We start from the raw sequence: 227814 nt of genomic DNA on the forward strand, positions 1-227814 counted from the left end.
ACACCCGGCAGGGTCCCGGCAGGGGCGCGGATCTCGGCGGGGAAGTTCGGCAGAGTGGAGAGGTCGTTGCCGAACGAGGCGGTCTCGGACGTGAAACGGTCACCCGTCAGCTGCATACCGTCCCCGGAATCACCCGCGAAACGGATGACGACCCGGCTCATTCGCCGTACCGTCTTTCCCCCCGGAGGCCCGCTGCTCGTGTGCAGGTGCGGGACCGCCACTGTCTGAACGGCCATAGAGGCCGCCCCCTTCCCGTCGTCGCCGGTGAGTGTGAGCGTGCTGCCGTCGCACGGTAGGAAGGGCGACTTGCGACAGGCCAAAGCGGGACGTGAAATCTTCACGGTCCTTCTGTGAACCCGTGGATGTTGCTCCACGGCCCTCCCGTGGATACTCGGTCGCGTCCGTCCAGAGCCTCCTGGAGAGCGCGCGGAGAGAGAGGGACCAGCGATGCCGGATCCGGTCGGAACCCGACCGTTGCACCTCTGGTCGCTGCGCGGCGACGTGGTCGTCGAGCAGGGTGAGGGGGACGGTGATCTCGTCCTGCGCGGGAGCTGGGGGACCGAGCGGATCGCCAATGCCGACCCGCTCGTGCGCGAGGCCCTGCGCCGGATGGAGCTCGGGCCCGTCCTCCTGGCCAACGTGGAGGCGCGGCGCGAGCCCGGGGGCGACCGCCCCGGTTCGTACTTCGTGCTGCTGCCCACCCTCGTGCGGCTCTCGCACCTCCTGGTGCGCTCGCTGGGCCTCGACGACTTCAAGGGCCCGCTGCTGTCGGTGTCGCCGCTGTCGCCGGACGCCTTCTTCGCCCCCGTACGGCTGCCCGCGCGGCGCCGGGTGCGGCTGCCCGCGGGGGCATCCCTCACCCTGGAGCCCGCGGGCGCGGGCCTGGCCCTGGAGTCGTCCGGCAGTGCGCACCGCGTGGTGCTGCACCGGCCCGAAGCGGCGTGGGTGGCGGGGCTGCTGGCCTGGCCGGTCACGCCGGACGCCGCCTCCGCGAGGCTGCCCCTGCCGCCCGAGGTGACGGCGGGCATCCTCGACTACCTGGCCGCCGCCGGCATGGCCGCCCCCGTGGGGTAGCTCCGGGCCGGCCGCCAGGGATGCGGGGCCGCTACAGGAGCCAGCCCGCCTCCCGCGCGATGCGGATCGCGTCCACCCGGTTGCGTGCGTTGAGCTTGGAGACCACGACCGTCAGGTAGTTGCGGACGGTGCCCGTGGACAGGTGCAGCTTCGCGGCGATCTCCGACGCCTCCAGCCCCTCCGCGGCCCGCTGCAGCACTTCCGTCTCGCGCTCGGTCAGCGGCGAGTCCATGCCGTCCCAGGCGCTCAGGGCGAGCTGGGGGTCGATGACGCGCTGTCCCGCGGCCGCGCGCCGTACCGCCGAGGCGAGTTCGTGGGGCGGAGCGTCTTTCAAGAGATAGCCGGTGACCTGGGAGGTCAGCGCCCGGCGCAGGGTGCCCGGGCGGCCCAGGCTGGTGAGGATCAGGGTCTTGCACCCGGGTAACCGCTGGTGCAGCCGGGCCGCCGCCGTGAGGCCGTCGAGACCCGGGAGGTCGATGTCGATAACCGCGACATCCGGCCGGTGTTCCAGGGCGGCGTCGACGATTTCGTCACCGCGCTCGAGTTCGCAGACGACTTCGAGGTCCCCTTCGAGATTCAGCAATGCGACGAGAGCTCCCCGGACCATGTTCATGTCCTCGGCGAGCAGAATGCGAATCACCATGAATGAGCCCCCCGTTCCCTCATGGTGTGCACCGACGATGGAATCAACATAACGGTTTGTCAAGGACTTTGACCTGTGCGCCGGGCCGTGCGGGCACTCTCCTTCTCCGTCGTACCCTCAGGCCGGGGCTTCCGCACACAACCGGAATATTCCCTCCGTGGAGCTGCCGGCGGTGAGGGTTCCGTTCACCGAGGCCAGCCGCGTCGCCAGGTTCCCCAGGCCGCTGCCGCTGTCCGGGGACGGGTCGCGGTGCTCGGGGTCCACCCCGTCGTTGACGACGGTGAGCCGGACCCGGCCGTTCGTGCAGACGGCACTGATGTCGCAGTATGTGGCCTTGGTGTGCCGGAGCAGGTTGGTGACGGCCTCGCGGAGCACGGCCGCGAGGACGGTCTCGGTCCGCGCGCCGACCCCGTCGAGCGCGACCTCGCCCCGTACCTCGACGTCCGCCGCGGCCAGCACGGCCCGCGCGGAGGTCACCTCCTGCGCCAGGGACATGGTGCGCAGCCCGCTCGCCACGGTGCGGACGTCGGCGAGCGACTGCCGGGCGATCGCCAGCACGTCGCCGACCTCCGTCACGGCGCCCGCGGGGTGGTGCGGGATCAGCCGCAGGATCAGCTCGCTCTTGAGGGTGATCGCGGAGAGGCTGAAGCCGAGAAGGTCATGCAGGTCCCGCGCGAACCGCAGGCGCTCCTTGGTCACCGCCACCCGCGACAGCTCGTGCCGGGTGTCGTGCAGCACCCGTACGAGCTCCGTGAGCCGCGCCAGGCCGTAGACGACGAGGCCGGTCAGGAGCGTCGACTGGGCGAGGTAGACGATCGCGAGGAGGGTTTCGCCGTCCAGGAGCGGCGGGACCAGCATGGAGAGCCCGACGAGGCCGTACAGCAGCCAGCCGGGCCGTGCGGGGAGCTGGAGGAGCAGCGAACCGGCCAGGAAGCCGGCCATGGAGCCCCAGCGGGAGTGGAAGGCCAGCAGTGGCAGATAGGTGAGGACGGCCTGGAGGCCGAGCGTGAGGGCCTTGCGGTGCGCGGGGGCCCGCTGCGCCCCCGGATTCGAGTGCCACAACTGCAGGGCGAAGATGGCCGGAAGGCAGGTCAGCCCGGCCGCAAGGGCGACCGGCGACGGGCTGGTGCTGAGCAGGTTGATGACGGTGATGCTCAGATAGCACAGCAGGGCCACGATCAGGATGAGCCGGGCCCGCCGCGGAGCGGGCAGGCCACGGCCGCGCCCGAGCACGCTCTCGATCCGCCCGTCGCCGGGCGCCGCGGTGGCGTCCGGCGACGGGCCGTGCTGTCCGGTGGCGTTCAAGACCCCTACTTCCACACTTCCGCATGAGAGTGCGACGGCTGCCGGAAGCATAAGTGAGGGGCGGCGTACGGGATATGACGAGGAGGGCGCATCTCGCGCCCTCCGCGGGGCCTTTTCCGTTCGTTTACACGAACAGGGGGACGGGATTGAGGTCTTCGTACGCGGTGGGGCGGGACGTCCTGCCCAGGGATACCGGAACGTCGAAGAGACGGCCCGGGGCGAATCGGGCCCAGAAGTGCCGGAGGCCCGGAACGATCACACGGATGACCGGAATTCCGGTGTCCGGTCTGGTCTGGTCGAGAACCAGGAGTTCCATTCCGTGCCGGCGGGTCAGGTCGATCACCGCCGTCACGTCGTCCAGCAGGTCCGCGCGCGGCGTGTACGGCCAGTCGCCGGGGCCGCGGGCGGGGACGTGCGGATCGGGCAGCAGGTAGGGCTGGTTGGCGGTGGTGGCGTGCTGCCACCACGCGCACGCCTCCGGGTCGTCGGTCGCGTACGCAGCCCCTCCGCCGGCTGCGTCCGCACCGCCCGTCCCTGCCGTCTTCCTTTCCGTCTTCCCGTGCACCGCGGGCAGCAGCTGCCCCATCTCGGTGAGAGCCCGGCGCAGCGCCAGGCGGGGGTCGAAGTGCGCCCCGAAGCCGAAGACGATGTCCTGCGCCGCCGGTGGGGCCGGCATCGCTCGTCGGCCGTGCGCCGCTTGCGTGCCGTGCGTCGCCCGGTCGGTGCGGCGGGACAGCGCCGCCATGACGGGAATGCCGAGATCCGTGGTGAGATCGAGCACCCACAGCTCGCGCCCCAGTCGCAGATACCCCTCCCGCAGCCGGTCGAGTCCCGGGTCGGCGAACGCGGGCAGGTTGACCGCCGGGTGGCGGGTGCGGTTGTACCACCACAGGGCGACCGCGTCCCGCTCGACGAGCTCCAGGAAGCCCTGCAGCAGCGCGTCCTCGGGGCTGCTGCCGGCGGCGGTGCCGTTGGAGTCGGCCAGCAGGCCGTCGGACGGCGGCCCGGTACGGCTGTCGGCGTGGCTGTAGTAGAGCGTCGAGGTCGGCAGGAGCCGCTGGGTCCCGGCGGTCAGCGACCATACGGGCGTCCAGTCGGTGGGCCGGTCCTCGTCGAAGGGTGCGGGTACGTACTGGAAGCGGGAGTGGCGGGCGTTCCAGGCGTCCCGGTCCCGGAACTGCCGCTCGTCGTAGAGCTGGCAGGCGTTGGGGTGGACGGCGGCGGCGCCGAGGGCGCGGTAGCGGGCGCGGATCACCGGTTCGTCGCCGTGCCGGGTGCCGCTGTAGCGCTCGACGGCCTCGCACAGGGCGCTGGTGCGGGCCTCGGCGTCGGTGAGCCCCTTGCCCCCGCTGAGCGCCCGCAGCCCGGCCCGCAGGCCGTCGAGGGTGGGGGAGCCCATGGCCAGGTTGTGGCCGGAGAGGAAGCAGCTCGTGAAGTCGGGGCTGTGCGGGGCCCGGCGGATCTCCTTGACGATGCCGGTGACCGGGTCGACGAGATGCCCGTACCGGCTCAGCATCTGCTCGGGCGTCAGGGCGCGGTGGCCGCCCAGGTCGCGGGTGCGGGCGGCCTTGGGCCGCGAGACCGGGACGAACGGCGCCCGCACGCGCCACGCGACGAGCCCCGGGTCGCCGCAGACCGCGCAGTGCGGCAGCCGGGGGACCGGGTGGCTGCCCGCGCGCAGCAGCAGGGTGTCGAAGGTGCGGACGGCGCCCTGTGCGGGATGCCGGATGCCGGCCAGCCACTTGGCCGTCTCCAGCACCGCGAGCTGCACGGCCACCGTCCGGCCCGCGGCCAGGGAGGCCAGGGGCCGGGCCAGCGGACCGTCCGCCAGGCCGAGCGCCCGCCGTACGGGACCCTCGGCCCGGCGGTGCCCGCGTATCCGGGCCCCCATGCAGGCCCAGCAGGGCCCGTCGCCGGGGCGGAAGACGGGGCCGACCCAGGGGTCGGTGCCACAGGGCTTGGCGATCAGCCAGGGCCGGCCGGCCGCCCGGTGCGCGGCGTCCACGTCCGCGAGCCGGGGCGAGAGGTAGTCGGCACACAGGACGACGGAGAAGTCGGCCGGGGATCCGCCGGGAGCCCCGGGCCTCCCCGTCGTTGCGCAGTCGCGCTCGCCGTCGTCCACGACGGCGATTCCCGAATCCCGGCACGCCGCGGCGACAGGCCCCGGATCGAGGCCGTCCAGCGCCTCGATCCGGACGGTGGCGCCGGTGACGGCCGCGGCCGCCCGGCCCCCGTCGAGTCCGGCGAGGTCCCAGTAGGCCTCGGCCGCCGGGTCGGGGCCGGACTCCGGGGCCGGCCGGCCCGGGCGCAGCCGGAGCAGCCCGGAGTCGAGCAGGATCCGCAGCGAGGCGCCGGCCGCCTCGGGACCGAGCACCGCGGCCGCGTCCTGCAGGACGGCGCCCGGGCTGCGGGTCCCGTCCAGCAGGGGGACGAGGGTTTCGACGTGGGAGCCGTGCAGCGCCGTGACGCCGCGCGGCGAGACGAGGTAGGCGGCATCGCCCGGCACGACGGTGGGACGCAGGTGGCTCTTGAACCCCACCAGCCCCCCGCCGTCGGCGGACGGCCGGGATCCGGTTCTCCCCTCGCCGCTCATGCCGCGGCCGGCTCCGCGGTACCGGTACCGGCACCGGCCGCCGGGGACATCACCGGGGGAGCGATGATGCAGATCTGGGTGAAGAGGGCCAGGCCGTCCCCGTCCGGTGCGTCGAGGTTCTCGATCACGAGGAACGGCCGGGGGAACGCGGAGCGGGCGGCGGCAGGGCCGGTGGCCGGTGAACCGAACGGGTCGCAGATGTCCATGGAGATCGTTCTCCTTCATCGTGCTGCCGGATTTCTTCGGTGGGCGTGGTGACGATTCTGCGAAGGAGGACTGGAGCCTGACAGTGCGGTCGTCATCTGTGCCGGGTGAAGTTTTCACGGCTGCCGCAGGCGGCCCGGGCTTTGGCGGAACTTTGGCCATCGGATGCACGCTCGCCCGATGTCCGGTTCCGACGCCCGCGGTCCTCTGTCTGCGCTCCGGTCGGCTCTCGCCCCGGCCCTGCGCTCGGCCCTGCGCGCCTGCCTGCTTTCGGCCATGAACGCGCTGCGCACCCAGGGCCAGTTCTGGGTCTACGACCCCTCTCCCGGCCCCTCTCCCGCCCCGTCCCCCGCCACCCGGCCCCTGCGCGGCCCGGCCCCCGGGCACCCCGAGCGGCTGTGCCCGGAAGCCGTGCCGACGGCCGGGGAGCTCCTGCTCTACCGGCAGGTGTTCGGTGACGGAAGCGGCGGCACCGGCCCCGGCGGACCGTGAACGGATGACGCACGCCGCCGTACCGCCGTACCACCGCCGTCACCGGCGGAAGCACCCGCCGTCAGGCGAGCGGCTCCCTCACCGGGCGCACCCCGCGGGCGTCGCGCCGACGTAGCGACGCGAGTTCGATTGCGGGGCACCGGTCCATCACCATGTCCAGACCGGCCGCGCGCGTGCGCTCGTAGGCCTCCTCGTCCACGACCCCCAGCTGGAACCAGACCGCCTTCGCGCCGATCGCGACGGCCTCGTCCGCGACCGGGCCCGCGAGGTCGCTGTTGACGAACACGTCCACCACGTCGACCGCGAAGGGGATGTCCGCGAGCGAGGCGTAGCCCTGCTCGCCGTGGACCTCCTCGGCCTTGGGGTGCACCGGCACCACGCGCTTGCCGTGGCGCCGCAGCACCTCGGCCACGCCGTAGGCCGCCCGCCGCGTGTTGGACGACAGACCGACCAGCGCCCAGGTGTCGCCGGTCTCCTCGATGATCTTCCGGATGATCCCCGGTTCTGCGTACATGCCCGCTCAACGATCATCCCCCCGTCACCATTCCCGGGCCCCCGTCACCCTTCCCGGGCCGGCGCATAGGCTTGCGGGATGACGGAGCAGTACCGGACGGTCGCGCGCGAGGGCGTGCACGAGATCGAGATCAGCAAGTCGCGCTTCATCTGCGCGCTCGCGCCCGCCGCCACCGAGGAGGAGGCGCAGGCGTTCATCGCGCGCATCCGCAAGGAGCACCCCACCGCCCGCCACCACTGTTTCGCCTACGTGCTGGGCGCCGACGGCTCGGTGCAGAAGGCGAGCGACGACGGCGAGCCGGGCGGCACCGCCGGCGTGCCCATGCTGCAGATGCTGCTCCGCCGCGAGGTCCGCTACGCCGTGGCCGTCGTCACCCGCTACTTCGGCGGAGTCAAGCTCGGCGCGGGCGGGCTGATCCGCGCCTACGGGGGCGTGGTCGGCGAGGCCCTGGACGTGCTCGGGACCGTCACCCGGCAGCGCTTCCGGCTGGCGGCCGTGACCGTCGACCACCAGCGCGCCGGAAAGCTGGAGAACGACCTGCGGGCGACGGGGCGGGCCGTGCGCGAGGTGAGCTACGGCGCGGAGGTCCGCATCGAGGTGGGGCTGCCCGAGGCGGACGTCGAGGGCTTCCGCGCCTGGCTCGCCGACGCCACGGCCGGCACGGCCCGCCTCGAACTGGGCGGCGAGGCCTACGGGGACGCCTGAGCCCGGCCCGGCCTGAACCGGGCCGTTTCCGCAGGCCGCCGCGTCAGGCGTAGTCCTCCAGCCGCGCCAGCGCGTAGCCCTGCTCCGTGAGCTTGCGCAGCACCGTCCGCAGCATGTCGCACATGGTGCCGCCCCACGCCCTGGGCCCGTTGAAGTGGGTGAGGATGATGTCGCCGGGGTGGAACTGCTGGTCGTCGTGGCGGAAGTCGATCCGGTCCGCGAAGGCCTCCTCGTTCCACAGGGGCGCGGCCCGGACCCCGCAGTCCTCGGCGACGGCGAGGGTCTCGGCGTCGAAGTCGCCGAACGGCGGGCGGAAGAGCGTCGGCCGGACGCCGATCTCCCGCTCCAGGATCTCCTGCTGGCCGCAGATCTCGTTGTACTTCTCGTCCTCGGATACGTGGTTCAGCTGCGGGTGGCGCAGCGTGTGGTTCTGGACGGAGACGCCGAGGGCGTGCAGGTCGCGGAAGTAGCCGTAGTCCTCGGCCGCGGACTCGTCGGTGAGGAAGGCGGACAGCGGCACCTGCAGCTCCCGCACCATGTCCAGGAACTCCCGGTCCTTCGCCGCACCGTCGTCGATCGTCAGGAAGGCGATCTTCTCGGTGGTCGGCACGGAGGCGGGCGCGGGGATGAGCCCCGATCCCTTGTCGGCCCACTCCGGCGTGGACAGCTCCGGTTTCCCCTTCGGCGGGGGCGGTGCGACGAGGGGTGCCTCGTCCAGGCCCCAGCGCTGTGCCGCGGCGAGCCGCTGCTCGGGGCTCTGCTTCACCTTCGGCACCGGTGGCGGCTGCTGCGGTGGCGGCGCCTGCCGGTGGGCCTGTCCCGGTCTCTGCCCGAGGCCGGCCATGTTCTGGCCGTCCCCGGTGCCGGGCAGGGAACCGTCGCGGGTCGCGCAGGCCACTCCGACCGCGAGCAGCAGGACCGCGGTCAGCACGAGGGCGAGGGGGCGGACGGGGCGTCGTCGTATGGAGCTCCGGGCACCGCCGCGCCGACCGAAGTCATTTCGTATAAGTCGCATATTTCCGGATCCTTTCAGCGGGTCGCCGCCCCCGCCCGCCCGGTTCACCCATCGGGGTCGTGCCCCGGCACCTGCCCGCAGATGGAACACTTGGGGCCCGTGAGGATCCTGCATACGTCCGACTGGCACCTGGGCCGCTCGTTTCACCGGGTGAACCTGCTGGACGCCCAGCGCGCCTTCATCGGCCACCTCGTCCGCACCGTCCGGGACGAGCGGATCGACGTGGTGCTCGTCGCGGGCGACGTCTACGACCGGGCGGTCCCCCCGCTCGGCGCCGTCGCCCTGTTCGACGACGCGCTGCACCGGCTCGCGGACCTCGGCGTGCCCACCGTCATGATCTCCGGCAACCACGACTCCTCCCGCCGCCTGGGCGTGGGCGCGGGCCTCCTCGACCGGGCCGGCATCCACCTGCGCACCGACCCGGCCGGCTGCGCCACCCCCGTCGTCCTCACCGACGCCCACGGCGACGTCGCCTTCTACGGCCTGCCCTACCTCGAGCCCGCCCTCGTCCGCGAGCAGCTGGGCGCGGAGCGCGCCGGCCACACGGCCGTGCTGGAGGCCGCCATGGACCGCGTCCGCGCCGACCTCGCCGCGCGGCCCGCCGGCACCCGCTCCGTCGTCCTCGCGCACGCCTTCGTCACCGGCGGCACCACCAGCGACAGCGAGCGCGACATCACCGTCGGCGGCGTCGCCCAGGTTCCCGCCGCGGTCTTCGACGGCGTCGACTACGCCGCCCTAGGCCACCTGCACGGCTGCCAGACCATCACCGAGCGCGTCCGCTACTCCGGCTCCCCGCTGGCCTACTCCTTCTCCGAGGCCGGCCACCGCAAGTCCATGTGGCTGATCGACCTGGACGCCGGCGGCGCCGTGACCGCCGAGCGGCTCGACTGCCCGGTGCCGCGCCCCCTCGCCCGCATCCGCGGCCGCCTCGACGACCTGCTGCAGGACCCGCGGCTCGCCCGCCACGAGGACGCCTGGGTCGAGGCCACCCTCACCGACCCGCACCGCCCGGACGAGCCCATGGCCCGCCTCGCCGCCCGCTTCCCCCACGTGCTCAGCCTCGTCCTCGACCCCGAGCGCCCGCCCCGGGACCCCCTCGCCTCCTACGCGCACCGGCTGCGCGACCGCAGCGACCGCGAGATCGCCGAGGACTTCGTGGCCCACGTGCGCGACGGCCTGGGACCCGACGACGCCGAACGGAAGATCCTCACCGACGCCCTCGACCACGTACGGCTGGCCGCGGCCGGCGAGGAGGCGAGCGCCCGATGAGGCTGCACCGGCTGACCGTCACCGCCTTCGGCCCCTTCGGCGGCACCCAGCACATCGACTTCGACGCGCTCTCCGCCGACGGCCTGTTCCTCTTCCACGGCCCCACCGGAGCGGGCAAGACCTCCGTCCTCGACGCCGTCTGCTACGCCCTCTACAACGAGGTGCCCGGCACCCGCCAGGGCAGCGGCGCCCCCGTGCTGCGCAGCGACCACGCCGCCGACGGCACCCTCACCCAGGTGGTGCTCGACCTCACCGTCGGCGGGCGGCGGCTGGAGATCACCCGGCGCCCCGAGCAGCTGCGCCGCAAGAAGAAGGGCACCGGCTTCACCAAGGAGAGGGCCGCTAGCGAGCTGCGCGAGCACCGCGCCGGGGCGTGGGAGGCGCTCAGCCGCTCCCACCAGGAGATCGGCGAGGAGATCAAGCAGCTGCTCGGCATGAGCCGCGAGCAGTTCTGCCAGGTCGTGCTGCTGCCCCAGGGCGAGTTCGCCCGCTTCCTCGGCGCCAAGGACGCCGCCCGCGGCGAACTCCTCGGCAGGCTCTTCGACACCGGCCGCTTCGGCGCCGTCGAAAAGCGCCTCGCGGAGCTGCGCCGGGCCGCGGAGGCCGGCGTGCGGGCCGGCGACGACGGGCTGCTCGCCCTCGCCCACCGGATGCGCCAGGCCGCCGGAGACCCGTCGCTGCCCGAGGTGGGCACGCCCTCGCCCGCAGCAGAGGCCGAGGGCGGCACCGGCGCACCCGCCCACCGCACCCGCGACGGCGTCCCGGCACCCCGCACCGCGACGCCGGCCCGCAGGGGCCGGGAGAACGCCTCGCCCCGCTCCGCCGACGGCACGCCCGGGACCGCGGCCGGCCGCCCGGCCGCCGACGCCGGGCGGGCCGTCCCGGCCCAGCGCACCCCGGCGGCCCCGCTCACCCCCGGCGACCCCGGCCTCGCCGAGGCCGTCCTGGAGTGGGCCGCCCTCGCCCGCAGCAGCGCCCGCGAACGACAGGACATCGCCGCCGTCGCCGCGCGCACCGCCGAACACGCCCACCAGGCCGCCCAGCAACACGCCGACGCCGTACGCGAACTGGCCCGTCTTCAGCACCGGCACGCCGAGGCCCGCAAGCGCGCCGACGCCTTCGCCGCACGGCGCGATGCGCACGAGGCCGCGCACGAGAGGATGCGGCAGGCCCGCGCCGCCGACGCCGTCGTCCCCGTCCTGGAGCTGCGCGCCGAAGCCGAGCGGGCCCACCGCGCGGCCGTCGCCGACGAGCAGAGGATCCGCGCGGCCCTCCCCGGGGAGCACAAGGACGCGGGGGCCGAGCAGCTCGCCGCACGGGAGCGGGGACTGCGCGAGGAGCTCGGCTCGCTGTCCGCCGCCCGCCGCGCGGAGGAACGCGCCGCCGGGATCGAGGTCCAGCGGCGTGAGCTGGAGCGCGAGGCCCGCGCCGACGAGGAGGAGCTCGCCGAGGCCACCGGCTGGCTCGACGGCTGGGAGGCGCTCCGCTCCGCCTGCGAACAGCGCGTCGAGACCGCACGCACGGAAGCCACCCGGGCCGTCCGGCTGGAGGCCGAGACCGGCCCCGTCCGTACGCGGCTGACCGCCGCCCGCGAACGCGACCGCCTCACCGGCGAGGCCGCCGCCGCGGAGCAGCGCCTGACGGATGCCCGGGAGAAGGCCGTGACGGCCCGCACCACCTGGCTCGACCTCAAGGAACGCCGCCTGGACGGCATCGCCGCCGAGCTCGCGGGCGAGCTCGCGCCGGGCGTCGCCTGCAAGGTGTGCGGGGCCACCGAGCACCCCGGCCCGGCCCAGGCCGCGGCCGACCGGGTGGACCGCGCCGACGAGGAGGCCGCGCTGGCCGCCTTCCAGCGCGCCGACGGCCGGCGCGAGGAGACCGCCCGCGAGCTCCAGGGGCTCCAGGACGCCCTCGCCCGGGCCGAGGCCGACGCCGGCGGAGCCGCCGCCGACGAGCTCGAAGCGCTCGCCGGCGACCTCGGCCGCTCCCTGGCCGCGGCACGCGCCGGGGGCGCCGATCTGCACGCGGCCCAGGAGGCGCTCCGGCAGGCCGAGCGCGAACACGACCTGCGCCGCGAGGCCCGGCAGGCCGCCCTGACGCGGACCACCGCGCGCACCACGCGCCGCGAACAGCTCGACCGCGACCTGGCCGCCCTGGAGGAGGAGCTGGCCCGGGCCCGCGGCGGAGAGACCTCCGTCGCCCGCCGGGCCGCCCTCCTGGAACGCCAACTGGACGTCCTGGCCGGTGCCGTCGAGGCCGTCCGCACCGCCGCGGACGCGGCCGGCAGGCTGAAGGACGCCGACGCCCGGCTCGCCGACGCCGCCTTCCGCGCCGGCTTCGGCAACCCCGGGCAGGCGGAGGAGGCCGTGCTGGGCGCGGCGGCCCGGCGGGAGCTGCAGGAGCGGCTCGACGCACGGGCCCGCGAAGAGGCCGCCGTCGCGGCCGAACTCGCCGACCCGCAGGCCGCGCGCGCCGCGGCCCGGCCCGCCGCCGACCCGGAGGCCGCAGCGCTCGCCCTCGCCGCCGCGACCGCCCGGCTGCGCGACGCCTCCTCCGCCGATGCCGCCGCCCGCACCCGCTGCCGGGAACTGGACCGGCTCTCCGCCGAGGCCGTCGCCGACGCCCGCCGGCTCGCCCCGCTGCGCGAGGAGTACCACCGCGTGGCGGAGCTGGCGGCGCTGGCCGCGGGCACGTCCACGCGCAACGAACGCAGGATGCGCCTGGAGTCGTACGTCCTGGCCGCCCGCCTCGAACAGGTCGCGGCCGCCGCGACCGCCCGGCTGCGGCGCATGTCCGCCGGCCGCTACACCCTCGTCCACTCCGACGCCCGGGCCGGCGGGAACGCCCGCTCCGGCCTCGGCCTGCACGTCGTCGACCACTGGACCGGCAAGGAGCGCGACACCGCCACGCTCTCCGGCGGCGAGACCTTCTTCGTCTCGCTCGCCCTCGCCCTGGGCCTGGCCGACGTCGTCACGGAGGAGGCGGGCGGCGTGCGGCTGGACACCCTCTTCATCGACGAGGGCTTCGGCAGCCTCGACGAGCAGACCCTGGACGAGGTGCTGGACGTGCTGGACTCGCTGCGCGAGCGGGACCGCGCCGTCGGCATCGTCAGCCACGTCGCCGACCTGCGCCGGCGCGTGCCCGCCCAGCTGCGGGTGGTCAAGGGCCGGTCGGGCTCGGCCGTCCGCCACGAGGTCGCCGGCGGCGCGCAGCACGACTGAACGGACCACGCCGGGACGTTCCCCAAGGCCCGGTCTCAGCGGCCGATCGCGCGCCGGGGCAGCGGGGAGGAGTAGACGACGCTGGTGGTCACCGACCCCAGCGCGCCGATCCGGCCCGCGACCTCCTCCAGGTGCCGCATCGACCGGGCCGCCACCTTGATCACGAAGCAGTCGTCGCCGGTGACGTGGTGGGCCTCCAGGATCTCCGGCGTGCTCTCCAGCAGGTCGTGGAACGGTTTGTAATTGCCGTTGGGGTAGCGCAGGCGGACGAAGGCGAGGACGGGCATGCCCAGCTTCTCGGGGTCGACGACGGCCGTGTAGCCCCCGATGACGCCCGCCTCCTCCAGTCTGCGCACCCGCTCGGTGACGGCGCTGGAGGACATGTTCACGATCCGCGCCAGCTCGGCGTAGCCGGCGCGTCCGTTGTGCTGCAGGGCGTCGAGGATGCGCCAGTCAGTGGCGTCTGGGGAATAGCCGGTCATAGGCGATGTCTAACAGTGAAATCACCGGTAACTCAAGAGTTTTGCCGAGGATTGACGGTTCTCCTTGGTGATCTTGCCCCGTAGATTCACTGTCATGACCAGCACCGCTCCCACCGCCCTTCCCGCTTCCGCCGAGACCGCCAGCCGCGTCATGGCCGTGCCGCCCGCGCCCTCCGCCGACGCCGCCGCGTACTTCGCCGCCCGCCTCGCCTTCCACACCGACGTCGCCGACGTGCACACGGCCCTCGCCGCCGGCGCCACGGACTTCGTCGTCGTGGACTCGCGCTCCACCGCGTCCTGGGACCAGGGCCACGTCCCCGGCGCCGTCCACCTGCCCACCGCCCAGATCCCGCAACTGGCCCGGCAGTTCCTCGACCCCGCCGTCCCCGTCGTCGTCTACTGCTGGGGCCCCGGCTGCGACGGCGCCACCCGCGCCGCCCTGGCCCTCGCCCGGCTCGGCTACCGCGTCAAGGAGATGCTCGGCGGCATCGAGTACTGGATCCGCGAGGGCTACGCCGTGGAGACCGCCGACGGCACCCGGCAGCTCCCGCCGGACCCGCTGACCGCCCCGGTGGACGCAGACGACTGCGGCTGCTGACCGGCAGGCAGGCCGGCCGGGCGGCGACCCCGCCCGATCAGTCCGCCCGGGCCGCTGCCGCCCGCGGTACTCGGCCGGTACCGTGGGGGCATGCCGGCACTCAACATCGAATTCACGGAAGAGGAACTCGCGGCCATCCGCGAGGCCGCTGCCGCGGACGGCAAGAGCATCAAGGCGTATGTGCACGACCTGTCCGTGCGCGAGCAGCAGCGCCGCCGCTTCGTGGAGCGTGCCGCCAAGTTCTGGAACGAGCACGTGGCGGAGTTCGACGCCGCCTTCCCCGAGGAGGCTCCGCCGTCCACGGGTGGTGCGGCTGCCTGATGTCGCTGCTCATCGATCTGCCCTGGCTCCTGGGCGTACAGGAGCAGAAGCTGTACGAAGAGCCCGCCGTCCACGACTACACCGCCCTCGCCGCCGCCGTCTCGCGGCACGCCTTCGACGTGGCGAAGTTCGACCACGAACCCGACGCCGCCTGGCGCGCGGCCGCCCTGATGCACACCCTCGTCCGCCTGCAGCCGCTGCCGGTGCGCAGCAGTCTCTACGCGTGCATGGTCGTCGTGGCCTACATGGCCGCGGCCGGCGAGGGCATCGACCCGCCGTACGGGTCGATAGTCGATCTCGCGCGCGACATCAAGGAGTACCGCGTCGACGTCTACGAGTGCGCCGACCGGATCCGCACCTGGCGGATCTGAGAGTTCCGCGAGGTGAAGGGGGCGGGCCCGCAGGCCCGCCCCTCGCCGTCACAGCACGGACAGCTCGGCCACCAGGTCGTCCAGGCCCAGCGAGCCCTGCGACAGCGCCGCCATGTGCCAGGCCTTGGCGTCGAAGGCGTCGCCGTGCGCGGCGCGGGCCGCCTCACGGCCGGCCAGCCAGGCCCGCTCGCCCAGCTTGTAGCCGGTCGCCTGGCCGGCCATGCCGAGGTAGCGGACGACCTCGCTCTCCACGTAGTCCGTCGGACGCCCGCTGTGCAGGTCGCAGAACTCCAGCACCAGCTCCGGCGTCCAGCGCTCACCGGGGTGGAAGGGGGAGTCCGCGGGGATCTCCAGCTCCAGGTGCATGCCGATGTCCACGATCACCCGGATGGCGCGCCACATCTGCGCGTCGAGGTAGCCCAGCCGGCGCTCGGCGTCCGTGAGGAAGCCCAGCTCGTCCATGAGCCGCTCCGCGTACAGCGCCCAGCCCTCGCAGTTGGCGCTGACCCCGCCGAGGGTGACCTGGTAGCGCGAGAGCTGCTCGGCCACGTGCATCCACTGCGCGAGCTGGAGGTGATGGCCGGGCACGCCCTCGTGGTACCAGGTGGACACCAGGTCGTAGACGGGAAAGCGGGTCAGGCCCATCGTCGGCAGCCAGGTGCGGCCCGGCCGGGAGAAGTCCTCGGACGGCTCGGTGTAGTACGCGGCCGCCGCGCCGCCGGGCGGCGCGATGCGGGACTCGACCTTCTTGACCCGCTCCGCCAGCTCGAAGTGGGTGCCGTCCAGCGCCTCGATCGCCTCGTCCATCAGCTTCTGCAGCCAGACCCGCACCTCCTCGACGCCCTCGATGTGCGCGCCGTGCTCGTCGAGGTGGGCCAGCGCCTCCCACGGCGTCTTCGCGCCGGGCAGCACCTTCTCCGCCTCGGTGCGCATCTCGCCGAGGAGGCGGTGGAACTCCGACCAGCCGTACGCGTACGCCTCGTCGAGGTCGAGGTCCGTGCCGTTCCAGTAGCGCGACCAGCGGGCGTAGCGCTCGCGGCCGACGACCTCGGGGGCTCCTTCGACGCCCGGCGCGTAGACGTCGCGCAGCCAGTCGCGCAGCACGACGAGGGCGTCCGTCGCGGCGGCCGCCGCCGCGGCCGTCCGCGGTGAACTCGCCGAACCAGCCGTTGCCGGTGCCGATCCACTCCTCCAGCTGCGTGAGGTTGGTGGCCACCTGGCGCGGGCCGGCGGGCAGCTTGCGCTCCAGGCCCTCGGCGAGCGAGGCCCGGTAGCCCTCCAGAGCCGCGGGTACGGCCCGCAGTCGCTCGGCGATCGCCGCCCAGTCCTCGGCGGTGCCGGTCGGCATCATGGTGAACACCTCGCGCACCGAGTGCAGCGGCGAGTGGATGTTACTGACGGCGCGCAGGTGCTCGTCCGCGTCGTGCACCGCGAGCTGGGCGGTGAGGCGCTCGCGCAACAGGCGGGCGCAGCGGCGCTCGATGCCGGAGTCGGCGCCGGGCCGCCGCTCGGCCTCGGCGAGACGGCCGAGGGTGGTGCGCGCCAGGTCGGCGACGGCCTGCTGGCCCGCGGGGGAGAAGTCCGGCAGCCGTGTCGCGGACTCCGCGACTCCCAGGTAGGTGCCCGTGATGGGGTCGAGTTCGGTGTACGCGTCGACGTAGGCGTCGGCGACTCGGCGGGGAAGCAGGTTGCTTGTCTCGTTCGGCATGCGGACATCCTCGTACGGCGAAGCCTGCGGCGTCACCGGCATATTCGGGGCTCCGGATCGCACTCCGGGCGGAATGTCACGGTGTGGGCGGGAGCACGGGGACGCGCGCCGGGGCGAGGCGGACGGTGATGACGAGCGTGCCCTCCTCGACCTGGTAGTCCAGCGGCAGACCGAGCGCCCGCATCGCCGCGACCATGCCCGTGTTGGAGGACCGCGTGACGGCGTAGACGCTGCCGCAGCCGGCCTCCACGGCCAGATCGACCAGGCGGCCGAGGAGTTCGCCGCCGACGCCGCGGCGCTGCCAGTCGTCCTCGACGAGCAGGGCGACCTCCGTCTCGTCGCCGTCCCACAGCAGGTGGCCCAGGGCGACCAGACGGCCCGTGGCGGTGTACGCGGCCAGGGTGCGGCCGAAGCGCGGGCTCAGCAGGTGGCGCAGGTAGCGGTCGGCGTCGCCCACGGGCCCGTGGTAGCGCTGGGCGAGCGTCGCGGGGGAGCAGCGCTCGTGCATCGCGCGCGCCGCGGCCAGGTCGCCCGTGTCGGCGCGGCGGACGGTGATCGCATTGCCCTCGGGCAGGGTCAGCACGTCGGCGCGCGGTGGTACGCGCGGCCCGAGGCGGGCGTCGAGCTCGACCAGGGCCCGGGCCCGGGCGAACTCGGTGGGTGTGAACGGCAGATACGGCCGCTCGACGGTGATGGAGCCGCCGGCGGGGTCGCGCAGCCGCATCACGGTGCCCTCCCACACCCCCTCCGCCGGAACGGGCTCGGTGAGGCCGCCGCCACGCGGCGAGCGGGCGGGGACGGACTGGATCGTGCAGCGGCCGAACAGACGGCGCAGCGCGAGGGGGAGTTCCGCGGCGTCGAGCGCCGTGCGGGTGGCGAGGTTGAGGACCCGGGTGGGGGCGTCCACGAGGTCGTGGGCGTCGGCCCGCTCCAGCCAGGTCTCGGTGCCGCCGCCGGCGGCCGCGGCCTCCGCGAGGTCGCGGGCGGCCAGGGCGCCGGGGGCCCGCAGCAGGAGCTCGTCGACGACGCCTTCGGCCAGGGGGTGCGTCTGGAGGGAGAGGATGTCGACGCCGTGGGGGGCGAGGGAGGCGCACAGCGCGGCGAGGCTGCCGGGCTCGTCGCGCACGGTCGTGCGCATCCGCCACAGGGTGGTGGCGCCGGATTCCGGTGTGTTCTTCGCCGGGGCGTGGCCGGAAGGCGCTGCGGCCGGGGCGGCGGCGGGTGCGGTGGCCGGCGGGGCCGGGGGAGCGTGGCCGTGCCGCCGCGCCCACCAGGTGTGGAAGGCCGTCGTGGCCAGCAGGGCGGCGGCCGAGGAGACGAGGAGTACGGGTCCGTCGGGACCGTGGGCGACGGTGTTGGCCATGGAGTCGGCGGCGGCGACCGCGGTGAACAGGGCGGCCAGCTCGACCAGATCCCGCCGCCAGTGATGGGTGCGGTGGGGCTTCGCGGTGGTCTCGTCCGTCATGGGCACCACCCTGACGGAGGGGTGTTGCGTGATCACGAACAGCCTGTGACCGACGGGTTAAGCGCCTTCTTTCCGGTAACTGCCCGGATTGGGCAGCCGCGCCGGGGGAGGCTCGGCACCGCCGGTCCGGCACGCCGGAGGCCTACGCGTCCGGCCGGGTCTCGCTGGTGCGGAGGTCGGCCAGCGCGTCCTCCACGCCCCGGTGGAACGTCGGGTAGGCGAAGATCATGTGCCGCAGCGACTCCACGGGCACCTCGGCCTGGACGGCCACGGCCAGACCGTACATCACCTCGCCGCCCATGGGCCCGGCCGTCGTCGCCCCCACCAGCACGCCGCGGTCCGCGTCCTCGACGAGCTTGACCAGGCCCTCGTTGCCCGCCTTGTGGATCCAGCCGCGCGCCGAGGACGGCACGCGCGAGAGCCCCGTGCGCACCCGCAGCCCCTTCTCGCGGGCCTGGTGCTCGGTCAGGCCCACCGCGCCGACCTCCGGGTCGGTGAACGTCACCCGCGGCAGGGCCCGGTAGTCGGCCTTGGGCCCCGGCTCGCCGAGCACCGAGCGGATGGCGATCTCCGCCTCGTACATCGCCACATGGGTGAACGCGCCGTGGCCCGTCACGTCGCCCACGCCCCACAGCCCCGGCGCGGCCTGCATCCGGCCGTCCGTCTTCAGGGCCCGCCCGCCGGGGTCGATGCCCACGGTCTCGACGCCCAGGACGCTCAGGTCCACCCGGCGGCCGGTGGCCACCAGCAGCTGATCGCCCGTCAGCTCCGTGCCGTCCTCCAGGGTCAGCGCGAACGCGTCGCCGCCATGACGCACCCCCGTCGCCCGCGCCCCCGTGCGCAGCGTCAGCCCTTCCCCGCCGAGGACCTCCGCCAGCAGGGCGGCCGCCTCCGGCTCTTCTCCGGGGACCAGCCGGTCCATCGCCTCCACGATCGTGACGCGCGTGCCGAAGCGGGCGTAGACCTGGGCGACCTCCAGGCCGATCGCGCCCCCGCCGAGCACGAGGAGCGAGCGCGGCGCCTCCTTCGCCGAGACCGCGTCCCGGTTCGTCCAGTAGGGCACGTCCGCCAGCCCCGGCACCGGCGGGATCTGCGGACGGGAGCCGGTGGCGAGCACCACGCCCAGCCGGGCCTCGAACTCCTGCCCGCCGCCCTCGCCGCCCTCGACCGTCACCCGGCGCGGGCCGGCCAGCCTCCCGTGCCCGCGCACCAGACGGCCGCCCTTGCCGGTGAAGCGGTCGGCCGCCACCCGGTCGTTCCAGTCGTCCGTCGCCTCGTCGCGGATCCGGGCGGCCACCGGCGCCCAGTCGGGCACGACCTGCTGCACCGAACCCGCCATGCCGGGCACGCGCCGCGCCTCCGCCAGCAGGTTCCCCGCGCGGATCATCATCTTGCTCGGCACGCACCCCCAGTACGGGCACTCGCCGCCGACCAGCTCCGCCTCGACGCCCACCACGTCCAGCCCCGCCTCGGCGAGCCGGCCCGCGACGTGCTCACCGCCGGGGCCCATGCCGATGACGACGACGTCCACCTGCTCGGCCATGGCAAGCCACCTTCCGCTCGGGTCGGCCGGACAGCCCCACCTTCCCACCGCCCGCAGGCGGCGTCATTGTCCGACGCGCCCCGGCTGCAGCACCTTGGTGAACAGCACCGCCCCCTCCTCGTCCCGCAGCCGCACGGTCAGCTCGCCGCCCTCGCCGTCGATGGCCACCTCGCCGAAGAACTGACTGCCCCGGCCGGGCGGGACGTTGGCGGTGGCCGGCGCCTTGAGGAAGACCTGCTGCGGGCCGAACGTGCCGTCCAGCTTGTTCGCCGGGAAGCCGCCCGCGTTCAGCGGCCCCGAGACGAACTCCCAGAACGGCGCGAAGTCCTTGAACGCCGCCCGCGCCGGGTCGTAGTGCTGCGCCGAGGTGTAGTGCACGTCCGCGGTCAGCCAGACCGTGCCGGTGATCCGCCGGTGCTTGACGTGCCGCAGCAGCTCGGCGATCTGCAGCTCGCGGCCGAGGGGCGCGCCCGGGTCGCCCTGCGCGACCGCCTCGAAGTTCTCCGGGCCGTCGGTGACCACGAGCCCCAGCGGCATGTCGGAGGCGATCACCTTCCACACCGCGCGCGAGCGCGACAGCTCCCGCTTGAGCCACTCCAGCTGGCGGGCGCCCAGGATGCCCTGGGCGTCGTCGGGGCGGCGGCCGGGCGAGTTGGCGTTGCGGTACGTGCGCATGTCGAGGACGAAGACGTCCAGCAGGGGCCCGTGGCGCAGGACGCGGTAGACGCGGCCGTCGCCGTCCTCGCGCTGCGTGGAGAGGGGGAAGTATTCGGAGAAGGCCCGCCGCGAGCGGGCGGCCAGCACGTCGACGCTCTTCTCCGTGTAGCGCGCGTCGTCCAGGATCTGGCCCGGGTACCAGTTGTTGTGCACCTCGTGGTCGTCCCACTGGGCGACGGTGGGCACCTCGGCGTTGAACCGGCGCAGGTTGGCGTCGAGCAGGTTGTAGCGGAAGGCCCCGCGGAACTCGGCCAGCGTCTCGGCGACCTTCGCCTTCTCCTCGGTCGTGACGTTGCGCCAGATGCCGCCGTCCGGCAGGGTCACGGACGGCTCGATGGGGCTGTCGGCGTAGATGTTGTCGCCGCTGCAGACGAAGAAGTCCGGTTCCAGCCGGCGCATGTGCTCGTAGATGCGGTAGCCGCCGCGGTCGGGGTTGATGCCCCAGCCCTGCCCTGCCAGGTCGCCCGACCACAGGAAGCGCACGTCCGAGCGGCGGGCGGGCGCCGTGCGGAAGGTGCCGTGGACCGGGCGGCCGGTGCGGCGGGGGTCGTCCGGGTCGGCCAGCAGGACGCGGTAGTGGATCCGCTCGCCCGGCGGCAGGCCGCGCAGCGCCGTCCTCCCGGTGAAGTCCGTACCGGGCCCGACCACCGGGCCGTGCCAGCGGCGCACGGAGCGGAACGACTCCGTCGCCGAGGTCTCCACGATCATCCGGGCTCGGCGGTCGGCCCGCACCCACACCAGGCCCGAGGAGGCCGTCACGTCGCCGGCCTGCACGCCCCACCGGGCCTCCGGCCGCCCCGCCAGGGCCAGCGCCGGGGCGGCGCCCGCGAGCGGCGGCACCGCGGCCACCGCGGCGGCGCCCACCGCCCCCCGCAGCACCGCGCGTCTGCCGACTGCGTGCCCGGACCCGGACCCCTGCGCCATGGAAACTCCTCCTGTGCCGACGGCTGCGCCGTGCTCGGTGTTCGCTCCCGGCCGTTCCTACCGGCGCGAGGTGCCCGGCGGTGGAACGCGCCGTGAACAACGGCGTCAACGAGCCACGGCGGCACGTCGCCGTCCGGGGGTATATGTCCTGTATAGGGGTATCGCCACCGGTATCTGTGGGGCTGTGATCCCACGAATCCGGTGGCGCCGCGCCGCCACCGCCGCAGCCCTGTGCCTGTCCGCCGTCCTCGCCCCCGCCGGCCTCCCGGCCGCCGCCGCGTCGCCGCCGGTGCCGCATGACCTCCCGGAGCCGCCGGCGGCCTCCGCCGCCCGGGTGGAGCTGGCCGACCTGACGGTCGAGGCGCCGCACTCGATGGCCGGGTACAGCCGCGCGAAGTTCCCCCACTGGATCAAGCAGATGGGCACCTGCGACACCCGCGAGGTGGTCCTCTCCCGCGACGGCCAGGACGTGAAGACCGACGACCAGTGCCGCGCCGCCTCCGGCCACTGGCACAGCGCCTACGACGGCAAGGACTTCACGGCGGCGGGCCAGCTCGACATCGACCACATGGTGCCCCTCGCCAACGCCTGGCGCTCCGGGGCCGACGCCTGGAACACCGACCGCCGCAAGCAGTTCGCCAACGACCTGACCAACCCCCAGCTCATCGCCGTCTCCGCCTCCTCCAACCGGGCCAAGGGCGACCAGAGCCCGGACCAGTGGCGGCCGCCGCTGAACTCGTACTGGTGCTCGTACTCCCGTTCCTGGACCCACATCAAGCACCTGTACGGCCTGAGCGTGACCCAGAGCGAGCAGGACACCCTTGCTGCCATGCTGGACACATGCGATCGATGAGCAGCACGAGCAGCAGCCGGTGACCGGCGGACAGCCCGGCGGGCCCCTCGTGGACCAGGTGACCGCCGGGCCGGGCGGGGCCATGACCGACGACGTCGGCGTCATCACCGGCGACCTGACCGTCGCCACCAGCGCCCTGCCCGGCGGGCGGGCCCGGGTCGACGTCCAGTACACCGGCGCCGAGGAGTGGTACACGCTCACCGGCAGCCCGGTGCCCGTCCCCCCGGGCGGCCTGGCGGCACTCCACGACCGGGTGCTCGCCCGCATCCGCGAGGGGGACGCGGCCGAGGTCCCCCGCTGAGGCCCCCGCGTAGGATCGGGACGTCCCCCGGGTGCCGCGAGCGCACCCCGGGGGTGTTCCCGGTCTTCTCGTAGCAAGCTACGAACGAGCCCCGTGCCGGAGTCTGCAGCAACCGACAGTAGACTCGGCAGCGTGTCTGTGAAGCCCCGCATCCCCAATGTCCTGGTCGGCCGCTACGCCTCCGCCGAGCTGGCCGTCCTGTGGTCCCCCGAGTACAAGGTGACGCTGGAGCGGCGGCTGTGGCTCGCCGTCCTGCGCGCGCAGAAGGACCTGGGGATCGAGGTGCCGGACGCCGCCCTCGCCGACTACGAGCGGGTGCTCGACCAGGTCGACCTCGCCTCGATCGCCGAGCGCGAGAAGGTCACCCGGCACGACGTCAAGGCCCGCATCGAGGAGTTCAACGCCCTCGCCGGCCACGAGCACATCCACAAGGGCATGACGTCCCGCGACCTCACCGAGAACGTCGAGCAGCTGCAGATCCGGCTGTCCCTGGAGCTCGTCCGGGACCGGTCCGTGGCCGTCCTCGCCCGCCTCGGGAAGCTCGCCGCGGAGAACGCCGAGCTGGTCATGGCCGGCCGCTCGCACAACGTCGCCGCCCAGGCCACCACCCTCGGCAAGCGCTTCGCCACCGGCGCCGACGAGCTCCTCGTCGCCTTCGCCCGCCTGGAGGAGCTGCTCGGCCGCTATCCGCTGCGCGGCATCAAGGGGCCCGTCGGCACCGCCCAGGACATGCTCGACCTGCTCGGCGGGGACGCCGCCAAGCTGGACGAGCTGGAGCGGCGCATCGCCCACCACCTCGGCTTTGCGCAGGCTTTCACCTCCGTCGGCCAGGTCTACCCGCGCTCGCTGGACTACGAGGTCGTCACCTCCCTGGTGCAGCTGGCCGCCGCGCCGTCCTCGCTCGCCAAGACCATCCGGCTGATGGCCGGGCACGAGCTGGTCACCGAGGGCTTCAAGCCCGGCCAGGTCGGCTCGTCCGCGATGCCGCACAAGATGAACACCCGCTCCTGCGAGCGCGTCAACGGCCTCATGGTCATCCTGCGCGGCTACGCCTCCATGGCCGGCGAGCTCGCGGGCGACCAGTGGAACGAGGGCGACGTCTCCTGCTCCGTGGTGCGCCGCGTGGCCCTGCCGGACGCGTTCTTCGCGCTCGACGGCCTGATGGAGACCTTCCTGACCGTCCTCGACGAGTTCGGCGCCTTCCCGGCCGTCGTCGCCCGCGAGCTGGACCGCTACCTGCCCTTCCTCGCCACCACCAAGGTGCTTATGGCGGCCGTGCGTGCCGGCGTCGGCCGCGAGGTCGCCCACGAGGCGATCAAGGAGCACGCCGTGGCCTCCGCACTGGCCATGCGCGAGCAGGGCGCCGAGCGCAACGAGCTCCTCGACAAGCTCGCCGCCGACGAGCGCATCCCGCTCGACCGGGCCGGCCTGGACGCCCTGATGGCCGACAAGCTGTCCTTCACCGGCGCCGCGGCCGACCAGGCCGCCCTCGTGGTCTCCCGCATCGAGGAGATCGCCAAGCGCCACCCGGAGGCCGCGGCGTACGCGCCGGGGGCGATCCTCTGACACCGGTGACACCGGCCGAGCTGGAGGCCGCCCGCGACCGCCTCGTACCCGACGTGGTCGCGGACGGCCTCCGCGTCCTTTTCTGCGGTATCAACCCCGGCCTGATGTCGGCGGCCACGGGCCACCACTTCGCCCGCCCGGGCAACCGGTTCTGGCCCGTCCTGCACGCCTCGGGCTTCACGCCGCGGCAGCTGCGCCCCGCCGAGCAGGAGGAACTGCTCGGCTACGGGCTCGGCATCACCAACGTCGTCGCCCGGGCCTCGGCCCGCGCGGACGAGCTGAGCACCGCCGAGTACGTCGAGGGCGGCCGCATCCTGATGGAGAAGGTCGAGCTGCTGAAGCCGCGCTGGCTGGCGGTCGTCGGCGTGACCGCCTACCGCGTCGCCTTCGGCGACAAGCACGCGCAGATCGGCCCGCAGGAGCGGACGATAGGCGCCACCCGCATCTGGGCCCTGCCCAACCCGAGCGGCCTCAACGCGCACTGGCCGCTGCCGAAGATGGCGGAGGAATACGGTCGGCTGCGGGAGGCTGCCGCCGGCGAGGGGTGACGGCACCCTGCCGACGGCCTGATCGTGATTTCGGCACCGCCGGTCCGCGCCGTCGTGGCCGGGGTCCGCTGCGGCGGAGAAGACCAAGCGGCCGTTGCCGGGGCCCCGGCCCAGCGGTGCCGTGCCGTCGCTGCCGCCTCCGCACACCGGCCGCCCCTCCCCGGAGGGGTCACGCGTCGCGGCGGCTCAGCGACCACCATCCCGCCGCCGCGGCGAGCGCCGTCCACAGCGCCATCACGGCCATCCCCGACCACGCCCCGAGCGGGCCCTCGGGCACCGGGTGCAGGATCTGCTGGCCCGCCCGGTCCGGGAGGAAGGACACCGCCTTCCCGATGCCGGAGACCCCGGCGAAGACCGGCGAGATCAGGAACACCACCGGCGTGAGCACGGACAGCGCCCCCACCTGGCTGCGGACCACCGCGGCCACCCCCGCCGAGAACACGGTCAGCAGCGCGAGGTAGACGCCGCAGCCGACCGCCGACCGGAGCGCGCCCGGCGCCCCCAGCCCCACCCCGTACTCGCCGAGCAGGGCCTGCGCGCCGAGGAAGCAGCCGAAACCGGTCGCCAGCCCCACCGGCAGGGCCGCGGCGCCCAGGACGAGCAGCTTGCCGGCCCAGAACAGGCCGCGGCGCGGGACGGCGGCGAGCGAGAGGTGGATCCCGCCGCCCGCGTACTCCCCGGCCACCGCCATCACCCCGAAGCAGACGGCGGCGATGTGCCCGAAGTTGAGGCCGAAATACGAGCCGTAGACGGGCTCGAAGTCCGCATTGTCCGCCTCGCTCCTGCCCACCGTGGCGTGGACCAGCAGAGTGACGCCGACCGTCGCGACGAAGGCGGCGGACAGGGCGACGAGCAGGGACCTCACCGAACGGATCTTGGCCCACTCGGAGCGGAGGACGGGGGCGAGGGCGAGGGCGGTCATGAGAGCGTGCCTTCCTGGTGCGTGAACTCGGCGGAGCCGGCGGTCAGGGCGAAGTAGGCCTCCTCCAGGGAGGCGCTCTCGCCGACGAACTCGTCCAGGGGAGCGTCGGCGAGCAGCCGGCCCCGGCCGAGCACGACGAGGTGGTCGGCGGTCTGCGCCATCTCGCTCATGAGGTGGCTGGAGATCAGGACGGTCCGCCCCTCCTGCGCCAGGCGGCGCGTGAGCCGGCGCAGCTGGACGATGCCCTCGGGGTCGAGGCCGTTGGCGGGCTCGTCGAGCAGGAGGACGGACGGGTCGCCGAGGAGCGCCGCGGCCAGCCCCAGGCGCTGCCGCATCCCCAGGGAGAAGGCCCGCACGCGGCGGCGCGCCGCGGACGCCAGGCCCGTCTCCTCCAGCACCTCGTCCACGCGGCGCGCAGGGATGCGGTGGGTGAGGGCGAGGGTCAGCAGGTGGTCGCGGGCGGTCCGGCCGGGGTGGGCGGCCGAGGCGTCCAGCAGTGCGCCGACGTGCCGCAGCGGCTCGTCGTACGAGGCGTACGGGCGGCCGCCGACGAGGGCCGTGCCGGACGTGGGCCGGTCGAGGCCGAGGAGCATGCGCATCGTGGTGGACTTCCCGGCGCCGTTGGGGCCCAGGAAGCCGGTCACCCGGCCGGGGCGGACGGTCACGGTGAGCCCGTCCAGGGCGCACACCGGGCCGTACCGCTTGGTGAGTTCGCGGATCTCGATCAAGGTCATGGCTCAAGGCTCGCGTCCGGCCCGGGGCGGCGCTTCCCCCTCGCGCGGGGAGCGTCTCCCCCACGCGGGGGAGGCCGCCGGCCGGGCCGCCTTGGGAGGATGACGTCATGATCACTGCGCTGCGCCCGGTGACCCGCACGGTCACGTACACCCGCTGGCTGCACCTCGTCACGGCGGCGGTCCTCGCGACGGTGTTCGCGTTCGTGTCCCCCGGGCTCGGCAACGTGAACAGCCCGGCGGGCGCCTGGCTGCTCGTGGTGCCGCTCCCCTTCCTGGCCGCGGCGGCCATGGTCCCGGGGGTGCGGCTGTCGGAGGGCATGCAGGCGCAGTTGCTGCTGTTCCCGGCGGGGAGGAGCGGCCCGGAGCCGGACTTCACCCCCGCGCGCTCGGCTTCCTGGGCGGATCGCCGGCGCACGGCCGTGTGGCTGATCGTGCGGTACGAGGCGGGTGTGGTGACCGCGTTCCTCTCGGTCCACGTGCCGGCGCTGGTGATCGGTCTCATCGGCAGCGCCTCCGGGGGCGGTCCGGTGCACACGCCGCTGTGGACACCCGGGCCCGGCCACTGGTCTTACGCCCTCCTGGGCCTGCTGGTGCCCGTGCTCTTCCTCGCCTTCGTCGTCCTGGCGGGCGAAGCGCTGGCGCGGGCCGCGCGGGCGCTCCTCGGCCCCTCGGCGGCCCAGCGCCTGGCCGCGCTGGAGGAGCGGACGGAGCGCCTGCTGGAACACAACCGGCTCGCCCGGGAGCTGCACGACTCCGTGGGTCACGCCCTGACGGTCGCCGTGCTCCAGGCGGGCGCGGCGCGCGCCGCAGGCTCGCCCGAGTTCACCGACAAGGCGCTCGCCGCCATCGAGGAGACGGGCCGGCACGCGCTGGAGGACCTGGAGCGCGTCCTGAAGATCCTGCGCGAGGACGCCTCCGGAGCGGCGGCGGCACGCCCCGCCCTGACCGACGTCGAGCGGCTGCTCACCGCCGCCCGGGGCTCCGGCACCGAGGTCGCGGCCGAGGTCAGCGGCGCCCTGGAGGCTCTGCCGGGCCCGGTCTCGCGCGAGGGCTACCGCATCGCCCAGGAGGCGCTCACCAACGTGGTGCGGCACGCGGGCCCGGTTCCCGTCTCGCTGCGGATAGCGGTCCGCGCGGACGTCCTGGAGCTGGACATCCGCAACCCCCTTCCCCGCTCCGCAGGCAGCGCCGTCAGCGGCACCGGCAGCGGGCTGCGCGGCATCCGCGAGCGCGCCGCGCTGCTCGGCGGCCACGCCGAGACCGGGGTCCACGAGGGAGCCTGGCGGGTGCGGGCGGTGCTCCCGCTGAACGCCTAGGGTGACCCCGTGCCGATATCCGTTCTGCTCGTCGACGACGAACCCCTGGTCCGCGCGGGTCTGCGCGCCATCCTCGAAGCACAGCCGGACATCGAGGTGGCGGGCGAGGCCGCGGACGGGGCGGCCGTGGTGCCGATGGTGCGTCAGCTGCGGCCGGACGTCGTCGCGATGGACGTACGGATGCCGCTGCTGGACGGCATCGAGGCGACCCGGGCCGTCCTGCGTCACGTCCAGCCGCCGCCGAAGATCCTCGTCGTGACCACCTTCGAGAACGACGAGTACGTCTACGACGCGCTGCGCGCGGGCGCCGACGGGTTCCTCCTCAAGCGCGCCGCGCCGACGGAGATCGTGCAGGCGGTGCGGACGGTGGCGACGGGCGAGTCACTGCTGTTCCCGGCCGCGCTGCGGCAGCTCGCGGCCGGACGGGGCAACGAACGCGCCCGGGCGGCCATGGAGAAGGCGGCCCTGACGGCCCGTGAGGCGGAGGTGCTGCGCCAGATGGCCCGCGGCCTGTCCAACGCGGAGATCGCCGCCACCTTGCTGCTCGGCTCCGAGACGGTGAAGACGCACGTCAGCGCGGTGCTGGCGAAGCTCGGGGCGCGGGACCGCACGCAGGCGGTGATCGCCGCCTACGAGTCGGGATTCGTCACGCCCGGGTGAGTCCCGAGGCTCGCCGCCGGTCACCGCACCCGATACGATCCGGCCAGTAAGCAAAGGATGCGCAAAAGCGAGGAGGCGGCGACGTTGGGGCGGCTCACCGGCGGGGATCCGTCCCTGCTGCGGCGGATCAACTCGGCCGTGGTCCTGCACGCGCTCCGCACGGCCGTCTCTCCCGCGTCCCCGCTGTCCACCGCGCCCACCCTCACCGACCTCGTCAAGGTCACCGGCCTGTCCCGGCCGACCGTGGAGGGCGTGATCGAGGGCCTGATGGAGTCCGGCCTGGTGGTGGAGGCGCCCGCCGAGGAGGGCGAGGCGCGCCGCCAGGGCCGCCCCGCGCGCCGCTTCCGTTTCCGGGTGGAGGCGGGCCACCTGATGGGCATCGAGATCGGGCCGCACCGGATCGCCGCCCTGATGGCCGATCTGAGCGGGCGGGTGATGGGCTCGGCGTCCATGGACGTGCCGGAGACCGCCCCTGCGGACGAGCGGCTGGACCGGGTGCGGGACGCCGTCGCCGAACTGCTGGCCCGCTCGGGCGTGCCGCGCAGCGGGCTGCGCGCCGTCGGTGTGGCCAGCCCCGGCATCGTGGAGGCCGACGGCACCGTCCGGCTGGGCACGGCCCTGCCGGGCTGGACCGGGCTGCCGCTCGGGGAGCGGCTGCGCCGCTCCTTCCGCTGCCCGGTCCTCGTGGAGAACGATGCGAACGCCGCCGCCGTGGCCGAGCACTGGAAGGGCGCGGCCACCGGATCGGACGACGTCGTCTTCGTCCTGGCCGGGCTCAGCCCGGGGGCCGGCTCGCTGATCGGCGGGCGGCTGCACCGGGGCTTCGGGGGCGCGGCCGGCGAGATCGGCGCCCTGCACCTGCTCGGCCGGGAGGCGACCCCGGAAGAGGTGCTGTCCACGACGGGGGAGCCGCTGCACCCGCTGGACGAGGCGCAGGTGGCGCAGGTCTTCGCGCTGGCGCGCGGGGGCGACGAGCAGGCCGCGGCGGCCGTGGAGCGCTTCATGCGCAGGCTCGTGCACGACGTGGCCGCGCTGGTGCTGGCCCTGGACCCCGAGCTGGTCGTCGTCGGCGGCTGGGCGGCGGGGCTCAGCGGCGTGCTGGAGCCGCTGCGCAAGGAGCTGGCCCGCTACTGCCTGCGGCCGCCGCAGGTGGTGCAGTCGATGCTCGGCGAGGCCGCGGTGGCCACGGGCGCGCTGCGCCTGGCCCTCGACCATGTGGAGAAGCAGCTGTTCGCGGTGGAGAGCACGGTCACCGCGCGGCGGTGAGCGCTCCGCGCGGGTGCCGGAGAGCGGGGAGCCGGGCGGTGGGGACGCCCTGCTCGGTCCTGCCCGGCCAGGTCAGCCCGCGGCCAGCAGCTGCACTCCGGCCTCGCCGAACGTCAGCCGGCAGGTGTCCGCCCGGTAGGTGGCGACGGCCACGGCCGCCGTGCCGCCCTCGGCGAAGTAGCGCGTGGTGACGAGGAGGACGGGCGCGCCGGGCAGCCGGTCGAGCTGCTTGGCGTCCTCGGCGCGGGCCGACCCCAGCTCGACCGCGCGGTCCTGGCCCTCCAGGCCGAGGCGCTGCAGCTCGCGCAGGACGGTGCGGGCGCGGGCGGGGCCCGAGAAGGTGTCGATCGCGGCCAGGCCGGGGACGGACGACCCCGGCACGTACAGCAGCTCCGCGGCCACGGGCTGGCCGTGCGTGCGGCGGATCCGCCGCACGGTGTGCACGCTCTGGCCGGCCGCCGTGCCGAGCAGCCGGGCGACGGACGCGGGCGGGGCCGCCTCCTGGCAGTCGACAGCCTGCCAGGAATCCGTTGCGGCACCGGGCCAGGCGTCCTCGGCGTCACCGACGGACACGCCCACGCGCGGCGGGGCGACGGTCGTGCCGACGCCGCGGCGGCGCTGCAGCCGCCCTTCGAGCTCCAGTTGTTCGAGTGCCTGCCGGAGCGTGGCCCGAGCGACGCCGAACCGGGCGGCGAGCTCCCGCTCGTTCGGCAGGATCTCACCCACCGCGAACTCGGAGTCGAGCGCCTCGCTGAGCACGGTCTTCAGGTGCCAGTACTTCGGCTCCGGCACCGTTTCGAGCTGCGTGGTCCCCACCCTGATCCTCCGCAAAGCATTTTGCGCGCTTCTTTATTAAAGGTTGTTGCAGTATGGCGACCATAGGACGGTGCCCGGACTTGGTCAAGACCAATGCCCCGATTAACGGCCCGGCACGCGATCGCTTCTAGCCCTTCGGTTACGGTCGTCGATCATGAGGCCCGGCAGACGTTCGTACGGGCCTGGGACGAACGGGTGGAGGGGCGATGGACCAGGTCACGGTGGTCACAGGAGGCGGCCGGGGGATCGGCGCGGCCGTCGCGGTGCGGCTGGCGCGCGCCGGCCACAGCATCGGCATCGGCTACGAACGGGCGGCCGAGGCCGCCGAGGAGACGGCCCGGGCGGTGCGCGCCGAGGGCGTCCGGTGCGTGACCGTCCAGGCCGACACCAGCGAGGAGAGCGCGGTGGACGCCCTGTTCGACACGGTGCGGGCGGAACTGGGCCCCGTCACCGGGCTGGTGAACAACGCGGGCGTCACCGGTCTGCTCGGCCGGTTCACCGAGACCCCGGTGGAGCGGATGCGGCGGGTCGTCGACGTGAACGTGACGGGCGCTCTGATCTGCGCCCGGCGGGCCGCCCTGGAGATGTCCACCCGCCACGGCGGCCGCGGCGGCGCGATCGTGAACATCTCCTCGGGCGCGGCCACCCTCGGGAGTCCGGGGGAGTACGTGCACTACGCGGCGAGCAAGGCCGCCGTGGACGCGATGACCGTCGGCCTGTCCAAGGAGCTCGCCGAGGAGGGCATCCGCGTCAACTCCGTACAGCCCGGGATGATCGTCACCGGCATCCATGCGGCGATGGGCGACCCGGAGCGGCCGTGGCGCAATCCCGGCCGGGTGCCGATGGGGCGTCCCGGCGAGCCCGGCGAGGTCGCGGCGGCGGTGGCGTGGCTGCTCTCGCCGGAGGCCTCGTACACCACCGGGGCGGTGCTGCGGGTGGCCGGCGGGCTGTAGGCGACCGGCCGTACCCGGCTATCCCGCCAGGGCGCGGAGCTTGTCGGGGTTGCGCACCAGGTAGACCGTCGTGATCCGGCCGTCCGCCACCTCCAGGCTGAGCGCGCTGTCCGGGCGTCCCCCGGACAGGACGAGGAGGCCCGGGCGGCCGTTGATCTCCATGAAGCGGGCCTCCGGCTCCGGCAGGGGCCGCTGCGCCACCGCGTGCAGGAAGCGCCCGACCTTGTCCGCGGTCACCAGGACGCGCAGCGGCGCCTTGGACTTGCCGCCGCTGTCGCCGACGAGCCGCACGTCGGGCGCGAGCAGCTCCAGCAGGTTCCCGATGCTGCCGCCGGTGGCCGCCGCGAGGAACCTCTCGGTGAGGTCGCGCTGCTCGGCGGGGTCCACGGTGAAGCGCGGCCTGCGCTCGTCGACGTGGCGGCGGGCACGGGCCGCGAGCTGACGCACGGCCGCCTCCGAGCGGTCGAGCGTGACGGCGATCTCGCCGAAGGGGAAGCCGAAGGCCTCCCGCAGCACGAAGACCGCGCGTTCCAGCGGGGAGAGCGACTCCAGGACCACGAGCACGGCCAGGGAGACGGAGTCCGCCAGGACCGCCTGCTCGGCGGTGTCGGGGACGGCCGGGCCGTAGTCGGTGGCGATCGGCTCGGGCAGCCAGGGGCCGACGTACGCCTCGCGCCGCGCCTGCACCTGACGCAACCGGTCGATCGCCAGCCGGGTGGTGACCCGCACCAGGTACCCGCGGGGGTCGCGCACGTCCTCGCGGCCGGCGCCGGACCAGCGCAGCCAGGCCTCCTGGACGACGTCCTCGGCGTCGGCGACGCGGCCGAGCATCCGGTAGGCCACGCCGGTCAGGACGGAGCGGTGCTCCTCGAAGACGCCGAGTGCGGCGTCGGATACGGCGTCGGGAGCGGCGTCGGGTGCGGTCACCGCTCCATCCCAGCGGACGCGGTGGGGCTTGTCCATGTGAACTCGCTCTCGGGGCGCGGCCGCACGGGACTCGCGCCGGATTCGCACGCGACCCGTGCGCGACTCGTACGGGACTCGCACAGGGTCTACCCTGCGGTAACTCTTACTGGCATCCTGTCTCAATACCTCACCGGTCACCCCAGGATGACGAGGAGCCACCCATGGCCGACACGGTCGTCTTCCCCATCGACACCCCCGCCGGACGGCGGACGGCGGAGGTGTCCTACGAACGGCTCGGCGGCGGAGAGCCACTGGTGCTCCTGCACGGCATCGGCCACCACCTGCAGGCGTGGGACCCGGTCTCCGGCATCCTCGCCGCGGAGCGCGACGTCATCGCCGTCGACCTGCCCGGCTTCGGCAACTCCCCGGCGCTGCCGGACGGCGTGGCCTACGACCTGCACGGCGTCGTCCCCGTCCTCGGGGCGCTCTTCGAGGCGCTGGACCTCGACCGGCCGCACGTGGTCGGCAACTCGCTCGGCGGCCTGCTGGCCCTGCAGCTCGCCCACGAGAAGCTCGTGCGCTCCACGACGGCGATCTCCCCCGCGGGCTTCTGGACGACGGCCGAGCGCCGCTACGCCTTCGGTGCCCTGCGCGGGATGAAGCGCGGCGCCGAATCACTGCCCCCGCAGACCGTCGCCCGGCTGGCCCGCACGGCCGCCGGCCGCGCCGCGCTGGCCGGAACCATCTACGCCCGCCCGGGCCGCCGTTCGCCGGACGCGGTGATGGCCGAGACGCGCGCGCTGCGCGAGTGCACCGGCTTCGGCCCCACGCTGGAGGCCGGCCGCAGCGTCCTGTTCACGCACGACATCACGGACGTCCCCGTCACCGTCGCCTGGGGCACGCGCGACCGGCTGCTGCTGCGGCGCCAGGGCATCCGGGCCAAGAAGGTCATCCCCGCGGCCCGGCTGATACGGCTGCCAGGCTGCGGCCACGTGCCCATGAACGACGACCCGGCACTGGTGGCGAGAGTCATCCTCGACGCCACGCGATGACCGCACCCCGCCCCGGGAGCCCGCCGGGCCCCGGGGCGCGGGGAGCCGGGAACACCTCTCTGACCTGCACGGATATCATCGGGTGGACCGCCCGTGGGCAGTCAACGCACCAGGAGAGCCCCATGTCGTCCGCCCGGTCCCGCATCCTCTACGTCACCGACCTCGCCTACCCGGCCCAGGGACGCAGATACTGCGACGAGGACATCTTCCTGTCCTCCCGGCTGCGCGAGGACTTCGACGTGGCGCTGTGCCACCCGCTCGACGCCGCCGCGCTGATGGACGGCTACGACGCCGTCGTGGTCCGCAACAGCGGGCCGGTGCTGCACTACCAGGAGGCGTACGACGACTTCGCCCGGCGGGCGGAGAAGGACGGCGTACTCGTCTACAACCAGCTCACGGGCAGGGCCGACATGGCCGGCAAGCAGTACCTGCCGGACCTCAGCGCGGCCGGCTACCCCGTCATCCCGACCGCCGACCGCCCCGAGGACGCCGGCCGCCTGCCCGACGTGGCCGAGTACGTGGTCAAGCCGAAGCTCGGCGCCGACTCCATCGGCCTGCGCTTCGTCCCGCGCGAGGAGCTCGCGGACGTCGACTACGACGGCGTCCTCGTCCAGCCCCGGATCCGCTTCCGCTACGAGGTCTCGTTCTACTTCGTCGACGACGCCTTCCAGTACGCGCTGTACGCCCCCGACCCCGCCCGGCGCTGGGTCCTCGAACCGTACGAGCCCACCGCCGGGGACCTGGCCTTCGCGCAGCGCTTCATCGACTGGAACGCCGTCGAGCACGGCATCCAGCGCGTGGACGCCTGCCGCACCCCCGAGGGCGAGCTCCTGCTGGTCGAGCTGGAGGACCTCAACCCGTACCTGTCCCTCGACCTCGTCCCTCCGCAGACGCGCGACGCCTTCGTCGGGGCGCTCAAGGCCTCGCTGCACCGGCTGATCGGAAACAGCGCCTCGTAGGCCCGTAGGCCCGTCGACGCGTCGACGCGTAGACCTCGCGGCCACCGGCGCCGGCCGGGTGACGGAGCCTAGCCCTCCGCCCGCAGCCAGCCCGCCACCTCGCCGGGCCCTTCCCCGCCCGCCGGCGGCGTCACCCAGAAGGCCCTGCCCAGGTCGGCGCTGAAGTGCGCGCCCGTCCGCCCGTCCCCGGACGAGCGGCCCGTCAGGCGCCGGCCGATCCACGGCACGAGGTGCTCGCGGGTGAAGCGTGCGTCGGCGGCGCGCCGGGACGCCCAGCCCGGGCGCACGGCCGGCGGCAGCGCCTCGCGCCAGTCGGACTCCGCCTCGTGGCCGAGCGCCTGCCACACGGCCTCGGCCACCCGCCGGTGACCCTCGGCGTTCAGGTGCAGGCGGTCGTCGGCCCACAGCCGCGCATCGCCCAGCACGTCGGCGCCGAAGAGGTCCACGACCACGGCTCCGTGCCGCTCGGCCAGCTCGTCGATGAAGGAGAACAGCTGCTCCATGCGGGGGCGGAAGCGCTCCAGGACCGGGCCGCGCCGGCCGGGGCTGCGCATCAGCACCAGCTGCTTGCAGCTCGGCGCGAGCCGGTCCGCGGCCTCCGCCAGCCGCGCGCACACCACGTCCACGTCGCACTTGGGCCGCAGGACGTCGTTCAGGCCGCCGACCAGCGTGACCAGGTCCGCGCCCAGCCCGGCGGCCGGCGCGGACTGCTCGTCGGCGATCTGGCCGATGAGCTTGCCGCGCACGGCGAGGTTCGCGTAGCGGAAGCCGGGGCTGCGGGCGGCCAGCCGTGCGGCGAGCAGATCGGCCCAGCCGCGGTAGGAGCCGTCCGGCAGTCCGTCGGACATGCCCTCGGTGAAGGAGTCCCCGACCGCGACAAAACTGGTGTACGTGACATTCATCTGCATGGCGCGGTGATCCTACTCCTCCTCCGCGAACAGCCCTGCCCCGGCCGGGCGGCGCCGGACGGGGCAGGGGGAGGAGCGGAGGCGGGGCGCGTCACTGCGCCGGGCGGCCCACCAGCTCCCGCAGCAGATCCTCCAGCGTGACCAGTCCGGCCGGCCGTCCGTCCTCGCCGATCACCGCCGCGAGGTGGGTGCCGGTGCCGCGCATCGTCGTGATGACGTCGTCCAGCGGCGTGGTCGCGCGCACCGTCGCGATCCGGCGCATCCGCTGCAGCGGGAACGGGAAGTCCCGCGGCCGGGCGTCCAGGGCGTCCTTGACGTGCAGGTAGCCCAGGATCCGGCCCGCGGCGTCCACCACCGGGAACCGGGAGAAGCCGGAGTCGGCCGACAGCCGCTCCAGCCCCTCGGGGGTGATGCCGAGCGGCGCGGAGACCACCCGGTCGACGGGCGTCCCCACGTCCTTCACCGGGCGCTTGCCCAGCACCAGGGCGTCGCGCAGCCGCTCGGTGGCGCGGGAGTCGAGCAGGCCGGCCGCGCTGGAGTCGGCGACGATCCGGGCGAGCTGGTCGTCCGAGTACGTCGCCGCCACCTCGCTCTTGGGCTCCACGCGCAGCAGCTTCAGCAGGCTGTTCGCGAAGGCGTTGATGGCGAAGACGAACGGGCGCAGCGCCCGCGCCAGCGTGACCAGCGGCGGGCCGAGCAGCAGGGCGCTGCGCACCGGCTCGGCCAGTGCGATGTTCTTGGGCACCATCTCGCCGAACAGCATGTGCAGGTACGTCGCCACGGCCAGTGCGATGACGAACGAGATGGGGTGGATCAGGCCGTGCGGCACGCCGAGCGCGTCGAAGGCCGGCTCCAGGAGGTGGGCGATGGCGGGCTCGGCGACCACACCCAGGACCAGCGTGCACAGCGTGATGCCGAGCTGGGCCGCGGCCATCAGGTCCGAGATGTGCCGCAGGCCCCACAGGACGCTGCGGGCGCGCCGGTCGCCCCGGTCGGCGTACGGCTCGATCTGGCTGCGGCGCACCGAGATGAGGGCGAACTCCGCGCCCACGAAGAAGGCGTTGACGACGAGCGTCGCCAGGCCGATGAGCAGCTGCACGAGGGTCATCGGCCGGCCTCCCCGGGCGCCTCGGCGCCGCTGCCGGCGTCCGCGGGCGGACCGGTCAGGCGCACGCGGGCCGCGCGGTGGCCGGTGGCGTCGACGACGTCGACGCGCCAGCCCGCGACCTCCACGGTGTCGCCCCGCACGGGGATGCGGCCGAGCGCGGTGGCCACGAGGCCGGCCAGCGTCTCGTAGGGGCCGTCCGGCGCCCGCAGCCCGATGATCTCCAGCTGGTCGGTGCGGGCCGCGCCGTCCGCGTCGTAGAGCGGCCGGCCGCCGGCGTCCGTGCCGGCGGGTGCGATGTCGGGCACCTCGTGGGGGTCGTGCTCGTCGCGGACCTCGCCGACGACCTCCTCCACGATGTCCTCCAGGGTGACGACGCCGGCGGTGCCGCCGTACTCGTCGATGACGACGGCCATGGTGCGCTTGCCCGAGAGCCGGTCCAGGAGCCGGTCCACGGTCAGCGACTCCGGCACGAGCAGCGGCTCGCGCAGGATCGAGGTGACGGGGTGGCGGTGGCGGAGGTCGGCGGGTATGGCCAGGACGTCCTTGATGTGGGCGATGCCGATGACGGTGTCCAGGCTCCCGCGGTAGACGGGGAAGCGGGACAGGCCGGTCGCGCGGGTCGCGTTCGCGACGTCCTCGGCGTTGGCCTGGGCGTCGAGGGCGGTGACCTGGACGCGGGGCGTCATCACGTTCTCCGCCGTCAGCTCGGCGAGGTTCAGGGTCCGTACGAACAGCTCGGCGGTGTCCGCCTCCAGGGCGCCTTCCTTGGCCGAGTGCCGGGCGAGCGCGGCGAGCTCCTGCGGGCCGCGCGCGGAGGCCAGCTCCTCGGCGGGCTCCAGGCCCATCCGGTGCAGCGTGCGGTTGGCGGTGTTGTTCAGGTGCCGGATCAGCGGGCGGAAGGCGGCGGAGAACGCGCGCTGCGGGCCCGCGACCCGCTTCGCCACCGGCAGCGGGCGCGAGATCGCCCAGTTCTTCGGGACCAGCTCGCCGACCACCATCAGCACGACCGTGGACAGCACCGTGGCCAGGACCAGGGCGGTCGAGGAGGCGGCGGCGGAGCCGAGGCCCACGGCCTCCATCGGGCCCGTGAGCAGCGCCGCGATGGACGGCTTGGAGATCATGCCGATGATCAGGCCGGTCACGGTGATGCCGAGCTGGGCGCCGGAGAGCTGGAAGGTGAGGCTGCGCACGGCCTCGATCGCGCCGGCCGCGCCCCGCTCGCCGTTCTCCGCGGCGCGCTCGAGGTCGGCGCGCTCGACGGTGGTCAGCGAGAACTCCGCCGCGACGAAGACGGCACAGGCCAGCGTCAGCAGCAGGGCGACCACCAGCAGGACTACCTCGGTCATCGGTTCACCTCCGTCCCATGGTCGGACGAAGGGCCGGGGACCGCGCGATGTCGGCTGCGGGGACTACTGGGAGGCTCGCCCATGGGCGGACGCTCACACCTTTCACGTTGAACGGGGGCCTTTGCCCATCCATGGTAAAGGATGGGCAAAGCGATGATCCGGAATGCTCCGGAAGCTCCGTCCGTCGTCCGGAATGATCCGGACGGAGCTTCCGGAGAGGATCGGGGGAGTGTACGTCTTCGGTGCCGCCGGTCCTACCTGAGTTCCTCGATCACCGGTGCGAAGGCTTCCAGGGCCGGCTCCAGCACCGTGAAGTAGGTGAAGCCGAACCGCTCGCGGTGGGCCCGCAGCTGGTCCGCGATGTCCTTGACCGAGCCGGCCAGCAGCACCGGGTGCGCCAGCAGCTCGTCCTCGCTCAGGTCCGGGGCGTGCGCGGCCAGCTCGCGGGCGGCGGCGCGGCGGTCGCCCACCACGACGCGCTGCACCAGGTAGTTGAGCTCGGCGGGCCCGGGGCGGTCCGCGGCGAACTCCTCGGCGAACGCCTTGTAGAGGGCCACCCGCTCCTCCAGGACCGCGAGGGAGACGGGCCGGATCACGCCGTCGTCGCCGGTCGTCGCCCCCGAGAACGCCGCGATGTCGGCGTGCTGCGCCGCGAGCCGCAGCATCCGCCTGCCGTTGCCGCCGAGCAGGAGCGGCGGGCGGGGCGGCTGGGCGGGCTGCGGCACGTGCCCGGGGTCGCCGAGGAACCCCTCCAGTGCGCGGACGGTGTGCTCCAGGTGGTCCACGCGCTCGCGGGGCGAGCCGAAGGGCAGTCCCGCGCGGTCGTGCTCCTCCTTCACATAGCCCGCACCCAGGCCCAGCTCCAGGCGGCCGCCGGTGAGTTGGTCGGCGGTGGCCGCCTCGCGGGCCAGCAGTGCGGGGTTCCACAGGCCCGCGTTGAGGACGAAGGTGCCCAGGCGCGGGCGCTCGGTGGCCTCGGCGGCGGCGACCAGGGACGGGAACGGGGCGGGCATGCCCAGGTGGTCGGGGACCAGGATGACGTCGTAGCCGAGGGCTTCGGCGCGGCGGCACTTCTCGCGCCACTGCGCGGCGGAGCCGGGGGAGAGCATGTTGACGCCGAAGCGGAAGGGTCGCTGGTTCATGATCCAAATTTAGCGGAGGGTTCCTCCGTTTTCTTCCCGGCGGAACCTTCCGTGAGCGGGCTCACGCGTGCCCGTCGGCCGCGTCGGGCACGGCCGACGCCTCCGGCGGGGCGGCCGGCCGTCTGGCCACCCCCAGCACGCACGGGGAGGCCGGGGTCGGCACCCGGCTCTGCGGCACCCGCAGCCGGCTGACCGTCCCCAGCTCGAATCCCGCCGCCTCGATCGCCGCCAGCGGATCCCGCGCCGTGTGGCACCCGCCGAACAGCACCGGCCAGATCGTGCGGTCCAGCGCCTGCTGGGTGACCGCGAGCGCCCGGCCCTCCGCCCGCCCGTGCTCGAAGAACCGCAGCTCACCGCCGGGCCGGAGGACCCGCCGCAGCTCCGCCAGCGCGCGCCGCACATCCCGTACGGAGCACAGCACCAGCGAGGTGACCGCCGCATCGAACGCCTCGCTCTTGACCGGCAGTGCCTCGGCCGCGCCCGGCACCACGTCCACCGGGACGCCCGCCCGGACCGCCGCCTCCACCGCGATCCTGCGCAGCCCGCGCTCGGGCTCGATCGCCACGACCTCGGAGACCGTCGGCGGGTAGTACGGGAAGTTCAGGCCGTTGCCCGCGCCGATCTCGATCACCCGCCCCGACAGGCCGGCCAGCAGCTCGCGCCGGCGCTCCCCGATCCCCGCCCGCTCGTCCATGATCGGGCTCACCTTGGCGTAGAAACGCGCGAAGACAGGATGGTGCACGGCGTCGTGCGGCAACCTGGTGCTCCGAAGCGGCGGCATGGCACACCCCTTTCCGGGGACGACGGCTACCGCGATTGTTCCCCCGCAGGCCCGGCCCGCACCGTCGGCGCGCCGCAATGTCCGCTGCAGTCGCGGCAGTTGGGGCGGGAGGGGTGCGTGGGGCGGCCGGGGAGGGCGGGGTCAGCGGTGAGCCGCGGTGAAGCCGGCTGTGACGCCCGCGGTGAAGCCGGCCGCGTCCCAGGTGCCGGACAGCTCCGGCGCGAGCCAGGCGGGGGCCGCCGCGCGGAACGCCTCCGGCGCGAGGGTGGCCGCGCCCTCGGGGACGGCGCCCAGCAGCGGCGCGCCGGCCACCTCCGGCAGGTCGGCGAGGTTGCAGCGCATCGCCAGGTCCGGGGCGGACGGCCAGCTGCCGATCACCACGCCCGCGCAGTGCAGGCCCCGCGCACGCAGGGCCTCCGCGGTGAGCTCGGTCGTGTTCAGCGTGCCGAGGCCCGCCTGCGCGACCACCAGGACCGGGGCGCCCAGCAGCCGGGCCGCGTCCGCGAGGGTCGCGCCCTCCTCGTCCAGCCGGACGAGGAGACCGCCGGCGCCCTCGACGAGGACCAGGTCGTGGCTCTCCGCCAGCCGCGAGGCCGCCTCCGCGATCTGCGGGGGCCGTACGGGGGCGAGGCCGGCCCGGGCCGCGGCCGTCCCCGGCGCCAGCGGCTCCGGGAACCGCGCGAGCTCCTCCCCGGTCACCTCGCCGCCCGCGAGCCGCCGCACCTCGGCGACGTCGCCGGGCTCGCCGGGGGCGACACCGGTCTGAGCGGGCTTGAGCACGGCCACGGACCGGCTCGCGGCTCGCGCCGCCGCCGCGACGGCTGCGGTGACCACGGTCTTCCCGACCTCGGTCCCGGTCCCTGTGACGACCAGTACTGCCATGGTGTTCGGTGTCTCCGTTCGTGGTCACTGAGGAGTTGCTGAGGCGACCGGGCACCCGCCGGACACCACGAGTGCGGCGGCGCGCCGCGGGGGCGGAAGGAACGCGCCCAGCCATGAAGGACGGGCGCCCCGGCCTCGCCTTCCACCTGGGCGGCGCCGGGCTGGTCGGCCACGTCGGCCGTTTTCTTCCGCCGCAGCGGTGGCCAGCCGCGATGGCGCAGCCCGGCGGTGCCGAACGGCCTCGTCGCCGGGCCGGGCGCCAGCCCGGACGCGCTCGCCGTCAGGCGGCCCGGGCCGCCGCGCGAACCGCCCCGCATACCCGGGCCAGATCCTCGTCGCCCGTGACGTACGGCGGCATCACGTACAGCAGGTCCCGGAACGGGCGCAGCCATACGCCCTCGCGGACTACCGCGCGCGTCGCCGCCGCCACGTCGACCTCGTGGTCGAGCTGGACGACGCCGATCGCGCCGAGTACCCGCACGTCCCGGACGCCCGGCAGCGAGGCCGCCTCGGCCAGACCGTCCCGCAGGCCGGCCTCGATGCGTTTGACCTCCGTCTGCCAGTCCTGTTCCAGCAGCAGGTCGATCGACGCGTTCGCCACGGCCGCGGCGAGCGGGTTGCCCATGAACGTCGGCCCGTGGGCCAGGACCGGGACCTCGCCCCGTGAGATGCCGTCGGCGACCCGCGTCGTGCACAGCGTCGCCGCCATCGTCAGGTATCCGCTGGTCAGCGCCTTGCCCAGGCACATCACGTCGGGCGTGACGCCCGCGTGCTCCGCCGCGAAGAGCCGGCCCGTACGGCCGAACCCCGTGGCGATCTCGTCGAAGACGAGGAGCACGTCGTGCTCGTCGCACGCTTCCCGCAGCACCCGCAGGAGCACCGGGTCGTGGAAGCGCATGCCGCCCGCACCCTGCACGACGGGTTCGACGATGACGGCCGCGAGTTCGTGGGCATGGGCCGCGAGCGTCTCGCGCAGGTGCGTCGCGTACGCGGCCACGGCCTCCGGGCCGGACGAGAGAGCCGGCGGAGCGTCCGCGAACACATGCTTCGGCAGGGCCCCGGACCACAGCTCGTGCATCCCGCCGTCCGGGTCGCACACGGCCATCGGCTGCCACGTGTCCCCGTGGTAGCCCCCGCGCCACGTCATCAGCCGCCGCTTCTCGGGCCGCCCGGCCGAGCGCCAGTACTGCAGGCACATCTTGACGGCGACCTCGACCGACACCGAGCCGGAGTCGCAGAGGAAGACGTGTTCCAGCCCCTCGGGGGTGATCTCCACCAGCCGGGCGGCCAGCCGCACGGCGGGCTCATGGGTGAGCCCGCCGAACATCACATGGCTCATCCGCCCCAGCTGCTCGCGCGCGGCCTCGTTGAGGACGGGGTGGTTGTAGCCGTGGACGGCGGACCACCACGACGACATCCCGTCGATCAACTCGCTCACGCCGCCGACCGGTTCGGCGAGCCTCAGCCGCACCCCCGCCGCGGACTCCACGAGCAGCGGCTCCTGGCGGCCCGGCATCGGACCGTAGGGGTGCCACACGTGCTGCCGGTCGAGGGCGAGGAGCTCGCCGGGGGTGAGCGGCTCAGGCATTGGGAGGCAGGTCCGTCCCCGCACCGCGGCGCCGCACGGCGACCAGGTCCGTACGCGCGTCCTGGCCGGTGACGGCCTCGGCCTCGGGGGCCGCGGCCGTGGGGGAGTCGTCCCCGCAGGGCCCGCACGACCCCCCGCCGCAGCCCGCGGCGGCCTCCGCGACGGCGTCCGCCCGGTGCGCCGGCAGCGTCGTCGTGTCCGTGCCCTCCACCTCGAAGCCGGCGTCCGCGATCATGTCGAGGTCGGCCTTGCCCTCCTGGCCCTCGCTGGTGAGGTAGTCGCCGAGGAAGATCGAGTTGGCCAGGTGCAGGGCGAGCGGCTGCATCGAGCGCAGGTGCACCTCGCGCCCGCCGGCCAGCCGCACCTCGACGTCCGGGCAGACGAACCGCACCATCGCGAGGATGCGCAGCGCCCGCTGCGGCGTGAGGTTCCACTCCTTGGCCAGCGGCGTGCCCTCGAAGGGGATGAGGAAGTTGACCGGCACCGAGTCGGGGTCCAGCGCGCGCAGCGAGAAGACGACGTCGACGAGGTCCTCGTCGCTCTCGCCCATGCCCGCGATCAGCCCGGAGCAGGCGGACATGCCCGCGGCCTGCGCCTGCTGCACGGTGTCGACGCGGTCGGCGTAGGTGTGGGTGGTGGTGATGTCGCCGTAGGTGGCTTCGGAGGTGTTGAGGTTGTGGTTGTAGGCGTCGGCGCCCGCGGCGCGCAGCCGCTCGGCCTGGCCCGCGGAGAGCAGCCCGAGGCAGGCGCACACCTCGACGTCCTCGTTCTGCTCCTTGATCGCCTCGATGGTCTTGGAGACCCGGTCGATGTCCCGGTCCGTGGGCCCGCGCCCGCTGGCGACCAGACAGACCCGCTTCGCCCCGCCGGCGACACCGGCGGCGGCGGCCTTGGAGGCGTCCTCCGGCTTGAGCCAGGTGTACTTGAGGATCTCGGCCTTGGAGCCGAGCCGCTGCGAGCAGTACGAGCAGTCCTCGGGGCAGAGCCCTGACTTGAGGTTGACGAGGTAGTTGAGCTTCACCCGGCGCCCGAACCACCTGCGGCGCACCTTGCCGGCCGCGGCCACCACGTCGAGCAGGTCGTCGTCGGAGGTCGCCAGCACGGCGAGCGCCTCTTCGCGGGTCGGCGGCTCGCGCCGCAGCCCCTTGTCCACCAGCGTGTTCAGCAGGTCCATGGCGGTGATCCTCGCTCACGCCCGTACCCCTGGCCAAGGTAGGGATCGCACAACACCGGCGGATTGATGTGTGTGTATTGCCACACCCTGACCAGGTGTGACGCCCGCTACGTTCTACAGAGGTTCTATCCGGGCTCCACAGAACCGGCGACAGAACCGGCCCCCAGCCCCCTGGAACGCGAAGGACGGCCGCATGGCTCAGGACCCGACCCGGGACACGCCCCGGGTCCCCCTCCGGGACCCCTTCGCCTGGATCGACGCGCACCACGAGCGGCGCCTGGCGGCCGGGCTCGTACGGACCCTGCGGCCACGCCCGGCCGACTCGCCGCTGACCGACCTGGCGGGCAACGACTACCTGGGCCTGACCCGCCACCCGGAGGTGACCGAGGCCGCCGCCGAGGCCGCCCGCCGGTGGGGCGCCGGGGCGACGGGATCCCGTCTGGTCACCGGCAGCACCGCCCTGCACGCCCGGCTGGAGGAGGAGCTCGCCGCCTTCTGCGGCTTCGAGGCCGCGCTCGTGTTCTCCTCCGGCTATGCGGCCAACCTCGCCGCCGTCACCGCGCTGGCCGGGCCCGGCGGCGCCGGCGGTCCGGCGCTGCTCGTCTCCGACGAGGGCAACCACGCCTCACTGATCGACGGCTGCCGGCTGGCCCGCGCCGAGAAGGCGATCGTGCCGCACACCGACCCGGACGCCGTCCGCAAGGCCCTCGCGGCACACTCCGGCCGCGCGCTCGCCGTCACCGACTCCGTCTTCTCCGTCGACGGCGACGCCGCCCCGCTGCCCGCGCTCGCCGGCGCGTGCCGCGAGCACGGCGCGGCCCTGCTCGTGGACGACGCGCACGGGCTCGGCGTCCTCGGCGAGGGCGGCCGCGGCGCGGTGCACGCGGCGGGGCTGGCGGGCGCCCCGGACGTCGTCGCCACGGTGACGCTGTCGAAGGCGCTGGGCAGCCAGGGCGGTGCCGTGCTCGGCCCGGAGCGGGTGATCAGGCACCTGGTGAGCAACGCCCGCACGTTCATCTTCGACACCGGCCTCGCACCGGCGGCGGCCGGCGCCGCGCTGGCGGCCCTCACGGTGCTGCGCCGCGAGCCGCAGCGGGCGCGGCGCGTCCGGGACATCGCCGCCGAGCTGCACCGCAGGGTGGTGGCGGCGGGCTTCGCGGCGGTGCGGCCCGACGCGGCGGTGGTCTCCGTACGGGCCCCCTCGCCGGAGGCGGCGGTGCAGTGGGCGGCCGACTGCCGGGAGGCGGGGATCGCGGTCGGCTGCTTCCGGCCGCCGTCCGTGCCGGACGGCGTCTCACGGCTGCGGCTGACCGCCCGGGCCGATCTGTCGGACCGGCAGGTGACGGCGGCGGCCGACGCGATCGTACGGACCGCGCCGGCCGCCTGAGACGAGCCGGACTTCCGGGACCCTTGGAGCGACCGTGCTACCGGTTCAGAGCGGATCGATCCCGCCGTCGCGCAGCCCCTCGACGAAGCGGCTCCACGCGGCGGAGCGGAAGAGGAGTGCGGGACCGCTCGTGCGCTTGGAGTCGCGCACGGCGAGGAGGCGGCCGGGGAGCGGCCCGGCCGTCTCGACGCAGTTGTTGTACGCGGCGCTGTAGCTGCTGCGGCGCCATGGGACGCCGTGGAGAAGTGAAGGGGCGGCAAGTACGTACCGAGGCATTGCGGACATAGTGCCTCCTTACGCGCCGTCGTTGAACCCGGCGATGAATTCGAGTGAGTTCTCGTGCGAGAGAGCCTGCGAGCGAAGCGTGGTGAATGCCGCGCCGTAAGCCCGGAGGTCTTCTTTCCGCTCCAAGTAGAGGCTACTCGTCAAGTGGTCGAGAACAACCACATCCAGATCAGCAATGCGCGGAAATGAGAAAATAACAAAAGGCCCGGTGATGCCGATATGGCCACCGCGGGAGAACGGCAGGACATGCAGCCGTACATGCTGCGACGACCCCGTCTCGACCAGGTGTTGCAGCTGCCGCGCCATGACCTCGCGCCCGCCCACCTCGTGGTGCAGGACAGCCTCGTCGAGCACGGCGCACATCTGCAGCGGCTGTTCCCTCTGCAATACCTTCTGCCGCGCCATCCGCACCCGCACCAGTTCCTCGACCTGTTCCGGCGGGGGGTCGCCCAGCACCGCCCGGGTCACCGCGCGGGCATAGTCCGGCGTCTGCAGCAGGCCGGGCACCACGGTGGTCTCCAGGGTGCTTAAGCGCGAGGCCTCCGATTCCAGGCTGATGAAGTCGAGATAGGCGGGCGGCAGCCGGTTGCGATAGGCGTACCACCAGCCGCGCCGGGCTCCCGCACCCTCGCCCGGTTCCGTGGATCCCGCGCCGCACAGCGCCCCCAGCAGGGCGCGCAGCTCGGTGTCGCCGACCCCGTAGGCGTCCAGGAGCCGGGCCACGTCCGCCGGTTTCACGCCACTGGCGCCCGTCTCGATCCGGCTGACTTTCGACTGGTGCCAGCCGACCGCGCGCGCGGCCTCCAGACTCGTCAGCCCGGCCAGTTCGCGCTGGCGGCGCAGCTCCGCACCCAGCTTGCGACGGCGTACCGCCGGTCCGTACCGCATTGGCCCTCCCCTGGGTCACTGTCGCTGTCATACGTCAGTGTCAATAGCCCAGTGTGCCGCGTGAATCCGGTCGCTCGTCGTAGAGTTCACTGCTTCGAGCGACAGATATATGCACATCTTGGGGGATCGCTCCCCTCACAGGCGTTATCAGTGGCAGTCTGTCGCGCAGAGCCGTCCGAGGCCGCTCATGACCCCCATGACTTACGGGACGCCTCCCGACTTCCATGGCACCTTCCATGGCATCGCAACCGGGGGTCCGGCCTCGGCGGGACCTCGGCTGAAAGGGCCCCCGCCATGGCAGACCACCAAGAAGCCACCGTCACCCTGCCGAGCGCCCCCGCCTCGGTCTCCACGGCGCGCCGCTATGTCGCGGAGGTGCTGGCGGACTGGGGGCTTCCGGGCGGGACGGACACCTCCGAGACGGTGCGCCTGATCGTCTCCGAGCTCGCGACCAACGCGGTGCAGCACACCCGGGGGCAGTCGCCCACCTTCACCGTGGACGTCCGCCTCGACCGCGATCAGCACCTGCGTATCGGCGTCACCGACAGCCATCCGCGCTTCCCCCGGCGGCTGCCCGCCGCGGTCCAGCAGGACAACGGCCGCGGCATGGTGATCATCCGCTGTCTCACCGCGGAGCACGGGGGGCGGCTGTTCTGCACGCCGACCTCCGACGGCGGCAAGACGGTGTGGATCTCCCTCCCCTGGACCGTGCCGGTCAGCGCAGAGCGCTGAACTCCCCTCCGGCCGGCCAGGCCCCCCGCGTGGGTCGCGGGGGGCCTCGGGCCGCTTGCGGCCCTCGTGCGGGGGTTCACGTCACCGTGCCTTCCGGGGTCTCCGGGCGGGCCGGTGACGCCGGGTCAGCCGACCCGGCCGTACAGGACGCTGTTGGTCCAGATCCGCTCCAGGCGGACGACCGCGCCCGTCTTGGGAGCGTGCCAGATGCGGCCGTCCCCGTTGTATATCCCCACGTGGTAGATCCCGCGCCCGGAGACGAAGAAGACGAGGTCGCCGCGTTCGCGTGCGGAGCGGGGGATGTGGCTGGTGCTGTTGTACTGCTGGGCGGCGGTGCGGGGCAGGGACTTCCCGGCCCGCTTGAAGGAGTAGAGCGTCAGGCCCGAGCAGTCGAACCGGTAGGGTCCGGTCGCCCCCCACTGATAGGGGGAGCCCTGCTTCGAGGCCGCGATCCCGAGTGCCATGGTGGAGACGGAAGACGCCTCCGCCTCTGTCGCGCCGCCCGGTGCCAGCACCGTGGCCCCGACGGCGGCGAGAGTGAGGGCCGATGCGGCACCGGCCCTGGACAGCTTCGACGGACGTTTGTGCGCGCCCATGCGCTAACCCTTCGTCAGCCGCCTGTGAAGGATGACCTGTCGGGTTCGGGCAGGCGAAGGTTGCCCGGCCGCTGTCAACGGCTTCACCCCAAGGGCCGACCGCACTACTCTTGGTCGTCCCACCACTCTTGGGTCCTCCATCCCTGCCGTGCACTCAAGTCGACCCGGCATCCCGTCGGCGGCAGGGTTCGGCGTCCGCCGGGACCGCCCCGCCGGGGTGGCGGGGTCTTGTCGTCGCAGGGATCTTGGCGCAGCCCCCGTACGGATTCCGAGCGGAACCGGGGGTATGTGAGGCTGATCACTCCTGGGCAATTCCGGTGGACACGGGGCGATTTGGTGGTGTGCGCGCAAGGCGGCTGAGTCGCTGGCCTGCGGCGGTTCGTACCCGCCCGGGCGCAATCCGGCCGTCCGCGCCAGATCGATCACCGCGCCCCGTCTACGCCGTGATCCCTCATGGGGCGGACCCAGGTTTATTCGGGTGCGGACCCCCGGCCCTCCGGCGCACGGGGAGCGGAGATCCCTTCGCCCCCGGCGCTCTGCGCCGAGGACCCGTATCGTCCGCGTCGGGATGACCCGCTCGCATCATCCGTTCACCCGTTTCGTACGGGGGTGCGAGCCGGAGCCCCGCCGCGCCGCGGCGACGACCATGGTCTGCGCCGCCCGTAGCCGGCGGTACGTGTCGTGCGGACGGGCGGCCATGATCCGGCCCAGAAGATCCAGTAGATGCAGACGACAGGCGGCGCGCGGAGTCATGGCCATGGCAACGCAAAGAGTCAGTTAACGCGTTGGAAAAGGTTCCGCCCTAATCTGCAATCACTGGCCGCCGGCCGAAGAACCCCAGGTCAACACCGTGTTGAACTCGGGGTAGTCCCGGTGCGTCCAGCCGGGACGACCCGGGACGACAGTGAGGTGGGACGCATGCAACTCTCCCCGCACGAGCAGGAACGACTGCTCCTGCACGTGGCCGCCGAGGTGGCCGGCAAGCGCAAGGCCCGCGGCCTGCTCCTCAACCACCCCGAGGCGGTGGCCCTGATCACGGTCCACGTCCTCGAAGGCGCCCGGGACGGCCGCACCGTCGCCGAGCTCATGTCCTCCGGACGCAAGGTGCTCACCCGCGGCGACGTCATGGAAGGCATCCCCGAGATGATCCACGACGTCCAGGTCGAGGCCACCTTCCCCGACGGCACCAAGCTCGTCACCGTCCACGACCCGATCTGCTGACGGGGAGGACCCCGCGATGATCCCCGGAGAAATCCTGTACGCCGCCGAGCCCGTGGCCCTCAACCAGGGGCTGCACCGCACCCGGCTCACCGTGCTCAACGCCGCCGACCGCCCGGTGCAGGTCGGCTCGCACTACCACTTCGCCGAGGCCAACCCCGGCCTCGACTTCGATCGGGCGGCGGCCCGCGGCAAGCGCCTCGACATCGCCGCCGGCACCGCCGTCCGCTTCGAGCCCGGCATCCCCCTCCAGGTCGACCTCGTGCCCCTCGGCGGCAAGCGCATCGTCGAGGGCCTGCGCGGCGAGTGCGGGGGACCGCTCGATGACTGAGCTCAGCCGCGTCGCCTACGCCGGCCTCTACGGGCCGACCGCCGGCGACCGCGTCCGCCTCGCCGACACCGACCTCGTCGTCGAGATCGAGGAGGACCGCTGCGGCGGGCCCGGCCACGCCGGTGACGAGGCCGTCTTCGGCGGCGGCAAGGTCATCCGCGAGTCCATGGGCCAGTCCCGCGCGACCCGCGCCGACGGCGCCCCCGACACCGTCATCACCGGGGCGCTCGTCCTCGACCACTGGGGCGTCGTCAAGGCCGACATCGGCATCCGCGACGGCCGGATCACCGGCGTCGGCAAGGCCGGCAACCCCGACACGATGGACGGCGTCCACCCCGACCTCGTCATCGGACCGGAGACCGAGATCATCGCCGGCAACGGCAGGATCCTCACCGCCGGCGCCATCGACGCCCACGTCCACTTCATCTGCCCGCAGGCCGCGGACGAGGCCCTCGCCTCCGGCGTCACCACCCTGCTCGGCGGCGGCACCGGCCCGGCCGAGGGCAGCAAGGCCACCACCATCACCCCCGGAGCCTGGCACCTTGCCCGGATGTTCGAGGCGATGGAGGGCTACCCCGTCAACCTCGGCCTGCTGGGCAAGGGCAACACCGTCTCGTACGACTCGATGCGCGCCCAGCTGCGGGCCGGCGCCGTCGGCTTCAAGATCCATGAGGACTGGGGGGCGACCCCGGCCGTCATCGACGCCTGCCTGGCCGTCTGTGAGGAGAGCGGCGCCCAGCTCGCCATCCACACCGACACCCTCAACGAGGCCGGCTTCGTCGGCGACACCCTCGCCGCCATAGCCGGCCGCTCCATCCACGCCTACCACACCGAGGGCGCCGGCGGCGGGCACGCCCCCGACATCATCACCGTCGTCTCCGAGGCCAACGTCCTGCCCAGCTCCACCAACCCCACCCGGCCGCACACCGTCAACACCGTCGACGAACACCTCGACATGCTGATGGTCTGTCACCACCTCAACCCGGCCGTCCCCGAGGACCTCGCCTTCGCCGAGTCCCGGATCCGGCCGAGCACCATCGCCGCCGAGGACGTCCTGCACGACCTCGGAGCGATCTCGATCATCTCCTCCGACTCCCAGGCGATGGGCCGCATCGGGGAGGTCGTCCTGCGCACCTGGCAGACCGCGCACGTGATGAAGAGACGCCGCGGCCCCCTGCCCGGCGACGGCCCGGCCGACAACGTACGGGCCCGGCGCTACGTCGCCAAATACACCATCAACCCGGCCGTCGCGCAGGGCCTCGACCACGAGATCGGCTCCGTGGAGCCGGGCAAGCTCGCGGACCTGGTGCTGTGGGACCCCGCCTTCTTCGGCGTACGGCCGCAGCTCGTCATCAAGGGCGGCCAGATCGCCTACGCGCAGATGGGCGACGCCAACGCCTCCATACCCACCCCGCAGCCGATCCTGCCGCGCCCCATGTTCGGCGCCCGCGGCCGCGCCCCGGCCGCCAACTCCCTCAACTTCGTCACCCAGTGGGCCATGGACGACGGCCTGCCCGAACGCCTCGGCCTCGGCAAGCGCTTCGTCCCCATCCGCTCCACGCGCGGCGTTACCAAGGCCGACATGCGCAACAACGACGCCCGGCCGAGGGTGGAGGTCGACCCCGACACCTTCACGGTCACCGTCGACGGAGAAGTGATCGACCCCCGGCCGGCGGCGGAACTGCCGATGGCCCAGCGCTACTTCCTTTTCTGATGGCAGGGACCACCGACGCCGCCGCGGCCGCCCCGCCGGGGGCGCCCGCCCCCGGGCCGGGCCGCGGCGCGATCGCCGCTCTCCTCGTCCTCGCCGACGGGCGCTTCCCCGCCGGCGGGCACGCCCACTCCGGCGGGGCCGAGGCCGCCGTCAAGGCCGGGCGGATCACCGACGGCCGGACCCTGGAGGAGTTCTGCCGGGGCCGCCTGCACACCGCCGGGCTCACCGCGGCCGCCCTCGCCGCCGCGGCCGCCTCCGGCCTCGACCCGCTCGCCCTCGACGAGGCCGCGGACGCCCGCACCCCCGCCACCGCCCTGCGCGCCACCGCCCGGCGCCTGGGCCGGCAGATGATGCGGGCCGCCCGCGCCGCGTGGCCCTCGGAGGAGCTCGACGCCCTCGCCGCCGCCCGCCCGCGCGGCGCCCACCAGCCGGTCGTCCTCGGCCTCGCGGCCCGGTCCGCCGGGCTCGCCCCGCTGGACGCCGCCTACGCCGCCGTCTACGAGTCGGTCAGCGGCCCGGCCACCGCGGTCGTACGCCTGCTGAGCCTCGATCCCTTCGAGGCGACGGTCGTGCTGGCGCGGCTGGCGCCGGAGCTCGACGCCGTGGCGGAGCGTGCCGCCGGGGCCGCGGACCGGGCGGCCGCCGAGGGCCCGGACGCCCTGCCGGCCTGCTCGGCCCCGCTGCTCGACATCGCGGCGGAGCTCCACGCGTCCTGGCCCGTACGCCTCTTCGCGAGCTGAAGCGGCAGAAGCAGAAGAAGCCGTCGGAACCATCACGTATATACCAACGAACCCCTATACCAACGAACCCCCCCCCGGGAGGGGACCATGCACCTTGACCACCTCGAGGCCTACCCCCACCGCCACACCTACAGCGCCGCTTCCCCCGTCCGCCCCGACGGGACGCGCCGCGCCCTGCGCATCGGCCTCGGCGGGCCCGTCGGCTCCGGCAAGACCGCGACCGTCGCCGCGCTCTGCCGCTCCCTGCGCGAGGAGCTGTCCATCGCCGTCGTCACCAACGACATCTACACCCGCGAGGACGCCGAGTTCCTGCTGCGCAACGCCGTCCTGCCGGCGGAGCGGATCACCGCCGTCGAGACCGGGGCCTGCCCGCACACCGCCATCCGCGACGACATCTCCGCCAACCTGGAGGCCGTCGAGGACCTTGAGGAGGCGGTGGGCCCGCTCGACCTCGTCCTGGTCGAGTCCGGCGGCGACAACCTCACCGCCACGTTCTCCAAGGGCCTGGTGGACGCGCAGATCTTCGTCATCGACGTCGCGGGCGGCGATGACATCCCGCGCAAGGGCGGCCCCGGCATCACCACCGCCGACCTGCTCGTCGTCAACAAGACCGACCTCGCCCCGTACGTCGGCGTCGACCTGGAAGGGATGGCCCGCGACGCCAAGGAGCAGCGCGGTGAACTCCCGGCCGTCTTCACCTCCCTGGTCACGGAGGGCGGCGTGGAGCCGGTCGTGACGTGGCTGCGCGCACAGCTCGCCGCCTGGACCGCGTCCTCGTGACCGCCCCCGCCCCCGCTCCCGCCCCTGCGCCCGCGCAGGGACCGGGGCTGCGGGCCTCCGCGCGGATCGTGGCCGTCGCGGACGGCCGGGGCGGCACCGCGCTGCCCGTCCTCGACGGCGGCGGCCCGTTCGCCCTGCGGCGGCTGCGCTCCCCGGGGGTTGAGGCGCGGGTGTGCCTGGTGGGTGCGATGAGCGCGCCGCTGGGCGGCGACGCGCTCGCGCTGTCCGCCGAGGTGGAGGACGGCGCCGTGCTGCACTTCTCCACGACGGCCGCCACCATCGCCCTGCCCGGCCGCACGGGCGAGCCGGCGACCTACGACGTATACATTCGCGTCGGCGACGGAGCCGTGCTGCGCTGGCTCCCCGAACCGCTGATCTCCGCGCACGGCGGCGAGCTGCGGATGACCACGCGCATCGAACTCGCCCCGACGGCCCGGCTGGTGTTCCGGGAGGAGCAGATCCTGGGGCGCGCGGGGGAGCGGCCCGGGCGGCTGACGGCCCGGCTGACCGTCCGGCGCGCAGGACGCCCGCTCTACGACCAGGAGCTGTCGTATGGTCCGGGGGTGCCAGGCTGGGACGGCGGGGCGGTCCTGGGCGGCCACCGGGCGGCCGGCCAACTCCTCGTCGTCGACCCGGCCTTCGGTGCGGCGCCCGTGGCGCCACGGGTTCTGGGCCCGACGGCCGTCGTCGCCCCGCTGGCCGGTCCGGCCGCGGTGGTGAGCGCCGTGGCGCCGGACGGCCTGCAGCTGCGAACGGTGCTCGAAACCGGGCTGTTGGGGATGGATATCGGCAGATAGTGCGATACGGGTGATGTGGTGCGCCGGTGACGAATGCCGCCACACGCGTCACCAGTTGTTTCATCATTCTTACGGATTAGTAAAGAACACTCGTACGACCTGTCCATTGTGGGATGGGAGACGAAAGGATCCCCCTGCAGCATTGCGATCTCCGCCGCTCTCCAAGCGGCGTACCCAGCAGGGGGATTCCTACGTGAGACACACGTCAATACTCGGCGCGGCCGGCACCCTGGTGACCGGCGCGCTGGTGGCCGGGTTCCTGACCGCCCCGGCCGCCGGCGCGAGCGAGCGCGTGCCGGGCGGGGCCGCAGAGGCCCGCGGTGTGAAGACGGCCGCCGATCGCGCGGCCAAGACCGGCGTCAAGTGGCAGGACTGCCCTGCCTCCTGGGGCCTTGAGAAGCCCATCCAGTGCGGCTTCGTCACCGTTCCCGTCGACTACGCCAAGCCGGACGGGCCCACCATCAAGATCGCAGTGGACCGGGCCCGCTCGACCGGCACCGCGGACGAGCGCCAGGGCGCCCTCCTCTACAACCCCGGCGGCCCCGGCGGCTCCGGCATGAGGTTCCCGCGCCGCATCACCACCAAGGCCCCGCTCTGGGCGAAGACGGCCAAGGCGTACGACTTCGTGGGCTTCGACCCGCGCGGCGTGGGCCACTCCGCCCCGATCTCCTGCGTCGACCCGCAGAAGTTCGTCGCCGCGCCCAAGGCCGACCCGGTGCCCGGCAGCGAGGCCGACAAGCTCGCCCAGCGCAAGCTCGCCCGCCAGTACGCGGACGGCTGCGCCGAGCGCAGCGGCAAGCTCCTGCCGTACCTCACCACGGCGAACACCGCGCGCGACATCGACGTCGTCCGCGCCGCCCTCGGCGAGAAGAAGCTCAACTACCTGGGCGTCTCCTACGGCACCTACCTCGGCGCCGTCTACGGCACCCTGTTCCCGGGCCACGTCCGCCGCCTGGTCGTCGACAGCGTCGTCAACCCGGCCCAGGACAACATCTGGTACCAGGCCAACCTGGAGCAGGACGTCGCCTTCGAGTCCCGCTTCAAGGACTGGGAGGACTGGGTCGCCAAGTACGACTCCACCTTCCACCTCGGCGCCACCCGGACCCAGGTCCAGAAGAACTGGGAGAAGCTCCGGGCCACCGCCAAGAAGAAGCCCCTCGGCGGGGTCGTCGGCCCGGCCGAGCTCATCAATTACTTCCAGGGCGCGGCGTACTACGACTCCTCGTGGGTCCCGGTCGCCGAGACCTGGAGCAAGTACGTCGCCGGTGACGAGAAGTCGCTGGTCGAGGCCGCAGGCCCCAACCTGTCCGACAAGGCCGGCAACATCGTCGCCGAGAACAGCAACGCCGTCTACACGGCGGTTGAGTGCGCCGACGCCAAGTGGCCCACCAGCTGGAACAAGTGGGACCGCGACAACAGCCGCATCCACCGCCAGGCCCCCTTCATGACCTGGGCCAACGCCTGGATGAACCTCCCGTGCGCCACGTGGAAGGCCCCCCAGGGCACTCCCGTCGAGGTCACCACGCACAAGGGCCTGCCGCAGACCCTCATCATCCAGAGCGAGCGCGACGCGGCCACCCCGTACGCGGGCGCCGTGGAACTGCACAAGCGCTTCAAGGGCTCCCGCCTCATCACCGAGAAGGGCGCCGGCTCGCACGGCGTCACGGGCGAGGCCAACCCCTGCATCAACGCCAAGCTCGACGCCTACCTCATCGACGGCAAGCTCGACGCGAAGGACGTGACGTGCGCCCCGCACGCCACCCCGGAGCCGCCGAAGGCCGCCGCGGCGAAGCAGTCGTAGCAGTCTCACCGCACCGAACGGCGCCCCGGTCCCCTGCGGACCGGGGCGCCGCTGCGTCCGCGGGAGACCGGGGAGGGCCTCGGCGGGCCTCGGTGAGCACGGACTCGGCGTGCACGGAGGAGCATCGGGACGTATCAGGCTGGATGACCATTTGATGAGCATTCTGCGAACCTCGACGGTTCTCGGTGTTTTGGCCGCCCGCTCCTCGTAGCCTGTGTTCATGCCCGCCAATCCGGACCTCACCCGGTCGCCCGAGGAGATCAACGATGCGATCCGTGCGTTCCTGGCGGAGCGTCGCGGCCGGATGCTGAGCGGCGAGGAGCGCAGGGCCTACGAGCGGCTGCGGGCGGAGTGGCTGGCGGCGGTGCGGGGCGGCCCGTGCCTGACCGGGCGGCGGTGACGGGGCGGCCGTCCCCCGGCGGTCCGCCGTCAGTGCGGTGCTGTTCGGGCCCGGCGGTGCCGGAGGGCCGGCCGGGTGATCTGCGGCCGCCCGGGCGACGGCACGGCGTGGCTGCTTGCGCGGCGCGGTCCGCGCGCGGTGGCCTAGGCCCGGGCACCCCCGCGCCCACAGGAGGCACCGATGTCCCTACCCCGTACCGCCGTGGCCGCCGCGGCGGCCACCGCCGCGCTCGCGCTCCTCGCCCTGGCCTCCCCGCCGGCCGCGGCGGCCGGCCGGCAGGGCCGCTCCGGCGGCGCGGACGGCACCGACGGCCGTTTCTTCCTCACCGTCTCCGGTGCGCAGAACACCTGGATCCGCGGGGTGCAGCTGAGCTGCCCGGACGCCGTCGGCCATCACCCCCACGCGGCGGAGGCGTGCACGATGCTGCACCGCGCGAAGGGCGACCCGGGGCGGGTGACCGGAGCCGGACACCAGTGCACCCGCGAGTACGACCCCGTGACCGCGACCGCCGAGGGCGACTGGAACGGACGCCCCGTCGTCTGGCACAAGACCTTCCCCAACGCCTGCGCGCTCGACGTGGCGACCGGCCCGGTCTTCCGCTTCTGATCCGCCTCCGGTTCCGGGCCGCTTCCGGCCTGCCCGGGCCCGCTCACGTCCCCCGGGCCACCAGCGTCCCTATCGTCAGCAGCGTCAGCATCACCCACGCGAACCACAGCCAGCCGTCGCTGCCGATGGTCACCGTGTACGCCGTCACCACGACGAGACCCCCCACCGTCAGCCCCGCCATCGCCTTCGTCGATCCGGGCATCCCCGCACCTCCTCACGGCGGCCCGGGAGTGCGCCGACGCGCAAAGGGGCCGCGGCCTGGAGTCCATCGTCTCCCGGCCGCGGCCCCTGCCGCCAGAGCTTGCGCGCACGCCTCCTGCGTACGCCCGCCCGTCAGGTCTCCCGCGAGCGCAGCGAGGCGAGGTAGGCGTTGTAGGCCTCCAGCTCCTTGTCGCCGTTGCGGTCCGCGGCCCGGTCCGAGCGCCGCGCCTGCCGCTGCTCGGAGCGGTACCACTGGTAGGCCAGCGCCAGCAGCACCAGGACCGACGGGATCTCGCTGAACGCCCAGGCGATGCCGCCGCCCGCCTGCTGGTCCTCCAGGGCGTCGATGCCCAGCGAGGCCGGCGGGTGCATATACGTGCCGATCATCGGCTCCGAGGCCATCATCAGCGCGATGCCGAAGAACGCGTGGAAGGGCATGCCGGCGAACAGCTCCAGCATCCGCATCACATAGCCCGGCCGGTGCGGGCCCGGGTCCACGCCCATGATCGGCCAGAAGAACACCAGGCCCACGGCGAGGAAGTGCACCATCATCGCGATGTGGCCGGTCTTGGACTCCATCAGGAAGTCGAAGAGCGGGGTGAAGTACAGCGCGTACAGGCTCGCGATGAACAGCGGGATCGTGAAGACCGGGTGCGTGATGACCCGCATGTAGCGGCTGTGCAGCAGGGCGACCAGCCACTCGCGCGGCCCCTTGCGGCCGCGCCCGGCCGCCGGGAGGGCCCGCAGCGTCAGCGTCACCGGCGCGCCGAGCAGGACCAGGATGGGCGACAGCATGCTGATGACCATGTGCTGCACCATGTGCACGCTGAACATGACCATGCCGTAGTCGTTGAGCTTGGTGCACATCACCAGCCACACGGTCAGCACACCGAGGGCGAAGGCCACGATCCGGCCCACCGGCCACGCGTCACCGCGCCGCCGCAGCCGGACCACCGCCCAGCCGTAGAGGGCCAGGGCCAGCAGACAGCCGATCATGAAGAACGGTTCCCCACTGAACTGCAGACCCCGCTCCAGCGTGAACGGCGGCATGTCCATATGCATCATGCCGTGCCCGCCGTGATCCATCCGCTCTCTCCCATTTCGCACCAATGCGCCGGGACCAGACTAGAGGCGCCCCCGGCCGTGATCACGGCCGGGGGCGCCTCCAGTCGCGCGGATCGCAGCGGATCACAGCACGCACTCGACCTCGGTGTAGCGCTCCTGCGGCACGGTCTTGAGCCGCTCGACGGCCTCCGCCAGCGGCACCAGCGTGATGTCCGTGCCGCGCAGGGCCGTCATCATGCCGAACGCCCCGTGGTGCACCGCCTCGACCGCGTGCCAGCCGAAGCGGGTCGCGAGGACGCGGTCGTACGCGGTGGGCGTGCCGCCGCGCTGCACGTGGCCGAGTATCACCGGGCGGGCCTCCTTGCCCAGGCGCCGCTCCAGCTCGTCGGAGAGCTGCCGGGCCACCCCGGCGAACCGCTCGTGCCCGTAGACGTCCGTGGCGCCCGTCTCGAAGGCCATGGAGCCCTCGCGCGGCTTGGCGCCCTCGGCGACGACGACGATCGCGAAGCGCTTGCCGGCCTCGAAGCGCCGGCCGACGACCTCGGTGAGCTCGTCGATGTCGAAGGGCCGCTCGGGTACGACGATGGCGTGCGCGCCGGCGGCCATGCCCGAGTGCAGGGCGATCCAGCCGGTGTGCCGGCCCATGACCTCCACGATCAGCACCCGCTGGTGCGACTCGGCGGTGGTCTTCAGGCGGTCCAGCGCCTCGGTCGCCACGCCCACGGCCGTGTCGAAGCCGAAGGTGACGTCCGTCGAGGCGATGTCGTTGTCGATGGTCTTGGGCACGCCGACGATCGGCAGGCCGGCGTCCGACAGCAGGCGGGCGGCCTTGAGCGTGCCCTCGCCGCCGATGGGGATGACGGCGTCCAGGCCGAGGTCGGCCACGTGGCCTTTGGCCCGCTCGACGCCGTCCCGCAGCTGTGCGGGCTGGACGCGGGAGGAGCCGAGGATCGTGCCGCCGGTGGCCAGGATGCCGGCCACGGCGTCCAGGTCGAGCCTGCGGTGGTCGCCTTCGAGGAGGCCCTTCCAGCCGTCGTGGAAGCCGATGACCTCGTCGCCGTGGTCGACGACCGCGCGGTGCACGACGGACCTGATGACGGCGTTCAGACCGGGGCAGTCGCCACCGGAGGTGAGTACACCAATGCGCATGACAGGGGGAAACCTTCGCAACAGGGCGGGAGACCGGACCCCGTCGTCCGGTTGCGTCCCCGCCACCTTACTAGCGGTAGGTGGCGGGGGACGCGACCGTCCGTCATGCGGTCGGCAGGGCTACGCCGACTGGGTCGCCGCGGCGATCCGCTCGGCGCGCAGCGCCTCGTACCAGCGGTCGTCCACCGGCGGCAGGGCGTTGACGTCCAGCGCCAGCTTGATCAGCATGTCCGAGATATGCGGGTTGCGGGCCATCACCGGGCCGTGCATGTACGTACCGAAGACGGTGTCGTTGTACGCACCCTCGAAGCCGTCGCCCGTGCCGTTGCCGTTGCCGTAGCGCACGCGGGCGAACGGGCGGGCCGTCGGGCCGAGGTGGGTGATGCCCTGGTGGTTCTCGAAGCCCGTCAGCGGCGGCAGGCCCAGCGGCTCGTCGATGTCCGCGAGGACGTCGCCGACGCAGCGCTCGCCCTCGCCGCGGGTGCTGATGACGTCGAGCAGGCCGAGGCCCTGCTCGCGCTGGCCCAGGTCGTTGATGAACTCGTGGCCCAGGATCTGGTAGCCGGCGCAGACCGAGAAGACGATCGCGCCGTTGGCGACGGCCCGGTTCAGGCCGCCGTCGCGGCGCAGCCGCTCGGCCGCGAGCCGCTGCGGGCGGTCCTCACCGCCGCCGATCAGGTAGATGTCCCCGGAGGTCGGGATGGGCTGGTCGGACCGGATGTCCACGCGCTGGACATCCAGCCGGCGCTGGCGGGCCCGCCGCTCCAGGACCAGGACGTTGCCCTGGTCGCCGTAGGTGCTGAGCAGGTCGGGGTAGACCCACACCACACGCAGACTGTTCTGGCTCATGCTCACAATCCTTAAGTGCTTGCGGGGGTCAGTTGCCGACGCGGCGGCGGACGTCCTGGAAGGCGGTGTAGTTGGCGATCAGCTCGATCTTGCCGGGCGGGCACTGCTGCACGGCCTCGTCGACGGTCTCGCAGACCCGGAAGTCCAGGCCCGCGACCTCCAGCCGGACGGCCAGGTCCAGCTTGCGGTCGCCGATGACGAAGATCGGGTGACCGGCGAGGCGCGGGTAGTCCACGTCCCACAGCCACGAGGTGTCGGTGCCGTCCGCGCCGCGGGCGTTGACCGCGAGGATCACCGGCGCCGGCGGTCCGTCGATCAGCGAGAACGTCTCCAGCCAACCGGCCGGGTTCTTGGCCAGCAGCAGCCGGATGTCACGGCCGAGGAACTGCACCACGTCGAACCGGCCCGCGACCGCCTGCACCTGGTACATCCGCTCCAGGGCGACCTGCGGCGGGACGCCGAAGGTGGCCGCGACGGCCGCGGAGGTGGTGGCGTTGGCCTTGTTGGCCCGGCCCGGCAGCTGCAGGTGGATCGGCCAGGCCGAACCGTGCGGGTCGAGGACGTAGTCGCCCGACAGCGCCCAGCTGGGGGTCGGCCGGCGGAAGCCGCACTCGCCGCAGAACCAGTCGTCGCCGGGGCGCTGCATCACGCCGCCGCACGACGGGCAGGACCAGGCGTCGTCCTTCCACTCCTGGCCGGCCGCCACCCACACCACGTTCGGCGACGACGAGGCCGCCCACACGATCAGCGGGTCGTCGGCGTTGGCGATGATCACCGCCTTGCTGCCCGCCAGGCCCTCACGCCACTTCTCGGCGAGCATGCGCGTCTCCGCGGCCCGGTCGAGCTGGTCGCGCGAGAGGTTCAGCAGCGCTATGGCCTTGGGGGAGACGTCCCGGGCGACACCCGCCAGGTACTTCTCGTCCACCTCGATCACGCCGTAGCGGGCGTCCGAGCCGCCCGCCAGGGCGGAGGTGATGCCCGCGGGCATGTTCGCGCCCAGCGCGTTGGACACGACGGGTCCGCTGGCGCGCAGCGCCTCGGCGATCAGCCGGGTCGTGGTCGTCTTGCCGTTGGTGGCCGACACCAGGACCACGTCCAGGTGGGTCGCCAGCCGGGCCAGCAGGTCGGGGTCGAGCTTGAGCGCGACCTTGCCGCCGATCACCGATCCGCTGCCACGGCCTGCGGCCCGCGACACCGCCGCAGCCGCCTTGCCCGCCGTCACGGCCAGCTTGGCCCGCGGCGACAGTGGCCCCGAGTTGCCTGCCATCGTCCTAGATCCTCCTTGTTGGGCGCCGGGCCTGTTCCCTGGTCCGCCGGTGGTGGAACGCCCCCTCCGCGCCGAATCGCCAGCCAGGAGGCTCCGGTCGGGGATCAGCCTATCGAGATCCGGCCGCAGGCCCGAACCGGCCGCCCACGGAACGTAGGGTTGACCCATGCGAAACGGCTCCATCCCCGGCTCTTCCGGACGCGTACGGCCCATGCGGCTGCTCGGCGACCCGGGGCTCGGCACCCCCTGCGAGGACGTCACGGACTTCGGCGACGGCCTCGCGCAGCTCGTCGAGGACATGTTCGCGACGATGTACGCCGCCGCCGGCGTGGGCCTCGCGGCCAACCAGATCGGCGTCCCGCTGCGCGTCTTCGTCTACGACTGCCCGGACGACGAGGACCGCCGCCACCTGGGCCATCTCGTCAACCCCCGGCTCATCGAGGCCGACGGTGTCACCGTCCGCGGGCCGGAGGGCTGCCTGTCCGTCCCCGGCATCGAGGCGGGCACGCCGCGCTTCGACCGCGCCGTGGTCGAGGGCTTCACCCTGGACGGCGCCCCGGCGCGCGTGACCGGCACCGGCTTCTTCGCCCGCTGCCTGCAGCACGAGTGCGACCACCTCGACGGCGGGCTCTACCTCGACCACGTGACGGGGCTCCGCCGCCGCCGGGCGCTGCGGGCCGTCCGCCGTGCGCCGTGGGCGGGGCGCACCGAGGAGCAGCCGGAGCCGGCCCGTACGGCGTAGGGCGTACGGGCGGCCGGCCGCGGCCACGCGTCGGGGGCTCAGAAGCCGGGGCCGCCCGGAAGGTCGCCCGAGGAGGCGAGCCGGCCCCACAGCAGATCCGCGAGGTGGCGCACCAGGTGCTCCCGCGGGAAGGGGCGCTCGCGCAGCCACCAGTCGCCGGCGGCGTGCATCATTCCGACGATGCCGTGGCCCCAGGTGCGCGACAGCTCGTCGCTGCCGGGGCCGAGGTCGACCCGCTCGGATATGACCTGGGCGAGCTCCTCGCCCATCCGCCGCAGCAGCGGCGCCGAGTGCCGACCGACGTCGAAGCCCTGCTCGCCCTGGTCGGAGGGCTGGCCCTCGTCGGCGGGGTGCATCAGGAAGCGGTAGACCTGCGGCCGGGCCTCTATGGCCGCGAGATAGCTGTCGAGCGTCCGCTCGACGCGGTCGCGGCGCTCGGCGGGGGCGTCCAGCGCGGCCCGCAGCCCCACGAGCAGCGCATCGGTGTGGCGCGCGGCCAGGGCGCGGTAGAGGCCGCCCTTGTCGCCGAAGTGCCGGTAGAGGATGGGCTTGGTGATGCCCGCCTCGGCCGCGATGGCGTTCATCGACGCCCCGGGCCCGTCCCGCAGCACCACCCTGTCCGCCGCCTCGAGCAGCTCCCTGCGGCGACGCTCCGTCGCCTGCTGCTGGTCCTCCCGCTGACCGGTTTCCATATGACCTGCCTCCCCGCCCCTGTGATTCCTGACGCCTGCGCAACGTAACACCCGCTCCACCCAGCGAATCCGGGCGGCGGGACGGTTGACACTACTACCGGTCGGTAACATACTCATGTTACCGCAGGTAAAGGTTGTCGGCAGGGCCGGCAAGAGGTGGGGAGACGCCGTGGCGGAGTTCACGATGGAGCTCAACGAGGACCAGCGGGGGGTGCGCGACTGGATCCACGGCTTCGCCGCCGAGGTGATGCGCCCGGCCGCCGCCGAGTGGGACGAGCGCGAGGAATTCCCCTGGCCGGTGGTCCAGGAGGCCGCCCGCATCGGGCTGTACTCGCTCGACTTCTACGCCCAGCAGTTCTTCGACCCCACCGGCCTCGGCATCCCCATGGCCATGGAGGAGCTCTTCTGGGGCGACGCCGGCCTCGGCCTCGCCATCACCGGCACCGGCCTCGCCGCCATCGGCGTCCTCACCAACGGCACCGAGGAGCAGATCGGCACCTGGCTCCCGCAGATGTACGGCGACGCCGGTGACGTGAAGATCGCCGCCTTCTGCTCCTCCGAGCCGGACGCGGGCTCGGACGTCTCGGCCATGCGCACCCGCGCCGTCTACGACGAGGCCAAGGACGAATGGGTCCTCAACGGGACGAAGACGTGGGCGACGAACGGCGGCATCGCGAACGTCCACGTCGTCGTCGCGGTCGTCGACCCGGAGCTGGGCGCGCGCGGCCACGCCTCCTTCATCGTGCCGCCGGGCACCCCGGGGCTCTCCCAGGGGCAGAAGTTCAAGAAGCACGGCATCCGCGCCTCGCACACCGCCGAGGTCGTCCTCGACGGCGTCCGCCTGCCCGGCCACTGCCTCCTCGGCGGCAAGGACAAGCTGGACGAGCGCCTGGCCCGCGCCCGCGAGCGCGTGCGCACCGGCGGCGCCCGTACGCACAACGCCGCCATGGCCACCTTCGAGGCCTCCCGGCCCACGGTCGGCGCCCAGGCCGTCGGCATCGCCCGCGCCGCGTACGAGGTCGCGCTCGACTACGCCCAGACGCGCGTCCAGTTCGGCCGCCCCGTCATCGACAACCAGGGTGTCGCCTTCCAGCTCGCCGACATGCGCACCCGCATCGACGCCGCCCGGCTGCTGGTGTGGCGCGCGTCCTGGATGGCCACGGCGGGCAAGCCCTTCACCGCTGCGGAGGGCTCGATGTCCAAGCTCTTCGCGGGCGAGACGGCGAAGGCCGTCACGGCCCAGGCCATGCAGATCCTCGGCGGGAACGGCTATACACGCGAGTATCCGGTGGAGCGGATGCACCGGGATGCGGCGATCTATACGATCTTCGAGGGCACGAGCGAGATCCAGCGGCTGGTGATCGCCCGTACGATCTCCGACGTGCCGATCCGGTGAGCCCGGGGCCGGCCGGACCGACCACCTGACGACCCGGGGGCCTGCGGCGTGCTCCATCACCTCGAACTGTGGGTCCCCGACCTGCAGCGCGCCGAGAAGAGCTTCGGCTGGCTCCTCGGCGCCCTGGGCTACACGCCCCACCAGCACTGGGAGCACGGCCGCAGCTGGCGGCTCGGCGCCTTCTACCTCGTCGTCGAGCAGTCGCCCGCGCTCGCGGCCGCCGCCCACGAGCGGTGCAGGCCGGGCATGAACCACGTGGCCTTCCCCGTGGAGAGCCGCGCGGCCGTCGACGCGCTCGTGGAGGCGGCCCCGGAACACGGCTGGCGGCTGATGTTCCCCGGCGAGCACCCGTTCGCAGGGGGACCCGCCCACTACGCCGCCTACCTGGAGAACGAAGACGGCTTCGAAGCCGAACTCGTCGCCGTGGCGGCGGGGGAGACCTCCTGACGGACGGCCCCGCCCTCCGCCGTGCGGCGGAGGAGGTCCGTCCCGCGGGCGGACGCGGCGCAGAGGCCCCGGCACCAGCATGGATCCCATGCTGAAGATGAACGCCCTGCCGGACGTGCCCCGATGGGCCGTCCTCGCGGCTCACGCCGTGCCCCTGGTCACCCTGCCCTCGGGGCTGTGGCGGATCGCACTCGTCGCCGGGCTCCCGGTCGCCGAGTACGAGGGCCACTTGGGCCTCGGCGAGGCCCTCTACGTCCTCTCGCTCACCGTCGTCTCCGAGTCCCTCGCCCTGCTGACCCTCGGACTCGTACGGTCCTGGGGCGAAGTCGTGCCGCGGTGGATCCCGTTGCTGGGCGGCCGCCGGGTGCGCCCGCTCGCGGCGGTGGTCCCGGCGCTGCTGGGTGCGACGGCACTGGCCGGCCTCGCCGTCTGGTTCCTCTGTGCCCCCTACGTGAACCCGCAGCAGGGCATCTGGCAGGGGACCCCGGCACAGGACGCGCTCCTCGCCGCCTGCTACGTGCCTCTGCTGGCCTGGCCTCCGCTCCTGACGGCCGTGACCATCGCCTACTACCGGCGCCGGACGGGCCGGAGCAGGGTCACGGACGGGGCCTTTGCCCGGGTGTGAGCACCCGTCATACCCGCCCCGGCAAAAAAGATTCCGCCGAACCGCAGTTTTTTCTGTTATCCGCCGCACGCCCTCAGGTCTCCCATGCGTAAGACCGCCGATGCGGTGGAGCGGAAAGAGGTGGGCGGAACGTGAACTTGGACAGCACGGCCGGTGTGGTCGAGGCGGCGCGCGGCGGGGACGAGGCCGCGCAGGACCAGCTGGTCGCCGCCTGCCTGCCGCTGGTCTACAACATCGTCGGCCGCGCCCTGAACGGGCACGCGGACGTCGACGACGTCGTGCAGGAGACCATGATCCGGATGGTCGGCGGCCTGCCCGCGCTGCGGGACCCCGAAGGGTTCCGCTCGTGGCTCGTCGCGATCACCATGAACCAGATACGCAGCCACTGGCGCAAGGAGCTCAAGGACCGCAAGGACGCGCCGTCCGGCGGCCTGCAGGAGGTCGGCGAAGCCGCCGCCCCCGAGCCCGACTTCGTCGAGTGGTCGATCATCCGCCTCGGCCTGCAGGGACAGCGCAGACAGGCCGCGCAGGCCACGCGCTGGCTCGACGGCGACGACCAGGTCGTCATGGCCCTGTGGTGGCAGGAGGCCGCGGGCGAGCTGAGCCGCGCCGAGGTCGCCGCGGCCCTCGGCCGCTCGCCGCAGTACACCGCCGTCCGGGTCCAGCGCACCAAGGCCCAGCTGGAGACGGCCCGCGTCGTCGTCCGGGCGCTCGCCACGGACCCGCGCTGCCCGGAGCTCACGGACGTCCTGGGCGACTGGGACGGCGCGCCGGGCCCGCTGTGGCGCAAGCGCATCGCCCGGCACGCGCGGGGCTGTGCGGAGTGCGGCGGCCACTGGTCCGCGCTGGTGCCCGCGGAAGGGCTGCTCGCCGGCCTCGGGCTCGTCCCGGTCGGGGCCGCCCTGCTCGCCCGGGTGGCCGGGGCGGGGCCGGGCGGGCCCATGACGGCCTGTGCCGCCACCGCGACCGCTCCCGTGACCGCTCCCGGCAGCGGCGCTACCGGGGCCCCGGCGCCCGTGGCGGATCCCGCCCCGCCCGGGGAGCCGGCGACGGGCGGCGGCCCCGCCGACCTCGGGCGCCTGGCGCGCCGGGCCGTCGTCGCCGCCGGTGTCGTGGCCGTCGTCGTGGGCGGCACCCTGGGCGGCCCGCACCTCTTCAACGCCGCGCCGGAGGGCGCCCGGCCGCAGGCGCCCGGCGGCACGGTCGAGATCGTCCCGGTCACCGCGGGCGGCCCCACGCCGACCGGTCCTGAACGCTCCGGCGCCACGGCCGTCGCCCGGTCCGACAACGACGGCCGCGCTCCCGTGCGCGCCTCCGCCCCCGCCTCGCCGCCGGCCCCGGCAGCCGCCGCGACTCCCGCCGCGACGCCCTCCGCGCTCAAGAGCCCGGCCAAGCCCGCGGCCGGGACACCCGCCACCCCGGCCGCCCCGAGCGCGGCCCCCGCGGGAGACACCGCCACGCCCCGGCGGACGCCGCCGGGCGACCCGGGTGCGGACCCCGCCGAGGAGGTCGTCCGCATCGTCAACACCGAACGCGCCAAGGCCGGATGCGGCCCCGTGCGCTACAGCGCCGAACTCGTCGCCGTCGCCCGTCGCCACACCGACGAGAGCGCGTCGCGCACCCCCGCCGCCCAGTGGTCCGCCTTCGCCCGCCGGATCGCCGTCCCCGGCCACCACTGGAGCTCGTACGGGGTGAACGCCTCCGCCGGGCAGAGCAGCGCCTCCGCCGTCGTGTCCGTGTGGATGAACGACCCCGGACACCGCCGGACCATCCTCAACTGCGCCTACACGGAGCTGGGCGTCGGCGTCTCCTTCGCCTACGACGGCCCGCGCTGGGTGCAGGTCTTCGCGGCGCGCTGAGCGCGGCCACCCTTCGAGCCACCCCCCTCGCCGGGCGGGCCAGCGCCGCGCCCGGCCGTTCCGTAACCCCCACCGATGGGAACTCCCTTGCCACGCAAACACAGTCACCGCCGCCGCAGCAGAACCGGTCGCCGCGTGATACTCGGGGCGGCCGCGGTCGCCGCGGCCGCCGGAATCGCCTTCGGCGTCATGAGCACCGGTTCCGCGACGTCCACCCCGGGCTCGCAGCCGGAGGCGGCGAACGTGCCCGCCGCGCAGCCGGTGCACAAGAAGACGCCCGCCCCCCTCACCTCGACGCCCCCGGCCGACAAGCAGCGCGGCCTCGTCTACGACGGCCTCAAGCCCGCCCCCAAGGGCGACCGCTGCGTCGGCGTCTACAGCGTCTCGCGGGCCGGCCTGTGCACCCACGGCCCCGACGCCCCGCCCAAGGGCGTCGACATCACCAAGGACACCCCGCCCGTGGCGGCGAAGGCGGCCGCTCCCTCCTCCCTGACCGGTGACGGCGGCCAGGCCCCCTCGGCCTCCGAGGCCCTCGGCGGAGCACCGTCCGTGGTCGACGCCCGCACGGGCGGCGTGGCCACGGCCGCCGCCGCCCCGGGCCCCGGCACGCCCGCGACCCCGCAGGCCGGCTCCGGCTCCAAGGTCGTCTGCGAGGGCGACGGGTCGACCGGCAACCGCGTCCAGGTGCTGTACGTCCACGCGCCCGGCCGCGACCGGTTCGGGCAGTACGCCGCCTCCTTCAAGCAGTGGGCGGCCGAGACCGACGTCATCTACAACGCGAGCGCCAAGGAGACCGGCGGCGAGCGGCACGTCCGCTACGTCACCGAGGCCGACTGCACCGTCTCCGTCCTGAACGCCGAGCTCTCCGCGGGCGACCTGCAGGAGTTCGGGGCCATGAACAACGCCCTGGCCGCCAAGGGCTTCAACCGCCGCGACCGCAAGTACATGGTCTTCGCCGACGCCCAGGTCTACTGCGGCATCGGCACCTTCAACGGCGACGAGCGGCCCGGCCAGGACAACCTCAGCAACTTCGGCCCCTCCTACGGCCGTACGGACTCCGGCTGCTGGGGCGGCAGCACCCCCGCCCACGAACTGGGCCACAACCTCGGCGCGGTCAACAACAGCGCCCCGCACACCAGCAAGGCCGCGCACTGCGTCGACGAGTGGGACATCATGTGCTACTCGGACGCCCCGTACTACCCCAAGATGCAGGTCCTGTGCCCCGAGCGCACGGGGGACCAGCGGCTGGACTGCGGTCACGACGACTACTTCCACACCTCCCCCAAGCCGGGCAGCTACCTGGCCACCCACTGGAACATCGCGAACAACCGCTTCCTGATGGCCGGCGGCGGCACCACGAACCCCGACCCCGGCCCCACGCCGACCCGTACGCCCGACCCGACGCGGCCGCCGTCCGCCGGGCCCGACGCCCAGGTCAGCCAGATCACCCCGAACTCCGCCGTCGTCAGCTGGCCGAAGGCGTCCTCGGCCACCGGCTACGACCTGCTGATCGACGGGAAGAAGACGGCCGACGTCAAGGACACCGTCGTCCGCCTCACCGGACTCACCCCCGACACCGCCTACAAGGTCGCCGTCGCCGCCCGCGGCGCCGACGGCAAGGCCTCCGCGCCGGGCCGGGCCGCGTCCTTCCGCACCCTCTCCGCCGACGGCGGCTCGCCGGTCCGGCCGGGCACCGCGTACGTGATGGTCAACGGCCTCACCGGCCAGGCCGCCGACCTGTGGGGCGGCTCCGCGGCGGACGGCACCGTCGCCATCGCCTACCAGCGCCACGGCTACGCCAACCAGCAGTGGTCCTTCGAGAACGCGGGCGGCGGCACGCTGCGCGTGAAGTCGGCCCAGAGCGGCAAGTGCCTCGAACTGGGCAGCGGGGGACGGGCCGTGGCCGGCCAGTACGTCGCCCAGCAGCCCTGCCGTGACACCGCCGCGCAGAAGTGGCGGCTGAACGCCGCCGGCGGCGGGTCGTACGTCCTGCAGCCCGAGGGCTCGTCCCTGGTGCTGGGCATCAGCAACCGCTGGTACTACGGCGGCCGGCTGCTCGAACTCCAGCAGAAGAACGACCAGGGCTACCAGAACTGGACCCTGTCGAAGGCCGCCGCCTCCTCCTGACGGCCGCCCTCCGACCGGGCCGGCGACCGCTGCTTCACCCCCTGCCTTCCCCCACCGGCGGTCGCCGGCCCGGCCCCTTCTGCCCTGCTCCTCCCACCCTCTTGAGGAACCGTCACGATGAAGCTGCGCCCCACGATGAAGCTGCGCCCCACCACCCTCGCACCGGCGCTCGGATGCGCCGCCCTGCTCGTCCTGGGTACGCCCGGAGTGGCCGCCGCACACGGCGACACCATCCACTTCGCCGTGGGCGGAGAGCAGCAGGGCGGCCACGTACGGACCGTGGCGACCTGGGAGAACGACCACGACCCCGTGGACGAGCCGGTCGCGGGCACCCTGACGGCCACCGGCCCGGACGGACGCACCGCCGGTCCGTGGCAGCTCGTGGCCGCCGAGGGCGAGAAGGGGGCCTACACCACCCGCGAGTCCCTGCCGCAGGGCACCTGGAAGGTCGTCGTCCACTGCGGCTTCCCGGACCTCGGCCACGGGGAGGGGACGGTCACGGTCGCGGCCGTGGCCGCACCCGGGCCGGAGCGGTCGGCGCCTGCAGGCCGGTCGGCCGCCCGGCAGGAAGCGACGGAAGCGACGGAAGCGGTGGAAACGACGGAAGGTGCGTCCTCGGAGACCCGGGGGTCCTCCTCCGGTACGGCCCTCGTCGTGGGTGCCTGCGCGGCCGTCGCCGTGGCGACGGCCGCCGGGGTGCTCCTGCTGCGGACGCGCCGGTTGCGTGCCCGCCGACCGGGGAAGCCCGCCGTCACCAGGTGAGCAGCGGCCTCACGGGGTGAGGACCAGCCGGATCGGGTCGCCCGTCCCGGTGAGGGTCGCCTACTTGACCCGTCAGCGGCGTCGGCGGGCGTTGAGCCGGGCGGCCTGGCGTGTCAGGTGGTCGCGCTCGGCGAGGTCGGGTGCCTTGTGGGCCGCCTCGGCGTACAGCCGTGCCGCCGTCGCCAGGTCGCCGTCGCGCTCGTGGAGGTACGCCGCCACCGCGGTGTGGCGGGGCAGGGAGGCGTCCAGCGCCGCGAGCGCCTCCAGGCCGGCGCGCGGTCCGTCGGCCTCCCCGACGGCGACCGCGCGGTTGAGCCGGACGATGGGGCTGTCGGTCAGGCGCGCGAGCTCGTCGTACCACTCGACGATCTGCACCCAGTCGGTCTCTTCGGCGGTGGGCGCGTCGGCGTGGAGTGCCGCGATGGCGGCCTGGGCCTGGAACTCGCCCAGCCGGTCGCGGGCGAGGGCCGCCTGGAGGATCCCGACGCCCTCGGCGATCAGCGCGGTGTCCCACCGGCCGCGGTCCTGCTCGGCGAGCGGCACCAGGCTGCCGTCGGATGCGGTGCGGGCGGCACGCCGGGCGTGGTGGAGCAGCATGAGGGCGAGCAGCCCGGCCGCCTCGGGGTGGTCGATGCGGGCCGCGAGCTGCCGGGTGAGCCGGATGGCCTCGGCGGCGAGGTCGACGTCGCCGGAGTAGCCCTCGTTGAAGACGAGGTAGAGGACGCGCAGCACGGTGGCGACGTCGCCGGGCCGGTCGAAGCGCACGCCGGAGACCGTGCGCTTGGCCCGGCTGATCCGCTGCGCCATGGTCGCCTCGGGCACCAGGTAGGCCCGGGCGATCTGGCGGGTGGTCAGCCCGCCGACGGCGCGCAGCGTGAGCGCGACCGCCGACGCCGGGGTCAGCGACGGGTGGGCGCACAGGAAGTAGAGCTGGAGCGTGTCGTCCACCGCGGGCGCGGGCCCGGGCGCCGGCTCCTCCTCGACGCGGTCCTCACGCCGGCGGCGGGCGGCGTTCGCCCGGGCCGCGTCGAGGAACCGGCGCCAGGCCACGGTGACCAGCCAGCCCTTGGGGTCCCTCGGTATGTCCGTCGGCCAGACGCGAACCGCCTCGACCAGCGCCTCCTGCACGGCGTCCTCGGCCGCCGCGAAGTCGGCTCCGCGGCGGACGAGGATCCCGAGCACGCTCGGCGTGAGGCTGCGGAGCAGGGCCTCATCCATGGAAGGCGCACTCCGGGACGGTGGGCGGCGCGCCCAGGAACGGGCGCACCTCCAGCCACTCGTGAATCGGCTTCCCACCCGCCCCGGGGGCGGCCGACAGCTCCCCGGCCAGCTCGACGGCACGCTCGTAGCTGTCGACGTCGATGACCATCCAGCCGGCGATCAGGTCCTTGGTCTCGGCGAACGGTCCGTCGGTGACCGGAGGGCGCCCCTCACCGTCGTAGCGGACCCACGCTCCCTCGGGGGCGAGCGCCTGACCGTCGACGAACTCGCCTGTCTTCTCCAGCCGGGCCGCGAAGTCGTTCATGTACTGCACATGCGCCGAGATCTCCTCCGGGGTCCACTGGTCCATCGGCACGTCGTTGACCGGAGCCGGGGCGCCGCGGTAGTGCTTCAACAGCAGGTACTTGGCCATCGTGATTCTCCTCGGTGCTCGTGCGACCCAATTGTGGTCGCGTTCACCCCGGGGGCGGAGCCGGACGCGGGTTCTCGACATCGTCGTCCGATTTTTTTGGCTCTTGTGGATGAGCCCCCGCGGACCCCTTCGCCCTGCATGAAGGCTACGAGCCCAGGGACGACAGGAACCCCAGGAGCTCGGCGTTGACTTCCTCAGGGCGCTCCTGCTGCGTCCAGTGACCGCAGCCCGGCAGGGTCACGCTGCGGCGCAGCCCCGGCACCGTCTCCTCCAGGGACGCCAGGAGCCGGTCCATGCCGGGGAAGGCCCGGACGGGGTCGCGGTCGCCGCCCACGTACAGCGCGGGGACGACGATGCGGAGGTCGTGGAAGGGGGCCAGGAGCTCCCAGTTCCGGTCGATGTTGCGGTACCAGTTCAGGCCGCCGGTGAAGGCGCGGTCGCCGTGCCCGGAGAACTCGCGGACGAAGACGGCCACGTCCTCCTCGGTGAACCAGCCCGGCAGTTCCTTCGGCCCCGCCATCGCGTCCAGGAGCGTCCCGCCGGCCGGGATCACCCACGGGCGCGGCGGGTCGGTCGCCGGGCAGTCGCCCGAGGCGCTGAACAGGATCCGGCGGAACGTCGCCGCCGGGTCCTGCGCCAACTCGGCGTCGGCGACGCCCGGTTCCTGGAAGTAGAGCTGGTAGAAGCCGTCGCCGAACAGGGAGCGCAGCGCAGGCAGAGGCGGCACCGGGCCGCGCGGCGCCGGCGGCACGCTCAGGCCCGCCACGCCGCGGACGACGTCGGGCCGCAGCAGCGCCGTGGTCCAGGCGACCGGCGCGCCCCAGTCGTGCCCGACGACCACCGCGCTCTCCTCGCCGAGGGCGTGGATCAGGGCGATCACGTCACCGGCGAGGTGGAGCACGCTGTACGCGCCGACGTCCTCCGGCCGGTCGCTGCGCCCGTACCCGCGCTGGTCCACTGCCACGACCCGGTACCCGGCTGCGGCCAGCGGCCCGAACTGGTGCCGCCAGGAGTACCAGCACTCCGGGAAGCCGTGCAGCAGGACGACCAGCGGCCCCTGCCCCTGCTCCTGCCCCCGCCCCTGCTCGGCGATGTGCAGGGTTACTCCGTTGACCTCGACGAAGCGGTGCTCGACCGAGCTGGTCATGGTGTCCTCCCGGGGGGCGTCACGCCGACGTACTCCACAGTAGGCGTCAACTTCCCCGCAGCGAAGGAGACGTCGACCACTCGGTCGGCCGCTTCAGCCGTCGGGGTTGGCCTCCAGACAGGTCAGCTCGATGTCGTCGATGATGGCCTCGTTCGTCTGGCCCTTCAGGTGCGCGACGTTCTCGATGCCGACCGCCATCCACCCCGACAGGCTCATGACGAGCACCCGCAGCCCGTCCGTACCGTGCTTGGCGAGCACCCGGTCCGCCACCTTGAGCGCCTCCTCCGGCACCCGTTCCGCCGGTTCGAGGCCGACGATGGTGCGCATCAGCCCGATGGTGGTGTGCGAGATCTCCGGCGCGATCGCCCGCAGCCTCCGGTCCTCTTCCTCGTCCACGTGTCCTCGATTCGTCCGTCAGACGGTCACGTGCAAGCACCCTAGGCGGCCGTGCGCGGGCACCGCAGCCCGAACACCAACGGGTGATCGCTGCTACGGGTGAATCGCGGTCAAGAAGCTCCCAAGTCACCCCCGAGGATGCTCGAAGCGCCCTCAGAGGCCGCGCCGCCGAGCGGCCCGTGCACGGCCGTACTCCCCGAGGAGCACCCGCAGGGCCGCACCGGCCGAAGGGCGCGCCGACCCCCGCAACAGGCCGCAGCCCTTCGCCGCCGCGGCGTCCGCGGTGAGCACTTCCAGCTCCACCATCGCGCGCACGAACGGACGGCCGGCCGGTGCGGTGAGGCCGGCCAGGCGGCGCGCGGCCAGCAGGTCATGGCGCGCGCGGCGCAGCTGACCGGCCAGGAGCGCCCGCACGGCCGGAGTGTCGCGTGCCGATTCCAGGTCGCTACGGGAGACGCCGTGCTGCTCCAGGGTCTCCCGGGGAATGGCCAGGCGCCCGCCCTCCAGGTCCTCGGCGAGGTCGTTGACGAAGTCCAGGCGCTGGCTGCCGTCGATGTACGAACGGCAGGCCGCACGGAACGCGCCCGGGTCGGTGCCCGGGTCGAGCAGGTCGGCGACGAGCATGAACGCCGGCAGCGAGTAGGCGTCGACGTAGTCCTGGTAGTCGCCTTCCGTCGCGAACCCGGTGAAATCCAGATCGGTCACTGCGGCCCCCAGGAAGGCCTCGACCGCTGCGGCGAGCCCGGGGCGGGCGGCGACCGTGTGGAGCACCGGCCGGATCACCGGATGGTCCGCGCGCCCGGTGGCCAGGGCCTCGCGTACGTCCTTCTCCCACACGGTGTAGGCGGAGGCGCGCTCGGCCAGGGTGCTGCCGCCGTCGAGCACGTTGTCCGTGTGGTGCATGAAGGCGGTCATGGCGATGACATGCGGGACGGCCGCACCGGGCAGCAGCAGCCGGACGGCCACGTAGGCGTGGCGCCGGTAGCGCGCGACGAGGGCGCGCTGCCGGGTGTAGTCGTCGCGCAGTTGCCGGTCATGGACGCCGGCGGCGTCCAGCGCCTTGTCCCACGTGCTCGTCATGGATCCCTTTTCCCGTCCGCTGGTTCCGGCCGCTGCGGGCCACGGAGGACTGTACGTCGTACGTCGTACGTCTCGCGGACGGGGACCGGGAGGGTGCTGCCGCGGTGCGTTGTCAGTGGTCGCTGTCAGGATGCAGGGCATGACACCGTGGCTTCTCACCGACATCGAGCGTGCCGTCCGCAGCAGTTGGGGCGCCGACACGTGCACCCCTGAGTACCGGTCGCAGTGGACACCGGACAATCCGGCGCGCGATCAGTGCGGCGTCACCGCGATGGTCCTCAACGACCTGCTGGGCGGCGAGCTCATCCGGGGGGAGGTCCGTGTCGAAGGCGTACAGACCGACTTCCACTGGTGGAACCGGCTCGGGGAGGGTGTGGAGATCGACCTGACCCGCGAGCAGTTCACCCCCGAAGAGATCGTCACGGGCGGCCTGGTCATACCGCGGCCCCCCGAGATCAAGCGCCTCCGCGAGGAGTACGAGCTTCTGCGCGGACGCGTTCTGGAGAAGCTGCTGCGGGGCGCGGCTGCGCACTAGGCGCGCGGGGGCGGGCGCTGCCCGATCATGGCTTGTTCGTCCCTGTGTTCGCCGTCGCACAGCAGTGAGGCTGATCTTGACCGATCCTGCGGGCGAGAGGAGCACTCGTGAACGACGAAGCGACGCGCAGCTACTACGACTCCGGCGATGTCGACGCCTTCTACGACGCGGTCTGGGGCGGGGAGGACATCCACACCGGCATCTACACCCGGCTCGGCGAACCCATCGCCGACGCCTCCCGCCGCACCGTCGAGCGGGTCGCGGACCGGCTCGACGGCAGCCTCGGGCCCGGCAGCGCCGTCATCGACCTCGGTTCCGGATACGGGGGGACCGCCCGCAGGCTCGCCGAGCGCTTCGGCTGCCGCGTCGTCGCCCTGAACCTCAGCGCCGCCCAGAACGAGCGGCACCGCGCGGTCAACGCCGAGCGCGGCCTGGCCGGCCGCGTCGAGGTCGTCACCGGCTCCTTCCACGACATACCGTTCCCCGACGGCCACTTCGACGCGGTGTGCTCCCTGGAGGCCTTCTGCCACAGCACTGACCGGCCGAAGGTGCTGAGCGAGGCGGTCCGGGTGCTCAAGCCCGGGGGCGCGCTGGCCTTCACCGACATCATGGCCTCCGAAGGCACGCCCGCGGAGGTGCTCCACCCGGCCGTCTCCCGGCTCGGCGTGGACGCCCTGGCCACCGTGTCCTTCTACCGCGAGCACCTCGCCGGCCTCGGCCTGTCCGATATCGGATTCGACGACCACACCGGTCAACTGGTCAACCATTATGTCCGGCTGACCGAGGAGACGGCGGCGCGCGCGGAGGAGCTCCGCGGGCGCATCAGCGCCGCCTACCTCGGCCACCTGCAGGAGAACCTGCCCGTATGGGTCGACGCCGCACGCCGAGGACGGCTGCAGTGGGGCGTCCTGCACGGGCGCCGTCCGTAATCAATCAGCCACGCTCTGGCTCAATCGGCCTTCTCCCCCTGATCCATACCCGCGAGTAGCGTGCCCGGGCGCGGGGGGCTCTCTGGGAGAAGGGCGTTTGCATGTTCTATTGCGCGTTCAAGGCCGTGGTGCTCGTGCCGCTGCTGCGGTGGCTCTTCCGGCCGAGGGTGGAGGGGCTGGGCCGGGTCCCGCAGCACGGCGCGGCGATCGTCGCGGGGAACCACCAGTCGTTCACCGACCAGTTCCTGATGGGCGTGACCCTCAGGCGCCGGATCAGCTTCCTCGCCAAGCAGGAGTACTTCACCGGCCGCGGCCTCAAGGGCAGGCTCGCCGCCGCCTTCTTCCGCGGGCTCGGCGCGATACCCGTCGACCGCTCCGGCCGCGGCGCGGGCCAGGCCGCCGTCGAGGAGGGCGTGAAGGTGCTCGGCCGCGGCGAACTCCTCGGCATCTTCCCCGAGGGCACGCGCTCGCACGACGGCCGGCTGTACAAGGGCAAGGTCGGGGTCGCGGAGATGGCGATCCGGTCCGGCGCGCCCGTCGTCCCGTGCGCGATGATCGGCACGTTCGAGGCCCAGCCCGCGGGGCGGCGGCTGCCGCGCCTGGTGCCCGTCACCGTCCGCTTCGGCGAACCCCTGGACTTCTCCCGCTACGCGGGCATGGCGGACCAGCGGCACGTGCTCCGCGCGGTCACCGACGAGATCATGTACGCGATCCTGAAGCTGTCGGAGCAGGAGTACGTCGACGTGTACGCCGTCGATGCCAGGGCCCGGCTGAGCGCCCACGGCTCCGGCGAGGTCCGCGCCGAGGTCCTGGGGAGCACACGGTTCGCGCCGGGCCCGGACCGCCCGCTCGGCGAACACGGAGCTCCGGCCGGGCACGCGGCTCCGGAAGAAGGGCGCACCGCGGCGTAGCGGGAGCGCGAGGAGGACGGAGGGGGCACCCGTGGGGACGGGCGCACCGGGCGGCCGGCGGCAGCTCCGCCGGACCGCCCGGCAGTGCCCTCCGGCACACACTCGCCCGTCGCCCGGACGAACCACCCGCCGCCCCCGTCGCCCGTCGCTCAGACCAGCCACTTCCCGTCACGCATCAAGTGACGGCCACGGAGCTCGGGCTCCTCGTGCCACGCCTGCACGGCACGCGGCAGCACCTTGAAGTAGACGTACGCGTCACCCTCCTTGCGGGGGTCCCAGCCCAAGCGCCCGGCGAACGCGTCGGCCGCCGCGGCCGGCACCTCCTGCGCGCTGTGGGTCTCCACGTCGCCGTCGATGAGGACGACGTCGCGCGTGTGCCCGAGGGCGAGCCGGGCCCGGCCGCCCTCCCGCAGGTTGCGGCCCGTCGGGTTGGCCGGCCGGGTAGCCATCCAGATCGCCTCCCCGTCCCACAGGAAGCACAACGGCACCAGGTACGGCACTCCGTCGGCGCCGGCCGAGGCGACCCAGATGTCCAGCTCCCGGCCCAGCCGCTCCAGGACGTCCCGCTTGCGCTGCGCTCCACTGCGGATCTCCGGGGTCCGCGGGCCCCGGACCGTTTCCGGGACCTGTCCGGCCGTCTCCGGTTCGATCTCCGATTCGATCTCCGATTCGATCTTCATGCCCGGACGCTACAGGCGCGGGCTCCCGTGCGCCTCGGGCCGCGGCCGTAGGGCCGTCGACCGACCCCGCCCGGGCCCGTAGGCTGCCCGCTCATGAACGACGACGTGCGCAACATCGTGCTGGGCCTGGTCGCCAGCGGGATCAGCGCTGCCGCGGGCTGGTTCGTCCGGACGCTCCTGTGGCGGCGCCGACTCCGGCGCAAGCAAACCTTCTTCGGCCTGCCGGCGGGCTCCGAGTGCCTGCTCGTGGTCAACCAGGACCCGAGCGCGAGCGGCTGGGGCGTCGCGCGGCAGGACGCCTTCGCGCTGCTGGAGATATCCGCGCTGATCAAGGAGTGCGGGGCGCACGCGGACATCGTGGCGCACGACGCCGCCCGCCAGGGGATCGGCGTGCGCACCGAGTTCTGCGTCGGCGGGCCCGTGTCGAACCGGCGCACCGAGGCCCACCTGCGCGCGCTGCTGCCCGGCGTCGAGGTGAACGCCACGCACGGGGGCCCCGACGGGGGTGCACTCACCATCGGCGGCGAGACATACCGGGTCGACAAGGGCACGGCCGAGTACGTCCTGCTCGCCCGGCTGACCGGGCCGGGCGGCAGCCGGCCGGTCTTCCTCGCCTCCGGCCAGCGCAGCGTCGCCAACCAGGCGGCCATAAGGTATCTGGCCCGGCACCACAGGCAGCTCGCCCACCGCCACGGGCTCGACGGCACCTTCTGCCTCCTGCTGAAGGTCGTGAACTCGGACGCGTACGGACCGGACATGGTGGAACTGGTCGCCGACGTCACCGAGGCGACTCGTCGGGGAACACCTTCGTGACCACCTTGCCGTCGGCCGCCAGATAGCCGTAGAGCATCCCCTCTCCAGCGACCGTACGGCCGCCTCGACCGCGGCCACGCTGCCGCCGCCGTCCCGCAGGACCTTCCGGCCGGCGCGGAGGGCGCCGGCCAGCGGCGGCGCGGACGGTTGCGACAGCGAGGGAAGCGCCACCGCGACGGCGTCATCCGGATGCCACGCCGAAATCCGGATGCGCACGCCGCACTCGCGCGGCTACCCTCGCCCGCATGTCTACGCCCCGCATTTCCTAGCTCAAGGACCCGATTCCACGCCACCCGTGTGTCCTTGAGCTTTTCCGGAGCGTAATTACATGATCACCGTTCGCGGTGCCGACGTCCGTGCCGGCGCCCGTCTCCTGCTGTCCGGCGTCTCCTTCCACATCGCCCCCGGCGACCGCATCGGCCTGGTCGGCCGCAACGGCGCGGGCAAGACGACCCTGATGAGGACCCTGGCCGGCGAACTCCGGCCCGCCGCCGGAGACATCACCGTCACCGGCTCCCTCGGCTACCTCCCGCAGGATGCGCAAGCCGCCGACCCGGCCACCGTCCTCACCGACCGGATCCTCTCCGCCCGCGGCCTGGACCGGGCCGTCCGTGCCCTGCGGGCCGCCGAAGACGCCATGGCCCGGGCCGGCGGAGCGACCGCCCAGGAACGGGCCATGGCCGCGTACGCCCACGCGGAGGCCGACTTCCAGGCCCGCGGCGGGTACGCGGCCGAGGCCGAGGCCGCCCGAGTCGCGGCCGGCGTGGGGCTGCCCGCCCGCAGCATGGGCGAACCGCTGGGCGCCCTGTCCGGCGGGCAGCGGCGGCGGGCCGAGCTGGCCCGCATCCTCTTCGCCGGCCACGGCACCCTGCTGCTCGACGAGCCGACCAACCACCTGGACGCCGACGCGACCGCCTGGCTGCGTACCTTCCTGACGGGCCATCAAGGCGGGCTGGTGCTCATCAGCCACGACACCGGCCTGCTGGCCGACACCGTCAACCGCGTCTTCCACCTCGACGCGCACCGCACCATCATCGACGTCCACAACACCGGCTGGAGCGCGTACCTGGCCCGGCGCGGGGCCGACGAACGGCGCCGCACCCGGGAGCGGGCGAACGCCGAGCGCAAGGCGGCCGCGCTGCGCAACCAGGCGGACCGGATGCGGGCGAACGTCGCCACCGCCGTCGCGGCGAAGAACATGGCCCGCCGCGCCGACAGGATGCTCGCCGCCCTCGAACCGGCCCGCCGGACGGAGCGGACCGCCAGGATCCGGCTGCCCGAACCCGCCCCCTGCGGGCGCACGCCCCTCGGAGCCGTCAGCCTCGCCAAGTCCTACGGCGGCCGGAGCGTCCTCGGCGGCGTCGACCTCGCCGTCGACCGCGGCAGCCGCCTCGCCGTCCTCGGCCTCAACGGCGCCGGCAAAACCACCCTGCTGAAGATCCTCGCCGGGCGCGAGACACCCGATGGCGGCCGCGTCGTCCACGGCCACGGCCTGCGCCTCGGCTACTTCGCCCAGGAGCACGAGACCCTCGACCCCGCGCTGACGGTGCGGCAGAACCTGGCCGCGGCCGCTCCCCACCTGAGCGACGGGGAGGCCCGGCACGTCCTCGGAGCGTTCCTGTTCGGCGGTGACGACGCCGACAAGCCGGCCGGAGTGCTCTCCGGAGGCGAGCGGACCAGGCTGGCCCTGGCCGGCCTGGTGCACTCCGGTGCCAATGTGCTGCTGCTGGACGAGCCGACCAACAACCTCGACCCGGCCTCGCGCGACGAGGTCCTCGCGGCGGTCGGCTCCTACCCCGGCGCTCTGGTGATGGTCACGCATGACGAGGGTGCCGTGGAGGCGCTGCGCCCGGACCGGGTCCTCCTGCTGCCGGACGGCACGGAGGACCTCTGGGACGAGGGCTACCTGGGGCTGGTGTCCTCGGCCTGAGGCCCCGGCCTGAGGCCCCGGCCTGAGGCTCCGGTCGGTGGGGCTGATCGGTGCGGCTGACCGGTGGGGCACGGCGTCAGACGGGCTTGCGGGCCTCGATGAGGAAGCGCGCCGAGTGGGCGATGAAAGGACCTTCCGCCGTGATGCGTTCGTGCAGTTCGCGCAGCCGGTCGCGGTACCGGCCGACGGTGAAGCCGGGAACCATCCAGATCACCTTCCGCAGGAAGTAGATCACCGCGCCGACGTCGAAGAACTCCATCCGCAGGGACTCGGCGCGCAGGTCGACGACGCCGAGCCCCGCCGCCTCCGCCTCCCGTCGCTCGTCGTCGGGGTGCCGCTTGCGCCGTACCTCCTCCGGCTGCGGGCCCAGGAAGTACTCCACCAGCTCGAAGGCGCTGGCCGGGCCCACGTGCTGCGCGAGGTACGTGCCGCCCGGCCGCAGCACGCGGGCGATCTCCTCCCACCACACCGTCGCGGGGTGACGGCTGGTCACGAGGTCGAACGCCTCGTCGGCGAAGGGCAGCGGAGGCTCGTCGGCATCGGCGACCACGACCGCTCCGAGGGGGTGCAGCAGCTTCGTCGCCTTGGCGACATTGGGCGGCCAGGACTCCGTGGCCACCATCGTGCGGGGCAGCTTCCGCGCGCCGGCGAGGACCTCCCCGCCGCCCGTCTGGATGTCGAGGGCCGCGTCTGCGCGGGCCAGGCGTTCGCTCATGGTGCGCTGATAGCCCCAGGAGGGACGTTCCTCGGTGGCCCGGCCCTCCAGCCAGGAGAAGTCCCAGCCGGCCACGGGGGCGGCCTCGGCCTCGGCCACCAGGTCGTCAAAGCTTCGTGACGTATCACTTCGTGACATATCAGAAGTAATACCGCAACAGGGACTCGGAGGCTCGGGGGAGGGAGGCGGGGGAGGGGTGCCAGGGGATGGGGCTCAAGGGCTCGGTGGCGGCCTTCACCACCGGAGGGACTCATTCCCGGTGGGGCGCGGCATGGGAACGGGCATACCGCGAACAGACGTGCGTGTCGCCGTGCGGTGCGGCGCGTACCCCACCCCCCAGCCCCGAGGAGTCGTGATGGCCTGGTACCCGGGCGCCACGAAGATGGAGCTCCAGCCGGAGTCGGACGACCAGCCGGCGATCCGGCCCACCCAGTTCATCCTGCACAGCGTCGGCGCGCCGTGGACCTCGCGCCGCATCTATGCATTCTGGCACGAAAGCACCAATCTCGAGTCGCATTTCGGCCTCGGTTACGGAGGCGACCTCGCGCAGTACATCGGCACCCAGACCCGCGCCGACGCCAACTACCGGGCCAACCTGCGCCCGGACGGCAGCGGGGCGGTGAGTATCGAGACCGCCTCCAACCTGGAACACACCGACCCGTGGACCGACCGGCAGGTCGACAGACTCGTCGAGGTCGGAGTGTGGCTGCACCAGTACCACGGCCTGCCGTTACGGGTCTGCCGCTCCTGGGACGAACCCGGCTACGGATACCACCGGCTGTTCCCGCAGTGGTCCACGGGCGGCACGGCCTGTCCGGGCGACGCGCGCGTGGGGCAGTTCCACGACGCGGTCTTCCCCGCCATCGTGGCCCGGGCCTCCGGCAGGCCCGCCGATCCGCCGCAGCCGGGCGGGGCTCCGCGGACGCTCGGCGAGTACAGCGACGCGCAGACCGCCCTCGTCCCCGGCGCGTGGACGACCCTCTCGGTGGGCGGCGAGGCCTTGATCAGCGGCGCGAAGGCGTACACGGCGACGGTCTTCCTGACCGTGACCGTCCCGGCGGGCAGTACGCTCCAGGGCCGCTTCTATCACCAGCGGGCGGACGGCTCCCGCTGGAACGGCCCGATCGTCGAGCGCATCGCGACGGTGGGCGCGTCCTTCGTGGACTTCACCCACCAGGGGTCCGTCTCCGAAGGGGAGACCGTCCGCTTCGAGGCGTGCTACGACCCGCCGGCACCGGGCGTACGCGACCCGGGCACGGTGGCGACGTCGCGGGCGCGCGGGTTGTACTGGACCTGACCTGACCTGACCTGACCTGACCTGACCCGACCTGGCACAGGAGATCCGGCCGGGTCAGGCCTGCGGCGCTCCCGGCCCGGCCGGCTCCGCGATCAGCGCCGTGCCCGCGCGGCGGAAGCCGGCCCGGGCGTAGATCCGGGCCACGTCGTCGTCGCCGGCGGACAGGAAGACGGTCTCCGCGCCCCGTGCCCGCGCATCGGCGACCAGGGCCGCGGTGACCGCGAGGCCCAGACCCTGCCGGCGCACGGCGGGCAGCGTCCCGATGCCGACCAGCTCGGTGACCGCGCCGACCGGCTGGTGCATGCCCGAACACAGGGCCGTGTCGCCGCGGACGGCCGCGGCGAGCACCGTCAGGCCCGCACGGATGCGTGCCGCCAGACGGTCCGCCGTGCCGTCCCGCGCGGCGAGCCGCTCCGCCGCCTCCAGTTCCTCGGTGCCCGTGGGCCCCACCGCGGTGCCGGGCTGGGAGAAGGCGAGCGGGCCGAGGGCCACCGCGCTCGGCAGGGCGGGGTCGTCCGGGGCGAGCAGCCGGACGGCAAGGCCCTCGGGCAGCACGGGATCGGCCGGGGCGGTGCCCGGTTCGAGCACCATCAGGGGGTGCTCGTGCACCGTCAGCCCCGCCTCCTCGGCGGCCGCCCGCAGCGCGGGCGTCGTCTCGGCCACCCACTCGAAGCTCTCCGGAAGGCCGAGTTCGCGCTGGCGGGCCCGGACCCGGAGCAGGTCGGCAGCGCTCACCGGTCCGGAGCCGGCCGGGCCCCGGGAGGGGCGGGCGTAGTACGGCCAGCCCTCGCCCTCGCGGACGAAGAGGGTGAGCGGGCCGAAGTCCTCGGCCCGGGCGGTGCTGCGCGGCACGCTGTCGTAATAGCCCTCCAGGCGGTCGAGCAGCCCGGGGCCGGGGGAATCGGAGGTGTGCGCGGAAGGGCGGACGGAAGGGCCGGCGGAAGGGGCGGCGGAAGAGTCGGCAGGCATCACGACAGGCATCCAACACGCGCCGTACGCCCCGCCGCCACCCCATTTCACCGCACCCCGATCACGTACACCCTGTAGTCGATGGTTAACGCCCCGCTATCCTGGGCCCGGTGTCGAGGAGACCAGATCATGTCACCGGGGCCGCAAGCGCCCGCCTGTCGCGCCGCCGTCTGCTGGGCTGGGCCGCCTTCGGCGCCGCTTCCCTTACGGGGGCGACCACGATCACGGCTGCGGCCGGGCCCCGGGTGTCCGCCGCCGCCGACCCGGTCGGCAGCGGTGCGTTCGTACCGGCCGTGGTGGTCGGCACCGGCTACGGGGCCGCGGTCACCGCCCTGCGGCTGGGGGAGGCCGGCGTCGGCACGCTGATGCTGGAGATGGGGCAGCTGTGGAACCGTCCCGGGCCGGACGGCAAGGTCTTCTGCGGGATGCCCGACCCCGACCGCCGCTCCACCTGGTTCAAGAACCGCACCGAGGCGCCCATCGCCTCCTTCCTCTGGCTCGACGTCGTCAACCGCACCATCGAGCCTTACGCGGGCGTGCTCGACCGCGTGAACTTCGGTCAGATGGGGGTGTACGTGGGGCGCGGGGTGGGCGGCGGCTCGCTCGTCAACGGCGGTATCGCCGCGACGCCCAGGCGCTCCTACTTCGAGGAGGTGCTTCCGCAGGTCGACGCCGGCGAGATGTACGGCCGTCACTTCCCGCGCGCCCTCGCGATGCTCAGGGCGAACGAGGTCGCCGCGGACTGGTTCGAGCAGACGGAGTGGTACCGCTTCGCCCGCGTCGCGCGCGAGGCGGCCGCGAAGGCGGGGATGAGGACGAGGTTCGTCCCCAACGTCTACGACTTCGCCTACATGCGGCGCGAGGCGGCGGGCGAGGTGGCGAAGTCCGCGCTGGCCGCCGAGGTCATGTACGGCAACAACCACGGCAAGCAGAGCCTGGACAAGACCTATCTCGCCGCCGCCCTCGGCACCGGCAAGGTCACCGTCGAGACCCTGCACCGCGTCACGGCGGTCCGCCGCGAGGAGGACGGCACGTACGTCCTGAGCGTGGACCGGATCGATGCGGAGGGGCGGCGGCTCGCGCGCAAGGAGATCGGCTGCCGGTACCTCTTCCTCGGCGCCGGAAGCCTCGGCTCCACGGAGCTGCTGGTCCGGGCCCGCGACACCGGCACCCTGCCGGACCTCGGTGCGGAGGTCGGCGCGGGCTGGGGGCCGAACGGCAACGTCATGGCCGGCCGGGCCAACCCCCTGCTGCACCCCACCGGCGCCCGTCAGTCGGCCATCGCCGCGACGTGCGTCGACGACTGGGACCACCCCGCGGCGCCCGTCTTCGCCGACGTCGCGCCGCTGCCCGCGGGCTTCGAGACCGGGATCAGCATGTACCTGGCCGTCACCAGGAACCCCGAGCGCGGCACGCTCGTCCACGACGGCGCCACGGACCGCGTACGGCTGCGCTGGGAGCGGGAGCAGAACGCCCCCGCCGTCGCCGCCGCGAAGTCCTTCTTCGACCGGATGAACAAGGCGAACGGCACCGACTACCGCTACGACCTCTTCGGCCCGAGGGCCAAGGCCTTCGGGGACGACTTCTGCTACCACCCGCTCGGCGGCTGCGTCCTGGGCCGGGCCACCGACGCCTACGGGCGGGTCGCCGGATACCGCCACCTGTACGTGAACGACGGCGCGCTGATCCCGGGCTCGATCGGCGTGAACCCGTTCGTGACCATCACGGCGCTGGCCGAGCGGAACGTCGAACGGCTCGTCGCCGAGGACATCGCGCGATAGGCCGAGGGCATCGCGCGACCGGGGACATCGCGCGACCGGGGGTGCCGGCGCCGGACGCCCGAGCGCCGGGCGCCTCACCCCTCGTACAAGCCCCCCGTACGAGACCCCTCGTACAAGCCCCCCGTACGAGACCCCTCGTACAAGCCCCCCGTACGAGACCCCTCGTACAAGCCCCCGTACGAGACCCCCGTACGCGTCCTACGACTGGACGTTCGTCTGCTGCGCCTTCCCGTCGTGGGCGATCCAGTCCGTGAACGCGTCCTTGCCCGAGCCGCGCAGCCGCGCGCTGCTCAGCTTGTTGTCCAGGCCCATGACGACGACCGCGACCGCATTGCCCTTGGCGTCGAGCGCGACGCCGGGGACGCCCCGGAACGGAATGCCCTCCTTGCCCCACGGACCCGGCCGGCCGGAGCCGGCGGACAGCCGTACGCGGCCCTTGCGGTCGTGGTCGGTGAGCACGGTGGTGTTCCCGGACTGTCCGACGGAGACCCGGCCGTGGCCGCTGAGCGGCTCGCACTGGGCGGAGACGCGCCAGCCCTTGTCGTCGCCGAGCCGGTCGGCGACGAGCACCCGGGAGGTGTTCGGCTGACGCAGGGCCATGCGCATGCCGCCGTTCGCGAGCGGGACGAGGCTCAGGGGGCCGGTGGCGGTGGGGAGCTTCGTCGCCTCGGCCGGCTGCAGCGGGCCGCCGGAGCCCTGGGACATCCAGTGGTGCACGGTCTTCGTGTCGGCGGCGACGAGGTGGATCCGGCCCTGGCTGTCGAGGGCCGCGTCGAGCCCGTCCTCGACCCTCACCTGGGGGTCGGCGGAGGGGAGGGTCTCCCACTCGGAGAAGTCCTTGCCGCCGGCGCCGCTGCGGAAGCTCACCTCGCCCTCGAAGGTGCGGACGAAGACGTGGACCGTGCCGTCGGTGCCGGCGACGGCGACCGGGTAGCCCATCTCCATCGAGCGCTCGGGGTCCTGCTCGGGCGAGCCCAGCGACTCCCAGGAGCCGAAGGCCGGGGTGCCGCCGGAGCCGCCGCCGCTCTGCAGCGCGGTGACGACCTCGCGCCGGTGCGGCGTGTCCTTCCCGGGCAGCACGGTGCGTATGGAGAACAGCTGCAGGGTGCCGTCGGAGTGGCGCAGCGCCTGCACCTGGCCCTCCAGCATCGAGCCGCCGACGGAGGTGGGGGCGGACCAGATGCCGCTGCCCGCCTTGGCCTCGGTCCAGCACTGTGCCGCGCCGTCGAGGATCGCGAACGCCGCGAGGCGGCCGTCGGGCAGCGGCTGCACCCAGCGCATCGTGCCGGTGGCGCGGTGGCGGCAGTTGCTCGACCAGCCGTGGTACTTGGTCCCCGAGGTGCGGCCCACCTTGCGGTCGCCGCAGCCCGCCGTGTCGCCGCAGTCCTTGCCGTCGGCCCAGCCGTAGGTGTCGAGGAACTTGAGCTTGTGGTCGGTGGTGGCCTTGTCGAGGTTGCTGGGGAGGTGGGAGACCTCGTAGCCGACGTAGCTGTCCACGGCCGTGGGCCGGGCGTGCTTGCGGCCCCAGTACTCGGCGAGCGCGGCCTGCGCGAAGAACGCCGACGTCGTGTGGTCCTGGTGGTCGTACTTGGCTATGCCGCGCAGCTCGGGCGGGGTGTTCGGGAACTCCGGCGGCTTCGGCAGGTGCGTGGGGTTCGGGTCCAGGGTGCGGACGACGGTCGGCTGGTAGCGCTCGAAGATCGCGACGAGGGTGTCGATGAGCTGCTTGCGGCCGTACTGGAAGGTGCTCCTGACCGGGCTGCCGGCCGGCAGGAGCGTCGTCAGCTGCGGGGCCGCCCCGAGCCACAGGCCGCGCAGGCTCTCCTTGCGCGGGTTGCGCAGGGTGCGGGCCTCGACCAGCTCCAGGAAGATCAGCTGGACCTGGGGGGCCGCGCGCAGGGTGTGCAGCTCGACCTGGATGCCGGGCAGGAGGGACAGGGCCTCCACGGTCCAGGGGCTGAGCCAGTCGCCGGTGGCCATCTGGGCCGTCGCCTCGCGGAAGCCGTTGAGCCGTGCGCGGACGAACTCGCCCCGCTTCTCGGGCAGCCGCTTGTAGCCGCGGGCGCCCGACAGCTCGTTGCGGCCGTCGGACTCGCCGCCGGTGAGGCAGACCGTCACGGAGGGGCCGCCGCCGAGGATCGACTGCTCCAGCTCGGGATTCATGAAGTAGAGCGAGTCGTCGGGGTGGGCGATGACGTGTACGAACGACTCGGACGTCGTGGCCTTCGCGGGGCGTACCGGGGTGCTGTCCTGCGTGGCCTTCTTCTTCGCCTCCGGGGAGAGCCACTGCCAGGCACCGACCGCACCGGCTCCGACGACGATGCCGCCGCCCGCGACCTGGAGTACACGTCGGCGCGGTATGTGCCCAGGCACAGGTCTTCCCCCACTCTCCCGCGCGTGATGCGCGGGTAGAAAAGCAAAGGGGCGATTAGAACTAATCGCCCATGGATCATGAGTTCGATCCTATGACCGGCAACCTGCTGTTTCCCCGCTGTTTTGTAACAGCCGTACGTCGGCCGCATGTAGTTTCGTAGGCGGTTGCGCAACACCGCCCCACGGTCGCGACAGGGTGACCGACGGTCGCGCGGCGGTAGCGGAGCGGCTTGTGGAAAGCGCTTGTCCGGTCTTCTTCGCGGGCTGTGCCGGGGGTGTGCCGGAGCCGGCTCCGGCGGGGCTCAGGCCTCCGCGCCGGGGCCGCCCGCGTCATGGACGAGCAGGGCGATCTGCACCCGGTTGTTGAGGCCGAGCTTGGTGAGGACGCGCGAGACGTGCGTCTTGACCGTCGCCACGCTCATATAGAGCGCACCGGCGATCTCTGCGTTCGACTGCCCGCGCCCCACGCAGGCCGCGACCTCCCGCTCCCGGTCGTTGAGCCCGGCCAGCAGGGCCCGCGCGCGGTCGCCGCGGGTGTCCCGTTCCTGCTCCGTGACCCGGGTGATCAGCTGCTGTGTGACGGCGGGGGAGAGGACCGGCTCGCCGGACGCGACCCGGCGCACGGCGGCGACGATCTCCGCCGGCGGGGTGTCCTTGAGGACGAAGCCCGCCGCCCCGGCGCGCAGGGCCCGCAGCACCTGCTCGTCGGCGTGGAACGTCGTCAGGACGACGACCTCCGGGGCGCCTTCGCGGCGGCGCAGCTCCTCGGTCGCTGCCAGGCCGTCCACCGAGGGCATGCGGATGTCCATCAGCACCACGTCGGGCGTGTGCCGGTCGACCAGGGCGGCCACCTCCGAGCCGTCGGAGGCTTCCCCGACGATGCGGATGTCGGGCAGGCCGCCCAGCATGAACGACAGCCCGGCCCGCACCAGCGGATCGTCGTCCACGAGCAGGACCCGGATCGGCGGGGCCTGCGGGGGCTGCGGCGAGTGCGGAGGCTCGGGGCTGTGCGGCGGCTGCGGGACGACGTTCATGGCCGCCACGGTAGCCAGCCGTCGACGCGGAAGCCGCCGTCGGGCGTAGGGCCGTGGGAAAGACGGCCGCCGGCGAGGGCGGCGCGCTCGGCCAGCCCGATGAGACCCTGCCCGGACCCGGGCACGGCTGCGCCGCTCCCGTCACCCGGCGGATTGCTGATCCCGAGCGTCAGCCCCGCCTCCGGGGAACCCTCGACTATGACGCTCACCGCCGCCCCTCCGGCGTGCTTACGGGCATTGGTGAGCGCCTCCTGCACGATCCGGTACACCGTGCGGCCCGTGGCCTCCGGAACCGAGGGGGCGTCCGTCACCCGCTGGTCGAGCTTCACCTCTGTGCCCGCCTGACGGGACTCCTCCACCAGCTCCTCCAGCGCCGCCAGGGTGGGCTGCGGGCGGTCGCCCCCGCCCTCCGCGCCGGGGGCGCGCAGCACCCCGATCACCTCGCGCAGATCCTCCAGGGCCTGGTGCGCACTGTCACGGATCACCCCGGCGGCCCGGGCCACCTCCGCGGGCGGTGCGTCCGGGCGGAACTCCAGCGCCCCCGCGTGCACGCACAGCAGCGACAGCCGGTGCGCGAGGACGTCGTGCATCTCCCGGGCGATGCGCTCCCGGGCCAGGCGCTGGGCCCGCTCCGCCCGCAGCTGCGCCTCCGCCTCCGCGCGCCGGGCGCGCTCGCGCAGCGACAGGACCAGCTGGCGCCGGGACCGGACGAACATGCCCCAGCCGATGACGGTGAGGACCAGCAGCACGCCCGTGGCGGTCGCTGCGGGGAACCTCAGGGTGGGGTCGGGGCGGATCGCCGCCTGCAGCGGCTCGCTGATCAGGGCGAGCCCGCCCACGGTGGCCACGGTCCGGAACGGCCGGTGCACCGCCACCGTGAACACCGCGACGAGCATGGCCCCTGCGGCGGTCGGCACCACGATGCTCACGACCAGCAGCGTCACCGCGAGCGGCACCGGCCACCGGCGGCGCATCCACAGCGCGACGCAGGCCAGGGCGCCCACGATCTGGTCGGAGAAGAGGAGCGCGCGCGAGGCGTCCGGATCCTTGCGCAGGGCCTCGGCGGCCAGTATCCCGATCACGGCCGCGAGGGCGATGCAGAGGATGTCGACCGCCCAGTCGCGCACACTGCGCGACTTACGCGGCCGCACCTCCGCCGTCTCCTCGGTCTTCACGTCCATGAACAGCCAATTTACCGACGCGGCGAGCGGACCGGAGGCGCCGGACGGAGGCCCGATACCAAAGTTGCACGAGGCGGGACCTTGGATGATTCGGGCGGGACCTTGGGTGATCCGAGGGGCCGCGGGCGGCTACTTCGGTTCGCGCCGCGCAGCCTTCCGGGCGATGACCGGGGCAGTGCGGCGGCAGGAGCATGGCGGGTATGAAGAAGCTGCTCGAAGGCGTCGGCATCATCCTGCTCCTGCAGGGGCTGGGCGGCGTCGTCCACGGACTCACCGGCTGGCTCCACTACTGGGTGGTCGTGCGCTACCTGGGATTCCTCGACGGTTACGAGATGTACGTGAGCATCGTCCTCGCCGTCCTGGGCACGGCCCTGCTCATAGCCTCGGACGCGGTCAAGCCCGAGGCCGGGGCCGGGGCCGGTTCCGCCGACCGGTCCGGCGGCTGAGGGGGGCGACGGTGAGGGGCGGAGAAGGTGAGGGGCGGGACGAGGAAGGCGATTCCGGGGGCGTCCGGGCGTGGGGCCGCGCGAGAATGCCCTCATGGCTGACAGGACTCCCGGCACTTCGGAACTGGTCGCACTCCTCGGCCTCCAACCACACGTCGAAGGAGGGTGGTTCCGCGAGACGTGGAAGACCTCGCGCGAGGCGGTCCCCGACGGCTACGGCGGGCCGCGGGCGTTCGCCACAGGCATCCACTACCTCCTCCACCCCGGCGAGGTATCCCGCTGGCACCGCGTGCGCTCCGACGAACTGTGGCTGTGGCACCGCGGCGGCCCGCTGCGGATGCGGCTCGGCGGCTCCGGTGACGCACCCGACGACGCACCCGACGGGAAGGGGGCCGCCGAAGCGATCGTCGGGCCCGGCGTCGAGCGGGGCGAGCGACCGCAGTTCCTGGTGCCCGGCGGCGTGTGGCAGTCGGCCGAGCCCGCGGGGGACGAGCCGGTCCTGGTGACGTGCGTGGTCGCGCCGGGCTTCGACTACGAGGACTTCGAGGATTCCGGGGACCCTGAGAGCTCCGGAGACCCTGAGAGCTCCGGAGCCTCCGAGGGCTCTGGAGGCTCTGAAGCCTCCGGCGACTCCGGGCGCCCTGCGCGGGGGTGACGGCGCGCGCCCTCGCCGACCCCCTACTGAGGTATCACTCCACGGTTGGCTCCGTGGGGTGACGCAGCTCCGGGCACCCTCTTCCTAGCTTTCCCTCCGTCACGCCACGGGACGAGGGAGAGACATTCATGGGCCGCTTCAAGCGCACGCTGGTCGCCGCAGCTCTGGCCACCACGGTGGTGGCCGGCACGGCGGGCTGGGCCGTCGGCAACGAGCAGGCCGTGGTCACCGGCCCGCCCGCCGGCGCCGAGGCGTGGCGAGCGGACCACTCGCTCCACCGCGAGCTGCCGGACCCCGCGACGGCGGCCCCGCGTACGGTCGCCGCGTTCTTCGCCGGGCTCACCGAGGCGCAGCGCAAGGACCTGGCGGCCCGTCACGCTCTGGTCGTCGGCAACCTCGACGGCGCACCCGTGACCCTGCGGTACGAGGCCAACGCCCGCGCGATAGCCGCCGAGCGGGAGAAGGCGCAGGCCGCGGCCGCGGACTCCGGCCTGCCCCGCTCCGTGCGGGCAGAGGCACGGGAGCGGGCCGACCGCTGCGAGCGGCTGCTCGCGCCGGGCCGCCGGATCCTGGCCTTCGACCCGCGCGGCCGCGGCCAGGTCGCCGAGGTGTACGGCGATCTGGCGACGGCCCGGCACACCGCCGTCATCGTGCCCGGCTCGGACATCGACCTCCGCACCTTCGACCGGACGAACGACCGCTACGGCACCCCCGCCGGGATGGCCGCCTCCCTGCGGGCCGAGATGGAGCACAGGGCGCCCGGCACCCCCACCGCGGTCATCGCCTGGGCCGGCTACACCACGCCCGTGGGCCTCGGCGTGGACGCCGCCACCGGCCGGCTCGCGCAGGCCGGGGCCGTGCGCCTGGAACGCCTGCTCGCCGGGCTCGCGGCGGCCGCCGCCTCTCCCGCCGCGCCGCCGCCCGCCGTCTTCTGCCACAGCTACGGCTCGGTGGTCTGCGGCCTGGCCGCGCCCTCCGTCGACCGCACCGAGGCCGCCGATCTCGTGGCGCTCGGCAGCCCCGGCATGCGGGCCGACTCCGTGGCCGGGCTGCACACCGGCGCCCGCGTCTGGGCCGCCGCGCGCAACTCCTCGGACTGGATAGGCAACGTGCCCAACGTCGACCTCTTCGGCCTCGGCCACGGCACCGACCCCACCTCCCCGGGGTTCGGCGCCCGCGTCGTCCCCACCCGCGGCGCCCACGGCCACACCGGCTACTTCGCCCCCGGCACGGAATCCCTGCGCAACTTCGCGGACATCGCCCTCGGCACCTACGCCTAGACCCGGCCTCAGACTGCCAAGGTTTCTTTGCAAAGAAACCTTGGCAGTCTAGAGTGCGGGGAATGACCCATGTCGTTCTCGACGCCAAGGGCCTGCGTGCCCTGGCCCACCCCGTACGCGTGCAACTCGTGGGGCTGCTGCGGCTGTACGGCCCCTCGACGGCCACCCGGCTCGCCGAGCGCCTCGGCCTGGCCTCCGGGGCGACCAGTTACCACCTCCGGCAGCTCGCCGCCGCGGGCTTCGTCGAGGAGGACGCTTCGCTGGGCAACGCCCGCGAACGCTGGTGGCGTGCCGTCCACGAGGCCACCGTGATCGACGACGACGAGCTCGCCGAGCAGGAGCCGGAGGCCATGCTCGGCTATGTCCAGGGCATCGTGGCCGCCCACACCCTCCGCGCCCAGCTGGCCGTCGCCGCGTACCCGGCCCTGCCGAAGCCCTGGCGGGACGCCTTCAACATGAGCGACTGGAATCTGCGGCTCACCCCGCAGGAAGCCGCGGAGCTGTCCGGGGAGCTCCGTGCGGTCATCGAACGCTACCGGCAGCACGCGCCCGGCGCGGACGCCCCCGCGGACAGCGAGCACGTCGCGCTCACCCTGCACCTCCTGCCCGACCCTGCCGTCGCGGAGGGCCATGCGGAGGGCCGTACGGAGAGCGGCGCGGGAGCCGGTGCGGGAGCCGGTGCCGACGGGCGGGAAAGGTCATGACCCCGCCGGCGCCGCAGCGCGGCCGGATATCCGGCCGCCCGCCGCACCCCCGTCGCCCGGACGGAGCTCCAGGCGCTTCCTCCGCAGGCCGCAGCATCCGTCCGCTCGCCGGAGTCCTCGCGGCGACGGCCGTCTCCCTGACGGGCACCCGCGTCTCGGCGGTCGCCCTGCCGTGGTTCGTGCTCGTCACCACAGGCAGCGCCACGCAGACCGGACTCGTCGCCTTCTGCGAGATGACTCCGTACGTCCTGGTCAAGATGTTCACCGGCCCCCTGGTGGACCGCGTCGGACCGCGCGTCGTCTCCTGGACGGCCGACACCCTCAGTGCCGCCGCTGCCGCGCTGATCCCCCTGCTCCACGCCCTGGACCTGCTGCCGTTCTGGCTGCTGCTCGGCCTCGTCGCGTCGATCGGCGCCGTGCGCGGGCCCGGCGACCTGGCCAAGGAGATCATGGTGCCGGAGGCGGCGGAGCGCAGCCGGGTCCCCCTGGAGCGGGCCACCGGCCTCTCCGGCGTCACCGAGCGCCTCGCCTCCACGGTCGGCCCGGCGGCCGGCGGCGCGCTGGTGGCGCTGCTCGGCCCCATGGCCGGCCTGGTCGTCAACGCCGTCTGCTTCGCCCTGGGGTCGCTCGTGATCGCGCTCGCGCTCCCGCGCGGCATGGGCCTCGCGGCGCCGTCCGGCGACGCGCCCCCGGACGTCGGGACGGGCGAACCGGCAGGCTACTGGCGCCGCTTCGGCGAAGGCTTCACCTTCCTGCGCGGCGAGCCCCTGCTGCTCACGATCATCGTCACGGTCGGCATCACCAACCTCCTCGAGGCGGGCTTCATGACCGTCCTCGTCCCCGTGTGGGCCGAGGACTCCGGCGGCGGACCCGCGGCCATCGGCCTCACCAGCAGCGCGGCGGGGATCGCATCCGTCTGCGGCAGCGTCGTGGCCGCCGCGCTCGCCCACCGGCTGCGCCGCCGCCCCGTGTTCTTCGCGGGCTTCCTGCTCGTGGGGGCGCCGAAATTCGTCGTGCTCGCCTGCGATGCGCCGCTGTGGGCGGTGCTCGTGGTGTTCGCGGTCGGCGGTTTCGGCGGCGGGTTCCTCAACCCCATCCTCGGCGCCGTGTCCTTCGAGCGGGTGCCGCGCGCCCTGCTGGGCCGGGTGCGGGCGCTGGGCGACTCCCTGGCCTGGGCGGGCATTCCCCTCGGCGGTCTGCTTGCCGGACTCGCCGTCACGTCCGCCGGCCTGGTGCCCGTCCTCCTGGCGAGCGGGGCGGTGTACTTCCTCACCACCAACCTGGCCGGACTGCGCCCGGAGTGGCGCGAGATGGACCGCCGGCGCGGTGCCGGCACCCCTCGCGAAGTGCCGGAGGACATTGCCGTACGAAGTTGATCATCTCCGACCCGAGGGTGACGGCAGGAGTATCACGGCCGTATAACGTGATGATCATGTTGTGGAAATCGCGTAAGACGTCGCGGAGGTCCTTCGTGGCCGCCGCGCTCCTGATGGCCTTCGCCGCGCCCCAGATGCCGGCCGTGGCCGCGGCGGCGGGACGGGTCCCCGAGACGCCGTCGGCCGGCGCCCCGGCCGAGGTCCCGCCCCAGGTCCCGGCCCCCACGGGCAAGCAACCGGTCGGGACGAGGACCCTGCACCTCGTCGACACCTCGCGCCCCGACCCCTGGAAGCCCGCCGCCGGCAAACGGCAGCTCATGGTCTCGCTCTGGTACCCGGCGCGGCACCAAGGCGACCGGAACGCCCCCTTCGTGTCGAAGGAGCTGTCCAAGCAGGTCATCGGCAAGGAGGATCTCGCCGGTATCCGCACCAACTCCACCCTGGGCGCCGCCCCGGCCCGCAAGCCCCGGCCGCTGGTCGTCCTCTCGCCGGGCTTCGGCATGAGCCGGCTGACGCTCACCGCGCTCGGCGAGGACCTCGCGTCGCGCGGATACGCGGTGGCCGCGGTCGACCACACCTACGAGGCCCCCGTGGAATTCCCCGGCGGGCGCATCGAGACCTGCGAGATCTGCGCGAAGCCGGACATGGCCGCAGTCGTACGGAACCGGGCGAAGGACTTCTCCTTCCTCCTCGACCGGCTGACCGCTCCCGGCAGCCCGCTCGCAGTCGACCGCGACCGGATCGCCGTGGTCGGACACTCCGTCGGAGGCGCGAGCGCGGTCGAGGCCCTGCGCGGCGACAAGCGCGTGGACGCCGCCGTCAACCTCGACGGCGACTTCCCCGTCGACCCGCCCGCCGGCGCGGTCAACAAGCCCGTGCTGCTCTTCGGCGCGCAGCGGGCCGGGCACATGGAGAACTGGAACAAGAACTGGCAACTGCTGACGGGCTGGAAGCGCTGGCTCGACGTGCCCGAAGGCGGCCATATGACGTTCACGGACGTCCCCTGGATCGCGGACCGGTTCGCACTGCGCGACCAGCTCCCGCCGGACCAGGTCGCCGGCGCCTACGGCAGCCTGCACGGCACCCGCTCGACCGCGCTCACCCGTGCGTACGTGAACGCGTTCGTCGACCGGCACCTGCGCGGCGTCCCGAGCCCGCTCCTGGACCGGCCGTCCGCGGCCTACCCCGAGGTCACCTTCATGAAGAAGCCCTGACGGTTCATGAAGAAGCCCTGACGGCCCCCTGGGGGTGGTGCCAGTGCCACCCCCGGAACGGATACCAGCGGGGTCGATCACGTCCGCTCCGCCCGCGAACATCGAACCGTCACCACGCACCAGGAGGTTCGATGTTCGAGTTCAGGAAATCACGGCGGACCGTCTCCGCGGTCTCCGCCGTGTCGGCCGCACTTGCCGCGGCCGTCGCGGCCGCAGTGCTCCCGGCGGCAGCGGCGGCCGCGCAGCCGCGAACGGCCGCGGGAGTGAGCGTGCCCGAGCGGTACACCTCGCAGAAGCTGGCCTGGCAGCCCTGTCCCGAACTGGCCACCATGGAGTGCGCGGACATGACCGTCCCGCGCGACTGGCACGCCCCGGACGCCGGCAAGGACCTCACGATCGCCGTCTCCCGCGTACGGGCGAGCGACCCCGCCCACCGGCGCGGGGTGCTGATGATGGCCGCGGGCGGCCCCGGCGGCAAGGGGCTGCTGCGGCCCGCGGGCGTCGCCCGGAAGGCGCCCGCCATCGGTGCCGTCCACGACATCGTCGGCTTCGACCAGCGCGGCGTCGGCAAGAGCACGCCGCTGGAGTGCCAGGCCCAGGAAGAGCTCGACGCCTTCTTCGCGGGCGACTTCCGCGACCGCTCGCCCGAGGCCGTCCGGCGCGTCGTGGACAACTCCCGCAAGCTCGCCGATTCCTGCCGCGAGAAGCACGGGGACCTCCTCCCGTACATCACCACCGAGCAGACCGTGCGCGACATGGACCTCTTCCGCTCCCTGCTCGGCGAGCGGAAGATCTCCTACTACGGGGCCTCCTACGCGACGATGATCGGCGCGTACTACGCCACCCTCTTCCCGCAGCGCGTCGAACGCGCCGTCCTGGACAGCAACATAGCCTTCGACGGCACCTGGGAGGCCTTCGAGAGGGGCCAGCCCAAGAGCTTCCAGCGCCGCTTCGAGCAGGACTTCCTGCCCTGGCTCGCGAAGAACGACGCCACCTACCACTACGGCCGCACCGCCGCCGAGGCGAAGGCCACGTGGGAGCGGCGCCGCAGCGCGCTGCACGACCGCCCGCTCAGCCTGGGCGAGGGCAAGGGCAAGACGCTCGACCCCAACCGCTTCGACAGCGGCACCATCCAGGCGATCTACAACTCCCAGGAGGGCTTCCCGGCTCTCGCGAAGGCGCTCGCCGCGCTGGAGCACTGGGACACGGCGGCCCCCGCCGAGCAGCAGCTCGTCGGCACGCTCTTCGGCTCCTACCTCAGCACCAACTTCTTCGCCGAGTTCCTCTCCGTGACCTGCGCCGACACCCCGTGGACCCGCGACACCGGCACGTGGATCCGGCGCAGCGCCGAGGACACCGCCAAGTACCCCCTGATGGGCGCCCGGGAACTCGCCTTCGCCACCGCGTGCGCGGCGTGGCCCGCCTCCCCGGCACCGCGCGTCGAGGTCACCGGCAAGGGCCTGCCGCCCGTCCTGATGCTCAACTCCCTGCACGACCCGGCCACGTACTACGAGGGCGCACAGCGCGCCCACCGGGCCCTGCGCGGCTCGCGCCTGGTCACGGACACCGGCGGCGACCACGGCGTCTACCTGGGCGGCAGCGCCTGCGCCGACGGCATCGTGGACAAGTACCTCCTCTCCGGAGAACTGCCCGCACGTGACGTCACCTGCGAGCGCGCGCCGCTGCCGGCACCGGCGGCGCAGCAGCCCGCAGCGAAGTAGCCCCAGGGAGGGGGAGAGGGCGGCAGACGGGTTACAGCTGCCGCTCCAGCAGATACGCGGAGAGCGCGGCGAGTTCGGCTGCGGCGCCCTCCGCGAGTCCGCCGCCGCGCAGGCAGTCCTGCGCGGCCTCCGCATGGCGGTGGGCCTCCTCCAGGGCGAACTCCCGGCCGCCGGCCGCCTCGACCAGGCCGGCCGCGCGGCGTGCGGCCCCGGCGTCCGGTGGCGCGCCCGGGCCCAGCAGCCGGGCCAGCTCGCGGCCGGTCGCCCCGCCGTCCAGGGCGACGGCCGCCAGCACCGGCAGGGTCTTCTTCCGCCGCAGCAGGTCGCTGTGGACGGGCTTGCCCGTCGTCCGCGGGTCGCCCCAGATCCCCAGCAGGTCGTCCACGATCTGGAAGGCCGTGCCGAGCCGCCGCCCGGCCTCGGCCAGGGCACCCGTCTGCAGGGGCGGGGCGCCCGCGAGCACCGGTCCCAGGGACAGGGCGCAGCCGAGCAGGGCACCGGTCTTGCGGGCCGCCATCGCCTCGTACTCCGGTACGCCGACCGCCCCCTGCCCCGTCCACGGGCGGTTCTCGAACAGCAGGTCGTCGGCCTGCCCGCGCACCAGCTCGCCCAGGCAGTCGGCCAGATGCGCCACCGCACGGCCCGCGTGCTCGCCCCCGGACCCCGCCACCGTCTGCACGGCGAGCGCGAACAGGGCGTCGCCCGTCAGGACGGCCGGTCCCGTGCCGAACGCCTTCCACGCCGCGTCCCGGTGCCGCCGCCGCTCGTCGCCGTCCATGATGTCGTCGTGCACCAGCGAGAACGTGTGCACCAGCTCCACCGCCACCGCCGCCTGCACCGCGGCCCCGGGAGGAGCACCCACCGCCTCCGCGCCGAGCAGGGCGAACGCCTGGCGGACGCCCTTGCCGCCGGGGGAGGCGCTCGGCGTGCCGTCGGCCTCGCACCAGCCGAAGGAGAAGGCCGCCATGCGCGCCGGCAGCGGGTGCAGCCCCGCCACGGCGGCTCTGAGCGCGGGCTCGGCCAGCTCCCGCGCGCGGGCGAGCGACCGGGGCGCGGGTGTCCGGAGTACGGTCTGCGGGGGCATGGGGCCGGCCTGAGCGGGCATGTGCTTCTCTTTCCTGTCGTGGGCTGCCGCGGAAGGACGTGCTGTCAGGCGGCCGGGCGGGCCGCCGTGGCCGCCGCCGGCTCCGCCGGGTCCGTCGGGTCCGTCGGCATCCCCAGTTCGGCGCGCGCCTCCTCGACCATCCGCCGGGCGTGGAGCAGGCCGATCCGGCCGAGCGTACGGTGCAGGTCCTCCAGTTCGGCGGCGGTCCCGGCGCGGTCGTGCCCCAGCCGGGCCCGGCTCTTGACCAGCCCCAGCCGGGCCAGGGCCGCACCCCGCGGCTCCGCCATCTCCCGGAACTCCTCCAGCGCGCCGCGGTAGCACTCCTCGGCCTCCGCGTAACGGCCTGCGCGGAACAGCACGTTGCCGCGCATCTTGTGGTTGTAGGCCAGGGCGCTGACGAGCTTCATCCGCCGGCACGTCTCCTCCGCCTCCGACAGCAGCGCGAGCGCCCGCTCGGTCTCGCCCCGAAGGGACAGCACGTCGGCGATCCCGCGCAGCGCCCACGCGTGGCCGCGGGCGTCGTCGGCCCGGCCCGATATCTCCGCAGCCTCCTCGAACATGGCCAGCGCGGTGTCGTAGGAGCCGGAGTTGCGGTGCATCTGCGCGATGCCCTCCAGCGCCCACACGGTGTGCCGGGCCTCGCCGCGGCGCCGCGCCTCCGCCAGCAGCTTCTCGTGCAGTTCGCCGACGGCCTGGTAGTCGCCCTGGATGCGGCCGGTCTCGGCGAGGCCCGCCAGGGAGTAGCCGCGGGCCACGATGTCGTCGCCCCGTTCGGCGAGTCCGGCGGCGATGGCGAGCCACCGCCGGGCCAGGGCCAGGGCTCCGCGCTGCCGGGCGAGGGTGCCGCCGCTCCACACGGCCCACGCCATCGCCCCCAGGTCCGCCGCCTGCCGCGCGGCCCGGTAGCTCGCCTTCCACGCGCGCTCGGCGTCCGCCACCCGGCCGAGGCGCCGGCTCGCCTCCGCGACGGCCAGCTCGGCGTGCGCCATTTCGAGGGCGGAGCCGTCCAGTTCGGCCCGCTGCCGCTGCTCGACGGCCTTGGCCAGCACTTCCTCGAGCGAGGCGTTCACAGAGAGGTCTTCCAGGGAGCCCCGGTACTCGGGGGCGAATGCCTTGCCGTACATGGTTCAGCCTCACTTCAGGATCGCTCAGGAGGGCAGGGGGCGCCCTGCTGATGATCAAAAAGCTATGGCCTTGGACCACCGGGAGTAATCCGACCAGGAGGCGGCGTCCCGTACATCTGAGGTCCGGTGCGCAGGGCACGGGTCATACGAGAGATGTACGAGCTTCTCAGGGTGCCGTACCACCGGCAGGGGGCTGCGATTTCCCCTGCTGAGTTTCCCCGGCGAAGGATTTGTACAGTGACCCGCGGGGAAAACCCGCTGGTACAGGCGTTCGGCTCCACGGGGGAGCACGGGAAAGACGGGGGCGGGGCCATGAGTGAGCCGGGTGCGCTCAAAACGCTGGGGACGGGGATCGGCTGGCGGCCGGAGATCGCCGACGCCGTGGCGGCGGGCCCGGTCCGCGCCGACTGGGTGGAGGTCGTCGCGGAGAACATCTGCCCGGGCCACCTCCCCGCCCCGCTCCGGCGGCTGCGCGAGCGCGGCACGACGGTGATACCCCACGGGGTCTCCCTCGGCCTGGGCGGCGCCGACCGGCCGGATCTCGCCCGGCTCGCCGCGCTGGCCGAGCGTGCCGAAGCCCTCGGCTCGCCGCTCGTCTCCGAGCACATCGCCTTCGTCCGGTCCGGAGGTCCGCTGACCGGCTCCCCGCGGATCGAGGCCGGGCACCTGCTGCCGGTGCCCCGCACCCGCGACGCCCTGGACGTCCTGTGCGAGAACGTCCGCATCGCACAGGACATGCTGCCCGTCCCGCTCGCGCTGGAGAACATCGCGGCCCTCCTGCCCTGGCCCGGCGAGGAGCTGACCGAGGGACAGTTCCTCGCCGAGCTGGTCGCCAGGACGGGCGTACGGCTCCTGATCGACGTCGCCAACCTCCACACGAACCACGTCAACCTGGGCCACGACCCCGCGTCCGCCCTGGACGAACTGCCGCTCGAAGCCATCGCCTACGTCCACGTGGCCGGAGGCGTCCGGCAGGACGGGCTGTGGCACGACACCCACGCCCACCCGGTGACCGGCCCCGTCCTCGGCGTCCTCGCCGAGCTGTCCGCCCGCGTGACGCCCCCGGGCGTCCTCCTGGAGCGCGACGACGCCTTCCCCGCGCCCGAAGAGCTCGCGGCGGAACTGGACGCGATCAGAGCGACGGTGGCCGGCGCCCGGCACTCTTCCCGGCAGGACCGGCAGGACCGGCAGGACCGACGGCAGGCGGTGGCACACGGTGTCTGACGCCGCCCGGCGGCGCCTCGCGCACGCCCAGCACGCCCTGCTCTGCGCGCTCGTCGCGGACGCACCCCCGCCGCACGGCTTCGACCCGCAGCGGCTGCGTGCACAGCAGCAGGCGCTGCTCGGCAAGCGCGCGGACGTCGTCGCCAAGATCGCGCCGGAGCTGCCCGAGATCCTCGGGGCGGACTTCCGGCCCCTGTTCCTCGCCCATGCCCGAGGCCGTCCGATGAACGACGGCTACCGCCAGGACGCCCTCGACTTCGCCGAGGCGCTCCTGCAGGCCGACGGCATGCTCACCGACCCCGGGCGGCGGGAGCGCCTCGCGGCGTGGACGGCCGGCCGGCGCGCACGGGCCGCCGGTCCCACCCCGTTCCCCGCTCCTTTTTCTGCTCGCCTGGCGTCGGCCTGGCACACCCTGCGCTCGCGCGTGACCCGAAAGGCAAGCGTCCTATGATCGCCGGCATCGTCGTCGCCACCCTGGTGACCCTCCTTGCCCTCGTCGTCCCCTCGGCCTGGCTGGTCGTCGCCCGCCGCCGCGCCCTCGGCGACCCGCCGCCCGCCCAGGGCGAGCCGGAGCTGCTGGAGGTCGCGTTCCTGCTGGGCGGCCGCGGCAGGGCGGCGGACACCGTCATCGCCGCCATGTGCGACGACGGACGGATATCCCTGAACACCGGCGGCAAGCTCAGGGTCGAGCGGGCCGTTGCGCACAACGCCATGGAGCGCGGCCTGCTGGGCCGCTGCGGCCCCGACTGGGGCACCTCGCTGCGCCGGCTCCGCACCTCGCTGCAGTTCGACGGGGCCGTCGACGGTCTCGAACGCTCCCTCGTCCGGCGCGGGATGCTGGTGTCGCCCGTGGTGCAGCAGAAGTGGCGGCGCGCCGCGGACGTGCAGGTGGCCGGTCTCGTCCTCGCCGGCGTCGGCGTCGTGGCCCTGCTCGGCATGCCCGCGACCTCCGTGCTGCCCGTCGTCGTCCTCGCCCTGCTCATCGGCGGCATCGTGCTCCGCGTCCGGTGCCGGCCGGCCGGGCCGAAGACGCAGCCCACGCCGCGCGGCAAGGCCTTCGCCGACCGGGTGCGGACAACCGGTCCCTGGAGCACCCGGGCCCCCGGTGCGCACCCCGAAGGCACCGCGGGTGTCGTCGCCGTGCACGGTGCCGGCGGGCCCGAGCCGGACCGGCCGTTCCTGCGTCAGCTGAGGCAGGCGGCACTGTCGGGCACCGGTGCGGGCAGCGTGCGCTCCCGCTCCGGGAACGCGAAGAAGCCGTCTTCCCGGAAGTCGAAGTCCTCTTACTCCTCCTCGTCCTATTCCTCCTCGTCATCGTCGTCTTCCTACAGCAGCGGCGGGTACAGCTGCTCCGGTGCGTCGAGCTGTTCGAGCTCCTCCGGCCACTCGGGGCATTCGGGTCACTCAGGCCACTCCGGTCATTCGAGCTGCTCCAGCTCCAGCTCCAGCTGCTCCTCCTCCAGTTCGGGTTCCAGCTGCGGCGGCGGCAGCAGCTGCGGCTCCTGAACGGTTCATTCCGGGCAGCTGGTAGCTTCACCTCGGTGATCATCCGCAGTGCCGGTCCCGGCGCTGCGGATCGCCGTGCGCACTTTCGCCGCACGGCGCGTTCCCGGTCACCCTCCGCACCCCCGGACAAGGAAGCACATTGGCTCGCCACCGGCTCCGCCGCTTAAACCGTCCCGCCGCAGTCTCGGCGGCGGTCTCCGCCCTCGCCCTCGCCGTCCTCCCCGCGGCCCCGGCGTCCGCCGACTCCTCCGCCACCCCGCACCTCGACGCCGTCGAGCAGGCCCTCCGCCAGGTCTCGCCCGGCCTCGAAGGGCGCGTATGGGAGCGCACCGCCGGCAACGCGCTGGACGCCTCCTCCGGCGACCCCGCCGACTGGCTCCTGCAGACCCCCGGCTGCTGGGGCGACGCCACCTGCGCCGAGCGCCCCGGCACGAAGCGGCTGCTCGCCAAGATGACCGAGAACATCTCCAGGGCCACGCGCACCGTCGACATATCCACCCTGGCGCCCTTCCCCGACGGGGCGTTCCAGGACGCGATAGCCGAGGGTCTGAAGAAGTCGGTGGAGAACGGCAACAAGCCGAAGGTCCGCGTCCTGGTCGGGGCCGCGCCGGTCTACCACATGAACGTGCTGCCCACGAAGTACCGTGACGATCTGCGCGAGAAGCTCGGCAAGGCCGCCGGCAGCGTCACCCTGAACGTCGCCTCGATGACGACCTCGAAGACCGCCTTCTCCTGGAACCACTCCAAGCTCCTGGTGGTGGACGGGCAGTCGGCGATCACCGGCGGCATCAACAGCTGGAAGGGCGACTACGTCGACACCACCCACCCGGTGTCCGACGTCGACCTCGCCCTGACCGGTCCCGCGGCCGGGTCCGCCGGCCGGTACCTGGACGAGCTGTGGTCCTGGACCTGCCGGAACAAGAGCAACATCGCGAGCGTCTGGTTCGCCGCGTCCGACGGCGCCGCCTGCATGCCGACGATGGAGAAGGACGCGAACCCCGCCGCCGCCCCGGCCACCGGGAACGTCCCCGTGATCGCCGTCGGCGGCCTGGGCGTCGGCATCCAGGACTCCGACCCCTCCTCGTCCTTCCGGCCGGACCTGCCGGCGGCCTCCGACACCAAGTGCGTCGTCGGCCTGCACGACAACACCAACGCCGACCGTGACTACGACACGGCCAACCCCGAGGAGAGCGCCCTGCGCGCCCTCGTGGCCAGTGCCCGCAGCCACGTGGAGATCTCCCAGCAGGACCTCAATGCCACCTGTCCGCCGCTCCCGCGCTACGACATCCGGCTCTACGACGCGCTCGCGGCCAAGCTGGCCGCCGGCGTGAAGGTCCGCATCGTCGTCAGCGACCCCGCCAACCGCGGCGCGGTCGGCAGCGGCGGCTACTCGCAGATCAAGTCGCTGAACGAGATCAGCGACACCCTGCGCAACCGCCTCGCGCCGATCACCGGCGGTCAGCAGGGCGCGAAGACGGCCATGTGCGGCAACCTGCAGCTGGCCACTGCCCGCAGCTCGGACAGCGCCAAGTGGGCCGACGGCAAGCCGTACGCCCAGCACCACAAGCTGGTCTCCGTGGACGGCTCGGCCTTCTACATCGGCTCGAAGAACCTCTACCCGTCCTGGCTGCAGGACTTCGGGTACATGGTGGAGAGCCCGGAGGCCGCACAGCAGCTCGACGCGAAGCTGCTGGCCCCGCAGTGGAAGTACTCGCAGGCCACGGCGACCTTCGACTACGCCCGCGGGATCTGCCAGGGCTGAGCCCCCGGCGCTCCCGTACGGACCTGTGTTCCCGTGCGGATCTGCGTTCCCGTGCGGATCTGCGTTCCCGTGCGGACCTGCGGCCCGCGGCTGTCACCGGCCGCGGGCCGCAGGCCGTATTGCCGCCCGGCGCAGGTGCGTCAGCGCAGCGTCATCGTCTTCTGCGGCTTGAGGGTGGCGGACGGCCCCGAGGGGGCCTTGCCGCAGTACTCCGCCTCGATCAGCGCGCCGAGGTCGCCCGTCCAGTCGCCGTTGAAGTTGAACGCGGCGGTGTGCCGGCCGTCGAGGGTCGAGGCGGCGATCGAGGCGGAGCCGTGGATGCCGCCGGTGTGCATCCAGACGGTCACGCCGCACGACAGCGGGGCCGTGTAGACCCCGAGGCCGTAGCGGACGCCGGGCATCTGGTCGCTTGCGGACACCCCGGTGAGCAGCTCCCGCTGCTGGGCCTTCGGCAGCAGCTTCCCGCCGATGAGGGCGCCGTAGAAGCGGTTGAGGTCGCCGGTGGTCGAGATGATCTCGCCGGCGGCCCCGCCCCACGACGGGTTGAGCTCGGTGACGTCGTAGATCTTCGGGTCGGGAGCGGGCTCGGCCAGGAGCGTGCTGTACGCCCGGCCGTGCGGGTTCGGCAGCTCCGGCGCCGTGCCCGGGAGGGTGGTGGCGGTGAGCCCCAGGGGCCGGATGATGCGCCGGTTGATCTCGGTGGCGTACGAGTGCCCCGTCACCTTCTCGGTGATCATGCCGGCGAGGACGTAGTTGGTGTTGGAGTAGTGCCAGCCCCCGCCCGGCCGGAAGTACGGAGCGTGCGCCGTCGCGACCTTCACCAGCGCGTCCGGCGTGTAGGTGTCGAAGCGGTGCTCGAGGAAGTCCGGGCCGATCAGCTTCTGGAAGCCCGGGTCCTCGGAGTAGTTGTAGATCCCGCTGGTGTGGTTGAGCAGCTGCCGGACGGTGATCTCACGGCCGTCGTGGCCGTTGCCCCGGACGACGCCCGGCAGCCAGCGCTCGACGGAGTCGTCCAGGCCGATCCGGCCCTCCGCCTCCAGCTGGAGCAGGACGACGGAGGTGAAGACCTTGCTGATGCTGGCGATGCGGAAGCGGTCCTGGGGGAGGCGGGGCCGCTGGGTGGTGCGGTCGCCGACGCCGGCCGAAGCCCGCCAGGTGCCGTGGTCGTCCCGGGCCTGCCCCAGGACGCCGGGTATGCCCGCCGCCACCTGGGCCTCCATGGCGCTGCGGGTGGCGGAGTGCCGGCCGTGGCCGCCGCCGGCGGCGGACGGGGCGTCGGCGGCCTCGGCCGCGGCGGGGGCGGTGAGGGCCGCCGCGGCCATCGCGGCGGCGGCCAGTGCCCCCGCCAGGGCTCTGTGGACGGTGCGGGTGCGTACGTTCATGGCAGGTAGCCCCTCTGTTCCGGCGTGTGTGCTGACACCGGACAGGACACCGTCAAGTCGTACGGGGTTGAAGGGCACTTGTGGGTGGGGAGCGGTATCCGGCCAGCGGGAACGGCGTCCGCGGGCGTGAGGCACGGCACATGTTCTCCCGTCCGGGGAACCGTTGCCCGTGCTGCGGCGTCAAGGCGATGTAGGGGTGCCGGCCGCCCCGTCCCGGGCGGCTCCGTCCACGATCGGCTGAATCGCCGCCCGTACCACCGCCTCCGCGCCCGGCCGGAAGGTCACCGTCGGATACAACTCCCTCACACAGGGTGCTCCGGCGGTGGTGGGAGGCCCGCGGAGGCGGCCCGCGGCGGGCGTCCGGGCGGGCGTCCCGGAAGGGTGCGCATGCGGCGCGTGTAGCTTTGCCGTACAGCCGTGCCGTCGTCACCCCTGCGGCAGGCATTCGTCGCCTTTGCGTGTACTGCCGTGCCGGTACCGCCCTACCCATACAAAGGACGCCCCACCCATGCCGTACGTGCGCCACTGGTTGCGCAACTCGGTCCTGCTGTTCGCCGTCGCGATCGCGCTGGGCCTGGTAGCCGTGCACACCGATCTCATCCAGCCGCACGACCTGAAGCTGGACCGCACGGTCCAGACCACTTTCCGCACCGAGTGGCTGAACGTGGTCATGGAGGGGGTCAGCGCCCTCGCGTCCCCGATCGCCGGCCTGCTGATCCTGGTGGTCTGGAGCGGCTGGCTGCTGTTCGTGCGGCGCCGGCCGGTGACGGCGGTCTCCACCTTCCTCGTCGTCGCGATCGGCTGGAACAGCACCCAGATCGCGAAGGCCATCGTCGCCCGGCCCCGGCCGCCGCGGGAGTTCATGCTGGACCCCGAGATCGGCTCGAACAGCTTCCCCAGCGGTCACACCGCCTTCACCGTCGCCGCCTTCATCGCCGCGTACTTCCTCTTCCGGGAGTCCCGCCACCGGCGGACCGTGGCCGTCGTCGGTGTCTTCGCCGTGCTGCTCGTCGCCTTCTCCCGCTGGTACGTCGGCGCCCACTACCCGACCGACACCCTCGGCTCGGTCCTGATCGCCTCGTCCGCGATCATCTTCGTCACCGGCGTCTGGCACGCCTGGCTGCTGCCGCGGCTCTACCGCATCCCGCTGCTGGAGCGCTTCGGTCTGGACGAGGAGCTCGCCGAGCTGGAGGCCGCGGAGCGGCACGGCGGCCACCACGGTCACACCCGCCCCGTGCCGCACAGCCGCCGCCGCGGCGGCGGAGGGGGCACGCCGGCCGGGGGCCGTCACCGCCGGCACGCCGGCCGCTGACGGCCGCGGCGCCGCCGCCGTATTCGCCGCACGCCGTATCCGCCGTATCCGCCGTATCCGACAGGGACCTCGCAGGGCTGACGCCCGCGAGGTCCCTGCTTTCGTCCGCCTTCCGAATTTCTGGAACAGGTTCTACGGTGTGCGCCGTCAGCGCGCGCGGCATACGGCGAGCACCCTGGAGGGGCCGTGGACCTCGAATACACCCCGGAACAGCGGCGCTTCCGCGCCGAGCTGCGGGACTACTTCGCCGGGCTGGTCGCAGGCCGCGCCCACGCCCGCCACGACGACCCGGCCGAGCAGAAGCGCTTCTACCGCGCCACGATCCGCCGCCTCGGCGCGGACGGCCGCCTCGGGACCGGCTGGCCCGTGGAGTACGGGGGCAGCGGCCGGACCCCGATGGAGCAGTTCATCTTCTTCGACGAGGCCGCGCAGGCGGGCGTACCGCTGCCGCTGATGGCCCTCAACACCGTCGGCCCCACCCTCATGCAGTTCGGCACGGCCGAGCAGAAGGCGTACTTCCTGCCCCGGATCCTCTCCGGCGAGCTCGACTTCGCCATCGGCTACAGCGAGCCCGACGCCGGCACCGACCTCGCCTCCCTCAGGACGCGGGCCGTGCGCGAGGGCGACACCTACGTCGTCAACGGCCAGAAGATCTGGACCACCAACGGCGACACCGCCGACTGGATCTGGCTGGCCGTCCGCACCACCCCCGTCACGGACGGCACACCGCCGCACAAGGGCATCACCCTCCTCCTCGTCCCGACCAGCGCCCCCGGCTACTCCTGCACCACCATCAACACCCTCGCCTCCCACAGCACCACCGCCGGCTACTACGAGGACGTCCGCGTTCCCGTCCGCAACCGCGTCGGCGAGGAGAACAAGGGCTGGCGGCTGATCACCACACAGCTCAACCACGAGCGCGTCACCCTCGCCGCCCACGGCACGACGGCCATCAGCGCCCTGCGCGACGTCCGGCGCTGGGCCGCCGCCACCAAGCTCGCCGACGGCCGCCGCGTCATCGACCTCGGCTGGGTCCGCGCCCGGCTCGCCCGCACCCATCTGCGCCTGGAGGCGATGAAGCTGCTCAACTGGCAGATGGTCGACGCCCTGCAGCGCTCCGCCCTCACCCCCCAGGACGCCTCCGCCGTCAAGGTCTACGGCTCCGAGGCCCGCCGCGACGCCTACGCCTGGCTCATGGAGGTCCTCGCCGCGGCGGGCCCCCTCAAGGACGGCTCCGCCGGCGCCGCCCTCCACGGCGAACTGGAGCGCGGCTACCGCAGCGCCGTCATCTTCACCTTCGGCGGCGGCAACAACGAGATCCAGCGGGAGATCATCTCCTGGATCGGCCTGGGGATGCCGCGCGTGCGCCGCTAACCTGACGACGACAGGAGGTGCCCCATGCCGCACGCCGACCCCGGGCTCTTCGGGCCCGCATCGGTCACCTGGCAGCTGCACGGCGACCCCATGATGTGGATCGCCGGGGTGCGCGCCCTGTGGCTGCAGGCGCTGCACCCGCGCGCGGTCCGCGGCGTCACGCAGAACTCCGACTTCCGCAAGGACGCCTGGGGCCGCCTGCGCCGCACCGCGGACTTCGTGGGCACCACCACGTACGGCACCACCGAGGCCGCCGAGCGCGCGGGTGCGGCCGTGCGCGGCATCCACCGCAGGCTGTCCGCCACCGATCCGGACACCGGCGAGCGCTACCCCGTGGACGACCCCGCCCTGCTCCTGTGGGTGCACTGCGCCGAGGTCGACTCCTACCTCCACGTCCTGCGCCGCTCCGGCATCGCGCTCAGCGACGCCCAGGCCGACGCCTACTGCGCCGAACACCGGACCTCCGCCCGCCTGGTGGGCCTCGACCCCGCCGGCGTGCCCGACACGGCGGGGCGGATGGCCGCCTACTTCGAGAAGGTCCGGCCCGAGCTCGCCCTCACCCCGGAGGCCCGCGGGGTCGACGCCTTCCTGCGGCGCCCGCCCGTCCCCTTTCCGGTGGTCCCGGCGCGGGAGTTGCTCTGGGGGCGGGTGGCCTCCCTCGCGTACGCCGCGCTGCCTCCCTACGCCCACGAGCTGTACGGGCGGCAGGCCCCGCCCCCGCACGTCGTCACCCGCCGCCTGCGCGCCGCCGGCGCCGCGCTGCGCACGATCCCCGCGGACCTCCGCTGGCAGCTGCCTCCCAAGCACATCCTCCGAGCCGTCGCCAGACTCGGTCCCGGTAGCCGTCCCTCCTCCTACAACCTGCACAGACGGGCCGCCATACTGGACGGGCCGGGGGAAGCGCGGGGCATCGACGGGGGCGGCGGCGCGGGATGGCGGAATCCAGGCTGATCCAAGGGCGGTACCGCCTGCTCGAACGCATCGGGCGGGGCGGGATGGGCGAGGTGTGGCGGGCGCTCGACGAGTCGCTCGGCCGGCAGGTCGCCGTCAAGTGCCTCAAGCCCATGGGGCCCCGGCACGAGCCGTCGTACCTGCGGGTGCTGCGCGAGCGCTTCCGCCGCGAGGCGCGCGTCGCGGCGGCCCTGCAGCACCGCGGCATCACCGTCATCCACGACTTCGGCGAGTCCGAGGGCGTGCTCTACCTGGTCATGGAGCTCCTCGACGGCCGCAACCTCAGCGAGCTGCTGGAGGACACCGGCGGCATGCCGCTCGCCCTGCCCGTCATCCTGGAGATCGCGGAGCAGGTCGCCGCCTCCCTCGCCTACACCCACCGCCAGGGCGTCGTCCACCGGGACCTCAAACCCGCCAACATCATGCGGCTGGCCGACGGCACGGTGAAGATCTGCGACTTCGGCATCGCCCGGCTGGGCGATTCCCTCTCCTACTCGTCCTCCTTCTCCTCCCGCCTGACCGGCACGGGCATCGCCATGGGCACGCCCCACTACATGTCGCCCGAGCAGATCGGCGGCGGCCCGGTCGACCACCGCAGCGACCTGTACTCCCTGGGGTGCGTGCTGTACGAGATCGCCACCGGCGCCCCGCCGTTCGACATGGACGACGCCTGGGCCGTGCTCGTCGGCCACCGGGACACCGCGCCCGAGCGGCCGCGCACCCACCGGCCCGAACTGCCGGAGGCCTTCGAGCGCATCGTCCTCGACCTGCTCGCCAAGGACCCCGACGACCGTCCTCCCGACGCCGCGGACCTCCACGGCCGCCTGCTCGTGCTGGAGCCCCCGGACCGGCTCGCCCGCCTGGCGACCGTGCACCGGACGCTGCCCGAGACCCGCCCGCGCCCCGTGCGGGCGTCCGTGCGGCTGCCCGAGCCGCGGCTGCCCGGCTGGGCCAGGAACATGACCACGGGCTCCAAGGCGACCGGCCCCGGCCCGCGGACGGCGCCCCCGCCGGACCCGGCGGCGGCGCTCACGGGCGCCTGGACGGCGGGCCCGACGGGAGCGGCGGAGCCGACCGGGCTGCCGGCGCCCACCCGGGGCAGCGGAACCGGGCCGGAGGCCGTGCCCGGCGCAGGCCCGGCCGCCGGCCCGGAGGCGTTCGCCCCGCCCGCGCCGGAGGCCGTCGCCGCGCTTGTGGCCCGCCATCAGGAAGGGCTGCGCCTGGGCCGGCTGGGCCGCTGGGAGGAGGCCGGGCGTGCGCACGCCGCCGTCGCCGCCGACCGCGAGCGCCTCCAGGGCCCCGAGCACCCCGACACCCTCACCAGCCGCTACGAGGCCGCCTTCGCCCTCAGCATGCTGGGGCGGCCGGGCGAGGCGCTGCGCGAGTACGCCCGTGCCGCGTCCGGGCGCGAGCGCGTCCTGGGCGCGGACCACCCCGCGACGCTCGCCGCGCGCCAGGAGACGGCGTACGTCCTCGGGCAGCTCGGCCGGCACTTCGAGGCGCACGACGTGTACGCCGCCGTGCTCGCCGCGCGCGAGCGGACCGCGGGCCCCGACCACCCCGACACCCTGCGCTGCCGCCACAACCTGGCCTTCAACCTGGGGCGCCTCGGCCGGCTGGAGGAGTCGTACCGCATGGCGTGCGAGGTCGCCGTCACCCGCTCGCGGGTCCTGGGCCCCGCCCACCCGGACACGCTCGTCAGCCGCTACGAGGTCGGCTACGCCCTCGGACAGCTGAACCGCTGGACCGAGGCGCTGCAGACCTACCGCGAAGTGGCCGTCGCCCGGCAGCGGGTGCTCGGCGCCGGCCACCCCGACACGCTCGCCGCCCGCTACGAGACGGGCATCTGCCTCGGCCGCCTCCAGCGCAGCGCGGAGGCCCTGGGGCTCTTCCGCGACCTGGTCGACGAGCGCACCCGCTCCCAGGGCCCCGACGACCCGGACACCCTGCGCGCCCGGCACTGCCTCGGCGTCAACCTCGGCCGCCTCGGCCGCTGGGAGGAGGCCCTGGCCGAGGCCCGCGACGTCTGCGCGGTCCGCGAGCGCGTGCTGGGCGCCGACCACCCCGAGACGCTGGTCAGCCGGCGCGAGATCGCGGTCGGGCTCGGCTGGCTGGGGCGCTGGACCGAGGCCCTCGCCGTCTACCGCGAGGTCGCGCAGGCCCGGCAGCGGGTGCTCGGGGCCGACCACCCGGACGCCCTCACCAGCCGCAACGACGAGGCGCACTGCCTCGAACAGCTCGGCCGCTCCACCGAGGCCGTGGAGCTCTACCGCCAGGTCGCGGCGGTCCGGCGGGTCGGGCAGACGCGGGGGCGACCGCTGCACCGGTAGCCGGCCCTCCCTCATGCCCGGCGGTCCATCTTGTCTGACGCTACGTCAGAAAACCTCTTCCCTCGCCCGGCCTCCTGCGGCATCCTGCCGCCCATGCAGACCGAGCTGAGCCAGCGGCTGGGCATCGAGCACGCCGTCTTCGGCTTCACGCCCTTCCCCGCGGTCGCCGCGGCGATCTCCCGGGCCGGAGGGCTCGGCGTCCTCGGCGCCGTCCGCTACACCGACCCCGCAGCGCTCGCCCGGGACCTCGCCTGGATGGACGCGCACACCGGCGGCAGACCGTACGGGCTCGACGTCGTCATGCCCGCCGGACGGGCCGAGGGAGTCACCGAGGCCGACGTCGAAGCGATGATCCCGGACGGGCACCGCCGCTTCGTCCGCGAGCTCCTCGCCCGGCACGGCGTCCCCGAACTGGCCGCCGGGGACCGGCGGGGCTGGCGCATCACCGGCTGGCTGGAGGACGTCGCCCGCGCCCAGCTGGACGCCGCCTTCGACCACCCGCTCGCACTGCTCGCCAACGCCCTCGGCCCGCCGCCCGCCGACGTCGTGCAGCGCGCCCACGCCCACGGCACCCTCGTCGCCGCGCTCGCCGGCAGCGCCCGGCACGCCACCCGGCACGCCGACGCCGGCATCGACGTCGTCGTCGCCCAGGGCTACGAGGCCGGCGGCCACACCGGTGAGATCGCCACCATGGTCCTCACCCCGGAGATCGTCCGCGCCGTCGGCCCGCTGCCCGTCCTGGCCGCCGGCGGCATCGGCTCCGGCGAGCAGATCGCCGCCGGGCTCGCCCTCGGCGCCCAAGGCGTCTGGCTCGGCTCCCTCTGGCTCACCACCGAGGAGGCCGACCTGGGCTCGCAGGCCCTGACCGCCAAGCTCCTCGCCGCGGGCTCCGGCGACACCGTGCGCTCCCGCGCCCTGTCCGGCAAGCCCGCCCGCCAGCTGCGCACGGCCTGGACCGAGGCCTGGGACGACCCGTCCGGCCCCGGCCCCCTCCCCATGCCCCTGCAGGGCCTCCTCGTCGCCGAGGCCCTGACGCGCATCCAGAAGTACGAGGCCGCGCCGCTGCTGGGCACACCGGTCGGCCAGATCGTGGGCAGCATGAACAGCCGCCGCAGCGTGCAGGCCGTCTTCGACGACCTGACGAGGGGCTTCGACCGCGCCGTCGCGCGGCTGGGCCGCATCGCGGCGGGAGCGGGTGCCCCTGCGGGGCGGGCAGGACCGGCCGCGGACGGGCCGCACCTGCCTACGGACGTGCCGCACCCGTCCACGACCGGTGCCCGCGGGGCGCCTTCGACGCCCGGTGCCGGGCCGGGCACCGGCGATTCCGGGCAGGGCTGCGGAGCGGGACCGGCCGCTGACGAGCCGGAGCCGTCCACCGTCCGGCACCGCGCAACGCCCCCCGCCGCCGGCGTCGCGCACGGCTCCGAACGGGCCGCGACGGGCCCGGTCGTGCCCGGCGATCGTCCTGCCTGCCGCGGCAACGCGGACCGGAACGGGCCCGCGCCGCAGTGACCGACCCCAGGCACGCCCGCCTCGCCGTCCATCCGCTGTCCGAAGGAGGCCCCATGGCACCCCGACCGCCCAACGGCTTCTGGGCGCAGGCCGCCGCCGACCCCGACCGCGTCGTCCTGGTCGACCCGGCCGGAGGCACGTGGACCGCCGGGCGCCTGCACGGCGCCGCCAACCGGCTCGTCCACGGGCTGCGCGCCGCGGGGCTGCGCGCCGGCGACGCCTTCGCCGCCGTCCTGCCCAACGGCGCCGAGCTCCTCACCGCCCACCTCGCCGCCACCCAGGCCGGTCTCTACCTGGTGCCGGTCAACCACCACCTCGTCGGGCCGGAGATCGCCTGGATCGTCGCCGACAGCGAGGCCAAGGCCCTCATCGCCCACGATCGGTTCGCCGCCACGGCCACGGCGGCCGCCGACGAGGCCGGCCTGCCCGCCGCACGGCGCTACGCCGTCGGGGACATCGCCGGCTTCCGCCCGTACGCCGCCCTCCTCGACCACCGCCCGGACACCCCGCCCGCCGACCGCACCCTCGGCTGGGTCATGAACTACACCTCCGGTACGACCGGCCGGCCGCGCGGCATCCGCCGCCCGCTCACCGGCAAGCCGCCCGAGGAGGGCCACCTCGGCGGGTTCCTGGGCATCTTCGGCATCCGGCCGTTCGACGGCAACACCCACCTGGTGTGCTCACCGCTCTACCACACGGCCGTCCTGCAGTTCGCGGCCGCGTCCCTGCACATCGGCCACCGGCTGGTGGTGATGGACAAGTGGACGCCCGAGGAGATGCTGCGCCTGATCGAGACGTACCGGTGCACGCACACGCACATGGTCCCCACCCAGTTCCAGCGGCTGCTCGGCCTGCCGGAGCACGTCCGGGCCCGCTACGACGTCTCGTCCATGCGGCACGCCGTGCACGGCGCCGCGCCCTGCCCCGAGCACGTCAAACGGGCGATGATCGACTGGTGGGGCGGCTGCATCGAGGAGTACTACGCGGCCAGCGAGGGCGGCGGCGCCTTCGCCACTGCCGAGGACTGGCTGAAGAAGCCCGGCACGGTCGGCAAGGCCTGGCCCATCAGCGAGCTCGCCGTCTTCGACGACGACGGCAACCGCCTGCCGGCGGGCCGCCTCGGCACCGTCTACATGAAGATGAGCACCGGCGGCTTCACGTACCACAAGGACGCCGGCAAGACCCGCGACAACCGCATCGGCGACTTCTTCACCGTCGGCGACCTCGGCTGTCTCGACGAGGACGGCTATCTCTTCCTGCGCGACCGCAAGATCGACCTGATCATCTCCGGGGGCGTCAACATCTACCCCGCGGAGATCGAGTCCGTGCTGCTCGCCCACCCGGCCGTCGCCGACGCCGCCGTCTTCGGCGTGCCGCACGACGACTGGGGCGAGGAGGTGCGCGCCGTCGTCGAGCCGGCCGAGGGGTACGCACCGGGCGCCCCGCTGGCGGCGGACATCCTCGCGCACTGCGCCGGGTCGCTGGCCGGCTACAAGCGGCCCAAGGCCGTCGAGTTCATCACCGCCATGCCCCGCGACCCCAACGGCAAGCTCTACAAACGCCGCCTGCGGGAGCCCTACTGGAAGGGCCGGGACCGCCCGGTGTGAGCGGCGCCCGGCCCGGAAACCGGCAGGAGCGGACCGTCAGCGTTCGCCCACGCGCACCACCCGCAGCTGCGGCGAGGACAGGATGTCCTTCTCGCAGAAGCGGGCCGTGACCATGCGGCCGGCCGAGAACAGCCGGGTCTGGTCCGCGTAGTGCGGTGAGGTGGGGTCGGAGGACTGCCCGTACGTCAGGAGGGTGCGGGCCGCCGGGCAGGGGCCGCCGTCGAAGCCGACGGCCTGGATGTAGCTGGAGCCGTGCCGGACCTCGGAGTAGCCGCCGCGGGCGGAGTCCCACGGCGCCGACTCGATCATGTTCCAGATGCCCAGCGCGTCGGCGCCGCCCGCAACGGGGATGCGCTTGCCGTTGCGCTCGACGAACTGGTGCTCGCCCAGGGGTGCGTCCAGGGCGATGCCCGCCCCGCGCAGCTCGGCGACCGCGTCGGCGAGGGCGCGGCCGACCGCGGGGGACGCCGTGTTCAGCGTGTTCGGCGTGGTCACGGGGGAGGCGGGGGAGAAGGGCACGCGCCACAGCTCGGCCTGCGGAGCGGAGCGCACGAGCCTGCGCCAGAAGCGGTCGAAGAGGACCGCGCCCTTGCTGTCCGTACGAACCGTCCGGTCCCAGCGGGCCAGCACTCCGCAGGCCGCGGAGACGTCGACCGGCTTGCCGTCACTGCCCGTCGCCCTGCCGCCCGGCAGCGCGGCGCAGGCCTTCGCCGCACCGGCCGCGGCCAGGTCGCCCGCGGGGGCACGGTTCGCGAACTGCTGCCGCTCCAGGTCCGCCACGGTCAGCCCACCGCGCTTCGCCAGGGCGGACACGTCCTCGACCGCGCCGCGCGTGCGCAGCGAGCGGGCGGTGGAGACGTCGCCGAAGATCCGCGGGTAGCCGGTGAGCGGGCGGTCCGCGTTGGCCAGCCAGGGGCTGTCGTTGGAGTTTTCTGCGTATGGTGCGTCGACCAGCGACGGCATCGCGGAGGGGCCGAAGATACCCGGCTGGACGGCGTCGGCGTCGCGCCCCAGCGCGCAGCCGCCGCGGGAGCCGTCCAGGACGGCCAGGCCCGCGGCCGGGAACGTCTGCCTGCCGAGGGCGGTGGAGCAGCGCCCGGCGAGCTCGTCGGTGACCCGGGGCAGGACCTGCGACTGGGTGTAGAGGCTGTGCCCGCCGGAGTCGGCGGCGATCGTGTTCACCCACGGCAGGCCCTGCGTGCGGCGCAGGGCGTCCTGGGCGCCGCGCACGCTGCGGGACTTGGCCAGGGAGAGCGAGGCGTCGGTGAAGCGCAGGCTTTCGGCATTGGGGTCGGTCAGGGCGTAGGCCTTGCCGTCGGCCCAGGGCAGGGGCAGGTCGTCGATCGAGGTGACCACCGGCCCGTAGCGCGTCCACCACTGGCTGCGGGTGATCCGGGAGGTGCGGCCGTCCTTGCCCCGGACGGGCACGGTGACCGTGCGCTCGGTCATCCGCTCGGGCCTGCCGTCCACGAGGTAGGCGTGGGCGTCGCCGGGCACGGTCTTCAGTTCGTACAGGCTGACCGGCACGCCGGTGGCGACCGTGTGGCTCCAGGCCATCCGCTCGTTGAAGCCGATCTGCACGACGGGCATGCCGAGCAGCGAGCCGCCGGAGACGTTCAGCTCGCCGGGGATGGTCTGCTGCGACTGCCAGAAGCGGCGGCCGCCCTGCCAGGGGTAGTGGGGGTTGCCGAGCAGCAGGCCGCGCCCGTTCGCCGTGGTGGAGCCCGCGAAGGCGACCGCGTTCGAGCCCATGCCGGCGTTCTTCCGCTGCTCGTCGACGACCTTGCGGGCCGCTTCGGCGGGGTCCGCCGGGGCCTTGGCCGCCTCGGCCGTACGGGGAGCGGCCCCCGGCCGTGCGTCGGCGGCGATGCCGTCGGCGGCCATGCCCTGGCCGCCGAGGACGGTGATGGCGTAGCCGCGCCGGGCCACGTCCAGGGCGGTCACCGGGGTGACCCAGCCGGCGCCGCGGCAGGCCGGGTCGGTGATGCGGTTCTGCGCCAGCCAGGCGTTGTAGCCCGCGGCCCAGCCGCGCATGAGCTCCTTGGCCTGCCGGGTGGGTCCGGCCGGGGCGGGTGTGCCGAGGATCCTGTCGACGGCCTTCGCCTCGTTCAGGCCGCGGAAGAACAGGTCGCTGGAGAGGTTGGTGGTGGCGGACGACAGCGAGCCGTCGGGCTTCGCGTCGGGGCCGAAGCGGGCCGAGCGCTCGCCGCGCAGGGTCACGAACCCGTCGGCGAGGGTGCACACCTGGTCGGCGGCCTGGGCCCAGCCGGTGCCGAAGCCGAGGTTCGCGTAGTCCTTCGCGACGATGTGCGGAACGCCGTACTCGGTGTAGCGGATGACGGCGGACAGGCCGCCGCCCGAGGCGCGGCCGCCGGTGGCGGGCGTGGCTGCAGTGGCGGGCGCGGCGCCGGTGGCGGCCGTGGCCTCGCCCGGCAGGGCGACGGCGCAGGTCAGCGTCGCCAGGCCGAGGCCCGCGAGGGCACGTATGCGATGGCGTAAGAGCAACGTGGCTCCCATGGCTACTGAGGGACGAGTTGTCACCTGTGGGAGGTAGGACGCCGGCGCAGGGCGGGGAGTTGACGACGGAGGCGGCGCTGCCCCGTGCCGCCCCGTGCCCGCCCCGCCTGCCCGCCCGGTCCTGCCCGTCCGTCGTCGCGCCCGTCCGTCGTCGTGCCCTCTTGACCTCGGCGCACGGCGGCCCCCAGGATCCGGGCATGACGGGAGCCCGCGAGAGCACGGTGGACGGCATTCTGCGGCGCTCGGCCCGGCGCGTGCCGGAGCGGACGGCCCTGCGGTACGGGGAGCGCACCTGGACGTACCGCGAGCTGGACGAGGCCGTGACGGGCGCCGCCGTGGCCCTGCGCGACAGCGGGCTGCGCGACGGCGACCGCGTCGCCGCCTACGGGCACAACTCCGACGCCTATCTGATCGGCTTCCTGGCCTGCGCCCGCGCGGGCCTGGTGCACGTGCCCGTCAACCACCAGCTCACCGGCGGGGAACTGGGCTACATCCTGGAGCAGTCGGGCAGCGCGCTGGTGCTGACCGACCCGCACCTGGCCCACCGGCTGCCCGCTTCCGTCCGCACCCTGCCGCTGCGCGACGCCACGGATTCCCTGCTGGAGCGGTCGGCGCAGCATCTCCGGCGCACGGGCAGCGCGACCCTGTTCACCGGGGGCCCGGACCGGGACGATCTCGTGCAGCTGCTCTACACCTCCGGCACCACGGCGCAGCCCAAGGGCGCGATGATGACGCACGGCGCGCTCGTGCACGCCTATCTGAGCGCGATCACCGCCCTGGACCTCCGGGAGACGGACCGGCCGCTGCACGCCCTGCCGCTCTACCACTCGGCGCAGATGCACGTGTTCCTGCTGCCGTCCCTGGCCGTGGGCGCGGAGAACACCCTCATCGACGCTCCGGACCCGGACCGCGTCCTCGAACTGGTGGAGGCGGGGCGGGCCGACAGCTTCTTCGCCCCGCCGACCGTGTGGATCGCACTGGCCGGTCACCCCGGCTTCGCCGGCCGGGACCTGTCGGCGCTGCGCAAGGCGTACTACGGCGCGTCCGTCATGCCCGTGCCGGTCCTGGAGCGGCTGCGCGCGCACCTGCCCCGCCTCGCGTTCTACAACTGCTTCGGGCAGAGCGAGATCGGGCCGCTGGCCACCGTGCTGCGGCCGGAGGAGCACGAGGGGCGGATGGACTCGTGCGGGCGGCCCGTGCTGTTCGTCGAGGCGCGCGTCGTGGACGACAAGGGCGCCGACGTGCCCGACGGCACGCCCGGCGAGGTCGTCTACCGCTCCCCGCAGCTGTGCCGGGGCTACTGGGGCAAGCCCGGGGAGACCGAGGAGGCCTTCCGGGACGGCTGGTTCCACTCCGGCGACATGGCCGTCCGGGACGCCGAGGGCTACCTCACGGTGGTGGACCGGCTCAAGGACGTCATCAACTCCGGCGGCGTGCTGGTCGCCTCCCGCCAGGTCGAGGACGTGCTCTACGGTCATCCGGCGGTCGCCGATGCGGCCGTCATCGGGCTTCCCGACGCCCGCTGGATCGAGGCGGTCACCGCCGTGGTCGTCGCGCGCGACGGCGTGACCGAGGAGGAGCTGAGGGCGTACGCGCGGGAGCGGCTCGCTTCCTTCAAGGCGCCCAAGCGTGTCCTGTTCGTGGACGAGCTGCCGCGGAATGCCTCCGGCAAGGTGCTGAAACGGGAACTCCGGGAGCGGTTCGGCACCGTACCACCCGGCTGATCACGACGGCGCGTCGCCGTCCGGTCCGGTGATCGCGGATCCGCCCGCACCCCGCCGAGACGGTGCTGCGCCGTCGTGGCAGGCATACCCTGCCGCTGCCGCTGCCGCTGCCGCTGCCGCTGCCGCTGCCGCTGCCGCTGCCGCTGCCGCTGCCGCTGCCGGGCCGCCAGGACGCGGCAGCCGGCAGGTGCCGGGGCGCCGTTGCCCGGATCCGCCCGGGCGGGATCCGGCGTGCCCGGGCCCGCTGCCCGCCGGAGGGCGTCACCGCTTTCCCCTCTCGTCCACGATGCGCTTCAGCTTGCCCACCGACCGCTCCAGCGTCCCGCCGTCGACCACCTCGACGGTCACCGTGACGCCGATGCCCTCCTTCACTTGCCGCGCCACCTCGCCGGAGGCGGCCCCGCGCTGCTCCGGCGTCGCCTCCGGGCGGGCCTCGGCCCGCACGGTGAGGTGGTCCATCCTGCCCTCGCGGGTGAGGCGCAGCTGGAAGTGCGGGGCGAGGCCCGGCGTCCGCAGCACGATCTCCTCGATCTGCGCGGGGAAGAGGTTGACGCCCCGCAGGATGATCATGTCGTCGCTGCGCCCGGTGATCCGCTCCATCCGGCGGAAGGCGGGACGGGCGGTGCCGGGCAGGAGCCGGGTGAGGTCGCGGGTGCGGTAGCGCACGACGGGCATGGCCTCCTTGGTGAGGGAGGTGAGGACCAGCTCGCCGTGGCTGCCCTCGGGCAGCACCTCGCCCGTGACCGGGTCGACGATCTCCGGGTAGAAGTGGTCCTCCCAGATGTGCAGGCCGTCCTTGGTCTCGGCGCACTCCTGGGCGACGCCGGGACCGATGATCTCCGAGAGGCCGTATATGTCGACGGCGTCGATGGCGAAGCGCTCCTCGATCTCCCGGCGCATCTCCTCCGTCCAGGGCTCGGCGCCGAAGATGCCGGTGGTCAGCGACGTGCTGCGCGGGTCGACGCCCTGGCGCTCGAACTCGTCGAGCAGGGTGAGCATGTAGGTGGGCGTCACCATGATGATCTGTGGCTGCAGGTCCTGGATGAGCCGGACCTGGCGCGCGGTCATGCCGCCGGAGGCGGGGATCACCGTGCAGCCGAGCCGCTCGGCGCCGTAGTGCGCTCCGAGACCGCCGGTGAACAGCCCGTAGCCGTAGGCCACGTGGATCCTGTCGCCGGGCCGGCCGCCGGCGGCGCGGATGGAGCGGGCGACGACCTCGGCCCACGTGTCCAGATCCCGGTCGGTGTAGCCGACGACGGTGGGCGTGCCGGTGGTCCCGCTGGAGGCGTGCAGGCGCCGGATCCGGGTATCGGGCACGGCGAACATGCCGAAGGGGTAGTGCTCCCGGAGATCGGCCTTGGTGGTGAACGGGAGGCGGGCGAGGTCGGCGAGGGTGCGGCAGTCGTCGGGCCGTATGCCCGCGGCGTCGAAGGAGCGCCGGTAGAAGGGCACGTTCTCGTAGGCGTGCCGCAAGGTGGCCCGCAGCCGCTCCAGCTGCAGTGCCGTCAGCTCTTCGCGCGTCATCCGCTCGGCTGCGTCCCGGGGAACCAACCGATCGTTCGGTCGTTGCATGGGCTTAAGTATCCAGAGGCGCCGCCGGGCGTCAAGAGGGATGCCGGGCCCTGTGGAAAAGCGGTGCCGGGCGAACCGGTCACATAAAGCGGCTGCGCGAGCTCCGGTCGCATGAACCGGCCGCGCGAACCGGTCACCCGCCGTCCTCCGCCACCGCCCGCGCCCACCGGTAGTCGGCCTTCCCGCTCGGAGACCTGCGTATCCGCTCCGTGAAGACCACGCTGCGCGGCACCTTGTAGCCCGCCAGCCGCGCCCGGCAGTGCGCCTGCAGCCCGTCCAGGGTCAGGGGCCCCGCCCCCGCGCGCGGCTGGACGACGGCGGCGACGCGCTGTCCCCACCGCTCGTCCGGAATGCCCGCGACCAGCACGTCGTACACGTCCGGATGGGCCTTGAGCGCCTGTTCGACCTCCTCCGGGTACACCTTCTCGCCGCCGGTGTTGATGCACTGCGAGCCCCGCCCCAGCACGGTGATCTCGCCGTCCGCGCCGGCCCGCGCCATGTCGCCGAGCAGCACCCACCGTTCGCCCCCCGCCCGGAAGAACGTCGCCTCGGTCCGGGCGGGGTCGTTGTAGTAGCCGAGCGGTACGTGGCCGCGCTGGGCGACGCGTCCCTCCTCGCCGGGCGCGACGGGTTCGTGCGTGACCGGGTCGACTACGGCCGTGCGGTCGTTGACGCGCAGCCGCAAGCCGCCGCCCGCGCCGCCCCAAGCCGCGCCCTCCCCGCCCCCGCTCGCGCCCGCCCCGTCCGTCGCGGTGCCGTTGAATCCCGATTCCGAGGAGCCGAAGTTGTTCAGCAGCGCCACGTGCGGCAGCAGCGCCGTGAACTGCTCCCGCACGGTGGCGGAGAGGACCGCGCCCGAACTGCTGACGCTGAACAGCGACGAGCAGCCGGTGCCCCGCATCGGCCCGGCCAGCGCGTCCACCAGGGGGCGCAGCATCGCGTCACCGACCAGCGAGATACAGGTGACCTTCTCCTTCGCGACGGTGCGCAGCACCTCCTCGGGGGCGAACTTCCGGTGCAGCACGGCCTTCTGGCCGTAGTCGAAGGCGATGAGCGCGGTGAGCGTGGACGTGCCGTGCATCAGCGGCGCGGTGGGGAAGAAGACCAGGCCCTCGCCCCCGTCCGCGACGCGCGCGGCCAGCTCCCGTGGGTCTTTGACCGGCTCGCCCGTGGGCGCTCCTCCGCCGAGGCCGGAGAAGAACAGGTCCTCCTGCCGCCACATCACGCCCTTGGGCAGGCCCGTCGTGCCGCCGGTGTAGATGATGACCTGATCGTCCCCCGAGCGCGGCCCGAAGCCGCGCAGGGGCGACCCCGAGGCCTCGGCCTCCGTGAAGGGGACGGGCGTGAGGGCGGGTTCGGGCGCCCCGTGCGGTGGCGTGCCGGCCCGCACGAGGTGGCGCAGCAGCTGCGTACGGGGCAGCGCCGCCGCCACCCGGCCGGTGAAGGCGGCGTCGAAGACCAGCGCCACGAGGTCGGCGTCGCGGTAGAGGTAGGCCAGCTCGTCCTCGACGTAGCGGTAGTTGACGTTGACGGGCACCGCCCGGATCTTCAGGCAGGCCCAGAACGTCTGCAGGTACTCGACGCCGTTGTAAAGGTGCAGGCCGACGTGGTCGCCGGGCCGGATCCCGCTGTCGCGCAGGTGGTGCGCGAGCCGGTTGGCCGCCGCGTCGAGCTGCGCGTACGTCAGCCGTCGCTCGGCACCGCTCCCGGGGAGGTCCGCGTGGACCAGGGCCTCCCGGCCGGGCACCGCGTCCACGACCGACTCGAAGAGATCGGCGAGGTTGTAGTCCACGTCTCCTCCTGCCCGGCGGAACGGCGACTCGGTGGAACGGCGGCCCCGGGTGAAGGGCGACTCCGGGGCGAACGGCGGCCGCGCGCCCATTAGAGCGCCGCGCGCCGCAGGGAGGAAGGGAGGGCGCCCCAAAAATCTGACGGGATGTCAGAAAAGCCTTGTACCCCGGACACGCCTCCTGCACCCTGTTCTGGTCGTCGGGACGGGAGGGGCAACCCATGAGCGGCACCGAACACCTCACGGTCGAACGCATCGGCGCCACGCTGGTGCTCACCCTCAACCGGCCGGAAGCGAAGAACGCCCTGTCGCTGCCGATGCTGGCCGGGCTCCACGACGGCTGGCTGGAGGCCGACGAAGACGACGCCGTCCGCTCCGTCGTCCTCACCGGCGCGGGCGGGGCCTTCTGCTCCGGCATGGACCTCAAGGCCCTGCACGGGCCGGGCCCCGCGGGCGACGACCCGTGCCGCGCCCGGTTCAAGGCCGACCCCGACCTGCACTGGAAGGCCATGCTCCGCCACTACCGGCCGCGCAAACCGGTCATCGCCGCGGTCGAGGGGCCCTGCGTCGCGGGCGGCACCGAGATCCTCCAGGGCACCGACATCCGCATCGCCGGGGAGAGCGCCGTCTTCGGCCTCTTCGAGGTGCGCCGCGGCCTCTTCCCCGTCGGCGGCTCCACCGTCCGCCTCCCGCGCCAGATCCCGCGCACCCACGCCCTGGAGATGCTGCTCACCGGCCGCCCCTACACAGCGGCCGAGGCCGAGCGCATCGGCCTCATCGGTCACGTCGTCCCCGACGGCACCGCCCTGGAACGGGCGCTGGAGACCGCCGGGCTGATCAACGCCAACGGCCCGCTGGCCGTCGAGGCCGTCAAGGCCTGCGTCCACGACTCCGCCGGCCTCGCCGAAGCCGACGGCCTCGCCCTCGAACTCGAACGGGGCCGGCCCGTCCTCGCCAGCTCCGACGCGAAAGAGGGCACCCGGGCCTTCGCCGAGAAGCGCCCCGCCGTCTACCGGCGCGCCTGAAGGGAGCATCGCCGTGCCGGAAGATCCTCACCTGAAGGGAGCACCGCCGTGCCGGAGATCCTCACCGCGCCCCTGACCGTCTCCTTCCCCTTCACCCGCTCCCTCGGCCCCGTGCAGAGCGCCTTCCTCACCGGCCTGCGCGAGCGCACGGTCCTCGGCGTACGCACCCGCGACGGGCGCATCCTCGTCCCGCCCGTCGAGTACGACCCCGTCACCGCCGAGGAGATCCGCGACCTGGCCGAGGTCGCCCCCACCGGCACCGTCACCACCTGGGCCTGGAACCCCGCCCCCCGGCCCGGCCAGCCCCTGCGCACGCCCTTCGCCTGGGTCCTGGTGCGCCTCGACGGCGCCGACACCGCCCTGCTGCACGTCCTCGACGCCCCCGGGCCCCACGCCGTACGCACCGGCATGCGCGTCCGCATCCGCTGGGCACCCGAGCGCACCGGCGCGATCACCGACATCGGCTGCTTCGAACCGTACGACCCGCACGAGGACGACGGCGGGGACGGCGGGGACGGCGGGGACGGCCCGCGGACACCCGCCCCGCACCACGGCACCTTCGACGACCCCGTCACCGGCATCGTCGCCCCCGCCCGGCTCGACTACACCTATACGCCCGGCCGGGCCCAGAGCCGCCACCTCGCCGCCCTCGCCGGGCGGAGGATCACCGGCGAACGCTGCCCCTCCTGCAGCAAGGTCCACGTCCCGCCCCGCGGCGCCTGCCCCACCTGCGGCGTGGCCGCGACCGAGCAGGTCGAGGTCGGCCCGCGCGGCACCGTCACCACCTTCTGCATCGTCAACATCAAGGCCAAGGGCGCCGGCATCGAGGTCCCCTACGTCTACGCCCACATCGCCCTGGACGGAGCCGACCTCGCCCTCCACGGGCGCATCGGCGGCATCCCGTACGACGAGGTGCGCATGGGCCTGCGCGTCGAGCCCGTATGGACCGCGGACGGCCGCCACCCCGACCACTACCGGCCCACCGGGGAACCCGACGCCGCCTACGACACCTACAAGGAGCTGCTGTGAAGCCCGGCGGCGCGGGCGGCGCCCGCCGCACGGCCCCCCGCGACGTCGCCATCGTCGCCTTCGCGCGCAGCGACCACCGGGGCGCCGCCGAGGGGCTGTCCGAGACGGAGATGCTGCTGCCCGTCCTGCACGCGGCGCTGGAGCAGGCCGGACTCGCCCCCGGCGAGGCGGACTTCACCTGCTCCGGGTCGAGCGACTACCTCGCCGGCCGCCCCTTCTCCTTCACCCAGACCCTCGACGGCGTCGGCGCCTGGCCGCCCGTCGCCGAGTCCCACGTGGAGGCGGACGGCGCCTGGGCGCTTTTCGAGGCCTGGGTGAAGATCCTCACCGGCCGGGCCGACACCGCCCTCGTCTACGCCCATGGCAAGCCCTCCGCCGGCCCCCTGCGGGACGTCCTCACCCGCCAGCTCGACCCCTACTACGTCGCCCCTCTGTGGCCCGACTCCGTCTCGCTGGCCGCCCTCCAGGCCCAGGCCCTCATCGACGCCGGCCACACCGATGAGGAGGCCCTGGCCGTCCTCGCCCGCCGGGGCGGCGACGATGCGCCCGCCGGCGAGTACGTCGTACGGCCCCTGCGCGCGGGCGACTGCCCGGCCGTCACCGACGGCGCGGCCGCCGTCGTGCTCGCCGCCGCGGACACCGCGCGCCGCATGTGCGCCCGGCCCGCCTGGATCCGCGGCATCGACCACCGCATCGAGGCCCAGGCCCTGGGCCTGCGGGACCTCACCGACTCGCCGTCCACCCGCCTCGCGGCCGAACGCGCCGGAGCCTTCCGCGCCCCCGTCGACACGGCCGAACTCCACGCCCCTTTCACCTCGCAGGAAGTCGTCCTGCGCCGGGCGCTGCGCCTGGACGACACCGTCGCCGTCAACCCCTCCGGCGGCGCCCACGCCGCCGACCCCGTCATGGCCACCGGCCTGATCCGCCTCGGCGAGGCGGCCGCCCGCATCCACCGGGGGGCCTCCGACCGGGCCCTGGCCCACGCCACGTCCGGGCCCTGCCTGCAGCACAACCTCGTCGCCGTACTGGAAGGCGAGACCGAGGGCGAGACCAAAGGGGAGGCCAGGTGAGCAAGGAACCCGTGGCCGTCGTCGGCATCGGCCAGACCAAGCACGCGGCGGCCCGCCGGGACGTCTCCCTGGCCGGGCTCGTCCGCGAGGCCGCCGTGCGGGCCCTGGAGGACGCGGGGCTGTCGTGGGCGGACACCGACGCCGTCGTCGTCGGCAAGGCCCCCGACTTCTTCGAGGGCGTGATGATGCCCGAGCTCTACCTCGCCGACGCCCTCGGAGCCGTCGGCAAGCCCGTCCTGCGGGTGCACACCGCCGGGTCGGTCGGCGGCTCCACGGCCCTCGTCGCCGCCGACCTCGTCGCGGCCCGCGTCCACCGGACCGTGCTCGCCGTGGCCTTCGAGAAGCAGTCCGAGTCCAACGCCATGTGGGGCCTGTCCCTGCCCGTGCCCTTCCAGCAGCCCCTGCTGGCCGGCGCCGGGGGATTCTTCGCCCCGCACGTACGGGCCTACATGCGCCGCAGCGGCGCCCCCGCCGCCGTGGGCTCGCTCGTCGCCTACAAGGACCGCCGCAATGCCCTGAAGAACCCGTGGGCCCACCTGCACGAGCACGGCCTCACCCTGGAGCGGGTGCAGTCCTCGCCCATGCTGTGGGACCCGGTTCGCTACTCCGAGACCTGTCCCTCCTCCGACGGCGCCTGCGCGATGGTCCTCACCGACCGCACGGGTGCCGCCCGCGCCCCGCACCCGCCCGCCTGGGTGCACGGCGGCGCCATGCGCAGCGAACCCACGCTCTTCGCCGGCAAGGACTTCGTCTCGCCGCGCGCCGGCCGCGACTGCGCCGCCGAGGTCTACCGGCAGGCGGGCGTCACCGACCCGCGGCGCGAGATCGACGCCGCCGAACTGTACGTGCCCTTCAGCTGGTACGAGCCGATGTGGCTGGAGAACCTCGGCTTCGCCGCCGAGGGCGAGGGCTGGAAGCTCACCGCCTCCGGGGCCACGGAGCTGGACGGCGAACTGCCGGTCAACCCCTCGGGCGGCGTCCTGTCCACCAACCCCATCGGCGCCTCCGGCCTCATCCGCTTCGCCGAAGCCGCCCTCCAGGTGCGGGGGAGGGCGGGTGAGCACCAGGTCGACGGCGCCCGCAAGGCGCTCGGCCACGCCTACGGAGGGGGCGCGCAGTTCTTCTCCATGTGGGTGGTCGGCCACGAACCCCCCACCACCTGAAGGAGCGCACGGCGGAGCGTTCGCCGCCGTGCGGCCTGTGCGGCGCACGCCGCGCTCGCTAGGGTGGGCGCGGGACGACGACCGGGAGGAGCTTCAGCAGTGGCAGAGAGCACGACTGAACGACCGGCGGGCGCCATCGTGCCCGAGCTCGACCTCGGCAACGCCGCCTGGCTGCCGGGCAGCCAGGGGACCGGCGATGTCCAGATCGCCTTCGTGGAGGGCTTCATCGCCATGCGCAACGGACGTGATCCGGGTCCCGCAGTGGTGTTCTCGCCCGCGGAGTGGCGCGCCTTCGTACGCGGCGCCCGCGAGGGCGAGTTCGACCTCACCTGACGGGCAATCAGCCCACGGGCGTGCCCTCCGTCAGCAGAGCGGCGTGGTGGCGGCGGGCCACCTGCGGGTGGGCGCGCAGCCAGCCCTTGATCTCGTTGCGGCCGTACTCCGCGAACAGCGGGTTGCGGTCGTCCTGGGTGACGCCCGGAGCCCGGTCGGCGTGTGCGAAGGGCACCGGCTCGATGCGGGCGTCCAGGCGCGGGTTGTAGAAGAACGGGACGGAGAAGCGCTCGCGGGTGCCGGCCGGGCTGACCACGCGGTGGTTGGTCGCCTTCAGGTAGCCGTTCGTGGCCACCTCCAGCAGCTCGCCGAGGTTGATGACGAACGCGCCCGGCACCGGCGGCACGTCGATGAACGACCCGTCGGCCGCCTCCACTTGGAGACCGCCGACCTCGTCCTGCAGCAGCAGGGTCAGGAAGCCGTAGTCCTTGTGGGCGCCGACGCCCTGGCCGGCGCCGTCCGGGGCGCTGCCGGGGTAGCGAACCAGCTTCAGGTGCAGGTGGGGACGGTCGGCGAAGGCCTTGTCGTAGAAGTCCTCGGGGGCGCCGATCGCGGCCAGCAGCTCGTGCAGCAGCCGCTCGGCCACCGCGCTCAGCCGGTCGATCCAGCGCAGGGCGGCCGTACGCAGCTCCGGCAGGGCCGCGGGCCACTGGTTCGGGCCCTCCAGCCACCAGTAGCCGGGCTCGTCCGCGCCCGGCACCCGCGCCTCGCGCTCGGCGCCTATGTCCAGCTGGTCGCGCCAGTCCCGGCTGCCGCCCGTCCGCTCGTCGCCGATGCGGGTGTAGCCGCGGAAGTGCGGGGAGTTGAGGTTGCTGACGGACAGCCGGTCGGCCTCGGGGAGAGCGAAGAACGCGCGCATGGTGCGCCACAGGTCGGCGGTCTCGGTCTCGGTGACGCCGTGGCCGGTGAGGTGGAAGAAGCCCACGTCGCGGGCGGCCGAGTGCAGCTCCTCGTGGAAGCGGGCACGGGCCTCCGGACCGGCGGAGGCGGCGGAGAGGTCGAGGACGGGAAGCTTGTTGCTCATGAGGGTTGTCCACAGCGTGAGGGCCCGGGATTTTCCGTACGGCGGTGCGCCGGACGGCCGCTCCGTCGTCGCGGGTACGCGGGCAGGGCGGAGCGGGACCGGGAAACGGCAGGAAAAGTAAGAAGGAAAAGCAGGCCTCGGCCCGTGGAGAGGGCTGGGCGGGAAGAAGATCAGCCGTAGCGGCGACAGGACATGCTCGTGACGCGGAGGAGGTCCACGTGGCGGCGTTTGACGAGCATAGTCACGCGGTCATCGTATACGACCGGGCGGGGAACCGGCGTCCGGCCCTCTGACCTGCACGTTCCGGGCAGGGGCCGACGAGGCGCCGGCAAGGGGCCGGCAAGGGGCGGCAGGGTTCGGAAGCGGGGCGGAAGGGTTCGTAAGGGCCCCGGGACAGGGGAATCCCCCTGTCCCGGGGCCCGTGCACCCGAGACAGGGGGAGATCCGTCCGACCGAGACGCCGGTCAGTGGCCGCCGAAGCCGGGGTGGCCGCCGTTGAGGCCGTGCAGGCCGGGGTGGCCGCCGCCCTTGTTGCCCGAGCCGTTGCCCGAGATGATCGGGATCTCGTCGAGGATGTGCGACAGCGGGTCGTCGCCGTCGCTGATCGTCGAGTTGTCGGTGCACTGCTGCTGTTGCTGCGAGGAGAGGATCGGGACGTCCTGGACGTTGATCGGCACCGCGCCGACGAGCCCCTGGAGACCGATCTTCCCGATGCCCAGGCACGGCTTGTTGAGAGTGCCCTGGATCAGGCTCATCTGCGGGCTTTCCTTGCCGCCGGTCTTCGTGTTGCCGTAACCGGTGTGCGAAGCGTTGCCGTTGGCGACGTCCTGATCGTTGCCGATCGCCATCGCCGGGCCGGCGATGGTGCCGACAGCGGTAGCTGTCATGGCGGCCGTCGTGAGTACCTTCTTGAGCACGGTCTGTGCCTTTCGATCGATTAACTGCCTCTCACAGACAGGGAAGCGATCTGAGTAACTCGGTCCCATAACGGAAGTTTCGGGAATTCACCCATTCGCTCCAGAGTAAGGGTTTCCATAAATGAGAGCCCCGTTTGCGCCTGGTAGCGTGCCGCCGCGGCGGTGTCCTCGGCCGTCGGTCCGCCCGGACAGCGCCCCCACAAGCTGCGTCCGGGCGGGCTTTTGGCCGCGGTTCCGCAGGGGAGGCCCGGCCCGCCCGGGACGCCCGCGACGCCCGGCCCGCCCGGGGCGCCCGCGACGTCAGCGCCGCGGGCGTTCCGGGGCGAAGGGCACCCCGCTCATCAAGCCCCGTGCGCCGATGACCAGCGCTTCACCGAGGAAGCTCACGCCGATGTTCAGCTGCATCGGCCGGGCGTCCTCGGACACGCCCGCGTGGGTGGCGAGCAGACCGAAACCGCCCGTGATCACCAGGGAACCCACGAGGACCAGGAACGTCCGGCCCGTGTAGCGCTGCCAGAGCGCCCCGGCCTTCTCGGAGAGGTGCACGGTGGCCCCGCGCACGGCGCCGAGCCCGCACCCCAGGAGGGCGCCCGGGATCACCCAGGCGAGATCCGTCCCCGTCAGGCCCTCCGCCTTCACCAGCGAGGCGACGCCGATGCCGGTGAGGACGACCGGCGTGATCAGCAGGTCGCGGGCGTTGAGCGGTTCCCCCTTCAGTCGCTTGATCACCACGACGATCACCACCGCGGCGATGATCGCCCCCAGCAGCCAGCCGTTCACGCGGCACTCCCTCCATTTTTTGGCACGGCCGTGCCAAAAAAGGATGGTAGCTCGCCCGTGCTATAAAGCCAACATGCCGAAGATCGTCGACCCCGGGGCCCGCCGCAGGGCCGTCGCCGAAGCCGTCCTGCGCGTCGTGAGCCGGAGCGGCCTGGAGGCCGCCTCCCTGCGCAACGTCGCCGAGGAGGCCGGCCTCGCCATCGGATCCGTGCGCCACTACTTCAGCGACCACGACGAAATGATGATCTTCGCGATGGGGGAGCTGACCGGCCGCATCGAGACCCGTGTCCGCGCCCACGCCGACCGGATCCTCGACCCCGCCCACGCGGCCGAGCGCCGCAGCCTCGCGGAGGACCTCCTCGCCGAATTCCTCCCCCTCGACCGGGAGCGCCACGAAGAGGCGGTCCTGTGGATCGCCTTCGCCACCGCGGCCCGCACCCGGCCGGGACTGCTGCCCCGCGCCCGGCAGTTGCAGGACGGGATGCTCGGCGTCGTGACCCGCGTCCTGCACCGCAGCCGGGAGGCCGGCGGTCTGCCCGCCGGCCTGGACATCGCCACGGAGAGCCTGCGGCTGTCCGCCCTGCTCGACGGCCTCACCCTCCAGGCCGTGCTCCAGCCCGGCACCCTCACCCCGGACGTCCTCCGGCAGGTGCTGCGCAGCCACATGGACAGCCTGCGCGCCGCCGCCTGAGCACCTCACCCGCCCCGCCCGCCCCTTCGCTCGCCTGCTGCGCAGCCCCGTCCCGCAGGGCGCGCAGAGAGCCGTGCCGAAGCTCTCCCCGGCGCCGCGTCACGGGCCCGGGCACGTACGATGTGGGCATGTCCTTCCTCCGCCGCCGCAGCGCCACGCCCACCGGGCCGGACTTCGACGTCCTGGCCATGGACCCGGGGGACTGGCCGGGCGATCTCGGGGCCGGGCTGCTGCCCGCGCCCGACGGCAGCTGCCAGGGTGTCTTCCTGCGCTACGACCTCTTCGGCGGGCGCGGCCCGGCGATGATCATCGGCAATATGCCCGAGGGCTCCCCGGTGCGCGAGCTCGACGAGGGCCAGGTGCCCTTCGAGGTCACGCAGCTCCTCCTGGCGCTCGGCAACGACGAGCCGGTGGAGGTGCTGGAGACCGAGGACATCCCGGTCATGCACGAGGACAATCTGCTGATCGTCCGGCGCATCAAGTGCTCCGAAGGCCGCATCTCCTGCACCCAGTTCGACCGCAGCGACGGCGTCCTCGTCACCATCGCCAGCTGGGACCGGCCCATCACCGACGAGCTCTACCAGCTCCTCAAGCCGCTGCCCGCCGAGATGTTCCAGACGGCCTGACGCCGCGCTCCTCCCGGAGCCCGCGCACCATCCACCGCACACCCGCACGCACCGGAGCCCGGCACGGCAGACGCCGTACCGGGCTCCGTCGCCATGCGCCGGGGCTACTGGTTCGAGGGCCGTACGCGCACGTCCTCGGCCTTCACGAAGGCCACCCGGTGCCCGAACTGGATCTCGTAGTACGCATCCTTGCCCTTGACCACCTTGTGGCCCGCGGGATCGAAGGTCTTCGCCCACAGATACTCGCTCCGCACCCGCGGCCCGGCGACGTAGGACTGGCCGGCGCGCAGCTTGTACGGCAGCGGCGCCAGGGCCTGCACCGGGACGCCCGCGGGATACGCCTCCTGCTCCGGATAGGCGCGCCCGTAGACCGCGACCTCCTCCAGCCCCTCCTTCGGGGTGACCACCGAGCCGAACGCGTTGACGGCGGTCGGCTGCGACCACGGGTTGCGGAACCACGCCTGCCGGCCCAGGTACCAGATCGCCGTCCAGGAGCCCTTGCGCCCCGCCACCGCGAACTGCTGCCCCGTCGAGGCGCGCGCACCCGTGTCATTGACGTCGATCGTGCTCGCACTGCCGTCCGGGCGCAGCCCGGCGTCCTTCACCAGCGGTGACCTCTCGTTCGGCGCGGTGTGCAGCCGCACGGCACCCGAGCCGTGCGGTGCACAGGGCTTGGCCGGGCTCGTGCAGCCGGTGTACGCGGGCTCGTGGGCCTCGTAGTCGGGAAGGATCGTGACCATGCCGCCGGACGGGCCGCCCGTGGGCTGGAACGGCCTGCCCATCAGGTCGAAGTAGTGCGCCCAGTCCCAGTACGGGCCGGGGTCGGTGTGCATGCCCTTGATCGTCGACGGGGTCGTGCCGGGGACGTTGTCGTGGCCGAGGATGTGCCGGCGGTCCAGGGGGATCTTCAGCTGCTGCGCCAGATGCCGCACCAGACGGGCCGACGTGCGGTACATCTCCTCCGTGTACCAGGCGTCCGGCTGGGCCAGGAAGCCCTCGTGCTCGATGCCGACCGACTTGGCGTTCACGTACCAGTTGCCCGCGTGCCAGGCCACGTCCTTGGTGCGCACGTGCTGGGCGATGTGCCCGTCCGCGGAGCGCACGGTGTAGTTCCACGAGACGTAGGCCGGGTCCTTGATCAGCTTGATCGTCGTCTCCCAGGACCCCTCGGTGTCGTGGATGACGATGAACTCGGTCTTCTGGGAGGCCGGGCGGCCCGCCAGATCGTGATTGCCGTAGTTGTCGCCCGACAGCTTCTCGTACGGCGCGGGGATCGCTTCACAGGCCACCGTCCTCGGGCACTCGGTCCCCTCCTCCGGGGCGTTCGAGAGGCCCAGGCGCCGCACCTGATCGGTACGCCCCGCGAGGCGCGGGCTGCGCGGCAGGGCGACCCGCTGGCCGGAGTCGGTGGTGCGCCGCTCGCCCGTGCGCATCACGTCGAAGACGTCACGGGCGAAGGCGGCGGCCGTCGCCGCGTCCGACGCGCCCGGATAGCCCGCCACCGCGCCGTACCAGTCGGCGGGATCCTGGCTCAGGGGCAGGCCCAGCCGCTTCTGGGCGGCCGCGAGCAGTGCGGCACCGCCCTTGACGTTCGCCGCGGGATCCCGGCGCAGTGCCTCGCGTGACAGACCGGAGGCCTGCGCGGCCCGCTCCAGCGTGCGCAGCCGGGCGGGGACCTCGCCCGCCGGAAGGGCGGTCGGCCGGTCGGCCCGGGGGAGCGGGCGTGCGCCGTCGCCCCGCGGGTCCTCACGGCCGTCGCTGTGGTGCGGGGCCTCGGCCAAGGCGTGGGCGGCATCGGTGAGGTGCATGGGGCCGTAGCCGCCGGTGACGCTCGGCGCGCCGCCGTGGGCGTCCCAGCGTGACTGCAGATAGGAGACCCCCAGCAGCACGCTCTGCGGGACGCGATACTCACGGGAGGCCTCGGCGAAGGCCCGCTGCAGGGCGCCGGAGGGCGGCCGCTGAACCGTGGCCGTCGCCGCCTGGGGCGCAAGCGGCAGCAACAGGGCGGCCGAAGCCAGGACTCCGGCCGCCCGGAACGCGGCCTGTCTTCTCCTCGGGGGTCTGCTCGGGGGTCTGAGGGGGGCGTTCCACGGTCGGGGAGCGGATCCTCGCAATGCAGCCTCCTCGGGGCGGGCCGTGCCACGCGCGGCAATGGTCGGGGCGCGATCGGGCGTGCGGGACCGGACGTAACCAGAGGTAGCCCCTGGCGGACGTTCCGTCAATCATGCTGTGGCGATGCATGTTGCCCACGGCTGCTGCCGCGCCTCTGCCGTCACGGCACCTTCCCTCCGGGAAAGGCAGAGACACGCCGCGCAGTGTGCGCGGCGTGTCGCGGAAGGGGTGACGAGGGAGCGAGGGGTGGGGTCAGCGGGTGCCGACCGCGGCCCGGACGGCGCGCCTGGCGAGCGCGCAGTCGTCGTGCAGGCGGCGCAGCAGCAGCCGCTGCTCCTCGCCCGACTCGGCCGCGCCGGGCGCCGTCGGGGCGGGCTCCTGCATCGCATGCTGCACGGCCGTCTCACAGGTACGGATCTCGCGGGTCAGCACCAGCATGAGATTCACCAGGAAGGCGTCACGCTGCACCGTGCCGGCCTGCTGGGCGACCTGGCTGATGTGACGGCGTGCCACGGGGGCGTCGCCGAGGACCGTCCACAGCGTGGCGAGGTCGTAGCCCGGGAGATACCAGCCCGCCTGGTCCCAGTCCACCAGCACGGGGCCGGTGGGGGCCAGGAGGATGTTGGAGAGCTGGGCGTCACCGTGGCAGAACTGGCCCTGGACGTGGGCCAGCCCGTGCAGCAGCTTCTGCAGATCGCCCATGTCGCGGTCGGTCAGCAGGCCCAGCTCGTGGTAGCGCGCGATGCGCCTGCCGTAGTCCAGCGGCATGTCGAACATGCCCGCCGGCGGCCGCCAGAGGTTGACCCTGCAGATCGCGCCGAGCGCGGCTCGCACATCCGCACGGGGCGGCGCCTCCGAAGGATGCCGCTGCAGGGCCGCGGGACGCCCGGGCATGCGCTCGATCACCAGCGTGCAGTTGTCGGGGTCCGCGGCGATGAGCCGTGGCACCCGCACCGGCGGACGGTGGCGGACGAACGCACGGTATGTAGCTATTTCGTGCCGGAACCGCTCGGTCCAGGCCGGTGAGGGGTCCAGTAAACACTTGGCCACTGCTGTGGTGCGGCCCGTGGAGCCGACCAGCAGGACCGAGCGCCCGCTGCGGCGCAGGACCTGGACGGCGTTGAACTCCGGGCAGATGCGCTGCACGGCGGCGATCACCGAACGCAATTGGGTGCCCTGAGGGCCGGACAAGTCGATTCTCCCGCTGAGCGGTTGCCCCCCCAGCCCCGGGGTCCGCCGGGCCCGTCCGCCCCCGAAGGCAGCCCCCGCGGCGTGGGAGGGATCGAGGTACGGCCCGCCGCCGGCGTGGGGAGGGCGGAGCCGGGGCGGGGCGGACACGGAGGACGAGGCTGCATACATGAGCGGAACGGATCCCTTCGTGTGCCGACGAGTTGCCGCGCTCCCCCGGTCCCCGGGCCGGTGTGCACCCTGGGGAATGCACGTGGTCCGCGGCCGGTCCCCCTCCGGACGGCCCTTTCGGGCGCCCTTGAGCGGTACCGGCCGGTTCCCTGCCCACTGCTGGGCCGGCTGCCGGTGACCGGGGTGGCGCGTTCCTACATCACACCCGCCCGCGGGTGGCACACCATGTGGCGGACCCTGGCGAACCCTGGCGAATACTCGCTTGGCCCATGACGGACCGCTACCTTCAAGTCAGCCGAGAACCTGGGGGCTTGACGTGACGAGGGAACCCAACACCCGCCTCGCGGATCTGTTCGGCCTGGCCGGATGGTCCAAGGGCGAACTGGCGAGGCTGGTGAACCGGCAGGCGGCCGTCATGGGCCACCCGCAGCTGGCGACCGACACCTCGCGGGTGCGGCGTTGGATCGACATGGGGGAATCCCCGCGCGATCCCGTGCCCAAGGTGCTGGCAGCCCTCTTCACCGAGCGACTCGGCCGTGTCGTGACCATCGAGGACCTCGGGTTCGGTCGGCGAGGGCGCGCGGGTAGGGGGCAGTCCGCGGACGGTCTCCCCTGGCCGCCCGAGCGGACCGCCGCGGTCCTCACCGAATTCACGGGAATGGACCTCATGCTCAACCGACGCGGCTTGGTGGGTGCGGGCGCCGCGCTCGCCGCAGGCTCAGCACTCAGCAGCGCCATGCACGACTGGCTGCACTCCGATCCGGTCCTCGCCTCCGACTCCCCCCGCTTCGACGATCCGCTGCGCAGCAATGCCGTCCACGCCGAAACCGCCGGGCTCGACCGCTACGAGGCCGCGCCGGTGGGCTCCACGGAGATCGACGCCCTGGAGCGCTCGGTCGAGGTGTTCCGCGCGTGGGATGCGGCCCGCGGCGGCGGCCTGCAGCGCAAGGCGGTGGTCGGCCAGCTCAACGAGGTGGGGGGCATGCTCTCCTACCACCACCCCGAGCACCTGCAGCGCAGGCTCTGGGGCGTCGCCGCGAACCTCGCGGTGCTCGCCGGCTGGATGTCCCACGACGTGGGCCTCGAGCCCACCGCCCAGAAGTACTTCGTCATCGCCGCCCACGCGGCCCGCGAGGGGGGCGACAGGCCCCGCGCGGGCGAGGCGCTCTCCCGTGCGGCCCGCCAGATGGTGCACCTCGGCCGGCCCGACGACGCCCTCGATCTGATGACGCTCGCCAAATCCGGCTCCGGCGACGAGACCCTGCCGCGCACCCGCGCCATGCTCTACACCATCGAGGCCTGGGCACAGGCGTCGATGGGCCGGGGCCAGGCCATGCGGCGCACCCTCGGCGAGGCGGAGGAGCTGTTCGTCTCCGACAAGCGGGACGTGCCTCCCCCGAGCTGGATGCAGCACTTCGACGAGGCCGACCTCCACGGCATGCAGGCCCTGGCCTACCGCACGCTCGCCGAGCACGACCCCGGGGCCGCGGCCATCGCCCAGCAGCACGCCAAAGAGGCGCTGGCCCTGCGCAGAAGCGGCCACCAGCGGTCGATGATCTTCGACTACATCTCCATGGCCTCCGCCTGCTTCATCAGCAACGACCCCGAGCAGGCGGACACCTATGCCCGGCTGGCCCTGGTGTCGATCGGGGAGACCTCCTCGCACCGCACCTGGGACCGGCTCCGCGAGATGTACCGCCTGACGGGGAAGTACGCGGGGTACGCCCGGATCGAGGATCTCCGTCAGGAGATCAAGCAGGCGCTGCCCAAGGCCCCCAGGCCGCAGGCGAAGAAGGGCGGCACCGGAAGCAAGGGGACGGCGGTGTAAGCCTCCCGGCCGTTGACGGCCCCGGGTTCCTACAACAGGTTCCTGCGCGACAGGTCCCTACGGCCGCAGTCGTTGACGGCAGTCGTCGTTGACGGCCTCAGTCGTTGACGCGCCCGATCAGCAGGCAGGCGTCGTCCTCGCGCTCCTTGCCGCCGAACTCCTCCAGCACGGCCCGTACGCACTCCTGGGCGCACTTCGCCGTGGCGAACCGGGGGGCGAAGCCCAGCAGCCGGTCGGTGACGGTCTCGGTGATCGGCCCGGCGCTGTGGGGCGAGAGCCCGTCGGTGCGCAGAAGGAGGATGTCACCGGGCTCCAGACGCTCCTCCGCCTGTCCGTACGCGGCGTCGGAGACGGCACCGAGCAGCATGCCCTCCGGCGGCTGCAGCGCACGGCCCTTTCCCCGGCGGAAGAGCAGGGGCGCGGGGTGGCCCGCCTGGGACCAGGTGAGAGTGAAGGTCGCGGGGTCGTAGCGGCAGCAGACGGCGCTGCCCAGGGCGGGCTGCGCGGAGGCGTCGAGGAGGTGGTTGAGCCAGCCCATCAGCGGGCCGGGTTCGGCGCCGGTCACGGCCATGCCGCGCAGGGCACCCAGCAGCATCGCCATGCCGGACGTGGCGGCTGCGCCGTGCCCGGTCAGGCCGCCGACGCTGAGGAGGGTCCGCCCCCCGGGCAGCCGCAGGGCGTCGAACCAGTCGCCCCCGATGAGGGCGCTGCTGGCGGAAGGGAGGTAGTGAGCGGCGAGGTCGAGGGTGCCGGGGGAGCCGTCGGACTGCGAGGTGCCGCCTTCGGGAAAGCGCAGGGATCCGCGCCACGGCGGCAGCACGGCTTCCTGCAGCTCGACGGCGAGCCGGCGCTCGGCCTGGGCGATGTGCTCCCGGCGCTGCAGCGTATGGCAGGTCTCGTCCACCGCCTCGCGGCTGCGGTGCAGCTCGCTGACATCCCGTAAGACGGCCCACATGGAGGCCGTGGAGCCGTCGGCGCCGAGGACGGGCTCGCCCATCATGTGCACCCTGCGGACCGAGCCGTCGCTGCGCACGATGCGGAATTCGCCGTCGATGGGCCTGCCGTCCACCAGGCAGCCGGTGACCATCGCGGTGAGCTGTCCGCGGTCCTCCTCGGGCAGCCAGGAGGGGAGCTCGTCCAGCGTCAGCGGGCCCTCCTCGGGGCGGCGGCCGAAGAGCCGGAACAGCTCGTCGGACCAGGTGGCCTCGTCCGTGAGGAGGTTCCATTCGGCGCTGCCGACGCGGGCCGGGGCCGTGACGGGCGCGGGCGGGGCTGCGGGCGGCGCCGCGGTGGCCTGCGCCGTGCCCGGGGCGTCGACCGGGCCGGGCGCGGGCGGGCCCTCGCGCAGCTGGCCGAGGTGCTCACCGAGATCGTCGAGGTGGTGTGCGGCCAGATCGCACAGGGCACGGTGCCAGCGCCGCCGGGCGTCATCCGGCTCCTCCGGGCCCGCCGTCTCGCGCCGCACGGCGTCGAGCCCGCCGCGCAGCCGGCGCGTCTGCGAGATGAGGGCGTCGACCGTGCCGTGCTCGGGCGGCTGAGCTGCGGAGGAGTCCGCGTGGAGGGGGGACGGCATCTCGTACTCCGATTGGGGGGCGCGGCGCGGCCGGCTCCATAGGTCCGCGGAATGGGCCGTAACGACTGTTGCACAGGGAGCGAGGGCCTGTAAGTGCTTTGGCAACACCCGATCCGGTGGTGTCCAGGGCATATGCCTATGGCAGGGAGAAGTGATGGTGAAGGTTCATCTTGGAGGTAAGTAAGTGATTACGGGGAGTGGGATCGCGCCGACGTGGGGGCGGAGTGGCCGAGGAGTGGGCAAATCGGACAGGACTCGGCGGAATCTCTCACTCCAGGTAGGCTGCGGGGCGCTCGACCGACCTCGAGTTACCCCTGTTCACCACGCATAGCACCGGTGGACACCGGCAAGAATGCCGGACGACGGAAATCCCGTTGCCAGCCGACTCCCCGCACCGGATGCTGACCCCATGTTCGATCCAGACATAGCGCCCAGCGGCACCCTGCTCGGCCTCCTTCAGCGAGGCCGCGGCGACGGGACCCTGCATGCCCTCGCGGCGCCGCGGGCGGAGGCGCTCGCGGCGCTCCACCACTGCCTCCTCAGCGACCCCAGGCGTGACTGGCAGGTGGAGAACCGCTCCCTCTACTACGCGCGCCTGTGTCTGGACCTCGACGCCGGGCTCGGCGAGATCGACCGGCACCTCTTCGACGCCGACGACTTCCTCGACACCGACGAGGAGCGCACCGGCCTCGCCCTCGCCGTCCTCGGCCACCTCGCCTCCTACGGCCGGGAGGACGCCCTCCTGCTGCTGCGGCGGTACGCGATCTCCGGAACCAACTGGGCCTGGGCCCTCGACGAGCTCGCCCTGCGCGACGACGACGCGGGCCTGCTCGCCCTCGGCGAGAGCATCCTCGCCCGCTTCCCGGCCACCCCGGAGGGAGAGAAGGCGCTCGCCGCGGCCGTGCGGGACGCCTTCGAGCCCCGCCCCTGGCGGCTGTGGGCCGACGCCGCCCAGTCGCCCACGACCGCGGAGCGGGTGCGCGCAGCACAGGAACAGGGCTCCTTCGACCGCTGGCAGCGCCAGCTGCGCCCCACGGGCCCGCGGCCCGGCTGGAGCGTGCCCGAAGTGCTCGACTGGGCCCAGGAGGGCCTCGGCCTGCACCCCGTCCAACTGCGCCACGTCCCGGCGACCCGCTGCCTGAACGCCGTCGCGGGCCCCGAGGACCGGCTGGAGATCATCGAAGCCGCCGCCTTCGGCCCCGACGGCGCCCGGGCCACCGCCCTGCGCTACCTCGCCGAGCACGACGACCCCCAGGCGCTCGACCTCATCGAGACCGCCGCGGCCGAGCCCGGCGAGCTCGTGGCCGACGCCGCCGTCACCGCCTTCGAGCGGATGCGCGGCACGGCCGCCCTGGAGCGGGCCCGCGCCTGGATCCACCGCACCGACGCCCTCGGCGGCGCGGCGGCCGGCATGCTCGCCTCCCGGGGCGCTCCTTACGACGCGGCGCTGGTCCTCGGCGCCCTGCGGCGCACCGTCCGGGCCGAGGGGCCCGACGCCCCGGTCCTGTGGGATCTCGTGCCGGGCGCCGGGCGGCTGGGGATCACCTGCGCCGCGCCCGTCCTGCGCCACATCTACCGCGAGACGTCGTCCTCGCACCTGCGCGGCCGCACGGCGCGGGCGCTGGCCGCGACGGACCCGTCGTTCGCCACGGGCTTCGCGGTCGAGTGCCTGTGGGACTGCGAGGAGAGCACCCGTGAGCTGGCCGCGCACCACGCGGCCACCGCCGACGCCCGCGTCGTCGAACAGCTGCGCAGGCTCGCCGCCGATCCGGCCGAGGAGGACGAGGTACAGATCGCGGTGCGCAGCCGCTTCGGCCCGGAGACGGCAGTCTGAGCGGCGGGCGAGCAGAATGATCGCGTGAATGCGATATCAGGTGTTTCAGAAGGTGCTTCAGCAAGCGCTCCCGCGGGCGATCCGGCAGCAGGCGTGAAGAGGGCGAAGCGGGTGGCGGCCGCAGCGGCCGTACTCGTGGCCGTGCAAGTGGCGGCCGGGGCCGTCGCGCAGGCGGCGCCGTCGCCCGCGCCGGCGGTCACCGCCGCCGTCGTCGCCGTCGGCGGCAAGGCCGAGGCCGGTACGACGACCCCCGTCAGGATCACGGAGGGGCAGGTCGCCGAGGCCGCGCCGGGCGGCACGATCCTCTACCCGAGCGTCACCAGCTGTCTGACGGTGACCGTCCGGCTGCGCGACGGCGGCCTCGTGGGCGCCCACGCCAGCCTCTTCCAGGTGCCCGGGGAGTACCGCTCCGACCGCATCCTGTCCGAGCTGAAGCGCAGGACCGGCGGCCGGCCGGTGCGCGCGGTCGAGGTCAGGGGCGCCGTCGGCGCCTGGGACCCGAGCTATTTCGTCAAGGCCATCGAGAGCTACGGGGACGGGGAGGCCGTGCCGTTCCCGACGTCGCCCGACCCCGGCGGCATCGCCGAGGCGGTGGCCAAGGGGCTCGGGCAGCCCCGGGCCCGGGTGACCGTCGAGGACGTTCCCGACGGCGACCAGACCGTCCGCTGACGTAAAAGCCGACGTAAAGGACGTAAAAACAGGAAGTGCGGGGCGGCGTGCTGCCGCCCCGCACTTCCTGCTTACGCCGTTCCCGCTGCTTCCGCTCAGGTGCGACGGCGCCTGAGAGCCTTGCGGATCAGGACGATCGCCAGAATGATCATGGCGATCACGAAGACGAAGACCAGGATCATCACGATGATCATGAAGATTCCGAGCTTCTTGAAGAAGCCCTTCTTCTTCTTTTTCTCCTTCTTCGGCTTCTTCGCCGCCGAGGTCACGTGGTCCTTGGCGGACCGGTGCCCGTGCGAGGCCTGCAGCGCGGAAGCCGCGCCCGTGCGCTCGGCGCCCGCGGCGGCCCCGGCCTCGGCCTGACGCTCCACCGTGGCGACGGCGGCGGCCGGACGGGCCTGCTCCGTCGCCTGGGCGGAGGCGGGGGAGACCAGCAGGGAGGCGCCCAGCGCCAGCGCCGCGACGACGGCCGCCCGGCGGGCCCGCTGCCACCGCCGCCGTACGACGGGTACTGCCGCGCCCGTCCGCTGCTCGTCGTCCATCAGCTCAGCGTTCATTGTGACGCCCCCATCGGTGTTCCGGGTGTTCTTGCACGTACGGCTGCGCTCCGGTGGCGGGCCGCAGGGCCCGGCCGCCGGAACGCGGCCCCTATTATCTGCACACCGACAAGCCGCCCAGCAGGGCGCACGGAAGCTCTGGAACCAAACCGGAACGATCGGCTCCTGAGGCGTGGTCACTATCCCGCAGTATGGGCAGATTGGAGTCTCCCGTGCCCTCCACCGGTCCCGCCGCCCGGCTCATGCTCGCGCCGCAGTACTCCTCCACGGCAGAGCTGCTGGCGGCCGCGGCCCGGCGGCGGGGCATGCGGGTGGAGACCCTGCCCCGCGGCGCGGATCCCGCGGACTGCCGTGAGGGGAACCGGGGAGAGGCCCACTACTACGGCGGCCCGCTGTTCGCCGCCCGGGTCCGGGACCGGCTGGGTCTGTGCCTGCTGGAGCCGGCCGACGACTGGCTCTCCGGGCTTCCCCGCACGTTCTCGGGCCGCGCGATCCGTACCGCCACCCTGGCCGAGGCCCGCGCGCTGACGCGCCCCGCCTTCGTGAAGCCGCCCACGGACAAGAGCTTCCCGGCGGCGGTGTACGGGGACGGCGGCGGGTCGCCCGCGGGCCCCGGCCTGCCGTCGTGGACACCGGTCCAGATCAGCGAAGTCGTCACCTGGCACTGCGAGGTGCGCCTGTTCCTGCTGGACGGCGAGGTCCGGACGGGCAGCCAGTACGCCGTGTTCGGCCGCCTCGACGCCGCGCCCCTCGACGGGCACCCGCAGCGCGCCGCGATCCTGGAGTTCGCCTCCCGGCTCGCCGGGGCGGCCGGGCACACCCTGCCCAGCGCGGTCGTCGTCGACGTCGGCCTCATGTCGGCCGGGGACGGTGCGCCCCGGTGGGCCGTGGTCGAGGCGAACATGGCCTGGTTCAGCAACTGCTAGGCAGCCGACCCGGACGCGGCCCTCGATGTCGTCCTGCGCGCCGCGGGCCCGGTGGGCCGGGTGGCCGACCGGGATCGTCCCTTCGGCAGGTCGTGCGCGGTCCTGCCCACCGCGTAGGCCGCCGGGGTCATATCCGTGGCGCCCGGGGCAAGAGTGCCGAATGCGACAGGTGTGGCAGTGATCCGGACACTTGCGGTCCGGTTCCATCAAGGACGCGCATTGTTCACTCAGAAGTAGCGAATGTTCACCCAGCGTTTCCTTATGGTCTGGGTACTTCCTACGTACAGAGAGTGAGCGATGGACTCCCTAAGACACCTCGCCGCCCACCTGGGGCTCGACCTCGTCGCCGTGTGCCTGCTGACGTTCGCGATCTACTACCCCCGGCACCGGCGGCGCGACCTCGTGCCCGCCTACCTGGCCTTGAACGTGGCCTTGTTCACCGTCGTCGCGGCCCTCGCGGAGCTGGGCGGCAACGGCGGGATGGCCCTCGGGTTCGGGATGTTCGGCGTGCTGTCGATCATCCGGCTGCGCTCGGACTCCGTGCAGCACGAGGAGGTCGCGTACTACTTCACGACCCTGGTCCTGGGCCTGATCACCGGGCTGCCGCACCTCGCGTTCGGGCTCGCGGCCGCGCTCGGCGCCGTCCTGCTCCTGGTCGTCTACGCCGCGGACCACCCCCGGCTCCTCGCCCGCTCCCGCCGCACCGTCGTCACCCTCGACACCGTGCACGCCGAGCCCGCCGCCCTGCGCGCCGATCTCGCCCGGCGTCTCGGCGAGCCGATGCACTGGACGGTCATGGAGGTCGACTACGTGCGCGACCTCACGGTCGTGGACGTCCGATACCGGGAGCCCGAGCCCGGAAGCGGCCCGGCCCGTACCGCCCCCGTCGGAGCCGAAGCCCGGGCCGAGGCCCGGACCGAAGCCGGAGCCGCGCCCGCGGCCGCGCCCGCCTGGGAGTCCGTGTGACCGCCGCCGTCCGGCAGGCCGCCGCTCCCGCCGGAGCCCCCGCGGCCCTGCCCGCTTCCGCCGCCGCAGCCGTGCGGGCCATCCACGACGCGGCGCACGCCACCGGGCCCATCCCGCTCGCCGAGGTCAATGCGCGCGCCGAGCTGATGGCGCGCTTCGACCGGAGCTACCTCGTACCCGCAGAAACGTTCCTCCAAATAGCGGCCCGGCTGACCGACCCCCGCAGGCCCGGCGGCCCCTTCCGCGCCCTCACCATCGACGGCCGCCGCGCCTTCCACTACCACTCCGTCTACTACGACACCCCGGGCCTGCGCTCCTTCCACGACCACCGGCAGGGCCGCCGGCTCCGCTTCAAGGTGCGCGAGCGGGTCTACCAGGACACGGGGGACCGGCAGTTCGAGGTCAAGCTCAAGGGGCGCCGGGGCGACACCGTCAAGCACCGGCGGCCGCTGGCCGGCTCGGACACCCCGCTGGACGCGGGCTACCGCGCCTTCCTCGCCGACACCCTGCACCGCGCCTACGGCATCGACTCGCCCGCGACCCTGCAGCCCTCGCTCAGCACGGACTACCTGCGGGCGACCTTCGTCGCCGACGGGGAGCGCATCACGTGCGACGCGGGGCTCGTCTGCGACGACCTCCGCGCCGGGCGCCGGGTGCGGTGCGACACGGACCTCGTCCTCGTCGAGACGAAGACCGCGGGGCACCTCACGGACGCCGACCGGCTCCTGCACGCGTGCGGGGTGCGGCCGGCGGTCTTCACGAAGTACTGCGGGGCGCTGGCCGCCCTCCGCCCGGCCCTGCCCGCCAACCGCTGGCGGCGGGCGGCGCGTTGCGCGTTCGGGGAAAGCTAAGGGGCAGGGAGACGCCGCGCGGCGGTGCTACTGACCGCCGTTACGGGGGGCCGTCAGCTCCTTGAGCTCCTTGTCCAGCCACTTGAGCACCACCGGGTACTCCTCGCGCCACGTCTGGAAGTTGTGCCCGCCCTCGTCCCGGACCAGCTTGTCGACCTTGAGCGGGGGCTTGGCCTTCTGCGCGAACTTCAGGCTCGGCCCGTAGTTGTCCTCGTTCTTGCTGGTGCCCAGGAGCAGCGAGACCGGCGGCGGGGGCATGTGCTCCAGGCGCCACGTCAGGTCGTTCTCGTTCTTGTACGCCTTGCTGCCGGCGTAGAGGTCGCCGGTCTTGCCGTCCTGGCGTGCGAAGTAGTCGGCGGACAGGCCCGCCGCGGCGCCGTAGCGCGCCGGATTGGTCATCGCGAGCTTCAGTGCGCAGTAGCCGCCCGTGGAGTTGCCGACGGCGCCCCAGCTGCCGGGGGCGTCGGAGGCGCGGTACACGTCGGTCACGGCGAACGGCACGTCCTGGTTGAAGAAGGTGAGCGCCTGGGGACCGCCCGGCATGTCCGTGCAGTTGGTGTCGCGGTCGGCGACCACCGAAGGCCGGACGAGCAGGTAGATCGTCGGCCTGATCTCCTTCTTCATGATGGCGGAGGAGGCGACCTGCGGGACTTTGAGCTGGGTGATGAGGTTCTTGGAGACCCCCGGCTGGCCGGTGATGACCACCACCACGGGGAACTTCTCCTTCTCGTGCTCCTTCTGGAAGTACTCGGGCGGCAGATAGGCGTACCCGTCCATGCTCAGTCCGCTGACCGGGCCGTGGATCTGGACGCGGTCCACCTGCCCGGCCTTCTCGCGGGTGCCCTTGAGCCCGATGGACTCCTGCCCCTGCACGGTGAGGGCGGGCGGCCGCCTGCCGTCCTTCGTGCCCGTTTGCAGGACCTGTTTGCTCGACGCGCGGCCCAGCAGCTCGTTCCAGGTCGAGTAGAAGCCGAACTCGTTGTTCGCGGCGACGAGCAGCACGGCCAGGATGCTGACCTGCGTCACCACGAGCAGACCGATGCGGCCCGCCAGCGCCAGCGGTCCCTTCCGTGCGGCCCGCGGCCACAGCCACAGTACGAGCGCGCTCACCGCGACGGCGATGAGCACGAGGACGAGCAGGAACGTCTGGGACGTCAGGCCCACGGCAGTCACTCCTCCGGGAGGGGCGTTACTCCGGGAGAGACGGGTAATCAGTGGAAGTGGTTTAGTCTTTTGAGACGGAATTTCATCTTATATCGACAATGGTGGACCCGCCCTCCGTCCGGCCGCCCCTAACCGGCGGCCTCCAGCCGCTCCAGCAGCGCCGCCTCCCGCTCCGGGGCGAGGCCCAGCGGCGGCCGGTCCGGGCGCTGCGGGGCCCGGCCGCCGAGCTCCTGCAGCCAGGCCCACGTGGCCGCCACGGTCTCGGCCGCCGGCCTGCAGCGCAGCCCCGCGGCAAGGGCCTTGGAGGCGTCCCCCCGGTGGAGTACGTCGTACAGCTCGCCCGGCGGCACCCACACCGGCAGGTCGGTCCAGGGTTCGATGCCCGCGGACAGGATCGGCTCGGGTCCGGTCCAGCGCAGGAGCGCACCGGAGCCCGTCACCCGGACGCACGCCTCCAGTAGTTCGCCCATGGTGGCGTGCCCGGGCGGGTTCACGAGGTTGTACGGGCCGCCGAGCCCCGCGCCGAGGGCGTCGAGGATCCAGGCGGCGAGGTCGTGCACGTCGATGTACTGCACGCCCAGGTCGCGCGGGCCGGGGGCCAGTACCGTCCCGCCGCGGGCGATCCGCCCCAGCCACCACGGCAGCCGGCCCACGTTCTCGCCGGGGCCGAGGATCAGCCCGGCCCGCACCAGCAGCGCCCGGTCGCCGAACGCGCCGAGGGCCGCCAGCTCCCCGCCGCGCTTGGCCTCCGCATAGCCCACTTCGCCGGCGTCCGGCGAGCCGTCCACCACGGGCCAGCGCTCGTCGCGCCCGGCCGGCGAGGGGTAGGCGTACACCGAGCCGCTGGAGACGTAGGCGTACCGCCCGGCGCGCCCGGTCAGCAGCCGCGCCGCGTCCCGCACGGCCGACGGCGCCCACGACCAGGTGTCGACGACGGCGTCCCACTCGCCGTGCGCGAGCGCCCGCAGGCCGTCCGCCTCCCGGCGGTCGCCGTGCAGGGCCGCCGCGCCCTCCGGCGGCGCGTGCCGGCCGCGGTGGAAGACCGTCACCTGCCAGCCGCGGGCCAGCGCCGCCTCGGTGACGGCGCGGCCCACGAACTCCGTGCCGCCCAGTATCAGTAGCCTCATGCCCCCACCCTGCCTCCTGGACCCCACCTCGCGGAAGGAGGAGAGGAGGGGAAGGGGCCGGGAAACGGGAGGGAAGAGGGCGGGAGGGGCAGGGGCGAGCGCAGCCCCGAAGGAGGGCAACCTTACTTAGAGGGCGAGGAGTTGCTTCCGGTTGCTCCCCGGTCCGGAGGGGGATCTTGCTTGGTGAGATCACCTACGGCGACGGCCGGGGGATGTGTGCGGCGATCAGGCGATACAAGCGAAAAGTCGGACGGCCGTCATCAGGCCGATCTCGGGGCGGCCCGGCGCTCAGGGTACCCCTGGGGCACCCGGGGGAACGCCTGCGGACACCCGCTTCGGGCGCCGGTGTCGCCACAGGTCACCGGCGCGCCCGCCGCTGCGCACGACGGCGGTGCCCGTGCCGTGGGGCGTGATCGCAGGACGCTCAATTCCGGCCAGTGAGCCGCGAGTTCCGCCCCGCTCATGGCCAGTGAGCCAGCGAGACCTCCGGGCATGGCGCACTATATGCCTGGGCGGTCGAGAGGCTGTTGAGGGACTCAAGTGCCTCTCGATGCCGCGGCAGGGGCACACCTGTGCCCGCCGCCCGCGCTGTGCCGTGCGGTCCGGCTCCGGCCGTGCGGCCCGGTCACGGGCGTAGGTGCCCGTGCCGTCGGGGGAACGGGCAGGCGGTCGGGTGGGGAGGCGCGACCGCCGTGGGGCCGTGCCATGTGGGGATCAACAGGGGATCAATTCGATGTGCGGGCCGGGCCGTCGGCGCCGCTCGCACGTGTCTTTGGAACCGGACGGCCGCGCCGTGCGCGCCGCCGTCCTGGGGGGAGAATCCTATGGGTCGTACGACCCGCCTTGCCGCAGCATGGGCTGCGGCCGCTCTGCTCGCCGTCGCCGTTCCGGCCGGGGGCGCCCAGGCCGCCGACCCGCCGCCGAGGATCGATCTGCGGGTCCTCGTCGTGGACGACGGCGGCCCCGCCACGGAGGCGCTCCGCGCCGAGCTCGACGGCGCCGGCACGCCGTACACCGCGGTGAATCTGACGGACGCCGGGCGCCCGCGCATCGACGAGGCCTTCCTCAGCGACACCGTGGACGGCAGACCCCGGGCCAGATTCCAGGGCGTGGTGCTGCCGAACGAGAACCCCTTCGGGGCGGGCTCGCCGGAGATGGCCGCCCTGGCCTCCTTCGAGAAGCGCTTCGGCATACGGCAGGTCGACGCCTACACGTACGCGAGCCCCCGGGTCGGGCTCAACAGCCCCCAGGAGGCCGGCTACAGCGGCCCCCTGGACGGCAAGACCGCCCAGGTGACGGCCGACGGCGCCACAGGACCCTTCGGCTACCTCAAGAAAAACGTTCCTTTCGAGGACAACGACACCTCGGTCAACGAGAGCTACGGCTATCTCGCCGCGCCCCTCGCCCAGCAGGAGCAGGGCGCGACCTACACCAGCTACCTCGACGCACCGATCCCCGGCTCCGCCGCGCGCGGCTCGCTGATCGGCCAGTACACCCACGACGGCCGCAGCGAACTCGTCGTCACCTTCATCGCCAACCAGTACCAGAGCCAGTTCCGCCTGGTCTCGCGCGGCATCGTCGAATGGCTGACCCAGGGCATCCACCTGGGCGCCTCCCGCAACTACTTCGGCGTTCACGTCGACGACGTCTTCGCCTCCGACGACCGCTGGGACGTCAAGCGCAAGTGCACCCCCGGCGACGTCGACTGCCCCGGCAACCCCGCCCCCGACAGCCCGCCGATACGCATGACGGCCGCCGACGCGCAGTACGCCAGGCAGTGGTCGCAAAGCCACAACCTCCCGCTGGACCTGGCCTACAACGGCGTCGGCAGCGAGGAGTTCAAGGCGGAGCACGGCGGCACCTACGACCCGCTGCTCGACCAGCTCCGCGCCGACCAGAAGTCCTTCCGCTGGATCAACCACACCTATACCCACGCCTTCCTCGGCTGCGTGCAGAACACCACCGTCGTGCCCTGGAAGTGCGCCACCGACCTGCTCGGCAACGTGCGCTGGGTCAGCCGCGCCACCATCAACGGCGAGATCGGCAACAACCTCAACTGGGCGGCCCGCCAGGGTCTCACCCTCGACAAGGACGAGCTGGTCACCGGTGAGCACTCCGGCCTGAAGACCCTGCCCCAGCAGACCAAGGACAACCCCGAGCTCGCACCGTCCCTCACGCAGAACGGCGTCGGCTGGGTCGCCAGCGACAACTCCCGCGAACGCGAGCAGCGCCAGGTCGGCCCCGCGCTCACCGTGCCGCGCTACCCGATGAACGTCTACTACAACGTCGGCAAGGCCACCGAGCAGACCGACGAGTACAACTGGCTGTACACGAAGAAGGCCGACGGCGGCAGCGGCATCTGCGAGAACTCCACGACGACCACCTGCCTCAAGGCCCCGCTGGACGTGAAGACCGGCTTCTCGTCCTACATCCTGCCCCTTGAGGCCCGCATCGCCATGGGCCACGTCCTGGCCAACGACCCGCGCCCGCACTTCATGCACCAGTCCAACCTCTCCGAGGAGCGGATCGGCTACACCGTCCTGGAGAAGGTCCTCTCCGACTACTCCGGCCTCTACGCCGACAACACCCCGCTGGTCAACCTCCGCATGCGGGACATCGGCACGGAGATGAGCAAGCGGGCCGCCTGGACCGCCGCCCTCTCCGCCGGCAAGGTCACCGCCTACCGCATCGGCAGCACCGTCACCGTCTCCGCACCCGCCGGCACCCAGCTCTCCGCCACCCTTCCCGGCGGCACCGTCCGCAACGACACCAAGGCCGTCTTCGGCGACGCCTACGCAGGCCTGCGCTCCGGCTGGGCCGCCCCCGCCGCCGGGCAGGACCGGCTGGACCTCACCCTGCCCACAGGCGCCACCCCGGCCGCCCGCGCCCTGAACTCCGCCACCGCCCGCGTACAGCCCCCGGCCACGAGCGCCCTCCCGGTGCCCAAGGGCGTCACCACCCGGGTGCCGTACGGCCCCGGGGACGCCGCCGCCCGGCGCTGACCCGGACCGCCATCACTCCGTGCCGCACCACCCCATGCACAGCCGACACTGGAGAGAACCGAGTTCTATGCACGGACCGCCTGCCGAAACGGCATCCGACACTCCCACGGTGACCCTGCTCACCGAGGGAACGTACCCGCACAGCCATGGCGGAGTGAGCGTGTGGTGCGACCAGCTCGTCCAGGGCATGCCCGACGTCGACTTCCGGGTCATAGCGGTCACCGGCACCGGCCGCGAACCGCTCGCCTGGGAACCGCCCGGCCACGTACGGGAGGTGGAGAGCCACCCTCTGTGGGGACCTCCGCCCCCCGGCCGCGCCCCGCGCGGCCGGGAGCTGCGCGCCTTCCTCACCGCCTACGAACAGTTCCTGCTGTCCCTCCTGGACCCCGGCCAGGAGCAGCACTTCGCCCGCACCTTCTACCGCCTCGCCGACCACGCGGCCTCCGGCGCGCTGTCGGCCGCCCTGCGCGGCGAGGCCGCCGCCCGCACCCTCGTGCGCGTCTGGAACCGGCCGCACCTGCACACCGCGGCCGCCCGCCCGACCCTGCACGACGCCCTGCTGGCCACCGACCTGCTGGAGCACGCGCTGCGCCCGCTCGCGGCCACCCCGCCCGCCCGAGGCGTCACCCACGCCGTCAGCGGAGGGCTCGCGACGCTGCCCGGCCTGGTCGCCCACCACCGGCACGGCACGCCCTTCCTCCTCACCGAGCACGGCATCTACCTGCGCGAGCGCTACCTGAGCTTCCGCGCCGAGGCCTACCGCTGGCCGGTCAAGGCCCTGATGCTGGGCCTGTTCCGGATGCTCGCCGTGGAGAGCTACCGGTGCGCCTCGCTGGTCACCCCCGGCAACCGCTACAACCGGCGCTGGGAGGAGCACGGCGGCACCCCGCCCGACCGCATCCGCACCGTCTACAACGGCGTCGACCCCACGGCCTTCCCGCCCGCCGGGCCCGAGCCGGACGCCCCGACGCTCAGCTGGGCCGGGCGCGTCGACCCCATCAAGGGCCTGGAGACCCTGATCCGCGCCTTCGCACTCGTCCGCAAGGAGATACCCGAAGCGCGCCTGCGGCTCTTCGGCGGCACCCCGCGCGGCGGCGAGGGCTACCGCACCGCCTGCGAGAAGCTCGCCGCGGAACTCGGCGTCGGCGAGGCCGTCACCTTCGAAGGACGCGTCGACGACATCCGCGACGCCTACGCCGCCGGCAACGTCGTGATGCTCTCCAGCATCAGCGAAGGATTCCCCTTCACCCTCATCGAGGCCATGTCGTGCGGGCGGGCCACCGTCTCCACGGACGTCGGCGGCGTCCGCGAGGCCGTCGGCGACACCGGGATCGTCGTACCGCCCCGCGACCCCGAGGCCATGGCCCGCGCCGCCCTGACCCTGCTGCGGGACCGGGAGCTCCGCGCGGACATGGGGGAGCGGGCCCGGCTCCGGGTGATCGAGCAGTTCACCCTCCGTCAGACCATCGACGCCTTCCGCGACATCTACCACGACCTCGCCGGCACCCGCCGGCCCGACACCCTCGAACGGCCCCGGCGCAAGCAGGCGGAGCCTGCCCGGGCCCTCGCGGACGCCGAGAGACCCGTCATGGCCATGGCCGCGGGCGGTGCGGGATGAGCGGCTTACTCCGCCTCGTACCCGACGAGCCCGAGCCCGCCCACGACCTGGCGGCCGCACCCGCACCGGTGCGGCCCCGGCCGCGGCCGCGCTGGGCGGCCGACCCGGTCGACGAACTCGCCGAGGAACTGGCCGAGGTGTGCGCCGCGGCCGTCCACCCCGACGAGATCGCGGCCGTCCTGGAAGCCGACGGCCTCACCGGCGAACAGATCACCGAACGCTACGGGCGCGCGGACGCCTTCGAGCTCGCAGCCGAGCTGTACGCGCGCGTGCCCCGCAGCCACCCCGAACCCGGACCCCGTCCGGACCCCTGGAAGGTGACCCCGGGCCGCTTCGTCCTGCGGGCCCTGGTGTTCACCCTCCCCGGCTTCGGCTACTCCCTCGCCGCGCCGCTGATGGCCGGCGCCAGGGACGGCTACGGCCTGCCCCTGGGCACGGCCGGCCTCGTCGCCTCCGCGCTCGTGGCATGGGCGTGGAACCAGGGCCTCGCCCACCGTGCCTACCTGCGCCTGGCCACGGGCGGGCGCAGCGCGGCGGCCCGCTGCCTGCAGTGGGGTGCCCCGCTCGGCGCCCTCCTGGCCGCGGCCGCGGCGGTGATCCCGCCCGGCCTGCCGGGAGTGGCCGCCTTCGCGGCCGGCCAGGCGCTCTACCTCGCCGCGGCGACGGTCCTGCTGGTGCTCGGCCGGGAGAGACTCCTGCTGCTCACGCTCGCGCCCACCGCGGCCGGGGGAGCGGCCCTCCTGTTCGTCCAGCCGCCCGACGCCCTGCGCATCGCCCTGCTCCTGGCCACCGCCGGGGGAGTGCTCGCCGCGGCGGCCCACGAGGTCGTACGGGCCCGCCGCGAGGGGAAACCCCCCGCGCATCCGGCCCTGTCGCCGCTCGCCTCCGTCCCGTACGGCCTGTTCGGCCTGGGCTGCGGCGTACTGACGACCCTCGCCGCACTCGGCGACGTCCTGCGCCGCACCCCGGGCGCCACCACCGCCGGGGCCGCCGTCATCGCGCTCACCCTCAGCATGGGAGCCGCGGAATGGCTGCTCTACCGCTGCCGCGGCACGGCCCTCGCGGCACTCGCCCGCTCCACCACCACCGCCGGCCTCAAGCTCGGCGCGGCCCGCGTGCTGGGCCTGTGCGCCGCCGCCTACCTCGCGGCCCTCGCCCTGCTCGCCCTGACCACGGGGGCGCTGTGGCCGGACGGCCCGCCGGTCACCACCGGACGGACCGCCTCTCTGCTCGCCCTGGGGGCCGTCCTGTGGACCGGGCTGCTCCTGCAGGCCTTCGGCGTCGCCTGGCTCCCGGCCCTGGTGTGCCTGGCCGCGGCCGGCGCCGAATCGGCCGCCGCCGTCCTGCGGATCTCCGCACCCGTCACGGCCCAGCTCCTCGTCTGTACGGCGGCGGCAGCCTGCCTCCTCGCCGCCGCCACCGCCCTGCTCAGCCGGATCACCACGCACCGCTGACGCACCGATACACAGCGCTGACGCACCGTTCGCTCCGTCCCCGCTCCACCGCGGCCACGATCCAGCCGCCACCGCTCACGCAAAGGGAGACCCGTCATGCCCGCAAACGCAAACGCAAACGCACCCGCACCCGTAGCCGTCACCGGCGCGGAGGGTTTCATCGGCTCGCACCTGGTGGAAGCGCTCGTCGCCGCAGGCCACCACGTCCGCGCGATGGTGCAGTACAACTCCTTCTCCTCCTACGGATGGCTGGAGAACCTGCCCGGCGAGGTGATGGACAACGTCGAGGTCGTCCTCGGCGACGTGCGCGACCCCGGCTCGGTCCAGGGCCTCGTCACCGGCACGGAGGCGGTCTACCACCTGGCCGCCCTCATCGCGATCCCCTACTCCTACCGCGCCCCGCACAGCTACGTGGAGACCAACGTCACCGGCACGCTCAACGTGCTGGAGGCCGTGCGCCACCTCGGCATCCCGCGCCTGGTCCACACCTCCACCAGCGAGACCTACGGCACCGCGCAGACCGTGCCCATCAGCGAGGACCACCCCATCAACACCCAGTCGCCGTACGCCGCCTCGAAGGCCGGCGGCGACCGCCTCGCGGACAGCTACCACGCCAGCTTCGACGTGCCCGTCGTCACCCTGCGCCCCTTCAACACCTTCGGCCCGCGCCAGTCCATGCGGGCCGTCATCCCCACCGTCATCGGCCAGGTCGCGGCCGGGGAGCGCACCATCACCCTCGGCGACCTGCGCCCCACCCGTGACTTCAGCTACGTCAAGGACACCGTCGCCGCCTTCCTCGCCGTCGGCACCGCCCCCGCCGCCGACGTCGTCGGACGCACCTTCAACTCCGGTACGGGCGAGGAGATCTCGGTCGGCGACCTCGTCACCCTCATCGGCAAGATCATGAACACCGAGCTGGAGATCCGCGCCGACCAGGAGCGCATCCGGCCGGCCGCCTCGGAGGTCATGCGCCTGGTGTGCGACGCCACGCGGCTGCGCACCGCCACCGGCTGGGCCCCCGCCCACACCCTCGAACAGGGACTCGCCGAGACCGTCGCGTTCTTCCGCGACCCGCTGAACCTCGGCCGGTACAAGGCCGGCATCTACAACGTCTGACGCGACGGCACCGCCCCGACGTCACCCACGCAGAGAGGAACAGCACCCATGCATGTCGTCATTCTTGCCGGAGGCAAAGGCGTCCGGCTCCGCCCCTACACCACCGCCCTGCCCAAGCCGCTGGTGCCCATCGGTGAGGAGCACGCGATCCTGGAGATCGTGATGCGCCAGCTCGTCAGCGCGGGATTCACCAGCTGCACCCTGGCCATCGGCCACCTCGGCCACATCATCCGCGCCTACGTCGGCGACGGCTCCCAGTGGGGCATACGCGTCGACTACGCCACCGAGGAGAGCCCCCTGGGCACCATGGGCCCCCTCCTCACCATGCTCGACCGGCTGCCCGAGCACTTCCTCGCCATGAACGGCGACATCCTCACCGACCTCGACTTCGGCGATGTGTACCGTACGCACGTGGCCTCCGCAGCGCCGCTGACCATCGCGACCTACGCCCGCCAGGTGAGCATCGACTTCGGGGTGCTGACCACCGACTCCGGCAGAGTCGTCGGGTTCGCGGAGAAACCCAGGATGGACTACCGGGTCTCCATGGGCGTCTACGGCGTCTCGCGCGCCGCCCTCGCCCGCTACACCCCGGGGCTGCCGCTGGGGTTCGACGAGCTGGTGCTGGACATGCTGGAGGCGAAGACCCCGCCGCGCGCCTACGAGTTCGACGGCTACTGGCTCGACATCGGCCGGCCGGACGACTACGACCGCGCCAACCGGGAGTTCTCCCTGCACCGCGACATGCTGATCAAGGGAGCGTGAACGGCCGGCATGCGCATCATCGTCCTGGGCGGCACCGGCTTCCTGGGCCGGCACGCCGCCGAGCGCCTGCGCGCCCTCCCGGGCGCGCAGGTGCTCGCCGCCGGCCGCTCGGCCGCCGCCGACGTCCCTATCGACCTCGCCTCCGCGGCGGTGGACGACCTCGCCGCCGTCCTGCGCCGGGCCGCGCCCGACGCCGTCGTCAACTGCGCGGGCGCGGTCGGCGGCAGCCCCGTGGGCCTCACCGGCCTCAACGCCCTGGGCCCCGCCGTCCTGTGCGAGGCCCTGCGCGCGGCGGCGCCCCGGGCCCGCCTCGTCCACCTGGGCTCCGCCGCCGAGTACGGGCCCGCCGACCGGCCCGTCGCCGAGACCGACGCCGCGCGCCCGCTCGGCCTCTACGGCGCCACCAAGCTGGCCGGCACCCTCGCCGTCACCGGCTCCGGCCTGGACACCGCCGTCCTGCGGGTGTTCAACCCCGTGGGCCCCGGCGCCCCCGCCGCCTCCCTGCCCGGCCGCCTCGCCGGGCTGCTCCGCGACGCCGGGCCCGACGGCCGCATCCGGGTCGGCGACCTCTCCGCCCACCGCGACTTCGTCGACGCGCGCGACGTCGCCGACGCCGTCGCCCTCGCCGTCACCGCGCCCGGCCCCCTGCCGCCGGTCCTCAACATCGGCAGCGGCACCGCCCGCCCCGTCCGGGCCGTCGCCGACGGGCTGATCGCCTCGGCGGGCTTCCGCGGCCGGCTCGACGAGGACGGCGACGGCTCACCCCGTTCCGCCGCCGTGCCCTGGCAGCAGGCCGACACCACCCTGGCCGCGAAGGCCCTGGGCTGGGCGCCGCGGCGCCCCCTCGCCACCTCCCTCACCGACCTGTGGGCCGAGACCCGCGACCGCTCCGGGGAGCCCCCGCGGTGAGCCCACCCGACCCCCCGGCGGACGGACAGCGGCTGCTCGTTCCGCTCTACGTCCACCCCGCCGCCGACCCCGCGGCGTGGTCCGCGCTCGTGGAGGCCGCGCCCCGGCTCCACGGCGTCGTCCTCAACGTCGCGGACGGGCCCGGGGCCCGCCCCGACCCCGCCTTCGGCGCCGTGGCGGAACGCCTGCGCGGCGCGGGCGTGCGGCTGCTCGGCTATGTCGACACCGGCTACGGCCACCGCCCGCCGCGCGCGGTCGTCGGCGACATCCGCCGCCACCGCCGCTGGTACGGCGTCGACGGCGTCTTCCTCGACCAAGCGGCCGCGCAGGCCGCGCACCTGCCCCACTACCGACGCCTCGTCATGCTCGCTAAGGCGCTCGGTGCGCGCACGGCCGTCCTCAACCCCGGCACCCATCCCGACCCCGGCTATGCTCGCCTCGCCGACCTCCTCGTCACCTTCGAGGGGACCTGGGAGACCTACCGGAGGGCCGCCGTGCCGCCTTGGACCGCCGACCACCCGCCGTCCCGCTTCTGTCACCTCGTCTACGGTGTGCCGCCCGGGCGGGCAGCCCACGTGGCACGCACCGCGGACGGCCGCGGCGCGGGCGTGCACTGCGCGGTACCGGGGGAGGGCGCCAACCCGTGGCGCTCGGTGCCGTGCACGGACGGGCCCCGGCCCGAGGCGGGGGGATGCCTGCCGACGGCGGACGGTCCCCGGCTCCGGCCGGACGGCACCTCGCTCCACGGGAGGGCACAGTGAAGCGGCGGCGGCCTTCGTACGCCGCCCTGCTCGTGCTGCTCCTGCTCGCCGTCACCGCGGGCTGCTCGGCCACGGACGACGGGGATGACGGCGGCGACGGCCGGGACGGCGGTGGCGAGCCCTCGACCATGGCATCCGGGGAAGCCCGCCGCGCCACCGGGAAGCACTGGCAGCCCCGCCCCGGCACCCGCTGGCAGTGGCAGCTCGACGGGAAGGTCGACACCTCCGTCGGCGTGCCCGTCTACGACATCGACGGCTTCGAGAACACGGCCCGGACGGTCAAGGAGCTGCACGACCGCGGCGCCAAGGTGATCTGCTACGTCAACGCCGGGGCATGGGAGGACTTCCGCGCCGACCAGAAGGCGTTCCCCAAACGGCTGCTGGGCGAGCGGAACAAGGGCTGGAAGGGCGAGAAGTGGCTGGACATCCGCCGCCTCGACGTCCTGCGCCCGATCATGGCGGCCCGCTTCGACATGTGCCGCGAGAAGGGCTTCGACGCCGTCGAGCCGGACCTGACGGAGGGCTACCGCAACCGCACGGGCTTCCCGCTCTCCGCGGCCGACCAGCTCGCCTTCAACCGCATGCTCGCCGGACTCGCCCACGAACGCGGCATGGCCGTGGGGCTGAAGAACGACCTCGACCAGATCCCCGACCTCGTGGGCGACTTCGACTTCGCGGTGAACGAACAGTGCGCCGAGTTCGAGGAGTGCGAGAAGCTGACGCCGTTCGTCAAGGGCGGCAAGGCGGTCTTCCACGTCGAGTACGCCCTGGAGCCGAAGGAGTTCTGCGCCACGGCGCAGCGGCTCGGCCTCAGCTCGATGCGCAAGAAGCTCGAACTGGACGCGTGGCGCGAGCCGTGCGGGTGACCGGTGCCCGCCGTCCGGGCGGTCACCGCGTCCGGAGGGTCATGACCCCGCGCGGGCGGTCACGGCCCTCCGTCCGGCTTCGTCACACCTCGCCGACGTACACCCACTGCCCGTCCTCGCGGACGAAGCGGCTGTTCTCGTGCTGGAAGCCCGCGTGGCCGCCGGCCGTGTAGTGGGCGCGGAACTCGACGGTGCCCTCCTGGTGGAAGGCCGTGCCGTCCGTCGTCCCCAGGATCTCCAGCCGCGTCCACTGCACGGCCGGGTCGAAGTCCAGGCTGTCCGGCCGGGTGGAGGAGTGCCAGCTGCGCAGCAGGTAGGCGGCGTCGCGGACGGCGAACGCGCTGTAGCGCGAGCGCATCAGCCGTTCGGCCGTGGAGGCCGACCGTCCGCCTGCGTGCAGGCTGCCGCAGCAGTCGCCGTAGGCCGCGTCGAGGCCGCAGGGGCAGGGGGAGGCGGCGGTGACGGCCGGCCGGGGAGCGTGGTCTCTGGTTCTTCTGGACACCCCACGATTGTGCCCGGTCCCCGGCCCGCCCCCGGCACCGGCTCGGCCGGCGACGGGGGCCGGACCGGTGGCCGGTGGCCGGTGGCGTGGGGGCCGCTCAGCCGGCGGCGGGGATGTACGCCAGCCCGTGCGCGCCCGCCTCGCCCTTGCGGCCGACCTCCAGTGTGGTGATCACCTCCATCCGCTCCAGGTCCACCACGGTCACCGTGCTGGACATGACGTTGGCCACGTAGCCCACCGCACCGTCCGGCGAGGACGTGATGGTCAGCGGGAACTTGCCGACCGGGACCCGCCCCACGGCCCCGAGGCCGTCCGGCCCGAAGACGGTCAGCACGCCGTCCCGCTGGGAGCCGAGCGCGCCGCCCTCGCCTTCGGCCATCCGCAGCTCGCCCGCGAGGACCAGGCCCGTGGCCGTGGTGTGCACCGGGAAGACCACGCCTCCGGTGGGCAGCATGCGCACGACCTCGCCCGTGGCGGCCTCGATCACCCGGATGCCGGGCGGGGCGGCGAGTGCGGAACCGAAGTCGCCCTTCGGGGCGGCGACGTAGACGTACCTGCCGTCGGGGGAGACGTCCAGCCCCTCGCTGCCCGGCACGGTGACGCGTCCGGCGAACTCGTCCCGCTCCAGGTCCAGGACGGAGACGAACGACGCCTCCTTGTTGGTGGACCAGCCGCGGCGGCCGTCCGGGGAGATCGCAAACCAGTGCGGTCCGTCGGCCATGACCGGGATCCGGCCGATGCGGCGGCGGGTGTCCGCGTCGAGGATCACGACGCCGCCCGGCTCGGTCGCGGTGGCTTCGACGCTGACGTACAGCCGGGAGCGCTCCCGGTCCAGGGCGAGGCCGTGCGGCGCGTGATCCGGGCCGAGGTCGACGGTGTCGACGACCTTCCGGGCGTCGGCGTCGATGACGGCGATCTGCCGGGCGCGCCCCCGGTGGGCGTGGTAGTAGCCGTCGACGTACGTGCTCGCGCAGTACAGCAGGCGCCGGTCCGGGTCGAAGCACAACTCATGTGGCTGGGCGGGCACTTCGACCACGTCGAGCTGCTCGTACGTGGCGGCGTCGAAGAAGGTGACGGTGGGGCCGGTCTGGCTCACGACGGCCAGCACGTCGTGGCGGGAATCCGTGTTCGTGTTCATGGCACGCATCCTCGGCCGCCCTTCCGGTGACGTGCCAATGCCGGGCGGGCAAGGATGCTTTGCGGCAGGCGCATTTACCCAGCTGACGGCAGCTGCAGGCCGCGGCCGCCGTGGCGCGCGTCACGTCGGCCGGCCCCGGGGGCCGGCTTCGGGGCCCGCGGTGACCGGCCTCCTGCTGCCGGCTACTGGTACCAGCGCTGGTTGGCGCCGCCCGTGCAGTCCCACATCCATACGATCGCGCCGACTTCGTCCCTGGAGAACATGACGTCCAGGCATTTGCCGTTCATTCGGCTGCGGATCTGCTGGCCGTCCCAGTACCACCGCTGATTGATGCCGCCGTCGCAGTTCCAGGTGTTCACGGCAGCGCCGTTGTCGTTGCGGAAGGCGTAGATCTCCAGGCACTTCCCGTTCAGCGAGGTGCGGAGTTGCTCGCCGTCCCAGTACCACTGCTGTTGCGGACCCCCGTTGCAGTCCCACATGAGGACCGAGGCCCCGTCTTCCTGGTGGAATGCGTAGACGTCCAGGCATTTGTTGTTCATGGCCGATCTGAGGAGCGGACTCTTGATCGCTTTGCCGGCCGAGGCAGGAGGCGGCGCCGGAGACGGCGCCGGGGTGGCGGCGGACGCCGACGAAGTGACGAAACCGCCGCACACCATGAGTGCGACGGATCCCCATAACGTGGCTGATCTGCGTGATCTGAACATGATTCTTTCCTCCGCGGAATCAAGCGACTGCGGTGCGGGGCAGGCCTGAGGATGCCCGGGAGTGCGCTAGGACGCCAGTGCTACGGAACGGGATTCGCGCGGATCGGCTCACTCGTGTGAGTGCTGCCGTTCTCTAAACGGCAAATCATCCCTTCGGGTGGTATTTCGTCAACCATCTTCCGAAATGCACCCGGAAGAGTGGACTCTCCTCCGTGAAGGTGCCGCTCTCGGGGAGGCGACTCCCCCCAACGTCAACGCGGCGCCACCGCGGGGGAAGGAGACTCCATGTTCCCGCTCAAACGCCTGGCGCAACTCGGGGTGACAGCCGCAGCGGCAACAGCCCTCATCGTCGGGTTCTCCGCCAATGCCGAGGCGGCAAGAGGCACTTTGACGCTCAGGTATCCCAACGGCAACACCATCAACGTCACTGACCGGGGCAACTTCATCTGCTTCCCGATCCAGGGTGCGGTGGGGGCCGTCAACAGGACCGACGCAAACGCCTTCTTCTCCACGGATGCGTCCTGCTCCAACACGACGGTGGTCGTCCCGCCCGGCGGCAGCGCCGACTTCTCACCCCAGAACGGCCTGGTCTTCCGCCCTGTCGGTGACGCTTCCGGACAGGACCAGTCCCACACCTGAGCGCGTGGCTGTGATTCCCGCGACCTGAGCCCCCGGCCGAGAAGGTCCGGGGGCTCGGTGCTGTGCGGGTTGCCGCCCGGAGCGGGGCGCGTTCCCCTGGGAATACTGACATCGCCGCAGGTCGCGGTGGTGTTCAAGGATCCGGAGGAGTTCCCGCATGCCCGGTTCGTCGCGCCGCGTGCCCCGTCTGCTCCATTCGCTCCGTCTGCTCCCTTCGCCCCGACCGCTCCGCGCCCGCTCGCCCCTGGCCGCAGCCCTGGCCTCGCTGACCCTGGTGCTGTGCGGGCTGCCCGCCTCCGCCTCCGCCGCTGGACCCGCGGCGGCCTACGACCACCAAAGATGCGGCAACACCTCCGGGCGGGTGCTGCTCACCCTCGACGACTGGGCCTTCGACCGCCCCGAACGGGCCGTGGAGACGGGTGTCTACCTCAGGGGGAGGGGAATCCGCGCGGCGTTCTTCCTCATCAACCAATACGCCTCGCAGCAGCCTCAGGTCGCCGAGACGCTGCGCCGTCAGGGCCACTGGGTGGGCAATCACACCTACTCCCACCCGCACTTGACGAAGCTCGGTGAGGACGAGGTGGGCAGGGAGATCCGCGACGGCGTCAGGAGCACGCTGTTCCGTCCCCCGTTCGGGGACTACGGGCCCCGGGAGACGCGGATCGCCGCCGGCCTCGGCTACCGCGTGTGCACCTGGACCGTCGACACCCTCGACTGGGATGACGCCGACGGCCGCTTCCCCGACGTCGCCACGCTGCGGGCGAGGGTCCGCAACGCCCCCGCGGAGGACAAGCGCGGGGGAGTGGTGCTCGGACACCTCTTCAGCAATTTCCCCGACGCCCTCCCGGGCATCGTCGACGATCTGCGCGCCCAGGGATACGCCCTGTGCCGCAACACCGGCCCCACCGGTCCGGTGATCGGGGACCCGCTGCGGTGCTGACGGCCGGGGTGTCGCCTTGAAGCAGACAATTCCTCACCTAATGTGAGGAACACTATGATCCGCACAATCGGCTGGAATGCCGCACCCGGCCCCCGGGCCGCCCCGGCGCGCTCCTCCGGGCGGAAGGCGCCCCGGTGGATGCGGGCATGAGCGTGTCCGCCCGCCGGCTCCTGCGTCACGAGGGCGTGCCGCAGGCGGCCCGCCGCGCCCTGTGGGTGGTGGCGGCCGGCTGCCCCGGCTTCTACTTCTTCCGGTACGTCACCGGCGACTCCGTCATGGCCCTGTACGCCATGTTCGGCGCGCTGCCCCTCGCCATGTTCTGCCGCATCCCCGGCCCGCCGGCGCAGCGGACCCGGATCCTGCTCACCGCCCTGCCCGTCGGCTGGATCCTCGTCACCGCCGGAACGCTCCTCGCCGTCAACCCCTGGGCGGCCGCCGCCGGCATGTTCGCCGTCGGATTCGTCATCTCCTACTGCGGCGTCGGCGGCCCGCGCCTGACCGGCCTCGCCATGGCCTTCCAGCTCTTCTACGTGCTGCCCTGCTTCCCGCCCTACGAGCCCGGCACGCTCGACTCCCGCCTCGCCGGCCTCACCACGGGCATCCTGCTCGCCGTCCTGGCCGAGCGGTTCCTGTGGCCCGAACCCGCTCCCGTCCCCTACCGCGCCGTGCTCGCCGAGGCGGTGGCGGCCGTGGCCGACTACGCCAGCGCCACCGCCTACCACCTCGAAGCCGGCGGCGGCGCACCGGCCGAACGGGAGGCGGCCGACCGCGCGCTGGCCGCCGCCCGCCTCTCCCGCGTGCCCGTCACCGAGCGCCCGGCCTCGCCCTCCGTGCACGACCGGGCCCTCAACCACGCCCGCGCGGCCGTCCGCCACGTGCGCGACCAGCTCGACCGCCTCGCCGACTGCCCCGGCCACCCCGCGGCCGGCCCCGCCGCCGTGATCCTGCTCCGGCACACCGAACTCTCCCTGCGGTCCGTCGCCGGCGAACTGCGCACCGGCGTCCCGGGCACGCAGCCCGACCCGCTGCCCGCGGCCCTCGCCGCCTTCGACGCCGTCCGCGTCGCCGAACTGCGGGAAGCCTCCACCGCGCGGCTGCGCCAGGACGCCGTCGCCCGCTCGGCCGCCGAAGGCACCAGGCTGGCCGTCGAGGCCGCCCGCCTCGCGCTCGGCCACGGGCAGCGGCCCGCCGTGGCCCCGCCCGCTGCAGCGCAGCCCGCCGCAGCGCCGCCGCACCCCGGCGCCGACGTCCTCGCGTACGCCGGCACACCCCCGCACCTGCTGTGGTGGCGGCGCCTGCGGATGCACCTGACCCCCCACTCGGTCCACCTGCAGAACGCCCTGCGGCTGGCCGTGGCGCTGGCCTGCGCCCGGCTGCTCGTCGGCGCGCTCGACCTGTCCCACGGCTTCTGGGTGCTGCTCGCGACCCTCAGCCTCATGCGGACCTCGGCGGCCGACACCCGCGCGGCCCTGGTCCCCGCCTTCGCCGGTACGGTCGTGGGCGCCGCCGTCGCAGCCCTGATGCTCTACACCGTCGGGGACCGGCCCCTCGTCTACGCCCTCGCCCTGCCCGTCGTCATCTTCGCCGGCTTCACCCTGGGGCCCCCGCTCGGGCCCGCCTGGACGCAGGCCGCCTTCACCCTCGCCTTCGTCCTCGTCTTCACCCAGATCTCCGGCGCCGACTGGCGGCTGTCCGAGACCCGGCTCCTCGACGTCGCGGTCGGCGGTGCGGTCGGCGCGCTCGCCGGCCTCCTCGCCTGGCCGCGCGGCGGTCGCGGCGAACTCGCGCGCGACATGGCCGACTTCCTCACCGAGGGCGCCGTCGCCTGCCGCGCCGTCACGGCACTCCTGGGCGACGACCGGCTCCAGCGCGACCGCTCCCAGGGCGACCCGCTGCAGCCGGCGCGGCGCGCCATGCACCTCGCCGACGCCTCCTTCGCCCAGTACCTGACGGAGCGCATGCGCCGCAAGCGGCCCGAGCCGCACTGGGAGGCCGCCCTGGCCACCGGGCGCACCATCGTGCACGGCGCGGAGCTCTTGCTGATGACCCATCAGGACGGGCTGCGCGACCCCCTCCCGCCCGGCCCCGCCGCCGCCCTGACCGGGCTCGCCGGACAGGTGGCACAGGAGGTGCTGCGCGCCGCCGACACCCTGCGCGGGTCCGGACCGCGCGAGCCCCGTACGACCGTCTCCCGTTTCCCGGCGGAGGACTCCGGCCCCCTGCGGCGGGCGGCCGACCGGCACGGCATCGACGACGCCCACGTCCTGCTCATCGTCGACACCGAGGCCTGGCTCACCGGAGTGGCCCACGACGCGGTCCGCACCCGCTCGGCGCCGCCCCGGACGGAGGTCCCGGCCACCCGCCGGGCGGGTCCGTCCAGGGCGCGGGTGCGGGGTGCCGGGCCCGGCGGCCTCACGCCCTGATCTGCGCCTGCGCCTCCGTGCCCGGCGCCGCCCCCTGGCCGCGGCCCGCCGGCGAGGGCTCCGCCGGTGCGGGCTCCGCCGGTGCCTGCGCCAGCCGGTCCGCGACCTGCCGGGCCTGGCGGACCACATTGCGCAGGTGGTTGGCGAACGGGATGCGGACGTGCGTACCGACCCCCACCACCCACACGTGCTCCGGCCGCGCCTCCGGCCCGCTCCGTACCCGCAGATCCGCCTCCAGACGGCCGACGGCCGTGGCCCCCTCGGGCGCGCCGTCCAGGTGAAGGACGCTCTGCTCCCGGTCCCAGTGCAGGAGGGGCGGGCTGAATCCGGTCGCGTTGACGACGTAGTCGAAGCGCTCCGGCGCGGCACCCGAACGCTCCGCCAGCCATGTCCCGTCCTCGAACGAGACGGACCGCGGATAGGGCCGGAGCATGCGCAGCGCCCCGCAGTCGAAGTGCGCGAGCAGCCGCCGGGCGTTGACGTGGGAGAGGGCGGTCGCGTACCGGCCGGTCATCCAGGCGAACTCCGCGGCCAGCTCCCGGAGGCGGCCCGGGGGCAGCGCGGGCGCCAGTGCGATGAGCTGCTCGATCAAGGGCACCATGACGTCCGGCCACGCGCAGGCGCCCTCCTCGACGAGGGCGGTCTCCTCGCGCAGCCGCTGCACGGGATCGCCGGCGCGGGAGACCTGACGGCGCAGGGGGCGGCGGTCGCGCAGCCGGATCGCCTCCACCACGCACCGCACCAGGCGGTCCTCCAGGTACGGGTCCGCGGGGTCGAGGCGGGAGATGCGCTCCAGCGGCGGGTACGGGCGCAGTGGCGCGGCCAGGGACTCACGGACGGCGGGCAGCCGGCCGGACGGTGAGGTGAGGGCGGCGCGGTGGCCGTCGCGGCACAGCAGCAGCGCCGCGTCCGCCGCCGACTGGTGGCTGCCGAGGACGAGCACCCGCGAGCCCGGGCGCAGGCCTTGCCGGATCCGGGCGGCCGGATAGGGGCTGTCGAGGTAGCGCGGGTGGTCCAGGAAGGCGGCGAAGCCGTCCGGGACCCGGGGCCGGTGGACGCCGGTGCAGACGACGACGTCGTCGGCGCGCAGCTCCTCGCCGGTGCCGAGCCGCACCCGGTGACCGTCGGGGCCGCCCGCGCTGATGCTCTCCGCGCTCGCGCGTACGTGCTGGACGGCGACGCCGATCCGCCCGGCCTGCTCCCGGGCCCGGGCAGAGCGGTCGGCGCAGTATTCGGCCATCCGGGCGCGGGGGACGCAGTCCTTCGCGGTGCCCGTCCAGCCGTGCTCGCGCAGGTGGTCGACGAAGTCGCCGGGCCGGTCCGCGAGGAGCGAGTTGAGCTCGGCCGCGGTGTTGCACAGCAGCAGCGGGTCGTCGTCCCCGAAGGCCAGCCCCCATCCGGCGGGGTGGGGGTCCACGACCCGGACGCTCCTGACGGGCCGGGGCGGACGGCAGTCGGTGAGCGCGCTGACCAGCTGCAGCAGCACGCTGGTCCCGGCGACCCCGCCGCCGACGATGACGACGTCCCGGCCGGTGATACGAGCGATACCGGCGATATGTCCCACAGGCACCGTCCTCCCCTCGGTCATCCCCCCGGTCCGTAGAGCTCCCTGCCCATCCGGACCTCCCGCGGAACCCGCGCGGCCCGTGCAGACGCAAAGCCGCAGCCCGCGGCGCTCCGGGATGCGACCCGCCCGGGCGCCGGTTACGTTCCGCCTGTGGACCGTGTCTCCGGCGGACTCTCCCCCGAAAGGCCTCCCGGGCAGGCGCCGGCCGACCCCGCGCGCTGGGCGATGCTCGCCGTCCTGTGCGCGAGCCTCCTGCTCGTGGCGATGGACGCCACGATCCTCAACGTGGCGCTGCCCTCCCTCATCAAGGAGATGCGGCCCGACGCCCTCGAACAGCTGTGGATCATCGACATCTACGGCCTGGTGCTGGGCGGCCTGCTGGTCACGGCCGGCGCGGTGGGGGACCGGGTGGGCCGGAAGCTGCTGTTCACCACCGGGTTCACGGTCTTCGGCGCGGCCTCGGTGCTCGCCGCCACGGCCGGTGCCACCGACAGCGTGCTGCAGCTGATCGCGGGCCGGGTCCTCCTCGCGATCGGCGGGGCCATGGTGATGCCCTCGACGCTGTCCCTGATCCGCACCATCTTCACCGACGCCCACGAGCGCACCCTCGCGATCGGCATCTGGGCGGCCGTCGCCGGGGCGGGCGCCGCGATCGGCCCTCTCGTGGGCGGCCTGCTGGTGAACTCCTTCTCGTGGTCGGCGGCGTTCTGGGTGAACGTCCCCGTCGTCCTCGTCACCGTGGTGGCGGCCGTCCTGCTGCTGCCCGAGTACCGCAGCCCGTCGCACCACGACCTCGACCTCGTCGCGGCCGTGCTCTCCGTCGTCGGGGTGATCCTCACGGCCTGGGGCATCAAGCACCTCGCGGGCGGCTTCCGCCCGCTGGACCTCGCCGCCCTGCTGGTCGGCATCGCGGCGCTGACCTGGTTCGTCCGCCGCCAGCTGCAGTCCGCCGACCCGCTGTTGGACGTCCGCCTCTTCGCGAGCCGCCCCTTCCTGGCCGCCGCCCTCGCCACCCTCATCGCCATGATGGCCATCGGCGCGGCCCTCTACCTGATCTCGCTGTGGCTGCAGTACGTCCGCGGCTACGACGCCCTGGCCGCCGGCCTGCGCACCCTGCCGGTGGCGCTCGCCCTGCTCGCCTCCTCGCTGCTGACGCCGTGGCTGCTGCGCCGCACCGGCGTGCGCACCGTCCTGACGGCGGGACTGGCGGCCCTGCTCTGCGGCTTCGTCGTCCTCGCCGCCGCACCCCAGCCCCTGGCCTACGGTGCGGTGGCCGTCGCCCTGGTCACCTTCGGCATCGGCGACGGCATGGCGATCACCGCCTCCGCGGCCGTCATGATGGCGGCCGTCCGCCCCGAGCGGGCCGGGCAGGCCGGCGCGGTCTCGGAGAGCGCGTACGAACTGGGCATCGGCTTCGGCGTCGCCCTCCTCGGCAGCATCCACACCACCCTCTTCCGCTCGGGCATGACGGACCTGCCCGGACAGGTGCGGGGAGCGGCCCGCGAGACCGCCCGCGAGTCGGTGGGCGGCGCGGACCAGGTGGCCCGCGACCTCGGCTACGACACCGGCCCGGGCCGGGCACTCCTGGTCGCGGCGAGATCGGCGTTCAACGACGCCCTGACCACGACCGCGCTGGTCTCGGCGTGCATCGTGGCAACAGCCGTAGTCCTGGCGGCCCTCCTCGTCCCGAAGGGCTTCCGCGCGGACTCGGCGCACTGATGTTCCCGCCGACCGCGCTCTGTGATGCAGGACATGCGACTTGCTGGGGGGACGTTTCGTCGCGCGCGGTTGCGCCCGTTAGCCGGGGCAGTTGCCTGCGGACTGGGCTTGGCCCTGACTGCGGGAGCGTTACGTGGAGGTGGGCTCACTCCGCGGAGAGAGCCGGGACGTGTCGCCGCCGCAGAAGACTGTGTATGGGCAGCTCGGGGGTGGCAGGAATGTAATTCTGCGGTTCAACAAACTGAGTAGTTGGGGCTTGAGGAGCGGCGATTTGCTTCCGCAGGGTGACGTCAACGTGATCCTTTATGGCGGAGTAAAGGCATGGTAGAAGGATCCGGGAAGAAGTATCGGTAAGCGCTGAGCTCTATTGCCTCCGAGATGAGGTGAGTGAAAGATGAGCTACGGCCTGGTGGTTTGGCAAGGGGACGTGCCGTCCAGTGATCACGAAGCGGCTAGGGTGCATAATCGCCTGTACAGCGAGTACCTCGACGGCGATGAGCTGCTCCCGACGGTAAGCGTCATCACCGAGTTCCTGGCTGGACTCTCTTGGGAGTTTTCTGAGGGGTCAATCCTCAGGGTTAACTCTCGGCCACGTTGAATGTCGGCGTGGGATATCTCCCGCATAAAAAGTCGATAGCGCCAGCGAAGTGAAGCCCCGGCAGATGTTCGTCCTGGCGGGGATTCTGCGCGGTGACGGTAGTAGCTGATGGCAACGTCAGCGGATGAGGGCGGCGCAGGGTGGCGGTGACGCCGATGTGGGCGTGGCCGGGGAGGGCTTGATGACGACGAGTTCGATTCCCTGTGGGCAGTGTTGCGCTAGAGGGGATGCCTGACGAAACTCTGGTCTATGTCGACGGGGAGTCCGACATCCCGCGGTTCGGCCGCCTGACGGCCCCGCAGGGGCCGCTGGAGAAGCTTCGTGATCAGCTGTAGGGCCGGTTCGGGTTGTGGGCCGAACGGGCGGCATCGGCCGTCACCCCCGGGCTGTCCGCGCCGCGCCGCACATGCCTGCTGATAGATCGGCAGAGACATCGGCAGGAGCAGGTGCGACGCGGAAGGGGCCGTCATGGGTGTGCCTGCGGCACCGGCGCCGGAGCCGGCACCCGGGCCGCCCTCCGTCGGCGCGAGTGCCGTGCGGATCGGCGTTGCCTGTGCCGGGGCCGTGCCCGCCGTCGTGGCGCGGCTCGGTGGGGCCGGGCTGGCGCCCGGGTGGGCCGTGGCCGTCTTCGGGCTGGGCGTGCTGTGCTCGGCGCTCCTGCTGATGTGGGCCGCGGAGACGGCCCGTGTGGACATGGCCGGGGCGCTCGCCCTGGCCCTGCTGGCCTTCATCGCGGTGCTGCCCGAATACGCCGTCGACCTCTACTTCGCCTACGCGGCCGGATCCGACCCCTCCTACGCCGCCTACGCCGCGGCCAACATGACCGGCGCGAACCGGCTGCTGGTGGGCGTCGGATGGCCGCTCGTCGCGCTCGCCGCCGCCCTGGCGCTGCGCCGCCGCGGCGCGCGCCCCGGCGCGATCGTGCTGGAGCCGCACCGCCGCATCGACGTCGCCTTCCTCGCGGTGGCCGCCGTCTTCGCGTTCGTGATGCCGCTCAGCCGCGAGATCGGCTGGTACGTACCGGTGGTGCTCGTCCCCTGGTACGGCTACTACCTCTACCGGATCGCCAAGTGCGGCTCGGGTGAGATGGAGGAGCTCGTCGGCGTCCCGGCGCGGCTGGCCCTGCTGCCGCGGGCCGGGCGGCGCACCGTCACGGCCGTACTCTTCGCCGGCGCCGCCGCCGTCGTCTTCGCCTGTGCCGAGCCGTTCGCGCACGGGCTGGTGGAGGCGGGCGCCTCGCTCGGCATCGACCGCTTCGTCCTGGTCCAGTGGCTCGCCCCGCTCGCTTCCGAGGCCCCGGAGCTGATCGTGGCCGTGGTCTTCGCGTGGCGCATGCGGGCCGGCGACGGCCTCGGCGCGCTGCTGTCCAGCAAGGTCAACCAGTGGACGCTGCTGGTGGGCTGTCTGCCCCTCGCCCACGCCCTCGGCGGCGGAGGGGCGGACCTGCCGCTGGTGACCCGTCAGGTCGACGAGGTCGCCCTGACCGCCGCGCAGACCGTCCTCGCCGTCGTCGTCCTGCTGGACCTGCGCTTCGTGCGGTGGGAGGCCGCCGTCCTCTTCGTCCTCTTCGCGGTGCAGTTCGCGCTTCCGGGCGAGTACGCCCGGGAGGTGCTGACCTACGTCTACCTGGGCCTGGCGGCGGCCCTGCTGCTGACGAGGCGGTGGCGACACCTCCCGGACACGGGCCGGGCCCTGGGCGGGCGGGTCGCGGGGGACCCGCACTTCTGACCTGCCGCTACGGTTCCGAGATCAGCTCCGTCACCGCCTTCAGCCCGTCCGTGGCCAGCGCCCGGCGCTGCCGCTCCGCCCCGGTGCCCCGCCGCAGCAGGCGGCTGACCAGCGAGCTCACCTGCCGGGTGTCACCCGACTCCTCCAGTGCCTGCCCTACGTGGGCCAGGAGGCTGCGCACGACCTCGTCCGCGCCGCGGCGCCGGCCCCCGGGGTCCACGAGGACCCCGTCGAGCCCGTGCCGCGCGGCGTGCCAGTTCGCCGCGGCCAGCAGCTCCGGCAGACAGGGCGTCGGGGGCCGCCCGGCCTTCTCGTCGCGGAGGGCGGTGGCGACCAGCCCGCGGACGATGCCCGCGAACATGATGGCGTCGTCGGCGCGCAGCTGGACGTCCAGGCAGCGCACTTCGATCGTGGGATAGCGGTCCGACAGCCGCGCCTGCCAGTAGAGCTGTCCCCGGTCCTCGATCGCCCCGGCCGTCAACAGCGCCTGGATGCGCTCCTCGTAGTCGGCGAGGCCGTCGAAGTACGGGGGCGGGCCGCTGACCGGCCAGCGGCTGTAGACCACCGTCCGCCAGCTGGAGAAGCCGGTGTCGTGGCCGTTCCACAGGGGCGAGTTGCCCGCCATGGCGACCAGGACGGGCAGCCAGGGGCGCACCCGGTTGAGGACCGCCACGCCCATCTCGCGGTCGGGGATGGCGACATGGACGTGCATCCCGTGGACGAACTGCTCGTCCACGAGCTGGGCGGCACGGGTCCGCATCGCCAGATAGCGCGGATGGCCGGTGACGGGGATGGGCTCGGGCCCCGAGCACGGCGCCGTACCGCAGGCGGCGATCCGGCAGCCGGACCGCTTGGCGGCGGAGCTCACCGCATGGCGCAGCCGCAGCAGGTGCCGGCTGGCCTCGGCGAGATCGGAACAGACCGGAGTGGCAACTTCCACCTGGGCCTGCAACAGCTCCGCCTGAATCTCCCGCTCGTTCACGACCGGTTCCAGGTCGACCGCCGCCCGGACCTCGTCGGCCAGGGGTACCGGCAGCGCGGTGGCCGGGTCGAGCAGAAGATACTCCTCCTCGATCCCTAGGGTGAGCATGCCGTAGGGCTACCCTCGCGCCCGCGAAGCGAACCGCACGGAGCCCGCCGCTACGGCTTTCTGACGCAAAGACGCCCTCCTGCGGCCCCCGCCACCTGGTCTTTCACCTGCTGCCGAGGTGACTCGAATCCGTTCTTCAACTCCCTTTTGATAAAAGGGATTACCCGCCACTGGTGATACGGATTCACGCTCCGGTTCCAGGGATCGCCGCGAAGTGAAGAAGTTCACAGAAGTACCTTTCGGCTCCGAATTCCGGCGGTCCGTGATGCAGGATCGTGCATCGAACAACAAGATCCCGTCACCGAGGCGGGCGACCCGGGCGGACGCCGAGTCCTGCCGCCGTACCGGGTGCGGAGCAGAAGCGAATGGATCGGCAGGAGCGGGAGACCCGAGCACGGCGGACCACGATGGCGGTGGTCCTTGGGGTGAAGCCACTTCAGGTGGCCGGGCAACTTCGACAGCCCGAACCCGACAGGTCATCTTTCGTAGGCGGATGACGAAGGGTTTTGGCATGTCTGCGTTCCCTGGCATATCCACGCTCATGTCCCGCGCCGGTGCCGCATCGGTGGTCACCGCGGCCACCGTGACCGCGTCCATGCTCCTCCCCGGCATGTCGGCCGAGGCGAGCGCGGCCACTCCGGGCGCCGCCGCCCTGAAGGTCGCGGCCTCCAAGCAGGGCTCCCCCTACCAGTACGGCGCCGCCGGCCCGAACCGGTTCGACTGCTCGGGCCTCACGCTCTACTCGTTCAAGAAGGTCGGCAAGAACCTGCCGCGCACCGCGGCCGACCAGTACAACAAGACCCGGCACATCTCCGCCGGCTCCCGCCAGACGGGCGACCTGGTGTTCTTCCACTCGGGCAGCAACGTCTACCACGTCGGTATCTACGCGGGTAGCAACAAGATCTGGCACGCGCCCAAGCCGGGCGCGTCCGTCCGGCTGGAGAAGATCTGGTCGGGCAGCGTCTGGTACGGCCGGGTCAACTGACCGGGCCGGATGACGACGGCCGACCGCGGCCGATGGCGGCCGTGCGACCGATGACGGCCGTGCGGCCGGCCGGCGGCCGACCGGGCCGGGGCGACCCACCCCGGCCCGGAGACCTTCGGGATCCCCCGGCCGCCCGGTGGGACCCCGAAGGGGTGCGTCACGGCAGCGCGTCAGCACGTCCGTGCGTCAGTGTGTCAGGGCAACTGGGCCCCGTACGCCTGCAGCGCCGCCGGTACGGGCTGGAAGAACGTCTCTCCGCCGGAGGAACAGTCGCCGCTGCCACCCGAGGTGAGGCCGAGGGCGGTGTCGCCGTCGAAGAGGGCGCCGCCGCTGTCGCCCGGTTCGGCGCAGACCGAGGTGCCGATCATGCCCTCGACCGCCCCCTCCTCGTAGTTGACGGTCACGTCGAGGGCGGTCACCTCACCGCCGTGGACCCCGGTGGTGCTGCCGCTTCGCTGCACCTGCTCGCCGACGGTCGCCTCGCCGGCCTTGCCGATGTCCTGCGTGCCGCCGCCGTAGAGGTCCACCGCGCTCGGGTGGGCGACATTGGATGTGTAGCGGACGAGCGCGTAGTCGTGGCCGGGGAAGGACGAGCTCTCGGTCACGCCGATCTGCCCGCCGCCCTGACTGGCGGACCAGGTCTGCGAGGCGTTGCCGCAGTGCCCGGCCGTGAGGAAGTACGGCTTGCCGCCCTTGGTGACGTTGAAGCCCAGCGAGCAGCGCACGCCGCTGCCCCAGATCGCGTCGCCGCCCGCGATGAACGGGCGGAACTTCCCCGCCGTTCTCTTGACCGCGACCTTGTCGCCGAGGCGCGCGACGACCTCGTCGAGCCGGTCCTGACGGTCGCCGGTGACCGTGCTGTCGGCGGTGACGACGACCTTGTTGGCGCGGGGGTCGACCGACCAGGCCGTGCCCGGAATAGCTGCCTCCGCCTTCAGCGTCCGCTGCGTCGAAGCGAGTTCCGCGGCTGAGTGGCGCACGGTCCGGGGCTCGGCGCCCGCGAACCGTACCCGGGCCGCCGTCTCCTGGTCGAGGACGCCGACGACGAGCCTTCCGGTCCGGGCGTCGTAGTACGAGCCGGCCGTGTCCGCCCCGAGGTCGGCGGTGATCTGCCGGGCCAGCTCCGCGGCCTGCGGCGAGGAGAGCTGACGGGGGGCCGGGGCGCTCGCGTGCGCGCTGGGCAGGGTCAGCGCCGCGGCGGTCAGGGCCACCATCGCCGCACCGGCGGCGGCGGTACGGCGCGGGGCGGCGTGACGCCGGGCAATGCGGCGCGGGGCAGTGCAGGAACGTTTCACTCGTGACCTCCTGTGGGGGAGTGCCCGGCGGCACGGTGGTGCCCGGGCGTGGAGGACGTGCGGGTGTGATGCGTGGCGCGCATGTGCATGCGCGGGCACATGTGCGTGCGCATCGGTGAGGACACGGCGCACGACAAGCCGATGAGATCGTCGCGTCCATGTCAAGAACGGGATACGGGCGAGTATCCCGATGCGGCAAGCGGAAGTTCAAGAGCGACATTCGGTCGCGCGAAGGGTGCCGGTCGCCGGCCCCCGGCGGCTCAGCGGCACCGCGAGCCGTCCCCCTGAACGGGGGTGACGGCAGCGGACGGCCGCCGGGCGGTGACCGGACACCGGGCGGGCCGCCTGTCCGGTATGCGTTCCTCGCGGGCCGTATACGGAGCAGCGCCGGGGCGTTCTTTGCTCAGCCTTAACGACCGGAGCGCCGCAAAGGCAAGGCCGGGTCCCGCCGTTCGCACGGCGGAACCCGGCCCGGCATGCGGCTACTGGGCGCCCGTCGTGTGGGTCGGACGGATCGGGCCGCTGCCGCCCTGGGTCTGCGGCGCGGTGCCCTCCACGTGCTCGACCGGCTTGTCCAGCTCGGCCGCAAGGGCCTCCTCGGACGGCGTGGCGGCCGGCCCCGCGGCTGCGGCGGCCTGCTCGGCGGGGGCCCCGGCCTGCTCGGTGTTCTTGGGGTCCTCAGCGGTCATATCGAAACTCCTGTGTAGAACGCGCTGTGATGCGCAGGAAACAACTGTGCCTGCAGTATGTAACGACGTCATCAACGGACGATCAACGGCCCCTCAGCAGGGGCGGTCCGCCCCTGCCGGGGGCCGGCTGCACGCCCGCCCGGCCCCCTCCGTGAGCGCAACCGGCCTCTGCTCCCGGACGGGTCACTGAGGTACTGTCACCAACTGTCGCCGGACAGAGCCGGCAGGGCACGGTCGGGGGAAGAATGCGGGACACAACAGAGCCGTCCGCAGACCGGTTCCATTTCCAGCTGCTCGGCCCCGTACGCGCGCTGGCGGACGGCCACCACGTGGACCTGGGCGCACGCCAGCAGCGCGCCATGCTCGCCGTCCTCCTGCTGCGCGGCGGCGCCACCGTCTCCAGCGACGAACTCATCGACGCCCTCTGGGGCGAGGCCGCACCGCCCCAGGCCCTCGGCACCGTCCGCACGTACGCCTCCCGCCTGCGCACCCTCCTCGAACCCGGACGTCCCGCCCGCACCCCCGCGACCGTCCTCGTCTCCGTCGCCGGCGGCTACGCCCTGCGCGTGGCGCCCGAGCGCGTCGACGCGCTCGTCTTCGAACGCCTCCTCGGCGAGGCCGGCGCCGCCCAGGCCACAGGCGACGTCGCGACGGCCCACGCCACGTACGCCACCGCGCTGGACCTCTGGCACGGCGCCGCACTGGCCGGCCTCCCCGGCCCCTACTGCGAGCGCCAGCAGTACCGGCTCTCCGAAGCGCGCCTGGGTGCCCAGGAGGGCCTCTTCGACTGCGCCCTCGCCCTCGGCCGCCACGCCGAGCTGGTCCCCGAGCTCACCTCGCTCGCCGCCGAGCACCCGCTGCGCGAGCGGCTGCGCGCCCAGCTGGTCCTCGCCCTCTACCGCTGCGGCCGCCAGGTCGACGCGCTCGCCGCCTACGCCGAGGCGCGGCGGCTGCTCGTCGAGGAGCTCGGCGTCGAACCCGGCCCGGAGCTGACCCGGCTGCACGCCCAGGTGCTCGCCGGCGACCCCGGGCTCGCGCTGCCCGCCCCCGCGGCCCCCGCCGCGCCCGGCCCCGGCGAAGCGCGCCGCCCGACCGGCGCCCCCTTCCAGCTGCCCGCCGGCATACCCGACTTCACCGGCCGCGAGGAGCTGGTGCGCGAGGTGCGCGGCGCACTCACCGGTGCCGCCGGCGCCGCCGTGATGATCGCCATGCTCACCGGCATCGGCGGCGTCGGCAAGACCACCCTCGCCGTCCACACCGCCCACCTGGCCCGCCCCGACTTCCCCGACGGCCAGCTCTACGTGGACCTGCGGGGCGCGGGCTCCGACCCCGCCGACAGCGGCAGCGTCCTGGCCCACTTCCTCCAGGCTTTAGACGTCCCCGAGACCGACATCCCCGACGACCTGGAACAACGGGCCGCCCTCTACCGTTCCGTGCTCGCCGACCGGCGCGTGCTGCTCCTCCTCGACAACGCCCGTGACGCCGCCCAGATCCGCCCGCTGCTGCCCGGCACCGCCGGCTGCGCCGTGCTCGTGACGACCCGCTCCCGGGCCATCACCCTCGGCGGCGCCCGCCACTTCCACATCGGCGTCTCCAGCGAGCCGGAAGCCCTCTCGCTGCTGGCCGCCATCGCCGGGGAGGAGCGGGTCGCAGGCGAGCCGCGCGCCGCCAGAGACCTGGTCGCCTCGTGCGGCCACCTGCCGCTGGCCGTGCGCATCGTGGCCTCCCGCCTCGCCTCCCGGCCGGGCTGGACCCTCGCCTCGCTCGTCGCCCGCCTCGACGACGAACGCCGCCGCCTCGACGAACTGCAGGCCGGGGATCTGACGGTGGAGGCCACCTTCCGGCTCGGCTACACCCACCTGCCGTCCGACCAGGCCCGGGCCTTCCGCCTGCTCGCCCTCGCCGACGCCCCCGACCTCCCGCTGGCCGCCGCGGCCGTCCTGCTCGACCGCGACGACTTCACCGCCGAGGACCTCGCCGAGGGCCTCGCCGACGCCGGCATGCTCGAGTCGTACGCCCCCGGCCGCTACCGCTTCCACGACCTCCTCCGGCTCTACGCGCGTCGCCAGGCCGAACGCACCGAAGCGCCCCAAGAGCGGGGCGAGGCCGTCGCCCGCCTCCTCGGCCACCTGCTCGTCACCGTCGGCAACGCCTCCCGCATCCTCGAACCCGACCACGCCCTGCACCGCCACCTCCACCCGGTCGCCGCGCCCGGCCTCGTCTTCGCCGACGCCGACGAGGCCCGCCAGTGGCTGCGCCGCGAGCACATCACGCTCGCCGCCACCCTCGCCCAGGCCGTGCGCGAACTCCCCGGCGCGCTGCGCGCCGCGGGCGACCTGCTGCTCACGTGGTCCGGCCTCATCGAGGGCCCCGCGCACCGCGACGAACTGCGCCGCCTGTCCGAGCTGACCGCCGCGGCCGCGCGCGAGGCGGGCGACCTGCGCGTCGAGGCCCGCGCCCGCTACACCCTCGGCAACCTGCACTACCTCACCGACGTGTACGAGGCCGCCGAGCGCGAGCTGTCCGAGGCGCTGCGCCTCGCGGACGCGGCCGACGACCCCATGTGCCGCCACCTCGCCGCCAACGCCCTCGGCATCCTGTGCTTCGCCACCGACCGGCCCGCACGCGCCCTGCCCCTGCTGGAACAGGCCCGCATCCTGTGCGAGGTCCTGGACGACAAGGGCAGCGAAGCGCGGGTGCTCGCCAACACCGCCCGTGTCCGCCTCGCCCTGGACCAGCCGCGCAAGGCCGAACGCGACGCCGCCGAGGCCGTCCGCCTCGCCGAGGCCACCGGCAACGGGCCGACCGTCGCCCTCACCCTCTACCAGCACGGCTGCGTCCTCCACAAGACCGGCCGCCCCGACCTGGCGGCCCGTCAGCTCCGTGACGCACTCGGCTACTTCATCGAGCAGCAGCAGCGCGGCTGGGAGGGCCTGACCTGGGCCCGACTCGCGGAGTGCCGCCTGGCCGAATGGCGCGACACCGACGCCGTCTCCTGCGCCGAGCAGTCGCTGCAGATCGCCCGCGAACTGGGCAAGACCTACTGCCAGGGCCTGGCCCACGCCGTCCTCGGCCAGGCCCTTCCCCGCCTGGGCGACCCCTCCCGCGGCCGGGACCACCTGCGCGAGGCCCTGGCCCTCTTCGAACGGCTGGGCGTCCCGGAAGCGGCGTGGGTGCGCACCCTCCTCGCGGAGACCCCGGCGCGGACACGGTGACGCCGGGTCGTGCCCAGGCCTTGGCCAGGGAGCCGGGCGCCTAGGCCTCCGCAGCGACCCGCGTCAGCGGGCTGCGTGGTTCGGGGTGCCGCCGCCGTTCACCGGCTGGACGGCGGCCGGGCCGGGGTCGGGGAGGTTCTTGAAGAACTCCGAGGACTCGCGGCGGCGGATGCGGAACACCGCGTCGAGGAGGGCGTTCGCCGACCGGGACGGGCCGTCGGAGCGGTCGTGGCCCAGTCCCCCCGCGCGCCAGGCGAGATAGACGCGGGTGAGCTCGATCTCGGTCTCGCGCAGCAGTATCCAGGAGACGTCCCAGCGATAGAGGCCCTTCAGGGCCGTCGTGATCGCCACCAGGAATCCCGCCCCGGCGATGGCGGCGGACTTGCCGGGGAAGTCGAGGGCGGTCAGGACGGGCAGGGCCGCGCCGACGAGGATCACCACGGCGCCGCTCAGCCGGTACAGGCGCCGGTGCCAGCCGGCACGGGCGTCGTAGAAGTCGATGACGTCCAGGACGTACCGCTCGGCGGCGGCCGTGAAGCCCTCCTCGGAGTTGCGCCAGCGGGGCGCCGTCGCTCTGATGCCCATTTTCCTCAACACGCTTTTCCCCCAGGCTCACAGGGCTGACACGGGCAGGTATCCGGAGAAGAAGACGTTGGCCACCGACTCCCGGGCGGCGCGCTCCTCCTGCGGCGAACGGACGGTCCATCCGATGACGGGAAGGCCCCTCCGCTGCCAGAAGCGCAGGGCCCGGGACGGCAGCGCGGCCAGTTCGAAGCTGATGAAGCCGGGGCGGGAGACGGCGTTGGTGACCATGGACCGGCCGATCGGGCGCAGGACCGGCGGCGCGGAAGCCAGGGCGCCCGCGATCTGCCCGACGGGCACGCCGGGAAGCATGCGCCTCAGCCGGAAGACCGTACGGGGATCGAAGGACTGCACGGCCACGCAGCCGTCGTAGCCGCGGATCGCCGCCGCCACGGCCCGCTCCAGGCCGGACGCCCCGGTCATGCCCCAGCGGCGGACGTCGACCATGACGGGCACACGGCCGGCCACCACGGCCAGCACCTCGGGCAGCGTGGTGGGCATGTGCGCCGCGAGGGCCGAGGAGGCCACCGCCCGCAGTTCGCCGAGCCGCAGGGAGGTGACGGGCAGCTCGCGGCCGGACGGCAGGCGGACCGCCGCGTCGTGCACGACGGCGAGGGCGCCGTCCCTGGTCAGCTGCACATCGAGTTCGAAGGGAACGCCGTGCTCGACGGCGCGCCGGAACGCCGCCATCGAGTTCTCCGCCACGGCGTCCGGGCCGCCGTGCAGGCCACGGTGCGCGATCGGCCGGCTCAGGTGCCAGGGGAGATCTCGCACGGTGCCCTCCGGAGCGCTCGTCACGACGGTGCCGCGGGCCGGGGAGTGTCGCACAGCCGCTGGAATGCCGCGAGCATGCGGGTCTCGGCCAGGGAGAGGGAGTTGTGCACGCCGAGCAGGTGGTGGAGCTCCTCGAAGCGCACCCACGCGTCGCGGTAGCCCAGCCGGCGCAGGGCCTGGACCCGGTCCGGGGAGAAGGACAGCAGACCGGTCAGCGGCCCGAGCGGCCCGGGCGGGACGATGGGCACGCTGGGCCGGATGTCGATGCGGGTGACGCGGCTCGCGGCGTGCGAGCTCACGACGGCGTCCGGGTGCAGGTGGACCACCACCACGACCTCGCAGTGCTCCTGCTCCGCGAAGGCGCGCACCGGCGTGCGGTCGCCGGGACCGCCGAGCCCGCCGTCGAGGTAGGCGCAGCCGTCGACCACACGGGAGGGGAAGATGAAGGGCAGCGCGGCGCTGGCGAGCACGGCCTCGCGGATCTGGTGCTCCGGAAGGTGGTTGAGCGGCAGGACGTCGCCCCTGGCGCCGCCCAGCCACCGCATCACTTCCATGAGGTGGCGCAGCCGCACGGGCAGGGACTCCGTGCGGGCCAGCGGGTAGGCGACCACCCACAGGGGCCGGCCGGCCCGGATCGCCGCCGCGTCCACCGCCTCGTCGACCAGCTCCTCCAGCAGCCCGACGCGGCGGCGCAAGCCCAGCAGCCGCGAGGCGAGCAGCCGGGCCTGCCGTGCCGTGTCCTCGGCCGCCGCCCCGGCCGCGTCGAGCGGCAGGCCCCGGTCGGCGAAGGGCGTCACGCCCGACCGCGTGGAGAAGCGCTCCCAGAACTCCGCCAGGCGCAGGGTGCCGGTCTTCAGGTCCGGGGCGCTGACGAGCACGGCGCCGTTGAGCGCGCCGATGCTGGTGCCGGCGACGGCCGCGATGTCGAGGCCCATTTCCGCGAGGTAGTCGCAGACGCCCAGTTCGTACGCGCCCTTGGCGCCCCCGCCGGCCAGGACCAGGCCGATGCGCAGGGAACCGGTCGGCCGGAACGGCGGCCGGCCGGCCGCGGCCGGGGCGGGGCTCCCGGGGCCCGGTTGCGCCGTGGGCACGGGGACGGCGCGCGTGGGAGCCACACTGCTCGCACGCTCCGCCCACGCGGAGAAGGTGCGCTCGACGTCCTGTCCGTCACTCACGGCCCGCACCTCCCTGCCCGCCGTCGCCGGACTCCGCGAGCTTGCGGAGCCGGATCCGCCGCTGACGCGCCTCCGCGAACTGCTCGGCCACGATGCGCCGCACGAGCTGCTCGACGCTCAGGCTGGACGGGAGGAAGAGGTCGCCGCTGCCGCTGCTGTCGCGCAGGGCGGACCGCGCGGCCTCGTCGGGCCCGGCCCCGGCCACGGCCAGCTCCGCCGCCCGGGCCAGGGCCGAGGTCAGCGGCCCGGCGGCGTCCGACAACTCGTCCGCCACGCCCAGGCCGAGCAGCTCGGCCACCATCAGCCGGTGGTTCTCGCCGGGGAGCTCGCGGACGGCGGTGGTGAGCATGGCCGGCAGCGACTTGACCCCGTCGAACCAGGGCACGGGAGGGTCCTGCAGCATGCGCTCGGTCAACTGCCGCTGCATGAGGGTCTCTCCGCCGCTGAAGGCGTACGTGCCGGCCGGGCCGGAGGCCACCTCGCGGGCGAGCAGGACCGCCCCCACCAGCCAGGGCAGACCGGGGTCGGGCCGGGGATGGCGCCAGCGGCGGGCGGCGGCGTCCATGGCCGTACGGGCCTCCAGGGCCGCGAGCCGGCGCTCGTGGTCGGATAAGAAGCGGCCCGTGTCGCTGGCCAGCCGCGCCAGGACCGCTCCCAGCTCGCCGATGGCGTCCGCCGACCACCGGCCGGACGCCTCGACGCGCTCGATGCGCTTCTTGGCGTCGTGCACCTCTTCCGAGACCTCGGCCACCACGAGATCGGTCACCGTCATCCGCTCGCTGAGGTGTGTCAGCCAGCGCAGCGTGAGCTTCTGGGTGCTGAGCACCCGGTCGCGGACGGTCCGTTCGCGGATGCGGTCGCGGCCGGTCGCGCGGCCGAGCAGGCGGGCGAAGAACCCCTCACGCGCCCCCGCGCGCGCCAGGTCGTTCGCGGTGTGCAGGTCGTTGGTCAGCTCCAGGAGCAGCCGGTCGTCGACGAGCGGCACGCCACGGGCCACGATCTCCAGGGAGAGGGTGTCCTCGGGGGCTGTCACGGCGCCTCGTCCGGGACGAGGAAGACGAACGCCTTCAGGTGGTGCTCGGGCGCCTCGCCCTGGACGGCGTAGGCCGGCGCGACCACGAAGCCCGGGGCTCCGGTGTCCTGTCTGTTGTACGGCTGGTAGTCGCCCTCGGCGAGGGCGTCGACGCCCACGTCGAACTGCAGGGTGGCGGGCAGTTCGACGGCGGCCATGTCCCGGACGATGCCGTTGGCCGCGTCCACGGCCTTGTGCAGCCGGGGTTCGACGCCCTCGGTCGCATAGCCGCGCTCCGTCAGCGCGGTGAGCACGCTCTCCGTCGTGGCGGCCGCGCCCTGCTGGGCCGGAGCGAAGAGCAGGTGCACGGTCTCGGCGACGGAGCGCGCCCGTGCGGCCGGCATGCCGCCGGCCATCCGGTCCCACTGCCGGGCGTCCGCGGGGCACAGTTCGCTGGCGAGGCGGCGCAGGTCCTGGTCGACGAGGCGCTGATAGCGCTCCTTGATCTGGAAGTGGCGCCGGTGCATGTCGCTCGGCGCCTCCCCGGTGGCGATGGCGTCGCGGACGCCTGCGGAGCGCAGCCGGTCCAGCAGGGTCTCCACCTGCCGGATCCTGTCCTCCAGGTGCTCCACCCGGGTGGCCACCGCCGTCACGCCGTCCGACAGCAGGCCGACCGTCTCCCGCAGGCGGGAGATGTCGTGCTGCGCGGAGCCTCCCCTCCTGGACTTCGTGGCCTGCTGCTCGCCCCTCCCGTCCGTGCCGTGCTGCCACGACTCCACCGCCACCAGCCGGTCGTGCAGGTCCCGCAGCTGGCTGAGCCACCATTCCTGCGAGTACTGGCCGCTCGTCGCCGCCCGCATGGAGGGGGCGCCGTGCGGCTCCTGAGGCGCCTCGTGCTCGTTCCACCCGTAGTGGTCGTACATGGCTCACCTTCCTTGCGCGGTGTCGGGACGGTCGGTGCTGCCGCGGCCGTAGAGGTCGTCGAAGGCGACCTCGGCGCGGCGGGCGGCTCCGGACCGGCGGTCGCGGACCTCCACCTCGATCTCCGTCGTCCCGAAGGAGAACGCGACGTCCAGGGAACGCTGGCCGGTGGGGAGGCCGACCGAGCCCGAGATATCGGGAACGACTTTCCCGATGGCCTCGCAGCCCTCCTCGTCCGTGTATTCCGGGTCGTGTGCGTACGTGGCGTGGATCGTCACCTGGACCGACGTCCACTTGGGGAATACCGCCACGGTGCTCAGCGCCTGGTGATCCGTCGGGACGAGCTCACCGCGCCGGGCCATCACGACGAAGCGGTCATTGCACTTCTCGTTTCCGTCGTCGTCGATGAAGAATTTGTCCTGGGGGTCGATGCCGTGCCGGAACGGCATGCTGCAGCCGAATCCGTAGGTGTATTTGGAACGCCGTCCCCAGATGACGGACGGGTCGTAGGCGAAGTGCACGGCGCCGCCGAGAACGGCGACGGCGGGGTCCGTCGGTGTGATCACCCGGACTTCGTGGCCGAAGCGCTGGGCGATACGGTCGCGGAGGTAGGTGGAGCGGGCGAATCCGCCCACCAGAAGCATTTGCTCCCGCCCCGTCGACGGCCCGTCGCCGGACGCGGCGGCCCGCTGCCGCTCGATGGTGGCGAGGATGGGGCGCACCACGGATTCGAAGAGCTGCGTGACCTCGTGGGCGGTGATCTCGATGTAGTGCGTCTCGCCCGAGGCGAGCACCGTCAGCCGGGCCTTGGTCGCCGCGTCGAGGGCCTCCCAGATCCTGCCGGGGATGCTGATGAGGACCGTGTCGTTGATCACGGGAGTGCCGTCGGCGGCGGTCTCGGAGACGAGCCGCACCTTTTCGGTCTCCCACGCCGACTCCAGCTGTCCGACCTCCTTGGGGAAGGCGGAGACGAGCGCTTTGAGCTGCTGCTCCCCGAAGCGGTCGGTGAGGATGTCGCCGGCGAAGGCATGGTTGACGTAGGCGGAGCCCAGGCGGTCGCCGTCGGCGACGCGGGTCTCCTTGAGCTGCCCGGAGCCGACGCCCTCCGCACGGATCTGGTAGCTGGTGATGTCGACGGTGCCGCCCCCGCAGTCCACGACCATGAACCGGCTTCCGGGGGTGTCGACCTCCAGCTGCCCCTCGGGGCGGTCCGGGCCGAGCACGGTGCCCGCGTTGAGCGCGCAGTAGACCGCGGCCGCCTCGGGCTCCTGCACCAGGAGCAGCCGCTCGGCGTCCCCCGGGAGCCCGGCCGAGACGGCGGCCGTCCGCATGAACTGCCGGTCGGCCTCGGTCCACATGGCGGGAATCGTGAGGCACCAGCGGATCTCGTCGGCGGTGTAGGCCGCGCCGCCGACCGCGTACCGGCCGATCTGGTCCAGCGCGGCCTGCCGGACGTGCATGAGCGTGGCGGTGACGAGGTCCTTCACGGTGTCACGGCGTGCCCCCGCCAGGCGGCCCTGGAACTCCGGGATGTCCGACTTTCCCTCGCGGCCGTGAATCGCCATCTTGAACTTGCTGGCGTAGCCGTAATTCTGGGGGTTGCCACGAGCGAGTTCGCGGTCCCAGGCATTGCGTGCCTTTTCGCCGAACTTCACCGGCTCACCCGCCCGGTTCACCAGAACGGCGCTCAGGTCCTTCGGGTAGGTGTGGCCCCCGGATTGTGTGAACGGCTGGTAGACGACGACCCGGTGTCCCGCCGCGTCCTGGAGCGCGGAGACGGTGGCCCAGGCGAATCCGGTGCCGTGCGTACCGAAATCGATCGCGACGATCACCTTGGGTTTGAAAATCGCACCACGTGTTGACGGCGTCATGGCTCCCCCGAGCTCCGCACAGTTGCCGACAGGTGCTTGAGGGTACACGTCACTCCGGGTGCCCGGGAGCCCGTTCGCGGAATGGCTTCCACCTGTGCGCGGCGGCGGTTCGCGGAATGGATTCCCTTGGTATCAGCACCGATTGGGAAGCACCGGGAACGGGGGCGGGGAGAGCGATTGCGGGGTTCGTGGATATATCCGTTCGATCTTTCTCCGGCACCGTGCGGGTCCGCTTCAGGTGACGCTTCGTCACCAGTCCGTCCCAGCCCCGCCTCCGCCCCCAAGTCGGCCAGTTGTCGACTGCCGGGCGGCATGCACAGCCACGACACTGCCAGGTGATTCCCGCGGCCGAGTACGGAGTACGCCGAGCACAGGGAGGCATCTGATGATCCATCTGACCGAGACCCTGGCCCTGCAGAGCGTCGAGGAGTTCCTGACGCCGGCGGAGCTCCGGCAGCTGGTCAAGATCATGGACCACGAGATCGCGGCGACCGGGTGGAAGCCGCGGCGCCAGGCCGAGGTCTTCCGGGCCCCCGGGCTCGCCCAGGAGATCCTGCGCTCCGCCACCGCCCGCGCCCTGCACGTCCTGCAGCGGGCCCTGCCCTCGGTGGCCGCCGACGCCCGCTGGGACTACACCGAACTGACGGCAGGCCAGCACATCCCGACGCACATCGACGGGATCCCCGACCCGGCCGTCGCACCGCGGCGCATCGGACGCATCGGCGTGGTACTCGAAGACGCCGACGCCGGCGGCGAGTTCTACATCGAGACCACGGCCGGCCCGGCCGTCTGGACCGGCACCGTCGTGGGCGAGGCCGAGGGATACGCCCCCGGGACGCCCCTGACGCACCGGATGCCGCATCTGGGCGGCCACGAGGCCGTGCCCGCCTGGCTCCGGGACGTCGACTCCACCCGCTGGGTCACCGCCACCCGCCCCGGCACCGCCCTCGCCTACGGCGCCCAGGTCCTCCACGGCGTCCAGCCGGTCCGCGCAGGCAAGCTGCGCAAGTTCGTCACCGACCTGCTGGACACCCCGGCGCGCAGGTAGCCGCGGCGGCCGCACCCGCCGCCGCACGGTAAATCGTTTGGCCGGGTCACCGGCGCCCGCACAGACTGTGCCCCATGCAGGAGCCCTACCGCCGTATCCGGGCGGCGCACACCGAGAGCACCATCACCGTCTACCAGGCCTACGCACCCCGCCTCGGCCTTCCCGCCGCCCGCGACGGCCGCTTCCCGGCCGCGTGGAAGCGCGACCGGATGACGTGGATCAAGCAGTGTTCATAGGCTCTTTCCATGACGGCAGACGAGAAGGACGAGAGGGCTGACGCGCGCTTACGCAGGGCCCTGCGAGTAGGCCAGGCGGCCGGTTCGCAACGGGCCAAGAAGGTCGGCGGCCGTGCCGATTGGCAAGGACAATCCGCGGCGATCTATTGCCGGATCTCCCATGCGAGCGACGACGATCAGACCGGAGTGGACCGCCAGGAGCGGATCTGCCGGGAAGTCGCCGAACGGCTCGGTCTCACCGTGGCCGAGGATCAAGTGTTCGTGGACAACAACAGGTCTGCTTGGCAGCGGAAGCGGAAGCGTCCGGGGTGGGACGCCTTGATCGCCGAAGCGGGCAAGGGACGCGTCCGCCACGTACTGACCTACCATCCGGACCGTCTGATGCGGCAGCCGCGGGATCTGGAAGAGCTGTTGCAGATCGCCGACGACCACGACATCACCCTGCACGGGCAAGCGAATCGGCGCGACCTCTCGGACCCCGACGACCGGTTCTTCCTCCGCATCGAGGTTGCGCACTCCTGCCGCTCCAGCGACGACACCTCACGTCGGCTGATCGACGCCCTGGTTGACCGGGCGAAGGACGGAAGGCCACACACCGGCAAACGCCGGTTCGGGTACGACAAGACCGGCATGGAGATCGTCCCCGAAGAGGCCGCCATCGTCCGGGAGATCTTCACTCGCTACCTCGACGGGGACAGCCCGGTTCAACTGGCGAAGGACCTGTACGACCGTGGTGTGAAGACTGTGGAGGGGCGCTACTGGAACGCACCCCGGGTACGCGATCTTCTCGACAACCGCCATGTCGCAGGCATTCGTGTCTTCCGCGGCGAGGAGATCGGGGATGGCGAGTGGCCCGCGATCATCGACCGGGGCATGTGGCTGGAGGTCAGAGAGCGTCGCGCGTACCGGGCCGCGGCGAGGAAGCCGAGCGGTCAAGCAGGCAGGTTCTATCTTCTCCGCGGCATTGTCATCTGCACTGCCTGCGGAAAGCCCATGGGCGGAGCCGGAGGGAAGTACATCTGCCACGGCCACACTCACCGGCTCGATGTCTCACGCTGCAACCGGGCAGTGTCCGCCCCCATCCTGGAGGATTTCGTGACCAAGGCCGCTATCTACCTCCTGGAGCGGCTCGACCTGGCCGACGCTCCCACGCCGTCATCCCTGTCGGAGAAGGACCAGGCCGCCATCGACGCCGATCGTCAAGAGCTCGATGATCTCAAGGACATGTGGGAGAGCCAGGAGCTGAAGACGCGGGAGTATCGCGAGATGCGCAAGACGGTCGAGGCGCGCATCGCTGCGGTCGAGAGCAAGATGATCATCCGTCCGGCCGCAGACGTCTTGAAGGGGCTCGTGGGCCCGGATGCCCGTGAGAGCTGGGAGGCGCTGGAGAAGGCGGGGAATCACCAGCGCATGAACGCCGTCATGCGGTTCCTGTTCGAAGCCGTGAAGATCAAGGAGGCCGCTAAGAAGGGGCGCTATTTCGATTACGGCAGGATCGACATCGAGCAGAGCCCGATCTGGTTCTGACCAAGATCCTGGGCAGGAGGGGCCGCGGTCCGGGCCCCTCCATATGCCGTTCAGAGGTTGGGTTCGGCCCTGGTGAAGAGTGTGATGTCGCTGCTGGTGGCGACGGCCAGGGTACGTCCGGACGGAGAGAATCCCGCGGCGCGCAGTTCGGACCAGCTGGAGTGGAAGATGTGCCACCACTTCTCCCCGGCGGGTCCACGGCAGAGGCCGCCGTCGGCCGAGAGAAGTACCCGGTGGTGGGGCCAGTCGGGGCTGAATACCTGGATGGTCCAGCCGTCATCTGTGGTGGTGTGCAAGCCTCCGCCGAACAATCCGGCAATGCGGACCTGAGTGCCCGCGAGCGAGCCGAGCCCCGGGCAGGACAGGTCAGGTCCGGTAGGCGTGCTCGTCTCCGGATCGGGATCGTAGTCCCGGGCGAGTCGCTCACCCGTGGAGGCGTCGAAGAGGCCGTGGCCGTTGCTGGAGACGACCATAAGCAGGTCCTTCCCGCTGGCCGGGTCGAGTGCGAATCCGACCCCCAGGAGACCGCCGATCGGTATCAGATGGGCGGACACCGGGCGCCAAGGGTCCGGAGCCGGTACGACGGGGGCGGAGAGGAAGCGGTCTCTCAGATCCTGCTGGTATTCGCTGAGCAAGGTGTGTGGTGTCCTCGTGCTGGAAGTCCCGGATGGCGGTTCGTGCAGGGTAACCAGTGCCTTACGAGCGTCGGTCACCGGTGGGGTGCGGATGAAGTCTCATTCGATCTTCCCGCCGGGCTGGCGCTCCAACAGGCGGGCCAGACGCCTTGCTGCCTCCGGGCTGATCTTCGTTGAGAACTTCCGGCAGACGCGATCCAGATGTCGGGCCAGTTCGGCCTCGCGATCGTGCTTGGTCACCAGGCCGCTCCCGCTGTGCGGGCGACGCCGTGATGGGCGAAGAGGCTTTCGGCGATTCCGGCGACGCGGGTAGTGAGGTCAGCGTGCTGGACGCGTACGGGGGTGGTGAGTGTGCCGGGTTCGGCAGTCAATGGGTGGGCCTCCGAGGGCATCAGGTGCGGGGCGGGTCACGGCAGTTCATAGCTGGGCTCCGTTTCGGCAGGCTGACTGCGCGTCAGCACGCGCTGCGCCTGGCGCAGGCGCTGTTGTCACTCGTCCTTACATGTTCTCAAGTGCCGCTGTGGCCTACCAATGAATAACCCTCCCCAGCCAGCAACTCGCCATCGCCAGCATGTGCGCTGCGCCTCAGGCCCGGGCTGACCCGCCGTCCGACGATGGGAGGCGGCGATCGGTCGAAATCTTCTTCACTTACTCAAGGGCGCGCCGTCGGCGCGCCGGGCGGCCGGGGGCGCCCCGGCGGGCTGCGGCCTGACGGCCGGTCCCGCCGGACGCCCCACCGCCCAGGCGATCACGAGTCCGCCGCGGCGCGAAGACTGGACAACCACCCCCAGGGCCCTGCGGGCATGCCACCGAGTCCTCCGGCCTTCCGGCAGCCGTCAGTCGCGGTCAGTAAGGGCATGCCGGGAGCCGTTGATCGTCGGCTGTAGAGCGGCGGGGCTGACGGTCGGTGGCTTGGCTCGCTTCGCGTGGCAGTGTCGTCGTCGCCTGCAGGAGGTGTACGGGCAACATCGGTGCCGACACCGGTGGTATCGACCGTGACGTGGAAGAGCATCCGAAGAGTGGCTGAGGCTGGAACGTGGTGCAGGTGGCACACGTGGCGGGTGATCGACCGGCCGCCCCGCCATCGCGGCTGACTTTCGGTGGTCCAGGTCAACCAGGGACGCAACCAAGCCAGCTGGGCTCAGGCCGCCAGTGGCTCCGGGCCGTCGCCGCGCACGAGCTCCACCACCGCCCGTACGGTCTCCACCGACCACATCAGCCGGACTACCCCCGACCCGTCCGGCGCCGTCCGTGCCGTAGCCTTCGTCCCCTCCAAGGGCACCCCTGCCGCGGTCAGGGCGGCCGCTAAATCCGCCGCTGCGTCCGTGGCCTCGCGCCAGCCGGCGACGTAGTCCACGCCGCGCACCCAGAGCACGTCATCCGGGTCGAACTCCTCAACATCGGATCCCATCCGGCTCAAACTCCCTCCAGAGGAACTTACTTGACCACTGCCTGACGACGTCATCGCACGGACATACGTCGATATCCCCGGTACCATCGGCACCGGGGTTCGTGATCGTTCCCCTGCCGGACCACCCCCGAGCCCGCCAGGTAACGGGGTGGTCCGGTTTCGTATGCGGTTGTTGTTCGCGGCCCTGCCCAAGTTCGGGATCTTGAGCAGGGCCGCAGGCGGCGGAACCAGAGGAGGACGCCGCCTCTCCCCGGGGCATCGGAGGAGCCGCACAGCCCACCGCGGCGTGATCGCCGTGAGCCCTGCCCCAAGGGAGTTGAAGGACGAGAGCAGCCGGACCCTCCCGAGGTAGGGCAGCTCTCGTCCGGCCTAAGAGGACCGGTGACCTTCGGCGATCCGGCGGGCCACGCGCTCTTCGAGCCGTCGTAGCGCGGCCGCGTCGGCCTCTTCCGTCACGGGACGTAGTCCCCTGGTCAGGTGGGCACGAAGGTCCACCAACAGCGCGTCCAGCTCCCTGCCGGGAGTGCATGGTCGGCGGCCGGGTGCCCCTGCGAGTCTCGACCGGGCCGTGGTCACCGGCCCCGCCGTGACGGGAACACCGAGACCTCGACGTCGTCCGTCTCCTCCATGCGTGCGGCACTGCCGGTCTTGAACGTCAGCACCACGTCGGAGCCGCTCCGCAGACCTCGCTCTTTGGTGCGCACGCCTTTGACCTCCCGGCAGTCACCCCTGAGGCTCACCAGGTCACCGCGCCGCAACTGTGACGCCCGCATTCGTGCCACTGTGTTCTCCCTTCACGGCCGGTACTGCCAGCACCGCCCACACTGATTTGCCGACGCCCACGCGGTTGCTCACGCCCCAGGAGGTCGAGAGCGCGGCTACCAGGGGGAGCCCCCGGCCGCTCTCCGCGCCCTGGGCGCGCACAGAAGGCCACCTCTCGCAGGCGTCATCGACCCTGATACGGAGAGCGCCCGTCTCCAGCTCAAACCGGGTCTCGATCTCCCGGCCCGGCGAAACCCGCCCATGCACCACCGCATTGGTCAGCAGTTCCGAGAGGACCAGGAGCGCCACGTCGTCGACCGACGTCAGGCCCCAGCCTTCAAGTGCTCTGCGCAGTTCCGTGCGCGCCAGGCCGACACAGCGACGGTGACGGGCCCAACGCCTCACCAACTTTTCGCCGTTCGCGTCTTCCTGCCGTCTCTCCATGCCAAGCAGCATCACGGGTGACAGTTCGAGAAACGAGCCCGGCGTGGTTACCCACGATGGGTAACATCGCCGGTAACCCGACCCGCATGGCCTCACCGCGGATTCCGTCCCTCCCCGGAGCACCGCTCATGCCCAAGTCCGAACTTCCACAAGGCTTTCCGCCGCGCTTGCTGCGAGAGGAAGCGATGGTGGAGGCGTGCCGCGTCCGAGACTTCTCTGTGATCTTCCAGCTGGCCAAGCGAGCGGGCTTCTACCCTTCGCGGCTCGCGCGATGTGTGGAGCTGACGCCGAGCGCCGTCGGGGAGATCATCAAAGGGAACCGCGAGATCAACAACATCAGCGTGGTTGAGCGCGTCGCCGATGGCCTGCGGATCCCCGGGCGCATGCTGGGTCTCGCCCGCCGTGACTGGGAGGCGGACGACGACGCGGTGGCTGTGCAGGTGGCGTCTTCCGAGGTGGACCCGTTCGGTTGCTTGGCCGACACCGGTCCGGATGATGAGCCCACCGATCCACAGTTCGTTGCCGCGCTCATCGAAAGCCAGCTGCCCCAGCACTACAAGAGCTCGAATTTCTTCGGCGCCCGGCACACCATCCCGGCCGTCGTGCAGCACGCCCAGACCATCACGAGGCTGCTGGAGAGCGGTAGCAGCGGGGCGCCGCGGCAGGCGCTCCTGCAGACCGGCGGGCGAGTCGCCGAGTTCATCGGGTGGCTGTGCCAGGACCTGGGAGACTTCCGGCGTGCGGCACTCTGGTCCGACCGCGCGATGGAGTGGGCGCAAGAGGCTGCCGACGACCACATGCAGGCCTACATCCTCTTTCGCAAGAGCAACCAGGCAACCGCGCGCGCCAGCGCAGGCAGAGCTGTCGGGCTGGCCAAGGCGGCGCAGCGTCTGCCCGGGCTCACCCCTCAGATCGAGGCGCTCGCCGCTCAGCAGGAGGCCCAGGGGTACGCGTTGATGGGTAACCCGAAGGCAGCGCTGGCCAGGTTCGATGAGGCACGCACCCTCGTGGCCGAATCAGCCGCCGAGGCAGTGTCGGCTACCGGGCTCGACACCTCGTACTGCACACCGACGTACATCGAGATGCAGCGCGCCAACTGCTGGATCGATCTCGGTAAGCCTCAACAGGCGATCGAGCTCTTCGAAGGGCACCTGGAAGCGCTGCCGCAGGTCTTCCGGAATGACCGAGGTGTCTACCTCGCAAGGCTGGGGCGCGCGTACGTCCGCGCCGGTGAGCTGGAGCGCGGGGCCGAGGCCGCGACGAAGTCACTCGGGATCGTCAGGTACACCGGATCCGCCCGTACGTTCGGCGTGCTCTCGGCAGTGGCGGACACCCTGACGTCAGAGCGGAACCTGCCGACTGTAGCGGCCTTCCTTGAGCACTTCGCGATCGTTCGTGACCGGTTCGCGGCATGACTAGCTCGGAATCGGTGAGAGATGCTGGGATCATGGACGAACTGATCACGCAAGCCACCACCGGCGACGAGCGCCGCCGAGGGCCCGCCGTTGCCGTCCTGCCGATCGGGAGCTTCGAGCAACACGGCGACCACTTGCCCCTGATCACCGACACCGTCATCGCCTGCCTGATCGCTCGTCGGCTGGCCGATGACCACGGCCTGTTCCTGCTACCGCCGATCACAATGGCTTGTTCTCACGAGCACGCCCCCATGGCAGGCACGGTCAGCATCAGCGCCGGAACGCTGTACGCCATGGTCAACGACATCTGGAGATCACTCGAAGCCTCGGGGCACCCCGGGCTGATCATCGTCAACGGCCACGGCGGCAACTACGTCCTGTCGAACGTCGTCCAAGAGCTCAACGTCACCGGCCCCCGCGTCGCCCTCTTCCCCGTCAGCGAGGACCGAGCTCAGGCCCGTGCCGATGCCGAGCTGGAGAGCAGCAGCGCCGAGGACATGCACGGCGGCGAGTTCGAGGTCTCTCTACTCCTCCATGGCGCGCCGCACCTGGTGCACGAGGGCATAGAGGAGGACGACCACTCGGCCCCGAAGCGCCCCCACCTGCTCACCCTCGGCATGGAGGGCTACACCACCAACGGCATCATCGGACAGCCTTCGCTGGCCACCGCCGCCAAGGGCAAGGCGCTCCTGGACAGCTTCTCTCGCCTGGCGGCCGCTCACCTGGACGCGATAGCCGTGCGCTGACCTGCGGGGGTGCGCCCAGGCTCAAAAGGACTACGAACACTGCTTGACTTGGATCAAGCCCTCTTTTCTCTGGATGATGTACCGCTGCGGCTGGGCCACCAAGGCCGACCAGGAATGCGTCCTCGCGATCGAGATCGACCGCGCCGGGTTCGACTGGGCCCTGGCCAACGCCTGTCTGTCCCACTACGACCGGGACGTGCACGCCGACCGTGCCGCCTGGCAGCGCGAGCTGAAGGCGGCGCCGGCCAGGGTGCAGTGGGATCCCGAGCGCGATCTGCACCTGAAGGCCCTGCCCTACCGCTCCCTCCAGCTGGGGCTCGCGGGCGAGGCGGCGCGCCGCTACGCCGACGAGTGGACCGTGTCCGTCACGGACGTCACGCCCCTGGCCCGTGAGGTCCACGCGCTCGTCGCCGCCGGCGATCTGGAGGAGGCGCGGCGCAGGCTGCCGGAGGAGCGGCCGTACGAGCCGGCGGGAGGCGCGTACCCGTAGCGGGTTCATGGCCGGATTTCGCCCGTCCCTTCACCATGAACCCGCCGTTGCGCGGGTTCGCGTCCCGTGTCAGTCCTCCCCCAGCAGCTCCGTGAGGGGCAGGGCCGCCACGTCCTGCGCGGGCCGCGAGAGGTAGAGGGTCGTGTGGAAGTACCCCTCGGTCTCCTTGCCGCGGGGGTTCTCGCCGGCGGCCTCGACGGCCTCGACGGCGTACTGCTGCTCCTCCGGCCCGCTGAAGTGGCGCTGCGGGAACGTGCGGACGGTGTACTTCTCCGTGCTCAGGCCGTGGGCGGCCAGGGCGTCGGCGATCGGCGCGTACGAGGCGGTCCGGAGCACGAACGAGGCCACCCAGGGCGGTGCGTCCGTGCCCGCGGTGAGCGCCTTGAGCGTCCTGGCGGACAGGAACGTGGTCCCGCCGGTGATGGTGATGAGCCGGGCCCGCCGCGTCTGCCGCAGCAGCTCCCCGCTGGGCTCGGCCGTCTCCAGGTTCTCGGAGAAGCCCTCGTCCAGCAGCCCGACTGCCTGCGCGTACGCCACCGCCTGCGCGGCCACGTCGATGCCGACCACCCGTGCCGCGCCGGGCCTCCGGCGCGCCGCGAAGTACGCCCGGTCGTCCTCGATGAGCTCGGCCGTGGTGAGCGGCGCGACCTGCGGCGAGGTGTAGCGGGTGTAGAGCTCGTCCAGCGTGACGTCGTGGTTGAGGAGCGCCGCGTTGATGCCGTAGGAACAGCAGATGTCCACGACGGCCGGCGGCTCGCCGCCGGGCGGGCCCCCGAGGGTCTCGGCCATACGCCGGAAGACGCTCTGGGCATGATGCGGCGTCTGGTACTCCAGAGGTCCCAGCACCGTGAAGTACGCCCGGGGGTCGGGCTGGTCGTAGATCTTGTCGAACGAGGTCATCCCGGAGGTCATCGCACAATTCCTCTCGCCCCTGGGGGCCGGCCGGACCGGCCCCGCTACAGGTAGAGCCTCCGGGGCCGAAAAGGGAACAGGGCAGGGGCTGAATCCGGCCATTTTCGGCAACTGTCATGCTTGATGTTCCCCGAGGTGAGGGGTGCTCACGGGGAGCCGCGGGCGCGCGTCTACAGTTGCCGCTCCGATCCTGTGAGTACGAGATAAGCGAGCACGCGCGTGTCAGAGAGACCTGTGTCCGGGAGACGTGACAAGAACACCGCCTCCCGGGAACCCGAGGGCTGGCGCACCGGCCCCGCGTGGCAGGAGATGAACGGGAAGGCCGAGCGTAGACGCCGGATCCTCGGCGGCATCGGCGTGGCGGCCGCCGTCGCGGCCACCCTGGTCGCGCTCAAGCCGGGCCCGGTCCTCTCCCGGATACCCGGCCTCGGCTACGAGGGGACGGACGACCGGGGCACGGCCTCGCACGGCACCGCGGCGCCCCTGGCCCCCGAGACCGCACGCCCCAGCGGCGCCCCGGGCAGCGCCGAGGGCACCCCGACCCTCGACCGGCCCTTCGCCGGATCGCCGGCCGAGCAGTACGCCGACGGCGCGGCGGGCATCGTCGTGCCCGAGGCCCGGCCCGTGGGGGCGTTCTCGCGGGAACAGGTCGCCTCCGGCCTGAAGCTGACCAAGGACTTCCTCGTCGCCGCCAACCTGGACCCCGCGACCATCCGGGGCGAGCGTCCCGCCGCGGCGCTCGCCCTGCTCGACCCGCACCAGGACGATCTCGTCACCGACGCCGAAACCGCCTTGAGCAAGCCGAGCCGCGACCACGACCCCCTCACCCTCTTCAGCCGCTTCGACGGCAAGGAGGTGCGCATGGTGGGGGAGACCGTCAAGACCCGGGGGCGGATGACGTTCGCGGAGCACAAGGACGGCTCCGTGGCCATCCACGCCGACTACACCTTCGTCTACCCGCTCATCAAGACGGAGAAGGGGTCCCGCGAGGTCGTGCGCACCATCGTGCGGCGCGTCCTCGACACCGAACTCCTCGACCCCGAGCGCTTCCAGGTGACCCCGGGCAAGCTGGCCTTCCGCGGCTACAACGTGGACATCGGCAACTCCGCCTGCGGCGTCTACGACGGGTTCATGCACCCGGCCTTCCACGCGGGACGGCTGGGCGACACCGCGCCCCCGTCCGGCCCGGCCGTCGACCCCTACGACCGAAGCCGCGAGCTGGACACCGGCGAGGCCGGGTCCGGGCCGTCCGCCAAGCCCGGCAAGGCGGGGGACAGGGAGCCGTGCGGGACCGTCACACGAACGTGATCCCCGGCCGCGCGCCGGAGTCCGGGGCCGCGCGGGTGCGCTCGGCGGCCCCTTGCCGGTCCCGGACCGCGTCGGCCTCCCGCCGGCAGGCCCGGGCCCGTTCGGCCTGGCCGATGAGGTCCAGCGCGCGGGCGAGCACGGTCAGGGCGTTGGCGAGCTGCCACCATGTTCCGAGACCACGGAGTACGGACAGGGCCAGCTCGGCCGACCGCACGGCTTCGGCGGGGCGCAGGGCGACCACGTGGACCTCGGCCATCCGGTAGAGCGTCACGCCCTCCCACCACCGCTGCCGGCTGTCCCGGAAGATGGCGAGCGCTTCTTCCAGCCGGTCCAGTCCCTCATCCGGACGACCGGCCTCCGCCAGAGCCAGCCCGAGCGCGTACAGGCCGTTGCCCAGGCGCCAGGAGCCCGCGGCGCCGCGGTAGATGGCCAGGGCCGCCTCCGCCAGCTCCACTGCCCGGGCGGCGTCGCCCAGGTCCCCGTGGACCCGGGAGAGGTTGGCGAGGGCGCTGGCCTCGCCGATCCGGTTGCCGTCGGCCCGGAAGTATTCGAGGGCCCGGCCGAGATGCGCCTCGGCCTCCCGGTAGCGCCGCTGGTAGATGGCGACGATGCCGAGCTGGTTCGCGGCGTAGCAGCGGATCAGCAGCGGGTCTTCGGTGGTGTCGCCGAGGAGCACCGACCGGCGGGCGTACGCGTCGGCTTCCTCCATCTGGCCGGTGAGCCGGTGCGCGTGGGCGAGGACGATGCAGGCCCGGCCCTCCGACTGGGCGTCCCCGGCGGCCTGCGCGGCGGCGAGCACGATCTGGGCCGTGTGGATGTAGGTGTTCCCGCTGATGCCCGCCTCCACCAGGTCCTTGGCGACGAGCAGCAGGTCGGCCGCGCGCCGCAGGGAGTCTCCCCTCGCCTGGAGCCGCACGGCGGACAGGATGCAGGCGGCTTCCGTCGCCAGCCAGTCGACCGCTTCTCCGCCGTCCTTGAGGGCGAGCCCCGCCGCCTCGGTGGGCGCCAGGTGGGCCACCAGCCGGTCCCCGGGCCGTTCGAGCGCATAGGCCCGGGCGGCGGTGGCGAGGTAGAAGTCGAGCAGGCGGGAGAGGGCGGCTTCGCGTCCGGCCGGCTGCTCGTCGCGTTCGGCGCATGCACGCGCGTAGAGGCGTACGAGGTCGTGGTAGCGGTACCGGCCGGGTGCGGCGCATTCCAGGAGGGAGGTGTCGACGAGCGACTCCAGCAGCTCCTCCGTGGCATCGATGTCAAGGTCCAGGACGGCTGCGGCCGCCGCGAGCGAGATGTCCGGGCCGTCGGCCAGTCCCAGCAGCCGGAAGGCGCGGGCCTGGCCCGGCTCCAGCTGCCCGTAGCCCAGCTCGAAGGTGGCCTTGACGGCGAGGTCGCCGGCGCGCAGCTCGTCCAGGCGGCGGCGCTCGTCGCCGAGCTTGCGCGCGAGGACGGAGACGGTCCAGGTCCGGCGGCCGGCGAGGCGGGAGGCGGCGATGCGGATGGCCAGCGGCAGGAACCCGCACGCGGCCACGACGCCCGTCGCAGGGCCGGGCTCCGCCGAGGCACGCTCGCTGCCCACGATCCGGGTGAAGAGCGCGAGCCCTTCGCCGGGGTCCATCACGTCGAGGTCGACGATGCGCGCGCCGGCGAGGCCGGTCATGCGGTGGCGGCTGGTGACCAGTGCCGCGCAGCCGCCGGTCCCGGGCAGCAGTGGCCGGATCTGGGCGGCGTCGCGCGCGTTGTCCAGCAGGACCAGGACGCGGCGGCCGTCGAGGGTGGAGCGGAAGAGCGCGGCGCGCTCGTCGAGGCCGTCGGGAACGGCGGCTCCCGAGACGCCCAGGGCGCGCAGGAACCACCCCAGCACCGCCTCGGGTTCGGCAGGTTCCGGGCCCGCGCCCTGCAGGTCGGCGTAGAGCTGCCCGTCGGGGAAGTGGTGGCGTACGCAGTGGGCCACGTGGACGGCGAGCGTGGTCTTTCCCACGCCGCCCGTGCCGGTGACGACCGGGACCGCCGGGCTGCTGCCGCGGCCGGCGGCCAGCAGTTCACGGATCTCCGTCACGTGGGCGGAGCGGCCGGTGAAGTGTGCGATGTCCGCGGGCAGCTGTGCGGGCCGGATGAAGCCCTCGGGGAACCCCGCCTGCTTCCGGGCGGGACCCGCGGCGACCGCGAGGCCGGCGTCGGCGTTGAGGATGCGCTGCTGGAGCTCGGCCAGTTCGGGCCGGGGGTCGACGCCGAGCTCGTCGGCGAGGAGGCGGCGCGTGTCGGCGTAGACGGCGAGGGCTTCGGCCTGGCGGCCGCTGCGGTAGAGGGCGAGCATGAGGAGTTCGCGCAGGCGCTCGCGCAGCGGGTGCGCGGCGGTCAGGGCGGTCAGCTCGGAGACGGCCTCGGCGTGGCTGCCGACCTCCAGGTCCAGGTCCAGGCGGGCCTCGGTCAGCGACAGCCGCCACTCCTCCAGGCGCGTGCGCTGCGTCTCCGCGTACGGGCCGGGCAGGCCGGCGAGTGATTCGCCCTGCCACACGCCGAGGGCTTCGGCGAGGAGTCCCCGGGCGCGCACCGGGTCCCCGGAGCGGCGGGCCTCCTGCCCCTCCTCGGCCAGCGACCGGGCCCGGTCGAGGTCCAGCTCCAGAGCCGGTCCGGAGCCGTCCGGGGCGGTGCGGATCGCATAGCCGCCGGAGTCGCTGACGAGGAGACCCGCCCCCTCCGTGCCGAACGACCGGCGGATCCGGAAGGCGTACGTGCGGAGGACGTTCAGGGCCGTGGGCGGTGAATTGCCGTCCCAGAGGCCGTCGATGAGCTCCCCGACCGTGGCTGTGCGGCCTCCCCGCAGCAGGAGGGCCGCGAGCAGGGCGCGCTGCTGCGGCGAGCCGGTGTCGAGGGCTTCGCGCCCCCGCCAGGCCAGGACGGGCCCGAGCACGGCGAAGCGCAAGGGCTCCTGCGGCGTGCGTGCGCCTTCCATCTCCATGCCCCCTCGCAGTGGCCGACGCGGCTGTTGACCCGGTGTCGCCGCGGCGCATGCGCCGTGCCGATTGCGTGATCATATGACTCCGGAAGGTGCGCTCACCTGCCGGGCGACGGGAAGTGGCCACGCGTCGTGCAGCGCGCCGGTGACGGCCACTTCCCGCCCGGCCGCAGGTCAGACCACTGCGCCCGAGCCCCTCGTGCCCCTCGGGCTCCTCGTGTCCCTTGGGCTCCTGCGCGACGCGAGAGACGAGGGGGACGCGGACGACGCGGAGGATGCAGAGGATGCGGAGGATGCGGAGGAGGCGGAGGGTCCTGGGGGCGCGGGCGGCCCGGCGGCGGGCCGGCGCCCTTCGAGGATCACGGCGATCGGCGCAGCCGTCAGGACGGTCGAGCCGATGCCGAACAGCACCCCGGCGAGCAGCGCCAGCGAGAAGTCGGCCAGCGAGTCGCCGCCCAGCACCGCGAGCGCGCCGAGGACGAAGAGGACCCCCATGCCCGTGTTCACCGTGCGCGGCACGGTGTGCAGGATCGCGCTGTCGACGGCGGACGCCGTCGACGCCTGCCCCCCGTCCTCCCCCGGGCCGCCGCTCTGTCCCGGGCGCCGCGTTTCGCGGATGCGGTCGAAGACGACCACCGTGTCGTTGACGGAGTACCCGACCACCGTGAGCAGCGCCGCGAGGAAGACGCTGTCGGCCGGCCGGCCCAGCCAGGCGAACAGCCCGACGACCAGCAGCACGTCCTGGACCATCGCCGCCACCGCCGCGGTCGCGAAGGTCCAGCGGAAGCGCACGCTGAGGTAGACGAGCTGGGCCGCCACCGCGACGCCCAGGGCGATCAGCGCCTTGTCGCGCAGCTCGCTGCCCAGGCTCGGCCCGATCCGCTCGTCGCGCTCGACGGTGACGGTCCCGCCGTGGGCTTCCAGGGCGGACTGCACGCGCTGCCGGCCGCGGTCGTCCATGGCGCCGGTGCGCACGACGATGTCCCCGTCGCCCGCCTTCTGTACGACGGCCCGCGGGAAACCGGCGTCACCGATCGCAGTACGCGCCTGCTCCACGTCCACGGGGCGGCTCGTGCCGTACTCGACCAGACGGCCGCCGGTGAACTCGACGCCGAGCTGCAGCCCGCGCAGCCCGATGCCCGTGACGGCGAGGGCCAGCAGCGCGGCACTGACGGCCAGCCAGGTGCGGCGGTGGTGCATCAGGCGGGGGCTGCGACGGGCGAGGAAGGCCCGTACCCGCCCCGCCGAAGCGACCCCGGCCAGGCGCGGCCGGCGCCGCACCCAGCCGCTCCGCAAGGCCCGGTCGGCGAGCACCCGGGTGATGACGAGGGCGGAGACCATGGAGGCGGCGACCCCCACGGACAGGGTGACGCCGAAGCCCTTCACCGGGCCCGTGGCGAAGAAGAAGAGCAGCCCGGCGGCGAGGAGGGTCGTCACGTTCGAGTCGATGACGGCGCTCCACGCCTTGCCGAAGCCCTTCCGCAGCGGGCCGCGGAGGTCTTGCGGGCCGCTGCGGCGCGCGGATGCGGCCCGGGCCCGCTCGTGCCCCGGCCGGGCCCGCTCATACTCCTCCCGGGTCCGTTCGAAGACGAGGACGTTCGCGTCGACGGCCATGCCGACGGCCAGCACGAACCCGGCCAGCCCGGGGAGGGTGAGCGTGGCCCCGAGCGCGACCAGCGCGGCGTACGAGATCAGCCCGTAGAGCGCGAGCGCCACCGTGGCCAGGACGCCCAGCAGCCGGTATACGGCGATGACGAACAGCGCCGTGCAGACGAGGCCGATGACCGCCGCGGCCGCGCTCGCCCGGATCGCCTCGGCGCCCAGCGTCGGGCCGACGGTACGCTGCTCGACGACCTCGACCGGAACGGGCAGGGCCCCGCCCTTGACGAGCGCCGCCAGATCGCGGGCCCCGGCGTCGCCGAACCCACCGGTGATCCGGGCGCTGCCGCCCTGGATCCCGGTCCGGCACGCCACGGACTGCTGCATCGCCGGCGCCGAGACGATCCGGTCGTCGAGGACGATCGCGACGCGGCGGGACGCCTCGCCCGGCGCGGCGCACGCGGCCTCACCCGTGACGCGCGCCCAGCTCTTCTCCCCGCCGCCCCGAAAGGAGAGGGCGACGGTCCAGCCGCCGGCGGTCTGCGCGTCGAGGACGGCCCGGGCGTCCCTGACGTCCTGGCCGGTGAGGGCCGCGGGGCCGAGGCGCAGGGAGTGGCCCGGGGCGTCGGGGTCGGGCAGGGTCCGTGCGCCGGCGGCGTCGCCCGTGCCGCCCGCGGCCTCCCGGGGGCGGTCGCCTTCCGGCACGGTGCCGAGCACCGGGTGGAAGGTGAGCTGGGCGGTGCGGCCGATGACGTCGACGGCCTTCCGCGGGTCCTGGACGCCGGGCAGTTCGACGACGATGCGGCGCTCGCCGGAGCGCGCGAGCGACGGCTCGGCCACGCCGAGCGCGTCGACCCGCTGCCGCAGGACCTCCAGCGCACGGTCGGTGGCGCCGGCGTCCGCCCGGGACGTGGGCGAGTCCCGCGCCTCCAGCACGATCCGGGTACCGCCGCGCAGGTCGAGGCCCAGGCGGGCGGGGGTGGTCAGGGCGAAGAACAGGGAGGCCGCGACGACGGCGAGGGCGACGAGCGCGCGCCACAGCGGGGCACGGCGCGAGGGCCGGGGCGCTCGGGACGGGCGGGATACCCGGGAGGCCCGGGATGGCCGAGGTGCTCGGGACGGGCGGGGTGACATGGTTTCTCCACTTCACGGCATACGGAGGCGGAGCGCCGGCCGCCGGAGGCCCGGCCTCGCAGGAGGAGCCGACGGGACGTCGTCATCGACGTGGCGTCAGAGATCGCTGCGGGCACGCGAGAAGGGCAGGGCGGGGTCGACGCTCAGGGCGTCAGATGCTCCGTGTGGAGGGAGGGCCGCGGGTACGGCGTGAGGAGGGGGCCGCCGCGGGCGGCGCGCGCTCCTGCCGGGGACCGGCGAGCTCGCCGGGCGGCAGCGGGACGGCGAGCGGCCCTGTCACCGGGCCGGGCACCGCTCCGGGCAGCCCGGGCATACGGGTGTGCTGCACCACCGCGGAGGCGTGGAGGCCCTGGGCGCGGGTGTGGTCCGCCGCGTGAGGGGAGACCGGTGCGCTGAACGCGGGACGGTCCCGGTCGGCGGTGCCGGTGGCCCCGGCGGCCCCCGCGGGTCCGGTGGCCGAGGCGACCGCCGGGAGGGCGGCGGCGGGCAGGCCACCCGTACCGGCGGCGGGCCCCGTACCGCAGACCACGCCGAGCACGAGCACGAACAGGGCCCAGAGGGCGACCGGCACCGGCGTACGCCGCACGTGATGGGCCACGCCGCCTCCGTCCGCTCGTGAAATCCCTGAGCACTCGGGCCCTTCAGTCCTTGGGCCCCAACCCTAGCCCGGCGCCCCGCCCCAGCCGGACATATGAGTCCCTTTCAGGCGGGACGATGCCACGATTTGATCACTCGATTGTCACAGGAGCCCCACCAGGCCCGCTCTTGGCCGGAACCCGCCCGGAGGCGAGGTAAGAATGTGCACGTCAAGCACCGGAAATGTGCACGTCAAACGAACCATCGCGTTCATCACGGGGGAATCATCATGCGTCGTCAGCTCCTCACCGCCGCGGCCGTCATCGTGCTCGCGGCCACCGCCACCGCCTGCAACGGTGACGGCACCGACCCCGCGGCCGACGCCAGCGCCTCGGCCGACAAGAGCCCCGCGGCCCAGCAGCCCGCCGAGCAGGGCAACGCGGGCCAGGGCGGCGGCCAGGGCAAGGACCAGGGCAAGGGCCAGGACCAGGGTCAGGACAAGGGCCAGGGCGGCGCGCACGCCGTCGGCGGCAAGCTCACCCTCAAGGGCAAGAAGGCGGGCGAGCAGCTCGACGTCACCCTGAAGGGCTTCGCCGACCCGGCCCACAGCGACAACAAGTACCTGCAGCCGGCCGCCGGCAAGCGCTGGGTCGCCGCGCAGTTCGAGCTCGTCAACACCGGCACGGTCGCGTACTCGGACAGCCCCTCCAGCGGGGCCAAGGTCCTCGACGAGCAGGGCCAGGCCTTCACCCAGACCATGGGCGGCGTCACCGAGGGCCCGAAGTTCCCGGTCACCGTGAACATCGCCCAGGGTGGCAAGGCCCTCGGCTGGATCGTCTTCTCCGTCCCCGAGAACTCCAAGCCGAGCAAGGTGCAGTTCACGCTGGACGGCGGCTTCGCCAACGAGACGGGTGAGTGGACCCTCAAGAAGTAACGCCCGAGTAGTAACCGTCCGAGAAGCAACCGTCGAGGAGCGGTGCCCGCTGTCAGTTCGTCGTCAGCGAGCCCGCGACTTCCCTGAGTGCGTCGAGGACCGGCCGGAACAGCGGATGATCCTCGGCACCCCGCCGCACCGCGGCGAAGACGCGCCGGGTCGCGGCCGGCCCCTCGACCGGGCGGACGACGGTGTCCTTCAGCTCCATGCCGCGCAGGGCCGAGCGCGGCACGAGGGCCACCCCGGCGCCGGCCCCGGCCAGGGCCACCACGGCGCGGAAGTCGTCCGAGGAGTGCACGAGGCGGGGCTGGAAGCCGGCCAGTTCGCAGGCCAGCACCACCACGTCGTGGCAGGGGTTGCCCGGGTAGGGGCCGACCCAGTCGCTGTCGGCCAGCTCGGCCAGGCTCACGTGAGGGTTTCCGGCCAGCGGGTGCGCGGCGTGCAGGACGGCGTCGAACGGCTCGGCGTAGAGCGGCACGCGGACGAGCCGGCGGTCGTCCTCCCGCGGGGCGCCCCGGTACTCGACGGCGAGGGCCACGTCGGCCTCCCCGTCCAGCACCATCGGCAGGCTCGCGTCGCCCTCGGCGTCGCGCACCCGGAGCCGGATGCCGGGGTGGCGGCCTGCGAGGAGCCCGATGACCGGGGCCAGCACCTCGGCGATGCCCGTCGCGAACGCCGCCACGGTCAGCTCCCCGGCCGTGCCGCCCGCGTACGCGGCGAGCTCGGCCTCGGCCCGCTCCAGCTGGGCGACGACCTCGTGGGCGTGGGTCAGCAGGATCTCGCCGGCCGCGGTGAGGCGCACGCCGCGGCCGCTGCGGGTCAGCAGGACGTGGCCGGTCTCCTGTTCCAGCGCCGCGAGCTGCTGGGAGACGGCCGAGGGGGTCAGGTACAGCGCGGCGGCCGCGGCGGTCACCGTACGGTGGTCCGCCACGGCCCGCAGGACGCGCAGCCGCCGGGGGTCGATCACCCCGTCATTTTGCCAGGAACGCGGGGTAACCCCGGCGGGGGCCCGGCCCGGGCCCCCGCCGGGGTCACCGGTGCTCAGCCCCGCAGCGCGTTGCGCGCGTCCACGAACGCGGCGACGGCCCGCTCGACGTCCTCGGTCGAGTGCGCCGCGGACAGCTGCACACGGATGCGGGCGGCGCCCATCGGGACCACCGGGTAGGAGAAGCCGATCACGTAGACGCCGCGCTCCAGCAGCAGCTCCGCCATCCGGCCGGCCTCCGCCGCGTCGCCGATCATGACGGGGGCGATGGCGTGGTCGCCGGGCAGGATCTCGAAGCCCGCCTCGGTCATCTTCGTGCGGAACAGCTCGGTGTTGGCCTTCAGCTTCTCCCGCAGGTCGCCCGCGGACTCCAGCAGGTCGAGGACCTTCAGGGAGGCGGCGGCGATGACCGGCGCGAGGGAGTTGGAGAAGAGGTACGGGCGCGAGCGCTGGCGCAGCAGGGCGACGATCTCGGCGCGGGCGGCGACGTAGCCGCCGGAGGCGCCGCCGAGGGCCTTGCCGAGGGTGCCGGTGATGATGTCGATGCGGTCCATGACGCCGTGCAGCTCGGGCGTGCCGCGGCCGCCGGGGCCGACGAAGCCGACCGCGTGGGAGTCGTCGACCATCACCATGGCGTCGTAGCGGTCGGCCAGGTCGCAGATCTCGCTCAGCGGCGCGACGTAGCCGTCCATGGAGAAGACGCCGTCGGTGACGATCAGCTTGCGGCGCGCGCCGCCCTCGTTGGCCGCCTGGAGCTGCTTCTCCAGGTCCGCCATGTCGCGGTTGGCGTAGCGGAAGCGGCGGGCCTTGGACAGGCGGATGCCGTCGATGATGCTCGCGTGGTTGAGGGCGTCGGAGATGACCGCGTCCTCGGCGCCGAGCAGGGTCTCGAAGACGCCGCCGTTGGCGTCGAAGCAGGACGAGTAGAGGATCGTGTCCTCCTGGCCGAGGAACGCGGACAGCCGCGCCTCCAGCTCCTTGTGGACGTCCTGCGTGCCGCAGATGAAGCGCACCGAGGCCATGCCGTAGCCCCAGCGGTCGAGGGCGTCCTTGGCGGCGGAGACGACCTCGGGGTGGTCGGCGAGGCCGAGGTAGTTGTTGGCGCAGAAGTTCAGGACGTCACCGGGGGCGCCGCCCGCGGTGACGTTGACGGAGGCGCTCTGCGGGGTGCCGATCACGCGCTCGGGCTTGAAGAGACCGGCCTCGCGGATCTCTTCGAGGGTGGCGCGGAGGTCGTCGCGGACGGACGCGTACATGCGGGGGACTCCTTAACGGAAGGAAGAAAAAGGGGACGGCCGGCCGGGGTCAGGCGGTCCAGTCGAGGATGATCTTGCCGCTGCGGGCGGTGGCAGCCTCGTCGAAGGCCGCGTCGAAGTCCTTGTACGAGTACTTGCCGGTGATCACCGGGCTGAGGTCGAGGCCGGCCTCCAGCAGCACCGTCATCGCGTACCAGGTCTCGTACATCTCCCGGCCGTAGATGCCCTTGACGGTGATCATCGAGGTGACGATCTTCGCCCAGTCGACGGGGAACTCCTGGGCCGGCAGGCCCAGCATGGCGATCCGGCCGCCGTGCGTCATGTTGGCGATCATGTCGCGCATGGCCTCGGGACGGCCGGACATCTCCAGTCCGATGTCGAAGCCCTCGCGCAGGCCCAGCGTGCGCTGGGCGTCCGCGATCGAGGCGCCGGAGACGTTGAGGGCGAGGGTCGCGCCCGCCTTGCGGGCGATCTCCAGGCGCGGCTCGCTGACGTCGGTGATGACGACGTTGCGGGCGCCGGCGTGCTTGGCGACGGCGACGGCCATGATGCCGATCGGGCCCGCGCCCGTGATCAGCACGTCCTCGCCGACCAGCGGGAAGGAGAGCGCGGTGTGCACGGCGTTGCCGAACGGGTCGAAGATCGCGGCGACGTCGAGGTCGACCTTCGTGCGGTGCACCCACACGTTGGAGGCGGGCATCACGACGTACTCGGCGAATGCGCCGTCACGGCCGACGCCGAGGCCGACCGTGCTGCGGCACAGGTGGCGGCGGCCGGCCAGGCAGTTGCGGCACTTGCCGCAGACCAGGTGGCCTTCGCCGCTGACCAGGTCGCCGGCCGCGATGTCCTGCACGTCCGAGCCGACGGCGGCGACCTCGCCGACGAACTCGTGGCCGAGCACGAGCGGGGTCTTCACCGCGCCCTGGGCCCAGCCGTCCCAGGAGCGGATGTGCAGGTCGGTGCCGCAGATGCCGGTGCGCAGCACCTTGATCATGACGTCGTCGGGGCCGTACTCCGGCTCCGGGACGTCCATGAGCCACAGCCCGGGCTCGGCCTTGTGCTTGACGAGTGCCTTCATGGCTGCGGCTCCAGGCGTGGTGAGGCGATCTATTGCGTGTGGATCTACTACGTGCGCGCACCAATGTGCCCAGTGATGACCGTGAAGTCCATCGAGGTTTTCTTAACCGGGGCAACAGCAGAACTTCACGCGGTGCGCGCGTGTCCTCACCCGAGGCGGGTCAGCCTGGCCCCCGCTCCCGGCGCCGCCAGGTCCTTCTGGAGCGCGACGGGCACCTGCGCCCGGCCCGGGCCGGTCCCCACGGCCAGCGTGCCGACCTCCGTACCCGCCCCGGCCTCGTGCGGGATGCCCTTGCCGCCGGCGGTGAGCTCCGGCTCCGCCTTCAGCCCGCCCCAGCCCACGGCGCGCAGGTCCGCCGTGGCGACGACAGGCGTCCGGCCGCCGAGCCCGTCATCCACGTGCCCGACGACATCACCCTTGCGGACCACCGTCGCGGGGACCAGTGCGTCCTGCACCGCCTTGATCATCTTGTAGCTGCGCTCCTTGACGACCTTCAGGTGGGCGTTGGCGTCGTCGCTGCCGGCCTGCCGCTGGGCCATGGTCGCGCCGACGATCAGCCGCTCCTCGCCCTCGATCGTCCGCTTCGCCGCCCACATCAGCGCCCCGCCCGCCGGGCCGCTCGACCCGGTCTTGATGCCGAGCCCGCCGGGGTTGGTGACCAGCAGGTCGTCGTTGTTGTTGTAGATCCGCCCCGGCAGCCCGGGAACGTCGGCGTTGGGCATCTTGACGATCTTCCGCAGGACGGCGTTCTTCATGACCTCCTCGGCGAGCTTCACCTGGTCCGCGGCGGTGCTCACGGTGGAGGCGTCCAGCCCGCTCGGGTCGGTGTACGTGGTGTCGTCCATGCCGAGCTCCCGGGCCGCCTCGTTCATCTTCTTCACGAAGGCGTCCTCCGACCCGGCGTCCCAGCGGGCCAGCTGACGGGCGATGTTGTTGCCGGAGGGGATCAGCAGCATCTGCAGCATCTGGAACAGGGTGTAGGTCTGTCCTTCCGAGACCTCCACCCGCGACTCCTCCTGGGCGCCCGCCTCCTTGGCCGCCGTGGCGTCGACCGTGATCCGCTCGCCCTCCTCCCCGCTCTTGAGCGGGTGCTCCTTGAGGATCACGTACGCGGTCATGACCTTGGCGACGCTCGCGGTCGGCACGGGCTTCTGCTCGCCGTGGGTGCCGAGGCTGCCGGTGCCCACGACCCTGGCCGCGGCCTGGCCCTCCTCCGGCCACGGCATGGTGAACGCCTCGCCCGTGAAGGTGTACGGGTCCCCGGCGACGGTGAACCGGGGGTCCGGCAGGGGCCGGATCAGCTGGACGGCGCCGAGGGCGGCGACGAGCAGCACGGCCGGTGGCGCCCAGACCCTGAAGCGCCGCGCCAGGGGGCGGGCCGCGGGCGGCGGGGGTGCAGGCCGGCTCCCCGCTGCCGCCTCCTCCTCCGGCTCCTTCATCTGCTCCGCCATGCCGGGGGACTCGCCTGTCACCGATGCCTCCTCCAGATCGTCACCACTCGCCATCGAACCGACGTGCTAGACGAGTGCGACATACCTGCTGGTTCCACCATCAATCCGCTGATCCGATGAGTGTGTGTTCGTTACGGAACCACCCCGTTCGTACGGGCTCTGTGAACGGTCCTCCGCGGGCTGCCCGGCGGCAGTACGGTCCCCGTGCGTGCCGAAGCCTTGGGGGGAACCATGCGCAAGAACCTGCTCGCCGCTGCCGTCACTGCCACCGTCGTCGGCTGTCTCACCCTCGCCGCCTGCAACGACGACACCAAGAGCGGCGAGAGCGGCGAGAGTGGTCACAGTCACCAGACGCAGCAGAGCGCCCAGGGCAGCACTCCGGGCACTCCGGGCGCCCAGAGTCCCCGGCGCTCCGGTACCCCGTCCGCGCCCCCGCCCCCGCCCCGGTCCTCGGACGCGGGCGCGGGTGGCCCGAAGGGGGCCGCGCTCGCCTTCGGCGAGCCGTCGCGGACCGTGGGGGCGGGCACGGTGGGCATCCTGGAGATCACGCCGACGACCGTCGTCTACACCAAGGAGGGCGGCCGGGTGACCTCACAGCACGGCACCTTCGCCGTGGTGACGCTGCTGGAGAAGTCGATGAGCGCCAACCCCGCCGACGAGGAGCAGCCCGCCAAGGGCGGCGGCTGGCGCTGGGTCGCCGCCGGCGGGCAGTCCGTGCCGGCGGGCAACGGCAACGCCGCCAAGGTGGTCCTGGAGAAGTACCGGCAGTCCGGGGGCATCGCGCCGGGGACGTCGCAGGTGCGCGTGAAGGTCTTCGACCTCACCCCGGTGCAGGCGAAGGGCGGCACGATCGTCTACACGGACGGCACGAAGAGCGCCGACCGCTGGACGGTCCCGGCCACGGACACCGGGCCGCAGGTCGCGGAGGTCAGGCAGCAGCTGAAGCCCTGAACTCCCCTGCGCATGCGGTCAGGTGCCACTGCTCGCTTCTGTCTTGGCTTCTGTCTTCGCGTCCGTCTTCACGTCCGTCTTCGCTTCTGTGTTCGCATCCCTGCTCACGTCTCTGTTCGCATCCCTGTTCCTGTCCCGGAAGCCCTCGAGAACCTTGCCCTCCGTGCTGAGCCAGCCCCGCTCGTAGTCGAACCGCGGGGCACCGGCGAAGGTGAGGTAGAGCCACTTGAAGTTCTCGGCGAAGACGTACGCGGGGCAGTGGTCGCCCTTGGCCTTGGGCTGCCGGGTGACATCGGTGAGCACGGTGTAGCCGCCCGGCACGCGGTGGTGCCTCCTGAGGTTGCGGAAGTACTGCCAGGCCGTGGTCCGGTAGTACGGGTCGCCGGTCTGCCACCACAGCTGGAAGGCGCAGTTGGCGTATTCGGGGCGCAGGTCGTTCCGGGTGCTCAGCGCCCGCAGCCGGGTGTAGTCGATCTCCTCGGGGATGACCTCGTACTTGTCCAGGACGGCCGTCCACGACCGGTAGTAGTCCGCCGCGAGCTCGTTGTCCCCGCCGACCGGCAGGACGGCGACGGCCAGGGCGGACTGGCGCCGGCTGATCAGCTGCCCGGTGCGGAAGTCGACGTGCTTGAACCAGAGCAGGCCGTCGACCCGCTCCGCCTGGTGCTTGCGCATCGCGGCGGTGAACATCCTGAACCAGTCCCGGCAGTCCTCGTCGTGGAACATCTCCCAGGCGCCCCACAGGTATTCGAAGAACGAGTCCGCCGGGGGGTTCACGGCCACGCTCTCGCGGTCCGCCCACCGGCCCGTCTCGACGTTCAGCCGGGTCGCGAGCAGGTCGAGCGACGAGCGCCGCTGGACGACGGCGCGCAGGGCGCGCTCGGCCGCCTGCCGGTACCGCGTGTCGCCGGTGAGCCGGGACAGGACGCCGAACTCCAGGATGTTGGTGCCGATCTCGGCCAGCGGCAGCGTGGTGCCGGAGGTGTGACCCGTCCGCAGGTTCACGTACCGGTACGGCATGCCGGTGGGTGACGAGGTGAAGGCGGGCAGCAGCCGGTCGGCCAGGTCGGTGCAGCGGTCGAGCAGAGCCTTCTCCCCGGTGGCGAGGTAGCCCGAAAGGAGGCCGCCCACCAGCCGGATGACGGACTCGAAGACCTGGAAGTCGGCGTCGACGTCGAAGTCCAGGTGGTTCCTGATCCAGCCGACGCAGCGGTCGACCTCGGTGTCGAGCTCCATCAGGTAGTGCGTGTCGAGGGCCTCGATGATCGACAGGCCCACCGGGTGGTTCCCGGCGAAGAACTCGCGGGGGCGGCCCGACACCGGCAGGACTTCGTCATGCCCCCACGCGTACCGCTTGTAGCCCTCCCACGCATGGACGAACTCCGCCCGGATCTCCCGCGCCTTCTCCCGGTCCGCGCGGAGCCTCCCCGGCCGCCCGGGCACCGCCCGGGCGGCGCGTCCGGCACCGGCTTGCGCCCCGGCACCGGCTTGTGGCCCGCCCCCGGGCCGCGCGGCGGCTCCGGCCGCCCGCGGCTCCGTCGCGGCGTGCCCGGCCCCGCCGAGAGTGCCGCTCACGGCGAGACCGCCCGTGGCCGCGAGCGCGGACAGCAGGCGCCGCCGGGTCGCAGGAGCGGGGAGCGAGTCGTACGTCATGACGGGCAGGACCTCCTGGCCACCGGTTCCGCCCCCCGACACTGATCGCAGTATGCGGCCGGACGGCCCCTCCGGGCGGCAGGCGCTCCGGGCGGATGGTCATACCGCCGTTCGGCCGGGTGGCGGGAACGGGGCGGCACCGGCACCGGTCGCTGGCATGCTGAACGCGCGGCGCGGGCCGCCGGTGGCCCGGCCGGAACGGGACGACGGAGGTGCTCTGTGCGCGAAGGTGCTCGTGAGACGACGGCCGAGGAAGCGGGGCGGCGCAGCGCCGCCCTGGTCATCGAGGAGGCCCTGGGATTCCTCTACCCGGCCGCCCTGCGCGCCGCGGCGGCCGTGGGCGTGGCGGACCACTTCGAGGGAGGCGCCCGCACCCCGGCGGAGCTGGCGGCGGCCACCGGAACCGACGCGCCGGGCCTGCGGCGCGTGCTGCGGCTGCTGGCCACGCGCGGGCTGTTCGAGGAGGACGACGAGGGCCGCTTCCGGCTCACCGAGGCGGGGGACGCGCTGCGCTCCGACGCGCCCGTGCCGGTCGGGCCGGCGGTCCTGATGCTCACGGACCGGACGATGTGGCAGCCGGCCGGGGAGCTGACCCGGTGCCTGGAGGACGGGCGCTCGGCATTCGGCCACATCTTCGGCATGCCCTTCTTCGAGCACTTCGCCCGGGACGAGGAGACCGCCGCGGTCTTCCACGAGGGCATGGCCTCCATGTCCGAGGCGGAGAACCGGCCGATCGCCGACAGCTGCCCCTTCCCCGAGGACGCCACGGTCGTGGACGTCGGCGGCGGCCACGGCGGCCTGCTGCTCGCGGCGCTGCGTGCCCGGCCCGGCCTCCGGGGCGTCCTCCACGACCGGGCGCACGTGCTGGCGGGCCACCGGCTGGACACCGAGGAGACGAAGGGCCGCTGGTCGCTGCACGAGGGCGACTTCTTCACCGCCGTCCCGCCCGGTGACGTCCACCTCCTCAAGCGCATCCTGCACGACTGGGACGACGTCCAGTGCGTGGGTGTCCTGCGCAACTGCCGCCGGTCGCTGGCGCCGGGCGGCCGCGTACTCGTCGTCGACGCCGTCCTGCCGCCGGGCAACACCCCGCACCAGGGGAAGACGCTGGACGTGATGATGATGGCCTCCCTGGTCGGCCGAGAGCGCACGGAGAGCGACTTCGCCCGGCTCTTCGACGCGGCGGGTCTGCGTCTCTCGCGCGTCATCCCCACGCCGACCGTGCTGTCGATCGTCGAGGGCGTGGCCGACGACGTGCCTCACTAGGCGCCCCGCGAGGCCTGTGGCGGCGGGACCGGCGGCGCGGGCTGCACGGGGCCCCGGGCCTGCCGGTTCACCCGCGGCCAACCGGATGAAAATCTTCCATATCCCTTGTGTCGCTGATCACTTGAGCCTGCCGCCCACGCTTCGGTGAGCCGGCCAGGCCGAGCCGGCGCGCCGGACGCAGCGGAGGCCGTGCGGTGTCGCCCACTCACCGGCGCACGGTGCCGCCGGGCCGTGTGCTCCGTGCGCTCCCCGGACGCCCTGATGAACCGCCCCCACCGCTTGTTATATTCGCGCTGGGACGCGACAGCGGAGGGGACCGCCTCATGTCGACCCTTGATATCGCGACCGCGCAGCTCGACCTGCCCGCCGTCCGGAGCCGGGTCGACGCCGTCCTGGCCGCATTCCTGGACGGCAAGGCCCGTGCCGCCGCCGTGGACGGCCACCCGGCCGTGGTCACCGAATTCCTCAGGAACTTCCTCTTCGCGGGCGGCAAACGGCTGCGCCCCCTGCTCTGCGTGATCGGCTGGCACGCGGCGGGCGGCCACGGGATGCCCGCACCGACGCTGCAGGTGGCGGCCTCGCTGGAGATGTTCCACGCCTTCGCCCTCGTCCACGACGACATCATGGACAACTCCGCCACCCGCCGCGGGCGGCCCACCGTCCACCGCGCCTTCGCCGACCGCCACCGGGCCGGCCGCAGCGCAGCCGCCGCCGACCGGCTCGGCGGCAGCGCCGCCATCCTGATCGGCGACGTCGCCCTCGTCTGGTCGGACGAGCTCCTGCACACCGCCGGACTGCGGCCCGGCCGCCTCGCCGACGTCCTGACGGTCGTCGACGCGATGCGCACCGAGGTGATGTACGGCCAGTGCCTCGACCTGCTGGCCACCGGCCGCCCCACCGCGAGCACCGCGCACGCCCTGGCCATCGTCCGCTGCAAGACCGCCAAGTACACGGTCGAACGCCCCCTCCACATCGGCGCCGCCCTCGCGGGGGCGGGCCCGGCCTTCCGCGCGCTGCTGAGCCGGTACGCCCTGCCGCTCGGCGACGCCTTCCAGCTCCGCGACGACCTCCTCGGCGTCTACGGGAACCCGGCCGTCACCGGGAAGTCCCGGCTGGACGACCTGCGCGACGGCAAGCACACCACGCTCGTCGCCCTGGCCCTGGAGCGCGCCGACCGCGACCAGCGGCGGGCCCTGCACGCCCTGCTGGGCAACCCCGACCTCGACGAGAGCGGCGCCGGCCGGATCCGTGACCTCCTCGCCGAGACCGGCGCCCACGCCGCGGTCGAACGGCTCATCCAGTCCCGCTGTGAGCAGGCCGAACAGGCCCTCGACCACGAGGCGTTCCCGCCCGCGGCCCTCGGCGCCCTGCGCGAACTGGCCCGGGGTGCCGCCCTGCGGACCGCATGACGAGGCGAACACCGCTCGCACAAGCGAAGTTACGTTCCGTCAAGGTTTTTATGCGACGGACTGGACGCGCGGGGCCTCCGGGACGGCATTAGGGGTGAGAGCGCGTGATGCTCTCCCGGGTCGTTGGGGGGCACAAGACCTGGACCGCATCGTGAAAGAGGCTGGGAAAACGTGAAGTTCGACGGCACAGCGCCGCCCGGACGCCGCAGGGGGGCGACCCTCGCACGGCGAGCAGAACGGCACCGCGTGCACCGATCACCGGCGCTTCTCCACCGGCTCCGGCTGTTCCGCTCCACGCCCGCCCGGGGGCCGGCGTGAGCGCCCGGCATGCCGTGCTGGGCACGGCCGCCAAGGACCAGCACTCGGTGGTGTACGAGTCCTTCGTCCTGCGCAAACGGAACGCCTATGTGAACTGGTCCTACGTCAAGCTGTATTCGATGGAGGACGCCCGTGAGGCGGCGAACGAGGCCTTCTTCAAGCTGTACCTGCACTGGGACGACGCCCTGGCCAGCGCCAGCACCGACGCCTTCGCCTTCAAGATCCTCCGCGGTGTCGTGGCCGACATACTACGAAAACGCGACCGCCGACCCTGCGTTCCGGCCGGTCTCGCCTTCGAGCCCACGGTCAAGCCCATCGCCGGCATCCCCAGCGAGGAAGTCGACCAGATCACCGCGCGCATGGAGGTGCACCGGGCCGTCGCCCAGCTCTCCGAGCGCCAGAACCGCTGCATCTCCCTGCACTACTTCCTCGGCTACACCCCCGAGGAGATCGCCGACATCACGGGACTTGCCGCCTCCACCGTCCGCTCCCACCTGGCGGCCGGCCGCAGCGCCCTGGCCGCGCTCCTCGACGCGCCCGCCGACGAACCGCCCGCTCACGAGAAAGGCCACCACGGATGATCGACGACATCCTGCGCGGGACGCAGATCCGCACCCCCGCTTACAGCAGCGAGCAGCGCGCCGAGGACGACCGCCTGCTGCGGGCCCGGATCGAGCAGGTGGAGCGGCGCCGCGCCCTCGCCGCCCGCAGCCCGGCCCACGACTGGCTGGTTCCCACCTCCCCGGAACTGGCCGACCTGCTCCTGCAGCCCGTCGACGACGAGGGCCTCGCCTCGCTGTGGAAGCTCAAGCGGCGCCTGCGCCGTGATCTGAAGGAGCTGTGCAGCCAGGTCGCCCAGGCGCCCGGAGCCGCCGAGCGGCTGGTGGAGTTCGCGGAGGCCGAGCGCCCCACCGACCCCGTGGGCGCCCGCGGCCTGGGGTGCCTGCTCTACCTCAACGGCTGTGAGGCGGGGGCCCGGTTCTGGTGGCGGTACGCCGCCGGCGCCGACGACGCCACCAGCGCGTACTGCCTCTTCCTGGAGGGGCTGCTGCGCGACCGGCCCGGCGAGGCCGTCCACTGCTACCGCGAGCTGAACGCCGGCGGCTTCCTGTGCGACGAGGACTGGGAGGGGCCCGACGCCGGAGCGCCTGCGACCACCACGTGGCCGCCGGCCGTCAGCGAACACATCCGCGAGGTCAACACCGGCTCGGCGCACGGGCAGGTGCCCATCCCCGAGGGATACCTGGACGACGCCTCCCCGGCCGAACGCGACGAGCTCCTCTGCCACCGCTGCTGACCGCTGCCGCCCGTGCCCTGCGGACCCGTGCGGGCCGCAGGGCACCGCCGTGCCGACCCCGGACCGAAGGATCACCATGCCCCGACTCCGCATCCCCCGACCGCGTAGGCGCCGGCGAGGCCTGTTCCCCGCGCCGCACAGGCGTACCGGCGTGCCCCGGTTCGCCCGCGCCCACCGCATTCAGATCGCCGCCGCCCTCGTCAGCGGCACCCTGCCCGCGGCGGCCCAGTTCCTCGGCCCGTGGCTGTGGCGCTGACTCGCAGGGGCGGCGGCCCGGCTGTCACCGGGCCGCCGCCCGGCGCGGGGCCGGTCAGCAGCGGCCCGGCGCCACCCCGTCCATCCGGCCCCCGAAGTCCCCGGCATAGGCGGAGCGCCAGTCGCCGTTGTGGGTCGCGCGCTTCTCGGTGGGCTGGTAGGCGATGAAGCAGGCGTCGGTGGAGGCGACGAAGGAGCCGACGTGGTCGTGGAGGGACGGGGGCAGGTCGCGGTAGCCGCTGTTGGCCGTCCACTCCCAGGCCTTGCCGTGGAAGTTCTCGGCGCTGTAGAAGCAGACGGACCCTCCCGGACAGGCGGGGGCCGCGGCGGCGCCGGCCGGCGAGGCGAACGGCAGGCACAGGGCGGCCACGGCCGCGAGAACGAGGGACGCCCGGGCGCGGAACGCAGACATCTCTTCCTCCGGATGTATTCATGGAGTGCTTATGGAGTGGTTACGGAGAGAGCGTCCTGTGCGCGGGGCGGGAGGGAAGGGGACTTCCCGGCCAGTACACCCGGAAGGAGTAAAAGGGTGACTATGGTGCCGAGGGGGCGGGTAAGTACGCGGGTCGGACAGGCCGGCCCGTGGGCCGGCCTGTCCCCGCGTCAGGCCGCAGGGGCCGAAGTGACCTTCTTGCCCTGGTCGTTCACGGCGAACCACAGGCCCTGCTTGCCCTGCCCCGCGGTGTCGCCGGGCTTCTTGTCGCCCGTGAACCAGTAGACCGGCCAGCAGTCGACCGCCAGCTGCTCGGTGCCGTCCGGCCGGGTGACGGTGCTGATCAGCTTCTCGGGCACGCCGCGCACCGCGCTCTTCTCGACGGGCTTGGCGGGCTTCCACGTGTCCAGGCACGTGCCGGTGCACGCGAACTTCATGGGCCAGGCGCTGTCCTTGTTGAACCGGTACAGGGTCCGGCCCTGGCCGTCCACGAGGATCTTGCCGAGGGCGGCGTTGTCGGCGACGAACACGCCTGCGGCGGCGGGTTTCTCCCCTTGCTTCCCTCCTTGCTTCTCGCCCTGCTTCTCGCCCTGCTTCTCTGCTTCCTTCTCGCCTTCCTTCTCCTCCTGCTTCCCGCCCGCTGCCTTCTTGCCGTCCGGAGCGAACGCGCTCCACGTACCGCCCACTCCCTGCCCCTTGGTGTCACCGGGCGCGGTGTCCTTGGCGTAGCGGTAGACGGGCCATCCCGCGAGCGTGAGCTGCTTGGTGCCGTCGGCGCGCTCGACCTCTCCGAGCGCCGCCCCGATCCCGGACGAGGCGGTCGCGTCGCCCGCCGGCACGGGCGGCCACGCCTTTGCGCAGTCGCCGTCGCACATCGAGGCGGGGGGCTTCGCCGTGTCCTTGTCGAAGCGGTAGAGGGTCATGCCGGCGCTGTCGGCGACGACGGAGCCGATCCCCGGGGCCTCACGCACCGTCATCTCCTTGGCCGGGGCGTTCTTGGCCTGCGTGTTCGAGGAGTTGCCGGAACCGTAGCCGCCGGCCCCGTACCCCTCGCCGATCTTGGAGGAGCTGCCGGCGGGGGCCTTGCCGTAGTCGTCCTTCGCGGACGAGCCACCGCCGCCGCAGGCCGCCGTGAGCATCATGACCGTGATCGCCGCTCCCGCGAGAGAGGCGTGACGCAGCTTGTTCATGAACCGTCCTTTGCTCGTGTTCCGGCGGTGAACCGCCGTTGCAGGGGGGATACGGGCCCGGTCGGCCGTCCGCTCAACGGGACCGGGAATTTGTCACCCGATGACAGAAAAAGCGTTCAGCCGGCGGACGCGACGCGCAGGGCGAGGGCGGGGCAGCGCCGCACCGCCCGCAGGGCCCGTCCGCGCATCCGCGCGGGCAGGGGCATCACGGCCCGCTCGGGGTAGCCGTCCGCGCCGAGCCGCAGCAGCCCGGGCAGCAGGTCCGCACACAGGCCGTGGCCCCGGCACAGCGTCCAGTCCACCAGCAGCTGCTCGGCGGGCGGTCGTGCGGAGCCGTCCGTACGGGCCGGTGACACGGACGTGTGCACGGCCGCCCCCTCAGGCAGTGGCAGGGCGCCGAGCGTCGGGCGTGCGCAGCCGTGCCCGAGGGCGTGGGCGGCGAACTCGTCGGCGAACACCGTGAGCGCGGACGCCACGAAGCGGGCGGTGCCGTCGGGGTGGGCGCACGCGCCGCGCTGCTCCACGGCGGACATCCGTGCGCGTGCGGCGTCCAGGGCACGCTGTCCGCCGCCGTCGGCCGCGTCGGCAAGCGCGTCCGCGAGGGAGGGCAGGCCGAGGGCACAGGGTCCGCACTGACCGGCCGACTGGGCCGCCAGCCACCGGGCCGTGCGGAGGACTTCGCCGACGGGGCACGTCGTCTCCGGCAGTGGCAGTACGGCGCCGGCGCCGAGGACGCCGCCGGCCGCGGCGAGCGAGTCGCGCGAGACGGTGGCCGTCCGGGCCGCCTGCGCCGGCAGCCAGCTGCCGTGGTAGCCGCCGACCAGGACACCCTGGCCCGGTGCCGTCCCGCACAGGTCGAGGACGTACGTCAAGGGCACGCCGGTCGGGGTCTCGACGACGTGGGTGCCGGCGACGGTCAGCATGACGGTGCCGGGCTCGGTGGGCAGCCCGCACGCGCCGTAGCCGGTGGCTCCGAGCCGCGCGGCGGCGGCGAGCTGGGCGAAGGTCTCGGTGTTGGAGAGCAGGGTGGGGGCTCCGCCGAGCCCGCTCTCGCTGGTGCGGACCCTGCGGCCGGACGGAAGCGCGGGGCCGCCGTCGATGCCGCGGACGAGCGCGGAGCTCTCGCCGGTGACGAAGCGCTCGGGCAGCAGGGTCACATCGGCCTGCGGGCCGGAGGAATCGCGTTCGGCGATGGCGCGGCTCACCGACCGCTCGACGTCGGGACGGGTCACGCCGACGGCCACGCGCTGGGCGCCGAGCGCCTTCGCCGCGAGCATCGCGCCGTCGAGGACCAGGTGCGGGGCGTAGAGCAGCAGGGCGGTGTCCTTGAGGCAACCCGGTTCGCCCTCGCTGCCGTTGACGACGACGGAGACGGAGGAGCCCTTGCGGTGCACCGATGCGGCGACCGCGCGCAGTTTGCGGGCGAACAGGAAGCCCGCGCCGCCCCGGCCGCGCAGGCCGATGTCCTCGGCGAGCCCGGCGAGTTCGTCCACGCCGGGCTCGGGGGCGGGGCCGTGCACGGCCAGGTGCGCTTCCCGGTCCATCCACGCCGTCTCGTCCAGGCCCGCAAGCAGCCTCGGCGGTCCGACGGTGGCCAGGGCGGGCACGGTCCGGTTCATGCCGTCCCTCCGCGTCCCTCGCGTGCCGCCCGTTCCCTGCGCAGCCGTGAGCGCATGCGCAGGGCCAGGGCGCCGGCCACGCCCGCCAGGCACAGCGCGTACGCCGCGGTGGCCCAGCCTGCGGCGGGGCGGCCCGCGTGCAGCCCGTGGACCAGGGCCGCGCCCCAGGCCGGGTAGGCCGCCATGTGCAGGGCGCGCCACTGGCGCGAGCCGCCGACACTGCTGAACGCGCTGCGGAACGCCCCGCCGACCGCCACCGCGACGAACAGGTAACCCGCCATCGTGCCCAGGCCGATGAGCAGTGGTTGCGTGTTGTCGGTGAACGGAACGGCCGCGGCCGCGGTACTGGTACGGTCCTCGGCAACCTTCACCCAGATGTGCAGGGCGAGAAAGCCGAGCCCGGCCACGGCCAGCCCGCGGTGCACGCCCTGGGCGAGGAGTCGGTGGGCCGAGCCCAGCAGCCGCCGGTCGGTTGCGGCCAGCCCCCACAGCACGGTGGAGGTGAGCGAGACGAGCGCGAGGACCCCCGCGCCGAAGTCGAGGAACTCCTGCGTCCGTTCGGCCACGCCGGCCCGGGCGGCGACGGCGAGGAGGAGCAGGATCGCCGCCGGGAGGGCGGGCCGCGCCGAGGGCCGCATCTGCGGCCGGGCCCGCGCCCTCGTGGCCCGGCCGTCGGCTGCGGCCCGGCCTCCGGCCGTGGCGCGGGAGCGGCCGCGGGGCCTGCCGCGGGGGCGGGTCCGGGGCCGGGCAGGTGGGTGGGACCTGGGATGGGGCCGGGGAAGGGTTTGCATTCGCGACATGTGCATACGGGTCTCCGACAGACGGTCTCCGGTGCTTCCGGCGACTGCCCGTGTTCCTGAGAAATCCGGAAATCCCTCGCATCGGCGTTATTCGCCGGGAGGGCCCTTGTTGAATTCACGCGGTGTGACCGGTCGGCCACCGGAAGCCCGGCGGTCGAATGTGCAGAAGCATCGTCCATCTCCGCAGGATCTTCATAAGGTTTATCGCGCTGTGACAAATTCCCGTACGGCTGTCCCCCTGACGGGCGCCGACTGTCGATGATGCCCACTCAGGCGAGAGGGACCCGGCCCGCATTTACCCGGTTTCCCGGCCCTCGCGCCCGGAACGGAAGTCCGGAGGTAGACGATGTGCGAAATCCTGAACCGCATCTGGTCGCGGCCGCGCGGTGAGTGGTCGGGGGCCTTGAGAAGGGAACTCCCCGCGGTCGCCGCCCAGCTGGCCGAGGAACTGCAGCGCAGCACGCCGGCGTTCTCGGCGGCCGCACAGCGCATCGGCCCGGAAGCGACGCGGACCGCCGTCGAGCAGGCCCTGCTGCTGACGCTGGGGCTGCGGCCCGAGACCGCCGCGGGCCGCATACCCCAGCCGCGGCGAAAACCCGCCCGCGTCGTCACCGCCATGCCCGGCACCCGGGCGCGCCAGGCTCTCTTCGCCGCCCTCGCCGACGACCGGCCCATCCCCTCCGACGTGCTGGCCGAGCTCGCCGGTCAGGCCGGCTGGCCGCTGCCCCGCCGGGTGCGTGCGATCGTCCTCGCCGCCCCGAACGACGTGCCGTCCCCCGCGCCCCACCTCGTGCCGCAGCCGTCCCCGCAGCTGACGTCCCAGCTGGCCGCCGCGCTCGGCCAGGGCCTGCCGGGAACGGTCGAGGCCGACCTGTGCCTGCTGATCCCCGACCCGGGGCCGCGGGCCCGGCCCGCCCTGGACGCCGCCCTGGAGACGGCGCTGGGCGGGCGGCCGGCCGCGGTGGGCCACTCCGTGCCGGTCACCGAGGCCGCGGCGTCGCTGCGCTGGGCGCGGCGGCTGCTGGGCCTCACGGGAGCGGTGTCCGGCCCGGGCGGACGCGTCACGTTCGTCGACGACCACCTCTCCGACCTGATCGTCCTGCAGGACGAATCCCTGGCCCGGGCCCTGTCGGCGCGCTGGCTGCGCCCCCTGGACGACCTCACCCCGCGGCAGAGCGAGCGCCTGGAAGTGACGCTGCTGGCCTGGCTGGAGAGCGGCGGCGCGCCGGAGGCGGCCCGCACGCTCAACGTGCACCCGCAGACCGTGCGCTACCGCCTGCGCCAGATCGAGAAGCTCTTCGGGCCCGCGATGCGCGAGCCGCGCAGCCGCTTCGAACTGGAGCTCGCGCTGCGCAGCCGGCGCCTGCTGGCCCGCGCCCGGCTGCTGCGCTCGCGGGCCCACGGCACCGTACGGGCGGTGGGCGCGGCCGTGCAGCCGCTGGGCTCCGCCGGGCGGGCCCGGGTCAACGGCCTGTGAGCCCTGCGCGCTCGGCCGGGTCCGGGCATGGCGCAGCGGCCCCGAATCCGGCAGTTCGGGGCCGCCGCCTTCCCGGTACCGGGTGGCAGTGGGGGGTGAGGCGCACCCGGCGCCGGGGGTCCGGTGGGAGAGGGTCGGTGAACGTCTGTGCGCAGCCGCGGGGAGGGCGCTGTCAGCAGGTGCGTCCGGTGTTGATGCAGTCCGCCGCCCTGGACATCAGGGCGTCCGGCATCACGTTGATGAAGTCGCCGTGGTCGGTGACGGGCTTGTGCAGCTGCTCGGGGAAGCTGTCCACGGCGAACGGGACACGCGCCGGCACGTCGTAGGTGATGCGCTGCACCAGCTGCGGGATGGCGCGGAAGCCGCGCGGGCACGAGCCGTCCGCACGGGCGAACGCCACGTGGGTGCGGTGGTTGGCGCTGTCGGTGTCGCGCCCGTCCCAGCAGTTCTGGAAGGCGAAGGTGCGGACGACGTCCGCGCCGTTCGGGCAGATCGGGTATTTGTCCTTGAGCTGCCGGTTCTCGAAGCCCACGCAACTCCACGAGGCATTCGCGTTGGCCGTGCCGTTGGTGAGCGCTTTGGCGTCGCCGGTGATGATGCGGAGGAATCGCGGCATCGCGGTCACCTTCGCCACCGGGCTCCCCCGGAACTGCAGTGTCACGGACGCGGGCCGCAGGATCGTTCCCATGTTCCCGTCGTGTCCGCCGCCCGGTGCCCGGGCGTCCGGAGCCGCTTTTCCGTCCAGGACGCGCAGCACCGGCCAGTAGTGCGTCGACTTGTCCCCGTTGGTGCAGGTGGTCCCCGCCGCGGCGAGGCTCGCATCGGTGGAAAAGGCGTCGGTGGATTTATTGCCCACGTAATCGTGCATGTGGTGGGCGCCGTTGCGCACCCCCGGCGTCACGATGACATTGTCGGGGTTGAAGTGACCGTTCTCGTTGCGACCGCACACGGTGGTGAACGTGCCGGTCGACCCTCCGCGGGCGGCGGCGGGCGTGCCCTTCGCGGCGGGGGCGTTCCTGATGTCGGCGAAGTCGGCGCGGGACGGGCCGCCCGGCATGCCCTGGTCGCCGAGCCGTGAGCTCAGGGGACGCGAGGAGTCGTCGGCCGCGGCCGTGCTGACCTGGCTGGTCCGGCAGCCGCTGAGGGCCTTGAGCCCGCCCGGCGAGGAATCCGCCGTGCCCGCCGCGCGGAGGGAGTCGGAGATCTTGCCGATGGTCTGCGTACGCTCGCGCTGCAGATCGCCGAGGACGGCCTCGGGCTTCGACTCCGCCATCCGCCCGTAGGCCCGGGCCACCTGGGCGTCGAGCTGGGACAGCCCCTGGGAGACCTCGGTGCGGGCCGGCGCGGGCACGTCCCGCAGCCGGTCGCCGACGTCGGGGCAGGAGATGGTCGTCGCCGCGCCGGCGGCCTGCGCCCCCGCGGCGTGGGAGGAGTGGCCGTCGCCGCCTGCGGAGACGTCCCGGCCGGCGCCGGCCGAGGCGTAGTCGGCGACGATCGCCGTACCGCCTCCGCCGAGCAGCAGCGCCGCGGCCGCCACCACCGCCCGGGTTTTCAGCTTCGAGCGTTTATGGGCCTGTCGCATCATGTGGGGTCACTTCTTCTCGTTGTCGCCTGGGTGGGGGAAGTCGACGAGTCCGGTGTTCTCGAGGACGGTGATGTGGTCGAGGACGACGGAGTTGGCGCGTGTCGCCAGGGCCCGCACCGTGGCGTTGGCGGTGCGGTCGCGCACGAGGGCCACCAGGCCGAAGACCTTGCCGTGGGCGGCGCGCACGAGATTGGCGAACAGCCGGTCGAAGGTGGCGCCGCGGGAGTCCTGCAGCTGGTCGAGCCACCCCTGCTGTTCGGCGCCGGGGCGCTCCGGCAGGCTCACGCCCAGCGAACGGGCCGTGTCGACGGACCGCTGATCGAGCTCGCTGTGGCCGTCGATCAGATGGTCCCCGGCCATCCGCACGGCATCCGTGGTCCCGCGCTCCCGGGCGAGCTTCCCCGCGGGCTTCTCCCAGAGCCCGGCCATCCGGACCCGCCGGACGAAGTCCCGGTCCAGCGCCGTCAGCGGCCCGGCCGGCGTCTGCCGGGTCCCCTCCCCGTCGTCGGTCCACGAGGTGCGGGCGCCGGCCGCCGCCGGCCCGGCGCTGCCGAAGAGGTAGACCGGGATCAGCAGCGCCAGCAAGGTCGCGGCCAGCGAGAAGACGATGAGCCCGGTACCGAGGGTCCGCCGTGACATGGGCCTGCGCGCCTGCAGGGAACCGACGGACCTCAGGGAGCTTACGGACCGCAGTGAACGTACGGATCGCAGTGAATGCCCGGATCGCAGTGAACGCAGGGACCGCAGGGTTCGCATGGCAGCACCTTCTTCACTCGCCCGACTGCCGGAATGCCCACGGACGCTAACCCCGGGAAGAACACGGCGGACAAGCATTCGCTCCCTCTGACAAACCCCTGCTCCCGGCGCCCGTACGCTGCTACCGTTCCGCGCACGCACGGACCGTGGCCCGGGGCGGCAGACGTGCCGCACGGGTCACAGCAGCATGGCCGGGAAAGGCCAGTGGTGAGGGCGGCACGGGAGCCAGACCGAACGGTCGCCCACGGTGAGGAGGAGCTTCTGCTCCGCCCATTGCCGGGCCAGGGGCACGGGCAGCGCCGCGGTCGGAGCGCCGTCCAGGACCCGGCGCTGGGCGTCCAGGGCCTCCGGGCCGTCCAGGACGCTGATGACGGAGCGCGCGGCGCGGTGGTCGCGGACCTCGATGAACCCGGGGCCCCGGCGCCAGATGCACAGGCCGGGCAAGTGAGTCTCCCGCCACGTGCGCGCGATCTGCTCGGCTCCCGCGGTCCCCGCTCCTTCGACGGCCCTCGGCGGGGCGAGGTGGCCGAGTGCGCGCCACTCCGCCGCGGCGGCCGGGCGTACGGCCCAGTCGACGACGATGCCCACGCCGGTCAGCGCCCGTACCAGCGCGATCGCGTGGACGGCCGTGGCGGGGGAGTCCGCGCCGGTCAGGTCGACGGGCTCGGTGAGGCGGGCCAGGCGGGCGCCCTCGCGGAAGTGGCGGCGGGCCCACGCGTCCGCGGGTTCGCCGCCGGGGCGCGGGGGCGGTGACTGCCAGGCCGGAACGCCGGCCGCCCCGGCGGTCCCTGCCGGCTTGACCGCCCCAGCCGTCCTAGCCGTACCCGATGTCCCGGCAGTCCCGTAGTCGCGCTCCCAGATGACGAGTTGCTGCGCGTCCGCCGTCAAGCGTCCGTCCCTTCGGGCTCGGTGGAAAGGAGCGCGGTGTCACCGGGCTTGCGCACGGGGAGCCGGCGCAGCTCGGCGTTGGTGGCCTCCGGGACGACGTGCACGAGCTGCCCGTCGTCGCCGAAGAGCAGGCCCATCGCGCGCCAGCGCTCCAGCATGCCCTCCAGCCGGGCCGCGGCCACGCCGAGGCGGCGGGCCAGGCCCGCGGGGGTCCGGGGGTTGTCCAGGAGACGGAACGCGGCGATCTCGACGGGGTCGGTCAGCTCGTACGCCGTCCACGCGAACGCGGGCCTGCTGCTGACGAATGCGATGCTGCTGCCGAGGTCGCGCCGGGTGAGCCGGGACGTGCGGTGGGCCCGCTGCCACACGCGCAATTCCGCTTTCAGCCGGGCGGACAGCTCCGCGTCGATGCCCTGCTCCTCGGTCTCGAAGAGATAGGCGAGGTCGTACAGTTCCGCCTCCGGCAGGTCGTAGACGAGGGAGTAGCGGGGATCGGCCCGCAGTTTCCCGAAACCCAGCTCGGGACGGTCGAAGAAGGGGCTGAACCGTTCCACGCGCAGCCGCGCCGCGTGCCGGGCGGGCTGCAGGTGGTGAAGGACGGGGAACTGAGCCATGGCCGGCTCGTAGTCGGCGGCGCACTCGCCGGGAAATCCGTGGAGGTAATTCCAGGAGACGGTCAGGCCGGCCGTCTCGGCGTCACGGAGCATCCGTACGTTGAGGCAGCCGCTGACCCCCTTGTCCATCAGGGAGAGGACCCGGCTGCTGAGGTTCTCGATTCCCGGCTGGACGTGCACCATGCCCGCCGCGGCGAGCCGCCGCAGCCCCTCCAGGCGCATATTGGACTTGATCTCCACGAACATCCGCAGGTCGTAATCGGCCTCCGTGAAGTACGGGAGAGCGGCTTCGAGATGGGACGGCGCGAGGATGTTGTCGACGACCCAGAAGTCCAGGACGCGATGGCGCTCCGCGAGCCGGACGACCTCCTCGGCGAACGTCTCCGGCCGCTTGGCGCGGAATTCCATCAGCGAACCGTTGAGCCCGCAGAAGGTGCAGTGGTGCTTCTCGCCCCACCAGCAGCCGCGGGACCCCTCGACCACCAGCTTGGGCGCGACGCTCGCGGCGATCGGCGAGCGGGCGAACCGCTCGAAGAAGTCGTCGTAGTGCGGCGAGGCGATGCGCCCCGGAGGGAGGGGACCGGCCGCCGCAGGTTCCACCACGGGCGTGCCGTCCGCGCCGCGGTGGCACAGCCCGGGCAGCCCCGCCGGCCCGGCGGCCCCGGCAAGGCCGGGAGTCACGCCGCGGGCGGCGGGCAGCAGCGGTTCCAGCCGCTCCAGCAGGCGGGGGAAGACCTCGTCGCCCTCCCCGCGCACCACCACGTCCACCCACGGGAAGTTGCGGTGCAGCGCCACTCCTTGCGGGCCGTCGCAGTTCGCGCCGCCGAAGACGGTCACCACGTGCGGCGCGTCCCGCTTCAGGTGCCGCGCCACCGCCAGGGCCGCGGTGTTCTGCTGGAAGGTGGAGGTGAAACCGACCACGTCCGGCCGCCACGCGGCGATGCGCCGGGCGAGCTGCGCGGTGAACCGCGGCGCGCCCGCGTGGAGCCGGCGGGCCACGCGGTCGCGGCGGGCGGTGAGACGGAACCGGTCCGCGTACGCATCGAGGTGCCAGCCGGGGTCGTCGTAGAGGGCCGAGGAGAAGATCCAGTCGCCGAGCCCCTGCTCGTAGGTCTGCAGGGAGAAGTACTCGTAGTCGCCCAGTGTGAAGTCGCCCTGTTCCAGGGCCCAGTCGGCGTACTCCAGGTTGGCGTGCAGGACGTCGACCTCGGCGGCCGGGAAGCGGGCACGGGTGGCGGAGGCGAGGATGCCCAGGGCCAGGGAGGGGACCTCGACGAGAGCCCACGGCATGTTGACCAGCAGGACGCGCACGGTGCTCCCCCTAGGTCCGGGCGGACGGGTCCGGGCGGAGAGTGGTGTCCCCTCATGCTCCCGCCGCCCCGGCGGGGCGCGCCAGAGGGCCCACGCACGCTGTGGGCCCACGAGGCCGGAAACCGGCGGTCTGCGTGGTCGGCCGGCGGCTCACAGCTCGACGAGGGCCTGTACCGGGAGGTGGTCGCTCGGGAAACGGCCCTCGTAGGAGTAGGTGTTGATGCCGGCCCGCACGGTGCGGACCGACGGTGAGGCCAGGATCCAGTCGATGCGGTCGCCGTCCGGGACCAGGGGCCGGTAGCCATGGAACGTCGCGTACTGCCGGCCGCGCTCTGCGGCGGTTTCCCAGGTGTCGGTCAGGGCCCCGCCGCCGAGCAGCGCGTCGTAGACCGGGTTGCCGTGGGCCGGGACGTTGAAGTCGCCGGTGACGATGCGGGGGAGTGCCGGGTCGAGGGCCCGCAGGCGCTCGCCGATCAGGGCCGCGCTGCGCTCCCGCGCGTACTGGTGGGCGTGGTCGAGGTGGGTGTTGAGGAGGTGGAAGCCGCTGCCGGTGTGCCGGTCGGTGAAGCGGATCCGGCTCGCCATCCGGACGATGGTGTTTCCCCAGGTGGCGGAGCCGATCAGGGCGGGGGTGTCGGACAGCCAGAAGTGGTCGAACTCCTCGGGGCTCAGCCGGAGCGTGTCGTAGAAGACGGCGCCGAACTCGTCGCGGCTGCCGCCGAGCCGGCCCAGCCCGATCCACGCGTAGCGGGGGCCGAGGTCTTCGGCGATGTCGCGCAGCTGCCGGTACAGGCCCTCCTGGGTGCCCAGCACGTGGGGTCTCTCGCGACGCAGCAGCCGCCGCATCACCGGGCGCCGCTCCGACCAGGGGTGGGGATCGGTCTCGGAGGCGTACCGCAGGTTGAACGACATCACCCGCAGCCCCCGCCGGTTCTCCGTCCCGGAGGCGGCGGGGGCTCCCGCGGCGGCGGTCGCGGCCGTGGCGGCCGTGGCCCGCAGTGTGGTGCGGCGGGTCAGGTGCTGCTGGTGCGGCGTGCGGGGGTCCGGCGGAACGGGGGCGGGCATGGTGCCTCCTGGTCGGGAAGGTCCGGAAGGTCCAGGGGATCCTTGCCGCAGGACGTCCCGGAGACAAGGAGCGGAAGCGGACTTCTGCCGTGCCGTGCCGTGCCCATGCCGTGCCCATGCCCGTGCCGTGCCGCGCCCCCGCCGCTTGCCGGCCGGCGTGCCCGCCTCAGATCCTGCCGCCGCCCGGCAGCTCCTTCTTGGCATCCACCACGGCCCGCCGGACGATCGCACTGCGGAAGTACTCGGTACCCGGCGCCAGGCCCCAGTGCTCCTTCACGAGTACGCTGCGCTGGCCGATGTACTCGTACGTGTCCCTGTCGAAGATCCACTCCTGGCGGCCGAAACCGGCGGTGAAGGTGACGGCGATGCCCTTCCGGCCGTCCGGGTTGGTGGCCTCGTCCACGAAGGTGACGCCCGGGATCTTCGCCGCCGCCTTGTAGAGCGCAGCGCTGATGCGCGGCGGCACCAGCTGCTCGCCGAGGATCTGGCCGATCTCCTCGAACGCCGACCAGTCGGCCTGCGGATCGCCCACACTGGCGCCCCGGTACAGCTGCTTGAGCAGGGCGTCGGGGTCGGACGGGAGCGCTTTGAGACTGGCGTAGGAGTGCGGGAGCTCGTCGGCGGGGCCGTCGCCGACGTCCAGATCCTCGCCCTTCTTGTCCATGAACGGGTGCTCGGGCTCGTAGATGAAGCTTTTGCGGCTGTCGGGCGAGAGCCAGACCTGGCGCGGGTGCAGGGAGGTCACCCGGAACCGCTCCTTGCCGCCCGAGCGCTCGCTCTTGATGCCGGACACCCGGCTCTCGACGTAGATGAACTGGTCCGGCCGGGGCTCCGGGGCCGGCTGCCGCTCGGCCGCGAGTGAGATCCGGTCCATGACCGCCGGCAGCCCTTTGGTGGTGCCGGCGACGGTGCCGGAATCCGCGCTCACGGCGCCCGGCCGCCCGCCGGTGCCCGGATTCTGCCCCCGCGAGTCCGTTCCCGCGCTCCCGGGGGAGAGGAGTACGACGCCCGCGATCACCGCGGCGGCGCTCGCGGCCGCGGCCGCCGGTACGGCGATGCGCACGGCGCGGCGCATGCGCGGCCGCGGGGCGGGCCGCGTGGTGACGGCACCGGTGCCGTCACCGGGGACCAGGTCGGGGACGGGGTCGGCGGCCCGGCCGATCTCGGCCATCAGGTGCTCGCGGAGCTGCTGTTGACGGGCGGCGGACAGGCCGCCGTCCGCGGGCCGGGGCAGCAGCAGGCCGAACTCGGCGTGGTCGAGCGGTTCGTGGTCGAGCTGTTCGCGGTTGCGCGGCTCCTGTGCGGGCCGCCGGAAGACGTTCTTCATCGGTTCCACTTCACTTTCGGCCGGATCAGGTCCGTGCGGTCGCCGAGGACCGGGAGTGCGGTGCCGGGGGTTCGTGCCGCGTCGCCGGCGCTCTGCCGGAGTTCGCGCTCGGCGAGTCCGCGCAGCCGTTCGCGGGCCCGGGACAGCCGTGACCGCACGGTGCCGACGGGCACGCCCAGGGCTTCCGCCGCTTCGGCGTAGCTCAGCCCGGACCACACGCACAGGGTGACCACTTCGCGTTCGCTCCGGCGGAGCTTGCCCAGGGCCCTCTCGGCCGCGGCGAGCTGCTCGGCGTCGGCCATCCGCCCGACGAGCTCTGCGGAGAAGTCCGGAACCGTGTCCCTCGCCGGGACGCGGGCGAGGGCCTTCTCGTGGCGGCGCGCGGCGCGCGCGACGTTGCGCAGCACGTTGACCGCGATGCCCATCAGCCACGGCCGGGGGCTGTCGCCCTCGTCGCGCAGGCGCTCGCGCAGCCGCCAGGCCTCCAGGAACGTCAGCGAGACGACGTCCTCGGCCGTGGCCCAGTCGCCCGTGACGCGTACGGCGTGCCGGTGGACCAGCTGGGCGTGGTCGTCGAAGAGCTGCCGGAAGGCGCCGGGGTCGCCGCTCCGGATGCGGGCTTGTATGGATCGGTTCACGTTCTGAGTTGTCCGCTCGGGGCCGTGCGTTCCCGTGATCCGGGTCACGGAGAGGCCGGGTGGCCGGCCGTCAAGGGGAGGATGTCACGCAGGGGGCCACCGGCTTCGAGGAGCCCGGCCAGGACCGAAGGGACGTGTGTTGTGCCGTACGCCCGGAGCGCGGACGGGGTCCGCATCGCCTACCAGACCGAGGGCGAGGGCTCCCCGCTCGTCCTGCTGGCGGGCCAGGCCTGCAGTCATCACTGGTGGGACGGCGTCCGGGAGGACTTCCACGCCGCCCACCGCACCGTCACCCTCGACTACCGGGGCACCGGGGAGAGCGACAAGCCCGACGAGCCGTACAGCATCGAGGGGTTCGCGCAGGACGTGATCGCGGTGCTGGACGACCTCGGCGCCGACCGGGCGCACGTGTACGGCACGTCCATGGGCGGGCGGGTCGCCCAGCTGCTGGCCGCCCGCCACCCGGAGCGGGTCCGCGCGCTGGTCCTCGGCTGTACGTCACCGGGAGGCCGGCACGCCGTCGAGCGCGGCAACGACGTCCGCAAGTCGCTGGTCGCGCCCGGGCCCGCGGCCCTGCAGGCCCTGCGCGAACTGATGTACACCCCGGCCTGGCTCGCGGCGCACCCGGGCCCTTCCCCCACGCTCGGCGACCCCGCCATGCCGGCCCACGCCCGGCGCCGGCACCTGGCCGCCAGCAACCGGCACGACGCGTGGGACGCGCTGCCCGGCATCTCCGCGCCCACGCTGGTGGTGCACGGCAGCGACGACCTCCTCAACCCCACGGCGAACGCGCACCTCCTCGCGGGCCGTATCCCGGGCGCCCGGCTGCACCTGATCCCCGGGGCACGGCACGCCTACTTCGAGGAGTTCCGCAGCACGGCGGGCCCGCTCGTCCTGGACTTCCTCGCGGAGCAGGAGCAGGAGCAGGAGCAGAGGCAGGAGCAGGAGCAGGATCAGGAGCAGGAGCAGGAGCAGGAGCAGCGCACGGCGTGATGCGGCGGGCGCCCGGCGTGGGGGAGAGGGCGCGGGAGAGGTCAGGCCGGTGCGGCCTCGATGAGGTGGAAGGAGTTCGGGCGGGGCAAGGGGGTGATGCCGGTGAGACGGAAGCCGCCCTGGGCGCACAGGGCGGTGAAGTCCTCCGCGGTGCGTTCCCTGCCGCCCACCGTGACCAGCATGTTGAGGTCGCTGAGATAGGTCAGGTCGGTGGTCCCGGCGGGCACGGTGGGCGGCAGGACCGGCTCGACGATCAGGAGGGTGCCGCTGTCCGGGACGACCTTCCTGATGTGGCGCAAAATGGTTGCGCACCGCTCGTCGTTCCAGTCGTGGATCACGCTCTTGAGCAGGTAGAGGTCACCGCCCGGAGGAGCCGAGGCGAAGAAGTCGCCGCTCTCCAGGGCGACCCGGTCGGTGAGGCCGTCGCGTGCGAGCCGCTCGGGGGCCTGGGCGAGGCCTTCGGGGGTGTCGTAGAGGATGCCGCGCGGCCGGGGATGCGCGCGCAGGATCGCGGAGAGCAGGGTCCCGTCGCCGCCGCCGACGTCCACCACCGTGCCGAAGCGGCCGAAGTCGTAGTGTTCCGGGACGGCAGCGGCGGCGAGCTGAGTGGCCTGGCTCATGGCCGCGTTGAACTCGGCGGACAGCTCGGGCCGCTCGCGCAGGTAGCTGAAGAAGTCCGTGCCGAAGACGGTGTCGAAGGTCGTCGCTCCCGTCCGGATCCCTTCCTCCAGCAGGTCCCAGCCCCGCTGCAGCGAGGGGTCGGTGAACATCCGGGCCCCGGCGGCCATCGTGCCGGGGACGTCCGCACGCAGCAGGTCGCCGGTCGCCGTCGTGGTGAACGTGCCGGGCGCCGTCTCGGTGAGCAGTTGCAGACAGGCCAGTGCCCGCAGCAGCCGGTGTGTGGCCTGCGGCTGGGTGCCGAGCTCGGCGGCGAGCCCGGCGGCCGTGCACTCCTTCCCGCCGATGCGTTCGAAGACCCCCAGTCGTACGGCGGTGCCCAGCGTCTGCGTGGTCATGTACCCGAAGGCCAGTTGCACGACGGTGCGGCGCTCCTGCCAGCCCGCCGGTGCCTGCTCGCCGTCGTTTCCTGTCGTGGTCATCGCGGCCCTCTCGTCGTGGCGCCGCCCGGCGCCGGTCAACGTTGGTGCGGCATGCCGGGGCCTGTGCCACGGGGTGGCTGACGCCCGACTTAGGTAACCCTAAGTCGGGCTTCGGCGGACCTGCAATGCTCCGTCAGTCCTCAGTCCTCAGTCCTCAGTCCTGAGCCCTCAGTCCCCAGCCCCTCAGTCCCCAGCCCCTCAGTCCTCGCCCCTCAGTCCCTGCCGACGGGCCGCAGGCCGAAGTGCACGGTCTTCGCGGTCAGCAGGAACAGGTCCGCGCGCCGGTCGATCCCCGCCGGGTCGGCCGGGTCGAGCAGCCGGTCCAGCGTCGCCGCGTCCCCGGCGTCCAGGGCCTCGGCGCACATCCTGCGCTGCCGCTCCAGGGACTGCCGCACCGACTGTCGCGTCCCCTCGTCCAGCGGTGCAGGTCGGTCCACGAGGAAGCTCTTGCTGCGCACCCCGGTGAGCCCCGCTGCCCGCAGCATGCCGGGCCAGTCCTCGACCACCGCGACGGAGCCGGGCAGTTCCTCCCGCATCCGGCTGAAGCGTTCCGCCATCGCCACGTCCAGCCGGGCCTGCAGCCCGGGACGGCCGAAGCCGAGGTCGCGCGGCAGCGAGCGCGCCCGCATCTCGCCTTCGACGACGGCCAGCACGCCTCCGGGGGCGAGCAGCCCGGCGAGCCGGTCGAGGGCGTCCTGCTGGTCACCGACGTGGTGCACCACCTGCGCCGTCCACACCAGGTCCGCCGGCCCCAGGCCGTCGAGCCCCTCCGGGAACTCCGCCGCCCGGGTCCGCAGCCGGACCCCGAGCCGGCCGGCCCGCTCCTCGGCGCGGGCCAGCAGCTCCGGCGCCCCGTCCACGGCGACGACCTCGGCCTGCGGGAACGCCTGTGCGAGGCGGCAGGCCGCGACCCCCGGGCCGCTGCCGATGTCGAGGATCCGCCGCGGTGCGCCGCCGGTCAGGTGCCGCAGCTCCTCGACGGCCTGCTGCACGTAGGGGCTGTGCGCCTCGCCCTCGAGCTCCAGCATGTAGGCCAGCGCGGCCCAGTCGAAGTCGTTCACCGGATGTGCTCCCTCGGCTCGTCGGCCGGCTCCGCCGCCGGCTCTTCCCTTTGGTCCCTCTGGCGCAGACTGTGCGGCCGGATGACGATCCTTGACAAACCTTGTTGCTGTTTCTGCAATAGAGCCATGGAAGAAGTGCTCGCCGCCGTCGGCCCCCGGCTCAAGCGCATCCGCCGGCAGCGTCAGTGCACTCTCGCCGCCCTGTCGGAGGCCACCGGCATCTCGGTCAGTACGCTGTCCCGGCTGGAGTCCGGGCAGCGCAAGCCGAGCCTGGAGCTGCTGCTGCCCATCGCGCACGCCCACCAGGTCCCGCTCGACGAGCTGGTCGGCGCGCCGCCCGTCGGCGATCCGCGCGTACGGCTGAAGCCGGTCAGGCGCGGGGACTCCACGGTGGTGCCGCTGACCCAGCAGCCGGGCGGGCTGCAGGCGTTCAAGATGGTCATCGGCACCTCGCGCAGCCGCCCCGACCTCCGCACGCACGAGGGCTACGAGTGGCTGTACGTGCTCGGCGGCAGGCTGCGGCTGGTGCTCGCCGAGCACGACGTCGTCCTCCAGGTGGGCGAGGCCGCCGAGTTCGACACCCGGGTGCCGCACTGGTTCGGCAGCACCGGGGACGGGCCGGTGGAGGTGCTGAGCCTGTTCGGGCCCCAGGGCGAGCGCATGCACGTCCGCGCCAAGCCGTCCGGCAAGGCCTGACTCCGGCAAGGCCCGTGCCCGGCAGAGCCCGGGCACGACGACTCCTCAAGCACCCGCCGTCATGCTCTGAGCCGTGCTGCCCGCGGTCCGGCTCCGACGCCGGTCGTCCCGGCCCCGACCTCCGCCCCTTGGAGACTTCCCGTGCGCTTCCTCGCCGACGTCACACCCCTGCGCCGCTCCGCGGACTTCCGCCGCCTGTGGTGCGGCAACACCGTCTCCTGGGTGGGCCAGCAGATGACCGCGCTCGCGGTCTCCCTGCAGGTCTACGCGATCACCGGCTCCACGTTCTCGGTGGGCCTGGTCGGCCTGTGCTCCCTGGTCCCGCTGATCGTGGCGGGCCTGTACGGCGGGGCCGTCGCCGACACCGTCGACCGCCGGGCCCTCGGCCTGGTCAGCGCGTCCGGTGCGGCGCTGCTGTCCGTCGTCCTGGCAGCCGCCGCGCTGCTCGGGCTCCGGCAGGTGTGGCTGCTCTACACGGTCGTCGCCCTGCAGTCGGTCTGCTTCGCGATGAGCACCCCGGCCCGCAGCTCGATGATCCCCAGAC

200 protein-coding genes, 6 pseudogenes and 2 riboswitches (1 of these 208 only partly in view) are annotated in these 227814 nt (G+C 73.3%); of the genes and pseudogenes, 106 read left to right on the forward strand and 100 right to left on the reverse strand.

Translation table 11 applies throughout. The features are described 5' to 3' along the window. Positions 1 to 236 (reverse strand): annotated as a pseudogene (locus tag IE241_RS35015) (2-oxoacid:acceptor oxidoreductase subunit alpha); the annotation flags it as partial. A 211-nt stretch (positions 237 to 447) separates the two neighbouring features. Here IE241_RS35015 and IE241_RS23630 point away from each other — a divergent pair. Beyond that, positions 448 to 1074, forward strand: a complete 627-nt coding sequence (locus tag IE241_RS23630; RefSeq protein WP_190023833.1) for an NADH oxidase — start codon at positions 448 to 450, stop codon at positions 1072 to 1074. A 31-nt stretch (positions 1075 to 1105) separates the two neighbouring features. On the opposite strand, the gene IE241_RS23635 is transcribed toward IE241_RS23630, so the two are convergent. The 4 genes from IE241_RS23635 to IE241_RS23650 form a co-directional block, all read right to left on the reverse strand. Beyond that, positions 1106 to 1717 carry a response regulator transcription factor gene (locus tag IE241_RS23635; RefSeq protein WP_190023834.1) on the reverse strand — a complete coding sequence of 204 codons (612 nt, stop codon included), beginning with the start codon at positions 1715 to 1717 and terminating at the stop codon, positions 1106 to 1108. Between the two features lie 117 nt (positions 1718 to 1834). Then, the gene (locus tag IE241_RS23640) at positions 1835 to 3022 is read right to left on the reverse strand and encodes a sensor histidine kinase (RefSeq protein WP_229899715.1); all 1188 of its coding nucleotides are present in this window, start codon (positions 3020 to 3022) and stop codon (positions 1835 to 1837) included. Positions 3023 to 3146: 124 nt separating this feature from the next. Further along, positions 3147 to 5615 (reverse strand): TOMM precursor leader peptide-binding protein, encoded by a 2469-nt coding sequence (locus IE241_RS23645; protein ID WP_190023836.1) that lies wholly within the window; start codon positions 5613 to 5615, stop codon positions 3147 to 3149. Continuing rightward, positions 5612 to 5821 (reverse strand): hypothetical protein, encoded by a 210-nt coding sequence (locus IE241_RS23650; RefSeq protein WP_190023837.1) that lies wholly within the window; start codon positions 5819 to 5821, stop codon positions 5612 to 5614. Before IE241_RS23650 ends, IE241_RS23645 begins: the two co-directional genes overlap by 4 nt. Positions 5822 to 5999: 178 nt before the next feature. Here IE241_RS23650 and IE241_RS23655 point away from each other — a divergent pair, with 178 nt between their 5' ends. After that, positions 6000 to 6311 (forward strand): DUF6059 family protein, encoded by a 312-nt coding sequence (locus tag IE241_RS23655; protein WP_190023838.1) that lies wholly within the window; start codon positions 6000 to 6002, stop codon positions 6309 to 6311. Between the two features lie 61 nt (positions 6312 to 6372). On the opposite strand, the gene IE241_RS23660 is transcribed toward IE241_RS23655, so the two are convergent. After that, positions 6373 to 6825 (reverse strand): CoA-binding protein, encoded by a 453-nt coding sequence (locus IE241_RS23660; RefSeq protein ID WP_190023839.1) that lies wholly within the window; start codon positions 6823 to 6825, stop codon positions 6373 to 6375. Positions 6826 to 6903: 78 nt separating this feature from the next. On the opposite strand from IE241_RS23660, the gene IE241_RS23665 reads away from it, so the two are divergent. Next, the gene (locus tag IE241_RS23665) at positions 6904 to 7530 is read left to right on the forward strand and encodes a YigZ family protein (protein WP_190023840.1); all 627 of its coding nucleotides are present in this window, start codon (positions 6904 to 6906) and stop codon (positions 7528 to 7530) included. 43 nt (positions 7531 to 7573) lie between these two features. Here the strand turns inward: IE241_RS23665 and IE241_RS23670 are convergent, their stop codons facing one another. Then, positions 7574 to 8545, reverse strand: coding sequence for a polysaccharide deacetylase family protein (locus IE241_RS23670; protein WP_190023841.1), 972 nt, complete (start codon positions 8543 to 8545; stop codon positions 7574 to 7576). A 99-nt stretch (positions 8546 to 8644) separates the two neighbouring features. On the opposite strand from IE241_RS23670, the gene IE241_RS23675 reads away from it, so the two are divergent. Beyond that, the gene (locus IE241_RS23675; protein WP_190023842.1) at positions 8645 to 9814 is read left to right on the forward strand and encodes an exonuclease SbcCD subunit D; all 1170 of its coding nucleotides are present in this window, start codon (positions 8645 to 8647) and stop codon (positions 9812 to 9814) included. Next, positions 9811 to 13035, forward strand: coding sequence for an AAA family ATPase (locus IE241_RS23680; RefSeq protein WP_190023843.1), 3225 nt, complete (start codon positions 9811 to 9813; stop codon positions 13033 to 13035). Before IE241_RS23675 ends, IE241_RS23680 begins: the two co-directional genes overlap by 4 nt. 35 nt (positions 13036 to 13070) lie before the next feature. Here IE241_RS23680 and IE241_RS23685 read toward each other — a convergent pair whose 3' ends face one another. After that, complete coding sequence (locus IE241_RS23685; RefSeq protein WP_168091412.1) at positions 13071 to 13517, reverse strand: Lrp/AsnC family transcriptional regulator; 447 nt, start codon at positions 13515 to 13517, stop codon at positions 13071 to 13073. Positions 13518 to 13611: 94 nt separating this feature from the next. On the opposite strand from IE241_RS23685, the gene IE241_RS23690 reads away from it, so the two are divergent. The 3 genes from IE241_RS23690 (at position 13612) to IE241_RS23700 (ending at position 14807) form a co-directional block, all read left to right on the forward strand. Continuing rightward, complete coding sequence (locus IE241_RS23690) at positions 13612 to 14115, forward strand: rhodanese-like domain-containing protein (protein WP_190023844.1); 504 nt, start codon at positions 13612 to 13614, stop codon at positions 14113 to 14115. 90 nt (positions 14116 to 14205) lie between these two features. After that, a complete protein-coding gene (locus tag IE241_RS23695; protein WP_058041442.1) occupies positions 14206 to 14436 on the forward strand; it encodes a type II TA system antitoxin, ParD family in 231 nt (76 codons plus the stop codon). After that, the gene (locus IE241_RS23700; protein WP_058041443.1) at positions 14436 to 14807 is read left to right on the forward strand and encodes a hypothetical protein; all 372 of its coding nucleotides are present in this window, start codon (positions 14436 to 14438) and stop codon (positions 14805 to 14807) included. The genes IE241_RS23695 and IE241_RS23700 overlap by 1 nt, the downstream gene beginning before the upstream one ends. Positions 14808 to 14855: 48 nt before the next feature. Here IE241_RS23700 and IE241_RS23705 read toward each other — a convergent pair. The 4 genes and pseudogenes from IE241_RS23705 to IE241_RS23720 all read right to left on the reverse strand — a co-directional run bounded on the left by IE241_RS23705 (position 14856) and on the right by IE241_RS23720 (position 21164). Further along, positions 14856 to 16515, reverse strand: a pseudogene (locus IE241_RS23705) (DUF885 domain-containing protein). A gap of 76 nt (positions 16516 to 16591) precedes the next feature. After that, positions 16592 to 17980 (reverse strand): GNAT family N-acetyltransferase, encoded by a 1389-nt coding sequence (locus IE241_RS23710; RefSeq protein ID WP_190023845.1) that lies wholly within the window; start codon positions 17978 to 17980, stop codon positions 16592 to 16594. Positions 17981 to 18122: 142 nt separating this feature from the next. Beyond that, the gene (locus tag IE241_RS23715) at positions 18123 to 19523 is read right to left on the reverse strand and encodes a dihydrolipoyl dehydrogenase family protein (RefSeq protein ID WP_190023846.1); all 1401 of its coding nucleotides are present in this window, start codon (positions 19521 to 19523) and stop codon (positions 18123 to 18125) included. Between the two features lie 63 nt (positions 19524 to 19586). Then, positions 19587 to 21164 (reverse strand): alkaline phosphatase D family protein, encoded by a 1578-nt coding sequence (locus IE241_RS23720; RefSeq protein WP_190023847.1) that lies wholly within the window; start codon positions 21162 to 21164, stop codon positions 19587 to 19589. 187 nt (positions 21165 to 21351) lie between these two features. Between IE241_RS23720 and IE241_RS23725 the strand changes: the two genes are divergently transcribed. From IE241_RS23725 to mug, 4 genes are all read left to right on the forward strand, one after another. Continuing rightward, on the forward strand, positions 21352 to 22017 hold the full coding sequence (locus IE241_RS23725; RefSeq protein WP_229899772.1) for an HNH endonuclease family protein: 666 nt from the start codon (positions 21352 to 21354) through the stop codon (positions 22015 to 22017). 82 nt (positions 22018 to 22099) lie between these two features. Beyond that, positions 22100 to 22318 carry a hypothetical protein gene (locus IE241_RS23730; RefSeq protein WP_229899774.1) on the forward strand — a complete coding sequence of 73 codons (219 nt, stop codon included), beginning with the start codon at positions 22100 to 22102 and terminating at the stop codon, positions 22316 to 22318. 132 nt (positions 22319 to 22450) lie between these two features. Beyond that, positions 22451 to 23884: an adenylosuccinate lyase gene (gene purB, locus IE241_RS23735; protein ID WP_190023850.1), complete on the forward strand. Its 1434-nt coding sequence runs from the start codon at positions 22451 to 22453 to the stop codon at positions 23882 to 23884. A 5-nt stretch (positions 23885 to 23889) separates the two neighbouring features. Further along, complete coding sequence (gene mug, locus IE241_RS23740; protein WP_190023851.1) at positions 23890 to 24432, forward strand: G/U mismatch-specific DNA glycosylase; 543 nt, start codon at positions 23890 to 23892, stop codon at positions 24430 to 24432. Positions 24433 to 24601: 169 nt separating this feature from the next. Here mug and IE241_RS23745 read toward each other — a convergent pair whose 3' ends face one another. After that, on the reverse strand, positions 24602 to 25354 hold the full coding sequence (locus tag IE241_RS23745; RefSeq protein WP_190023852.1) for an ABC transporter permease: 753 nt from the start codon (positions 25352 to 25354) through the stop codon (positions 24602 to 24604). Next, positions 25351 to 26088 (reverse strand): ABC transporter ATP-binding protein, encoded by a 738-nt coding sequence (locus IE241_RS23750; protein WP_190023853.1) that lies wholly within the window; start codon positions 26086 to 26088, stop codon positions 25351 to 25353. The genes IE241_RS23745 and IE241_RS23750 overlap by 4 nt, the downstream gene beginning before the upstream one ends. A gap of 107 nt (positions 26089 to 26195) precedes the next feature. Here IE241_RS23750 and IE241_RS23755 point away from each other — a divergent pair, with 107 nt between their 5' ends. The 3 genes from IE241_RS23755 to IE241_RS23765 all read left to right on the forward strand — a co-directional run bounded on the left by IE241_RS23755 (position 26196) and on the right by IE241_RS23765 (position 29330). Next, on the forward strand, positions 26196 to 27404 hold the full coding sequence (locus tag IE241_RS23755; protein ID WP_190023854.1) for a sensor histidine kinase: 1209 nt from the start codon (positions 26196 to 26198) through the stop codon (positions 27402 to 27404). A gap of 9 nt (positions 27405 to 27413) precedes the next feature. Then, positions 27414 to 28064, forward strand: a complete 651-nt coding sequence (locus IE241_RS23760) for a response regulator transcription factor (protein WP_190023855.1) — start codon at positions 27414 to 27416, stop codon at positions 28062 to 28064. A gap of 84 nt (positions 28065 to 28148) precedes the next feature. Then, complete coding sequence (locus IE241_RS23765) at positions 28149 to 29330, forward strand: ROK family protein (RefSeq protein WP_190024095.1); 1182 nt, start codon at positions 28149 to 28151, stop codon at positions 29328 to 29330. A 72-nt stretch (positions 29331 to 29402) separates the two neighbouring features. On the opposite strand, the gene IE241_RS23770 is transcribed toward IE241_RS23765, so the two are convergent. Further along, positions 29403 to 30146, reverse strand: a complete 744-nt coding sequence (locus IE241_RS23770) for a GntR family transcriptional regulator (protein WP_190023856.1) — start codon at positions 30144 to 30146, stop codon at positions 29403 to 29405. A 206-nt stretch (positions 30147 to 30352) separates the two neighbouring features. Here IE241_RS23770 and IE241_RS23775 point away from each other — a divergent pair, with 206 nt between their 5' ends. Then, complete coding sequence (locus IE241_RS23775) at positions 30353 to 31099, forward strand: SDR family oxidoreductase (RefSeq protein ID WP_190023857.1); 747 nt, start codon at positions 30353 to 30355, stop codon at positions 31097 to 31099. An 18-nt stretch (positions 31100 to 31117) separates the two neighbouring features. Here IE241_RS23775 and IE241_RS23780 read toward each other — a convergent pair whose 3' ends face one another. After that, positions 31118 to 32026 (reverse strand): RNA polymerase sigma-70 factor, encoded by a 909-nt coding sequence (locus IE241_RS23780; protein ID WP_268254426.1) that lies wholly within the window; start codon positions 32024 to 32026, stop codon positions 31118 to 31120. Between the two features lie 200 nt (positions 32027 to 32226). Here IE241_RS23780 and IE241_RS23785 point away from each other — a divergent pair, with 200 nt between their 5' ends. Continuing rightward, the gene (locus IE241_RS23785; protein ID WP_190023859.1) at positions 32227 to 33057 is read left to right on the forward strand and encodes an alpha/beta fold hydrolase; all 831 of its coding nucleotides are present in this window, start codon (positions 32227 to 32229) and stop codon (positions 33055 to 33057) included. A gap of 122 nt (positions 33058 to 33179) precedes the next feature. After that, on the forward strand, positions 33180 to 34016 hold the full coding sequence (locus IE241_RS23790) for an ATP-grasp domain-containing protein (RefSeq protein WP_190023860.1): 837 nt from the start codon (positions 33180 to 33182) through the stop codon (positions 34014 to 34016). A gap of 68 nt (positions 34017 to 34084) precedes the next feature. Here the strand turns inward: IE241_RS23790 and IE241_RS23795 are convergent, their stop codons facing one another. The 8 genes from IE241_RS23795 to bioB all read right to left on the reverse strand — a co-directional run bounded on the left by IE241_RS23795 (position 34085) and on the right by bioB (position 42945). After that, positions 34085 to 34924 carry an SGNH/GDSL hydrolase family protein gene (locus IE241_RS23795; protein WP_190023861.1) on the reverse strand — a complete coding sequence of 280 codons (840 nt, stop codon included), beginning with the start codon at positions 34922 to 34924 and terminating at the stop codon, positions 34085 to 34087. Positions 34925 to 35015: 91 nt separating this feature from the next. Continuing rightward, a complete protein-coding gene (locus tag IE241_RS23800) occupies positions 35016 to 36032 on the reverse strand; it encodes a hemolysin family protein (RefSeq protein ID WP_190023862.1) in 1017 nt (338 codons plus the stop codon). After that, complete coding sequence (locus IE241_RS23805; RefSeq protein WP_190023863.1) at positions 36029 to 37378, reverse strand: hemolysin family protein; 1350 nt, start codon at positions 37376 to 37378, stop codon at positions 36029 to 36031. The genes IE241_RS23800 and IE241_RS23805 overlap by 4 nt, the downstream gene beginning before the upstream one ends. A 254-nt stretch (positions 37379 to 37632) precedes the next feature. Further along, complete coding sequence (locus tag IE241_RS23810; RefSeq protein WP_190023864.1) at positions 37633 to 38520, reverse strand: TIGR03621 family F420-dependent LLM class oxidoreductase; 888 nt, start codon at positions 38518 to 38520, stop codon at positions 37633 to 37635. A 61-nt stretch (positions 38521 to 38581) separates the two neighbouring features. Next, positions 38582 to 39301 carry a class I SAM-dependent methyltransferase gene (locus IE241_RS23815; protein WP_190023865.1) on the reverse strand — a complete coding sequence of 240 codons (720 nt, stop codon included), beginning with the start codon at positions 39299 to 39301 and terminating at the stop codon, positions 38582 to 38584. A 141-nt stretch (positions 39302 to 39442) separates the two neighbouring features. Further along, on the reverse strand, positions 39443 to 40183 hold the full coding sequence (gene bioD, locus IE241_RS23820) for a dethiobiotin synthase (protein ID WP_190023866.1): 741 nt from the start codon (positions 40181 to 40183) through the stop codon (positions 39443 to 39445). Positions 40184 to 40463: 280 nt separating this feature from the next. Further along, on the reverse strand, positions 40464 to 41771 hold the full coding sequence (locus IE241_RS23825) for an adenosylmethionine--8-amino-7-oxononanoate transaminase (RefSeq protein ID WP_190023867.1): 1308 nt from the start codon (positions 41769 to 41771) through the stop codon (positions 40464 to 40466). After that, complete coding sequence (gene bioB, locus IE241_RS23830) at positions 41764 to 42945, reverse strand: biotin synthase BioB (protein WP_190023868.1); 1182 nt, start codon at positions 42943 to 42945, stop codon at positions 41764 to 41766. The genes IE241_RS23825 and bioB overlap by 8 nt, the downstream gene beginning before the upstream one ends. Before the next feature lie 193 nt (positions 42946 to 43138). Between bioB and IE241_RS23835 the strand changes: the two genes are divergently transcribed. After that, the gene (locus IE241_RS23835) at positions 43139 to 44332 is read left to right on the forward strand and encodes an 8-amino-7-oxononanoate synthase (protein WP_190023869.1); all 1194 of its coding nucleotides are present in this window, start codon (positions 43139 to 43141) and stop codon (positions 44330 to 44332) included. Positions 44333 to 44377: 45 nt separating this feature from the next. Here IE241_RS23835 and IE241_RS23840 read toward each other — a convergent pair whose 3' ends face one another. Both IE241_RS23840 and IE241_RS23845 read right to left on the reverse strand, forming a co-directional pair. Next, positions 44378 to 44617 carry a DUF397 domain-containing protein gene (locus IE241_RS23840; RefSeq protein ID WP_190023870.1) on the reverse strand — a complete coding sequence of 80 codons (240 nt, stop codon included), beginning with the start codon at positions 44615 to 44617 and terminating at the stop codon, positions 44378 to 44380. A gap of 9 nt (positions 44618 to 44626) precedes the next feature. Further along, complete coding sequence (locus IE241_RS23845) at positions 44627 to 45505, reverse strand: helix-turn-helix domain-containing protein (RefSeq protein WP_190023871.1); 879 nt, start codon at positions 45503 to 45505, stop codon at positions 44627 to 44629. A gap of 294 nt (positions 45506 to 45799) precedes the next feature. Between IE241_RS23845 and IE241_RS23850 the strand changes: the two genes are divergently transcribed. After that, complete coding sequence (locus IE241_RS23850) at positions 45800 to 46237, forward strand: ATP-binding protein (RefSeq protein WP_058041469.1); 438 nt, start codon at positions 45800 to 45802, stop codon at positions 46235 to 46237. 125 nt (positions 46238 to 46362) lie between these two features. Here the strand turns inward: IE241_RS23850 and IE241_RS23855 are convergent, their stop codons facing one another. After that, entirely contained in the window at positions 46363 to 46833 is a 471-nt protein-coding gene (locus tag IE241_RS23855; RefSeq protein WP_190023872.1) for a C40 family peptidase, read from the reverse strand. Positions 46834 to 46837: 4 nt separating this feature from the next. After that, positions 46838 to 47013: riboswitch (cyclic di-AMP (ydaO/yuaA leader) on the reverse strand. 738 nt (positions 47014 to 47751) lie between these two features. Between IE241_RS23855 and IE241_RS23860 the strand changes: the two genes are divergently transcribed. The 9 genes from IE241_RS23860 (at position 47752) to IE241_RS23900 (ending at position 55220) form a co-directional block, all read left to right on the forward strand. Further along, the gene (locus IE241_RS23860; RefSeq protein WP_190023873.1) at positions 47752 to 48054 is read left to right on the forward strand and encodes an urease subunit gamma; all 303 of its coding nucleotides are present in this window, start codon (positions 47752 to 47754) and stop codon (positions 48052 to 48054) included. 16 nt (positions 48055 to 48070) lie between these two features. Next, complete coding sequence (locus tag IE241_RS23865; protein ID WP_190023874.1) at positions 48071 to 48382, forward strand: urease subunit beta; 312 nt, start codon at positions 48071 to 48073, stop codon at positions 48380 to 48382. After that, positions 48375 to 50096: an urease subunit alpha gene (locus IE241_RS23870; protein WP_190023875.1), complete on the forward strand. Its 1722-nt coding sequence runs from the start codon at positions 48375 to 48377 to the stop codon at positions 50094 to 50096. Before IE241_RS23865 ends, IE241_RS23870 begins: the two co-directional genes overlap by 8 nt. Beyond that, positions 50096 to 50836, forward strand: a complete 741-nt coding sequence (locus IE241_RS23875) for an urease accessory protein UreF (RefSeq protein WP_190023876.1) — start codon at positions 50096 to 50098, stop codon at positions 50834 to 50836. The genes IE241_RS23870 and IE241_RS23875 overlap by 1 nt, the downstream gene beginning before the upstream one ends. Before the next feature lie 87 nt (positions 50837 to 50923). Continuing rightward, complete coding sequence (ureG, locus tag IE241_RS23880) at positions 50924 to 51616, forward strand: urease accessory protein UreG (protein ID WP_190023877.1); 693 nt, start codon at positions 50924 to 50926, stop codon at positions 51614 to 51616. Continuing rightward, the gene (locus tag IE241_RS23885) at positions 51574 to 52413 is read left to right on the forward strand and encodes an urease accessory protein UreD (RefSeq protein ID WP_373300747.1); all 840 of its coding nucleotides are present in this window, start codon (positions 51574 to 51576) and stop codon (positions 52411 to 52413) included. The genes ureG and IE241_RS23885 overlap by 43 nt, the downstream gene beginning before the upstream one ends. A 193-nt stretch (positions 52414 to 52606) precedes the next feature. Further along, entirely contained in the window at positions 52607 to 54214 is a 1608-nt protein-coding gene (locus IE241_RS23890; RefSeq protein ID WP_190023878.1) for an alpha/beta hydrolase, read from the forward strand. 220 nt (positions 54215 to 54434) lie between these two features. Then, positions 54435 to 54614, forward strand: a complete 180-nt coding sequence (locus IE241_RS23895; protein ID WP_190023879.1) for a hypothetical protein — start codon at positions 54435 to 54437, stop codon at positions 54612 to 54614. A gap of 180 nt (positions 54615 to 54794) precedes the next feature. Continuing rightward, positions 54795 to 55220: an SSI family serine proteinase inhibitor gene (locus IE241_RS23900; RefSeq protein ID WP_190023880.1), complete on the forward strand. Its 426-nt coding sequence runs from the start codon at positions 54795 to 54797 to the stop codon at positions 55218 to 55220. Between the two features lie 43 nt (positions 55221 to 55263). Here IE241_RS23900 and IE241_RS23905 read toward each other — a convergent pair whose 3' ends face one another. From IE241_RS23905 to IE241_RS23925, 5 genes are all read right to left on the reverse strand, one after another. Then, the gene (locus IE241_RS23905) at positions 55264 to 55422 is read right to left on the reverse strand and encodes a hypothetical protein (RefSeq protein WP_190023881.1); all 159 of its coding nucleotides are present in this window, start codon (positions 55420 to 55422) and stop codon (positions 55264 to 55266) included. 131 nt (positions 55423 to 55553) lie between these two features. Then, a complete protein-coding gene (locus IE241_RS23910) occupies positions 55554 to 56507 on the reverse strand; it encodes a cytochrome c oxidase assembly protein (RefSeq protein ID WP_190023882.1) in 954 nt (317 codons plus the stop codon). A gap of 102 nt (positions 56508 to 56609) precedes the next feature. Beyond that, complete coding sequence (locus IE241_RS23915) at positions 56610 to 57635, reverse strand: 6-phosphofructokinase (protein ID WP_190023883.1); 1026 nt, start codon at positions 57633 to 57635, stop codon at positions 56610 to 56612. A 120-nt stretch (positions 57636 to 57755) separates the two neighbouring features. After that, complete coding sequence (locus IE241_RS23920) at positions 57756 to 58484, reverse strand: type 1 glutamine amidotransferase (RefSeq protein WP_058041480.1); 729 nt, start codon at positions 58482 to 58484, stop codon at positions 57756 to 57758. Positions 58485 to 58512: 28 nt separating this feature from the next. After that, positions 58513 to 59751 carry a MurT ligase domain-containing protein gene (locus IE241_RS23925; RefSeq protein ID WP_058041481.1) on the reverse strand — a complete coding sequence of 413 codons (1239 nt, stop codon included), beginning with the start codon at positions 59749 to 59751 and terminating at the stop codon, positions 58513 to 58515. Positions 59752 to 59917: 166 nt separating this feature from the next. Between IE241_RS23925 and def the strand changes: the two genes are divergently transcribed. Beyond that, a complete protein-coding gene (gene def, locus IE241_RS23930; RefSeq protein WP_190023884.1) occupies positions 59918 to 60493 on the forward strand; it encodes a peptide deformylase in 576 nt (191 codons plus the stop codon). Between the two features lie 38 nt (positions 60494 to 60531). On the opposite strand, the gene IE241_RS23935 is transcribed toward def, so the two are convergent. Next, positions 60532 to 61185 (reverse strand): TetR/AcrR family transcriptional regulator, encoded by a 654-nt coding sequence (locus IE241_RS23935; RefSeq protein ID WP_190023885.1) that lies wholly within the window; start codon positions 61183 to 61185, stop codon positions 60532 to 60534. A 169-nt stretch (positions 61186 to 61354) separates the two neighbouring features. On the opposite strand from IE241_RS23935, the gene IE241_RS23940 reads away from it, so the two are divergent. From IE241_RS23940 to IE241_RS23965, 6 genes are all read left to right on the forward strand, one after another. Further along, positions 61355 to 62581 (forward strand): acyl-CoA dehydrogenase family protein, encoded by a 1227-nt coding sequence (locus tag IE241_RS23940; RefSeq protein ID WP_190023886.1) that lies wholly within the window; start codon positions 61355 to 61357, stop codon positions 62579 to 62581. A 48-nt stretch (positions 62582 to 62629) separates the two neighbouring features. Beyond that, the gene (locus tag IE241_RS23945) at positions 62630 to 63028 is read left to right on the forward strand and encodes a VOC family protein (protein WP_190023887.1); all 399 of its coding nucleotides are present in this window, start codon (positions 62630 to 62632) and stop codon (positions 63026 to 63028) included. 88 nt (positions 63029 to 63116) lie between these two features. Beyond that, the gene (locus tag IE241_RS23950; protein ID WP_190023888.1) at positions 63117 to 63653 is read left to right on the forward strand and encodes a hypothetical protein; all 537 of its coding nucleotides are present in this window, start codon (positions 63117 to 63119) and stop codon (positions 63651 to 63653) included. A 131-nt stretch (positions 63654 to 63784) separates the two neighbouring features. Next, positions 63785 to 65512, forward strand: coding sequence for a sigma-70 family RNA polymerase sigma factor (locus IE241_RS23955; RefSeq protein WP_190023889.1), 1728 nt, complete (start codon positions 63785 to 63787; stop codon positions 65510 to 65512). Between the two features lie 135 nt (positions 65513 to 65647). Then, positions 65648 to 67639, forward strand: coding sequence for an RICIN domain-containing protein (locus tag IE241_RS23960; protein ID WP_229899718.1), 1992 nt, complete (start codon positions 65648 to 65650; stop codon positions 67637 to 67639). Positions 67640 to 67756: 117 nt separating this feature from the next. Next, positions 67757 to 68401: a hypothetical protein gene (locus IE241_RS23965; protein WP_190023890.1), complete on the forward strand. Its 645-nt coding sequence runs from the start codon at positions 67757 to 67759 to the stop codon at positions 68399 to 68401. Positions 68402 to 68473: 72 nt separating this feature from the next. Here IE241_RS23965 and IE241_RS23970 read toward each other — a convergent pair whose 3' ends face one another. The 5 genes from IE241_RS23970 to IE241_RS23990 form a co-directional block, all read right to left on the reverse strand. After that, positions 68474 to 69619, reverse strand: coding sequence for an RNA polymerase sigma factor (locus tag IE241_RS23970; RefSeq protein ID WP_190023891.1), 1146 nt, complete (start codon positions 69617 to 69619; stop codon positions 68474 to 68476). After that, positions 69612 to 70034 (reverse strand): YciI family protein, encoded by a 423-nt coding sequence (locus IE241_RS23975; RefSeq protein WP_190023892.1) that lies wholly within the window; start codon positions 70032 to 70034, stop codon positions 69612 to 69614. The genes IE241_RS23970 and IE241_RS23975 overlap by 8 nt, the downstream gene beginning before the upstream one ends. A 145-nt stretch (positions 70035 to 70179) precedes the next feature. Further along, complete coding sequence (locus IE241_RS23980; protein WP_190023893.1) at positions 70180 to 71181, reverse strand: alpha/beta fold hydrolase; 1002 nt, start codon at positions 71179 to 71181, stop codon at positions 70180 to 70182. 93 nt (positions 71182 to 71274) lie between these two features. Further along, positions 71275 to 71577, reverse strand: coding sequence for a hypothetical protein (locus tag IE241_RS23985; RefSeq protein WP_058041490.1), 303 nt, complete (start codon positions 71575 to 71577; stop codon positions 71275 to 71277). A gap of 153 nt (positions 71578 to 71730) precedes the next feature. After that, the gene (locus IE241_RS23990; RefSeq protein ID WP_190023894.1) at positions 71731 to 72657 is read right to left on the reverse strand and encodes a phytoene/squalene synthase family protein; all 927 of its coding nucleotides are present in this window, start codon (positions 72655 to 72657) and stop codon (positions 71731 to 71733) included. 139 nt (positions 72658 to 72796) lie between these two features. On the opposite strand from IE241_RS23990, the gene IE241_RS23995 reads away from it, so the two are divergent. The 3 genes from IE241_RS23995 to IE241_RS24005 all read left to right on the forward strand — a co-directional run bounded on the left by IE241_RS23995 (position 72797) and on the right by IE241_RS24005 (position 75032). Beyond that, positions 72797 to 73192 (forward strand): YunG family protein, encoded by a 396-nt coding sequence (locus tag IE241_RS23995; protein ID WP_190023895.1) that lies wholly within the window; start codon positions 72797 to 72799, stop codon positions 73190 to 73192. A 107-nt stretch (positions 73193 to 73299) separates the two neighbouring features. Then, positions 73300 to 74121, forward strand: coding sequence for an SAM-dependent methyltransferase (locus IE241_RS24000; protein WP_229899720.1), 822 nt, complete (start codon positions 73300 to 73302; stop codon positions 74119 to 74121). Positions 74122 to 74222: 101 nt separating this feature from the next. Further along, complete coding sequence (locus tag IE241_RS24005; protein WP_190023896.1) at positions 74223 to 75032, forward strand: lysophospholipid acyltransferase family protein; 810 nt, start codon at positions 74223 to 74225, stop codon at positions 75030 to 75032. Between the two features lie 149 nt (positions 75033 to 75181). Here the strand turns inward: IE241_RS24005 and IE241_RS24010 are convergent, their stop codons facing one another. Beyond that, a complete protein-coding gene (locus tag IE241_RS24010) occupies positions 75182 to 75712 on the reverse strand; it encodes a pyridoxamine 5'-phosphate oxidase family protein (protein WP_190023897.1) in 531 nt (176 codons plus the stop codon). A 93-nt stretch (positions 75713 to 75805) separates the two neighbouring features. On the opposite strand from IE241_RS24010, the gene IE241_RS24015 reads away from it, so the two are divergent. Then, positions 75806 to 76525, forward strand: a complete 720-nt coding sequence (locus tag IE241_RS24015) for a hypothetical protein (protein ID WP_190023898.1) — start codon at positions 75806 to 75808, stop codon at positions 76523 to 76525. A gap of 328 nt (positions 76526 to 76853) precedes the next feature. After that, positions 76854 to 78455, forward strand: coding sequence for an ABC-F family ATP-binding cassette domain-containing protein (locus IE241_RS24020; RefSeq protein WP_190023899.1), 1602 nt, complete (start codon positions 76854 to 76856; stop codon positions 78453 to 78455). Positions 78456 to 78531: 76 nt separating this feature from the next. Here the strand turns inward: IE241_RS24020 and IE241_RS24025 are convergent, their stop codons facing one another. Then, positions 78532 to 79308, reverse strand: a complete 777-nt coding sequence (locus IE241_RS24025; RefSeq protein WP_190023900.1) for a class I SAM-dependent methyltransferase — start codon at positions 79306 to 79308, stop codon at positions 78532 to 78534. Positions 79309 to 79525: 217 nt separating this feature from the next. Between IE241_RS24025 and IE241_RS24030 the strand changes: the two genes are divergently transcribed. Beyond that, the gene (locus tag IE241_RS24030) at positions 79526 to 80467 is read left to right on the forward strand and encodes a peptidoglycan recognition protein family protein (protein ID WP_190023901.1); all 942 of its coding nucleotides are present in this window, start codon (positions 79526 to 79528) and stop codon (positions 80465 to 80467) included. Positions 80468 to 80521: 54 nt separating this feature from the next. Here IE241_RS24030 and IE241_RS24035 read toward each other — a convergent pair whose 3' ends face one another. Next, complete coding sequence (locus tag IE241_RS24035) at positions 80522 to 81436, reverse strand: GNAT family N-acetyltransferase (RefSeq protein WP_190023902.1); 915 nt, start codon at positions 81434 to 81436, stop codon at positions 80522 to 80524. 110 nt (positions 81437 to 81546) lie between these two features. Between IE241_RS24035 and IE241_RS24040 the strand changes: the two genes are divergently transcribed. Beyond that, positions 81547 to 83217, forward strand: coding sequence for a GMC oxidoreductase (locus IE241_RS24040; protein WP_190023903.1), 1671 nt, complete (start codon positions 81547 to 81549; stop codon positions 83215 to 83217). Positions 83218 to 83415: 198 nt separating this feature from the next. On the opposite strand, the gene IE241_RS24045 is transcribed toward IE241_RS24040, so the two are convergent. The 3 genes from IE241_RS24045 to IE241_RS24055 form a co-directional block, all read right to left on the reverse strand. Next, complete coding sequence (locus IE241_RS24045) at positions 83416 to 85590, reverse strand: PIG-L family deacetylase (RefSeq protein ID WP_229899723.1); 2175 nt, start codon at positions 85588 to 85590, stop codon at positions 83416 to 83418. A 302-nt stretch (positions 85591 to 85892) separates the two neighbouring features. Continuing rightward, complete coding sequence (locus tag IE241_RS24050; RefSeq protein WP_190023904.1) at positions 85893 to 86624, reverse strand: response regulator; 732 nt, start codon at positions 86622 to 86624, stop codon at positions 85893 to 85895. Next, a complete protein-coding gene (locus IE241_RS24055) occupies positions 86621 to 87805 on the reverse strand; it encodes a sensor histidine kinase (protein ID WP_190023905.1) in 1185 nt (394 codons plus the stop codon). The genes IE241_RS24050 and IE241_RS24055 overlap by 4 nt, the downstream gene beginning before the upstream one ends. Before the next feature lie 200 nt (positions 87806 to 88005). Between IE241_RS24055 and IE241_RS24060 the strand changes: the two genes are divergently transcribed. The 7 genes from IE241_RS24060 to IE241_RS24090 all read left to right on the forward strand — a co-directional run bounded on the left by IE241_RS24060 (position 88006) and on the right by IE241_RS24090 (position 95201). After that, positions 88006 to 88251: a hypothetical protein gene (locus tag IE241_RS24060; protein ID WP_190023906.1), complete on the forward strand. Its 246-nt coding sequence runs from the start codon at positions 88006 to 88008 to the stop codon at positions 88249 to 88251. Between the two features lie 94 nt (positions 88252 to 88345). Then, positions 88346 to 88906 (forward strand): cupin domain-containing protein, encoded by a 561-nt coding sequence (locus tag IE241_RS24065; RefSeq protein WP_190023907.1) that lies wholly within the window; start codon positions 88346 to 88348, stop codon positions 88904 to 88906. A 128-nt stretch (positions 88907 to 89034) separates the two neighbouring features. Continuing rightward, positions 89035 to 90186 (forward strand): alpha/beta hydrolase, encoded by a 1152-nt coding sequence (locus IE241_RS24070; RefSeq protein WP_190023908.1) that lies wholly within the window; start codon positions 89035 to 89037, stop codon positions 90184 to 90186. A gap of 62 nt (positions 90187 to 90248) precedes the next feature. Continuing rightward, positions 90249 to 90890 (forward strand): ArsR/SmtB family transcription factor, encoded by a 642-nt coding sequence (locus tag IE241_RS24075; RefSeq protein ID WP_190023909.1) that lies wholly within the window; start codon positions 90249 to 90251, stop codon positions 90888 to 90890. Further along, on the forward strand, positions 90887 to 92266 hold the full coding sequence (locus IE241_RS24080) for an MFS transporter (protein ID WP_190023910.1): 1380 nt from the start codon (positions 90887 to 90889) through the stop codon (positions 92264 to 92266). Before IE241_RS24075 ends, IE241_RS24080 begins: the two co-directional genes overlap by 4 nt. A gap of 56 nt (positions 92267 to 92322) precedes the next feature. Beyond that, the gene (locus IE241_RS24085; protein ID WP_190023911.1) at positions 92323 to 93480 is read left to right on the forward strand and encodes an alpha/beta hydrolase family protein; all 1158 of its coding nucleotides are present in this window, start codon (positions 92323 to 92325) and stop codon (positions 93478 to 93480) included. Between the two features lie 131 nt (positions 93481 to 93611). Next, entirely contained in the window at positions 93612 to 95201 is a 1590-nt protein-coding gene (locus tag IE241_RS24090) for an alpha/beta hydrolase (protein WP_190023912.1), read from the forward strand. Between the two features lie 31 nt (positions 95202 to 95232). On the opposite strand, the gene IE241_RS24095 is transcribed toward IE241_RS24090, so the two are convergent. Further along, a complete protein-coding gene (locus IE241_RS24095) occupies positions 95233 to 96306 on the reverse strand; it encodes a polyprenyl synthetase family protein (protein ID WP_229899725.1) in 1074 nt (357 codons plus the stop codon). 44 nt (positions 96307 to 96350) lie between these two features. Continuing rightward, on the reverse strand, positions 96351 to 97430 hold the full coding sequence (locus tag IE241_RS24100) for a tetratricopeptide repeat protein (RefSeq protein ID WP_190023913.1): 1080 nt from the start codon (positions 97428 to 97430) through the stop codon (positions 96351 to 96353). A 312-nt stretch (positions 97431 to 97742) separates the two neighbouring features. Between IE241_RS24100 and IE241_RS24105 the strand changes: the two are divergent. The 3 genes and pseudogenes from IE241_RS24105 (at position 97743) to IE241_RS24115 (ending at position 101922) form a co-directional block, all read left to right on the forward strand. Continuing rightward, positions 97743 to 99105, forward strand: a pseudogene (locus tag IE241_RS24105) (MbnB/TglH/ChrH family RiPP precursor modification enzyme). Then, complete coding sequence (locus IE241_RS24110; protein WP_190023914.1) at positions 99102 to 100160, forward strand: TIGR04222 domain-containing membrane protein; 1059 nt, start codon at positions 99102 to 99104, stop codon at positions 100158 to 100160. The pseudogene IE241_RS24105 and the gene IE241_RS24110 overlap by 4 nt, the downstream one beginning before the upstream one ends. Positions 100161 to 100299: 139 nt before the next feature. Continuing rightward, positions 100300 to 101922, forward strand: coding sequence for a phospholipase D-like domain-containing protein (locus tag IE241_RS24115; protein ID WP_190023915.1), 1623 nt, complete (start codon positions 100300 to 100302; stop codon positions 101920 to 101922). Between the two features lie 140 nt (positions 101923 to 102062). Here the strand turns inward: IE241_RS24115 and IE241_RS24120 are convergent, their stop codons facing one another. Next, positions 102063 to 103304: a serine hydrolase domain-containing protein gene (locus tag IE241_RS24120; protein ID WP_190023916.1), complete on the reverse strand. Its 1242-nt coding sequence runs from the start codon at positions 103302 to 103304 to the stop codon at positions 102063 to 102065. 508 nt (positions 103305 to 103812) lie between these two features. Between IE241_RS24120 and IE241_RS24125 the strand changes: the two genes are divergently transcribed. The 6 genes and pseudogenes from IE241_RS24125 to IE241_RS24150 all read left to right on the forward strand — a co-directional run bounded on the left by IE241_RS24125 (position 103813) and on the right by IE241_RS24150 (position 112390). Next, positions 103813 to 104616 (forward strand): phosphatase PAP2 family protein, encoded by an 804-nt coding sequence (locus IE241_RS24125; RefSeq protein ID WP_190023917.1) that lies wholly within the window; start codon positions 103813 to 103815, stop codon positions 104614 to 104616. A 186-nt stretch (positions 104617 to 104802) separates the two neighbouring features. Then, positions 104803 to 105990, forward strand: a complete 1188-nt coding sequence (locus tag IE241_RS24130) for an acyl-CoA dehydrogenase family protein (RefSeq protein ID WP_190023918.1) — start codon at positions 104803 to 104805, stop codon at positions 105988 to 105990. Between the two features lie 24 nt (positions 105991 to 106014). Beyond that, positions 106015 to 106941, forward strand: coding sequence for an oxygenase MpaB family protein (locus IE241_RS24135; RefSeq protein WP_190023919.1), 927 nt, complete (start codon positions 106015 to 106017; stop codon positions 106939 to 106941). Beyond that, on the forward strand, positions 106923 to 109271 hold the full coding sequence (locus tag IE241_RS24140; RefSeq protein WP_190023920.1) for a serine/threonine-protein kinase: 2349 nt from the start codon (positions 106923 to 106925) through the stop codon (positions 109269 to 109271). Before IE241_RS24135 ends, IE241_RS24140 begins: the two co-directional genes overlap by 19 nt. Positions 109272 to 109364: 93 nt before the next feature. Beyond that, positions 109365 to 110459 (forward strand): annotated as a pseudogene (locus IE241_RS24145) (NAD(P)H-dependent flavin oxidoreductase); the annotation flags it as partial. A 377-nt stretch (positions 110460 to 110836) separates the two neighbouring features. After that, entirely contained in the window at positions 110837 to 112390 is a 1554-nt protein-coding gene (locus IE241_RS24150; protein WP_190023921.1) for an acyl-CoA synthetase, read from the forward strand. 36 nt (positions 112391 to 112426) lie between these two features. Here IE241_RS24150 and IE241_RS24155 read toward each other — a convergent pair whose 3' ends face one another. Beyond that, positions 112427 to 114895, reverse strand: a complete 2469-nt coding sequence (locus IE241_RS24155; protein WP_190023922.1) for a penicillin acylase family protein — start codon at positions 114893 to 114895, stop codon at positions 112427 to 112429. Positions 114896 to 115104: 209 nt separating this feature from the next. On the opposite strand from IE241_RS24155, the gene IE241_RS24160 reads away from it, so the two are divergent. Then, positions 115105 to 116631 carry an acyl-CoA synthetase gene (locus IE241_RS24160; protein WP_190023923.1) on the forward strand — a complete coding sequence of 509 codons (1527 nt, stop codon included), beginning with the start codon at positions 115105 to 115107 and terminating at the stop codon, positions 116629 to 116631. Positions 116632 to 116892: 261 nt separating this feature from the next. Here IE241_RS24160 and paaK read toward each other — a convergent pair whose 3' ends face one another. Beyond that, positions 116893 to 118203: a phenylacetate--CoA ligase PaaK gene (paaK, locus tag IE241_RS24165; RefSeq protein ID WP_190023924.1), complete on the reverse strand. Its 1311-nt coding sequence runs from the start codon at positions 118201 to 118203 to the stop codon at positions 116893 to 116895. A 133-nt stretch (positions 118204 to 118336) separates the two neighbouring features. Continuing rightward, positions 118337 to 119995, reverse strand: a complete 1659-nt coding sequence (locus tag IE241_RS24170) for an acyl-CoA synthetase (protein WP_190023925.1) — start codon at positions 119993 to 119995, stop codon at positions 118337 to 118339. 218 nt (positions 119996 to 120213) lie between these two features. Here IE241_RS24170 and IE241_RS24175 point away from each other — a divergent pair, with 218 nt between their 5' ends. From IE241_RS24175 to IE241_RS24195, 5 genes are all read left to right on the forward strand, one after another. Beyond that, positions 120214 to 121017 (forward strand): crotonase/enoyl-CoA hydratase family protein, encoded by an 804-nt coding sequence (locus IE241_RS24175; RefSeq protein ID WP_190023926.1) that lies wholly within the window; start codon positions 120214 to 120216, stop codon positions 121015 to 121017. A 48-nt stretch (positions 121018 to 121065) separates the two neighbouring features. Continuing rightward, complete coding sequence (locus tag IE241_RS24180; protein WP_190023927.1) at positions 121066 to 122046, forward strand: Zn-ribbon domain-containing OB-fold protein; 981 nt, start codon at positions 121066 to 121068, stop codon at positions 122044 to 122046. Continuing rightward, positions 122043 to 123116 (forward strand): thiolase family protein, encoded by a 1074-nt coding sequence (locus IE241_RS24185; protein ID WP_229899727.1) that lies wholly within the window; start codon positions 122043 to 122045, stop codon positions 123114 to 123116. Before IE241_RS24180 ends, IE241_RS24185 begins: the two co-directional genes overlap by 4 nt. Then, complete coding sequence (locus IE241_RS24190) at positions 123113 to 124279, forward strand: thiolase family protein (protein WP_190023929.1); 1167 nt, start codon at positions 123113 to 123115, stop codon at positions 124277 to 124279. Before IE241_RS24185 ends, IE241_RS24190 begins: the two co-directional genes overlap by 4 nt. A gap of 99 nt (positions 124280 to 124378) precedes the next feature. Continuing rightward, a complete protein-coding gene (locus tag IE241_RS24195) occupies positions 124379 to 124612 on the forward strand; it encodes a DUF397 domain-containing protein (protein ID WP_030364278.1) in 234 nt (77 codons plus the stop codon). A 7-nt stretch (positions 124613 to 124619) separates the two neighbouring features. On the opposite strand, the gene IE241_RS24200 is transcribed toward IE241_RS24195, so the two are convergent. The 4 genes from IE241_RS24200 to IE241_RS24210 form a co-directional block, all read right to left on the reverse strand. Next, complete coding sequence (locus IE241_RS24200) at positions 124620 to 125636, reverse strand: isopenicillin N synthase family dioxygenase (protein ID WP_190023930.1); 1017 nt, start codon at positions 125634 to 125636, stop codon at positions 124620 to 124622. 170 nt (positions 125637 to 125806) lie between these two features. After that, positions 125807 to 125881, reverse strand: a complete 75-nt coding sequence (locus tag IE241_RS35020; RefSeq protein WP_353620260.1) for a putative leader peptide — start codon at positions 125879 to 125881, stop codon at positions 125807 to 125809. A gap of 219 nt (positions 125882 to 126100) precedes the next feature. Beyond that, a complete protein-coding gene (locus tag IE241_RS24205; RefSeq protein ID WP_229899729.1) occupies positions 126101 to 126553 on the reverse strand; it encodes a rodlin in 453 nt (150 codons plus the stop codon). A gap of 300 nt (positions 126554 to 126853) precedes the next feature. Further along, entirely contained in the window at positions 126854 to 127333 is a 480-nt protein-coding gene (locus IE241_RS24210) for a DUF1453 family protein (protein ID WP_190023931.1), read from the reverse strand. 73 nt (positions 127334 to 127406) lie between these two features. Between IE241_RS24210 and IE241_RS24215 the strand changes: the two genes are divergently transcribed. Continuing rightward, the gene (locus IE241_RS24215) at positions 127407 to 128024 is read left to right on the forward strand and encodes a TetR/AcrR family transcriptional regulator (RefSeq protein ID WP_190023932.1); all 618 of its coding nucleotides are present in this window, start codon (positions 127407 to 127409) and stop codon (positions 128022 to 128024) included. A gap of 128 nt (positions 128025 to 128152) precedes the next feature. Beyond that, entirely contained in the window at positions 128153 to 128650 is a 498-nt protein-coding gene (locus tag IE241_RS24220; protein ID WP_190023933.1) for a hypothetical protein, read from the forward strand. A 104-nt stretch (positions 128651 to 128754) separates the two neighbouring features. Here IE241_RS24220 and IE241_RS24225 read toward each other — a convergent pair whose 3' ends face one another. Both IE241_RS24225 and IE241_RS24230 read right to left on the reverse strand, forming a co-directional pair. Beyond that, positions 128755 to 130764: an N-acetylmuramoyl-L-alanine amidase gene (locus IE241_RS24225; RefSeq protein ID WP_190023934.1), complete on the reverse strand. Its 2010-nt coding sequence runs from the start codon at positions 130762 to 130764 to the stop codon at positions 128755 to 128757. A 250-nt stretch (positions 130765 to 131014) separates the two neighbouring features. Further along, a complete protein-coding gene (locus IE241_RS24230; RefSeq protein ID WP_190023935.1) occupies positions 131015 to 132121 on the reverse strand; it encodes an aminoglycoside phosphotransferase family protein in 1107 nt (368 codons plus the stop codon). A gap of 316 nt (positions 132122 to 132437) precedes the next feature. Here IE241_RS24230 and IE241_RS24235 point away from each other — a divergent pair, with 316 nt between their 5' ends. Further along, positions 132438 to 133949 carry a DNA-binding protein NsdB gene (locus IE241_RS24235; RefSeq protein WP_190023936.1) on the forward strand — a complete coding sequence of 504 codons (1512 nt, stop codon included), beginning with the start codon at positions 132438 to 132440 and terminating at the stop codon, positions 133947 to 133949. Positions 133950 to 134046: 97 nt separating this feature from the next. Here IE241_RS24235 and IE241_RS24240 read toward each other — a convergent pair whose 3' ends face one another. Then, positions 134047 to 135522, reverse strand: a complete 1476-nt coding sequence (locus IE241_RS24240; RefSeq protein WP_190023937.1) for a PP2C family protein-serine/threonine phosphatase — start codon at positions 135520 to 135522, stop codon at positions 134047 to 134049. 409 nt (positions 135523 to 135931) lie between these two features. Here IE241_RS24240 and IE241_RS24245 point away from each other — a divergent pair, with 409 nt between their 5' ends. Further along, positions 135932 to 137356, forward strand: a complete 1425-nt coding sequence (locus tag IE241_RS24245) for a HEAT repeat domain-containing protein (protein ID WP_190023938.1) — start codon at positions 135932 to 135934, stop codon at positions 137354 to 137356. Positions 137357 to 137449: 93 nt separating this feature from the next. Continuing rightward, entirely contained in the window at positions 137450 to 138025 is a 576-nt protein-coding gene (locus tag IE241_RS24250) for a hypothetical protein (protein ID WP_190023939.1), read from the forward strand. 95 nt (positions 138026 to 138120) lie between these two features. Here IE241_RS24250 and IE241_RS24255 read toward each other — a convergent pair whose 3' ends face one another. Further along, positions 138121 to 138582 (reverse strand): hypothetical protein, encoded by a 462-nt coding sequence (locus tag IE241_RS24255; protein ID WP_190023940.1) that lies wholly within the window; start codon positions 138580 to 138582, stop codon positions 138121 to 138123. A 242-nt stretch (positions 138583 to 138824) separates the two neighbouring features. On the opposite strand from IE241_RS24255, the pseudogene IE241_RS24260 reads away from it, so the two are divergent. The 3 genes and pseudogenes from IE241_RS24260 to IE241_RS24270 all read left to right on the forward strand — a co-directional run bounded on the left by IE241_RS24260 (position 138825) and on the right by IE241_RS24270 (position 141325). Then, positions 138825 to 139625 (forward strand): annotated as a pseudogene (locus tag IE241_RS24260) (ATP-grasp domain-containing protein). Between the two features lie 180 nt (positions 139626 to 139805). Next, positions 139806 to 140474: a DUF4956 domain-containing protein gene (locus IE241_RS24265; RefSeq protein WP_190023941.1), complete on the forward strand. Its 669-nt coding sequence runs from the start codon at positions 139806 to 139808 to the stop codon at positions 140472 to 140474. After that, positions 140471 to 141325, forward strand: a complete 855-nt coding sequence (locus IE241_RS24270) for a polyphosphate polymerase domain-containing protein (RefSeq protein ID WP_229899733.1) — start codon at positions 140471 to 140473, stop codon at positions 141323 to 141325. The genes IE241_RS24265 and IE241_RS24270 overlap by 4 nt, the downstream gene beginning before the upstream one ends. A 27-nt stretch (positions 141326 to 141352) precedes the next feature. Here the strand turns inward: IE241_RS24270 and IE241_RS24275 are convergent, their stop codons facing one another. Both IE241_RS24275 and IE241_RS24280 read right to left on the reverse strand, forming a co-directional pair. Then, on the reverse strand, positions 141353 to 142489 hold the full coding sequence (locus IE241_RS24275; protein WP_190023942.1) for an alpha/beta hydrolase: 1137 nt from the start codon (positions 142487 to 142489) through the stop codon (positions 141353 to 141355). 128 nt (positions 142490 to 142617) lie between these two features. Next, a complete protein-coding gene (locus IE241_RS24280; protein ID WP_190023943.1) occupies positions 142618 to 143616 on the reverse strand; it encodes an NAD-dependent epimerase/dehydratase family protein in 999 nt (332 codons plus the stop codon). 824 nt (positions 143617 to 144440) lie between these two features. On the opposite strand from IE241_RS24280, the gene IE241_RS24285 reads away from it, so the two are divergent. The 8 genes from IE241_RS24285 to IE241_RS24320 all read left to right on the forward strand — a co-directional run bounded on the left by IE241_RS24285 (position 144441) and on the right by IE241_RS24320 (position 154104). Continuing rightward, positions 144441 to 146618: a hypothetical protein gene (locus IE241_RS24285; protein WP_190023944.1), complete on the forward strand. Its 2178-nt coding sequence runs from the start codon at positions 144441 to 144443 to the stop codon at positions 146616 to 146618. 67 nt (positions 146619 to 146685) lie between these two features. Further along, on the forward strand, positions 146686 to 148236 hold the full coding sequence (gene pelF, locus IE241_RS24290) for a GT4 family glycosyltransferase PelF (protein WP_190023945.1): 1551 nt from the start codon (positions 146686 to 146688) through the stop codon (positions 148234 to 148236). Then, on the forward strand, positions 148233 to 149690 hold the full coding sequence (locus IE241_RS24295) for a hypothetical protein (RefSeq protein WP_190023946.1): 1458 nt from the start codon (positions 148233 to 148235) through the stop codon (positions 149688 to 149690). The genes pelF and IE241_RS24295 overlap by 4 nt, the downstream gene beginning before the upstream one ends. Before the next feature lie 96 nt (positions 149691 to 149786). Further along, entirely contained in the window at positions 149787 to 150806 is a 1020-nt protein-coding gene (locus tag IE241_RS24300) for an SDR family NAD(P)-dependent oxidoreductase (RefSeq protein WP_190023947.1), read from the forward strand. A 48-nt stretch (positions 150807 to 150854) separates the two neighbouring features. Continuing rightward, a complete protein-coding gene (locus IE241_RS24305; protein WP_190023948.1) occupies positions 150855 to 151568 on the forward strand; it encodes a nucleotidyltransferase family protein in 714 nt (237 codons plus the stop codon). Positions 151569 to 151577: 9 nt separating this feature from the next. Continuing rightward, positions 151578 to 152477, forward strand: a complete 900-nt coding sequence (locus tag IE241_RS24310) for an NAD-dependent epimerase/dehydratase family protein (protein WP_190023949.1) — start codon at positions 151578 to 151580, stop codon at positions 152475 to 152477. Further along, positions 152474 to 153238, forward strand: coding sequence for a spherulation-specific family 4 protein (locus IE241_RS24315; protein WP_190023950.1), 765 nt, complete (start codon positions 152474 to 152476; stop codon positions 153236 to 153238). The genes IE241_RS24310 and IE241_RS24315 overlap by 4 nt, the downstream gene beginning before the upstream one ends. After that, the gene (locus tag IE241_RS24320; RefSeq protein WP_229899735.1) at positions 153235 to 154104 is read left to right on the forward strand and encodes an endo alpha-1,4 polygalactosaminidase; all 870 of its coding nucleotides are present in this window, start codon (positions 153235 to 153237) and stop codon (positions 154102 to 154104) included. The genes IE241_RS24315 and IE241_RS24320 overlap by 4 nt, the downstream gene beginning before the upstream one ends. Positions 154105 to 154186: 82 nt before the next feature. Here IE241_RS24320 and IE241_RS24325 read toward each other — a convergent pair whose 3' ends face one another. From IE241_RS24325 to IE241_RS24335, 3 genes are all read right to left on the reverse strand, one after another. After that, the gene (locus IE241_RS24325; RefSeq protein WP_190023952.1) at positions 154187 to 154606 is read right to left on the reverse strand and encodes a YchJ family protein; all 420 of its coding nucleotides are present in this window, start codon (positions 154604 to 154606) and stop codon (positions 154187 to 154189) included. Between the two features lie 97 nt (positions 154607 to 154703). After that, positions 154704 to 155744, reverse strand: coding sequence for a YncE family protein (locus tag IE241_RS24330; RefSeq protein WP_229899736.1), 1041 nt, complete (start codon positions 155742 to 155744; stop codon positions 154704 to 154706). Positions 155745 to 155926: 182 nt separating this feature from the next. Next, positions 155927 to 156283, reverse strand: a complete 357-nt coding sequence (locus IE241_RS24335) for an RICIN domain-containing protein (RefSeq protein WP_190023954.1) — start codon at positions 156281 to 156283, stop codon at positions 155927 to 155929. 22 nt (positions 156284 to 156305) lie between these two features. Here IE241_RS24335 and IE241_RS24340 point away from each other — a divergent pair, with 22 nt between their 5' ends. The 4 genes from IE241_RS24340 (at position 156306) to IE241_RS24355 (ending at position 160450) form a co-directional block, all read left to right on the forward strand. Beyond that, positions 156306 to 156497, forward strand: a complete 192-nt coding sequence (locus IE241_RS24340) for a hypothetical protein (protein WP_190023955.1) — start codon at positions 156306 to 156308, stop codon at positions 156495 to 156497. A 236-nt stretch (positions 156498 to 156733) separates the two neighbouring features. Beyond that, entirely contained in the window at positions 156734 to 157087 is a 354-nt protein-coding gene (locus IE241_RS24345) for a hypothetical protein (protein ID WP_190023956.1), read from the forward strand. Between the two features lie 157 nt (positions 157088 to 157244). Continuing rightward, positions 157245 to 158027, forward strand: a complete 783-nt coding sequence (locus tag IE241_RS24350; protein ID WP_190023957.1) for a polysaccharide deacetylase family protein — start codon at positions 157245 to 157247, stop codon at positions 158025 to 158027. 146 nt (positions 158028 to 158173) lie between these two features. Continuing rightward, positions 158174 to 160450 (forward strand): FUSC family protein, encoded by a 2277-nt coding sequence (locus tag IE241_RS24355; protein ID WP_190023958.1) that lies wholly within the window; start codon positions 158174 to 158176, stop codon positions 160448 to 160450. Here the strand turns inward: IE241_RS24355 and IE241_RS24360 are convergent. Beyond that, positions 160440 to 162020, reverse strand: coding sequence for an FAD/NAD(P)-binding protein (locus IE241_RS24360; protein ID WP_190023959.1), 1581 nt, complete (start codon positions 162018 to 162020; stop codon positions 160440 to 160442). The genes IE241_RS24355 and IE241_RS24360 overlap by 11 nt on opposite strands. Before the next feature lie 147 nt (positions 162021 to 162167). On the opposite strand from IE241_RS24360, the gene IE241_RS24365 reads away from it, so the two are divergent. Beyond that, the gene (locus IE241_RS24365) at positions 162168 to 163736 is read left to right on the forward strand and encodes an MFS transporter (protein ID WP_229899738.1); all 1569 of its coding nucleotides are present in this window, start codon (positions 162168 to 162170) and stop codon (positions 163734 to 163736) included. A gap of 1066 nt (positions 163737 to 164802) precedes the next feature. Beyond that, on the forward strand, positions 164803 to 166062 hold the full coding sequence (locus tag IE241_RS24370; RefSeq protein WP_190023960.1) for a sodium/calcium exchanger protein: 1260 nt from the start codon (positions 164803 to 164805) through the stop codon (positions 166060 to 166062). A gap of 7 nt (positions 166063 to 166069) precedes the next feature. Here the strand turns inward: IE241_RS24370 and IE241_RS24375 are convergent, their stop codons facing one another. Further along, positions 166070 to 167152 (reverse strand): carboxylate-amine ligase, encoded by a 1083-nt coding sequence (locus tag IE241_RS24375; RefSeq protein ID WP_190023961.1) that lies wholly within the window; start codon positions 167150 to 167152, stop codon positions 166070 to 166072. A 344-nt stretch (positions 167153 to 167496) separates the two neighbouring features. Next, positions 167497 to 167659, forward strand: a riboswitch (cyclic di-AMP (ydaO/yuaA leader). A gap of 4 nt (positions 167660 to 167663) precedes the next feature. Between IE241_RS24375 and IE241_RS24380 the strand changes: the two genes are divergently transcribed. Beyond that, positions 167664 to 168137, forward strand: coding sequence for a C40 family peptidase (locus IE241_RS24380; RefSeq protein ID WP_190023962.1), 474 nt, complete (start codon positions 167664 to 167666; stop codon positions 168135 to 168137). 194 nt (positions 168138 to 168331) lie between these two features. Here the strand turns inward: IE241_RS24380 and IE241_RS24385 are convergent, their stop codons facing one another. Together IE241_RS24385 and IE241_RS24390 are read right to left on the reverse strand one after the other, a co-directional pair. Next, the gene (locus tag IE241_RS24385) at positions 168332 to 169402 is read right to left on the reverse strand and encodes a S1 family peptidase (RefSeq protein ID WP_373300754.1); all 1071 of its coding nucleotides are present in this window, start codon (positions 169400 to 169402) and stop codon (positions 168332 to 168334) included. A gap of 512 nt (positions 169403 to 169914) precedes the next feature. Continuing rightward, positions 169915 to 170121 (reverse strand): hypothetical protein, encoded by a 207-nt coding sequence (locus IE241_RS24390; protein ID WP_190023964.1) that lies wholly within the window; start codon positions 170119 to 170121, stop codon positions 169915 to 169917. Between the two features lie 245 nt (positions 170122 to 170366). Here IE241_RS24390 and IE241_RS24395 point away from each other — a divergent pair, with 245 nt between their 5' ends. After that, the gene (locus tag IE241_RS24395) at positions 170367 to 173336 is read left to right on the forward strand and encodes an AfsR/SARP family transcriptional regulator (protein ID WP_190023965.1); all 2970 of its coding nucleotides are present in this window, start codon (positions 170367 to 170369) and stop codon (positions 173334 to 173336) included. Positions 173337 to 173399: 63 nt separating this feature from the next. On the opposite strand, the gene IE241_RS24400 is transcribed toward IE241_RS24395, so the two are convergent. From IE241_RS24400 to IE241_RS24425, 6 genes are read right to left on the reverse strand one after another with little or no spacing between them, the layout of a single operon-like run. After that, positions 173400 to 173921, reverse strand: coding sequence for a DUF4231 domain-containing protein (locus IE241_RS24400; protein ID WP_190023966.1), 522 nt, complete (start codon positions 173919 to 173921; stop codon positions 173400 to 173402). 27 nt (positions 173922 to 173948) lie between these two features. Further along, positions 173949 to 174692, reverse strand: a complete 744-nt coding sequence (locus tag IE241_RS24405; protein WP_190023967.1) for a glycerophosphodiester phosphodiesterase family protein — start codon at positions 174690 to 174692, stop codon at positions 173949 to 173951. 20 nt (positions 174693 to 174712) lie between these two features. Further along, entirely contained in the window at positions 174713 to 175867 is a 1155-nt protein-coding gene (locus IE241_RS24410) for a patatin-like phospholipase family protein (RefSeq protein ID WP_190023968.1), read from the reverse strand. Further along, positions 175860 to 176900, reverse strand: coding sequence for a diguanylate cyclase regulator RdcB family protein (locus IE241_RS24415; protein ID WP_190023969.1), 1041 nt, complete (start codon positions 176898 to 176900; stop codon positions 175860 to 175862). Before IE241_RS24415 ends, IE241_RS24410 begins: the two co-directional genes overlap by 8 nt. Next, positions 176897 to 177802, reverse strand: coding sequence for a hypothetical protein (locus IE241_RS24420; protein WP_190023970.1), 906 nt, complete (start codon positions 177800 to 177802; stop codon positions 176897 to 176899). The genes IE241_RS24415 and IE241_RS24420 overlap by 4 nt, the downstream gene beginning before the upstream one ends. 3 nt (positions 177803 to 177805) lie before the next feature. Next, on the reverse strand, positions 177806 to 179632 hold the full coding sequence (locus IE241_RS24425) for an Hsp70 family protein (protein ID WP_190023971.1): 1827 nt from the start codon (positions 179630 to 179632) through the stop codon (positions 177806 to 177808). Positions 179633 to 180056: 424 nt separating this feature from the next. Here IE241_RS24425 and IE241_RS24430 point away from each other — a divergent pair, with 424 nt between their 5' ends. The 3 genes and pseudogenes from IE241_RS24430 (at position 180057) to IE241_RS24440 (ending at position 182482) form a co-directional block, all read left to right on the forward strand. After that, positions 180057 to 180719 (forward strand): hypothetical protein, encoded by a 663-nt coding sequence (locus tag IE241_RS24430; protein WP_190023972.1) that lies wholly within the window; start codon positions 180057 to 180059, stop codon positions 180717 to 180719. Between the two features lie 74 nt (positions 180720 to 180793). Then, a pseudogene (locus IE241_RS24435) lies at positions 180794 to 180943 on the forward strand (DUF4291 family protein); the annotation flags it as partial. Between the two features lie 21 nt (positions 180944 to 180964). Beyond that, positions 180965 to 182482: a recombinase family protein gene (locus tag IE241_RS24440; protein WP_190023973.1), complete on the forward strand. Its 1518-nt coding sequence runs from the start codon at positions 180965 to 180967 to the stop codon at positions 182480 to 182482. A gap of 50 nt (positions 182483 to 182532) precedes the next feature. Here IE241_RS24440 and IE241_RS24445 read toward each other — a convergent pair whose 3' ends face one another. The 5 genes from IE241_RS24445 to IE241_RS24460 form a co-directional block, all read right to left on the reverse strand. Then, positions 182533 to 183117 (reverse strand): hypothetical protein, encoded by a 585-nt coding sequence (locus IE241_RS24445; RefSeq protein WP_190023974.1) that lies wholly within the window; start codon positions 183115 to 183117, stop codon positions 182533 to 182535. A gap of 99 nt (positions 183118 to 183216) precedes the next feature. Then, positions 183217 to 183357, reverse strand: a complete 141-nt coding sequence (locus tag IE241_RS24450; RefSeq protein WP_190023975.1) for a hypothetical protein — start codon at positions 183355 to 183357, stop codon at positions 183217 to 183219. A 901-nt stretch (positions 183358 to 184258) separates the two neighbouring features. Continuing rightward, positions 184259 to 184528, reverse strand: a complete 270-nt coding sequence (locus IE241_RS24455; protein WP_190023976.1) for a hypothetical protein — start codon at positions 184526 to 184528, stop codon at positions 184259 to 184261. 572 nt (positions 184529 to 185100) lie between these two features. After that, positions 185101 to 185232 (reverse strand): hypothetical protein, encoded by a 132-nt coding sequence (locus IE241_RS34665; protein WP_268254427.1) that lies wholly within the window; start codon positions 185230 to 185232, stop codon positions 185101 to 185103. A 40-nt stretch (positions 185233 to 185272) separates the two neighbouring features. Next, on the reverse strand, positions 185273 to 185734 hold the full coding sequence (locus IE241_RS24460; RefSeq protein ID WP_190023977.1) for an ATP-binding protein: 462 nt from the start codon (positions 185732 to 185734) through the stop codon (positions 185273 to 185275). A gap of 128 nt (positions 185735 to 185862) precedes the next feature. Here IE241_RS24460 and IE241_RS24465 point away from each other — a divergent pair, with 128 nt between their 5' ends. From IE241_RS24465 to IE241_RS24475, 3 genes are read left to right on the forward strand one after another with little or no spacing between them, the layout of a single operon-like run. Next, entirely contained in the window at positions 185863 to 187149 is a 1287-nt protein-coding gene (locus IE241_RS24465; protein ID WP_190023978.1) for an NsdA family TPR-like regulatory protein, read from the forward strand. Positions 187150 to 187181: 32 nt separating this feature from the next. After that, a complete protein-coding gene (locus IE241_RS24470; RefSeq protein WP_190023979.1) occupies positions 187182 to 187895 on the forward strand; it encodes a creatininase family protein in 714 nt (237 codons plus the stop codon). Position 187896: 1 nt separating this feature from the next. Beyond that, positions 187897 to 188385, forward strand: a complete 489-nt coding sequence (locus tag IE241_RS24475; protein ID WP_229899780.1) for a DUF4291 domain-containing protein — start codon at positions 187897 to 187899, stop codon at positions 188383 to 188385. Positions 188386 to 188454: 69 nt separating this feature from the next. Here IE241_RS24475 and IE241_RS24480 read toward each other — a convergent pair whose 3' ends face one another. After that, the gene (locus tag IE241_RS24480) at positions 188455 to 189297 is read right to left on the reverse strand and encodes a hypothetical protein (protein WP_190023981.1); all 843 of its coding nucleotides are present in this window, start codon (positions 189295 to 189297) and stop codon (positions 188455 to 188457) included. Between the two features lie 234 nt (positions 189298 to 189531). On the opposite strand from IE241_RS24480, the gene IE241_RS24485 reads away from it, so the two are divergent. Next, entirely contained in the window at positions 189532 to 190605 is a 1074-nt protein-coding gene (locus IE241_RS24485) for a hypothetical protein (protein ID WP_190023982.1), read from the forward strand. Here the strand turns inward: IE241_RS24485 and afsR are convergent. The 3 genes from afsR to IE241_RS24500 all read right to left on the reverse strand — a co-directional run bounded on the left by afsR (position 190592) and on the right by IE241_RS24500 (position 196886). Further along, positions 190592 to 193558 carry an AfsR/SARP family transcriptional regulator gene (afsR, locus tag IE241_RS24490; protein ID WP_190023983.1) on the reverse strand — a complete coding sequence of 989 codons (2967 nt, stop codon included), beginning with the start codon at positions 193556 to 193558 and terminating at the stop codon, positions 190592 to 190594. The genes IE241_RS24485 and afsR overlap by 14 nt on opposite strands. 171 nt (positions 193559 to 193729) lie before the next feature. Next, entirely contained in the window at positions 193730 to 196288 is a 2559-nt protein-coding gene (gene secD, locus IE241_RS24495; protein ID WP_190023984.1) for a protein translocase subunit SecD, read from the reverse strand. A 151-nt stretch (positions 196289 to 196439) separates the two neighbouring features. Then, positions 196440 to 196886, reverse strand: coding sequence for a hypothetical protein (locus IE241_RS24500; protein ID WP_190023985.1), 447 nt, complete (start codon positions 196884 to 196886; stop codon positions 196440 to 196442). Positions 196887 to 197153: 267 nt separating this feature from the next. Between IE241_RS24500 and IE241_RS24505 the strand changes: the two genes are divergently transcribed. After that, the gene (locus IE241_RS24505) at positions 197154 to 197798 is read left to right on the forward strand and encodes a DUF4352 domain-containing protein (protein ID WP_190023986.1); all 645 of its coding nucleotides are present in this window, start codon (positions 197154 to 197156) and stop codon (positions 197796 to 197798) included. A 52-nt stretch (positions 197799 to 197850) separates the two neighbouring features. Here the strand turns inward: IE241_RS24505 and IE241_RS24510 are convergent, their stop codons facing one another. The 4 genes from IE241_RS24510 to IE241_RS24525 all read right to left on the reverse strand — a co-directional run bounded on the left by IE241_RS24510 (position 197851) and on the right by IE241_RS24525 (position 202589). After that, the gene (locus IE241_RS24510; protein WP_190023987.1) at positions 197851 to 198765 is read right to left on the reverse strand and encodes a LysR family transcriptional regulator; all 915 of its coding nucleotides are present in this window, start codon (positions 198763 to 198765) and stop codon (positions 197851 to 197853) included. A gap of 74 nt (positions 198766 to 198839) precedes the next feature. Further along, entirely contained in the window at positions 198840 to 200039 is a 1200-nt protein-coding gene (locus IE241_RS24515) for a glycine C-acetyltransferase (protein WP_190023988.1), read from the reverse strand. A 49-nt stretch (positions 200040 to 200088) separates the two neighbouring features. After that, positions 200089 to 201117: an L-threonine 3-dehydrogenase gene (gene tdh, locus IE241_RS24520; RefSeq protein WP_190023989.1), complete on the reverse strand. Its 1029-nt coding sequence runs from the start codon at positions 201115 to 201117 to the stop codon at positions 200089 to 200091. 146 nt (positions 201118 to 201263) lie between these two features. Next, the gene (locus IE241_RS24525; protein ID WP_229899741.1) at positions 201264 to 202589 is read right to left on the reverse strand and encodes a D-alanyl-D-alanine carboxypeptidase family protein; all 1326 of its coding nucleotides are present in this window, start codon (positions 202587 to 202589) and stop codon (positions 201264 to 201266) included. A gap of 210 nt (positions 202590 to 202799) precedes the next feature. On the opposite strand from IE241_RS24525, the gene IE241_RS24530 reads away from it, so the two are divergent. Beyond that, the gene (locus IE241_RS24530; protein ID WP_190023991.1) at positions 202800 to 203519 is read left to right on the forward strand and encodes a hypothetical protein; all 720 of its coding nucleotides are present in this window, start codon (positions 202800 to 202802) and stop codon (positions 203517 to 203519) included. A gap of 18 nt (positions 203520 to 203537) precedes the next feature. Here the strand turns inward: IE241_RS24530 and IE241_RS24535 are convergent, their stop codons facing one another. Continuing rightward, positions 203538 to 205172, reverse strand: coding sequence for a glycoside hydrolase family 47 protein (locus IE241_RS24535; RefSeq protein ID WP_190023992.1), 1635 nt, complete (start codon positions 205170 to 205172; stop codon positions 203538 to 203540). A gap of 219 nt (positions 205173 to 205391) precedes the next feature. Here IE241_RS24535 and IE241_RS24540 point away from each other — a divergent pair, with 219 nt between their 5' ends. The 4 genes from IE241_RS24540 to IE241_RS24555 all read left to right on the forward strand — a co-directional run bounded on the left by IE241_RS24540 (position 205392) and on the right by IE241_RS24555 (position 209462). Then, positions 205392 to 206438, forward strand: a complete 1047-nt coding sequence (locus IE241_RS24540; RefSeq protein ID WP_190023993.1) for a methyltransferase — start codon at positions 205392 to 205394, stop codon at positions 206436 to 206438. Between the two features lie 323 nt (positions 206439 to 206761). Further along, entirely contained in the window at positions 206762 to 207847 is a 1086-nt protein-coding gene (locus IE241_RS24545) for a polyprenyl synthetase family protein (protein WP_190023994.1), read from the forward strand. 314 nt (positions 207848 to 208161) lie between these two features. Further along, positions 208162 to 208746, forward strand: a complete 585-nt coding sequence (locus IE241_RS24550; protein ID WP_190023995.1) for an RNA polymerase sigma factor — start codon at positions 208162 to 208164, stop codon at positions 208744 to 208746. Further along, positions 208743 to 209462, forward strand: a complete 720-nt coding sequence (locus IE241_RS24555; RefSeq protein ID WP_190023996.1) for a hypothetical protein — start codon at positions 208743 to 208745, stop codon at positions 209460 to 209462. Before IE241_RS24550 ends, IE241_RS24555 begins: the two co-directional genes overlap by 4 nt. A gap of 310 nt (positions 209463 to 209772) precedes the next feature. On the opposite strand, the gene IE241_RS24560 is transcribed toward IE241_RS24555, so the two are convergent. From IE241_RS24560 to IE241_RS24575, 4 genes are all read right to left on the reverse strand, one after another. Beyond that, positions 209773 to 210129 carry a peptidase inhibitor family I36 protein gene (locus IE241_RS24560; RefSeq protein ID WP_190023997.1) on the reverse strand — a complete coding sequence of 119 codons (357 nt, stop codon included), beginning with the start codon at positions 210127 to 210129 and terminating at the stop codon, positions 209773 to 209775. Between the two features lie 191 nt (positions 210130 to 210320). Continuing rightward, entirely contained in the window at positions 210321 to 211340 is a 1020-nt protein-coding gene (locus IE241_RS24565; protein ID WP_190023998.1) for an SCO0930 family lipoprotein, read from the reverse strand. Between the two features lie 116 nt (positions 211341 to 211456). Next, a complete protein-coding gene (locus tag IE241_RS24570) occupies positions 211457 to 212959 on the reverse strand; it encodes an NADH-quinone oxidoreductase subunit NuoF family protein (protein ID WP_190023999.1) in 1503 nt (500 codons plus the stop codon). After that, positions 212956 to 213597 carry a hypothetical protein gene (locus IE241_RS24575; RefSeq protein ID WP_190024000.1) on the reverse strand — a complete coding sequence of 214 codons (642 nt, stop codon included), beginning with the start codon at positions 213595 to 213597 and terminating at the stop codon, positions 212956 to 212958. Before IE241_RS24575 ends, IE241_RS24570 begins: the two co-directional genes overlap by 4 nt. 508 nt (positions 213598 to 214105) lie before the next feature. Here IE241_RS24575 and IE241_RS24580 point away from each other — a divergent pair. Continuing rightward, entirely contained in the window at positions 214106 to 215236 is a 1131-nt protein-coding gene (locus IE241_RS24580) for a PucR family transcriptional regulator (RefSeq protein WP_190024001.1), read from the forward strand. Between the two features lie 172 nt (positions 215237 to 215408). On the opposite strand, the gene IE241_RS24585 is transcribed toward IE241_RS24580, so the two are convergent. The 7 genes from IE241_RS24585 to IE241_RS24615 all read right to left on the reverse strand — a co-directional run bounded on the left by IE241_RS24585 (position 215409) and on the right by IE241_RS24615 (position 223420). Next, on the reverse strand, positions 215409 to 216821 hold the full coding sequence (locus tag IE241_RS24585) for a DUF1996 domain-containing protein (RefSeq protein ID WP_190024002.1): 1413 nt from the start codon (positions 216819 to 216821) through the stop codon (positions 215409 to 215411). 6 nt (positions 216822 to 216827) lie between these two features. Next, the gene (locus IE241_RS24590; protein ID WP_190024003.1) at positions 216828 to 217460 is read right to left on the reverse strand and encodes a DUF4142 domain-containing protein; all 633 of its coding nucleotides are present in this window, start codon (positions 217458 to 217460) and stop codon (positions 216828 to 216830) included. 294 nt (positions 217461 to 217754) lie between these two features. After that, positions 217755 to 218465, reverse strand: a complete 711-nt coding sequence (locus IE241_RS24595) for a DUF5825 family protein (protein ID WP_190024004.1) — start codon at positions 218463 to 218465, stop codon at positions 217755 to 217757. Beyond that, positions 218462 to 220390, reverse strand: a complete 1929-nt coding sequence (locus IE241_RS24600; RefSeq protein ID WP_190024005.1) for a RiPP maturation radical SAM C-methyltransferase — start codon at positions 220388 to 220390, stop codon at positions 218462 to 218464. The genes IE241_RS24595 and IE241_RS24600 overlap by 4 nt, the downstream gene beginning before the upstream one ends. A gap of 150 nt (positions 220391 to 220540) precedes the next feature. Continuing rightward, on the reverse strand, positions 220541 to 221455 hold the full coding sequence (locus tag IE241_RS24605; RefSeq protein ID WP_190024006.1) for an endonuclease/exonuclease/phosphatase family protein: 915 nt from the start codon (positions 221453 to 221455) through the stop codon (positions 220541 to 220543). 166 nt (positions 221456 to 221621) lie between these two features. After that, positions 221622 to 222782 (reverse strand): CU044_5270 family protein, encoded by a 1161-nt coding sequence (locus tag IE241_RS24610; protein ID WP_190024007.1) that lies wholly within the window; start codon positions 222780 to 222782, stop codon positions 221622 to 221624. Further along, entirely contained in the window at positions 222779 to 223420 is a 642-nt protein-coding gene (locus IE241_RS24615) for an RNA polymerase sigma factor (protein ID WP_190024008.1), read from the reverse strand. Before IE241_RS24615 ends, IE241_RS24610 begins: the two co-directional genes overlap by 4 nt. A 141-nt stretch (positions 223421 to 223561) precedes the next feature. Here IE241_RS24615 and IE241_RS24620 point away from each other — a divergent pair, with 141 nt between their 5' ends. Next, positions 223562 to 224413 carry an alpha/beta fold hydrolase gene (locus tag IE241_RS24620; protein ID WP_190024009.1) on the forward strand — a complete coding sequence of 284 codons (852 nt, stop codon included), beginning with the start codon at positions 223562 to 223564 and terminating at the stop codon, positions 224411 to 224413. A 41-nt stretch (positions 224414 to 224454) separates the two neighbouring features. On the opposite strand, the gene IE241_RS24625 is transcribed toward IE241_RS24620, so the two are convergent. After that, positions 224455 to 225513, reverse strand: a complete 1059-nt coding sequence (locus IE241_RS24625) for a methyltransferase (protein ID WP_190024010.1) — start codon at positions 225511 to 225513, stop codon at positions 224455 to 224457. Between the two features lie 212 nt (positions 225514 to 225725). Continuing rightward, a complete protein-coding gene (locus IE241_RS24630; protein ID WP_190024011.1) occupies positions 225726 to 226574 on the reverse strand; it encodes a class I SAM-dependent methyltransferase in 849 nt (282 codons plus the stop codon). Positions 226575 to 226700: 126 nt separating this feature from the next. On the opposite strand from IE241_RS24630, the gene IE241_RS24635 reads away from it, so the two are divergent. Continuing rightward, positions 226701 to 227270, forward strand: a complete 570-nt coding sequence (locus IE241_RS24635) for a helix-turn-helix domain-containing protein (protein WP_190024012.1) — start codon at positions 226701 to 226703, stop codon at positions 227268 to 227270. 141 nt (positions 227271 to 227411) lie between these two features. Continuing rightward, positions 227412 to 227814, forward strand: partial view of an MFS transporter gene (locus IE241_RS24640; protein ID WP_229899743.1) — the start only. 869 nt of this gene lie beyond the right edge of the window; only the first 403 of its 1272 coding nucleotides appear in the window; it begins with the start codon at positions 227412 to 227414; its stop codon lies beyond the right edge, outside the window.

Source organism: Streptomyces hiroshimensis, from assembly GCF_014650335.1.
Taxonomy (GTDB): Bacteria; Actinomycetota; Actinomycetes; order Streptomycetales; family Streptomycetaceae; genus Streptomyces; species Streptomyces hiroshimensis.

Excerpts from the sequence above, each read along its gene's own strand:
- IE241_RS23630 (WP_190023833.1), top strand. The coding sequence starts at position 448 with ATGCCGGATCCGGTCGGAACCCGACCGTTGCACCTCTGGTCGCTGCGC.
- IE241_RS23635 (WP_190023834.1), bottom strand. The coding sequence starts at position 1,717 with ATGGTGATTCGCATTCTGCTCGCCGAGGACATGAACATGGTCCGGGGA.
- IE241_RS23645 (WP_190023836.1), bottom strand. The coding sequence starts at position 5,615 with ATGAGCGGCGAGGGGAGAACCGGATCCCGGCCGTCCGCCGACGGCGGG.
- IE241_RS23650 (WP_190023837.1), bottom strand. The coding sequence starts at position 5,821 with ATGGACATCTGCGACCCGTTCGGTTCACCGGCCACCGGCCCTGCCGCC.
- IE241_RS23655 (WP_190023838.1), top strand. The coding sequence starts at position 6,000 with ATGTCCGGTTCCGACGCCCGCGGTCCTCTGTCTGCGCTCCGGTCGGCT.
- IE241_RS23660 (WP_190023839.1), bottom strand. The coding sequence starts at position 6,825 with ATGTACGCAGAACCGGGGATCATCCGGAAGATCATCGAGGAGACCGGC.
- IE241_RS23665 (WP_190023840.1), top strand. The coding sequence starts at position 6,904 with ATGACGGAGCAGTACCGGACGGTCGCGCGCGAGGGCGTGCACGAGATC.
- IE241_RS23670 (WP_190023841.1), bottom strand. The coding sequence starts at position 8,545 with ATGCGACTTATACGAAATGACTTCGGTCGGCGCGGCGGTGCCCGGAGC.
- IE241_RS23680 (WP_190023843.1), top strand. The coding sequence starts at position 9,811 with ATGAGGCTGCACCGGCTGACCGTCACCGCCTTCGGCCCCTTCGGCGGC.
- IE241_RS23685 (WP_168091412.1), bottom strand. The coding sequence starts at position 13,517 with ATGACCGGCTATTCCCCAGACGCCACTGACTGGCGCATCCTCGACGCC.
- IE241_RS23690 (WP_190023844.1), top strand. The coding sequence starts at position 13,612 with ATGACCAGCACCGCTCCCACCGCCCTTCCCGCTTCCGCCGAGACCGCC.
- IE241_RS23695 (WP_058041442.1), top strand. The coding sequence starts at position 14,206 with ATGCCGGCACTCAACATCGAATTCACGGAAGAGGAACTCGCGGCCATC.
- IE241_RS23700 (WP_058041443.1), top strand. The coding sequence starts at position 14,436 with ATGTCGCTGCTCATCGATCTGCCCTGGCTCCTGGGCGTACAGGAGCAG.
- IE241_RS23710 (WP_190023845.1), bottom strand. The coding sequence starts at position 17,980 with ATGACGGACGAGACCACCGCGAAGCCCCACCGCACCCATCACTGGCGG.
- IE241_RS23715 (WP_190023846.1), bottom strand. The coding sequence starts at position 19,523 with ATGGCCGAGCAGGTGGACGTCGTCGTCATCGGCATGGGCCCCGGCGGT.
- IE241_RS23720 (WP_190023847.1), bottom strand. The coding sequence starts at position 21,164 with ATGGCGCAGGGGTCCGGGTCCGGGCACGCAGTCGGCAGACGCGCGGTG.
- IE241_RS23730 (WP_229899774.1), top strand. The coding sequence starts at position 22,100 with ATGACCGACGACGTCGGCGTCATCACCGGCGACCTGACCGTCGCCACC.
- IE241_RS23745 (WP_190023852.1), bottom strand. The coding sequence starts at position 25,354 with ATGACCGCCCTCGCCCTCGCCCCCGTCCTCCGCTCCGAGTGGGCCAAG.
- IE241_RS23750 (WP_190023853.1), bottom strand. The coding sequence starts at position 26,088 with ATGACCTTGATCGAGATCCGCGAACTCACCAAGCGGTACGGCCCGGTG.
- IE241_RS23755 (WP_190023854.1), top strand. The coding sequence starts at position 26,196 with ATGATCACTGCGCTGCGCCCGGTGACCCGCACGGTCACGTACACCCGC.
- IE241_RS23775 (WP_190023857.1), top strand. The coding sequence starts at position 30,353 with ATGGACCAGGTCACGGTGGTCACAGGAGGCGGCCGGGGGATCGGCGCG.
- IE241_RS23785 (WP_190023859.1), top strand. The coding sequence starts at position 32,227 with ATGGCCGACACGGTCGTCTTCCCCATCGACACCCCCGCCGGACGGCGG.
- IE241_RS23790 (WP_190023860.1), top strand. The coding sequence starts at position 33,180 with ATGTCGTCCGCCCGGTCCCGCATCCTCTACGTCACCGACCTCGCCTAC.
- IE241_RS23795 (WP_190023861.1), bottom strand. The coding sequence starts at position 34,924 with ATGCAGATGAATGTCACGTACACCAGTTTTGTCGCGGTCGGGGACTCC.
- IE241_RS23800 (WP_190023862.1), bottom strand. The coding sequence starts at position 36,032 with ATGACCCTCGTGCAGCTGCTCATCGGCCTGGCGACGCTCGTCGTCAAC.
- IE241_RS23805 (WP_190023863.1), bottom strand. The coding sequence starts at position 37,378 with ATGACCGAGGTAGTCCTGCTGGTGGTCGCCCTGCTGCTGACGCTGGCC.
- IE241_RS23810 (WP_190023864.1), bottom strand. The coding sequence starts at position 38,520 with ATGAACCAGCGACCCTTCCGCTTCGGCGTCAACATGCTCTCCCCCGGC.
- IE241_RS23815 (WP_190023865.1), bottom strand. The coding sequence starts at position 39,301 with ATGCCGCCGCTTCGGAGCACCAGGTTGCCGCACGACGCCGTGCACCAT.
- bioD (WP_190023866.1), bottom strand. The coding sequence starts at position 40,183 with ATGGCAGTACTGGTCGTCACAGGGACCGGGACCGAGGTCGGGAAGACC.
- IE241_RS23825 (WP_190023867.1), bottom strand. The coding sequence starts at position 41,771 with ATGCCTGAGCCGCTCACCCCCGGCGAGCTCCTCGCCCTCGACCGGCAG.
- bioB (WP_190023868.1), bottom strand. The coding sequence starts at position 42,945 with ATGGACCTGCTGAACACGCTGGTGGACAAGGGGCTGCGGCGCGAGCCG.
- IE241_RS23835 (WP_190023869.1), top strand. The coding sequence starts at position 43,139 with ATGGCTCAGGACCCGACCCGGGACACGCCCCGGGTCCCCCTCCGGGAC.
- IE241_RS23840 (WP_190023870.1), bottom strand. The coding sequence starts at position 44,617 with ATGTCCGCAATGCCTCGGTACGTACTTGCCGCCCCTTCACTTCTCCAC.
- IE241_RS23845 (WP_190023871.1), bottom strand. The coding sequence starts at position 45,505 with ATGCGGTACGGACCGGCGGTACGCCGTCGCAAGCTGGGTGCGGAGCTG.
- IE241_RS23850 (WP_058041469.1), top strand. The coding sequence starts at position 45,800 with ATGGCAGACCACCAAGAAGCCACCGTCACCCTGCCGAGCGCCCCCGCC.
- IE241_RS23855 (WP_190023872.1), bottom strand. The coding sequence starts at position 46,833 with ATGGGCGCGCACAAACGTCCGTCGAAGCTGTCCAGGGCCGGTGCCGCA.
- IE241_RS23860 (WP_190023873.1), top strand. The coding sequence starts at position 47,752 with ATGCAACTCTCCCCGCACGAGCAGGAACGACTGCTCCTGCACGTGGCC.
- IE241_RS23865 (WP_190023874.1), top strand. The coding sequence starts at position 48,071 with ATGATCCCCGGAGAAATCCTGTACGCCGCCGAGCCCGTGGCCCTCAAC.
- IE241_RS23870 (WP_190023875.1), top strand. The coding sequence starts at position 48,375 with ATGACTGAGCTCAGCCGCGTCGCCTACGCCGGCCTCTACGGGCCGACC.
- IE241_RS23875 (WP_190023876.1), top strand. The coding sequence starts at position 50,096 with ATGGCAGGGACCACCGACGCCGCCGCGGCCGCCCCGCCGGGGGCGCCC.
- ureG (WP_190023877.1), top strand. The coding sequence starts at position 50,924 with ATGCACCTTGACCACCTCGAGGCCTACCCCCACCGCCACACCTACAGC.
- IE241_RS23895 (WP_190023879.1), top strand. The coding sequence starts at position 54,435 with ATGCCCGCCAATCCGGACCTCACCCGGTCGCCCGAGGAGATCAACGAT.
- IE241_RS23900 (WP_190023880.1), top strand. The coding sequence starts at position 54,795 with ATGTCCCTACCCCGTACCGCCGTGGCCGCCGCGGCGGCCACCGCCGCG.
- IE241_RS23905 (WP_190023881.1), bottom strand. The coding sequence starts at position 55,422 with ATGCCCGGATCGACGAAGGCGATGGCGGGGCTGACGGTGGGGGGTCTC.
- IE241_RS23910 (WP_190023882.1), bottom strand. The coding sequence starts at position 56,507 with ATGGATCACGGCGGGCACGGCATGATGCATATGGACATGCCGCCGTTC.
- IE241_RS23915 (WP_190023883.1), bottom strand. The coding sequence starts at position 57,635 with ATGCGCATTGGTGTACTCACCTCCGGTGGCGACTGCCCCGGTCTGAAC.
- IE241_RS23920 (WP_058041480.1), bottom strand. The coding sequence starts at position 58,484 with ATGAGCCAGAACAGTCTGCGTGTGGTGTGGGTCTACCCCGACCTGCTC.
- IE241_RS23925 (WP_058041481.1), bottom strand. The coding sequence starts at position 59,751 with ATGGCAGGCAACTCGGGGCCACTGTCGCCGCGGGCCAAGCTGGCCGTG.
- def (WP_190023884.1), top strand. The coding sequence starts at position 59,918 with ATGCGAAACGGCTCCATCCCCGGCTCTTCCGGACGCGTACGGCCCATG.
- IE241_RS23935 (WP_190023885.1), bottom strand. The coding sequence starts at position 61,185 with ATGGAAACCGGTCAGCGGGAGGACCAGCAGCAGGCGACGGAGCGTCGC.
- IE241_RS23950 (WP_190023888.1), top strand. The coding sequence starts at position 63,117 with ATGCTGAAGATGAACGCCCTGCCGGACGTGCCCCGATGGGCCGTCCTC.
- IE241_RS23965 (WP_190023890.1), top strand. The coding sequence starts at position 67,757 with ATGAAGCTGCGCCCCACGATGAAGCTGCGCCCCACCACCCTCGCACCG.
- IE241_RS23970 (WP_190023891.1), bottom strand. The coding sequence starts at position 69,619 with ATGGATGAGGCCCTGCTCCGCAGCCTCACGCCGAGCGTGCTCGGGATC.
- IE241_RS23975 (WP_190023892.1), bottom strand. The coding sequence starts at position 70,034 with ATGGCCAAGTACCTGCTGTTGAAGCACTACCGCGGCGCCCCGGCTCCG.
- IE241_RS23980 (WP_190023893.1), bottom strand. The coding sequence starts at position 71,181 with ATGACCAGCTCGGTCGAGCACCGCTTCGTCGAGGTCAACGGAGTAACC.
- IE241_RS23990 (WP_190023894.1), bottom strand. The coding sequence starts at position 72,657 with ATGACGAGCACGTGGGACAAGGCGCTGGACGCCGCCGGCGTCCATGAC.
- IE241_RS23995 (WP_190023895.1), top strand. The coding sequence starts at position 72,797 with ATGACACCGTGGCTTCTCACCGACATCGAGCGTGCCGTCCGCAGCAGT.
- IE241_RS24005 (WP_190023896.1), top strand. The coding sequence starts at position 74,223 with ATGTTCTATTGCGCGTTCAAGGCCGTGGTGCTCGTGCCGCTGCTGCGG.
- IE241_RS24010 (WP_190023897.1), bottom strand. The coding sequence starts at position 75,712 with ATGAAGATCGAATCGGAGATCGAATCGGAGATCGAACCGGAGACGGCC.
- IE241_RS24015 (WP_190023898.1), top strand. The coding sequence starts at position 75,806 with ATGAACGACGACGTGCGCAACATCGTGCTGGGCCTGGTCGCCAGCGGG.
- IE241_RS24020 (WP_190023899.1), top strand. The coding sequence starts at position 76,854 with ATGATCACCGTTCGCGGTGCCGACGTCCGTGCCGGCGCCCGTCTCCTG.
- IE241_RS24025 (WP_190023900.1), bottom strand. The coding sequence starts at position 79,308 with ATGTCACGAAGTGATACGTCACGAAGCTTTGACGACCTGGTGGCCGAG.
- IE241_RS24030 (WP_190023901.1), top strand. The coding sequence starts at position 79,526 with ATGGCCTGGTACCCGGGCGCCACGAAGATGGAGCTCCAGCCGGAGTCG.
- IE241_RS24035 (WP_190023902.1), bottom strand. The coding sequence starts at position 81,436 with ATGCCTGCCGACTCTTCCGCCGCCCCTTCCGCCGGCCCTTCCGTCCGC.
- IE241_RS24050 (WP_190023904.1), bottom strand. The coding sequence starts at position 86,624 with ATGAACGTCGTCCCGCAGCCGCCGCACAGCCCCGAGCCTCCGCACTCG.
- IE241_RS24055 (WP_190023905.1), bottom strand. The coding sequence starts at position 87,805 with ATGGACGTGAAGACCGAGGAGACGGCGGAGGTGCGGCCGCGTAAGTCG.
- IE241_RS24060 (WP_190023906.1), top strand. The coding sequence starts at position 88,006 with ATGAAGAAGCTGCTCGAAGGCGTCGGCATCATCCTGCTCCTGCAGGGG.
- IE241_RS24065 (WP_190023907.1), top strand. The coding sequence starts at position 88,346 with ATGGCTGACAGGACTCCCGGCACTTCGGAACTGGTCGCACTCCTCGGC.
- IE241_RS24070 (WP_190023908.1), top strand. The coding sequence starts at position 89,035 with ATGGGCCGCTTCAAGCGCACGCTGGTCGCCGCAGCTCTGGCCACCACG.
- IE241_RS24075 (WP_190023909.1), top strand. The coding sequence starts at position 90,249 with ATGACCCATGTCGTTCTCGACGCCAAGGGCCTGCGTGCCCTGGCCCAC.
- IE241_RS24080 (WP_190023910.1), top strand. The coding sequence starts at position 90,887 with ATGACCCCGCCGGCGCCGCAGCGCGGCCGGATATCCGGCCGCCCGCCG.
- IE241_RS24085 (WP_190023911.1), top strand. The coding sequence starts at position 92,323 with ATGTTGTGGAAATCGCGTAAGACGTCGCGGAGGTCCTTCGTGGCCGCC.
- IE241_RS24090 (WP_190023912.1), top strand. The coding sequence starts at position 93,612 with ATGTTCGAGTTCAGGAAATCACGGCGGACCGTCTCCGCGGTCTCCGCC.
- IE241_RS24095 (WP_229899725.1), bottom strand. The coding sequence starts at position 96,306 with ATGCCCGCTCAGGCCGGCCCCATGCCCCCGCAGACCGTACTCCGGACA.
- IE241_RS24100 (WP_190023913.1), bottom strand. The coding sequence starts at position 97,430 with ATGTACGGCAAGGCATTCGCCCCCGAGTACCGGGGCTCCCTGGAAGAC.
- IE241_RS24110 (WP_190023914.1), top strand. The coding sequence starts at position 99,102 with ATGATCGCCGGCATCGTCGTCGCCACCCTGGTGACCCTCCTTGCCCTC.
- IE241_RS24120 (WP_190023916.1), bottom strand. The coding sequence starts at position 103,304 with ATGAACGTACGCACCCGCACCGTCCACAGAGCCCTGGCGGGGGCACTG.
- IE241_RS24125 (WP_190023917.1), top strand. The coding sequence starts at position 103,813 with ATGCCGTACGTGCGCCACTGGTTGCGCAACTCGGTCCTGCTGTTCGCC.
- IE241_RS24135 (WP_190023919.1), top strand. The coding sequence starts at position 106,015 with ATGCCGCACGCCGACCCCGGGCTCTTCGGGCCCGCATCGGTCACCTGG.
- IE241_RS24140 (WP_190023920.1), top strand. The coding sequence starts at position 106,923 with ATGGCGGAATCCAGGCTGATCCAAGGGCGGTACCGCCTGCTCGAACGC.
- IE241_RS24150 (WP_190023921.1), top strand. The coding sequence starts at position 110,837 with ATGGCACCCCGACCGCCCAACGGCTTCTGGGCGCAGGCCGCCGCCGAC.
- IE241_RS24160 (WP_190023923.1), top strand. The coding sequence starts at position 115,105 with ATGACGGGAGCCCGCGAGAGCACGGTGGACGGCATTCTGCGGCGCTCG.
- paaK (WP_190023924.1), bottom strand. The coding sequence starts at position 118,203 with ATGCAACGACCGAACGATCGGTTGGTTCCCCGGGACGCAGCCGAGCGG.
- IE241_RS24175 (WP_190023926.1), top strand. The coding sequence starts at position 120,214 with ATGAGCGGCACCGAACACCTCACGGTCGAACGCATCGGCGCCACGCTG.
- IE241_RS24200 (WP_190023930.1), bottom strand. The coding sequence starts at position 125,636 with ATGAGCAACAAGCTTCCCGTCCTCGACCTCTCCGCCGCCTCCGCCGGT.
- IE241_RS24215 (WP_190023932.1), top strand. The coding sequence starts at position 127,407 with ATGCCGAAGATCGTCGACCCCGGGGCCCGCCGCAGGGCCGTCGCCGAA.
- IE241_RS24220 (WP_190023933.1), top strand. The coding sequence starts at position 128,153 with ATGTCCTTCCTCCGCCGCCGCAGCGCCACGCCCACCGGGCCGGACTTC.
- IE241_RS24230 (WP_190023935.1), bottom strand. The coding sequence starts at position 132,121 with ATGTATGCAGCCTCGTCCTCCGTGTCCGCCCCGCCCCGGCTCCGCCCT.
- IE241_RS24240 (WP_190023937.1), bottom strand. The coding sequence starts at position 135,522 with ATGCCGTCCCCCCTCCACGCGGACTCCTCCGCAGCTCAGCCGCCCGAG.
- IE241_RS24245 (WP_190023938.1), top strand. The coding sequence starts at position 135,932 with ATGTTCGATCCAGACATAGCGCCCAGCGGCACCCTGCTCGGCCTCCTT.
- IE241_RS24255 (WP_190023940.1), bottom strand. The coding sequence starts at position 138,582 with ATGAACGCTGAGCTGATGGACGACGAGCAGCGGACGGGCGCGGCAGTA.
- IE241_RS24265 (WP_190023941.1), top strand. The coding sequence starts at position 139,806 with ATGGACTCCCTAAGACACCTCGCCGCCCACCTGGGGCTCGACCTCGTC.
- IE241_RS24280 (WP_190023943.1), bottom strand. The coding sequence starts at position 143,616 with ATGAGGCTACTGATACTGGGCGGCACGGAGTTCGTGGGCCGCGCCGTC.
- IE241_RS24285 (WP_190023944.1), top strand. The coding sequence starts at position 144,441 with ATGGGTCGTACGACCCGCCTTGCCGCAGCATGGGCTGCGGCCGCTCTG.
- pelF (WP_190023945.1), top strand. The coding sequence starts at position 146,686 with ATGCACGGACCGCCTGCCGAAACGGCATCCGACACTCCCACGGTGACC.
- IE241_RS24295 (WP_190023946.1), top strand. The coding sequence starts at position 148,233 with ATGAGCGGCTTACTCCGCCTCGTACCCGACGAGCCCGAGCCCGCCCAC.
- IE241_RS24300 (WP_190023947.1), top strand. The coding sequence starts at position 149,787 with ATGCCCGCAAACGCAAACGCAAACGCACCCGCACCCGTAGCCGTCACC.
- IE241_RS24305 (WP_190023948.1), top strand. The coding sequence starts at position 150,855 with ATGCATGTCGTCATTCTTGCCGGAGGCAAAGGCGTCCGGCTCCGCCCC.
- IE241_RS24310 (WP_190023949.1), top strand. The coding sequence starts at position 151,578 with ATGCGCATCATCGTCCTGGGCGGCACCGGCTTCCTGGGCCGGCACGCC.
- IE241_RS24330 (WP_229899736.1), bottom strand. The coding sequence starts at position 155,744 with ATGAACACGAACACGGATTCCCGCCACGACGTGCTGGCCGTCGTGAGC.
- IE241_RS24335 (WP_190023954.1), bottom strand. The coding sequence starts at position 156,283 with ATGAACAACAAATGCCTGGACGTCTACGCATTCCACCAGGAAGACGGG.
- IE241_RS24345 (WP_190023956.1), top strand. The coding sequence starts at position 156,734 with ATGTTCCCGCTCAAACGCCTGGCGCAACTCGGGGTGACAGCCGCAGCG.
- IE241_RS24350 (WP_190023957.1), top strand. The coding sequence starts at position 157,245 with ATGCCCGGTTCGTCGCGCCGCGTGCCCCGTCTGCTCCATTCGCTCCGT.
- IE241_RS24355 (WP_190023958.1), top strand. The coding sequence starts at position 158,174 with ATGAGCGTGTCCGCCCGCCGGCTCCTGCGTCACGAGGGCGTGCCGCAG.
- IE241_RS24370 (WP_190023960.1), top strand. The coding sequence starts at position 164,803 with ATGGGTGTGCCTGCGGCACCGGCGCCGGAGCCGGCACCCGGGCCGCCC.
- IE241_RS24375 (WP_190023961.1), bottom strand. The coding sequence starts at position 167,152 with ATGCTCACCCTAGGGATCGAGGAGGAGTATCTTCTGCTCGACCCGGCC.
- IE241_RS24380 (WP_190023962.1), top strand. The coding sequence starts at position 167,664 with ATGTCTGCGTTCCCTGGCATATCCACGCTCATGTCCCGCGCCGGTGCC.
- IE241_RS24390 (WP_190023964.1), bottom strand. The coding sequence starts at position 170,121 with ATGACCGCTGAGGACCCCAAGAACACCGAGCAGGCCGGGGCCCCCGCC.
- IE241_RS24395 (WP_190023965.1), top strand. The coding sequence starts at position 170,367 with ATGCGGGACACAACAGAGCCGTCCGCAGACCGGTTCCATTTCCAGCTG.
- IE241_RS24400 (WP_190023966.1), bottom strand. The coding sequence starts at position 173,921 with ATGGGCATCAGAGCGACGGCGCCCCGCTGGCGCAACTCCGAGGAGGGC.
- IE241_RS24420 (WP_190023970.1), bottom strand. The coding sequence starts at position 177,802 with ATGTACGACCACTACGGGTGGAACGAGCACGAGGCGCCTCAGGAGCCG.
- IE241_RS24430 (WP_190023972.1), top strand. The coding sequence starts at position 180,057 with ATGATCCATCTGACCGAGACCCTGGCCCTGCAGAGCGTCGAGGAGTTC.
- IE241_RS24440 (WP_190023973.1), top strand. The coding sequence starts at position 180,965 with ATGACGGCAGACGAGAAGGACGAGAGGGCTGACGCGCGCTTACGCAGG.
- IE241_RS24455 (WP_190023976.1), bottom strand. The coding sequence starts at position 184,528 with ATGGGATCCGATGTTGAGGAGTTCGACCCGGATGACGTGCTCTGGGTG.
- IE241_RS24460 (WP_190023977.1), bottom strand. The coding sequence starts at position 185,734 with ATGGAGAGACGGCAGGAAGACGCGAACGGCGAAAAGTTGGTGAGGCGT.
- IE241_RS24465 (WP_190023978.1), top strand. The coding sequence starts at position 185,863 with ATGCCCAAGTCCGAACTTCCACAAGGCTTTCCGCCGCGCTTGCTGCGA.
- IE241_RS24470 (WP_190023979.1), top strand. The coding sequence starts at position 187,182 with ATGGACGAACTGATCACGCAAGCCACCACCGGCGACGAGCGCCGCCGA.
- IE241_RS24480 (WP_190023981.1), bottom strand. The coding sequence starts at position 189,297 with ATGACCTCCGGGATGACCTCGTTCGACAAGATCTACGACCAGCCCGAC.
- afsR (WP_190023983.1), bottom strand. The coding sequence starts at position 193,558 with ATGGAGATGGAAGGCGCACGCACGCCGCAGGAGCCCTTGCGCTTCGCC.
- secD (WP_190023984.1), bottom strand. The coding sequence starts at position 196,288 with ATGTCACCCCGCCCGTCCCGAGCACCTCGGCCATCCCGGGCCTCCCGG.
- IE241_RS24505 (WP_190023986.1), top strand. The coding sequence starts at position 197,154 with ATGCGTCGTCAGCTCCTCACCGCCGCGGCCGTCATCGTGCTCGCGGCC.
- IE241_RS24515 (WP_190023988.1), bottom strand. The coding sequence starts at position 200,039 with ATGTACGCGTCCGTCCGCGACGACCTCCGCGCCACCCTCGAAGAGATC.
- tdh (WP_190023989.1), bottom strand. The coding sequence starts at position 201,117 with ATGAAGGCACTCGTCAAGCACAAGGCCGAGCCCGGGCTGTGGCTCATG.
- IE241_RS24530 (WP_190023991.1), top strand. The coding sequence starts at position 202,800 with ATGCGCAAGAACCTGCTCGCCGCTGCCGTCACTGCCACCGTCGTCGGC.
- IE241_RS24535 (WP_190023992.1), bottom strand. The coding sequence starts at position 205,172 with ATGACGTACGACTCGCTCCCCGCTCCTGCGACCCGGCGGCGCCTGCTG.
- IE241_RS24545 (WP_190023994.1), top strand. The coding sequence starts at position 206,762 with ATGTCGACCCTTGATATCGCGACCGCGCAGCTCGACCTGCCCGCCGTC.
- IE241_RS24555 (WP_190023996.1), top strand. The coding sequence starts at position 208,743 with ATGATCGACGACATCCTGCGCGGGACGCAGATCCGCACCCCCGCTTAC.
- IE241_RS24560 (WP_190023997.1), bottom strand. The coding sequence starts at position 210,129 with ATGTCTGCGTTCCGCGCCCGGGCGTCCCTCGTTCTCGCGGCCGTGGCC.
- IE241_RS24565 (WP_190023998.1), bottom strand. The coding sequence starts at position 211,340 with ATGAACAAGCTGCGTCACGCCTCTCTCGCGGGAGCGGCGATCACGGTC.
- IE241_RS24570 (WP_190023999.1), bottom strand. The coding sequence starts at position 212,959 with ATGAACCGGACCGTGCCCGCCCTGGCCACCGTCGGACCGCCGAGGCTG.
- IE241_RS24575 (WP_190024000.1), bottom strand. The coding sequence starts at position 213,597 with ATGCGGCCCTCGGCGCGGCCCGCCCTCCCGGCGGCGATCCTGCTCCTC.
- IE241_RS24580 (WP_190024001.1), top strand. The coding sequence starts at position 214,106 with ATGTGCGAAATCCTGAACCGCATCTGGTCGCGGCCGCGCGGTGAGTGG.
- IE241_RS24585 (WP_190024002.1), bottom strand. The coding sequence starts at position 216,821 with ATGATGCGACAGGCCCATAAACGCTCGAAGCTGAAAACCCGGGCGGTG.
- IE241_RS24590 (WP_190024003.1), bottom strand. The coding sequence starts at position 217,460 with ATGTCACGGCGGACCCTCGGTACCGGGCTCATCGTCTTCTCGCTGGCC.
- IE241_RS24605 (WP_190024006.1), bottom strand. The coding sequence starts at position 221,455 with ATGCCCGCCCCCGTTCCGCCGGACCCCCGCACGCCGCACCAGCAGCAC.
- IE241_RS24610 (WP_190024007.1), bottom strand. The coding sequence starts at position 222,782 with ATGAAGAACGTCTTCCGGCGGCCCGCACAGGAGCCGCGCAACCGCGAA.
- IE241_RS24625 (WP_190024010.1), bottom strand. The coding sequence starts at position 225,513 with ATGACCACGACAGGAAACGACGGCGAGCAGGCACCGGCGGGCTGGCAG.
- IE241_RS24635 (WP_190024012.1), top strand. The coding sequence starts at position 226,701 with ATGGAAGAAGTGCTCGCCGCCGTCGGCCCCCGGCTCAAGCGCATCCGC.